Raw genomic sequence first — 230,686 nt, forward strand, 5'->3', positions numbered from 1 at the left:
TTGAAGGTCGGACGCAACTCTTTCCAAATCGGCAGAAGACGGTAATGAATGGCCAGTGTGGTTTCCTGATACTTTGTGGGCTTTTCTTCACGATTGTAAGATCGCAAAGGCACCGAGCCACCCGAAGTTTGATATTCGATCCCAATTCGCCAGAGAAAATCGAAGTACCACATCAGATGGGTGTTCATGAAATCAAACTCAAAGATCTTGTACTGATTGGCCTGATTCGGAGAACCACTTTCAAACTTTCCTTTGTAAGGGCCAAAATCAAGCTGGGCATAACCGGGTTCATAGGAATCGGGTTCATCCGGAATCAGATCTCCCGGAGGTGGCACGGGAGGCTCTTCATATTTTTTTTCCTGCAAGCGAGCCAGACTGACCACCCTGTCACGGGCCTTGGGAAACTTCGTGATTGTTTTTGAATCTAAAAGAATCAGCAGCAAGCCGTTTTGAACATTTTCAACCGATCCGCGTGCGATGACCTCGATGTCATCCTGAACAATACGCGCGATCACCACCAGATCCCCCACGCGAATCAAAGGTGATTGTTTGACCATGACAACATCGTCGTTGACGCTGACAACAGGAACAGAGTTTCGACGGATGATATCCGTATTGATGATGCTGGCATAAGCCGCATTCAGGAATAAGAAAATACTCAGAAAAAAGAAGAAAGGCCTCACCCTTAAAGTCTATGAGGCCTGTCTGAAAGTTACAATTCCAAAGCTATCGAGCGCGGTAAATCCGGCCCTTGCTTCGACTGATCAGCAGGATCTGACCAGAGTCGAAACTGCCGATGCTGTCGATCGGATCCTGCACTGAATTCGTATAAACATGATAGCTATCCAGATCAATCGTGAAGACCTGATTGGCGTCTTTCATCGTACCAATCACCATTCGGTCCTCTGGACGAATCACCAGACGCTTCCCCTGCCCCGGAACATCAAATGGGGAACTGCTGATTTCATTGACTCCCACAAACTGAACGTCCGAAATTGTCGGCGTCTTCGCCGGGCCATCGGTCAGGACGGCCACTCCGCCTGTACCGGATAGCAACGCAATGACACGATGATTGACGGTGTCGATAACCAGATCCGAAGGCTTACAGTCTTCATGTCCCACGACTCCATCCCACAAAGTAATCTGCGCGACAAGGGTTGCAGCCCCTCCCGAACGGATCGGAGCAACATTGAAGACCCAAAGTTTGTGTGAAACAGACGGACTGGTCTGCTGGGTTGTGACGTAAATTCGATTCAGGTTCTTGTTCAATGCCATTCCTGAAATCTTTGCTGAACCGAAATTATAGATCTGGATCGGCGACGCCGGACCCAAATAGTCGTACATCAGCTTGTCCTTGTTGTCAGAGGAATAGAAGACATAAGTCGAATCCATTGACTCCGTAAAACGAGCATCCGAATACATTGAGGTCAAGAACAGATCTTGGGGACAGTCACCGATACACTTGTTCCCCGAGCCCAAGGACAGCCCTGTTAAATCACCTGCCGGGATACGCAGGGCTTCAGTGGTCAAACCGAAGGGACCCGCACGCCCTGACTGCGAAGTCAGGACAATATCAAAGCTGCCATTAGTTCTGACCAGCCCCAAACGTTTGGATTCTGTTCCGGACAACCAAGGAAGATCCTCATAGAAATTCCAAGGAGGATTAATCAATGTTCCATTGGGCTTCGTCACCACACCGTTGACCAAGCTAAAGTCCCACAAGAAATGCTTTTTAAACACCCCCATCATGTAGGTCCCTGCGAAGATCACATGGTCCACCATGGTTGCACCCAAGCTGACGGAAATATAACTTTCAAGATTCCAGTTCAGACTTAATGGCATCTGAGATGGCAGACTTTCTGGACGAGCCTTGGTCAGGTCAAACAATGACTCTCCAAGCAGATAGTTGTTACGAATCTTAACTTTCCATTCTTTGGCAGCAATGTAGTTACCGTCAGTCACTTCGGCCCTGACAACAAACTCCCCGGCCTTCAACGGGCCAGAACCATCCGGATCCAGAGATCCATCAGTGTCTTTGGGTTTAAAGGAAAAACTGGCCCCCTCATCGCTAATCAACTCATCATTCACATACCAACGATAGAAAAGTGTGTCATTGGTGTTCGGATCCGAGGCCGTCACCGAGAAGGCCACCGGATTTTTCTCAGAGGCCAGAACATCAGTCCCTGCCGGCATAAAGCTGTCCAGGGTTGGAGAGACCTCAAACGGCGCCAGTGGATTTTGCACCTTCAGATAGAAGCCCACCACATCGGTTTCCTGTGTTTTTAAATCTTTGACCTTCACTCGCACCAGGTGCCCTGCCGCCCCTTCCGCAGTCACATCCCCCGGATAAGCAGGATTCCAGGAGATGATCCCTGTGGCAGCGTCAATACACATCCCGTTGGCTTCAGAGCAGGCTCTTGGCGATGTCACCAAAGAATACTCCAAGGGATTTCCTTGAGAATTGTTAACTATAACAGGGTACTTAAATGGCGCAGACGGCATACTTGCACTGGTGTGAGGCATGAAGTGAATAGGATCCCCTGCAAGATTCTGCCTTGGACTGACGAAGAATGCAGGCGCCACCACTTTAATTCTTAGCGGTGTCGCGCTCACTGTCCTGCCAGACATTGTGCCATCTCGATCCTGGTCCCCGTTATCGTTCACAAATAGCTCTGAAGAATAAACTCCAATGTGCGAACGCTGTGGACACCATTCCATTTTATAGCGCTGGCGATGAACTCCGTTAATAACCTCTGGAGAGCCAACCGGAGTCAGCTTCGGCACGGCCAAATCCGCATTCAAATTGGTGCCATCACCACAGTTCGTAACACTGACATTACGCTTGTAGGCCGCATCGTAAGTGGTCAGTTCTGTCGCCCATGTGGCCACCGTAGCATGACAAATAAATGGGTTTGCGGCGCCTGGATCCAGAGTGGGATGTTGCAATGCCACCCCATTCGAGTCACGACACAAGGTCAGCTGTGTCGTGAAGCTGCCGCCTTCCGGAGTGTAAGCATCCTTGTCATACAGATAGATATCTTTATAGAAATACGTGTCTGCAAAAATGGTAAACTCATTGCCCGCAGAAATTTCCGCGATGGATGGAATCTGGTTCTTGTTAATCAGACGCACTTTAAAGTATGCATCGATGGACTCGCGCACATCTGGCATCGTTTTGGCGTCATAAATCTTAACTTTGACGATCAATCCGTCTGTACCGCCAAATTTCTTTGCCTCTTCGTCGGTTGGATTCCACAACAATTTTGCTGTGGTCTTCGTACCTGGCCCCGGCGTCAAGGCCTCTCGCTTATCAACCTGCACAACCAGACCGCTCGGTGCTGGTCGCCAAACGCTGTTTTTAAGATCATAAACTTGAGTGTCCAGCTCAAAGTTCACTGTCTGCAGCTCAGCCCCTTTATTTCTATCTATCGCATAGATGTTATAGAAAGACTCTGTTCCCTCTGTATAGTCACCCAACACCTGAGGGTTCCCCAAGGCCGAACCCACTCCCCCTGCCAGAGGAGCGAAGTTGCTGTCGGTGAGAACCGGTTTTTTGTTAATCTCTTTTACATTCAAAGTAATCGTCTGAATGTTGCCAGTATTACCCCACGGAGCTCTTTCTGTAATCGTCACCTTGAAGTTGAACGTACCGGATAGATCATTGGCGTGAGGAACATAGCGCAAATAACATCTGTTAGATCTGAAGAAAGCCCGGTCCGCCACGACAGGGTCGACATCACAACGGCTGGCCGCACAACTTACTCCATTTGCGGTGGGATTGCCCGGCACCCGACAATAGTCCCACTGCCCCGCCGGACCTGTGCCGATCTTCTCAATTCTAAAGTTGAAGAAGTCAGGGGCATCCAACGGGTACCAGTACTCGTGATTTTTATAATAGGGAACAGGCAATTCCTGGGTGCTGTCAGCCATCTGGATCAGGCCGTCCTGCAAGGTCACGCCCTCATAGGCTGTAATTACGGATGGTCCTACCATGACTGACGGTATGTTCACATCACGGAACTGAATCGTGGCAAATCGATTGTTAACCCCGGCCGTCGTCGTCATTCCGATATTATTGATACGACGAACCCATGCTGAAACAGAAGTTACATTGATACCCATGGACACTGGGTTGATGATCTCATAAAGAGTTCTGTTGGCTGTCTTTAAACGAGTCCCGGCCGGCAAAGTAATTGCCGCAGCAGCCCCCGCACCGGAAGGACGCGTGAAGTTCACTTTTCCTTCATGTTGAAAGATTGTCGCCGTATTCTTCACAGTGACGTTACTAGCCCCGGCGGGCGGAGCATCCAGGAACGTCAGAACCGCATTGCCTGGAAGACGATAGCCATCTATCACCCGCACACGGAAACGTCTTTGCAGCAAGACGTTGTTGGAAGTTCCCTGATGCACCAGATTTTCGTTCCAATCATACAGACCCGGCGGATTCGGCAGACTGCCCGCCGTCACAACACCCGAAACTGCGTGGATTTTAAAGGCTGGCGAACCCGGCAATGTGTTGGAAGGTGTCAGCTCGGTATTGTTCGCTATCATTTGGGGTACACGCCAAATCGGGACCTCCACGGTAGCGACCCCAACAGCCATTACAATATCATCCGCCGTTCGGGCCTGAATCAAGCGGCCTGAAGCCGTTTTGACAATCGTAAACTTGGGGATCGGAACAGAAGTCGCAGTCGACGCTCTGGTAAAACGAATCACCCCACGGTCGTAAAACGCAGAGGGATTTGTCGCCGTAACTCCGGCCACCGCCGGTGACATCACAGTCAGAGTATTGGCGGCGGCCGTCGCCGCTGTGACTTCGGTAAAGACCGGGAACCAGACTTCGAGGTCTCCCGGATTAATGGTAACAGTCACACGCGGTTTGAACACGATATTTGTCGCAGGATCGGTGAACGTATTTGCCGTCGAGAAAGTCCGAACTGCCGTATCGTCCGCTGCACGCACAAAACGCACATATCCCGCCACACCACCATTGACGTTTTCAGAAGTATGGTGAGCTCTTATACAGAAGCTGGAAGCATTCCGACGATAAGTCGGCTCCGTCATTCCCACTGAACGCCGCAAGATAAGAGGCTGATTAGTTCCACAATCCTGCAGATTACTTAAGGCATCCGCAGCCCCCTTCAAAAGAGGAGTTCCCGCCATAGAGAAATCGTAAGCCTCCAGCCACAGGGGATCGTTGTCTCGGTCACTCACAGAGAAGGTAGATTGATGCTGCAGCTTGTTGGACTGCACCTGCAATGTCATATCCCCACCGCCCATACAAGGCTTGGTGTTTCGATCTGCCGCAGTCAGATTCAAAGTGATGGGCGGAGTGGTTCCATTGTGATTGTCCTTCAAAGTCACAATGAACGTTCCTTTTAACAATGAATGCAAAGGCTTCCATACAAAGGTGTATCGCACACGATCGGCCAGAACCTGAGCGCTGCCCAGCTGAGTGATATAGCTTTTTAAAGTCCCGGCCGTCGTCAATGTGATTTCGTCCAGAGGATTTGCCGGGATGGCCGCCACATTGTCAGGATCCTGGAAATCCAGATAGAATTGATAAGGCTCCACGCCGTCGGGATTTTCCGAGGCACAGTAGTCCCACTCAATGGGGTTGTCATAAACCGGATTCACCCCGCCCAGCATCACAGGGGCCGAGTTGGTATCGATCACCTTGACCTGCAAATTTGCCAAAGTCAGGCCGCCCAAAGAGTCTACAAGTTGCAGAGCAATCGTATTAACACCCTTGCGCGCGTCTTCATTATTAGGCGTCCAACGCACTTCAACTTCGTTTGCGTTTGCAACTTCGGTCGGCGTAGCCTGTCCGTTTAAATAGACCGCTGTCGAGCCCTCAATTCCGTCACTGCTCACCTTGACGGGGTCACCGTCTTCGTCCTGAAAGCGAACCCGGCACGTCCACAGCTGATTTTCATTCACCTGCATGGTACAGCTGTGACTAAAGGTCGGACGTCGATTGACGTTTTCAACCTGCACCGGCCAATCCACCCTGGCAATTTTGCCCCCGTCAGAAAGCAGCACACTCATGGTGTAGGGATCCGGACGTCCTTTATCATAATCAGGTTCATAGCGGACGACACCGTCTTCAGCAGTGACCAAAGAGCCTTCAAACATCCATGCGAAGAACACCTGATCACCATCAGGATCCACCGCCACAGCGCGAATTTCCAGCTTTTTGCCTTCCTCCACACGCTGTGTACTGACCTTGGTGGTGGCTTTTAAGTCAAGAACAGGTGCCCGATTTAAAATGCCAAATGGATAGGGTTCCTGAGTGACATCGCCGTCAGAGTTGAAGACAAATTCAACTCCGTAACCTTTTAGTAAAGATAAAAAGTCATAGCTGTTTGAAAGACCGTTCCGAAGGAAACGGTACAGATGATCCGGATTGAAGTTCGGTGCGATACCAAACATCGCCAGTCTGTCCTCTTTAAAACGAATCACAGCATCGGTGATAGCTTTGATTTCTTGGGGAGTGTAGGTACTCAGGGCTCGTCCCGGATAGTTGGACAAAAGATTATACACCAACGTGGTTTCAAGACTTGGAGAAATGGTTTCTCCGGGATACACGAGCGCGAACCAAGGTGTGGTCCGATACTCCATGACAATCTTAAGAACCAAAGCCCCCGTGGGCGTCAACCCCTTAGGCATGATCGAACGGAGATAATCCGGCTTTGCTTCTGTCGTCATATCAAGAAGATTTTTGGTCTTTTTACTTTCCTGATCGAACTCCGTCAAATACATGGAGTACTTCTTGGTACTAACCACGTTGGCCTGAGCCAAGTCAAATTGCAATAGGCTGCCGGGAGGAATTACGATTTCACTCGAACTCCCCTGCTCCTCAAGACAGCCCGTCAACCAGACCGTCGCCAGAATTAGCACCAAAGCTTTCAGCATCCCCGCCCCCAACTAACTACGTCCCTCAATAAAGCAAGAAGAATGTCCCGATATCAATTCCGTTCATCGGCGCATATCCATCATGTGTTTCACTTGGAACCAAGATATCCATAGTTCCATCACCGTTAATGTCACCTGAAGAGGTATTAGAGAAGAAATAACTCGGAGAATTCTCTGTTTCTTCCCGGCTGATGATAAATGGTTTGTATTTGCCTTCGGCATCAGCGACGACGACAGTATCCGGATAGTCTTCGGAATGAAGCCCCTTGCTGGAACCAAAGAAGGTAATTCCACGCCCCAGGTTTGTAATGCCATTAACCTGATCATCGTAGCCGTAGCTTCCAAGAATAATATCATCGAACCCATCACCGTTGAAATCACCGGACTTCATACGACCTGACATCACCTCAGAGCCAAGGAAGTCAGAGGCTCTTGAATCCCAGGCGTAGAACATCTGTGGCGCAGGTTTTGGCGTCCCCACCGAGCGCATACACTGGATCCCCGCAGCTCCGCCAGGCAGACTTGGATCTGTGTACTCCATCTGCTTGTTCAAGTGACTGCCGAGATAGTCCCACATCACATCTCTGTTGTCTGAGCCGCACAGAGGACCATAATAGACATAGACGACCCCCGCATTTGCCAATCCAGCTTTGGGGGTTTCCCGTGGCGCAGTGACAACCAAGTCTTCGTATCCGTCGTTGTTCAAATCCCCCGCGGAGGCAACACGATAGCCGAAGTAACGTCCGTCCCTGTTATTTACACCCAGTGCACCATTTAGAATTGGTGGCATAAGTGCCGTCACTTTTCCGCTTGCACCTGAAGAATCCAACGTCGGATCCACACTCTGGAACAAAGTATCATCCGTGCAGGAGCCTCCGGAATAATCCGCGTTGTAGTAGTCCTCTCTAGGTCCTGCCTGCAGACCATTCGCACTGCCCTTGTACAGGAACACACGACCATAGTTGCTTCGCGGGCTGGCATCATAATAACAAGCCAGATCTTCCCAGCCTGGAGCAGAAACAACCAGATCGTCTTTGCCGTCTTTATCAATGTCCAAGACCGCAAGGCTCATTCCGAACATGTGTCTCATGCGTTGGTATCCATAGTCGACGTTGCGAACCATGGGACTGTACAAGAACTGCATTTTACAGGCACCGTTGTTACATGGCTTCCCGGCCAGGGCCGCGGATTCAGTGCCGTACGTGTCCACCATGTAAGTTGCATTGCTGGATGCCAGAGCCGTTGTAACCGTAGGTTCATCCCCCGGGCCAAAGCCTTTTAACTTAGGAGTTTGCACCCCTACGGATGAGCCGTAGTAGATCCACACGCGACCCATTTCAATGGCCGGATCCCCATTGGTACATCCAGAGTCGGGCTCCGGCTCGCACTGCCAACCACTATTTGCGGCAACAGCCCCACCACTTGGAGGAGTCGTATCAATCACAGTTCCGGTTTTGTTCATGCGGAAGAATGAAGAACCCAGGGGATTGCTCAACACGATGTCAGAATATCCATCACCATTGAAGTCCCCGTGATGAATCATTTGTCTGCTCCACGGACGAGCTTCATCCAAAATGTTGTTAAAAGAGTCGGTCCCCGTTGGCATGACATTCCATAATTTGGAGATGATCTGAGGATCACCCGCGGCTGGAATCCATTTTGGATTGGTCACAGCCTGCAAACCACCACGGGATCCATAATACATCAGGATCTGACCACCGCTATTGTAATCAATAAAGGCCACATCAGCAAAACCATCACCATTTACATCCCCGGCAGCAAAGGATCGAATCGCCCATCCGGCGCTAAAGCCTGTCGGTCGTGTGATCAACTGAGGAAGAGCGATATCATCCAATGTCACCCCTTGAGCGGGGTTTACCGAAGGATAACAATAAGTCTCATTCTGATTTTGAGCTTTGAAGATACGACTCAGATTCTCACGGCAGAATGAAGTCGTAACCAGACCCACCTTAGAGCCGAAGAACACAACCGCATCAGTTGTCGACACAGTAGAATCAGGAGAAGGTCGGGAGATCTGCCCAACGGCATCATCATATCCATCCCGATTGATATCCCCAACCAAGCGGATTGTTTCAAAATTCAAACTTTGCGGACTGGCGGCAGAGTCCACCAGTCGCTCTTCTGGAACGGAGTTGACGGAAGCCAAAGGCTGACCCTTGGAGTAGTATCCATAGGCGGCACCACCACCATTTTTCTGGGACTTGTCCAAATAGGCACCAACAAAGACGTCATTCAGCGGCAGCAGGCCATTGAAGTCACCGTCAAAGTTTCCGGCTGTGACAGCGCGACCAAAATAGTCATTGGCCTTCCCCTGATAGTTGTAGATATGCAGGAAGTTCGATGTCAGACCTGCATTCTGCAGACTTGTAAACACATAGGTTGCACCAGAATTTGTGGCTTTCGTGCTGTCGCCGGTGGCACCGACGACCACATCCTTCAAGCCATCCCCGGTCACATCGGCCACGGCCATGGCCTCAGGATAATAACCCAAGCGGAAGCCCGATCCAATGGAGTTGGAGCGAATCAGCGTCGGCGCACACATTTCACGGCTGGCAAGGTTGTCCACCGCAAATGAGGTACACTGAGGAGGACCATCCACCCAATGACGGCTGTAGGCTGTCGTTGAGGCTGCTGTATCAATCACACGGAAGGCTTCAATTTCATAGAGCTTGCCTGGATTTCCATAGAAGACCCACAGAGCACCGGAGGAAATTTTACTGCCATTATCGAACAAACTGCTGGCGACGACTGCTTCTGCCCAACCATCCCCATTCGAATCCGAAGGGTTTGTGATGGCGGTGTTGGTGCTGTCATAACGAGAAGAATCGCCCACCAAAGCCACAGACGTTCCAAAACCTTTGCTTGGCATTTTGGTCGTGTTTCCGGGTTGATCTTCCTTATAGAAACTTCGTGGGAACAGGACTCTAAAACCGGTGTTCTTCGTCAGACACGAGAAGTGCGCTTTAGCATCCATTTTTCGATTACCACACTGCCAGAAAGTACCCCGGAAAGTTGAGTCCGTTGGTGCCGACGCCGAAGGTGCAGAGCGACCAAAGTACAAATAGGCGGCCCCTGGGGCTGAACCGATTCCATAAAGCGCCTGAGTCACAGGCAAGCCATAGATGGTTGTATTCGACGGATAGTTAAATGAACCCACCGTGATCCCAGCCCCACCCTCCGCAGGTGTCACTGCGGCACAGGTGTCCGGAGTCGTACAGTTTACAGTAGTTGCCTTGACTTTATTAGAACCCGGTTGAGGATAACGATCGCCAGGAGCGCCGACAATCATATCGGCTCCACCGACCAACTTCCCATCCACGTTGCGAATACGGAAGCCCCCATCCACGTCGGCTCCCCCGTGCACTGAATGACCGAAGCGAGCACCAGCATGAGGTACTGGAGCATAAATCTTCAAGAAACGGAATTTCAGATCCGTTCCTGTCGGAGCGGAGGTCGCTAGCGGAGTTTCATATCCAATACCGGACTTGGAGCCGAAATACAGCGCCACATAGCCTGTATCACGTTCGTACTTGGAATCTCCCGGCAGATTCGGAGCTGGAATACCATCCCAGTCGCCCGATGGCGCACCCACGGCAATATCATCGTAACCATCTCCGTTGAAGTCCCCAATAAACGAAACAGAATAGCCAAACTCGACGCTACCTGATTCATAAGTCTTCAGATTCTGGTCCCACTTATCTGTAGGCCACAATGCCGTATTGGGCCACAGCATCACCGCAGAACATGTCGCCCCGTCGACAAGACCGTTACAGGTTTCGAAGTTCTGCTGCATGTCCTTGACTTTCGTAGGAGCTTTTAAACCCTGCCGACTGCCAAAAAATACAAACGCGGCCCCATTGTATTCACCAGTCTCAGGGGTATCCATCCCCGGAGCACCCACCAGCAAATCCTGACATGCTAGACCGGTATGACTGTCGCCGTTCAAATTTCCGCTTCCAGACAGGGACTTTCCAAACTTAGCCTGATGACTGAGATCCTCGAAAGTAATGAGCTGAGGATCGACCCCAGGAACCAGCGGATTTCTTTCCGGCGCAGGGGACGTTTTCAATCTGTATGTCGAAGAACCTACCGGTTTGTAAGTGTAATAAACATACACGGCACCAGCGCCCGAATTTTTAACACCCAATGAAGCAATGGCCATATTTGGCAAGCCCACCGCCAAGTCCGGATATCCGTCGCAGTTGAAGTCGCCGGAAGTCACAGCTTCGCCCATAAAGGAGATTCCGGCATCTGCGGCCAGCATCGGAGGCATCTCTTTCACATTTGGAATACCCTTGATATAGGTGCTTAAGTTATCAAAGATCAGGGTCTCATTTTTACTGCCATCATTGTAACTCACACGAATCGAAAGATCATCGACCTTGCCGATATTCCAACTGGCTGAAGGAGAGAATACGATCGTCCCCGCCCCCACCAGAGGATCTGAAACCGCTTCAGAACCACGATAAACACGGCTGACATAGTTCTCATTTCTGTATTCGGAATTCACAACCGGGTTCACCTTCGCAAAAGGCAAAGAACCGATTGAAATCGGACTCAACTCGTAAGCCGGTGTCGGGAACGATGAGTTTGTAGAGGCCGTCACAACCTTCGTAGGACGACCAAAGGTGTTATCAAGATACTTTACCTGCACAACGAAGTGATAACGAGTTGAGCCCGGCAAACCACGGAAAATATACCGTGGTTCGATGGACGTCTTATTAACATTTGTCCAGTTTGTCGTGTTTTCTGCCGTGGGGTCTTCGTATTCTTTATAGAAAATCTGATACTCGGAAACCTTGTTGGGGTATTCCCAAGTCAGAATAAGGTTTCCATCGGCATCCTTGGTGACGGCCCCCGCCCCTTCAAAAGGCTTAAAGGTCGTCACAGTTATTTCCTTGTTTCCTCCCACACTGTTGGTGCCGTCTGTCGCCACAACTTTAAAGGTGTAGGTGGAATTCGGATTCAGATTACGGATGGTCACTTCATTGAATGACGTGGTCTCCAACGGGTCCTGACTCAGATTGTAGTAAACCTTATACTCGCGATAGCGCTCATGCAGATCCCAATAAACTCTGACGGCCGTGGGCGAAAGCACTTCAACGCCGGACGCCCCGGTAAAATCACGCAGCAGGCTTCCTGTCTCTAACTTCTCGGTACAAGAAGCCAGCATCATCATACTGGCCGCTAAAATACCATACAAAATCCTTTTAATAGAGAACATAGACGACTCCTGTCGAGAACGCTTTACCTGAAGGGTGATTTCTTCCCGGAGTTCCCAAGACTACGTCTGGAATTCCATCGCCGTTGATATCACCACTTGGAGTGCTGGATATATAAGAATACTCATAAGCAGATCGCTCTGGCAGATAGAGCAATAAAGGCTCACATGCCGGGACAGCCCCCCCGTTATAACAACGTGGAGTCGTCGTCGGCACTGCCGGGATTGTCGGATCCGTGGGTTGTTCTTTCGCCGCGATCAGCTTCAGGCCCAGGTTGCTGCCGAAGTAGACGACATAAGCACCAGAATCCTCTTGAGTGTCTTCAAGATCGAAGTCTTTACCTGGCATATTCACCAGCAGATCTGCAAATCCGTCGTTATTGATGTCGCCAATGCCACCAAGCCCCACACCAAAATTATCACCGAGGACGAAAATACCACCATTGATCACGTCAATACGCTGGGGCTTCGGCAAAGACTCACTGGCGTGAAGCATATTCACAGCAATCGGGTTCTGGCCTGCCACAAAGAAATCTGTCACCGCCAAACTGCTTGGGCCAAAGAACGCATAGGACGTTCCACCAACCACACCACCATAGAACACATAGACTTTACCCACCGCTGGTGCCGAAACCGCCATGTCGACGATTCCATCTCCGTTGATGTCACCCGTTGCCGCCAGATCATAACCGAATCTTTCAGCGCCCGCCGCTGGATCAATTTTCTGGAAGCTTGTGTACCCTAGACCTCGGGCGCCACCCTTGTACAAATACACCCGCCCCTTGAAGGCACTATAAGAAGGATCGGCCACTACAAGTTCTGAAGTCTCTTCACCGGCTATGACATCCAGGGATTTCAAACCCACCAAACGCCAGCCATAATTTACGCCCGTGTCCGGAGACGCCAGCGCCTGAACTTTACAAGACTTGGGCAATGTTTCCGTACACGGATTTTCGACGGCCACGTCAGCAGCAGAGCCATCTGCCTGCTGCAACAACACCTTTCCTGTCGAACGATTGGTCTGCGGCCCTGCGGATGAACCATAGAACACATAGACCCGGCCTTTGTTTGTTGGGCTCATGTTCAAAGCCCCCGGAACCACGTCAATAGAAGGGGTTTCGGCAGAATTCGTTCCAAGAGCAAAATCACTGTAACCATCGCCATTGAAGTCACCGTAGGCCACGGCTCTGTTCATAGGGTCAAATGTGCTATAAGCCAGCGTGTTTGGCACAGTCCCATGCATCTTCGTGCTGCCATGGAATGTCACAACCGGAAGTCCATCGCTGTCACCAATCGCAAATCTCAGAGGGTTTTGACCAACCGGAGCCACGGAGGGCGCACTTGCGAAGACCACACCACTGGAAGAACCGTAGAATATATAAGTCCCATTATTGCCGATAACCAAAATATCGTCATAGGCATCGCCGTTGACACTGCCCACTCGATGGAACTCGGTACCAAACCCAGGATCCGTATCAACAACAAGCTTTAACGGCGCCAAAGGCGACGCTGGGTTGCGAGACGGCTCTGGTGTCGTCACAAGTCCTGTGGAGCTTCCATAAAACACCACAAGCTCAACCGTGCTTGCGACAGAAATGTGAGTGATAACGTCGGAGTATCCGTCACCGTTCAGATCCCCAACGACCTTGGCCCGCTCATAGTGATAATTCAGTTCTTTGCTGAAATTAACTTTAATCGACTGATCCGGCTTAGTCACAGCGGCCGCGAAGGTTCCGGTCGAATTGAAGATGTAAGAGGCACCATTCTGATAAGCCGGCAACGCAAGATTCGGCGCACCGATAATCAGATCTCCCGTTTTATCTCCGTTGAAGTCAGCCCCGGCCAAGCCTCCACCACCCAGAGTCGTCCCGGGTGTCATGTCGGTCGCGTAGATAATCGAGGCACCAAACGGATTCACACCACCACTATACCAGGTACAACCCACGGTGCAGCCTGGAGAGTCGTCAGGTGAGTACTTCGGCACGTCCACACGAATTCCGTTGTCATAGCCAAAGGTGGAAACGTCTGGTTTATACAAATAAACGACACCATGACTACCAATATTTTTCTTTCCGTCACTACTTGTAACCGTACGATAAGGGGCGCCGATGGCCAACGATGGCATCGCCCGCGTCAGGTTTTCAATATCCTCTACGCTACCCAGAGAACGTCCAAATTGAACTCCGGCTTCTGCGGGACTGGTGTGGATCGCTTGATTTTCACAATGCTCAAGACTTCCAGTCACTACATTTCGGTTTCGTTTGTCGCAGGCAATTGAATTCGCCGCCATCACCGTCTGCTGAGGCTCTAAAATTCCAACAATGCCGCCGGTGGCAAAATCAGAGGATCTTGGAGTCATGTAATAACCGAAGACCACCCCGGCTTCCGCAGCACCTGAAACCGTCGACATGGGAGCTCCTACAAACAGAGCACCGCTAATATTAGGAGTTAAACCTCCAGAAACTTCGAACAGCGGATACCCACCCTGATTGGGGACACCCAACAATGAGAATCCGTAGCCCTTGATATCAATATGTGAAATTGGATACGTCGGACTTCCCAAAGTGTTATCCGGATAGGATTCTTTACATTCCCACGACGTGATTTGCTGACGGTCGGTACCGACAGTGGGCTGCACGCCTTTACAAGCGATGATAGAGCCGCGTCCTGAGGCCCGCCCAGGAACACCAATCACAAGGTCATCACATTTATCAAAATCAAAACCCAGCGCTTTCGGCGCAGGTGCTGATCGATAAATGTAGCCACCACCATTTTCGCAGCGGCGTGAATTATAGGCAGACGCGACGGCATCCCCAAAACTTTCGGCCGAGCTCTTGCCCACAAAACTTCCATCCGTCAGTTCCGAGACAAGCATTGTTTCTGCGTCGATCAACGCATGAGATTTCGTGGAAGACATCGGCAGAAGACCAGATCGGTCCCCGCGCAAAACCTGCACCTGACGCTTACCATTGGTCAGTTCAAGTCCCACCGCCAAGTCGTCGAATCCATCGTTGTTATAGTCACCAAACGTAATCGCACGAACATACTGCGTAGCCGCACTTTTATATTTGGTTGGACGACACTTGAAGGATGCCGGGTCACAAGTAGCCTCGTTCAAACCGTAAGCACTGCCGCCCGAACCACTGACCAGTCCGCGGACCGGGTCACCATAGACTACAAAAACAGATCCATCATTTGTCTGGATGGCCAAGTCATCACAGGTATAGATCTTTTTGCTCTTCTCAGGATTCAGTGGTGGCGTGATCGGCGTGTAAAGATCATCACACAGACCCACCCGATTTATCTTGGGATCCGTATCGGTCGTGCCCTCTGGTGGAGTATAACGACTGAAGCAGTCACCATTCACGTTACCCGCCGCAACCCGCATACCCAAGCGGGCATTGGAAGTCATATCAGTGTAATAAATCAACTGAGGGTCCGGGGCCGAAGCATCCGCCGCAGGCGCCAAGTCTGTCTTTAAACGAGGCTTGGGACGAACGATCTGACCGTTTCCATCAATCTCATCGGGTGGCTGATAACCGTAGAACACAGAGACGGCTCCCGTCGCATCATAGTGACGGGCACTCAAAAATGGTGTCGCTTGTGGCGCTGTGATTGCAACATCCTTATAACCATCGCAGTTGAAGTCCCCAACGACGATCCCATTCCCAAGCTGCTGCATGCCCAGACCATCTCCGACCAAACGAGGCACCAGAGGAACCTTTGCGCCGGCACCTTCCAGAGCACGCACTTTTGGTTTCTTCGTAAGAACCTGATCATTAGGTCCCTTGGTCAAAACATCAACGATAGTGACTTTCCCGTCGACTGAACTCACCTTCGCATAGATATCCTTCACACCTGGTGAAATTGGAATGATGGAACGGAAGTATCCAATCCCGTTGACCGTGGCTAGACGAATGTCGGTAAAACGTTCAAAGATCTCTGTCTTATAAGTTGTGTCCCCGCCCTCAGTCCAGAACCACGGGAAGCTGCCGATGAAGGCTGAGTTTATGTACACCTTAGGAAGATTTGCCAACTGAGACTGAACCAAGGCACACGGAGCCTTGGAGTTCAAATATGTCTCACTCATATTTGAGGGCTCGAAGGTTCCATCTTCATAGAACGCCATGACCCAAAAACAATACTTGGAACCACTTGGAAGAGTGCTAATGAGCATCGTGCTTTTGTTGATCGCAGTAGCCACTGGCTGAGTCAGATCCCAGGAGTCACTTTCACGCTTGGCAAAAATCTTATACGTAACCCCTTCACCGTTCTTAACCCAGCTGACTTCCACAGAACCGTTGGCCTGACTGGTAACGCCAGAGGACGGAATGCCGTTGAAGTTCGACATTGTCTTCACCGTCATGTACTGATCAAAACCAAATTCTTCGTCTGACATCGCGTCCACACCCGCGACGGAATACTCGTAGTAAGTGTCTGCAGACAAGCTATCAATCTTTGTTGTGGCAAACGTTTCGCGTTTGATCGGAGAGTTAAACCCTTTGCGATAAATCTTGTATTCTTTAAATCGCGCCTGAAGAGGCCACGAAAGCTTCACAGCCGTTGGCGAAATAGCCACGGCCGAGTCCAATCCATTGAACTTCGAAGGCAAGTTAGTGCCCTGCAATCCTGCTTGGCTACAGGAAATCAAAACACCACAAGCAACGTACAAGAGTAGTGACAAAAAACATTTCATATATATAAAGGCTATCTTCAGTTTCTGAGAATTGAAATGGTGTTTAAAACGTCACAGATCATTGTACAGTCTAGGAAAAGTCGACAGTTTCCCAGCCTTTATACCTGACGGGTTCAATCTGAGACTCTTATATGAAGCAAGAGTAAGATTCACACCTAACAAAGTCCAGATCAGAGCGATCCTCTCATACTCAAGAGGGAACAGTTTGTAAAACTGTGGGAAAATCCGAAGAGCAGGATATCCTATTTTGATTCAGAATAAATACTGCGCTCCCACATATCACCAAGAAGGTACATCCGATGAGCACCAAAATAAATGGAAGTTTGATTGAAATCTCTCTCGAAGGACCTATCAGCGAAAAAGCATCACTGTTCGAAATAAATTTACAACCATTCAAGGAAATTAAGATCAATCTTTCGAAAGTGACATTCATCAACTCCATTGGCGTGAAGAACTGGATTCTTTGGACATGTCGCCTTCCACAAAATGCCAAACTTTATCTTGATGAATGCCCATTCGTTATCGTGAATCAAATAAATATCGTGCAGGGATTCATTCCGAAAAATGCCATTGTCACATCATTCCTGGCACCATTCCTGTGCGAAAAATGCTCTCACGAAGAAACAATCAAACTCTCTCAAGATGTTCACTACTTCTATGCAAGTGATCAGGCAGCAGCATCTGTACAGATACCTGAAAATCTAACATGCGCGAAATGTCGTGGAACACTGGAGCCTGACTTTTTGCTTGAGAAAACGTTCGGCTTCATTAAGCGAACTTCATAAATGTGACTAAGAGCCAAAGAGTCTGTACATCCACACACATATCGTTAATAGTAGATGGATGCAGAAAAAATGGTTTACAGCTTTGATTGTGGCCGTGATCATCGCCGGAGGACTGACATATTACTTCGGCGTGCCCGGCTTGAACACCGTAGATGAAACTTCATTTGGCAAACCTCTTGCCGTCGTCAGAAATCTGAATCGAGAAGTACGACACAAATATCCTGGCGACTTCTTTTGGCGGACAAGCAGCGAAGGACAAAAGCTCTTCAATGGTTCAGAAGTTTTCGTAGGAAACCAATCTTCCACCGTTCTTTTCTTCTCTGGCAGTCGCCGCGCACGTCTTTCTGAAAATACGCTTCTGCGAATTTCCGAAGACAGCATCGACAAGAACAATCTGATCCTGACCCTGAATGATGGCGCCTTCAATTTGCGCAGCTTCCCTACTGACCAGAGCAGCGTGGTTCTAAGGGTCGATGAAGGCGGATTGAAGATTCGCCCTGGCTACAAGTACGATCTCTACGTAAAGAAGAAGGAAAAAGCTCTTGGTCTGTCCATGGCTTCAGGACATTTGCAGATGGATGGCGTGGCAGAAAAAGCTGATCTCAAGCAGGGTGAAAGTGTCATCGTGCGCAACCGTAACATCGGCGAACAGGGCGCCTCCTCTGGTTCCAATAAAGTCGAACTTTATATCGATCAGTCTATTGATCCCTCCATTCGCCTGATTGCACCTCTGGAAAAGCAAATCGTTTACAAAAGTGACAAGACTCAAACCTTCCGTTGGGAAAGTCAGTCCCCTTCAGATCGCCAGCTTCTGGAGTATTCAACACACCCCGATTTCTTCGAAAATCTGGTTGAAATCAATGTAACAAATCAGAAGATATTTCCCATCCCTCTGGAGAAAATGCAGGGAGATATTTTCTGGAGAATCGTCACCTATAAAGAAGGTGTCGCTCAGTTCTCAAGCCCCTCCTACTTTAAAGTTGCCAATCTGCAGCCGACTCACCTGAAAGAGCTCAAAGTCAATTTCATGGAACGCGGCAAATGGCAACTTGAAGCGAGTGTTGACAGCACCGATTCGCAAGGACGCTATGAGTTCCAGGTCAGCAAGAATGACACGTTCACAGAACCTTATGATGCGTTTGTCGGACCGGCACCGTTCCGCTCCCTGATTGATCAAAACGGCCAATTCTTCGTTCGGGTTCGCCGTCTTTATAACAATGATCTGGTCTCTGAGTGGTCTGAACTCAAAAGCATTCAGATACGTCCTCCCCTCACTGCCCCAACATTAAAGCTCACTTCAAGTGAAGAGCCCACTCTGGGTGTAATCTCTGCAGAAATCAGCTGGCTTACCGATGCCGATTCCGAAAATTTCCTGCTGCGCACATCTCCGAATGAAGACTTCAAGTCTTCAAAAATCATTCGTCTGCCCAAAAATAAGGTGAACTATCGCATCAGCGAAAATCTGACTCAAAATTTGTATGTTGCGATTCAGGCAGAATCCCAAGAAGGCGAAGTTTCCCCTCTGTCCAACACCATCACATTGAAGCCTTCTGCTGCGACACTAAAAGCCCTGGCCGCAGCAACAGCTGCCGCTAAAGCAGAAAAAACAATGGCCAACCTCAATGCCTTACCCGCCAGGGATCTTACGCTGGTCAGCCCGAACAACAACGCCGTGGCTTATGTCGGAAAACCCGTCCGTTTTGAATGGGCGGGTTCGGCCCCCACACTGGAAATATCCCCAGTGTCGCAATTTTCCCAGAATGTTGAAAAATTCAAAACCGCGGGCATGACAAGTTTTGAACTTACCCGAAAAGTCGCTGGCCCTCTGTACTGGCGCCTAGTTGCCGCAAACGGGCAAAAAACTGAAGTCCGCCACCTATCGATTGTGCCACTTTCCGATATCAATCTCGAAGAGGCCCAGTTGCGTTTCATCGAGCGCGGCCGCTGGGAGATCCAAGCCAAGATCCGCGGCGCCAAAGCCGCTGAAAACTTCAACTTGGAACTCAGTCGTACTCAGGATTTTAAATCTCTCGTCGGATTCCACAAAGGCACCCTGTCCTCAGGGATTCCCGTGTCCGAGCCTGGCCGATATTATCTTCGCGCTCAGAAGCTCCTCTCTGACAAACCCGCCTCTGGCTGGTCTAACATAGCTTCAACTGAAGTTCGCCCCCCACTGACCGCGCCAGAGCTCATAAAAGAAAAAGAAGATCTGCTCAACCCCATCCTGGTACGTGTAACCGTTCAGTGGAAGCCCGTGGCCAACGCCAAAGACTACATGATCGAAGTTGCAGACACAGCCAAGTTTAGTTCTGTAAAGCTGAAGATCTCTGTGAATGAAGCCCAGTATGCTATCGATCACGCCACGAAAGAACCCAGCTTTGTTCGCGTACTTGCAAGATCTCCTGAGGGAGAAATCTCTCCGGCATCGCAAGTGTTCAAGATCAAAGGGGTCCTGCCAGGTCCATCGGTGGATCGTTACGAACTCACCTTTGCCAATATAGATGACAAGAGGGATTCAGATAAGCTGCATATTCTTTGGAATCACCGAAAAAATGCAAAAAAGTATTCTCTGGAAGTGGGGCGACGTGAAGATCTCAAAGATGCCAAACGACTGGAAACCAAGAACATTGAATTCTTCATGCCAGTGACGGAAGAAGGCTGGTACTATTTCCGCCTGATTCCAATATCTGAAAGCCCGGACTTCTTTGATACCCCTTCACAGATTTACGCTGTGGAATATCGCAAACAAGGTGACCTGCAACCCGCGGCCTTGGAGGCCCCAGCCAAAGGTAATAAGTTTAAGCGCGGAGACTCTATCCGCTTTGCTTGGGGTCAGATCCTTGGGGCCGCCTGGTATGAACTGGAACTGGCGAAGAATCCGGAGTTTTCCGGCAGTACTGCGTATAAAGTGGAAGCGCGCGATTACTATCTAAGACAAGGCCTTGAATCTGGACGCTGGTATTTCCGTATTCGTGGCCGCAGCGCCTCTCAGGCCTCGCCTTGGTCTGAGTCCAGCTTCCTGGAAGTACAATAAAAAAGAGCTCCTCTCGGAGCTCTTTTTTCTGTCTTATCTTAAGATCAAACAACCAGTTCAATAATGGCCCGGAAACCGTAGCTTCCTGCCATCGCGCCCAAAATATTACGCAAGGACATGATGTTCTTACCCTGCGCCCCGATCAACTTCCCACGGTGTTCCTGAGGGACAGTGATGCGATAGATAGTGGTGCGGTCCCCACTTGTAAAACTCACTTCAACTCCAGAAGCCCCAGCAGTCATTTCCTGCACAACCTCTTGCAACACTTTTGCAATACGAGTCCGAACTTCTTCCATTTGATTTTCTGCCACTGCCACTAACACATTTCCTCCGTCACAGATCTTCATGCTTAATGAAAACTGAAGGAAGAGCAATGGCCTCAACTCAGGGCACGACTTCAAAGTGTTTCACACCAACGAGACCGAAACACTTTGAAAATTTGTGCTTACTCAGGACCAGACAAACTTCGGGAAAGAAGCGCATCAAAAAAAATTCACCGGCTTTATAAAATTCTTCGCCTTTTCCGCCGCCCCAAAAAAAAGGCCCTCCGAAGAGGGCCCCTTGAACTAATATGATTTTGCGAACAGAACCCATTTTGTGGCGGGTTTGCCAGAGAAGATACAGTTACCTTCAACCGGCTCCTGATCCAGCGGCATACAGCGTGGAGTCACCTTCAGCTGAGCCAATAGTTCGTGGCCCATGCCGGCCTCACACCAAGGAACCTTGGCAAAACCAGGGGCAGAAGCTTCTCCACCTGCGAAGTACTTTTCGAACTCCTGAAGATTCGTAATTTTCTTGATGCTTTCATCACGCATCTTCTTCGCACGTTCGAACATACCATCCTGAATCTCTTGCAGAAGAGCTCCGATGTTTTCAACGAAGGCGTCTCTTGTTTGAGAGGCTTTTTCTTTCGGACCACGATCACGACGTCCAACAAAGACTTCGCCCTTGGCCATATCACGAGGACCGACTTCCACACGCACAGGAACACCTTGCTTGATGTACTGCCATGCTTTTTCACCACCACGCAGATCGCGATCATCAATTTTCACACGTACTGAAGAGCCAACATAGTTCTGTGCCTTCAGGTCTTTTTCCAAAGACTTCACATAATCCAAAACCTGGGCACGCTCTTCATCGTTGCGATAGATCGGGATGATCACTACATGCAACGGCGCCAATCTTGGAGGAGCCACAAAGCCATTGTCATCACTGTGGGTCATAATCAAACCACCGATCAAACGAGTGGAAACACCCCAGGATGTCGTCCAAGCAAACTCTTCTTTGCCTTCAGCACTTAGATACTTGATCTCAGAAGCCTTGGCGAAGTTCTGACCCAGGAAGTGGGAAGTTCCAGCCTGCAGGGCTTTCTTATCCTGCATCAACGCTTCAATTGTGTAGGTATCCACTGCACCCGGGAATCTTTCGTCCGGAGTTTTCATACCTTTGATGACTGGCATCGCCATGTATTGTTCAGCAAAGTCCGCGTAAACATCCAGCATTTGCAGCGTCTCTTCCTGAGCTTCCTTGGCCGTAGCATGAACTGTATGGCCTTCCTGCCACAAGAACTCGGCAGTTCTTAGGAACATGCGCGTGCGCATTTCCCATCTCATCACGTTACACCATTGATTCACCAGAATCGGCAGATCGCGGTAGGATTTCACCCATTTTGCGAATTGGTGACCGATGATTGTTTCGCTCGTAGGACGAATGATCAATGGCTCCTCCAACTCTCCGTCTGGAACAAGTTTGCCATTGCCATCACCTTTCAAACGGTGATGAGTCACCACCGCACACTCTTTGGCAAAACCTTCGACGTGTTCGGCTTCCTTTTCCAAGAAACTCAGGGGTATCAATAGTGGGAAATAAGCATTTACGTGGCCGGTATCCTTGAATTTGCGATCCAAAACCGCCTGCATGTTCTCCCAAACAGCGTAGCCCCAGGGCTTGATCACCATACAGCCGCGCACCGGAGAATTTTCGGCCATGTCCGCGGCGATGATCACCTGTTGATACCACTCTGGATAGTTTTGGGAACGTGTTGGGGTAATTGCTGTATCTGCCATCTGTCGTCTCTTTCTTAGTTTTCTTTAGAATCAATTCCGTATGCTTTGATCTTTCTGTGAAGATAACTTCTTTCCAGACCGATCACTTCCGCGGTGCGGGAGATATTGCCATTGTTTTCGCCGATCTTACGCAGCAGGTAGTCTTTTTCAAACTGCGCGCGCGCTTCCCTGAAAGTGGAAAGATCCTGCATCTCAACAGCTTTTTCATCATCCTTGTCAATCAGACCGGCAAAACGCAGGTCATGCACATCGACGAAATCACCCGGAGTCAAAATGTAAACACGTTCAATGAAGTTCTTCAACTCACGAACGTTACCCGGCCACTGATAAGCCAGCATCTTTTCAATCCCTTTTTCGGAAAACACCTTTTTCGGGTAACCGCTTTCACGCGATACATTGTCAGAGAAATAAGAGACCAGCACTGGGACATCCTCGGTGTGTTCTCTTAAAGCGGGAACGCGGAAAGGAATCACGTTCAAACGATAGTACAGATCTTCCCTGAAACGACCTTCTTTAACCTCTGTTTCAAGGTCTTTGGAGGACGCCGCGATCACACGCACATCATTTTCAATCAGCTCCGTACCGCCAACGCGGCTGTATTTACGGCTGTCCAGATATTGCAGAAGTTTACCTTGGGCTGCCTGATTCAGCTCGCCAATTTCAGCGATATAAAGCGTTCCGCCCAAGGCCAGATCCAATTTGCCTTTTTTAGGACGGTCCACGCCAGGCATCGCACCTTTTTCGATTCCGAAGATTTCAGACTCCTGAAGGTCTTCCGGGATGCCACCGCAGTTGATCTCAACAAACGGACGGCTGGCACGAGCACTCATGTAGTGAATGTTCTGCGCTACCAGTTCTTTGCCAGTACCCGCTTCCCCTTGAATCAAAACCCAGGAGTTCGTCGGTGCCACACGCGCAATGATCTGCTTCGTCGCCACGATAGACGGGGCTTCACCGATCAAAGCAATCGACTTGCGAAGCTTATTCAGCAATAACGCTTTTTCTTCTTTTTGTTGTTGATAGCTTAGGATATTTGAAATCACGATCAGGATCTTATCCATGGAAAGCGGTTTTTCAATAAAGTCCCAGGCGCCAAGCTTGGTCGCTTTCACGGCTGTTTCAATCGTTCCGTGACCAGAGATCATCACGAACTCCACATGCGGGAATTCCTTGCGGGCCAAATTCAAAACTTCAATTCCGTCATACTTGCCCGGCATCCAGATATCCAAAAACACAACATCCGGCTGCACATCGCGAATAGCCTGGATTCCAGACTCACCATCGTGAGCCAAAGAAACCTGATAGCCCTCATCACGCAACGACGCCGAAAGCACATCACGAATCGGTGCTTCATCATCAATAATCAGAATTTTTGTACTTAGTTCCGCCATCACGGACCTCTTTTCTCTTCTTCCAGTTTAGGACTCGGAAGGTTTCCATGCGCCGATTTCGTTCACGGGCATTTCAATGACCATTTTGATTCCCTTAGGCTCATTGGCTGTCGCACGAATGAAACCATTGTGATCTTCAATGATCCTTTTCACAATGGCCAATCCTAGCCCAGTTCCGCCTTCTTTTGTAGAGTAGTATGGCTCAAAAATACGACTTCGATCCGCCGCAGGGATGCCTTCGCCATTGTCGGCCACCGTCATACGGACCGTTTTAATGTCTTTGTCATAACGGGTGGTGATTTTCACGCTAGGCTGTGGCTCTTTTGCAACAGCGGAAACCGAGTTATCAACCAAATTGACCAAAACCCGCTTAATCTGATCCGGATCGAACTTAAAGTCGGGCAGATCCCCATCTTTGGTGAATTCAAACTCAATTTGCGGGTGCGCCTGACGGTATAGCCCCAGGGATTCTTCCACCACACTGTTCAAATTCGCCACCACCGGACGGGCCTGTGGCAAACGGGCAAAGTTACTGAACTCATTCACCAGATTTTTCAGCCCATCCACCTGCTTCACAATCATGGTCGTGCATTCACTGAAAGCCGGGTCCGTGATCGTGCCGCCAAACTTACGCTGCAAACGCTCTGCAGAAAGCTTGATCGGGGTCAGAGGATTCTTAATCTCATGGGCGATACGACGGGCCACTTCCGTCCACGCCGCAGCCCTTTGTGCATTCACAATCGGAGTCATGTCGTCAAAGACCAGAATCTTACCGATGTCTTCGCCTTTTTCATCCTTCAACATGGACAACGTCACTTGCAATGGAACGGCTTCACCCTGAACATTCAGGCGCATCTCTTTCTGCAAGCTTTCGATTTTGTGATCGTGCATGGTCTTTTGCAGTTCTGCGAAAGTTCTGAAGTATTCCAAAGTCAGAAGATCCCGCACCGAATGTCCGATGTACTTTTCCGGATCCACACGTAAAAGCTGAGCTGCATGACGGTTGATCGTGGTGACAACCCCAGCCTTATCCACCGAGATCACCCCAGCACTGACGTTTTTCAGAACAGTGTCGGTGTAGCGAGCGTGCTGATCCAGCTCTTCCAGCGTGCTTTCCAAAGTGCCCGTCATCGAGTTGAAACTTTGAATCAGGTCGTTGATCTCCTCAGACCCTGACTTTACTTCCAGCGGAGTGTAATCCCCACCAGCGACCCGTCGGGTCGCCCGACCCAACTGAACAATCGGCACCGACAACTGCTTGGCCAGATAGAATCCAAACCAGGTCGCTGCCAACAGAATCACGAAAGTCATCAAAACCAGGATGTACAGATAGATCGACTTCAGCGGGTATTCCAGCGGATTGATATCCCGGAACTCATCATAGGCGGTCGAAATATCGTTCATCTTGGAAATCAAAGACAACGGCAGGAAACTGGAAACAACCACAGCCCCTTTTTCCGCACCCTCTTGCACCGGCACAATCACACGCACCAGATTTCCATCCCCGAACTGGTGAATGATACTGGCTTCCGCCTGAAGTTTGATCCCCTTTTGCAGGAACTCCAACGACACCGCCGGGACGGCTGGAACGTTGTCATCTTCTGCTGATACCACCACGCGTTTTCCGAACAGGGATGGATAGTATTCCACCGCATCCAGACTGAAATCCTTGCGCAGCTGTTCGACTTTCTTTTGGATTTCCTTTTGGCTTTTCAGCGGACGAATGGAGTCAGAAATCTGATGGGCGAAGTGATAGTTCTTTTTCTTGGCATTGAAGTAATAGGCATTGGTGACTTCGATGGAACTTTTTAAAACCCCTGCCATCTTCGCACTGAACCATTTATCGAAACTGGAGTTGATATAAAACACCGAGATGATGAACATCAGCACGGTCGGAATAAAGCTGAACGCCACAAACGCGGCAATCAACTTGGCCTTCAGACTGCTTCCAAAAACCTTCCCCTGCCTTTCCACGAAGACCTTCACGACATTTCGGAAGATCATGAAAAGCAGAAGCAACAGCAAGATGATATTGAAGTTCACCAGACCGAAGAAAAAGATACTGTGAACAAAGGGCAGCTGCTGACTGGTGGCGAACAGACGGATCTCAAACCACGTCAGAAGACCAAATAAAAACGACACCACAAGAACCAAAATGATCTCACGGCGTCGCTTTTTAAACTCCTGCGGACCAGGAGGAAGAAACTCATCCTTAAGGGGCGTATTTTCCATAGCCCCCATGCTAGATTACTTTCTTACTTTTTTCTTCTTTTTTTGTGTTTTTGCCGCAGCTTTTGCAGGCTTCTTGGCAGCCTTGGCCGGAGCCTTCTTGGCCAACATCACCGCTGTTTTCATGGCCGCAGGGATTTCCTGCGTCAGACCGATCATTTCCATCACAACCTGAGCCGCTTCTTCCCCTTTATTACCATGATCACCACCGGCACGGGCAAAAGCCTGCTCTTCGTTTTCAGTCGTCAAAACACCGAAACCGATCGGTTTTTTGTAATCAAGCATAAGACGAGTCACGCCCTCAGTGACAGAGTTGCAGACATAGTCATAATGGGAAGTGTCGCCACGGATCACCACACCCAAAGCCACAACACCGTCACAGCCTGCATCCAGGAAAGCCTGACAAGCCAACGGGATTTCAACCGCGCCCGGAACCAGGGCCGCGAAGATCTCTACGTCTTCACAGGACTCCAGGTAGCTGATCGCACCTTCTTCAAGTCTGGAAGTGATTTCCTGATTCCAACGAGCTGTAACTACACCAACTTTGATTTTTCCCATTATTTTGGTCCCTTCAGATTTTCCATTGCGACAATTTCAATGATTTCGATATCAAATGCCTTCAAGCCGACTTTTTTCTCGGGCTTGTTCGTAAGCAGGCGGATTTTATTGGCACCAATTTCACGCAAAATCTGCGCGCCAATACCATAATCACGCTCATCCATCAGTGGAGTGGAAGGACGCACGTCCTCCATTCCAATCAACACGTTCAGCTCTTGCACCAAACCAGCGGTGCGATTGTTTCCACGAAGCAGAACAAAGGCGCCGGATTCTTCTGACTGCAAAGCCCTGACGCTTTCCAGAACAGACGAAGCTCCTCTTTGCACCACAGCCATAAAGTCACGTGTGAAGTTATCAACATGCACACGCACCAACGTCGGGTGATCTTTTTTGATTTCACCTTTTTGAATCACCAAGTGCTCCAGCCCGTCCACCGTGCTGCGGAAAACACGCGCTTGCATATTTTCACCGAAAGACGCTGGCAACGGAATACTGGCAAGCTCTTCCACCAAAGTTTCGTTGGCCAGACGATAGGCAATCAGATCCACGATCGTGCCAATTTTAATACCGTGCTTTTTCGCGAAGTCACGCAGGTCCCCCACGCGTGCCATTGTGCCGTCATCATTCATCACTTCGCAGATCACGGCTGCCGGGTTCAAACCCGCCAAACGGGCCAAGTCCACACTGGCTTCGGTATGCCCAGCGCGCTTCAACACACCACCTTGTTGCGCACGGATCGGGAAGATGTGCCCTGGCATGTGAATGTCAGCAGGTTTTGCGTGAGGATTTGCAGCCACTCGGCAAGTCAAAGCACGGTCCGCGGCGGAAATCCCCGTAGAGATCCCCTCGGAGGCTTCGATGCTGACCATGAATGCCGTTTTGTTCGGAGCAAAGTTCAAGTCATCGCGAACCATCAAAGGCAGCTGCAGGCGATCAACTTGTTGGGCTGTCAGACAAAGACAAACCAAACCACGAGCTTCCTTCACCATGAAATTGATATTTTGAGGCGTTGCGAATTCAGCCGCTAGGATCAGATCGCCTTCGTTCTCACGATCTTCATCATCCACCAGGATGACCATTTTTCCGTTACGGACGTCTTCGATAATTTCAGGGATGGTATTGAATTCCATGTTAGCCCTTTCTCACTTCCACAGAGCGCTGAATAGCTCGCGCCATATAGTCAGGTTCCACATTAATACGACTGCCCGGCTTCAGCACACCAAGATTCGTGCGCTTCAAAGTTTCAGGGATCAGGCAGACAGAGACCACATTCCCCTCAAGCTCATTCACCGTCAGACTGACCCCGTTCAAGGTCACGCTGCCCTTTTTCCAAACATAGGGAAGAATCGTGTCGGCCACTTTCACATCCAGAAAGAAGGACTCCCCCTGAAGGTCGGCACGAGTCACCGTCCCCAAGCTGTCCACGTGACCGGTCACCAGATGACCGTGGATGCGATCGCCAAAACGCAAAGATCTCTCAAGATTGACCTGTTTGCCAATCCAGCTTTGTGGGTTCCATTCCAGAACCTTGATCGTTTCGGCCGCCAGCGCAAAAGTCATATGGGAATCATCGAAGGCTTCAACCGTCAGGCAGGCGCCATCACAGGCGATGCTGTCGCCAAGCTTTATATCATTGAATTCACTGGGTTTTTTAATTTTAATACGATAGGCATTAGACAGCTCTTCGGAGCTCTCAATCGGCATGACGGATTCGACGATTCCAGAAAACATAAGGGCCTCTGCTTGTGGCCGAGACCCTACACGTTTCACCCTGCTCTGGCAAGGAAAGTGGCACTTTTACACTCTGAGAAAGCCCCCCGGGAGGCCTTGAATCACATCCGACTTTCGATATTCAAGTCACCCGAATCCTGACTCAGTTGCATCAAATCCGAGATGGATCTTGCTCCGCTTCCCAACGGCCCCTGAAAAAGAAGCCCTTGAAAAGTACGCTAATTAGGAGTACTCTAGTGCCAGAGAAAGTCCTCTTCGACAAAGTCTTCAAACAACTGCGCAAGCTCCCCGGCCATGTCGTAGATAAACTCATGGCCTGGGCGATGTCTGTCGAAATGAAAGGTCTTCTCGAAGTCAGAAAGATTCCGGGCTATCACGACGAACCGCTCAAAGGAAGACGTCAAGGTGAACGCTCAATTCGACTGAGCAAGGCCTATAGAGCCATTTACACGGAAGAAAACAATGGCACGGTGAAACTGATAATTGTGGAGGAGGTCCATAAACATGACTACTAAAGAACCGCGAATCGGCATTGCCGATCTGGAAAAACAATTTGGACCTTTAACTTTTGGAAGACTTCTAAAATCCCATAGATTGGGCGAAGAGCTCAGTCAGGTGGAGATGGCCAAACTTCTCAAAATCTCCAAACAGAGCCTAAACGATCTTGAGCATGATCGCAAAATTCCATCAATCCGCAGAGCTGTAGAGATTGCCAGAAGAATCAATATCCTGGAAGAACTTGCAGTACAACTTGTACTGCAAGATCACGTAAGACGAGAAAAGTTGAGCTTTACAATCACTGTCAGCAAAAACCTTAAGGCTTCCTAGGCTGACTAAGTGCGGCCCGGTTTACTGGGTTTTTGCGGGGTGCCGCCATTCCCAGTTGAGCCCTGGTTTCCTGTATTGGAATCCACAGGCTGAACACCCGGATCCTGAGGCTTATAATCCGCAGCGTGGAACTTGAAGAGCTTCACTTTCGCGCCGATCACAGCGTTATGGTCGTTCTGTTCGATCACGCGACCGCGGGAAATTTCATCCCCCACCCAGTCGATCTCGACTTTTGCCACGGCCGAACCTGCCGCTGCGCCACCACCCAGGTACTTCGAGTCACAGGGTTCACCTTCCCAGTAATAGTCTTCATTATAGATCAACAACTGATCTCCGGCTTCCAAACCAACATCGGTTCCACCGACCACGACCAGATGTGTGTCATGATTTGCCATCACACGCGTGTACCATTCTTCTGACTTCAAGCCCGTGTTCAATTCGCCCACGGCTTTCACCAGGGCGTTCTTGGTGACTTGCGCCAGCGGAGTTTGATAGTAAGCACTCGGCCCAATCGTGAAAGCTCCGAAGTTCAAACCAAAGTTCACTTTGGTTTTGGTCTGTTTTGTTGTCACATTCGTGGCGGTCATCACTTTGGAAGTCAGCGGACGAAGTGCCATCATGGACAAATCCAGCTGAGCCCATTCCACGTTGAACCCTGCAGAGGTCAATCCATTCGTTGGATATGCTCCCGCCGGATTGAAGCCCACCGTCAGACCGCCGCCACCAATCAACTCAAACGAGTTCACGGAGCCGGAAATCTTGGCCTGCGGGATGTTCACCATACACCACGCCGTCTTGGCGTACTGAACGTTATAATCATCCTTGCCCGCAGCCTGTGCGAAGGCTTTCATCATCTGTCCGTCCGCTTTGGTCAGATTGAAGAAATTCTGATCCCCACTGCGTGCCTGCTCGGGGGGAATCGCGATGGGAGGCGCATATCTTAGCGCAAACTCTTTGCTCTCCATGAGCACTCCGTACACCTGCTGATTCGCTACAAATTGAAAATCAAAAGATCCGTTAGGCAACATCAAGGGACTGGATCGAATGGAGCCCATCTCGACAATTTTTTTCAGCGTGCGTGCCGGAACAACAGCCTGTTGCTGCTCACACTTCTGATTGCCCATGGTCATCGCAGCACCGGCAATCATAATACCGGCTTTCATCATCTTCTTTGACCAGTTCACTGTGCCCGATTGTGATTTCATGTTTGTCCCTTTCCAATCTTTCACTAAAGGCGGTTCATGCACAGTATACGGAATGAAAGAGCTAGACCTTAAACCGGGTGTAAGTTTGCGGACTCATTTGCAAAAACGAAACCGGTTTCACTCTGAGACACGCTAAGTGATGGAAATAACTGGCGACAATCAAAATACGCATTTTTCAAAAAAAATTGCATTGTCGAAAGAATAGACTGTTTAAGAAAAGTTGAACGACACATTCACTAGTGCGAATACTCTGAACGTCAAAAGCTTGATCACTAAAAATTAAAATTACCGTAAAGGGAAGAAGACGGAGCAATGCCGTCTTCAGTGAGTTCTGCGATTCAAGTCTCTTTCAAGAAGACTCATGGTGGTAACAATTTCTTCTGAGATAAGAACAAACATTTCACTGGAGATCAGCTTCTGAGCCTGACTCTGCTGACCTTCAGCAACCAGAGTCAACACAGCGGAAATATAGTTCACAAAAGCCTCGTGCTCACGTTGCAAAGTCCGGAAGGACGGCAGATGACTTAAATCCCTCGCCTGCTCTTGAAGCCAGAATAGCAAATCCCCCTCGGGAATCTGCAGTTCCGAGCCTTTTTCAACAAAGTTACGCAAGCTGAGTTTATATTTGGCGTGGGCCAGAATGATATCTTCGATCTTCATGATTTCCTCCGACGTTCTTGTCGGAGGAATGAATTCTCACTGCATGACGGAAATCATGTCTGCGCAAAAAGTTTTAACTTTTTAGAAGCTTCCGCCACCCGACAACGTGATAAAGTATTGGGTCTCATCTTTGCTTAAGGTGTTATCATTTTTATCCGTGCGATCTTCGAAATAAAGGAAGTGCTGTACACCGCCCCCGATACGCAATCCCCCCAGCCCAAATGTGATGCCTGCTTTACCAAAGGCCGCGTTGGAATTTTCAGAGGCAAACCGCAAACCCGGCCCCGCGAAGAACTCAATCCCCAGTGTGCGACTGCGGTTATAGAGTTCATAGTTGAACAGCGCGGCCGTATCCAAACCATACACGGTATTAATATCCGTTCCAAACTGAGTGAAAACAGAGTTACGCCAATTCAGCCAGTCCATCACAAAATAATTCAATCCCAAATGAATCTCGGTGAAAGACACGCTATCACGAGTTCCCGAAGCTCCGCTCAGGTCATAACTGACACGCGACTGAGCTTGTGCTGAAAAGGAAAATAGAATCACGGCTACGGCAATCCACTTTTTCATAGAAGACCTCATTTCTATTTTTTTAAGAATTCAAAATCCCTGTCCATCACAGTCTTGCGACCATCAGCCCGGGCATTTTCAATCGCCCGGTCACAAATAATACGCACATGGTCCGACAGCACATCCATCACGGATGCCGACGTATTGTATTCAGAGCGGGCGTGAATATATTCTTTCAAACGTGATGCAACGATCAGCACTTCCTGAGGAGCCGCACTTTGGGCGACAGAGGAAACTGTGGAGGTTGAGGTCGGCTTTACGATAATGCGTGCCGGAGTCCGGTGGGTCTCTTCTGCTGCCGTCTTTGGAGCGATCTTTTCAATCGCTCCGGCATCACGATGACGAGCCCCCGGCAAATGGGTTTCAAAACAGGGAACACTGCAAAAAACATAGCCCGTGCGTTCATTATTGCAGGTCGAAACGCTGCATACGAAATATTTTGCGCCAAAAGAAATTGGCTTTTTACAAGAACTGCACTTACGCCAAAACTGAGATGTGATTTCTTCCATAAGACTCTCCCGAGCCTTTATTGAAGCACAAAAATCTTAGCTGGGGAAAGCGTTATCAGAGATGGCAACCTGGGAATTTTTGGTCTGGTTCAAAGCGGTTTTGCGTACCAAAGTGCTTTGCGGACTCTTTAAGTGCTTCTTTACTGCCCCGGCTACTGATCGGATAGACGGTATAGCCATCACGATAGGTCGGCGTATAATAGGCCGTCGCCAGCTGTGTACGTCCTGCGACATCTTTCTTCAGGCGCAGATAAACCACCGCACCCGTTTTCTTCTCAGTTCCCGACTGAAAGGCCAAGAAATTACCCAAGGAATAAACAATCATCGTCTGGCGACCATCTGCGGTTCGATAAGTTTCCCAAGGTTGCAGAACATGGGGGTGCGATCCCACCACAGCGGCAGCCCCGGCTTCCAGAAAGCGGCGGGCGTAGCTGATTTGAGACTTCTCAGGCTTAGAACTATACTCTACGCCCCAATGCGGAAGTACAATCACGGCATCAATATCCGTGCGTCCACTTAGTTGCTTGATCAAACCTTCCACTTGCTGGGATTTGCTATAGCAGGACAACACTTGGCTTTTAGTATCTGCAATTCCATTGGTGGACTCGGTGCAAGCGACAAAGGCCAGGCGATAGCCACGCACATCAGCCAAATGATAGAACTGTTCATTCGGAGCATAGGAAGGACGAGTCCCCGTCGTCCCAATACCGGCTTCTTTGGCAGCTTCCAAAGTACGGTCGACCCCGCGCCACTGACGATCTAAAGAATGATTATTCGCCGTGCTGATCAGATCAACGCCAGAAGACTTCAAATCACGTAGAATCTGTGGATGGAAATTAAAAGAAAACTTTGTACCGGAATAGACATTCAAATCATAGGTGAACCCCTGGTCCCCTACATCCCGTCCGGACTTTTCAATTCCCAGCGCTGCAGGCCCCTCTAGATTCGCGACCATATAGTCGGCCTTATTAAAAAGCGGAATGGCTTTTTCCCATAAAGCGGTGAAGCGCTGCTTGGGAAGAATGGATTTGTAAAGCGCATCGTGAACCAGAATATCTCCGGCAAAACCCACCACCACGGAATCATCCTGGCAATACGCTCCCTTCAGCGGAGCCGCTGACACCGACAAAGAGCCCAGACAAAGACCTGATATCAGAAGAGATTTAAAGTTGCGCATGGACCTGAAGATGACGCCTGGAACAGCTTTTCGCAACCCACAGAATGGCAACGGAAAAATATGCCAGCTTGTCTAAAATCCCGACAGCTGGCTTGGCGAAAACTAGCCTGGAAGGCCTTTAATAAGCAGCTCAGCCGTGGCAGGATTTGTCGCTAACGGCACGTTATGAACATCACAGATTCTCATCAACATGGAGATATCCGGATCGTGCGGATGCATGCCCAGCGGATCACGGAAAAAGATCACCCCTTGGCACTTTCCGGTCGCCACCTCCGCCGCGATCTGAGCGTCACCCCCCAGCGGACCCGAAAGCTTGCGAGTCACCTTCAACCCAGCCGCCTGAATCAGACGGCCGGTGTTACCCGTTCCAATCAAAGTGAAATGTTTGAAATCCTCCAGATGATCCCGAACAAAAGAAACCAAGACGGCCTTCTTTCCATCGTGAGCAATCAGGGCGATATTCTTTTTCTTCTTAGAGCTCTTCTTAGCATTCTTCTTCATAACATCCCTAGAAAGCCAACGAGTTGCCGTTGGCTTTGACATGGACCGTATCGCCCGCTTTGACCTTGCCTGAAATGATCTCTTTGGAAAGTGGATTCAGCAGTTCTGTCTGAATCACACGCTTCAAAGGTCGAGCACCATAAACCGGGTCGTAGCCTTTCTTCGCCAGGAAGTCGATGGCTTCCTGATTGAAGTCGATAGCGATCTTTTTTGCTCTCAAACGTTGCGACACCAGATCCAACTGCACCTTCACGATGCCAGAAATCTGCGATTCGCCCAAGGACTTGAACATCACGATCTCATCGATACGGTTCAGGAACTCGGGACGGAATCTTTCACGCAAAGCCTCATTCACCGCTTCACGCTTGGATTCTTCTGACATGCTCGGGTCCAGAATCGACTGCGAACCCACATTCGAGGTCATGATCAGCACCGTATTTTTAAAGTCCACGGTGCGCCCTTGACCATCGGTCAAACGACCATCATCCAAAACCTGCAACAAAATGTTAAACACATCCGGATGAGCTTTTTCAACTTCATCCAGCAGCACCACACTGTAAGGACGACGACGAACCGCTTCGGTCAACTGACCGCCCTCTTCGTAACCCACATAGCCCGGAGGCGCCCCGATCAGACGAGCCACGGAGTGCTTTTCCATGTACTCACTCATATCAATTCGCACAACGGCCTGCTCGTCATCAAACAGGAACTCTGCCAGTGCCTTCACGGTTTCAGTTTTACCGACACCTGTCGGGCCCAGGAACATAAACGTTCCAATCGGACGATTCGGGTCCGAGATTTCAGCACGCGCCCGACGAATCGCATCGGCCACGATGGTCAAGGCATGATCCTGACCTACCACACGTTTTTTCAACTCGTCTTCCATGTGCAGAAGTTTCTGGGATTCACTTTCCAGCATTTTACTGACTGGAATTCTTGTCCACTTCGCGACCACTTCGGCCACATCTTCAGGGCCAACTTCCTCTTTCAACATGCGGTTTTCGGTCGCAGACTTCGCACCTTCTTTACTGCGCTCTTCCAGGGCCTTGAGCTTCTTCTCGGTCTCTGGCAAACGGCCGTATTTCAATTCGGCAGCCTTACCCAAATCCCCTTCGCGCTCGGCTTTCGCCACAGCCACTTTCAGATCCTCGATGTCGGCTTTCAGCTTTTTAATTTGCTCAATGCCGCCTTTTTCAAATTCCCACTGTTCACGCAAAAGCTGGTTTTTCGCATTCAGCTCGGTGATTTCCCTATCGATGACGGCCAGACGTTCTTTGGCACTTTCATCTTTTTCCTTTTTCAAAGCTTCTTTTTCAATACGAAGCTGCATCAACTCGCGTTCGATCTTATCGACCTCTTCCGGCACCGAGCGGGTTTCAATCCCCAGCTTGCTGGCCGCTTCGTCGATCAAGTCGATGGCTTTGTCCGGAAGGAAGCGATTGGTAATATAGCGATGAGACAACTTTACCGCCGCCACCAGGGCCGCATCAGTAATGCGAATACCATGATGGACTTCGTACTTTTCTTTCAGACCACGCAAAATGGTGATCGCATCTTCCACGCTGGGCTCTTCCACCATCACTGTTTGGAAACGGCGCTCAAGTGCTGCATCCTTTTCAATATACTTGCGGTACTCATCCAAAGTGGTCGCACCAATACAGCGCAACTCACCCCGTGCCAGTGCTGGCTTCAACAACTGCCCGGCATCCATCGCGCCGTCTGTTTTACCCGCCCCCACTAAAGTGTGAAGTTCGTCGATGAACAAAATAATTTGCCCATCACTGGTTGTGACCTCTTTAATGACCGCCTTCAGGCGGTCCTCGAACTCACCACGGTATTTGGCACCAGCAATTAAGGCCCCCATATCCAGGGACATCAATTTCTTGCCAATCAAATTGTCCGGCACATCTTGCTTAATAATACGTAATGCCAGGCCTTCCGCGATAGCCGTCTTGCCCACGCCCGGTTCACCAATAAGCACCGGATTGTTTTTCGTTCTGCGCGACAACACCTGCACCACACGACGGATTTCCTCATCACGCCCCACCACCGGGTCCAACTTGCCTTCAGCAGCCAATGCGGTCAGATCACGTGCGTACTTGTTCAAGACCTCGTACTTATTTTCCGGGTCATCATCCGTGACCTTTTGTTTGCCACGAATTTCAGTCAAAGCCGTGCGTGCGGCTTCCGCAGAAACCTTGTTCTTTTTAAAGACCGCAGACAGCTCACTGTCTCCTCCCTTAAGCATGGCCATAAAAAAGTGTTCTGTGGAGATATAAGAATCCCCCCATTCTTGAACTTCCGTTTCCGCCTGTTTAAAGATTTTCTCCAAACGGGGGCTGGCAAAAAGTTTCTGCCCTCCGCCGGTCACCTGAGGAAACTTATCAATACGTGTTCTTAGATCCGCCAGGAACTGCGCCTGAGAAACATTTAATTTATCAAGAATTCGGGGAACGATACCTTCGGATTGCTGAACCAGCTCCATCAGAAGGTGTTCGGGCTCCACAGAGGGGCTGCTTTTACGCTCAGCCAACTTCGCGGCGGCCTGCATGGCCTCCTGGCTTTTTCGCGTCATTTTTTCAATATCGTTGCTCATAATCCCTCCATCTGGAATAAAGGATGAGTCTTATTTTTGCTTTGTCAATATGATCCCCGAAAGGATCTTTCAGAATGGCTGGAATCGTAAATCCCAAAGGAAAAGGTAAATCTCAACCCCGCCTGCATCCATCTATCAAGAAGGACAACGTCAATCCTGCCGACTATCTGAAGTACGACACACGCTTCTCCTGCGAGGACTGTTCTCACTATGACGGCGACAAGATTGTCTGCACGATTGGCTACAATCCACGTCACCACCTAAAAGCAGAGCAAACGCATCAGTATTTGCTGGCTGGCAACATGGCCTTCTGCCGCTTCCTGGAAATTGATTAGCCAGACCCTTAAGACGTACGTCGCCTCTCTGAAATTTGACCGATCTTAGGTCGGGCAAATTCCTAATTTTCTCTCTGAAAGTACTGTGTACAAATGATTCAGGACAACCTTACGTCCTGAATCCACGATCTGCCTTTCGGCCAGTATTGTGAAAAACAAACAAAACCCGCCTGACGTCCTGTCAAGAGCTCAGCCCAAATCCCGATCTAATGCACATCAATGATTCACTCAGAAGGAGTCAGAGAGAGATGGTCACTCTCTTGCTGAACCGAAAGGAGGGCCTTCAAGGATGAAACTGAAATAGAACAATAGATTGTTCGCGCGCTTGGCAACAAGCGAGGGTTAAAGCCCAAAAAATAAAGGCCATACAAATGCACCGACTCGGATGTCAGTGCCGGCAAAGCGAAAGTAGGTTTCGCTGAAGCCAAAAAAACAAATCAAGGAAGGTATTGAATATGAAAAATAAATATTAACGGAGGAATTTAAAATGGGAATGAGAGTATCAACAAACGTAAGCGCTTTGAATGCACAACGTAACCTAGTAGGTTCACAAAGAGCGATTAACGATTCTATGGCGAAACTTGCTTCCGGCAGCCGCATCAATAAAGCTGCTGACGATGCTGCAGGTTTGGCGATCTCTGAAGGCTTGAAAGCTCAGATTCGTTCTGCTGCTCAAGCTCAAAGAAATGCGAACGATGGTATCTCAATGGTTCAAACTGCTGAGGGTGGCTTGAACGAAATCGGTAACATCGTGGTTCGTCTTCGTGAGTTGGGTATCCAAGCTGCTTCTGACACTGTTGGTGAGACAGAGCGTGGCATGTTGAATAAAGAGGTTCAACAATTGAAATCTGAGATTCAACGTATCGCTTCTGTAACTACTTGGGGTACTACTAAACTTCTAGATGGTTCATCTCCAAGCTTCGACTTCCAGGTAGGTTTGTTCAACAACGCTGAAGAAGATCGTATCTCCTTCAACGCTGGTGAAAACGTAGCTACTTTGGATGCTCTGGGTCTTTCTGGTGTGGACTTCTCCACTAAAGAAGGTGCTCAAGAAGCTTTGGCTCAGCTTGACTCTGCTCAGACTTCAATCTCTGGAACTCGCGCCAACCTGGGTGCCCTTCAGAACAGATTGACTTCGACAGTGGACAACTTGGGTGTGGCTCAAGAGAACTTGTCTGCAGCTAACAGCCGTATCCGTGACACAGACGTTGCTCAAGCATCTTCCGAGATGACTCGTAACAACATCTTGTTGCAAGCTGGTACTTCAACTTTGGCTCAAGCTAACCAATCCAATCAATTGGCTCTTAAGCTGATCGGTTAATTGGAATAAGATAACCAAAATCTAAAACCCGGTGGGATCTTCCCTCCGGGTTTTTTGTTTTTTCTGCCCAAAGTTTTTCCACTGCCTCTGCTTATCTTTTCATCACGCACAAAACTGTCGAACTTATTTACCAATAATTTCAAATATTTAGCTTAAGTCCAGGTGAAAACCTTCCGAAAAATAAGGAAGAAGCATGGAGGTTTGATATGACTAAAGCGAAAACAGCAAGATTGATGGGCGCACTTCTCGCAACCGCAGTTCTTGCCGCTTGCAGCAACCAGGGAGGCTTTGAGCCATTGGGTAGCACAGGCAATACCAGCCAAGGGTCTAACAGTGGGGGCGACAACTCTGGCCAGGGAACCGAAACCCCTCCTCCAGTTCCAAAACCACCAAGCGCCTACGATAAACTGGAGCTATCAGCCCACGTCGGAGGCGGCGCCTATGAAAACGAACAGGTCATGTCTCTGGACAAAGCCAACAATGCGTTGCTCCTGTACCTTCCCCTGCCTGGTGCTTTCAGCCAACTCTATATAGATGTACCCCAGGTAAAAGGTGTTCAGATCAAAACGGTTCTGGATTCTCAGCAAAAAGCCCGCGTCGCGGTCAGCATTCCGTTAAAGCTAATTGTTAAAGACAAAGTTACAACTTTGCCAGCATCCCGTCTTCCCAACGGTAACGCCCTGCCAATGATGCCTAGCGGAGAGCTACCGTCCTTAGGACTGGGTCTGAATCAGAACTCCAGCAATAAGCTGTACCTTTACTTTGGAGTCAGTGCGGTCGGAATGTTCGTGGAAAGTTCCTTCTTCCCAGAGTATTTCGGGATGACCTCCCCACTGAAAAATGCTGCAGGGACACGGACCCTGGGGTATTTGACGATCGTGCCTAAATCCGGGGGTTACAATGGAGGCCTGTTCTTATCCTTCATTCTGCCTAACGATCTGGCCAAGATTATCGACGACCATTTGAGTGGTATTATCAACTAAGCAAGACCGTCCCCACCTGAAATCTATTTTGATTTGCCTGCCCCCTTAAATCTCGTTAGTCTAAGGGGGCATTTCCATTTTGAACCAGGACATTTTAGGGAGCGAATCATGGCAAAGAAAAAAGCAAAACCGGCAAAGAAAGTAGCAAAAAAAGCAGCTAAACCTGCTAAAAAAGCGGCTCCAAAAAAAGCTGCTGCTAAAAAAGTAACTAAGAAAGCTGCTAAGCCTGCTAAAAAAGCAACGGCAAAAAAAGCAGCTCCTAAGAAAGCAGCTAAACCTGCTAAGAAAGCTGCTCCTAAAAAAGCCGCTGCAAAAAAAGTAACTAAAAAAGCTGCTAAGCCTGCGACTAAAAAAGCCGCTGCTAAGAAGCCTGCTGCGAAAAAACCAGCAGCTAAAAAGCCAGCCGCTCCTAAAAAAGAAAAAGTAGCTAAAGCTGCTGTCGGTGGTATTGCTGCAACAGAAATCATCAAACCAGCTATCGAGGAAATCTCTGCTGACTTCGACGACGAAACTGAAATCGACAGCATGATCGAGATCGAAGAAGAAGCTGTTGAGTCTGACGACTGGGATGACGAAGGCGAAGAATCTGAGGAAGCTGAAGGTTCCTTCGAAGAAGACGAAGAAACTGAAGATGAGACCACTTCCAAAGATGATGATGGCGATGACGACGACGATGATGAAGATGACGACTTCGGTGATGACGAAGGTTACTTCTAGTCGCTGCGCACACAGTTAAATAAAAAAGGGAGTCTTTGACTCCCTTTTTTATTATCATCAGGCCATGTACAAACATCTCTATCAAAGATTTCTGGCCGCCCATCCTTCCGAACTGCACTTTGCCTGCCACAGCCATCATTACTGGCCCGACTGCACCCGTGAAGCCCACCAGCAATACTGGGATGATTCCTGCAAATATGTGGACGACAAATGGGGCTATATCTTTTCCACGAAAATCCCCCAGGCACAAAAGCTGATTGCCGAGAATCTAAATCTGTCCCATCCCGAGCAGATTGTCTTTGCACCGAATACCCATGAGTTCGTTTTCCGACTAGTCAGCTCGCTGAACTGGAAAAAGACGGTGCGTATTCTCACCACCGACTCTGAATTCTACAGCTTCGACCGTCAGATCAACCGCCTGTCAGAGCTTGCAGAATTCGAAGTGGTTAAGGTTCCCACTCTGCCCTTTGAAACTTTCCACGAACGCTTTGAAAAAGCTCTTAGCTCTGAAAACTGGGATATGGTTTTCTTCAGTCAGGTGTTCTTTAATTCAGGCTTGGTGGCAGATATTCCCCGACTGGTGACGAAGGCCCCGGCTTCGGCGATGGTGGTGATCGATGGCTATCATGCCTTTATGGCCGTGCCGACGGATCTCAGCTCTGTACAAGAACGCATCTTCTATTTGGCGGGATCTTACAAATACGCCCAAGGCGGCGAAGGGGCTTGTTTTCTTTATGTTCCCACCAGCACCCGTCACCGTCCTCTTTACACTGGCTGGTTTGCCGAACTCTCGCACCTGTCCGCCGTGGGAAATGAAGTGGGTTATCCAACGGATGCCCTTCAATACGCTGGCAGCACGATGGACTTTTCAGGTGTCTATCGACTGATAGCCACGCTGGAAACTTTTAAAAAAGAAAACCTGTCTGTCGAGGTCATTCACCAACTGGTGCAAAGAAATCAGAAGCAGTTTTTGCAGGAGCTTTCCGGCAAATCCCATCCCCTGCTGCAAAGATCGAAAGTTTTGATGAACAATCCGGATCAGCACGGTCACTTCCTGACGTTTGAACTGCCATCCACTGAAGACACGCAGAAACTGGTGAAAGAGCTGGCTAGCAAAGGAATTAAGACTGATTCCCGCGGCAATCGCCTGCGGTTTGGGTTTGGATTGTATCATGATGAACAGGACATTCAGGAGCTCATCCGTCGTCTTTAGCTCGCAAGCAAACCATTCGCATTCGCCATGGATAATCTTGAATCAATCCACTGAATAATCTAGACTGCTTCTTTTGCTTTTCAGCTCTTATGGAAAGGACGTTATGAATATTCAACTTGATTCCGAATTGGCCTGGTCCTTATTGAAGGCAGCCTTTCTACTGGTGCTTTTTACAGTCCTTTGGAAAGTCATCACCCTGGCTAAAAAAAAGGGGGAAGAGGCGCTTCAAAAATATATCGACAGTCACATGACCAAGCTCAAAGAGAAAAAACTCTTGGTATTTGATGCGAAGGTCATCAATAAAACATTTATGGGAATCTTGAGTCTGGTCACGTTCTTTATACGTGTGAGTCTGATTTACCTTTTAGGCACAGCCATTCTGCTCGCTATTCCCTACACTCAATCTTGGTCGGCTCAGATTATTGATTTTATTCTGACTCCTTTGCGCTGGCTGGGGGCCGGAGTTGTCGCTGTTCTTCCAAACCTGATTTTTATTCTGGTCATTGGAGCGGTCGCGCACTACCTGCTCAAAGCTTTGAAGTTCATTTTTGATTCTCTCAAGGACGAAAGCATTCATATCAATGGCTTCCATGCGGACTGGGCTGAACCGACCTATCAGCTTGCCCGTATTTTGGTCTTCGTGATCTTTATGGTGGTTTGCTTCCCATACATTCCGGGATCGGACTCTGCGGCCTTTAAGGGATTATCAGTGTTTCTGGGGGTTTTGATTTCTTTGGGATCATCCTCTGCCATCAGCAATGTGATGTCTGGTCTGGTCATCACCTATATGCGCCCGTTCCGACTGGGGGATCGAGTGAAAATTGCGGATATTGTCGGCGATGTACTTGAAAAGAATCTGCTTGTGACAAGAATTCGTACAGCCCAGAATCTGGATGTCACAGTTCCAAATGCCATGATTCTTTCAAATCATATTACCAACTTCAGTTTTCAGGCAGATAGCAAGGGTGTTTCTACAAGTGTCAACGTAACTATCGGGTACGACGTTCCTTGGGATCAGGTTCACAACACTCTTCTTGCTGCAGCGAAAAGAACTCCCTCGGTACTGGAGCAACCAGCTCCGTTTGTTCTTCAGACAAGTCTGAATGACTTTAACGTCGCCTACGAACTCAATATCTGGACCTCAGAGCCAAAGGCACTTAGACAGATCTCTTCCGATTTAAACCGTTATATTCAGGAAGAATGCGCCAAGGCCGGTATCGAAATCATGTCTCCACACTATATTTCAAACCGAGACGGCAGCAAGAGCACCATCCCCAGCCTTCAATAAAAAAAGGCCGTCTTTCGACGGCCTTTTTCATTTTAACCTCTTGGGGCTAAAGCAGACTTATTCTGAATCATTTTCGCCAGCAGATCATTCATAGAGCCTTTTTCCTGCTCCGAAACCACATTCCAGAAATTTGCCACTCGCGGATACCACTGCGGGAAGATTTCCTGAATCAATTGCTCGCCTTTGCCAGCCAGTTTGATAACAAAAGAACGACCATCAGACTGATGCCCTTCGCGAACCACCAATTCAGCCTTTTCAAGGCTGTTGATCAAACCTGAAATCGTGGCTTGGGTAACACCGACCTGATTCGCAAGTTCAGAAGGACGCAGTCCCGCCGGAGAATTACGAAGCATGAACAACAACATGAAACGTCCAGAGGACAAATTGTACTTGGCAAGCAGGCCATCCAGGCTGTTTTCGATCTCGCTGGCCACCTTCATAAACAGAAGATTTGAATACAACGCTGCTGAATCCGCCGCGGAGTTAAGACTTTGGACAGAAGCTTGAACTTCTTCCTGGGAAGGGATGTCTTGGATAAAAAGTTTCGCCATAAGGCCTCCAACAAATTCTAAAAACGGGCGGAATCCTTGAGGGTCCCGCCCGACACTAAACTATTTCACTGGAACCATTCCATCGTCAGACTTGCTGACTTTTTCTTCAAGAACCGCTTCGCGGGGCTCTACTTCCATTTTCTTCTGGGAAGTGAAGCGCGTACCGAAGTTGTTCGCCCAAACACGGAATCTATCCACATAAGTAAACACCGCAGGAACCACAATCAGAGTCAGAAGCGTCGAGGAAATCATACCCCCAATAATCGCAACCCCCATCGCCGTACGAGTCTTGGAAGCCGCATTCATACCGATGGCTACCGGCACAACCCCGGCAATCAACGCAAAGGACGTCATCAAGATCGGACGAAGACGTGTTTTACCTGCCATGATCAATGCCTCACGACGGTTTTTACCTTCTTCCATCATCTGCTTGGCGAAGTCGACAAGCAGGATACCATTCTTACCAGCCACCCCGATCAACATGAAGAACCCGAAGATCGCAAAGATCGTCAGAATCTCGCCTGTCAGGAACAAGGCCAGGAACGCACCACACAGAGCCAGCGGCAATGCCACCATGATCGTGATCGGCGTGATGAAGGACTCATACAAGCTCGACAGAATCAGGTAGATGAACAAAATCGCAAAGCCCAATGCCATCACTGTGGATGTCATCAGTTCCTGCATGTTTTCCGCATCACCACCAAAGCCGAAGCGAACACTTGGAGGCAAGGCATTTTCACCCGTCGTCATTGCTGACACCGCAGAGTTAACGACCTCACTCAAGCCCGTTCCCGGAGCCAAGCCCGCCGTGATCTGAATATAACGACCACGATCCTGACGTTCGATGGAAGCCGGGCCGGATTCCAAATCACCTTTGGCAATGTCGCTCAGACGAACCAGTTTTCTGTTCACGTTCGGGATATAGGCATCGTTAAACGTTTTCAACAAGTCCCGCTGATCTTCTTTCAAACGAACGCGGACTTCGTATTCACGACCTTTTTCACGGAATTTCGCTGGCGTAAAGCCTTCGACTTGCGCACGCAGCTCAGAACCCATAGTCGATGTATTGATACCATATGCTTTAGCTGCTCCAGGCTTCAGATGAACCTGCATTTCCGGTTTACCAGGGCGATAGTTGGAATCCACGTCCTTTAGACGTGCATCCTTCTTCAAAAGTTCAAGCATTTTTGTGCCTGCCTTTTCAAGCTCAGCAGGATCTGCGGAAATAATGTTCAAGATAAATGGCTGCTGCCCCATACCACCAGTGGCGTCATATCTTTTAACAACTGGATTGGCTTGAGGTAAATGCGCCAATTGACCACGAATCTTATCGCGGAATTGCTCTGTTGTCAGAGGACCACGTTCTTTACCTTCTTTCATGCGCACATAGAAACTGGCTTTATTGGATTCACCGTACAAGCTTCCCACAATCATTGTGGTGAAACTGACTTCCGGATTGTCATGCAGAATCTTATCCACCTGACGAGCCAGCTCTTCAGTACCATCCAAACTTGTACCCGGCTGCATTTCAAGGGTCACCGTAAACTCACCACTGTCGTCATCCGAAATAAACGCACCGGGAACTTTAGTCACCGTGTAGATACTAAGGAAGAACACCAGAACCGTCAGACCGATCGTCACTTTTGGCCAATCCAAAGAGACATTCAGAATCTTTTCGTAAACATTTTCCAGCCAAGTCTGCACACGGTCGAAACCTTTTACCAGACGGCCCAGAGTCTTGTCATACAAGCCTGCTGGCTTGTGTTTGTCATGACCACCACCGTGACCAGACCCACCAAAGTAAGCTGTCAGCATCGGAATCAAAGTCATCGCCACAAACCAGCTGATCGCCATGGAGAATACCACGGTCATACCGAACTGCTTCAGGAACTGACCAATCGTTCCGGACATCGTACCCACTGGCACGAAGACCGCAATAACCACCAAAGTGATCGCCATAACGGCCATCTGGATTTCAGTGGTTCCTTTTTCCGCCGCAGTCAGTGATTCCTCACCCAGCTCCATACGACGATAGATGTTTTCAATAACCACGATGGCATCATCGATCAAAAGACCCACAGCCAAAGTCAATGCCAACATCGACACGATATTGATGGAGAATCCCGCCAACTTCATGATCGTGAACGCCCCAATCAAAGAGATCGGAACAGACAAAGCCGTGATAAAGGTGGAACGCGGGCTTCCCAAGAAGAAAAAGACCGTAATAACCGTCAGAAGGATACCAATGATGATCGTTTCGTAAACGTCATACAAGTTGTTCGAGATCTTGACGGAAGCATCCGTCATCACCGCAACAACCGGGGCACCATCCATCTTTTCAAGCTCAGGCTTGATTCGGTTCATCTGTTTGATCACATCCTGAGCCACTTTTACAGTGTTGGAACCGGACTGACGATAAACCTGAAGGAACAGGGATTTTTCACCATCAACATAAGCGCGGGACTTTTCATCCGCCAAGGTATCAACAACGACACCAAGATCCGCCACACGAGTTGGGACTTCATTTCCGTACAGATTTACCAGCGTGTCGGAAATCTCTGGCACGGACGAGAATTCGCCCAGACCGCGGAACACGAGTTCCTTTTCGCCCTGATTCACCTTACCGGAAGGAATATTCTGACCGGAAGCACCGACTTGCGCTGCCACCTGAGAAACTGAAATCTCGCGGGCTTTCAATTTTTTACGATCCAAAAGAACGTGGATTTCACGCTCACGACCACCGATGATCTCAATCGCACCGACGTTCTGAACCTGCTCCAAGCGAGGTTTTACGAACTGGTCTGCGATATCGAACAACTGCGCATCCCCCAGATCTTTCGCGGTCAAAGAGACCGTCAAGATCGGAGTATCGGCCGGGTCAAAACGCTTGATCAGCGGATCTTCCACTTCATCAGGAAGTTTTGATTTGGCGATGTTTACTTTATCGCGCACTTCCTGTTCCGCATGCTTTACGTCCACTTCACTATTGAACTCAACGATAACCTGAGAAACCCCTTCCAGGGATTTGGAGGTCAAACGTTTGATACCAGAAATTGTACTGACTTCCTCTTCGATCGGACGGCTGACCAGAGTCTCAATCTCGGCAGGCCCCGCTCCCGCATAAACAGATTGCACTGTTACAACTGGAATGGAAACATCCGGATACAAGTCCACGGACATGGATTTGAAGGAGGCCCAGCCCACCACCACCATGGCGATGGTCACACACGTGATGAAGATCGGGCGACTGATGGATAACTTAGGTAAACTCATGGCTATTTCCCTCCTTCAGGAGAGGCTTGGTAAAGCTTGATCTGAGCCTGCAGACCAAGGATATTTGCTGCTAATTTTACTTTGCTCAAAGCAGACTGAGAATAGTCCTGCTCAAACAACAATACTTGATAAGTCGTTGTACGCCCTTGACGCAAACGAGTGCGTTCAGCTTCCAATTTGGCTTTCTGAGCATCTTCAATGCGCGCCAACAAACGAAGATTGTCACGAGCATCCTGAAGATTACGAGTCAGACCGACCCAGTCCTGATCTTGCGCATAGTAAGCATATTGACGATTCAATTCCGCTGCACGTTCGGTCTTCTTCGCACCCGCTTTCGCGTCACCGGCTGCAGAGAAATTCAATGGCATACTGAAACGAAGACCCACAAAGCCCGTGTCCTGCTCGGTTTTTCCGGCATTTTTCAAAGCTTCGTTGAACTCTTCATCACGACCATTCAAAGAGTAGTTGGCATACACATCCAAAGTCGGACGATTGCGTTCCAATGTCAGAGCTGCCGATGCCTTGGCTGCTGCCAACTGTGCATTGGTTGCTTCCACGTCGGCGCGCGTGCCCGGACGAGCTTCCGGAACTGCCAGATTTTCCAGAGACTTGTAATTCACTTTTTCCAACGCTTCGACAGAAGCATAAGCTTCGCGATTCAGGAATTTATTGAAAGCTCTTTGCGCTTCCACCTTTTCGTTGTTGGCCACTTGAAGCTCTAAAGTACGAGCTTCCACCAGCGCACGAGCCTGAATGACGTCAGCATCCTCGCCCAGATTCATTTTTCTTTTCTTAGACACATAATCCAGAATGTTCTGAGCGGCTTGCTTGGCTTGCTCCTGAATAACGACAACATCCTGCCAGGCCGCAAGCTTCCAATAAGCTGCCTCTGCGCCGACAAGAACGTTCAAGGACTGCCCCTGACTGGCATATTTATCTGCCATATTCTGAGCACGCAGAGCTTCTTCATTGGCTTGAGCCGAACGACCAAACCCATTCCCCCACAACGGCATTGCCAACTCCAACTTTGGAGTCGCATCCCAATATTTTTGTGGATTGATTGGCGATCCCGAAGCCAGACCTTCGAACTCTGTGCGGGTCATATCATAATAAAGTTTGGTTTGAAGACCGAAACTGAATTGTTGTGATACACCGAGGGAGTAGTACTGACTTTTTACTTCGTCGTACATTTTAGGATTTCCCGGCTTACCGTCACTGCCAATACGCGCTTCCGCAAACAGCTTCGGGGTGAAAATCAAATCAGCTTCACGAGCTTTAAGCTCAGCACCTTCTGACTGCTCGGCACTTCCTTTATATGCAGAACTTCCGCTCTTTACTTGTTCCAGGTACTCGTTGAGCGTGAGGGCCGACGAAGCCGTTCCATGCAAAAGAGTCCCACAGATGAGAAGCTTTGCTCCCCATTGTATGATCTTCTTATTTTCCATAACTGAGTCTCCAAAGTCCTATTACTGACTGGTTGAATATGTAATCGCTTACATACAAATAAGTACCCCAACACTTATAAGTATGCAATCAATTACTTAATTGAATACCAATTAACCTTATGATACAGTAGTCTATATATAGTGATTTTAGGTATTTAGGGGGCTATTCCATGTCTGAAACATCTCAACTTAAGACCACACCAGACGAAGGTGCTGAGAGTCAAAAGGGTAAAAAGCGCGATCGGTCTGCTTCAGAAGAGCGCTTGATTGCAGCCGGCACCGAGATCTTCTCCAAGCACGGCTACAGTGCTGCAACCACCAAAATGATTGCCAAGAAAGCAGACGTCAATGAATCCCTGATCGGTCGCTACTTCGATGGGAAAGAGGGTTTGCTTCTTTCCATCATCGAAAGATTTATCGAGGATCTTCGCACCGAAGAACCTCCCTATCCGGCACAAGCGACCTTGTACGATGAATTGGAAAACTATCTTCTGTTCAAGCTGAATATGAAGGACGACCGCGACTGTCTTGGCAGAATCATCATCGTGCAGTGTCTGACAGACAATAAGTTCCGCAAGAAGGCCCTTGAGCGGATTCCTATTTTTACTGATCCCAATCTTCTCAAGCGTCTCGAGACCCTCAGAGACAACGGAAAGATTCCGGCCACAGAAGACCTTGAAGGCATTTGCCAAGACCTCGAAGCCTACATTCATGGCGTGTTTCTATTTGATCTGATTCTTTCTGAAACTCCAGAAAAGGAAGTCTTCGCTCGTGCCCGTAAGTTCCTTGCACGCTATACTCGAGGTATCGACTAACACAAAAGCTTTATACAAAAAAACAGCCATAAAAAAAGCCCACTTTTCAGAGTGGGCTTTTTTGTTTTCATTGTTTAGTTATTCTGGAATCGGAAGATCCGTAATCACACCACCGTCATCAGCGACCGGAGGAGGAGGCGTGGTCGGCTGCTTGCCTGAACCAGTGCCTGTGCCGGAACCAGACTTGGATTTATCTTCCTTGTCTTTCTTTTCCTGCTCTTTTTTACGTTCCTCTTCTTCCTTGCGTTTACGCTCTTCGTCCTGGCGCTTCTTCTCTTCTTGTTGTTGTTTCGTCTGCTGCTCGTTCTGCTTGCGTTGCTCGTCTTGTTTACGCTGCTCATCCTGACGGCGCTGTTCATCCTGCTTGCGCTGTTGTTCCTGCTGTTTGCGAGCTTCTTCCTGCTTACGAGCTTCATCCTGGGAAGAAGAACCTAACTTCGGCAATTCCGGCTGCGCAACTACATCTTCACGACGGCGGCGCTCTTCTTCTTGGCGTCTTTTCTCTTCTTGCTTACGAGCCTCTTCTTGACGGCGTTTTTCATCTTGCTTGCGTTGTTCTTCCTGTTGACGGCGCATTTCTTCCTGACGACGTCTTTCTTCAGCGGCTTTTCTTTCCGCTTCAATACGGCGCTTTTCAGCTTCGATGCGGGCGCGTTCTTCAGCATCGTGACGGGCTCGACAAATTCTACTGGCATTTTGAGAAGACTGACCTCTAGAGTATTCCTCTTTTATACAATTGTTCAAAGCCACGTTACGACCATTACGGCAAAGTGACATTGCCCCAGAAACGTCCTGACCGCCCTTAATAACCAGTTCGGCAACACACTCTGGATAATCGCGAGTTCTAGCTTCATGACAAACCTTAGAAGCCTCTAAGACTGGGTTATCATAGTTCTGGTAGTACTTCTGCATTTCAACCAAGCAGTCTTGTACTACAGGTCTTGCCTCAGCTCCCATCGAGCAAGCAGCACCTGCAACATTAATCATGGAGTCTTGCCATCTCCTAGCAGTCAATAGATTGAGGGCACATCTTTGAAACGACAGATCAGTTCTACCAAAAGAACAAGCTTGATCAGTAACAGACTCATAGGTGCTTAACTGGGAATAGAGTGAAGCTGAACAGTCCGCTTCAGATACACGGGTAATCGCACCAGGCGGTGGCAATGGTGGTGGCGCGTCTTTCTTCTTACCAAAGCCTAAAAAGCCGGCGTGAGAAACACTTGAAAAAGCCATGATAACGGACATTGCTAGTACATATCGTTTCATAGAAACCTCAACATTCACGATGGGAAATGCAACCCTTGCGCCAGAGCCCTCTCAAATTAAGACGATTTGATAGAAATTCCATGGATAGACCTTAGACACAGATGCCATTCTACGCCGCCTCGATTCTCGGGGCTGAGCCTCCTCTCTCAGAAGCCCTCTTCTGCCTGAAATTTGTCTCAATTTGAGATTTTCTATCCCTTGCTAGAAGACCTGCAACTCGGGTAGCCTTTTTGGCATGAACTCATTCTATACGCGCACCCAGTGGATCGAAGAAAATTTTCAGGAAATTATTCCCTCTTCCGAGGTGGTTTTAGATCTGAAGTATTCAACGGCAGACAACTTTATGAACGAGGACGTCTATGCTGGCTTTGGCCGATGCTTTATGGCGCCACTGGCGGCCGAGATGATTTTGAAAGCATGTAAGGTTCTGCGCAAGGAACAACCTCATCTTCAGTTTCGTATCTGGGATGCCCTGCGTCCGCGCAGTATTCAAGCGCAGTTCTTTGACTTCTTGGCGGGCACACCGTTTCAAAGCTATGTCGCCAACCCTTTCCCTGGGTCTTTACACAATTTCGGAATGGCCATCGACCTCACCTTACAAACCAAGGAAGGCGAGCTTCTGGACATGGGAACTTACTTTGATGATTTTAGGGATATCGCGCAACCAAAGTTAGAAAATCATTTCCTGAAAACCGGAGAATTGACACAAGCTCAGTTGGACAACCGCCTGCTGCTAAGAAGACTGTTGGAAGATCAAGGATTCAAAGTGCTGGAGCACGAATGGTGGCACTTCAACGCCCTTCCCAAGGAGCAGGTCTACGGAAACCACCCTATTTTGGAATAATTTGCTACTCCGAGTCCGCGAGCCCCAATTCCTGAATCGTGCTCTGCAAGCCTATGAGATCCTGCTTCTCAGCAGTCCTCACACGATTGCGAGCAATCTCATCTATGCTATCAAATAAACTTTTCGACGAATCACGTGTCATACCAACCTCCGGCACCACAACAATTCCGGTTCCAGGAATCTTGCGTTCTATCCCACGAGGAGGAGGAGGCTTAGGCCCTAGATCCAAGGCATAGACATATGGCTCAAAAGAAATCTTCTCTACCATCCCCTCATACCTTTTCTTTAAGAAGCCATAGCTCTGGAGTACCACCCGAATATCTGCTTGGCGGAAGTAATTCAAGACAGACCTATACTCCCCCTGACAAGCCTTCTGAAGGCATTTGGAATCTAAGCGATCAAACACCTCAGAGTCAGAATACATGAGGCCCGCCGTCATGACTCCGCTAATCAAAATCGAATAGTGATCATCACTATTAATATAGCTGGAGATGGTTTTCATCACCTCGTCCTTCTGACTACGGAGATCACTTCTTAAAAAGTAAGTAAATAAATTAGTACTACTTCCACACACATCATATACAGGAGAGATTGCATTTTCTTTTAAAAATCCAACTAGCTCTTTAATATCATTTTTTAAACATAAGATAAAAGACTCGCTCATCAGACGACGAGCAGACTCCTCAAACAGTGGAATGTACTTCGAGTTCAGAAAGATAAATACGCTAGATTCTTGAGTTCTCGAGAGTGTAAATGGTGAAGCGCCAGCAGCAAAAAGCTCCCTAGACAATTCAAACCGATCCAGCCCAACACTTAATGCCAAAAGGGACTTACCTTCAGAAGAAACCTGATTCATTTCGCCAATGGTTATCTTTTCTAAATTCTCCTTCAAGAGAGATAAATCATTGTTCTTAATGGCAATCACAAGGCAGTCATAAGCAGACAGAGAACTATCAATTACCGTATGAGGTTGCGTTTTCACACCTTGATTCTTGCCACCTGCGTCCTTAGAAAAAGAACACCCCGACAGGGCAAGGGCTGAAACAATTAGCAGCGCAACAAGGTTCATAACTACTCTCCAGGCAAAAAAAGCCCGGAGTGGAAAGAGAGAGAACCACTCCGGGCAGCTAGTTAGGAACTATTTCATCGGCTTCGTGTGAACCGCGAATTTTTCGAATTCGCCGTACTCGTGAAGTTTGTTATAAAGAGTCTTGATCGTGATACCCAAGTTGTTGGCAGCCTGAGTTTTGTTGCCACCGAAGTGAGCCAACGCTTTCAGGATGTAACGCTTCTCAAGCTCATGCAAAGTCATTGCAGGATCATAAGCGATAACGTCTTTTTCAGTCTCGCCGTTACGGATATTCTCTGGAATATCATTCAACATGATCATGTGACCGTCAGACAGAATCTGCAATCTTTCACACACGTTCTGAAGTTCACGGATATTACCCGGCCACTCATAACGAATCAAAGCTTTCATCGCTTCTTCATTCACAGAACGACCACGGTTCAGGTAGGCGTGCTGGGAGTTATTCAGGAAGTGATTCACCAAAGCAGGGATATCTTCCTTACGACGACGCAGAGGCGGAGCACTTACCACGATCGTGTTGATACGATAGAACAAGTCCTCACGGAAGTTGCCACGAGTCACTTCCTGATCCAACTCACGGTTGGTCGCACAGATCAGACGGATATCCACTTTGATTGGGTCTTTACCACCCACACGGTAAACTTCACCTTCTTGAATGAAACGAAGAAGTTTAGCCTGGATTGCCGGATCCAATTCACCGATTTCATCCAGGAACAAAGTTCCACCGTTAGCGGCTTCAGCCAAACCGATTTTGCGGTTGTAAGCGCCAGTGAAGGAGCCTTTTTCGTGACCAAACAACTCTGACTCAAGAAGAGTCTCACGAAGAGCACCGCAGTTGATCGCAACGAAAGGTTTGTTTTTGCGACCTGAACGCTCATGGATAGAACGAGCAATCAACTCTTTACCTGTCCCAGACTCACCCAACACAAGGATGTTAGCTTGGGATGGAGCTACACGGTCGATCATCTTCATCAAACTGCCCATCACTTCGGACTGATAGACGATGGTCTTGTTTTCAACCACTTTGGAAGTTTGATTTGTGTTCCACATAACTTGGTTTGCATTCTGAGAAGAGGGCAAAACAGTCGTTGAGTTGTTTTCGTTCATAGCTCCACCTTTCGGTTTACGTACTTTTTAAACTTGGGTGGGCGTCTCAATTTGAATATCTCGCTTTGATACGCCGCGACAACGCATTGAGTTATAACTTTGGTCGTGTAGTAATTGCAATAAAAATAATGCACGACGTTAACTTTTTTTTAGGGTCCCAACCCTAATATAGGAACTTTCAGGGCTATGGCGATGGCATTTCGGCTTGCCGAAAATATAGATAAATACCTGAAATACATGACTTTTATTAAGTCCGCCTCACCCTTGACGATCAAGCACTACAGCCTGGATTTAAAGCAGGCTTTTAATTATGAAGATCCCTCAATTAAGTCTAAATCAATTTCGGAGTCCGAATTACTTTCAACCGCTCGAGGGGCCTTTAACCAGTGGGCGCAACTATCCCTGGCTTCTCGCAATCGCAAAGCCGCCACCCTGAAGAGCTTCTTTTCCTGGGCCTTCGAGGAAAGTCTGACTGAAAAGGACCTCTCCCTGCAGATCACCTGCCCGAAGGTCCCGAAGAAGTTGCCCCACTTTGTGAGCGTGGATGAAGCTCTGGCCGTTTTGAAAAGCTTCGATACCGAAGACAAAGTCCCACTCCGGGAAAAAGTGCTGTTTCTGCTTTTATATGGTGGCGGCCTGCGCGTCAGTGAGGCCTGCAATCTGAAGTGGAATGAAGTGCATCTTTCTCAGAAAATTCTGCGAGTCACAGGAAAAGGTTCCAAAGAGCGCGTGGTGGCCCTGCCCTCTCTGACCGTGGAAGTTTTAACGAAGTGGAAGAAAGAAAGTTCCTTCAATGAGTATGTCCTGGGTGAAAAAGCACTGAACTCCAGAACCGCCTACGAGATGGTTCGTCAAAGCGGCGTGCGTGCAGGACTTCTCAAGCCCTTGCATCCGCATGCTCTTCGCCACAGCTTTGCCACGCATCTGCTGAGCAGCGGAGCAAACTTAAGAACCCTGCAGGAACTTCTGGGCCACGAAAGCCTGCAAGCCACCGAGAAATACACTCACTTGGGAATTGATCAACTGGCCCGCACGATGGAAAATCTGCATCCCTTGGGCAAAGGCAAATAAGCTTAAAGCATTGCGTGTTCGATGTAGTGACGAACCATTTGTTCTACATTATGGAGCTCGTCATCCACAATCTGGCGGTAAGACACGAGTTGATTGGAGTCTGCAAGATTGGTTTTCAGGAAAGGCGCCATCCACGGTTCCGCATCCACCACACCTTGCTGCAAAAGGAATTTCAAATAGAAATGCATCTTCACGATCAAAGGGTCCTGAGCCGTTTCAATAGCGCGCAAGGTGTGCCCCAGAAGATTGAACAGGAACTCAGAGTTCTTATCCCCTTCCTGACTTACTTTGCTGACACACTCAAGGATATGTAAAGCCAGCTCCAGGTGATCATAGTCCTTGCGCAGCCCTGCGAACTCATTGATCAGCGTGGCTTCCTGAAGGACATGCATTTTACCTTCTTCAGACGACTGCTTGTAAGTGAAGCTGACAAAATGGGTGGGCTCCAGAACACCGCCACCGAAGCGTTTTTTACTTTTCAAAGCTCCACGGGCAATGAACGACAGCTTTTCACCCTGCATGGAAATCGCATGCAGAATCAAATCGGACTCTCCGTATTTCATTTTTTTGAGGATGATAAAACGATTTTGCGCCTGGGTCACACATTCCAACTTTGCTGAGCTTTGATATCTTCATACGAAGATATCACGATCTTGGCAAAGTCTTTTGTGTTCAAAAGCTCGGGGCCGACAACCAGCATTCCTCGCAGTGTTTCCAGGCTGGGCGCGGGTTCCCACCAATGCCGGAACATTTTCACCACTGACCAGTGGCACATATTGGTGGTGGCAAGTTTCTGCCAGCCTTGTTCCGGGCTTAACCCCAATGTCTGAAAGATCTTATGCGCCAAAGCTTCCGCACTGACATCCGGGAACACACACACAGCACGATCGTACAAACGCGTCTGTCCACTTGCAAAGTAAGGTGCCGCCACTTGCGCCAGATCCTTTTCGACCTGCTCGACCAGCAAAGGATTCTGGGCACGCCCCTCTTTGGATTTTTCCAGAATCGAAACAAAGTCGATGCCATCCCAACTCATATTGTGCGCCATCATCGAAGGCGAACGGAAGCGTTCGCCGACAACGGCTACAGCCGCATGAGGCTCAAATGAACACAGGCGGACCGAATAAGGTCTGATCTCGGGATTCGTATAAAAGTGCTGAGCATGAGAAATGCGGAAAGAAAAAATTCTTTTCTCATTCAACAGCTGATCCAGCTCATCGGCAAAGGGATAGAGTTCCCCTGTCACCGGATGATCTTCGCTGAAAAGGACGAAACAAGTGTCTTTCTTCAGACTTTCTACCCACTCTTTCACATCCGTGATTTGGGTATGAGGCCGCGTGTGAACTTCGTAGGTTTCTTTGTAGTAGTATCCCAGCAGACCTTCAAAAGCAGAGGTTTGCCCCAGAATCACACCAATAGCTTTTTTGTGAGACATAAACTGCGCAGTGCTTTGAGAAATCTCATAAACTGCCTGCGAGAGGCCATTATAAACACGAGCACGAACCCGCGGCGCCAGTCCCAAATAGGACTTCACTTGATCATTCAATTCTTCCCAGGTCTCAGGGCGCACAACATCGATGAGCATACTGCAAATTAAGATATCAGATTCCCTCATAAAAGAGAGTGCGACGAAGGTCTTATTTTAAGACCGGCTTTTGAGAAACGTCCGCGGGGACATTACAATGAAGTGATTTGTCAGGAGTTCGTTTATGCGTTTACAGGTTTTATCTTTGTTGTCCGTTTTGACTTTCTTTTCCCCTGTGGCCCAGGCCCGGGATCTGTTTGAGGCCCGTGTTTCTTATGGCATGCTCAACGCCAATCCCAATTTGGATTCTCTCTGCTCCGGTTGCGCAACATCTGCTCCCAGTGTAACGCCCGCTTATGGTTTGGGTGCCGATGCGATCCTGACTCTTCCCTTGCCCTTCATTCCCGGCATTGGTTTGCGCTACGAGAATATGGAACTGACGACGAGCAAATCAGGACAAGAATACAAAGGTAATTTCAGCCGAACAGCGCTGTTACTTAATTGGAGGCCCATTGATAATCTTATCTTTGTTGGGCCGATTTTGACCTATGGCCTTTCCCACTCCACAGATTTCAATGTCACGGAATTTGGCGTTAAAAAAGCCAGCTTCTCTGCGGACTCCGTCAAATCGTACTCCGTCGGTATAGAGGCGGGTGTCAAACTCATTGGGTTTTCAGTTGGAGCTGAAGTCGGCTATCAGGATTTCCGTTGGAATGACGCGACAGACTCGACTGGTAACGCACCCAAACAAGACATCAATATGAGTGGGACTTACGGTAAATTAGTCCTTGGCTTTTCTATTTAATTATTGAAATCTTGGCACCTCTGCTACACTTAGCAATAAGAGGTGCCCTATGACTAAAAAACAAATTGAATGGCCAGTGGCTCTGTTCTTGATTCTGAATCCACTGATCACTCTGATCCTGGCCCCCGTCTATTTCTACTTCTACGGTTTCCAATGGGACATCCTGCTTTTCGCTTTGGTTTTTGCTGCGGCAACAAACCTGGCAATCACGGCTGGGTATCACCGCCTGTTTTCCCATAAAAGCTATGATGCTCATCCGTTTGTAAAAGCCATGTTCCTGCTGGTCGGCGCTTCGGCCTTCCAAGGTTCTGCTTTGAAATGGTCCTCTGATCACCGTCGCCACCACACGCACATCGACAGCGAAAAAGATCCTTACAGCATCGAAAAAGGTTTCTGGTACGCACACATGGGTTGGATGTTCTACAAAGAATCCGTGGACCAGAAAGTTCACGCTCCAGATCTTGAAAAAGACTGGATGGTTAAATTCCAAAATGACTACTACGTTCCAGTGGCTATTATCACGGGCTTTGCGATTCCAACCTTGATTGGCTGGATGATGGGCTCTTGGTTAGGTGGCTTGGTAATCGGTGGTGGTCTGCGTATCGCTCTGACTCAACAAAGCACCTTCTTCATCAATTCTTTGTGCCATACTTTGGGAAAACAAACTTATTCCAAAGATATCTCGGCTCGTGATTCCTGGTTTGTCGCTTTGCTGACTCATGGTGAAGGTTACCATAATTTCCACCACAAGTTCCAAATCGACTATCGTAACGGGATCAAATGGTATCACTGGGATCCAACAAAATGGGTGATCCGCAGCTTGAGCATGATGGGATTGGCATCCAAACTTCGCCAGATCTCTACTGTCGAGATTCTTAAAGCCCGCTTGCAAGCAGAAGCAGCCGAGCTGACCAAACATGGCTTTGCAGAAGAAAAGCTGGCTCAAATGAAAGAAAAGATCCTGGAAGCGCAGAACAAAATGAAAAAGCTGCGTGAGGATTACGAGCAGTTCAAACTCGATGCTGCCCGCAAACGTGAAGAGCTGAAAGAAGCTTACGATCACAAACTGGCAGAGCTTCGCAGGGACATGGAAATCGCCAAATTGGAATTCCAGATGGGAATGAAGCAATGGCGAGTCTATGTGAGATCCGTCTAAGACTTGACTCAAATACAAACCCACAACTTTAATGGTTGTGGGTTTTTTGTTTTTGGAGGTCCTATGAAACACATCCTGACACTACTTTTCAGCCTTGCCCTGCTGGTGCCTGCCATCACTCAGGCTGGTGAGTTCGCCACTCAGTTCAAAGCCAAATACCTTCCCAAAAAGCTTGCGGCAGTCGAACCGGGCAAAACCTCCAGAAAAGATATCCTGAAGTCTTTCGGCAAGCCGCTTAAGACCGAGAATAGCGGAAGCCTGCTGTTTTTCAAAACAGGCAGTATCCCTTACGACACCACTATTGAAATCAAAAATGATCGTGTGCAATCGTTTTACTTCCGTTTTCCCGAAGGCAAAGTTTCCTTGAAAGATATCGAAGCGCAATTGCCTGAATCCATCACCAAAGACGAATCTGAAGACGGGCATGGAGAGGGCACTGAAACACAAGTCGAACACGACGGTATTCGCCTTGCCGTTAAGAATACCAAAGCTGCTCCCATCACGTCTTTCTATCAAAGCGCGCCTTAAACCCACCCCAAGAATGCAAAAAGCCGCAAGCACCTGGGTGTCTGCGGCTTCGAACTAACTAAAAAATAAGTCCTAACTATTCACACTTTTTGGATTTGTTATAGAAGAACCAGTGGAACTTAGAGCTGTCCGCACTAGGAGCTCCATCCACAGTACGGTTTTGATCCAGATACTCGCGATGCAATTTACAATCCTGGACACGATAAGCTTCGTTCATCGCCAGCATATCCTGGAAGGAAGGCAGATAGCCTTTCTTCTTATAGAATTCAGCTTCCTGTTTATAGATATTTTCTTCTAAAACCTTGGCAACAGCTTCAAACTGCACATTCGTTTTAATGCTATCCACTGGCATGTACTTAGGTAAAGTATCCTTCGCGACACCAAACTGGCGAACCATCTTGGCGAAGTACGCTTTCACACTGTGCTGAGGAGCCCAATGGAAAGTGTAATCCTTCTGAATCATCCAGCCATACAAGCTTTGCAAAACAGAGTCCTGCATACGAACTTGACGAAGCAACGGCATGAAACGGTATTCTGCCACGAAGTCAAAACGCGGATCCACTTCGATATCATAAGGCGCAAACAAAGACGTCTTCGTCACACCCAAACTGCGCGGATAATCTGTGTTTTTGAATTTGGAAACCGTGCTGCGATACTTCGGAACCATGAATTGCCCCGCAGAGGCCTTGTCATAAGCCATACGCACGACTTCTGAACAGAAGATCGATGAATAATCATCATCATTCATGGCAAAGTCATAGTGAATGCCCTTTTTCTTGTCCAAAGCAGCTTTGGCATGATCGTACATAAAGCGAGCCGCTTTTTTCGCCAGCGCCTGATCTGGAGAGCGGAACAAAGCCACACGCGAGTCCTCTGCCTGACGCCATTTTTCCAACGGAGTGACAATCACTCCATACTGAATCAAGGACTCCACCACGTATTTCTTCCCGGCCTTGTCTTCACCGACAAGCGCCAAGTGAGAGAAGTTTCCTTCTTCATCCGCGATACGAGCAATCATGGCAGAAACATAGGATTTACCACGGATCAGCATCACGTCGCCGGATTTAAGTTCAAAGCCTGCAAACTTTGGATTTGTCCATGTGCTGGGCTTTTCATTGATCATGATCGGTGTCTTTTTAAAGGTGTAAACTTTATTCGTGTACAACCAGTCCAAAAGATACTCTTCAGAGAATCGTGCATACTGGAAACCCTCGCGGATCTCTGTAATACAGTCTTTGCTCAGTTCATTGCGCGAATCAAACTCCTGCATTTTTTCATGCAAAGTCACGCGGATCTGAAAAATCGTATCCAACACTTCTGGACCGAATTTCTTCAAATTCTCCTGTTCGACAGAAGTTTTGGGAATGAAATGATCCGCCGGCAAATAATACAGATAATCCGTCACCTTGTTCACAAAAGTGGCGCAAGTTTGAGGATTAAAGATCTGTGGATTGCTGATGTCAGACAGAACCTTTTGACTGCCTGTGATCAACTCATCCGTGCTGGCCGGATTGCGATAGGACTTAAATTCCGCAGACTTATTAGGTGTGCTGGAACAAGCTGTGAACAAACCGGTTGCCGTCGCGGCAGCCAACAAAACGAGCTTCTTCATAATGTATTCTCCTAAAATATGACCTTTCATTTTTCGGCATTCTATGGGCCTCACATAACTGGACCTTTGAACAGGAAGTGTGTCTCCCGACCTTTGACCCCCTGTTCTTTATCCCCCGTCTTTACGATAAGTAGCTGTCAAAAATTACGACAAGATTTACCAACTTTGAGGAGACAGCATGAGTGCCCAAGGCGCAATGAAACAAGAATTCTTCCAGATCGATGAAAACAGCCGCAAGAAAGTCATTCGTCAGGACAGAAATGACGTCGAGCCAGGAAGCTGCTTCCTGTCCGTTCCGGGCCGTCAGCTGGAAGTTCTTAATATCAGCTCTTTCGGCTGTGCCGTTCTGGTTCCCGGTGCGGACTATCAGGACTTCAAACAATGGTATGACAAAAATCCCCACATGGAAGCTGATGTCTTCTTTAAGAACATTCAAACTCAGCATGTAGCCTTGCGCTGGGCACGCTCTGAAAACCACAGCAAGTCCGTAACCGGCGAAATGATTGTGGGCTTCGAGGTTCTGGGTGAACCGTTGAAAGTAGAACGCATCAAAGCATTGGAAGCTTCTGCTGAAGTGATTGCCTCTCAGACCGAGTATGCCACCAACCTGTCTCAGCTTCCGGCGGAATTCAAAACCTTCGTTTACGAAATGAAAGACTGGCTGGAGAAACTAAAAAGCCGTATCGACAAACTGGAAGCCGAATCCCCGGTGGATAATTGGAAAGAGGCGCAGGACTATCGCATGACGATTGCCGATGCCGTTTCCGATTACCTGGGCCACGTTCTGCCAATGAAGTATTCCCAGATCCCGGCCTTCATTAAGAACTTCACACCAGACCAATTGAAGTGGGCCACACAGTTTGCCCGCGAACAAGTCGGCCATCTGGTGTACGGCGCCCCATTTGCCAACCGTGCCTATTACAAGCCGCGTGGTTATGCGGGTGACTATGAAATGATGAATCACCTTTATCGTGATGAACTGGTTGGAAAAACCTTGTTTGACCAGTGCATGCATAAATACTTCATTGACGAACCTGCGGGTGCTGCCGTGAAAAATCGTGGTCAGTACCTGTTTGAAAAGATCACTCAGTTATTCGACAAGACCTCCCCGGCGACTCCGCTGAAGGTTCTGTCCGTGGCCAGTGGTCCGGCGATGGAACAGCAGATCTTCCTGCAAAACTCACCATCTTACTACGGTCGCCCGGTAGAGTTCACTTGCCTGGATCAGGACGAAGAATCTTTGAAACACGCGCAAAGACAGCTTCACTCTGTCGAGCGTTTTGTAAAATCCGGCTTCAAGTTCAAATTCAACAACATGGCTATCCGTAACGTGATTGCTGCAGGCTTGCCGGAAACAGACTACGACATGATCTATTCCGCCGGTCTTTTTGACTATTTCACAGAGCCGGTAGCTCAGATGGCTGCACAAAAAATGCTGGCTTCTGTAAAACCGGGCGGTCATGTGATCATCGGTAATTTCAGCAAAGACAACCCTTGTGTTCCATTTATGGAACTGGTTTTGGATTGGCATTTGATCTATCGCTCTGAAGAAGACCTGCTGCGCATGTTCAAAGGCATGGGCTCCAAAGTATGGGTTGAAAAAGAACCATTGGGCGTGAACCTCTTTGTAGTTATTCAAAAGTAGGAATCAAAGGCCACCTTTATGCTGGGGAATGAAATCACCACCTCGCAACTTCGAGAGTTCGAGGTGACTGAAGAAATCAGATCGGTTCTTAGTGTCGTCGCCAATTGGATGGCGGTGCCTCTATTCATGGCCTTCTGGGTCGCGGACCTGATCTATGTTCCCCAGTTCAAATGGCATTTCCTGGCACTGCGACTGACGATCATTCCTTTGTGCTTTCTGGCGAACAGAGAACTAAAAAAAGAACGTAACGCCGTCCGGACACAGGCTTTTGCCGCTTTGTATTCAACTCTGGTGGCTTTACCCATCAACATCATGATCTATATGATTCCTGATGTGGGCACTGGGTATTATGCTGGCTTGAATCTGGTGGCTATCGGTGGTCTGTCGTTTATTCCGTTTTCCTCTGTGTTCTTCATGGCAACGGCCTTAGGGATCTATCTTCCCTACTTTGCTGTCGCAGCCCTGAAGATTCAGACTCTGGCTGACTTGTGGCCCGTGGTTTTAAACTCCTTCTTTATTGTTGGCTCTATTGTTATCTGCTTCCTGATTCGCTTCTTCCATGAAAAGCTTCGGGTTCGCGAGATCAACAGCCGTCTGGCATTGAAGGCTGAAATCGCCAATCGCGACCATCTGATTAAAAGCAAAACTGAAGAAGCCGTGCGCCTGAACACCCTGAGCACTCAGTTCAGTCCCCAGGTGGTTCAAGCCATTCGCGATGGCCGTGTCGATATTGAAAAAGGAGTCCGTCGATCACAGATCTGCGCGATCTTTGTCGATATCGTCGGCTCGACAGAGCGAGTGGTCCGCCTAGATCAAGCCAAAGTGGATATGGTGCTGGCCCGCTTTATGGACACCGTTGTCAGCATCTTCCTGAAATACGATATCACCATCGACAAGTTCCAAGGCGACGGCATTTTGGCCTTTGCCAATGATCCCATTCGCTATGGGGACTTTATGCAAAGGACCTGTCTGGCTGCCTTAGAGGTCCGCCAGGCCCTACGCCAGGACCGCGAATTCTATTTGATGAACTGGAAAAAAGAAATGCAGATCCGTGTGGGAATTTCCACCGGATATGCCAATGTCGGCTTCTACGGAAACAAAAAATTCTTCCGCTCTTACACGGCCATTGGGGCTCCCCTGCCGTTTGCCTCCCGTCTGACAAATCTGGCAGAACCCGAACAGATCCTGATTGATTCTGATATTGCTCAATCTCTGATGGCGGAAGGCTTCCAAGTCCGCAACATCGGAGCGCGAACTATCAAAGGCTTTGAAGACGACACTCACTATGTGTTTGAACTCATACAGGCTCCGGAAGCCCGTAAAGAACATGCAAACTCAGGCTGCCCTCATTGTCCGGACTCGGTGCTGTACCTGGATACAAACGCCCACGGACATTTCGTGATGAAATGCCGCACCTGCAACTATGAGGCAGCCGAAAGCTCTGCTGTACTCGTCGCCAACTAAAAAATCCACCACCCCAGCGCTGTTGAGGCTTTAGACAGGGCTATGACTCTTTAGGCTTCTGACATCCAAAGTCTCAGTCTGAGACAACACCTTGTTTCGTAAGTATCTGATAATTGTGGAAACTTCTCTGGCAGGTCTCTTGCTCTATGAAATGCCTGAGGAGGTGCTTCTATGAAAGTGACCACATCCCATTTGTACAAGATGCTATTCCTAAGCCTATGCTTCAGCATCGGCTGGAACAATCCTATGGATTTCTCCATAGAGTTAGCTTCCAAAGACAAACAAGGTCTGTCTGCACCCTTCACGGTTACAGTGCCTCCCATTTCCAAGCTCGTGTCTAATAAAGACAAGGAAAAGGAAGAAGCCGAACCAACAGAACCAACCCCTATTATTGAGCATGCTCTGGACAAGATCGAAAGTGCCAAGGGCTTCCAGGGCCTTTTCGGCTGGGGTGACAACACCGCCAACCGCAATTGCCCATCTTGTGTCGAAGAAATTCGTAATATTCGCTACATGCAGTGCAATGGTCAGAACAACTACTTGGAATCAGAAATGGCCACAGCAGTTCTAAGCAAAGGACTTTTGGGCGATCTGATCCGCGCACCAATTAAAACCAATTCCATCATTAAGCCTGTTTGTATTCAGATGGGCATGAACATGAAGTTTGGCGCCAGCAGCAAAACGTTCCGTGAGTGCGCTGCCAATGGAACTGCTCGGCAGGCTTTCCGCCCATGTATTTCCGAAAACTATTTCAAGATGATCAACAACAGCTTTGAAGCGGTCAGCTCCTGTATGAAGGACTTCCTGGCGCCGGGTGCCAGCGAAGAAACTCAGAATCTGGATGTTCGCGCGGTTTACGCTTTGATCAACGTTGAGTCCGGATTCCACGTGAATGCTCGCAGTGGCACGGGTGCCGGTGGTATCGGCCAGTTCACGGCCTCCGCAATTCAGGATGTGAATGCCAATGAATTGAACGCTGTCAGAGTTTCTTTGGAAGGCAACAAGAACCCCCTGTGCTCTCGTCTATCGATGGAGTTATTGGATACAATGACTCCGATGCGAACTTCCAGCAATTATTCCTGTGATCGTACATCATTGAAAAACGGCAATCCGATGAAGAATATGATCTATACCTATGCTTACCTAAAGGGTATTAAAGCGGATATGGACATGATGATCTTCAATAACAAGAACTATAAAGCCAAGTTCAAGATGTCCGAATATGACCTGAATAAAATCAAACGCGCTTTGATGGTTTGGTCCCACAACACAGGCCCGGCGGGGACCTGGACTCCGGCAAAAGCTTTGTTAAACACCTTCTATCGCGGGAAAACTGTGACCGATGCGGATCAGTTCATCCAGCAAATGCAACAGTACATGCAGAAGTTCCCGGCCAGCGCGAACAAGTCTTCCGCACGCCGTAAAGAAACTTCTCACTACTTCCCGTCCATCACTAAAACTTTGAATTCAATCGAGCAATCTGCTGGAGGTGGCTCATGCGTAAACTAATTATGATCGTAACAATGATTCTAATGAGCAGTTCAGCGTGGGCCTTCCAGGATTTCCAAACCTATCAGGCCACCGACAAGCTGATCGAAAAAATGCAGATTGAAACAAACATGCAAAGACGTCTTCGCATCATTGAAGCCTATAAAAACTTCCTGTATCAGCGTCTGAATACCATTGAGATTCCCGATCTGACGATTACTCCGGACAATGATCCCCGCCTGGAGGAATACCGCAGTCTGACCGAATTCGACAACTACGTCAGCCTGATCCGCATGCGCCAGGTGGACTCGAAAAGCTGCACTTCCACCAAGCTGCACATCGAACGCTCCACCAGCCGTGATGGCGGCGTGGTTCCTGAGGCGGTCGAAGCCCTTAAGATTCTTTCAGCTCTTTGCAATACATAAAACAAAAGGCGGGTCTCCCCGCCTTTTTCTTTATAGAGAAAACTCTTTCATCAACTTGGCTGCAATCGGGTTGTCGATCTTTCGATCGGCTGCCATCAACCAGATCTCCTCGTAAATTCCCTTGAGCGTCCCCAAAACCACCAATTTCTTTTCTTTGATCAGGTCTGAAGCCGCCACTTCCACGATAGGGATCAGTCCCACGCCCTCTTGCCCCAGCAGCTTCTGCAAACTGGTATCCTGAGTTTCAGCAATGCGATCCACCCGTATTCCATTGATCGTAAAATAGTGTTCCAGATCCCGTCGCAGACGACTGTGAATGGTCGGGAAGATAAAGGGCTGTCCTTCCAATGAATGCGGGAATCCCCGGCGCAAATGTTTGAACTTAGGCGATGCACACACCACCACATCCAGCTGGGCAATGGACTTTGCATTAACAGTTTGAAAATCCACATTCGGCGGATAGTTCGAAAGAAGAAGATCAATCTGGTGAGCGCTCAGCTCGCGCAGTAAATCCCCGCCAGCCCCCTCCAGAACTGACACTGCACAGTTCCCTTTTTTGTAGGCCTGTAGCACCACTTCCAAAATGATCTGCTTGGGCACGCTGTCCAAAGCCCCGATCTGCACATGCACACGATTGTTCTGCAAACGATCCTGCAGAACCTCCACCATCTCAGATCCCAAGCGGAACACCTGATCGGCATACTCAAAAGCAATACGTCCGGCTTCTGTCAAAAACAGCCTTTGCTTGCGTCTTTCAAAAAGATTCTTCCCTAACGACTCTTCCAGTTGTTTTAATTGAGTACTGAGAGTCGGCTGCCCCATGTTCAGTTTTTCTGCCGCTTTGGCGATCGTGCCCTCTTTGGCGATCACATAGAAATAGTGCAGGTGATGATAATTAAGCCATTGCATCTGATCATTGATTTTAACGGGCATGTCAAACCTCATTGTTTTTAGCGAATAACTTATTAAAGATTATCTAATTTTTAAAACAACAGGAAGCCTTTATACTGCGCCCTGGAGGTTCAACTGTGAACGAAGTTTTATTATTCCCTTTTGCTGACTATTGGTGGTTCTACGCAGGCTTTGTGGCTTTCGTGTTCGCCATGCTCGCCCTGGATCTGGGCGTATTTCATAAACACTCACATACGGTGAGTTTCAAAGAGGCCACGATTTGGTCCATCGTGTGGGTGACCATCGCGATGATCTTTAACGCAGGTCTTTACTACTACACCCTGACGCGGTTCCCGGAAAATCCCGACATCGCCAAACAGGTGGGGCTGGAGTTCCTGACCGGGTATGTGATCGAAAAATCCCTGTCCATCGATAACATCTTTGTCTTCGTTGTCGTATTCGGCTTCTTCTCGGTTCCCAACAAATATCAGCACCGTGTTTTGTTCTACGGTATCCTGGGAGCTCTTCTTTTCCGAGCGATCTTTATCGCCTTGGGCTCCGTTCTGATGCAATACCAGGCTGTGGTTCTGATCTTTGGTATCTTCCTGTTAATCACAGGCGTGAAGATGATGTTCCAACCGGACAAAGAAGTAGATCCTTCACAAAACTGGTTGATCAAATGGCTTAAAAGGCACATCCGAGTTGCTGACCGCATGCATGAAGACCGTTTCTTCATCAAAGAAAATGGCGTGAAGCTGGCGACTCCGCTATTTATCGCGCTGGTGTTCCTGGAGTTCACAGATATCATCTTTGCGGTGGACTCTGTGCCAGCGATCTTCGCGATCACGAAGGAACCGCTTCTGGTGTTCACGTCGAACATCTTCGCGATTCTGGGTCTGCGCTCTCTGTACTTCCTGCTGGCGGGCGTAGTGGACAAGTTCCACTTGCTGAAATACGGTCTGGCTTTGGTACTGATCTTTGTCGGTCTTAAGATGGTATGGCTGAACAAGTTGTTCGGCGGACACTTCCCGATTGGCATCTCTTTGGCAGTGATCTTCACGTTTATCGGTGGCTCCATCGCCGCCTCATTGCTGTTCCCTAAAAAAGAAGCCTAACTTCGGGTCGCAACGAAGCTAGAAATTAATATTACAGCGGACTAGACAAGCCCCCTAAGATTGGTGATCATAATCTTAGGGGGTTTTTTATGACTAAAAGACTGTTCCTGGCTCTGAATGCGACCGATCCTTTGGCCGACACCTTTCTGCCGACCCTGAAAAAGCTGAAAATCAATGCTGACCGCCGAGACATGACCATGAAATGGGTTCCTGTCGACAACTATCATGTGACTGTCACATTCTTGGGGGATACTCCGGAAGAGGACATCAGCAAGGTGGCTGAAACGCTGGCCGAGGTCTGCACGCGCTTCGCCCCTTTTGAACTGAAAATTGAAGATGTTGGAGCTTTCTCTAATGAGCACGATGCCCGGGTTTTATGGCTGGGTGTTCAAAACAAAAGATATCTGGGTGAATTCAAAGAAGCTCTGGATCAGGAATTGGTGACGAAGAACCTGCTGACTCGCGAAGAGCGAAGTTATTCCCCGCATCTGACGATCGGGCGTTTACGCAATCCCCGCAGTGTGAAAGATATGATTTCGCCATTTAAAAGAAAAAGCTTCGGCAAGATTCAGGTGAATGAGATCGTGTTGTATGAATCAACACTGCAAGGGGCCTTCCCTGTGTACAAGCCCCTTGCCCGCTGCAAACTGACCGGAGAGGCCAACCTAGCGGATGGCGTTTCCGTAAAGACGGATATAGATATTGCTATCACGTAGGTAAATCGTCACATCACCCCAGTGACTGCCTTCAACTGATGGTTGGAAGAACACACGAATCGTGCATCTTTGACCCGGCATCAGAATTTGCGGGCAGTTCGTATCCACGCGATAAGCAAATGATCCATGAATACCCAAGCCACGAATGAATGTGGAATCAGGTCCGTTCGCAGTCAGGACAAAATCCTGATATCTGCCGGAATGAACAAATGAAGTTCCGAAGTTATAGTTCAGATACTGATCACGCTCCATCGCCTGAACAGTCAGCGGCTGCACGGACATCTCTGCCATTGCAAAGCCAGGAAGCACAACCAAAGCTAGAGCCATCAAAAACTTTTTCATAGAATCCCCCTTCTATGACTTAAGTCTGGCAGGGCGAGGACCTTGCAAGCAAACAAAAAGGGAGTCTTTCGACTCCCTTTTAATGCAATGCTTCTGCAAAACTGGGTTGGGCCCTCCTGCGGAGGGTGACCCAGCAGGTACCTTTTAGCGGCTGAACCTTTTTCATCAGCGGCGCTTAGATGCCGGCTTTGTGGCGTTCTTGGTCGTCTACGTGAGTCAGGATACCGCCTTTTAGATTTGGACGATAAGCCAGGTGATTGATGTCGTAGATGAAATTCGAACCGTTCACGCCTGGAGTTTGCCACTCAGGTCCCAAACGGATCGCGTCCACCGGACACGCTTCCTCACAGAAGCCGCAGAATACGCAACGAAGAATGTCGATCTCATAGCTGATTGGGAACTTTTCAACCGATGGGTCGTTATGTTCCGCGGCCGTGATCTTGATACATTCCGCAGGGCAGTTGGTCGCGCACAACATACAAGCCGTACAACGCAAAGAACCGTCCTTTTTCACTGTCAGAACGTGATTCCCCTTGAAACGAGGAGAGTACTCATACTTCTCCTCTGGATAGTTCAGGGTCATCATCTTCTTCTGATTGAACAAGTTCTTCAGCAAGTGCTTCATGGTAACGCCAAGACCAGCAAAGATCCCTGGCAAGAACCACTTCGACTTCTCAGAGTTGTTTTGCATTACGCTCATAGGCTACCTCTCTTGAACACGAACTCGTTCTTTTTACGAGCTTCCAACGTCACCTGATCTTCACGCTGATTTGTCGGCACGAATGTGTTGGCTGTCGTTGGGATAGCCAGATTTTTACCGACCATCAACAAGGCTGCTTCAGTCAAAGTCAAAGCCTCGGAAACAACTGTCGTTGCTTTCTTGAATTTCTGCTCAAGACCCGCGTGGTTGATGAAAGTACCATCTTTTTCCACGAATGTTTTCGTTGGGATCAACCAAACATTGCCCGTCAAAGCCATCAAAGCATCATGTTTGCCCGCTTGCAACCAGATCAGGTTCTGAGCTTTGGAAAGCTCTTTCACGCGATCTGCGAAGTCTGGGAACACGCCCATGTTTTCAGGACCTGCCACAACCACAGTTTTGATCACGCCGCTGGCAATACCAGAGGAAAGATCAGACCAAGTTGCAGTGATTCCGTGTTTCTCAAGAACTTTCAACAGACCTTTCGTGTTCGGGTTCTTGTCTCCGCGAAGAAGCAAGCCATCGAAGCTGTCGAAGGATTCTTTGTTGTTGATCCAGAAGAAGACCTTTTTGGTTTTGAATTCATTCACGAATGTGGAAACAATCGCGTCGAATTCTTCAACTGTGTATTGAGCTGTCAGAACCAACGCCAAAGAATCACCTTGGGTGCTCTTCAGAACTTCATTGGCATTTTTCGCCGCCGCCCCTGCTGTCATCTCTGACCAGCCGGAAGCATTGCGAACCTGCGCTTTCAACAAACGGTGTTCACGGTTCACAAACTTGTAAATGTCACGACCTTCATCGCACATCCAGTAACCGTTCACTTGCTCGTTGTAAACTGGCTTAACGCGGAAGAAACCTTCCTTGTTGTAGTAAACTTTAACGTTACAGCCTGTAGAGCAGCCGTTACATACAGTTTCAGCATCTTTTAGATACCAAACGCGCTGACGGAAACGGAAGTCTTTGGAAGTCAAAGCTCCGACCGGGCAGATGTCTACTGTATTCAAAGAGTATTTATTATTCAGTTCCTGACCATCATGTGTCCCGATCTCAGTGCGATCACCACGATTGAAAAGACCCAATTCATTTGTCTTGGATACTTCTTCAGTGAAACGAACGCAGCGAGAGCACAGGATACATCTTTCAGAATCCAGAACCACAGTCGGGCCCAAGTCCACAACCTTGTGTTTCTTTTGTTTGTGCTCAGCCATTTCAGGATCGTACTTGCCGTACTCCATGTACTGATCTTGCAGACCGCACTCACCAGCTTGGTCACAGATAGGGCAATCCAAAGGATGGTTGATCAAGTGGAAGTCCAAACCCCACTTCACAGCATCGCGAACTTTTTCGGATGTGTTGTTGATCTTCATACCTTCAGTGATCATGGTGTTACATGCGATTTGTACACGTGGATTTCCTTCGATCTCCACCATGCAAAGACGACAAACACCGGCAACGCTCAAACCATCATGCCAGCAATAGTGAGCAATACGCTCGCCAGAATCGACCATCGCTTTGATGATCGACGTGCCTTCTTTTACTTCGACTTCTTTGCCATTAATGGTGCATTTCGGCATATGTCGTTCCTTTTACCTTAGAGCGTCCTTCACGAACGTAGAATTCAAACTCATCACGGAATTTAGTTACAAAGCTGAGAACCGGCAAAGCCGCTGCATCGGAAAGCGCGCAGATGGTTTTACCTTTCATGTTGTCAGCCACTTTGATCAACAAGTCGATATCCTGCAAACGGCCACGGCCTTCCAGGATCGAATGAAGAATCTTATCCAGCCAGCCCGTACCTTCACGGCATGGTGTACACTGACCACAGGATTCGTGAGCATAGAAGTGAGTCAAAACGCCCAGCATATCAACCATGCACTGGGAATCATCAATCACGATCACCGCACCAGAACCAAGCATTGTGCCCAACCCGGCCAGGGATTCGTAATCCAAGTTCGCTTTCGCAACTTCTTCAGCAGTCAGAACCGGAGCGGAAGAACCACCCGGGATAACAGCCTTCAGCTTACGACCTGGCTTCATCCCGCCGCCCTCTTTCATGATCAAATCCATCAAAGAGTATCCCAGTGGAACTTCATAGTTCCCTGGAGTCATCACGTTCCCGGACAAAGAGAACAATTTAGTCCCCGCAGATTTCTCAGTGCCGTGTTTGCGGTAAGTCTGAGCGCCGTCTTTAATGATATAAGTAACTGCTGCCAAAGTTTCCACGTTGTTCACGATCGTTGGCTTACGCAAGTAACCCTGAACCGCCGGGAATGGTGGCTTCAATTTTGGCTGGCCTTTCAGACCTTCCAAAGAAGAGATCATACCTGTTTCTTCACCACAGATATAAGCGCCCGCACCACGGTAAACATCCAGATCGAAGTCAAAACCGGAACCCAGGATGTTTTTACCCAGAAGACCGGCAGCGTAGGCTTCTTTGATCGCCTTGTTCAGGCATTCAATTGGGAAGACATACTCACCACGAACGTAGATGTAACCTTTGTGAGAACCGATCGCGAAAGCAGAAATAATCATACCTTCGATCAATTGATGTGGAGCACGCTCCATCATCATACGGTCTTTAAATGTTCCAGGCTCGCCTTCATCGGCGTTACACAGAAGATAACGAGGCTCACCGTTTTTCGGCAAGAAGCCCCATTTCATACCCGTCGGGAAGCCCGCACCACCACGACCACGCAAGCCCGAAGCTTTCACTTCGTCGATGATCTGCTGAGGTTGCATTTTAAAAGCTTTATGAAGAGTTTCGTAACCACCTTTGGCTTTGTAACCAGCCAAAGTTTGATATTCCGGCAGATGGTAAAACTCTGTAAGTAATTTTACTTCAGACATTATTTCATACCTCTCAACAGATTCATCGCTGTCTCTGGAGTCAGCTTTTCGTGATAAGTGTCATTCACCTGCATCATCGGCGCAGTTCCGCAGGAACCAAGGCACTCAACCTTGGAAACCGTGAAACGTCCGTCAGCAGTGACTTCATTGTATTTCACGCCCAGCTCATGACAGATATGGCTTGCCATCTCACGACCGCCCTCAAGAGCGCAGGAGATGTTCGTGCAAACCTGAACGTGGTACTTGCCCACAGGTTTCTGATTGAACATGGTGTAAAACTTGAAGACTTCATTGATACGCGCCTCAGGAATATCCATCACCTGAGAAAGGTGACGAATAATATCCGGCGTGATGAAGCCGTTGTTTTCTTTTTGAGCAACATAAAGGCTTGGAATAATAGCGGACTCTTTCGCTTCGTAGCGAGCCAGTTCACTTTTTACAGCAGCCAAGCCAGAATCAGACAATTTAAACATATTTAATATCCTTATCTATCCAGCTCGCCGGCGATCAAGTTCATAGAAGCAACCGTTGCAATCGCATCGGCCAACATCGCGCCTTTAACCACAGTCGGGAAAGACTGATAGATCGCAAAGCATGGTGGACGGACTTTCAAACGGTAAGGGTTCGCGGAACCATCGCTGACAAGATAGAAGCCCAACTCACCGTTGGCGGCTTCTGTCGCATCGTAAACTTCGCCCACTGGAGGACGAAGACCTTTGATGATCAACATGAAGTGATTCATCAAACCTTCGATGTTTCCGTAAACGTCTTTTTTCTCTGGAAGAACGATGCCTTTGTCGCGGATTGTGTAATCGCCACCAGGAACGTTTTTGCAGACTTGCTCAATGATACGAACGGACTGGCGCATTTCCTCGAAACGAACCAGGTAACGATCATAGATGTCACCGCTGGTTCCAACTGGAACATCAAAGTTCAAAGCATCGTAACCGTAGTATGGTTGCGCTTTACGAAGATCCAAATTCACGCCGCAGGCACGAAGCAACGGACCTGTATAGCCCCACTGGATCGCATCCTGTGCTGAAACTGGCAACACATCACGAGTACGCTGAATGAAGATCTTGTTATCCAGAACCATTCCGGCCATTTCGTCAGTGCCACGGCGGATCTCTTTACAAAGAGCCACCACTTCGTCGAACCAGCCTTCCGGCGCATCCTGAGCCATACCACCGATACGAGTCATGGAAACCGTCAAACGGGCACCACAAAGTTTCTCGAACAGGCCGTAAACTTTTTCACGCATACCGAACATATAGAAGAAGCCAGTCAAAGCTCCCAAGTCCATCGCGCCAGTGCCCAGGGCAATGGTGTGGTCGATGATACGGGAAAGTTCTGCCAGAATCACACGCATCGCTTGAGCTTTTGGCGGGATTTCCACGCCCAAAAGTCTTTCAACCGCTTTACAGTAACCGATGTTGTTCATCGGCGCGGAACAGTAGTTCAACCGGTCTGTGTAAGGGATCACCTGATTGTATGGGTGAGTCTCTGCCATTTTTTCGAAGCAACGGTGCAAGTAACCGATCTCGTTATTGCAACGAACGATCGTCTCGCCGTCCATCTCTGCCATCACACGAAGAGTTCCGTGCATCGCTGTATGGGCAGGACCGATGTTCAATGGAACATATTTATCATTCAGCACGTCACCAGGAGATCCCGGCTCGTTATTGAAATGAATTGGCAAAGAAGTCGTACATGCCTGTTGTTCATTGGCATCGTAGTCTTTACGCAAAGGGTGACCAACAAACTGATGGTGAGTCAGGATTTTACGCAGGTTCGGATGACCTTCGAAGATAATACCAAACATGTCGTAAGCTTCACGCTCAAACCAGTCAGCCCCGCGGTAAGCAGGGATGGCTGTCCCGATTTTTTCACCCTCACCGACTTGCGCTTTGATACGCAGACGGGAGGAATCTTTGGAGTTGAACAGGTTGTAAACCACATCGAAGCGCTTTTCACGATTCGGGAAGTCCACACCACACACGTCCATCAGGAAGTCGAATTGACCGCCTTCACGCAAGAACAGCAAAAGCGCCGGAACGTCTTCCTTAGGAACTTCAATCACGTCATCGCCAACAGCGTGAGTGAACTTGAAGTTCTCAATTTTAAATTTGCCAGCCAGAAGCTGTTTCAGATTTTCAAGCTTATTCATATGGGCTCTTCCAGTTGTCTTTCCAAGGACGAGGTTGTTGAGTCGCAATCATACGTTGCAAAGCCATGATACCATCCATCACCGCTTCTGGTGTTGGAGGGCAACCAGGAATGTAAACGTCAACAGGGATCACCTTATCAACGCCTTGAAGAACGTGATAAGCGCGATAGAAACCACCAGAGCTTGCACAAGCACCCATGGAGAGTACGTATTTAGGCTCCAGCATCTGCTGATAGATGCGCACGATAACAGGCGCCATCTTTTCAGTGATTGTTCCGGCAACGACTAGCAAGTCTGCCTGACGAGGAGAGAAGCGCGCCACTTCCGCACCGAAACGAGCCAAGTCATACTTGGGCCCCATCACGGACATGAACTCGATACCGCAACAAGCAGTACCGTAAGGCATTGGCCACAAAGAATTTTTTCGTCCCCACGCAACAATAGCATCAAGCTTTGACGTGAAAGCAAAACCTCGTGACATATCATCTACAGCTTGGGTCCCGGTCATCCCATCATGAGATACCAAGCCCTGCACTTGATCGTTGTGCATAAATACACCTCTGCAATTTCATTTAGCTATCATTAAGTAGTTACTGAAAAACCGTAATCCTGACAACTAGATATGTATTATAGGATGCTCCACAGATTTCTTCAACGCACCCCTCCAAAGGAGGCCAAATGAAATTGATTCTCCTGTCGTTTAACCACAGACTTTAGACTCAACAAATTTAGGAGAAAACTCACATGAAGAAGATGGCACTGTACGTTGCTTCGGCCCTTCTTGCGGTGGCAGGTTTGTCTGGCGAAACAGCTTTGGCGAACCCAAAAACCCAAGATTTGCTTATTAAATTAGCACCGGGCTTCGTGGAATTGGAAATTCAGGGCGCAAAAGTTGAAAAACTGAGCGAATCATGGGTTCGCGTCCAAGCTCCCCGCCGTATGAGCCTGATGTCTTTAGAGAAAAATCCTGCCATTGAGTTTATCCAGCCAAACTATAAGATCTCTTTGTTGGAAGACTACCGTATCGAAGACCCCCTGCGCCGTGCTGCTTTGGCGAAAATGCTTTCTAGAAACCCTCAGCTTCGTGCGATGGCTCGTCAGGACAACCCCGCAATCCCTGACGCTCCGCAAACAACCACAGGTGCTGACCCTTTGTTCTCTAAACAATGGGGCATGCTGGACATCGGTGTAGTTGACGCTTGGAAGGTAACCAAAGGAAATTCTGATATGGTCGTGGCCGTGATCGACACGGGTGTGGACTATACACATGAAGATCTTTTGCCCAATCTATGGAGAAACGAAGGGGAAATCCCGAACAACGGTCTTGATGATGACAACAACGGCTACGTTGATGACGTGATCGGCTGGGACTTCGTCGGCAACGACAATAAACCTTATGACCTTGCCGTGGACACACTCGACGGTCTGTTCAAAGGTGGCAACCCAGGCCATGGAACTCACTGTGCTGGCAACGTGGCAGCTCGTGGTGACAACGGCATGGGCATCGCAGGTGTGGCTCCGAATGTGAAGATCATGTCCTTGCGTTTCATCGGCATGACTGGCGGCGGAACAACTGCGGATGCGATCAAAGCGATTCGCTATGCCGTTGATAATGGCGCAAAAATCATGAACAACTCCTGGGGATCTGAAGGCGAAGAGCCCGGCTCCCCTGAAAATCAGGCTTTGCGTGATGCTGTTCAATATGCCCAAGACAAAGGTGTTCTATTTGTTGCGGCAGCAGGTAATGGCCACAAAGGCGTTGGTTACGACAACGATAGCGACAAGCTTCCGGCTTATCCGGCTTCTTATGATCACGACATCATCATCTCTGTAGCGGCATTGGATTCTTCCGACCGCTTGGGTTCTTTCTCAAACTGGGGCCGCCGCACTGTTGATATCGGTGCACCAGGTGTGAAAGTGTTCTCGACTGTTGTAGCACAAGGTTACAGCGACACGGTGATTGATAAATTTGGCTTCAAAGCAACTTGGGATGGAACGTCCATGGCAGCTCCTCACGTTGCCGGTGCTGCGGCTCTTTACTGGTCCGCTCACCCGAACAAAACTTGGCAGGAAGTCAAAGCTGCCATCGTCGGATCCGCAAGAAAGATCCCGGCACTTGAAAACAAATCAGTCTCTGGCGGCAAGCTGGATGTAAAATCCCTGATGAATTACTAAAACAAAGAGCCCGGTGAGCCCGGGCTTTTTTTATCCTCAACATTCTGTCAAACAACATCATCACTTTCACCGGCATCTTTTAAGTTTGCAGCATCTTAATTTGTAAAACTTCGCATCTTCCCAAAAAGTAGAACGAGTAATCAACGGAAAGGATCTGTATGCGCTCTCTACTTTTCTCTGTTATCGCGACTTCATTTGTGGCTAGCTCTGCCTTTGCCGCAAAATATGAAATCGACAAAGCCCACACGCATGTTTCATTCACAGCACCCCATCTGGTGGTGTCTAAAGTAAAAGGGCGCTTCCATCAGGTTGCCGGAGCTTTCGATTTTGAAGAAGGCACGATGAAGCTTCAGGATGTCAACGTCACCATCAAAACCGCATCCCTAAACACCGAAGAAGCCGATCGCGACAAACATCTGAAAAGCCCTGACTTCTTTGATGTGACAAAGTTCCCCGACATGACTTTCAAAAGCACCAAAGTGGAATACGAAAAAGGCAAACCAGAAAAAGTCGAAGGTGACCTGACCATTCGTGGGATCACCAAAAAAGTAATTCTGGAAGTGGACTACAAAGGAGCCGTCACGGACCCTTGGGGCAACCGCGTGGTGGCCTTTGATGCGGAAACCAAAGTCAACCGCAAGGACTTCGGCATGACCTGGAATAAGGCGATGGACAAAGGCGGTTTTGTCGTCGGCGATGATATCAAAATTGAAATTGAAGGTGAAGCAAAGTTGGCCTCTTCCGCAGTTCCTAAAAAGAAATAGGAGCCTGCCATGAACAACTCATCTTTTTCCCATAAAGTGGGGATGGGCTTACGCCCACCTCATTTTTCTTTCCTGGAGCAGCGGCCCACCACGGAGGTCGCGTGGTTTGAAGCGCAGACTGAGACATACATCCACACCCAGGGTCGTTCGCTGGAGATGCTGCAAGCCATACGTCAGGACTATCCCCTGGCTTTGCATGGGATTTCGATGAACATCGGCTCACCTGAAGGAATTCGCGTGGATTATCTGCAAGGCCTGCGTGATCTGATTGAGCGGGTGGAGCCCTTCATTGTGTCGGATCACATGTCCTGGAATTCCGTTTCAGGACAAAATCTGCATAACGTTCTGCCGCTCCCCTTCACCGAAGACAGTCTGGAAACGCTGGTCAACAATATTGATTTTGTTCAGAACTTCCTGCGCCGCCCTCTGGTGCTTGAAAATATCTCTACCTACATCAACTACACCCACAACAACATGAATGAGTGGGACTTTGTCACTGAAGTCAGTCGGCGTTCGGGGTGTGCGTTGCTACTGGATTTGAACAATGTCTATGTGAATTCTCACAACCAGGGTTTTGATCCAAAATATTTTATCAACCATATCCCCTTAGACCGAGTCGCGCAGATTCACCTGTCTGGCCCCAGCAACTATTCCGGATTGCTGTACGACACTCATTCTCAGGAAATTCCGGATCAAGTGTGGGATCTATTCAAACTGCTGGCACCGCAGATTCGCCATCTGCCCACTTTAATAGAAAGAAATGAAGACATCCCGAACTTCCGCGAGTTGGAAGTCGAAGTGATGAAAGCCGTTCGCATACTGGAGAACTCTTATGAAGCTGAGCGAAATACAGAGTCTGTTTAAAAGAAATCTGATGGTCCCGGAAGCCGACCCCCGAGAGCTGCACAATCTGACTCCGGTGGGAAAGCTGACACTGGAACAGGCCTTTCAGATTTATCACCGTGGTTATATCAACCGCCTGACACAAACATTGAAAGGCACCTTCGAAGCTGTCGCCTGGGTGCTGGGTGACGCCCTGTTCGCAGAACTGTGCCGACATTATATCGAAGCGCAACCCTCGGTATCGTACAATCTGACTGTGTACGGGGAAACATTCCCGGACTTCATCAAAGATTCCGCCACGACCAAAGGGATTCCTTTCCTGCATGATTTGGCGCGCTTTGAATGGGCTTACAAAGAAGTTCTGGAAGCCCCTACTCCAGAGCCTTTGCCAATAGAACAAGTCCGCGACCTGCTCAATCAGGATGACGTTCACATTGGAATGATTGAGGCCATGAGCATTTTCGGCAGTGAATATTCTGCGCAAGAAATCTGGAAACGACGCAAAGATCCCGCCTATATGTTCGAGGATATCAACTGGGCTGATCCGGAGTATCTTTTGATCTACAAGAAACAACAGCGCGTTCAGACTCATCGCCTTTCCAAAGCCGAGGCCATCATTCTTCAGGAGCTGCAGGAAGGAGCGTCTTTGGCAGAAGCCTTCAGTCACCACGCCAATGAACTCAGCCCGGAGAAAATCACCGGGCTCATTGAATTGATGATGCGAACTGGAATAATCGCCGACGTGATGCCGACAGAGTCCTACTGACGACTCCGAAAATCTAGGCTGATTTACCAATCACTTCGGTGGCCATGCTGGTCACCATCTGCTGCAACGTACTGGCCTGAGCGGACATTTCTTCGGACGTTGCTGCTGTTTCTTCTGCCGCGGCCGAGAAAGCCTGCGTTTGACGCTCCAACGAGCCCATGGCTTCATGAATAGAGCGTATGCCTTCGGATTGATGTGATGTCGTTTCGGAGATCTCCTGATTCAGGATATTCACCTTCTGCACGGAGCTGACAATACCATCCAGAACCTGATCACTTTTTTCTGCCAACTGCAAAGATACTTCCATCTGAGTCACATTATTAGTGATAACAGTCTTTACTTCCTTGGCTGCCTCTGCGGATTTCAACGCCAAAGAACGCACAGCTTCGGCAACGACTGCGAAACCTTTACCTTGTTCTCCGGCACGGGCAGCTTCTACTGCAGCATTCAGCGCCAGCAGATTCGTCTGAAAAGCGATGTCGTCAATAATGTTCATGGCCGAATTGATTTCTTCAGAGATCTTCGCCATCACATTGATGGATTCAATCAGACGTTTGACTTCCTGCGCTCCTTGCGAAGCACCTTGCTCAGAATTCTTTGCCAGCTCTGCGGCTTCGCGAGCCCGCCCCTGGTTGGCCTGAACAATGTCATTCAGACTTTTGATGGAATTCAAAGTTTCTTCAATACGAGCCGCCGACTCCACCGCCCCTTGTGCCACGTTTTGCCCGGCACTGGAAAGCATATTGGAAGCCTCCAGCACCTGTTGGCTGGCACCATGAGTTTCGTTAACTGTGCGAGCCAGGAAGCTCATCAATCTTCCGGCAAAAACAAAGAACAAACCAAACGCCAGCACGAAGGCTGCGGAAAAACCGATCAGCACTTTGTTGCGGAAGGAAGCAATGGCTGCTTCGACGTCATCCACGTAAATGCCGCTGCCCACAACCCATTGCCAAGGGGCGAAGTTGCGTACGAAGCTGATCTTCGGTTCTGGATTTGGCGAACCTGGTTTTGGCCATAGATAAGGCACAAACCCCTCCCCCTCGGAAGACTTGGCTTTTTCCGCAAAGGCCACAAAAAGATGAAAGCCATTGGGATCTTTGAATCCGCTGAGATCCTTACCATTAAGTTCTGGCTTGAACGGATGCATAAGCATCGTGGGATGAAGGTCATTGATCCAGAAATACTCATTGCCGCTGTAACGCAGTTTTGAAACCGCCAGCAAAGCCTGCTTTTGGGCCTCTTCCACGGAAAGAACTTTCTGTTCAGACAACTCGTGATAGTGAGCCAGGACCTTGGAGGCAATGTCCACCGTACTGCGAATAGCCACACGACGATTTTCATACATACTTTCGCGAACCAGAGGCAGAACATAGAACAGGACTATCGCCCAGAGTGGAATCAACGCCCCAATCAACAGGGCCAGGGTTTTGTAACGATAGCTGCGTGTTTTCCAGATACTATTCAACATAGGCTAATACTCCCGGTGTAGACCCACCAGGAGACTCTTCGGAAAACTTAGTAGTTACTGAATATATCTCTGCAGTTTGTGAGGAAGATTTTGGAAATGAGATGATCCGGATCAGTCCGTGCCGCCACCTTCGCCGGGATTTCGTCTAGTATTTACTCCCGGAGGGACGATCTCTTCCCCCATGAGGGCCTGCTCAGAAGGATAGCGTCGCGAGTAAGCAATCAGGTCCTTGTGATAGGAAAGCAGGATACTGCCATTCTGAAGAATATTGATCAGATACTGCACGTGTTCCAATCCCACAGCGAAACAACCTTCGCTCCACCCGAGTCGTCCATTGCGCTGAATAAAGTCATCACTGACATAAGAGGCCCCGTGCAGAACGATATTGCGAATGCGCGAGTTGTTGTTCGAACGATCTATACCGTCGAGATACAGGGACAGTCCGTTCTTGTTGCTAAGATAAGTTCCTTTGGCAAAATAAAATCCCAGGGAACTTTTCCAGGAGTCCGGAAGATTGGAAAAGCTGCGCGTTTGCAGAATTCCCGAACGAATGCCATGGGCCACATAGAAACGCTCCACCCGTCCGGCGCGCAAATTCAGCAGATAAAGACGCTTTTCCACGGAAGGCCGCGAGTAATCCACAAGCACCGCATAATCGGTGTTGGGAATACGGCCTTCATTGTAGTCAAACATTCGGAAGATCAGATCCAAGGGCTCACGAGGCACGTACTGTTCAAGCAGAACATCAAACAGCAGTCGGCCCCCGGCGACACGACGATTGAACATGGAATCGGCATAGCTGGACGAAGCAGACAGCAACGTAAATAACGCAAGAACAACCAGAACACCGGAGATAAGTTTTGAATGATTTTTTTCCGCGTAATTCATCCTTCCACTGTCGAGGCAGAAGCGAACATCGGCAAATTAAGAATCAGAAAGGGTCTGACTAGGGCCAAGGAATATAAGGAACATCCCGACAGACAATCGGCAAAGCTTCGGCCTGCAAAGGAGCCGCCGCCGCATCAATTTCAGCAGAGTCTTCCAGAAGAAGTATGTGTGATCTCAAAACTATGCGCGAAAGATACTCACTCGACACCTTGTTCAAAGCTTTTGATTTTGCCGCATGTACTGGTGTCAAAGCGGCCATACGACGAATTGATTCCAGAATGTGTTTCACCATGCAGTTGTAACGGGGGTTTTGATCCAGCTCTTTGATCTGTGTATCTGCAAAATGAGCCAACTGCATATAGGCTTTGGCTTTATAAAGCTCCAGCAGACGATCCTTGATACCTTCCACATCCGGACGACGATAGTTGTGCAAAGAATCTTTCCCATCCGGATTGCGCGCCAGGAACTTCGGAGTTTCAGACATGGAAACAAAGTCCTGACACAAAATCGGAATACCAGCCGCTTGATAGGGCGCCGCCCAGGCATCTGCAAAAGGCACCGCCACAATCAACTTGCGCTCCATCCAGATCAACTTGTCAGAAACAATTTTACTTTTGCCATTGGAAAGCTTGGCATAAAGAGGCTTGCGCACTTGATTCAGATCCATAGCCTCGCGAATATGCTCGGAAAGGCAAGGCCGCATATCACGCAAACCCGCCCACCCCAGCAGAGGCATCAAAGAAAGGCTAAGAAATGAAAGCAAAGCCAAAAGAATCCGCATAAGGGATTTATACCACACCCACGTTCCCCCAGCCCCCAAGGAACGCCCCCATGAAAAAAAGCCCCAACTGTCAAAACCCTAGACAGCCCTAGCCTATAGACCAAGAACACCTTCAGACGGCAGCCTTTCATATTAACCTAATTTAGGATAATTAGGACCTAATATAGGTTTTTCAAAGATATCCTAATTTAGGTTAATAAATACCTACTTTAGGATATAATAATTCCATGCTTACAGAACTATTTGGCAGCAAAACAACAGAAAAGTGCCTTCTTTATCTCACCGCCCAGGGAGAGGGTTACTCACTGGAGATTGCAAAAACATTCAAAATCAGCAACACCCAAGTTTTGCGCACCCTCAATAAACTGGAACAAGCCGATATTCTCACAGGAAAAGATCAAGGCCGAACACGTATCTACTCTATGAATAAAAGCTGGCACCTAAACAAGGAGCTGCAATCACTGCTCAATAAAGCACTCGCAAATATTCCTCTGGATCAGCAAGAAAAGTACTTCATGAAACGACAACGCCCACGCAAGAAAGGCAAGTCCCTGTAGCTATGATCTCCAAGAGCACATCGCGCAAACAATTTGCCGCTGCTGTAGTAAAGCAACTCGAGCAGCATGGAATTTCGTGTGTACTTGTCGGAGGGGCATGCGTTTCAATCTATACAGAAGAAAAACATCAATCCCGCGATCTGGACTTTATTTCCCCCTACTCACACGAAGCTATCGGAAAAGCTCTTGAAGAGATTGGATTTAAAAAAGAAGGGCGCTATTTTCTTCACCCTAGTTCTGAACTTTACGTCGAGTTCCCCAGCGGTCCGGTAGCTATCGGCAATCAAAGCCCAGTAAAAGCAGAAGGACAGCTGAAAGTTAAAAACACAGTCATCACAATGCTTTCACCCACACAATGTGTAATGGACAGACTGGCTGCTTGGTTTCACTGGAACGATCGCAGAAGCCTCATCCACGCCCTGTGGGTTTGCGAAAAACATCCCATCAACATTTCAAAACTAAAGCGATGGGCCGCCAATGAAAACGAACTCGATAAGTTCCAACAATTCCTAAGTGAATACAAAAAAATAAAAAAACCAACCTAAAGATGCGAGTCGTGCCAAAGGCACCGACAAGCCAGAAAGCGAGCTGCCAAAAGCGAGCTGCCAAAGGCAGCAAGCCCAAGCCCCTCCACAGGGAACCAAGGTCGGTCAAAACGGTCCATATCCAAGGCGGAGGGGGCCCGCTGAAGCGGAGGCGTGCTCCAAGCACGTCGGAGCGAAAGCGGGACCCCGACAACGCCGGAGATGGGTCGTTTTCACCGACCGACTTAATCTTTTTTCTTGATGGCTCCCATGTAGGAATATTGCCAAGGCCGGAACGCCAATAAAACCCCCGCATCCATCACAGACACACTGTGCTCGATTTCGTAACGGGACTCTTCCTGCATGTCCATCATCAGGCGCTCCAACTTCGCTTTGTATTTCGCAAGCGTAGGAGTACTGATTTTGATCAGAGTAAAACGAATATAGTCTTCCGGACGGAAATCATAATTCAGATAGTTGGATTTGGTTTGATCAAATAGAGCTTTCCCGACCGGCCCATCACGACGGAAACGCAAGAACCCCTGACGTTTCAGCTTAACCTTGTCTCGCGGATGCAGCTCGATCAGATTCAGACGATCCAACTGGAACAGATACTTTTTCGATTCCGAGCTGGGAATCTGATATTCCTTTTCAATCTTCTGCGGCGTTTTTCCTTCCTGCAACATCATGTAGTAGTGCAGCAGGCGCGCATTTTCAGCGAGGGCCTTTTCCTGCTCATCGCTAAGAATCATCGGCTGATTGGCCTCTTCCAAATTTGCGGACTTTACAATTTCAGAAAAACTCAGATCAGCAATACGACAGATTTCTTCCAGTCTTTCAAGGCTGAGACTCTTGCTGGAAAGGATTCTTTTAACGCTAGATTCACTCAGGTCCAGAGCCTTCGCCAGGTCTCTATACAGAATGTTCTTCGCTTTTAAGGATCGTTTTAAGGCATTCAAAAACTGGTCAACTTGCGACATCTCAACCTCCAAAACCAGGGTATCGTATATCAGTACCTCAAGCAAGGGTATTGAATATCGGCACCATTTTGCCGATCCTAGGAATAACAAAAGGAGGTCCGCGATGAACATTCTTAGGACTATTTTCGCCCGTTTGACAGAACAAAGACCGTTCTTTTACGGCTGGGAACAACGGGCTTATGAACGACGCCAGGAGCAAACCTTCGGCACCGCCCAAACTTCTTGCAGAGTCTGGAAGGATTAAATACAGTCCTTCCTTAAATGCAAACTGCAGCCGAAAACAATCTCCTCTATAAACGTCCTCTTTGGTATTACATCAAAAACAATCCTCGAGCTTTCAGCCTGGGGATGTTCTTTCTGCTGCTGACTAATGCTCTGGACGGGGTTTATCCCCTGATCATGAAGGCCGCCATTGATCAGATCGAAAGCCAGGCTCCGTTAAGCGCGATTGGCAAGACCTGCTTCATTTTTCTGGCGGTCATGAGCGGACTGGCGATCACTCGTTATGGATGGCGCACTAATTTCGGCCGTTTCCATACCTTTGCCGCCGAACACATCCGCCAAAAAATCTTCCGTCATATCACCTCACTGGGACCAAACTTCTTCCATAAAAATCCCGTTGGCGAGCTGATGAGCTTGATGACCAATGACGTTCAGTCCTTCCGGCAGGCGATCGGACCAGGCCTGCTGATTCTTGCTGATGGTATTATCATCATTTGCGTGAACTTGCCGATCATGATGACCCTGAATTGGGACTGGACTTGGAAAACTCTGATCTTCCTGCCGATCGTCCCGTTTCTAATCTGGAAAGTCATGCGCTTGATCCATGCCAACTATAAGATTCAACAGGATCGTTTCTCGGAGCTGACTGGCGTAGCCCAGGAAACTGTGGGTGGTATCCGCGTGATCAAAAGTTTCGCGCAAGAGAAAAACCGCACCGAGCTTTTCAACGGCGTTAGCGCCGCCTTTGAAAAAGCCTGCAACAAAGTGGCCCGGGTGGATTCCTACTTTATTCCCGTGATGGAGTTTGGCGTGACTTCGGGAAGTGTGATTTTGCTTTTCGTTGCCAAAGATGATCTGTATTCGGGTGCTGTGACCCTGGGGACCTTCTTCGCCTTCCATCGCTATATCCAGAAAATGGTGTGGCCGATGACGGCACTGGGCATGGGTTTTTCCAACTTCCAAAAAGGCTATGCCTCCTTTGACCGTATCAAAGGTGTTCTGCAAACTGAAACGGACATTCCTGATCAAGGCACTCTGGAAATCAGCAAGTTCGAATCCTTGGAGTTCAGAAATGTTTCCTTCAAACACCTGGACAGCTCGGTCTATGCTCTGAAAAATGTCTCCTTCTCTCTTCAAGCGGGTGAAAGTCTGGGAATCATGGGGCCTGTCGGCGCAGGTAAGACAACGCTGCTGCATTTGCTGACACGAATGTATCCGCTGAACGAAGGACAGATTCTGGTCAACGGCCATCCGATTGAATCCATTTCCCAGGAATCCCTGCGCCACACCTTCCTTCTGGTGCCGCAAGAGGCCTTCCTGTTCAGCGAAAGCGTGTCCGAGAACTTGAGCTTCGGTCTTGCGGAAAAAGCTCCAGATCTGGAAATTCAGCGCATGACGGAAATCGTGGACCTGACCAAAGAAATCGAATCCCTGCCTCACCAGTTTGACTCTCAACTGGGTGAGCGCGGCGTGAATCTTTCCGGTGGCCAGAAACAACGTCTGACCATTGCCCGTGGAATTATCATGAAAACACCAGTGCTGGTTCTGGATGATTCCCTGAGTGCCGTTGACACACGCACGGAACGAGCTATTGAGCAGGAACTGCGTAAAAACCACAGTGGCATGAGCTGTATTATCGTGGCTCACCGCCTGTCCTCTCTTAAGGGTGTTGATCGCCTGCTGATCCTGAAAGACGGTCAGGTTGAAGCCTGGGGAACTTTTGACCAGGTTCTGGCAGCAAGTCCGACATTCCAAAAAACCATTCAGATTCAAGGACAGGGGGACCATCATGAATGATAACTTCATGAACGAAGACCTGGTAAAAACCAAGGTCACATATCCGGTCCTTTTCAAAAGACTTTGGCCCTATGCCCGTCGCGAAAAAATGCTGTTGTTCACGGCGATCTTTGCCGTGGCTGGTGGCGCCACCGTGGCGCGCTTGATCCCGGCGTTGATCGGCTATGTCATCGACCACGGGGTGAAGGGCAAGAACTACGAAGTTTTTACCACTGTGGCTTATACCTATCTGGCCTTGGAAGTGATGCGCTCTCTGTTCTCGTTCGGGAATGCTTATCTGTTCCAGTTGTTCGGCAATCGCATGCTTTTCCATCTGCGTGAAGATCTGATGAATCACGTCCAACGCCTGCCTTTGCAGTTCTTCAACAAAACGCCCACCGGGCGCATTGTCACCCGCCTTACCAATGACGTTATGTCTTTGGGGGAACTGTTCACAGAAGGTGTGATCTCTGTCTTCACCAATGCCGTGATGATTGCTTCTGTCGTTATTGCGCTGTCTTTTATTTCCTGGAAATTGACCCTGGTATCCTTGTTCCTGGCACCGCTCTTTATCTGGGCGTCCTTTTATCTGTCCAATAAAATTCGCGATATCCTTCGTGAACAGAAAAAGAAACTGTCCTTGATCAATGCGTTTCTGGCTGAAAACCTGAACGGCATCAAAGTCGTACAACTCTACAACCGTATCACAAAAAATCGCACCAAGTTCGCCGACCTGTCCACAGACTATCGGGATACCAACATGCGTTCGATCAAAGCTTACGCCCTGATGCAGCCGATTATGAACTTATTCAATGCCGTGACGATCACGTCGGCCTTGTACTTCGGTGGCTTCCTCAGTGCGCAAAATTCAATTGCTATCGGCTCTTTGGTGGCTTTCCTGATGAACATTCAGGACTTCATCCCACCTCTGCGCGAAATCCTGGAGAAATACCAGCAGTTCCAAAATTCCCTGACCAGTGCCGAGCGCATCTTTACTTTGATGGATGAACCCAAAGAGTTCGAGATTGAACAACTGACCAGCCCGGGAGCCCTGCGTGGAGAGCTGGAAATTCGTGATCTGAACTTCCAGTACGAAAGCCATCTGCCCCTGGTGCTGAAAAATATCAATCTGACCATCAAAGCCGGAGAATCCATTGCCTTGGTCGGACGCACCGGCAGTGGTAAATCGACGTTTATTTCTTTGCTGCAAAGATTTTACGATGCCCCGGAAAAGACCATCTTTGTCGACGGCATTGCCCTGGAAAGAATCCAGCGCGAGGAAATCCGTCATCACGTCGGCGTGGTTCAGCAGGATAATTTTATTTTCCGGGGAACCGTTCGCGACAATATCGGACTGGGTGATCCTCGTATCAGCGAAGAACAAATCCAAATGGCCTGCGAAAAGACCGGCTATATGCAACTGCTTCTGCGCACAGGACGCGATCTTTCCAGTCCCGTGGCAGAACGCGGGTCCAACTTGTCCGTGGGCGAGCGTCAGCTGATCGCCTTTGGGCGCATTCTGGCCTTCAATCCGGATATTTTAATTCTGGATGAGGCCACAGCCAATATCGACTCTGAAAGCGAACATATCATTCAGGATGCCACCAAAGAAATCACTCGCGGTCGCACCAGTATTATCATTGCTCACCGTCTTTCAACGATTGAGCAATGCGATCGTATTGTGGTTTTGAATCAGGGCGAAATTGCCGAGGTGGGCTCGCACGAAGAACTCATGAAAGCCCAGGGCATGTATTATCAGTTCGCTTCTCTAGGTTTAAAGTCCACCTTAATCGCGGCATCTGCGGCAGGGACCGCAGATCCATAGAAGCGGATGGAGTTGGATGCCTCCAGATATTGCCAGCCATTTTCCGAGCTGCGTGGAACTGCCTGACCATTGATCGTGACAACAATGGACTCAACGACAGGCAGCTTGGAAAGTTTAAAGTCCGTCAGGATCTGGAAGATTCTTGCGCGAATATTGGATACCGACGACGCCAGATTCGTACTGCAAATGGACTCTTTCACACCACCTGAAACATCCGCCAAACCGATATAACTTAAGCCTGCTGAAGCAAAATCATTGAAGGTCTTGCACTGCGAAGTCAGACTGAGCACACCAATAAAGCTGAACATCCAGGATCTGCTGCCATCCACCCATGGGGTTTTTAGGCCATCCAGAAAATTCGTATAATAAGAAATGCCGGCAGAGGAATTGGATTTACTGAAGTCATCTTCGTCCGACAAAGCCACAACCACCAAAAGTGCATCATTACGGAAGAAGCCTTTACCTTCATTGGCCAGATAGCCAGAAGAAAGAGCTCTTTCCATAGACTCCAGACCGCGCTCCAGATTACTGCCGGCCTCGCCCACGATCATGCGGGCTTTGAGGTTATTGATTAAATCCGGCGTCTTGGACGTCACATATTTCGGTGAGCCGATAAACCGACCGCCGTCAGGGTTATCCCCCCCCATGCTGGTGGTCACCACGGCCATGTGATAATCCATTTTCAGGGAGTTCAGCTTCGTCACCAGTTCTGGAATCTGATCACTGAGTCGCTGCTGATGCTTCAACATGGAGGTGGAATTATCCACAATCCAAAGAATGTCCACTTTGTTGTTATAGGTCACGCTTTGGCCAAAGTTATCCTGAGAAGGTGGCAGATCGAAGGCCACATTTTGCTGACAAGCCATAAGCAAAGCTGAAGTCATGGCCAATAAGGAAAATCGAAAATCCATTTTCATGGTAAGTCCCCTCAGAGGCCGCTTTTATGCAGCCTTTGTCGTAAAGTTCTTAATAGATTCGCGCGCAGACTGACTCAACGTCGTGAATTTCACGCCGTACTTCACCGGATCTATAGAGCTGCTGCCGTCTTTCACATACTGCTTGCTGACGATCTGGCAAACAGCATTGAACGGAGGAACCCCATCCCCTGGCTGGAAATGCAAGAATAACGACTGTCCAGGTTGCAGGTTCGGTGTATCGATCAAAACACCGGCGCCCCCGGCACTGATCTCCAAAGCCTGACCACGGAAGACCGTTTTATTATTGTGAACAATCAACGAAGCCCCATAGGAAGCTCGCACGTGACGACGACGGAAGAAGATTTCCGCAACATCAGCCTCTTTGGAGTCTTTCATCACACGAATTTTATCCGGAGCAAAATCCTCGACCTCCGCCACTCGCTTCCACGCCGGAAGTTTTGAGTGCCAGATGTAGTCATATTCAAACAGCGCCTTTTCCTGCAGCATCTGGATCAGCTCCAGCTGACAGAATGGACCGTAGTTATTGCCTTCCTTCAGAATGAACCACTCTTTATCTTTCAAAAGATGTTTGTTCATTGAAAGTGCTGGGGTCGCGTAGGGGCGAGTTGCCGGCTTTTGCGCCAGCTTTGCTGAAAACTCAGGATGTTCGAGCAGCATAACCCACTCACCCATGGATTCATCATAGATGTAATCAGTCCATTGATTCTCTTGGGACTCAATCTTTTTCAGGACCGTCTCAAGATTGAACGGACCAATATGAGTGCCATTGTTAGAAAGATAATACTGTTTTCCCATGCTCTCGTTACTCCTTGAGAGGTCTATCGGCACAAACAGGACCTGACTTAACTGTAGGAAATTAGACAATTTGTTGGAAATTTGTTTGAAGTATTTTGTCGAAATTGTCGACAAATAATTAGGTTAAAGGGTTCCTCATGCTTTCCCGACAAGATTACTACTCAGTTAAGAATGTGACCCTTTAAACCGACAAGAGTTTATGGTTTTTATACAGAAGAAAGAAATGAAACAACGTAAAAACATCCTGATCGTGGATAACAACTGTGAACTCGAGCAACTGGTGAAAGAACCATTGCTGAAGCAACTTGAGAATTCAGGTGTTGCTCCGGTCGTCATTCGCGCCAAAGACGGTGCCGAGGCGGCCATCAAATCTGAAAACCAGAAATTCGATATGGTTTTGATTGATACCGAAGTTCCCCGCCTGATGGATGGTGGCTTCGTTTATGGCATTCATACTTATAAAAATACGCAGGATGCAGATCTGATCGTGATTTCGCAAAAAGACGCCTCTGATCTTCCTGAAAGCTTGCGGTCCTCACGCTTTTTCAAAAAACCTGTTTCACCAGCAGAGCTGATCAGTGCCATGATCACCGTGCTTAATGCCGAACACCATGGCACCGCCGCTCGCGAACCTGCGACGGCCGCAGCTGCTCATAAATATGCCGTGGACGTTCGAGTGATCAATGCCGTGATCAAAGCCACCACCCATGTATTGGGTCAGTTCGGTTGCCCGAATGTCAAAATGGAAAAAGCGGGCCCGAAATCACCCAATGATCCTTTCCTGGGCGAAGTGTCCTCTGTCGTCGAGATTCGCAGTCAGGCCTTTCAAGGACACTTGTGTATTTCCTTTGATAAAGGCAGCTTCCTGGAAGTGGTTTCCACCATGCTTATGGAAGAACAAACTGAGCTGACCCAGGACAATCAGGATGCCGTCGGCGAAATCAATAATATTATTTTCGGAAATGCCAAGGCGGAAATCAGTTCCTATGGTGTTCAAATGACCGTACCTAAAGTGATTCTAGGTGCCGGTCAGTCCATTCCCTGCTCTCAAGGGGCCGCTGGGATGATGATTCCCTTCGCCACCAGCAAAGGGAAATTCTATATTACCGTTGTTGCGCTTCCGATGGCGAAAGTCGCCTAATCCAACCCGACAGCCTTCTTCCATTCAGAAGTAGGCTCGATCAGTTTTCTTTCCTTCATATCAAACAGACCAAAAGTGAAGACAGCTTCACTGGCCACTGTGCCATCTTCTTTGATCATCTGCTGTTTCATCTGGCCGATCTTGCCTTTATAGCCCAAAACTTCCAGAGTGATGGTGATGGATTCACGCAGAAGAACCTCTCGCAGGAACTTCAGATTCACCTCAAGGATCACCGGCCCCTGCTTAGAACGCTGGATGTCCTTGAAGCCAAAGCCGCGGGCCGTGATAGCTTCCCAGCGGGCTTCTTCGTACAATGCCAGATACGTGGCATTGTTCATGTGACCCAACGAATCCACATGATGTTCCTTGATCACGATTTTATATGAACTCAACGCTGACATAGACAACTCCTGTTATTTCAAGGCTTCACGGATATAGGCCGAGGCCTGATCCAAAGCCCACACCACCACGGCGATAACCACAATGATGCAGCCCACTTCGCGCCACATCGCCTGGCCCTGGTACTGAACAAGCATGGTTCCGATACCACCACCGCCCACAAGACCGATGATCGTCGCCATTCTGACATTGATGTCCCAGCGATAGACCGTAAATGAAATATAAGGCAAAAGCACCTGAGGAACAATCGCATACCAAATCGTCTGCAGTTTATTGGCACCCGTGGATTCGATGGCCTCAATAGGGCCTTCTTCGACTGATTCCACCATCTCAGAATATTGTTTCGCCAAGGATGCCACCGAGTGAATCATCAACGCCAGCATTCCCGCAAAAGGACCAATCCCCACCCACACGGAAAAAATAATCGCCCAAATCAAAGCCTCAATCGAACGAGTCACGTTCAGAAAAGTTCGCAGGACGAAGTACACAGTTCTGGCGGCAGGGCCTTGCATGATATTCTTCGCACACACAAAACTAAGCACAAAGGCCACTGGAATAGCCAGACTGGTTGCCAAAAATGCCATAAAGATGGTTTCAACAATATTCAAAACCGCACGAGGCAAAACTTCCCAATTTGGATTCAACAGCCCCTTGAACAGACGAACGGCACCTGCAAATCCATGTTGATCAAAAAGTTCGATGAAAGAAAACTCTGTCTTCACCACTGCGACAACAAAAGCGGCCAATAGCGAAACCACCAACTGCCATTTCCAGAAAAGACGATACCACGGGCGATCTTCAGCTTCGGGATGGGTCGCTTGCCGGAATAACACCGCCCCCAAAGTGTTCGTCTGCAGTTTGGCCAGAGCAATACTGAAAGCACAGCCCAGCATAAAGAAAGCCAGAACCCAAATGCTGACGATCCCCAGTTGCAGCAATTGTTCTTCACTGGGCGCCAAGACCGCCACTGCCAGAACAGACAACAAAAAGCCAAAGACAACTCCGTCAAAGATCGTTCGGCGCAACATCCTGAGCCCCTTCTCCGTAAATCCGGCGGAACCATTCTTCGGTGATTTCATCAGGCCGACCGCGGAACACGATCTCTCCGTCCTTTAGGGCGACAACCCGGGTGGCATACTTGCGCACCAAGGAAAGAAAGTGCAGATTGGCAATGACTGTAATTCCCAACTCCTGATTGATCTTACGTAAATAGTCCATCACCACATGACAAGTAGCCGGGTCCAATGACGACACAGGCTCGTCCGCCAATAAAAGCGTCGGCTTCTGTGTCAGCGCACGCGCAATGGCGACTCGCTGTTTTTGTCCACCGGACAGCTGATCTGCGCGGATAGCAGCCTTCTCGGCAATTCCCACCAAACGCAAATTATCCATTGCCTGTTTCTTTTCTTCCGAGGAAAAAATTCCCCAGAAACTTTGCCATAAATTTTTCTCTGCCAGGCGGCCCATCATGACATTTTTTAAAACACTTTGTCGCGGGATCAGATTGAAATGCTGAAAGATCATGGCCATTTGTCGGCGGACTGCACGAACCTCCCGCACGTCCTGCATCTGGCTGACATCCCGACCTTGAAAGAAAATCTTCCCTGAAGTCGGTTCTTGCAGTCGATTCAGACATCGAAGCAAGGTGGACTTTCCAGACCCGCTCAGTCCGATGATCACCAGGAACTCCCCTTGCTGCACTTCAAGATCCACGTCTTTCAACGCCTGCACGCCGTTAGGATAAGTTTTGGAAAGTTTTTCGACCTGCAACAGAACTTCAGACACAAATCACTTCCCCTCTGGGGCTAATTGACGAAGCATTTCACGAACGCTGTCATAATCACTGTCAGTGGCCTTTTTCAAGTTGGTCGCCCCCAGCATCAGATCCAGTGCTTTCTGTCCTTCCGGAGTCGCCGCAAACTGCAACAGCGTATCGACGATCTTTTCTTTCATTTCCTCGGGCATGTCTTTACGAAAGGCAATGGGATCATTCGGAATAGGTTCTGACAGTTCGATGATCTTCACTTTTTGCTCCACATCCGGATACTGGGTTTTCACCAATCGACGTGCGTCCTCAATCTGTCCATTCTGAGGAGGACTGTAATAAGTCGCTCCTGCATCAACCTGCCCCTGATAGATCATCGTCACGACCGAATCATGTTTCATCGCGAAGACCGTGTCTTTGGGTTCCACCTTTAAATCCTTCAGCGTTTTTAAAGGCAACAAGTATCCTGATGTCGAAGCCGGATCAACAAATGCCACTTTCTTCCCATTCAGATCTTTCAAGGACTTGATCTTGCTGTCAGCCCGAGCCAAAAATTGCGACTGGTAAGTGGCAGACCCATAACGAATCACCGTCAAGCGCGCTTCGGCTCCATATTGTTTGTGAGCCAGGTAATATCCATAGGTATTAATGGCGGCCACATCGGCCCGATTGGTGCCAAAGGACTCGACCACAGCCACAAAATTCTGAGGAATCGTGATTTGAAATTTGTAAGGCGTGTTTTTTTCCAGATACTCCTTCAAGACTTTGGAATTGTCTGTCAGCACCTTGGCATCCACAGCCGGCACCAGATGAAACTTGATGGGGTTTTCCGCTGTACCCAGGACGTCTTTTTTAAGATGACATCCGCTCAAAATCGGCCCCAACAGGACTATAATTAAAAAGAAAATCCTCATGCCTTTTTGTCTCCCTCCACCATTATAGAAAAGCCTCTGTGACGGGCAAGAAAGTCTTTGATTTCACTGGACTTGTCCGAGCCGCGCACTGTACATTGGCCCCATATGCTAGAGCAGATTCTTGTCAATATTCAGGACCTCTCCCATCAGGGAAAAAACAGTCTTGTTGTCTTCGACCTCGACTCCACACTTTTTGATGTCAGCCCCCGTCTGGAAAAAATTCTTCTGGATTTCGCAGCTTCTCCGCTGAATCAAAAACGTTTCCCGGAACAAGTGGCACTTTTGAAGAATATTAAGACCTTGCGTTCAGACTGGGGCATCGTCGGCGCCCTGACTCGCGCGGGTCTGGATGGTCACCATCAGGACTTCCAGGATGCAGTTCGTGCCTACTGGCAGAAAAGTTTCTTTTCAAACCACTACCTGCAGTTCGATGAACCCTATGAAGGGGCTGTTGAATTTGTCAATGCCGTCAGCCAAGCGGGTGCGCAAGTGGCTTACCTGACTGGACGTGATGTGGAAAGAATGGGCGGAAGTTCCGGCGAAGTTTTGGAGCAATGGGGCTTCCCACTGAATGAACATGCCGAGCTTGTCCTCAAACCTCATCGCAGTATGGACGATGCCCAGTTCAAAACGGACTGGTTCATTGCGGCCGAGAAGAAAAATTATGAAACAATCTATTTCTTTGAAAATGAACCCGTGAATCTGGTTCATTTGGCGCAATACTGCCCCAAAGTGCAGATGATCTTCTTTGAAAGCACTCATGCTGGCAAAGCAGAGCCGCCCGAAGATCTGCCGCGAATCATGAACTTCCTACTGAACCAAAAGGACTCCTAATGCTGTATGTGGTTGCTACTCCGATTGGAGATGTCAGTGAAATTTCCCTGCGCGCCTTGGAAATTCTGAAAAACTGCGATGTTGTTATTTGCGAAAGCACCAAAGAGGCTTCCAAACTTTTGCGGGCCCACGGCATCTCGGGAAAAACTTACGAAGTACTGGACGAGCACTCAACCCCCGAAGACAAAGCGGCGCTGGTCCCCTTGTGTGCAGAAAAAAACGTGGCTTTGGTTTCGGACTGCGGAACTCCGGGCTTCTGTGATCCGGGAGCCGACCTGGTCCGCCTGTGCCGCCAAAAGAATGTTCCTGTAAAATCTGTCTTAGGTGCTTCTGCCCTGATGGGTTTACTTTCCTTAAGTGGCCAGCGTATCGACGAATTTGTTTTTCGTGGCTTTTTGCCTGCTGAAAACGAAGCTCGTGCGCGAGCTTTGAAAGATCTGACCAAAGAAAAGCGCGCGATCATTATCATGGACACGCCTTACCGCTTGAAAAAAACTCTGAACGACATGAAGGATCACTTTTCTCAACGTCGTTTTCTGCTGACGATGAATCTTTCTCAGGAAGAAGAAATTATTCTGGAAGGATCTATCGACAAACTGATTTCGGGTCTTCGCGCCGATAAAGCCGAGTTCATGCTTTTGATTTACCCGGTTTAAAAACATGCAGCAGGATCTTTCCCTTCCCATAGATATTTTTGTTCCTGAAATTCAGGACCTGATGAATCAGGGACAGAATCTTGTGATCACTGCCTCCCCCGGGGCCGGCAAAACGACCCGCCTGCCGCCGGCTTTACTTAAAGTAACCACCAAAAAGATTATTGTGCTTGAACCACGTCGTATGGCGGCGATCGCCGCTGCTCACCGTATCGCTGAGGAAAACGGCTGGCAAGTCGGCGAAGAGGTGGGCTATCAGGTCCGCTTTGCCAATAAAACTTCCGCAAAAACAAGACTGGTCTTTATGACCGAAGCCTTGTTGGCCCGTCAGATGATTGATGACCCCGAGCTTGCGGATGTCGAACTGGTGATTCTAGATGAGTTCCACGAACGATCCATGCATGTGGATCTGGCACTGGGGCTTTTGCGCGAACTTCAGGAACTGGGACGAGATATCAAAATCCTGGTGATGTCCGCCACGCTGGAGGCAGAAAAGATCTCCTCTTACCTGGGGGACTGCCCCATCGTCAGTGTTCCTGGAAAATTATTTGAACTGGATGTTCGCTACCAAAAAGGCTCACAGGTTCTGCAGACCTTTCCGCAATTTTTTGATTCTGTTGTTCAAACCGTCAAAGAAGCCCAGCTGAACACAAAACACGACATTCTGGTATTCCTTCCCGGCGTCGGTGAAATTGATCGTGCCAAAGAAGCCTTACAAACCTGGGCTGACAGCAAGAATATTGAACTGATTCCTTTGCATGGGTCTTTAAGCCTGGAAGATCAGCGCAAAGCTTTGAAGAAAGCCTCGTCCCAGCGAGTGATTCTTTCCACCAATATCGCCGAATCCTCAGTGACTTTGGATGGGGTGAACACGGTGATTGATTCCGGCCTTGCCAAAAATATGAAGCAGGATCATCGCACCGGTTTTTCCCGTCTGGAATTGGGCCGCATCAGTCTTTCCAGCGCCATTCAGCGCGCCGGGCGAGCCGCCCGTCAGTTCCCGGGTATTTGCTATCGCATGTGGAACAAGATGGATGAGCTGTCTTTCGGCAAATCGGAAGTGGCTGAAATCCAGCGCGTGGATCTGACAGAAAGTTTGTTGTTCCTGAGCGCTCAGGGTGTCACAGACTTTGACTCTTTCAGTTGGTATGAAAGGCCTCAGAAGGTCGCCATTGAAAATGCGCTTCGCTATTTGCGAATCTCCGGCGCCTTGGATGAAAGCAATAAGATCACAGCTCTGGGTCGAAAGATTTTGCACTTCCCTCTGCCAGTTCGCCTGGCCAAGCTGATGCTGGTGGGCATGGACCTCGGCGCCAGCGAACTGGCCTCGGAAATGGCCGCTCTTCTGCAAGAACGGGATATTTTGCGTAAGGAAGCTGTGAACTCTTACCTGGGGGACAATCTGGAATGTGATCTCAGTGCGCGACTGGAAGCTCTGCACCAGTTCCGCCAGAATAAGAAAGCTCCCAACGGGGCTCATTTTTATTCTTTGCAAACTGTGGATCAGTCCGCCCGGCAGATCAAGGAACTAGCGCGTCGTCTGCAAACGACTCAGGAGATAGTTCCCTCATTGAAAAAAGACCAGCAATTGGCTTTAACCAAGAAAATCATCTTCACCGCCTACGCGGATCGCCTGTGTCGCCGCCGGGGAAAAACTGAGCGCGCCCTGATGGTCGGCGGGCGTGGGGTCAAACTGCAGAACGAAACGCTGGTGAAGAATTCCGAATTCTTCGTCGCACTTAATGGCGTCGAAGGAAGTTCTGACGCAGAAACCATGGTCAGTCTGGCCTGCGGAGCAGAGAAAGACTTTGTTCTGGATCTTTTCAAAAACAGCCTTCAGAAAACCAAGGATGTTTCTTTCATCGAGGAAAAAGGTCAGTTCTTCTCTCGGGAATACCGTTCTTTGTATGGCTTACCACTGGAAGAACCCAGTCTGACTCCGGCCTCCAATACTGAGATCACAGAAAAGCTGCCGCAGATTCTGGCAGACAAGTTTGATCTGGTTCTAAAGACCAATGAATCTCTGGCTCACTGGTGGGAGCGACTTGAATTCCTGCACCGCCATGAACCGCTGGCTGTCGATTTTGACAAACTCAAAGTCGAAGCCCTGGCTCAAGCCTGTATGGGTGAAAGCAAAATGCAGATCGTAATGGAAAAGGATCTGTGTTTCTTCTTTGACAGTGTTTTACCTTCAGAGATCGCACAAACCCTGCGTAAGGAAGTCCCTGACCGCATTGAAGTTCCCAGTGGAAGTAAAATCCGCGTGATCTATCCCCCTGACAAACCTCCTTATCTGGAGGTTCGTATTCAGGAGGTCTTTGGCCTGATGGAAACGCCAAAGGTGATGCACAAAAGCATTCCTGTGACTCTGCATCTGCTGGGGCCGAATTTCCGTCCTGTGCAAGTGACCTCCAGCCTGGAAAGCTTCTGGAAGAATGGTTATCCGGAAGTGCGCAAAGAATTACGAATCAAATACCCAAAACATCAATGGCCGGAAGATCCTGCGGACGGAGTTCCTGAAGCTAAAGGTCGACGACGCCAGTAAATCTCATTCCGAGACTTCAAATCGAAACTTGAAAAACTCTTGAGTCAAGTTCCCTCCCCTAAATCCGAAGAATTCTCCGGCGCCATCGCGCTGGAGGAACTATGAAAATGAAGTACGTATTGTTGACGCTGTCTCTGTCGTTGTTGGCCGCTTGTAGCCAGGAATCCAAAGTCCGTTCTGCGGCGAAAGAGGAAATCGAAAAAAGCTACTACGACCAGATGGCCAAAACCTACAAAGGCAGCGAGAAAAGCAAAGTTTGGACTGAATATATCAATTTGGTAAATTCCAAATTCAAAGTTGAAATTGTCGATGTGAAGGTCGACGGCAACAAGGCCGAAGGTATCGCCAAAGTGACAACGGCCGAAGATAAAACAGCGGGCGGCCTGGCTGTGCTGCTGATGTTTGCCTCTGAGGGCATGGATAAAAAAGGTCAAACTTTAGCACAAGGCTGGGAAGAACTGCGTGCTCAAGACAAGCGAACTCCGGCCATGTCTGACTTCCCAACAGAAACCAAGGAAGTTCCCTTTACCGCAGTGAAGGACGAGACCTGGAAAGTGACACCAAAAAAACCTTTGGCTAAAAATGCCAAGAACCCAAAAAGCAAATAGTGAAGAACAAATCAAAATACAAGCGAGCATCATGCTCGCTTGGTTAAGTCATTCACTTCATCATGAATGACTTGCGCACGCGTTTTTCCAACAAGCCAGTAATAAAGAACCGGAACCGCAAAGCGACTTAATACCGTCGCGGCCACCTCCCCAAAGATCAAGCTCACCGCCAGTCCCTGGAAAATAGGATCAGCCAGCATCACAGAACTTCCCACCACCACTGCGGCAGCGGTTAAAAGCATCGGTCTAAATCTCAAAACCCCAGCGCTCACCACGGCCTCTTTAAGGTTCATGCCCTGCCTTAGTTGATGCTCAATAAAGTCCACTAGGATAATTGAATTTCGCACGATAATTCCAGCTCCCGCGATGAATCCAATCATCGACGTCGCCGTAAAATAAGACCCCATCATCGCATGACCAGGTAAAATACCAATCAAACTCAAAGGAATCGGCGTCATAATCACCAACGGAACGGCGAAGCTTCTAAACCAACCTAACACCAGGATATAAATCAGCACCATCACGACAGCAAAAGCACCACCAAGATCCCGGAACACCTCATAGGTAATGAACCATTCTCCGTCCCACTTCACAACCGGGGCATTGGTGTTCCAAGGAACATCGGCCGTCTGCAAAGGGTATTTGATCTGTGGAGCCAACTTCATGATCCCATAGACCGGCGCCTCTTCACCTCCGGACAACTCACTCATGACATAAGAAACAGGTTTTAAATTCTTTCTATGCAAAACCTGATTGGGAAGCTCCTGAATATTTTTTAGAACCCTTTCCGCCTCCACTGAACCTGATTCAAAAGATGGAACCGTCAAGCCTTCAAATGGATGCTCCCCCGACCTCGCCTTTTGCTCAAAAGACAGATCCACATTCACATCTTCAGGAGAATTCACGTCCTGCAGGCTTGTCACTGGAGTCTCTGAGAAAACCAAGCGCCCCAAAGCCATCAGTTCTGATGACTTTGTCCCTAAAATTCCCCCTTGAACTTGATCGTACTCATAGACTTTTCTAGGACGTCCCGGGCGAAGGGTCGTATCCAGGTCCACCACACTGGGTTCGTCTGCAAATACCTGCTCAATTTCCTTAGTCACCTGCTCCCGAGACTTTTCATCCGGTCCGTAAACTTCAGCCATCATCGTGGCCAGAACTGGAGGACCCGGTGGAATCTCCAAAACTTTTGTGATCGCCTTCTTTTCTTTTGCGAAGTCCCGAATCACGGGTCGAAGACTTTCAATGATCTCGTGACTGGAGACTTTGCGCTGACCTTTTTCAGTCAAGACGATCTGCAAATCATTTTGATAGTCAGCACTACGTAAGAAGGTGTGCTTCACCATGCCTGAAAAAGAGTAGGGAGCGGATTCCCCGGCAAAAACCTGAACCGCCTCAACCTCCTTATGTTGAAGAATTCGTTGTGCCAACTCCGTCGACCACGCCTTCCCTTGCAAAAGAGACGTGGTCACTGGGTAATCAATCAAAACCTGAAACTCCTGTTTGTTATCAAACGGAAGCATCTTCACTTTTACGGACTTAAAGTAAACTAAGCTAGAAGCTGCGACCAAAAGAACCACCGTGAAGGCTCCAAAAGCCAAGGCGGTCTTTTTCGTGTTCAGCAACGCCTCCATCACTTTTTGATAAAGAAGATCCAACTTACTGACCTTGGTGGCCTCGGATTGTTCCCCCTCATGGTGATGATTCTTGAGCAACTTTACTGCGGCCCAGGGAGTTACAATAAATGCCACGAAAAGAGAAAGAATCATGGCAAAACTCGCCCCCACAGGGATCGGCTTCATGTAAGGCCCCATCAAACCACGCACAAAGGCCATCGGTAAAATTGCTGCAATCACCGTAAAGGTTGCAAGGATCGTTGGATTACCGACCTCAGAAACTGCCTTGATCGTGGCTTTTACTAAACCGTCTTTGTGATTCTCTTTCAGGTGCCTTTCAATGTTTTCGACAACCACAATGGCGTCATCCACCAAAATACCGATAGAGAAAATCAAGGCAAACAGAGTCACGCGGTTTAGCGTATAGCCCATCAGATAATAAATAGCCAAGGTCAAAGCCAAAGTCACAGGGATGGCAATCGCCACTACCAATGAAGCCCTGATTCCCATAAATAGGGCGATCAAAGCCGACACAGACAGTGTCGCCAACAACAAGTGCTCAATCAACTCATTGGACTTGTCTTCTGCAGTCGAGCCGTAATCACGGACCACGCTCATCTTAATATCAGTCCCCATTTCTTCGGGATGTTCTTTTAAAAATGTCTCCGCTCTTTGCAGAAGCTCTTTAGACAAGGTCACCACGTTGGTGCCTTTGCGTTTAGCAAATACGATGGAAACAGCTTTTTCAGGATCTTTGTTTTTTTCTATAAGAACAGAACTTCGCACTAACTCTTCAGGTCCGTCCACCACCTTAGCCACATCTTTAACTAAAACAACCCGCCCCGCTCTTTGCCCGATAGCAAGGTTTGATATCTCCGTCGCAGTACGAAGACGTCCCCCTACTTCGACATCAAAAACTTCTTTTTCTCCCCAATTTTTACCTGCAGGAGCCAAAGCATCATTGGCTTTCAGGGATTGCACCAAAGCAAACAACGAAACCCCTTGGGCTTGAAGCTTACGAGGGTCGGCAATCACCCGCACCGCCCTCTTTTGTCCTCCTAAAAGTTCCACGCGAGCCAGATCCGGAGTGCTGGATAGTTCTCGGGCCAGCGGAGCCACAGCAGTTCTGAGTTGATACTCACTCAACTTACTGGAGGTGAATGTCAAAACCATGAATGGAACATCGTCTATAGAAAATGACTTCACCTGAGAGCTTAAGGCATTCTCAGGAAGTGAGGACTTGATGGTCATCAGTTTGTGATGAATTTTCACCAAACTCGGCTCCATCGGTTCGCCCACTTTAAAACGGACTGTCACCAAGCTGCCGTGGGCCTGACTGCTCGAGTAAACATACTCGACGCCGTCCAGGCCCCATACCGCCCGCTCAATAGGTTCCGTCACCTTGCGTTCCACTTCCTTTGCCGTATATCCCGGAACGGGAGTCATAATATCAATCATTGGAACTGAGATTTGGGGCTCTTCTTCTTTCGGCGTCAAATAGACGGCCATCAAGCCCAGCAAGATACTCGCAATCGCAATGACGGGAGTTAGCTTTGAATGAACGAAGGTCTGTCCCAGTTTTCCTGCAAAACCAAGTTTATCTTTCTTCATAACTACTTTCCTTGTAACAATTCTTGCGGAAGTTCAAAGCGTGACTTCAATAATTTTTGGGAAGATGCCTGAAGCAGACTCAAGCCCGCATCAGATTGAGAAGTCACCAAATCCACACGACGATTCAAAACCTCGACGAACTGCAGAGCATTGATCGAACCATTCTTAAATAAAGATTCGGCAACTTGCGACTGCTCTACCAGGATCTTCTGACTGTCTTCAAAAAGACGAATATTCGACTTGAGAGCCCCGATGACTTGATCCAAAGATAACTTTTCGGCTCTCTCTTTTTGCTCCATGGCCTCTGTATATTTTTGCGCAGCCAAAGATTTGATTTGGGCTTCTTTATGGGTTCCGTAGTCAGAAGGGTTGAAGAGACTCCATTGCAGATAAATTCCCGCGGTATAACCATTGGCTGTGTCACGGCTGCCATTAAAAATGTAACTTTCAGCAAAGGCCCCTACGCGAGGCCGAAAGCGAGCTTTCTCCATCTTGTAGGCCTCTTGCGCCACCAAAGATTTTTCTTTCAACGACTCAACCTGAAAGGAAGACTCTGTTCGTTGGTTTGGGAGGTACTTGTCAACAAAGACAGTCGTTTCTTCCGCCTGAGGCGACCAGCCGTCTGTTGCAAAACCCATTTCTTTAAGAGCCATATAATAGGCCTGACTTTGCGCTTCGTACTGCACCAAAAGCCCCTGAACTCGGTTGGCCAGGGACTTTAAACCCAGTAACCCCGAATAACCAACAGGATTGGATTTCACTCCAATTTGATAGCCTTTAAGCAACCTCTCGATAATCTGTTTTAAACTTAGAAGCTTTTTCTTTTGTTGCTCCAAAAGACCCAAGGATCCATAGGCCCTCGCCACTTCTGAATACTGCTCGACCTTCACGCCCGCCGCTTCATGAGCTTGGGATTGAGACAAGTGACTTTGTAAATCGAACTGCGCGGATTTCATTCCTCCCTCATACAGGGCCAAATCCGCACCCAGAGATCCTCTGGTGAAAACTTCAGAATCAGGACTATTAATCGAATCCGGATTGAAATCACTTTGTCGCAAGGATCTTTGCTCAAGAAGCCCGATGAAGGACTGCCCGGGAGCGTTGGTCTGATAAGATCTTGCGTCTAAATAAAGTCGTGGCAACCAATGGCGCCCGGCACGGTCTTTGGCTTCCATCGCTGCTTGAGACTGCAACTCTGCCGCTTTGAGACCTGGCGAGGCCTGAGAAATGGAGTTCCAAACTTCCGGAAAGGGCACCGGTTCTGCCTGTGCCCCCAAACCAAAGATCATTAGCAGTAAAAAGACCAAAGAAGGCCATTGAGCAATTTTGCCCATAAAATCCGCCCTTAGAATATTGTTGAACTTAAACCAACCCCATCCCTACGAAGATGCAGTTTTCAGTCGATTATTTTTTGTCTTTCAAGCGGCAAGTGCTGATTCCACACATTGCATACGGAGGACACCTTCCCAACAAACCTGTCATCAAAGGAACCAGCCCCAATAAGAACCACAGATTCGCTGGCCCAATAAAGGCCATACTTACCAGCACCACGCCGGCGGCAATTCTGACAACTCGCTCTACTGCATGGATATTTTTTTTCATCAGCTAGCTCCTTTTAAGGTTTATCTGCAGAAAATATTCTGAATAACAGCAATCAATTGAACTAAACGCACATCCGCCACTGCATAATACTGATACTTACCTTGGCGCTCGCTTTTAACCAGCCCCTCCGCCTTCATTCTTCCCAAGAACTGGGAAAGCTGGGATTGGGAAGCACCACACAGTTCCGTCAACTCGGTGACGGTCTTCGCACCTTGAGTCAGATGTCCCATAATCATCAAGCGTTGCGGATGAGAAAGGGCTCTTAATAAATCACTGACTTCTTGGCAGGACTTTTCCATTTTTGAGACGGATATCTTGTTTGCCTGTATTTTGGGGGATATTTTTTCGTTTGACATATTATTACTTTATAATATGATAATATGTAAATCAAGGAGATTTTTTATGGAAATTCTCAACAAAGAGACCTTTAAAGAGAAAATCTTTAACTTTGAGCAGGACAAGGAGTGGACCTTCAAGGGGAGACGCCCTGCCATCGTGGATTTTTACGCCGATTGGTGTGGCCCCTGCCGAGCCCTCACTCCCATCCTTGAGGAGCTCGCTAAAGAGTACGCAGGCACTGTAGATATATATAAGGTCAACACCGAGCTGAATCCTGAGCTGGCGTCAATGTTTGGAATTCGCGGAATCCCGTCGCTTCTCTTCATTCCTATGAACGGAGCTCCCGCGATGGCCTCTGGGCTTGCTCCAAAAGAAAGTCTACAAAAAGCGATTCATGAAATTTTTAATATCGCTCCCAGCCAACAGAAAGGCACATGATGAAAACCAACCTTAACTGGAACGAAAAAATGAGATTCACCGCGGACTGCGATGGCAATACGGTCATGATGGATGCCAAAGCCCCTTTGGGTGAAAATAAAGCCATGACGCCTAAAGAACTGGTAGCGACAGGGCTGGGTGGATGCACAGCGATGGATGTCATCGCCCTTCTTAAAAAGCACAAGCAGGACTATAAGTCCCTTCAGGTCGAAGTCGGCATCACTTCGTCCTCCGGAGGCCATCCGGTCATATTTACTGAAGCCAATCTTTTATTTCGAGTTACAGGAAGCGTCGACAAGACGATTCTTCTCGAGTCTGTGAAACTCTCACAGACCAAGTTTTGCGGAGTGAGTGCGATGCTCTCAAAGGCCCTTCCCATCCGCTATCAGGTTTTACTGAACGACGAAGAAATTGGGAGCGGCCAAGCGGACTTTAACAGTTGAGAGCCTAGTTAGTGAACTTTCATCTCTGCCGGGACTGCGTCACAGACGCAACCGGCATGCTCTTCTTCCCGGCTTTCAAGATAAGCCAGGAAGGACGCCGAACGAAAAGCCAGATCGTACAAAGTATCCATGTCGATCACGAACTTTTCGTCGCCGAACCTAACAGCCACCCAACTCTCGGTAATTTCTTCGAAGGCAATTTGCTCTGCTTCGATGAACTTGGATGTTTTCATTAGCCCCTCATTGAGTAGTAGCCGATGACCAAGCCCGGTTCGAAAGCAAACGGAACTGCTTCCAAGTTCGGTTCGTCTGTCAAACGACCTTGCTCTTTACCGGCAACCTCTTCTTTCACCATGAAAGAAGGCAGCGGCAAACGTGGAGTTTGTTTTGCCTGAAGATAAACTTGGTTTTCGTAAGCCTCGGGTGCCAAAGCGATCTTGTCGCCCACCTTGATCGTTTGCGAACCAATATTCACCCTCTTCCCATTCACCAATACTTTTCCGTGAGATACAAGCTGTCTTGCCGCTGGGATGCTTCCGGCGAAGCCCATACGGAATACAACGTTGTCCAAACGTTTTTCCAAAAGGTTTACCAGAGCCTCAACCCAGTTGGTGGCTTTGGATTTTTTAGCTTTGTTGATCAAACGACGGAATTGCTCTTCGCGCAGTCCATAGTGGAATCTTAGCTTTTGTTTTTCCTCAAGTTGCAAAGCGAATTCAGAGTACTTTCGGCGTTGTAAGCCGTGCTGACCTGGAGGATAAGGGCGTCTTTCCAAAGCGCCCGCCTTCCCCATACCGGGAAGTTCGGTCAAAAGTCTTCTCTGTCTTTTAAAACGTGGTGTTTTACCTTGTCTTTTCATAAATGGATTTGTCCTTCACTGTCGTGCTCATTGATCTAAAAGCACTCCACCCAAAAGAACAGCAATTCCTAAAAATCAGACAGGACTGAAAACGCGAAGAAAACCGATTGAAAAGAAACTGAGACTGCAAACAAACTGAAAGCCAAAAATCTTCTAAATGAGTTTTTGCCCGTCTCAAGGCCTCAGCTGCAAGGCGCGAGGCGAAAGGCGTACTACCAGTACGCCGACAACGAAGCAACGAAGCAGATGAGGTCTTGAGGCGGGCAAAAAAAAGCCGGTCAAAAAGGTTCGCCCCTGTGGGTGAGCCTTTTTCACCGGCTAAGGTTGGTCACTTACCAACCGGCCAAACGGCGACGGCGACTTCTTTTTCGAACTGGAGCGTTTGTTCCACCGCTCTCCCCTTGATGGGTGTTCGAAGTTGGCACCGTTTGAATCGCTTCTGTCTGCTTCATAGCCGAACTCCTTTCGCCTAGATTAAGAACTCTTACAGTATCGCAGAGAAGCAGGGCAGCATGCGAAGCTTTTAGTATGAGGATTGGGTCATGAAAATAGGATGAGAATATTCAGGACCTAAAAAGAGGTTTTACGACCCACAGCGGCCCGATGAGCAAAAACTGTAAGTCTTGGAAAAATGACGGCTTTTTCCCTTCGATTTTGTGGCCAGCAAATTGTCCAATCCACGCCAGAACAAAAATCAGGACCAAGGGCCAGAATGGCGAAACAATCTGACCGAGCGCATAAATAAGAACATAACTCAGGAATATCTGTCCAAGCATCACCAAGAAAGCCCGGCTTCCCAGGGTCATATACCACCCCAAAGCCAGAGCAATCATCAGCTCTCCAAGCTTCACAGGTCCAAGTTGAACGGGAATTTGCAGAAGAAGACCGACGATGGAAAAGAAGATCAAAGGAACACAGATCTTATGAATGATCTGATTCGTGGGATGGCGATGACTTTCTCCGTACTCGCTAAACCATTGTTCCAAACTCTTCATGCTCACCTCAGTGTTGCCAGTGGTCCTACGATCGTTGCTCCAGCGGGAACATCACGGATCACCACGGCATTGGCGCCGATCATCGCTCCATCGCCAATCTGAATCGGCCCCAGAATTTTGGCACCGGTTCCAATCAGAACCTTATTCCCAACAGTTGGATGTCGCTTTACTGGATCAAACTTCAATCCACCCAAGGTCACACCGTGAAAGATGATGCAGTCATCGCCGATCACTGCAGTTTCCCCGATCACCACCCCAAAACCGTGGTCAATCACCAGACGTTTTCCAAGTGTGGCGCCCGGATGAATCTCAATTCCCGTCAACCAACGGGAAATCTCGGCCACCAGACGAGCCAGGAAATAAAGCTTCAGAATATAGAAATGATGAGCCAAGCGGTGCAAGGCAATCGCTTTGGGTCCCGGATAAAGTAAACCGATCTCCCACAGCGACTTCGCGGCTGGATCATAGTTCTTATAAGTTTTCAAAAGCTCCAACACACGGGTCATCATTGTTAGTATTTCTCATTCATATCATCGAGCAGGAAGTAGCGGTCGAACAATTCACTGTATCGTGACCACTTTTCCCCCGAGCCACGCTCGTTGTCCATGATGGTTTTTATCGTGGCCACCTTGCTGTCGAAATCATCGACCATCGCCACAACCATCGCTTCCAGGAATTTAGGACGCTTCGGAGATCCATATTCCAATTTGCCATGATGACTTAAGATAATATGCTTGCAGATGTCACGCAGTTCCTCAGAGAAGCCAAGAATACGAGAGGATTTTTTATCTATCAGCTCACAGGCGATCTGCATGTGTCCGATCAAACGGCCCCGGTCTGTGTATGCAATACCGTTGTCATACGACAGCTCCCAAACCTTGCCGATGTCGTGGAAAATCGCACCGAACAAAAGTAAATCCCGATTAAGGAAACTGTAATGAGTGCCCATGAAATCCATGATTTTGCAGATAGAAAGAATATGCTCTAACAATCCGCCCAGCCATGCATGGTGAATGGACTTGGCTGCCGGAGCCCGCAGAACCATGGGACGGATCTCTGGATCTTCTAAAGTATCCAAAATCAATTGGCGCAGATAATCGTTCTTCATCGTACGCACCAATTGCAAAAGTTCGACCATCATATCTTCAGAGTTACGGGCCGTGGCCGGAATAAAGTCCGCCATATCCACCGTGGAACTTTCCACCCTCTCCAGACGATGCACAATCAGCTGCTTTCGATTTTGAAAGATCTGCACCAGACCTTTTACTTTTAAAATATCACCGACTTCAAAATCACGTGACAGCTCATCCACGCGGTCCCAGAGGCGAGCATCAATGCTGCCCGTGGCATCCCCCAACTGAAGACCCATAAAAGGGCGCCCGTTTTTGCCAACAGAAACATTCTTTTCCTTCACCAGAAAAAGAGAGTCCACATTAGCTTTATCCTGAAGACTCTGAACTGTTTGCTTTTCCATTAGCGCTCCTCGCAGAAATACTGGGGCAATTGAGTGTTCGTGAATTTCACCTGGGCCAGATAGACATCCGTGCCCTTTTCAGCGGCAAACAGGAAGCTCCCCCCCAAGACACTGAGATGACGTTCTTGGGTGTTATTCACCTTCAGCCCCTCGGCCTGCATCTTTTTAAAGAACTCCTCAGTGATATCAAAGAACTGATTGCAACCAGCTCCGAACACCTCACTGCCGATACGGCGCTTGCGGGCCTTGCTTACAAAAAGAACTTTCTTACCGGTGGCTTCCGCAAATGCCGGAAACTCAAACCCAACATAGAAAGTACCACGCTGGCCAGTGATAAAACGGGACAGATCAATGGTGCCGCCCCCTTTGGGCAGTGCAATCTTCAGAGCTTCACCCTCAACCACACCAGGGTTTTTCTCGACCAGAAAAACATTTACTTCCGAGAAGATCAAATTCTTGGAAACGGCAGCAGCCCCTTCCGCGGTGGACTTGAACTCCATCAGGTCCCAGGCCTGTCTCGGAACCTTCACCTCTTCGGGAAGATCATCAGATTTGATTTCGTGATATTCAGATACTTGATAGCCGGGCTCCTTCGTGCAGGCACCCAACAAAAGAAACATCCAGATACTTAAAGCCTGGACGGACTGTCTCATTACTCTGACTCCAGTTGATCCCTCAACTCCAGCAAAGGCAGATAGTTAGGCTCTGCCTGCAAACCAGCACGAACATAATCATAAGCCATAGGGCGATTATTATTCTTCATCATAACCCAAGCAAGACCATAAAGCGTCGGTGCACTTCGCTTATCCGTAGTATAGATATGCGTATAAGACGCTTGAGCACATGCAATGTCCTGTGTGGTAATACAGATGTCACCCATCAAAAGATTCTTCACGGAAATCTGTGACAGTTCCGGCATTTTCAGGATAGCCAGAGCTTCCGGCAAACGTCCCACCTTGGATAGATAACTGGCTTGAGTGATCAACACGTAGGGATCTTTCGGGGCTTCCGCCAACGCTTCCTGCAATATTTTAGAGGCGTCAGAGTCACGATTCACTTCCATCAAACAAATAGAACGCAAAGCTTTCAGCTCGGCATGAGGCGGTTGTTTTTTAAAGGCCTCTGCACAATATTTTTCAAGATAGTCCCACTGGGTAAAGCGCCATTCCACCTGCAACGGATGGATATAGTTGCGCGCCTGTCCGGGCATCTCTGCCAGGAACTGCACAACCGCACGGTTTACACCGTCCACATCCCCCATCAGACTTTGCGTATACACCAGGAACAACAAAAGCTCCTGACGAAGATAGCCGGTTTTTTGGATGTTGGCTTTGATGTCGCCTACCAATGTGCTTAGGAAGTTTGGATCGTTGGATGTTTTGGCATATTCCACCGAAGCCATGGCTTTTCCGAATAGCGCCAGAACAGATCCCGGGTTTTTGCGATAGATGGAATCAAAGTCCCGCATCGCTTCGCCGTAATTTCCCTTTTTAAGCTGAATGATAGCCAGATTTAAAAGAGCGGAAATATTGAACGGTTCGTGACCGATGGCTTTTTGCAAAGTATCTTCGGCCTGCTTTAGATCACCATCCATCATGTAAGAAACCGCGATACCCAGATAAGCGTCCACGATTTCCGAACGGCTGCGATTTTCCTGAACCAGGGCTCGTTCCAGAATACGGCGGCCCATCAAACTTTGACGGTCTTCGGAAATTAGCACCGTCGCCATTTGAACCTGAGATTCCATATCCGGTTCTTTCAACTTGGAGGCGCGCTGAAACGATTCCAGGGATTTTTCATACAAGCCCAGGGACTTGTAACGCAAAGCCTGATTCATCAGCTCATCGTAACCCAATGTCTTATTCTTATCTTTTTGAGTCAGAACAACAAAGACCACCCCAACAACCACAACAGCTGCGCCCATCAAAGCCCAGCGCATGATATTGGATTTACCCCGAATTTTATCCTGCAAACGAGCATCCCCGGAAGCTCCATAACTTTTGGTCACGGCGGCTGTGGCAGCCGTGCGGCTGGCCGGACTTTGCGGAACCGGAGTCACATCTTTGATATCGCGAATCGGTGGCGGAGTCAGATCTAAATTCGGTACTGATACTGGCGGTGGCGTCAGTGTCATCTCGTCTGAGATCGGCAGAATATCCGTGCGGGTCATCGTATGATGAGCAATGGACTGAGTCATGGTCTGTTCAGAGCTGTTATCCTGCTCTTCACGGATATTTTTAACGATATCCATGTAAAGCTTGTTTTCGCGGATATAACTCCAACGACCGTCAGTCTGACGAACTTCGTCGATAATTGAGATTTGTTTAGTACGCAATTGTTCGGTGACTTCAGCTAGAGTGAAGGGTCCAAGAATCCTCGTGGAAGATTTTACTAACCAGTTCTTCTCTGAGCTGCTCACGTTGTCACCGTTCATATGTTAAAAAGGCGCCTTGGTTAGAAGTAATTTAAGATCGTCGTTCGTCAGGAACAAACCTGCCCCAAGATAACCCGATCTCGCCCCCTGTTGATCAAAGGCATCGTTGATCCCCCCGGTAATATAAATACCGCGGTACAATGTATAAGACAGAGAGCTTCGTACATTCGTATGACTAAACTGGAAGGCTTCCGCTGTGAATTTCAGCTTACGACGGAAGAAGAAGTAGTCGATACCGAATCCACCATTGTTCTCGATCACGCCCCCTTTGAGGGTCAGATCCCAGAAGTTCTTAGCAAAAAGAGCCGTGATCTTAATTCTATTTTCGTAAGTTTTCTTCTCAGTGTAATCACCAGGACCCACCGTACCTGCCCCCGGACCTGTGATCTGAGTGCGGGTTGTTTCAACCACACCGGCTGGATCATCAACCACACCAATATAATAGTAACGATCCAGACCTGGCTGAATCTGCACACCGATATGAGTCTTGGTCGCACCCACTTCACCCAGATACTCACCACGGAAATCAAACGCGGTCTGGATGCGATTGGCAGAATCCATCATGCCACCCAGGCCGTCGATCGCCGACGTCAAGCTTTCAGAGGTTTGTTCGTCGCTGATAAGTTTACCCAACGCGCCTTCACCCTTGTTGATACGCGTGGTGATGTCGTCCAGGTTTTTCACAGAGTTCGACAAACGCTTCCAGGTTTCTTTCAGACCGGAATCACTTTTGTCATTCATGACATCCTGAAGATTCGCCGTGATATCATGGATATCATCCACGATATCGCCGATCTTTTCTTTGTTATCTGTCGTCATCTGCGCCAGATCACCCGTCAATGTCTCAATATTCTTCACAATACGGCCCAAAATATGGGCGCGGGTGCCATCCTCAGATGTAGCTTCCTGAAGATTGCGCGTAACCTCTTTCAATGAGGAAGTCACTTCCGACACCTGACTCATCAGGTTTTCAAGGTTGCCGCCCTCGCGAATGCTCAGGATCTGGGCGTTGTCTTCCAAGGGAGGATCTGTCGGGGACCCCGGATAAACCTCAACGTGCTTGTCCCCTAAAATCCCCTGCGCCTTGATTTCAATGGCTGCGGAAGTTGTCAAAGGGATCTCGGATTTCAAAGTGATATCAACACGGGCCATTCCATCCTGCAAACGGATGTCCTTAATAACCCCAACAGGAATACCGGCAGAACGCACGGCCGAGTTTTTCACCAACCCGCCAGCATTCGGAAGAAGGAACCAGGCTTTTTTGGATCGACCAAGATAAGATGGATCGTCGCTGACCTGCATAGACATGACTGCGATGAGAGATCCCACCACAATCACCATTAATCCGACTTTAAACTCAGCTGCACGAAGCCAATTCATTGATGTTTCATCCCTTTATTCACGAACCTCTTCACCAGTTCAATATCGGTGTTGAAGAAGTCCTCTGGAGTACCAAATAACAGAACCCGGCCACTATCTAACATCGCGATATGGTCGGCAATCCTGAATGCGGCGGACAAATCATGGGACACCATGATGGAAGTCACACCTGGTTTTAACTTATGAGTACTCAGAATCAAATTATCCACCATTTCAGTCAGAATGGGATCTAAACCCGTGGTCGGCTCGTCATAGATCAGAATTTCTGGATCTAGGGCGAGAGCTCGGGCCAGACCTGTTCTCTTCTGCATCCCACCACTGATTTGACTTGGAAGTTTATGAAAATGTTTGGACTCCAAACCGACCTGATGAAGCTTTTCTTCGGCTATACGAAGGACTTGGACCGGCTTCAGGTCTCGACGGTGTTCCTGCAAGGGAAAACAAACATTCTCCAGAACCGTCATATCATCAAACAAAGCCGCCGACTGAAACAGCACCCCGAACTTGCAACGGAACTTGGTTAACTCATCCGGTGACAATGTTGAAAGATCGGTCCCCAAAACATCGATCGTGCCCGAGGTGGGTTTAAACAACCCCAGCAAATGCTTCAACATCACGCTTTTTCCGGTTCCGGAAAAACCAATGATCGCCGTCAAACTTCCTTTAGGGATTTCCAGATTGATCCCCTTCAGAACGAACTCATGTCCGCCATCAAAGGACTTCTTTAGATCACGCAATGAAATTGCCGATTCAGTCGCCATTATGTAATCCCCACCAGACTGTAGAACAAACGGATCAGGTTGGTCGCAAAGTAATCCAGAATGATAATTCCAACCATGCTTTGCACGACCCCTTGATTCGTAGCCTCACCCACCCCTTTGGCCCCGCCTGAGGTGTTGAAACCGCGATAAGTACACATCAAGGCGAAATAAACACCGAAGATCATGCCTTTCAAAAGTCCTTCGTTGATGTGACGGATCTCGATAAAATCAGCAATTTTCTGCCAGAAAACCGCTTCATCCAACGCGACCATTTTCACACACAAGAACCAGCTTCCCAGCATGGCCACAAAGTCAAAAACCGCCACCAGCAAAGGCATGCAGATAAACGCCGCCACCAAGCGGGGTGATACCAGATACTGCTTGGTGTTTACACCCATCACATCCAGGGCATCAATTTGCTCGTTCACACGCATGGTTCCCAAGCGAGCCGCCATCGCACCACCCGCACGGGCTGCCACGATCAGTCCGGTCAGGACGGGACCCAATTCACGAGTGATCCCCAAAGCCACAGTCGGTCCAACCATATTCACGGCATTAAAAAGCTTAAAACCCAGATATAATTGTAAAGACAGCGCCAGCCCGGTGAAACCACCGGTCAGACAGATAATACCGATGGACTGATTTCCGATAAATTCCATATGACGGATGATTTCTGCAAAGCGCGACGGCTTGGCAAAAATCAAACGCACACTTTCATTAAAGAAAAGAATGATCTGACCCGTGGAGGCAATAAAGTCTGACACCGTACCGATAAAGTACCGTCCCAACCCAAATACGGCTCTGTACAGTTTTTGCGACAGAGTCATTATTTAACCCCCAACTTCTTCAGAGATAAAACCAGCGGCGGCTCCGGTATAAACACGTGGCACGCGCTCTCCCACACTGGTCAGCATTTCCCAGGTGATGGTGCGTGCCTGCGCAGCCAGTTCTTCCGGGGACAGGAACGTACCATCAGATCCATAACCAAACAAGGTCACTTCCTGATCTTTAAACTGTTTCAAATCCTGCCCCTGAACCACGTCCGTCACATCCAGCATCAAATAGTCCATACAAATATTGCCGACCAAAGGAACTCTTTGACCTGCAAAAAGCACCGAAGACTGATTGGACAAAATACGATGATAACCATCCGCATAACCAATCGGCACGACAGCAATAACAGATTCACGTTTTGCTTTCCAAGTGCCACCGTAAGACACTGTTTCACCAACGCGCAGCTGTCTGTAAGTCGCCACGTGAGATTTCAAGCTCATGACCGGCTTTAGGTCCCCGAAGTTTTTTTGCACTAATGGATTATAACCGTAAATCAAAAGCCCCGGACGCAATCCCCAGTTCTGCAAAAACAGCGGATGATCCGCCGGAATGCCCTGATCCTTCAGAAGCATAGCACTTAAAATCCCAGCACTGTTCAGAGCGTGGCAGAAAATATCAAATGGCTTGAATAATTCACTGACCTTATGAAGGGCCCGAAGCTGTTCCGCGCTCAGCCCCTGTGGGTCCACAGCATCTTCCCCGTTAAACAGGTGCGTGACCAAGGCCTTCAAACGGATCTTTTTATTTTGCCACAAACGATCGAAAAGTTTTTGCGCTTCTTCGGGACGGAAGCCCAGACGATTCATGCCCGTATCAAACTTCAAATGAATTCCCACGGGGCTTGTTGCCGCCGCTTCCAGATAATCAATCTGTTCCCACGAAGTCACAACCGGAGTCATATTGTATTGAAGGATTTTTTCTGCCCCTTCGCGGTCAAATCCCCGGAAGACCAGAATCTCGGCCTTGACGCCGAAGTTTCTGAGTAACAGCCCTTCTTCAATCAGACACACACCCACATGGCGGATGCCCAGCGTTTCCAGAAAGCGCGCCAACTGCACATCCCCATGGCCATAGGCATTTGCCTTGACCATCGGACACAAAAAAGGCACCTGCGGAAAAGACCGCTGCAGCACTTGAATATTGTGCTGAAGATGATCCAAATTAATTTCCGCAAATGTGCGTCGGTACATTTCCATTCTAAACTCTATTCTGCGCTCACTTCAAACTCAGGTCGGTGAGTTTCTGGTGCTTTATACAAACAAATCTTATTTCCGCCCTTGTCCGTGATATGCAACAAGGCCTTGGTTGCTGACTCATCCAGCGTCTTGGCGGAATCACACAACGACGGGTACTCACTGACACCCAGGCTGACTGAAACCTTCATCCCGTTATCCAGGAAAGACGTGCTTTCAATAATCCGGCGCACTCGTTCCGCTCTCAGGGCTGCACCCTTTTTCGGACAGTGTGGAAGAATCATCGCCAGCTCATTCACCCCGGTACGACAGGTGACATCATTGGTACGGCTGGTTTTAGAAATGATCGTTGCGACGCCTTTTAGCAACTCATCTCTCACCGCCTCACCCAAAGATGACTCGATCTCATAAAAATCATCCATCGAGATCTTTACAACAGACAATGGCTGCTTCAAACGACGCGCCCGGGACACTTCATCGCTCAGCACTTTTTGATAGTAGTTGCGGTTATAAACTTCTGTAACGAAGTCCGTAACCTCCAAAGTGTCCACTTTCTTTTCCAAAGAGAAGTTGGAATAACACAAAGACAGTAAAGAAAACTCTTCTCCCATCTTTGTAACTTCTTCGGCTGGTAAATTGCCGGAATAAACAAACACACCTTCCAACGAACTGTGTGCATAGAGCGGTAGCGCCTTCGGAGGATTGAAACGGAAAGCCTCCACCAGCATTTCTGAAAAACGCGGGGGCAACAGCCCGACAGCCATTTGCGTACTCAGTTCCTTCATGTCGCCGGACTCAAGCTGTACGCCCACGCCTTGGATATCCGATGCCGGAACTCCACTTGCATGAGTGGCCACAAAAGAACGAACTGACGGTAGGAACTTAAAGAAGATGCACAAGTTGCCCGGGATCTGGTTCAGATATTTTTGAATCAGATCCTCTTTGCTTTGCGCGGAACGATAGTCCCCAATTCTGGTGGACAACGCCGCAGCCGGAGCCTTTTCGATTTCCGCCTGCTTCATACTTTTCACAGCCACCTCATGAACTTCGTCCATGCGGGCCTTGGTCGTATTCAAATCATCAAAGAGCTGTTCATTCTGATATGTCAGATAGAGCTTTTCACAGGCGCGATCCACCGCCCAAACCAGACGGGATTCCAAAGCCGCCGGATCATCAGAAATCACATCGACAAAACCGTGATTATTATATTGCGCCAGAATATCAAACTGTCCAATGGCACTGATCGCGATAAAACGGATCTCCTCGTTGATCTGCTGAACCAACGTTACAAAGTCACTCAAGCTACCCGCCAGGGCCGCCGTGGAGAAAACCAGGAGATGAGGTGCGCTCTCTTTAAGTCTTTGCTCCAACGTTTCAGGGTCTTGGAAGAAATAGGCATCATAGCCCGCCTGCGAAAGATACACTTTCGTCGAAGCTCCAATATCCACATCCGTGGTGAAGACAAAAACCGTAAACTGAGAGCTATAGTCGCGAATGTTCAATTAAATCCTCTTTCCAGGGCGACGAATTTCAACGTGGTAACTATCCAGCTTGGAGGTTTTCACCGGAGCCGCTGCCTTGGGAGGAACAACAAAATTCACCGGAGTCAGTTCATCATCAAGGGAATCCATTTCAGCAAGGCTGGCACCCGCCGCAGGTTCCGCCTGCACAGGAGCAGCTTTGATTTCTTCAGCAGCCACCGGGACTTCTTCCTCAACCTCGACTTCCACTTCAACCTCTTCTTCCTGAACAGCCTGATCACCCATGAAGCCATCAATGAACGTTAGCTCATCTTCAGCAGTCGGGGCCTGTTTTTTCACTTTCATTTTTTTCACAACTTTTTTTGTTGTGGTCACCATCACTTCTTCCGCAGGCTTGACTTCTGCAACCTCGGGCAGTTCTTCCAGAAGATTGTCGATATTCACGTCCAATGGCGATACCGGATTCATACCGACAGCCGACTGCTGCGACTCTTCAAAACTCGTCACGGCCTCAGCACGATGCTCGGATTCCATCTTCAGACTTGGCAGATCCTGCATAACGATCACTTCTTCGTGCACTTCCGGCTGTGGTGCCACTGGTGCCTGCATCGCAGGAACACCCATGGTTTTTCTGAACAGGATCATCACTTTCGTACCCTGACCACGCTTGGATTCCACATGCACTTCAGCATTGTGTTCTTTCAGGATTCCGAAGGCCACAGAAAGTCCCAGCCCCATGTGGTTCTGGAAGGAGCGGGTCGTGAAGAACGGATCAAAGATTTTTTCAATGTTGGTGGCGTCGATCCCTTCACCGCAGTCTTCGATGGTCAAATGGGTTCCGCGCTCGTCTTCGAAGATATCCAGCTTGATTTCTTTTTTCGCCATACGTTCCATGGCTTCCACGGAATTCGTCATGATGTTCACCAATGCTTTGGTGACAGCATCCACATCCATGTCCTTGGCATAAGCGTCCTGGAAGGTCTTGGTCACTTTCACGCCTTTTTGCGAAAGCACGGAATCCATTTCCTTCAAGGCACGCACAACAGGCCCCTCGACACGAACGGCGTTTTTCTCTTTCACTTCCTCGCCAGCATAACCCAGAAGTTTATCCAAAACACTGCGAGCCGCACGAGTTTCACGCAAGATGGATTCTGTGCTTTGCACAACTTCATTTTCGGGATGCTTGGCCAGAATCATTTGCGAATAGCCCAGAATGGATGCCAGCGGTCCACGCATTTCGTGCGCCAGTGCAGAGGCCACACGCGTGGCTGCATTCAGACGTTCTTTGTGCGCAATCTCAGGATCTTGAGCGATCACTTTTTCAACAACCGGCGCCGGAGCGGGCTTGGCTTTTGCTTCAGCCAAAGCGTGCTCCAGATTTTCAATTTCTTTTTCTGCCGGAGAAATCACCCACAGGGCCGCTGCAGTTCCCACCAACACAAGACCTGCTCCCAACAAAAGGAACTGCCACCACAGACCACCGCGCCCCTTCATCGCATCTTTCAGTGGAGCCGAGCTCAACACCAGAAGATTGCTCTGAGGAATGGCTTCAAACATGCCATAAAGTTCCTGACCGGACTTCAACTTGAAAACAGAGCTGCCATGAGACGAACCGCTTTTTTGTGCTTCCAGGAAAACAGGATCATCACGCATCACCGTGCCCAGATACTCAGGAACCGAGTGCCCCACAGTCAGCCCGGAAGAGGTCACAATCGAAAAGGCGCTCAAACTGCCCTTTTGCGCGTCGATCATGGACTGAAAGATTTCGCCAGATCCAAAAAGCGCATAAGCACGGGAACCCTCGATGAACACTAGCGCCACATAGCGACCACGCTGGGCATCCTGAAATGGCTTTACATAAAAGCGCTCATCGTTGCTGCGGGCTGCAAGGTTTCCAATAGCTGCTTTGATAAATTCTTTATTCCAGTTAGCCGCTTTGGAGTTTTCACGCACCGACAACGCCTGCGGCTCCAGTTCATTGCCACGAACAGAAAACGCACCTACCGCATAATAGGGAGCCAATGAGTTCCAGTTCATTTTCCCTTTTTGAAAGTTGTCAGCATTGAGATTGGAAACTACACGCTGCAAAGATTTAAGTTCCACTGCCAAAGAATGATTGATGGCCCCCAACTGGGTGCGCGTCTGCGCTTCGACCCAACTCATGCGATCACCATAGACGAAGCTATCGGTCCGCCACAAAACAGCACTGATAAACAGCGCTGCCACAGCAATCAGAACGACGATGAGTTTAACTTTCATTGAGGCAGTTCCTTCCCTGGAAAAATGAACGAGATACCTTTGATTTCATTGTAGTTTTAGAAACTGGTAAGAATCAAGCAAGAGTCCTTTGCAAATGCCACTAAAAGGAGTAGAAGATCCTCACTATGAGTACTCATCGCTGTGATGTTTTAATTATCGGCTCTGGCACTGCAGGCTTGGCTTTGGCGCTGAAGCTGTCTGAAAAAGGAAAAGTCACCGTTCTCGCCAAAGAAAGCGCGGGCGGCACCAATTCGGCAATGGCCCAAGGAGGCATCTCCGCAGTCATGTCCGAAGAAGACAGCTTTGAGTCTCATGTTCAGGACACTTTGGAAGCCGGAGCCGGCCTTTGCAAAGAAACTGTCGTTCGCGATTATGTAGAGCAAGCCCCTGAACGGATTAAGGATTTAATAAACTGGGGAGTTCATTTTGACGTCCGCAGAAAGGGCTCTGAAGAAGCCGTCGAAATCGACTTGACGCGCGAAGGCGGACACAGCAAACGCCGCATTCTTCACTTCGAAGACCAAACTGGTTTAGAGATTCACCGCACTCTTTTAGCCCGCACTTTGGAAAATCCAAACATCACCTTGATGGAAAAGTTCTATGCGATCGACCTTATCGTAAATAAGGAAGTTGATCCGACAGACATGGCTCCAGTGACTTGCATCGGCAGCTATGCCCTGAATAAACAAACCGGCGAAGTGCACACTTTTATAGCAAAAAACACAATTCTTGCAACTGGCGGCGCTGGCAAGGTCTACCTGTATACTTCCAACTGGAGTGGGGCTACGGGTGATGGCATTGCCATGGCCTATCGTGTGGGTGCGCGCATCGCCAACTTGGAATTCATGCAGTTCCACCCAACCTGCTTGTACCACCGCGAATCCCGCAACTTCCTGATTTCCGAAGCTCTGCGCGGTGAAGGCGGAGAACTGGTGGACAGCCAGGGCAATGCATTCATGCGCAAATATCACAAACTGGGATCGCTGGCTCCGCGTGATGTTGTGGCTCGCTCTATCGACAAGGAAATGAAAAAGACTGGTGCCGAATGCGTGTATTTGGACATGACCAAACTGGATCGCGAGTTCCTTAAGCAGCGCTTTCCAACCATCTTCAACAAGTGTGAAGAATTCGGTATCGACATGAGCAAACAACCTATTCCAGTTGTCCCTGCCGCCCACTATCTTTGTGGCGGGGTCCTGACAGATGTCACCGGACGCACGGATATTACCGGTCTGTGGGCTGTTGGCGAAACTGCGTGCACAGGTCTGCATGGAGCCAACCGTCTGGCCTCCAATTCTTTGCTGGAATGCCTGACCACGGCTCACAACTGCGCTGAAGAAATCAAGACTCACTGGGGCTCTTACTCTTTGTCCGAGAAAGAACCCAAACCCTGGACTCACCCTCAGGAATCCAATGATGACGAGATGATTGTGATCAATCACATGTGGGACGAAATCCGTCGCCTGATGTGGAACTATATGGGGATTGTTCGATCCAACAAACGTCTGGAACGGGCCCAGCACCGTCTTAAAAATATTCTTTCAGAGACCAAAGAATATTATTCCAACATGAAGATCCATTCAGACATTCTGGAGCTGCGTAACATCGCCATCGTTGCCGATCTGTCGGTGGAATGTGCTCTGCGCAGACATGAGTCCAGAGGCATCCATTACAATCTCGACTATCCCGAAAAGAGCAAGACCGCTCAGGATACAATCGTGGTTCGAGGCCTGAATTGACTTGCCCGGCAAGGGCCAGTCACGGCAAGCTAAGACTGTATGTACAAAAGATCTGAAGGTTTCTTTAAAGGCTATCAAGACATCAATTTGTTCTTCCAAATTTGGGACAACCCCGAAGCACGTGGTACGGTGATCATCACTCACGGCCACGGCGAACACTCCGAGTCCTATCATCGCCTGATCAAGGCGTTTGAAAATGACAAATGGAGCTTCTATGGCTGGGACCTGCGTGGTCACGGGCGTTCTGAAGGACGCCGTGGATACGTTGCTGAATTTGATGATTACTGCAAGGACTACAAAATCTTTTTGAACATGGTTCTGCAACAGGAAAAAGTTCGCAAAGGACCGGTGATCTTATATTGCCACTCCATGGGCGGATTGATTCAACTGAAAACTCTTCTGCAGAATTCAGACATCGACTTTACTGCGATGGTGATCAGCGCTCCTCTGCTGGGGCTGACCGTTCCCGTCCCTGCGTTTAAGTCTGTGGGTGCTGGGTTGTTGAATAAAATTCTTCCACAAATCACCATGGGTAATGAGCTTACAAACAACATGCTGACCCGCGATCCAGATGTGATTCGCGAGTACGAGCAGGATGCTCTTCGCCACACACGCGTGTCACCAGGTGCCTTCCTGGGTTTCCTGGAGTCTTTCGACTTCGTCACCCCCCGCGCCAATCAATTAACAAAACCTGCTTTGGTGATCGTGTCGGATTCCGACCCAGTCATCAGCACGGCTGCCACCAAGGCTTTGTACGAGCATCTGGGCAGTTCCCAAAAAGAACTGTTTGTCTATCCCAATGCAAAGCACGAGCTGATCAACGATACCATCCGCCAGACAGTGTTTGCGGATATTAAGAAGTTCCTCGACGGTTTTTTGGAGTCTAAGTAATGAGACAGCTTTTCGGTTTAGTCCTTATCACCCTTCTATCAGCATGCGCCTCCACCTATGAAGTCACACCTTCCGGGCGCACCCTGCGCACCTCCGATCAATACATGGAGGTGCTGGAGCAGCACTCTGATAAAATCCGCAGCTATTCCGGTTTTTATAATGTGCTGGATGTGGAAGGCGTTGCTTTGAATTCCAAAGTGGCAGCGGCCCAGCTGGATCAAAATATCCGTCTGTATCAGTGGAGCGAAAGCAAATATCAGGAAGAAAAAACGAAGTTTGAACAGCGCCTCAGCAAACAGGCGGAATTCTTCGTCAGCTTCTTCACCCCAGAAAGAAAGAACGACGATCTATTCAAAGACACAACTGTATGGAGAATCTTCCTGGACGTGGACGGTCGCCGTTTCGAAGGCAAAGCCACCCGTGTGAAGCTGCCGCTGGCAGAAATTCAGGGAATCTATCCATTCCACAACCGCTTTGCGACGCCTTATATTTTCACATTCCCGGTGTCCATGTTGTCTGTTGAAAGTAAAGAAATGAAAGTCACCATGACGGGCCCGGTGGGTTCTGGAACCCTGACGATCAAACCCTAATTTTATTCTGAAAGTCGATGTTGCGCCTCTTGCAGGCTGACATATTTTGAAAAGATGCGGAGGAAACTCCCATCTTTTTTCATTTCATCCAAAGCCTTTTCCAACAACAAGCGCTCTTCCGTACTGACCCGACGCTTGGAGATAAACGCGCCGATTTCAACCCTCATCGACCTGTCCTCCACTCTTTCAATCAGCTTTTCCAAATGAAGCTTGGAGATATAGTGCGTATTCACAATGCCTGAAAATAAAATAGCCTGCACACGACCGGCCTTCAATAATCGAAATGCCCCCTCTGGCCCTGGAGTTCCCAAAAGGCGGCCCTCCTTAAGCAGTTCTTCCTCCTGCTTTCTATCAATCATATTCCAGCCACCGATCAGGTGCGCGAACTTAATGTTCTTATCCTGAAGATAATCTTCGATCTTCCATTCGGAACGATAGCTCCCTTGAGCCACCAGCATCTCACGATAATTGGTATAGAGGCGGACGAAATGTCCTCCCTTGGAGTAACCAGAGCGTTCAGACCCCAGCAATGCAATATCCGAGCGGCCACTGGACATATTCTCAATGCCCACCGGCAAGGAACGTTCTGTTTCAATGAATGTGCACCCCAGGCGGGACTGTAGCTCCATGGTAATGTCGTGAGCAAATCCCTCAAGACGGCCATTCTTGCGAATAGCCAAGGGCTCAAAATCGCTAATGTCCACCAGATAACGACGCGCACAGGTCGCTGACTTTTTCACAGCTTCCTTATCCTGAGCCGGGACCTCCCGCACAAGAAACACAAATAACAATAAAGAAAAAAACAGCCTCGGCAATATCATTTCCCAATTCCTGTCTACTTCTCGGCACCCTTGAAAAAGGTTTCAAGAGCCTTACAGGAACTTAAGATTTACAGAGGTCGTGGACACATCAGGAGCGCTTAAAGCGGCGTAGAACTTCCATCTCAAAAAGAGGCTTTGCCATTTTCGCAATCTTCAGCCCCACCCCGGTTAGACCCGAAGGCTCAACCACTTCCAGATCGTGCAAGATCGCCTCGCGAATCACCTGCGCATACTTCATAGGCGACATGGTGTCCGTCGGAATTTCAAAATTCTTGGAGTATAGATTTTCGACTTCATCAAACATACGAGTTCTTACTGCCGGCGTGATCAACAACAAGGTGGAAACGCCCGTGTCTTTCAGCTCCAAACGAATGCAGTTTGTGAAGGCCACGACTGCCGCCTTGGAAGCTGCATACGTCGAAGCACAGGGGAAATGCATATACGCAGACACGCTGGAGTTATTGATAATTTTCCCACGTTTTCTCTTCAACATTCCCGGCAGAATCCCATGAGTCAGGTGCACGAGAGCATTCACATTCACCTGCATCATTTTATAGATATCATCAATGGGCTGTTTTTCAATCAGTCCACCCGTCAGCAAACCGGCATTATTGAACAGAATATCCAATGGAACTTCTTTCAACTGCTCCAACAAAGCATCCACACCTTCCCGAGTAGCAAGGTCGGTTTCATGAACCGTCACGGACTTGGCACCCAAGTCCATCAGCTCTTGTACGATCTCTTCATCGTTCTTACGCAACACCAGATGCAGATGTGCTTTGTCTTCGGCACACATCTTCGCAAAGGCACGGCCAATCCCACGACTGGCCCCAGTGATCAGGATTTGTCTGTTGCTGATTTCCATAGTGCTTATCCTTCCTTGATTTCCGTCCCAGACCCCAAGCCCCAGGACTTCAAGATTTCCAGCTCTTCAGCGGCGGACATGGCTTTTTTAAACTTGGCTCCGGACTGGCCACTGACCCGTTTCTGACAGGATGGCCAGTTGCGATGGCGATAGACCAGCCCCCCCAGATTGCTCAAATAGCTAAAGGCTTCTTTCTTTTTTTCGCCAGCGCCCTTCATCTCGGGCAATGCGGTATTGATCGGAACATTCAAAAGATCAATCCCATAGTGTTCCAGATCACCACGATATAATTGTATATATTCCTTTTTGGAAAAGGCCACCGCGATTCGATCACAGCGCTCATTCCCCGGCGTACCCACGTGACCACGGGAATAAAGCCATTCGATTTTCCCCTGTGCACCTCGCGCAGCCACGACTTGCGAAATATCCTCCCACAGATCGCGATTGGACACTTCACCGCCTTCTGCGGTTTGCCAGTTCTTACGGCGCCATCCAAAAATCCACTGTGTGATTCCTCGGATCAGGTACGTCGAATCGGTATAGAAATGAATTGGCATTTTCAGGTGAGCCACGGCTCGCAGAGCCTCTAAGGAAGCTGTCATCTCCATACGATTGTTCGTTGTTGAAGACTCTCCAGCGCCAAGTTCAAGCACCTGATTGTCAGGATAAAGAAGAACACTGCCCCAGCCTCCGGGACCAGGGTTCCCAGAGCACGCACCATCGGAATAAATCAGAATATAATCTCTCGTTTTTTGCACCTGACCATCCTCATCGCGTTGGCTGGGACTGTCAAGACGACCCGTAGCTCGTCTGACTTATTTGCTCACTATGCAATTGGCCGGTGCCACAGCCCCTTTTGGGACTGGTGGCTAAACGTTGGACAGTCCAATGTGCTTAAAATGACTCAGACTGAATTTATTACTGGCACTGTCTTCGCAATAAGTTCTTTAGGAGCTTTTTAAGCTCTTGAGGAGAAGCTATGGTTAATGCAATTCGCCCCCTTATTGGACTTGTGCTCACAGCGCTGATGGCGGCACCGGTTTTTGCCAATAACAATGCTTCTGTCACCTCCCCCACTTCCGTCATGCAGGCGCCTAAAAAAGATGGACGCCGCTGGAGCGGATTCATCAGTGCCAGCCGCTCAACAAATCTGATCAATCATGAAGATGGAACTCAGTCTGATGCGATGGACTATCTGGCTCGCTTAAACCTGAAGCTGACCAACAACTTCTCCCTGCGCGTGCAAGGGGGCTATTCTCAGGACATGAAAGACGCCCAGAATGATGACTTCAGCAACACATCTGTATCCCTGCGTCGCTCACCTTTTGATCTGAACAACGCCTTCAAAGGCACTTATCGTCTGGGTATGATTGCTCCGACGTCCAAGGATGCTCATAAAAGACAAAATCTTCTGACGGGCGTCACTGTCGGTGGTGACTTGATGATCAATCCGGACCGTCTCATTACAGGACTGGATATCATGGGCGGCGCCAGTGTCACTCGCAATATCCACCAGTATGAAACCGCACTGGATGGGGCTGTGAATACTCAATACAGCTCTTCCCAGATGGTTTCCGTTTCCTATTCATTTGAATCAGGAATTGCCTTGTCTGCCACGTTCACTCACATGAACACCTGGTCCTATCAGGACGTCATGAGAGACTCTTTCGATTTCAGCCAGGAAATTGGCTATGATATCAACTCGTCCCTCAATATTGCCGCCGGCCACACCAACTCAGGCTCCACTCTGAGACCCAACGGCACGGATTCCAACGTCAAATTACTGGATGAAGAAAGTTCTCTGATCTACGCCTCTGCCACCTTTATTTTCTAGGAACCGCATGAGACTTTGGCTGGCAGTCCTATTATTGATATGCTTCCAGCCTTTCACCGCCAGGGCGAATGCTCCAATTGATCTTGTCTTCGATATCGACTGGACGACCTTTTATTCCATTGAAAAAGCGAACGATACCGATCCTCAACAGCGCACCGTCGAAGGTAAAACCTATCGCTACACCGACCATCTGCCCGAGATGATAGAAACCCTTTTACAAAGACATCCCGAAGTTCGCATCAGCTTCTTCAGCGGTGGCGAAAGATCACGCAATGAAACTTTGCTTTCACAGGTTCACCTTTCCGATGGAAGGTCTTTGCGAGATGTCGCTTACCGCGTGTTTTCCAAAGAGCATCTGAAAGAGCTGTCTCAAGATGAGACCATCCGTTTTTCAAAGCGCTATAAGAAGGATCTTGCACTGGTTCTGCCAGAATCCAACCCCGCTCGCACTATCCTGATCGACGATCAGGTTGAATTCGCAGTGAAACCCTATAAAGCCGTTTCCTCTCTGGGATTCTTTAATTTCAGCAACGACTTCAAAGCACCTCTGGCCAGTGAAGCCTATACACCTAAAACCCGGGCCGAATGGCTGCAAGAGCGCAAGAAAGCTCTGGTTTGGTTGCATCTTCTGGATGAGGCGCTTTTGGAAAGCAAACTAAAAGGGACCCACTTCGCCGATGAGGTTTCCCGTATCTGGGAACTCAAGTCCGCAAGCCCCTTAGCTCGTATGTATGGCCAACGCCTGCTCAATACGCCGCGCGCAGTTTCCTGTCAGAAGGTTTTTGCTCTGTAGCAGCTTCCTTCTTCATCAAATCCCTCATCGTAATCATGTGCAGTCCCATCTCTTCGTTATATTCCAAGGTATAGCGAGCTGGATAGTACCCGGTTTCAGCCACAGCTTCCGCCATGGGGATCGGACTTTCAAAGGCCGTGGTGGCCTGAATAAACTCTCTCGTGATCATGGGCTCCAGGAAGTTCATCTTTCCACCATAAAATCCATAAATGAAAGTACTGGTGAAAGGCTGCCCGTTGTATTCCGGAGAACGCGGATCCACCCAATGCCAACCCATCCCCGGCACCCCCTCTGGAGTCGGCACGTAGTAAGGCGGGATTTGAGCGGCTGGCGCCATCTGCATGCAGACCGCATGATCATCCCCTTGACAGGTGATGGCTTCCCGCTCGGCCGGAGAAATCAGATAGAAATGAAAATCAAAATGCGGCTTGCCATAGATATTGTCAGGCTCATGTCCATGCGGCATCCAGTTTAGGACAATGTGATTGTAGGGCGGCAGCGAAACCACCGTCGGCAAAGCGACCACGTATAAACCCGGCTCATGCTCGGGAAGACCCTGCAAAGCTTCTCGGGGAAATGCCACGCCAATGGACAGCGGCTCCCCTGTATCTGAAGCTTCAACAAAAGATCTTACAGAAGCTTCCCCGATTGAAACCGGTGGTCCCCAGATCGTAACGGCCTGTGCGATCGAAGAAAGTACAAATGAAGTAAGAAGCGCAAAGGAAAACCTTTTCATGAATGACCTCCCATGTGTGCCCCTAGCTAAAACCCCGTCTCAATCTGAGACAAGGCTCATCCCACTGAACTGTCGGGAATCAGAGCTGATTTGTGCTCAAAATTAGAAAGGCCCGAATTGTCCCCTGACTAAAATCTCGACAGCTTCCAACGCTGTAATGCAAATAATTCCAACTGGGACCAAAGCACCGTGGCACCTTCGATGCATTTATTCCCTTCAGGAGAGAGTCATTCTTTGCAAAGCCCCTATATTCGATATGGGCCTTAAAGGGTGACATTTTAGGAATGGAGAGAGTTATGTCTAACAAGACTCAATACGCAAAGGCCCTGACCGCTCTGGTTGCTTTCGCACTGTTTGCTTCGGGTTGTACGAAGAAAAGAGATGCGGCTCTGCCGGAAGAAGCACAGGAATCCATCTTTGCGATCAGTGAAACAGATGCCATGCAGTCCGATTCTGCTGACATGCAGGTCACTACAGACGAGCGTCTGACAAACTTGAGCTTGGGTGATGCCTCTAAAGCCACTGCCGAAAAAGGTGTGGTTGCAGTTACAGACGCCAATGTTCCAAAGCGTCTGAAATACATGTTTAAAGGTCTTGAGATGACAGGACAAGCGGGCCGCTCCTACCCGATCACTGTGTCTGTGGACAAGCAGTTCGTAACTGCCTATAAAGTCGTCTCCGACGCTTCTGAACTTTCCATTCTTGAAAAACAGCTGGCTCAGGTTAAAGAAGAGGTTACTCTTCAGAAACAACTTCAAAAAACCAAAGACAATGCAAAAGTAAAATCTCTTCTGGCAAACTTGAAACAGATGCGCGCTCAAAAAGCGGCGGCTTTGGCTAAAAAAGATGCCAAGATCCTGGTTCCATTGTTCAAGTTCAAAATCACTGGTTACGGTGTCTTGCAAAGAGCAAAAAATCAGTTGAACGAGGAAACTTCCACACTTCGCTTGAAAACAACAGACTGGGCTGATGCGACTCACTTCCAGATGTCCATCAATCCATCCGACCGTATGATGGTGGGTATCGATGCCGCTTCCCGTGGTGAGCTGGATCGTACCTTTGTTATGGACCGTATCAACAATAAAGTAATGATTGCTAAAACTCTGAAAGAAGAGTTCCAGGTACCGGTGGCAATGCAGGAAGATGCCCGCGTTCTGACACTGTTGGACGTGGATGCTTTGCATGTATTCGAAATCGGTCAAATCGGCAAAACAGAGTTGAGCGATTCTCAAATGCAACAGTTGAAACTGGGTTCCAACAAATCCAATGTTCGTCAGTGCTCTGACGAACTGGTTAAAGCCCTTCCTGCTGACGCTCAAAAAGGTTGTATCCTGATCCTGCGTTACGATGTTCCAGTTTCTTATGTGCGTGCTGAGTTGCCAGTTGTGGACTACGACGGCAATCAGGATGCGACTATTTCCTTCAAGCCGATTCGTGCGGTTGAAAACACAGGTCTTGTTCAGATCGAACAAAACGTTCAACCTAAGAAAATCGAAGCTAACAATGAAATGGACCCACGCACGACTCTTCGTGTGGCTGATATCAAAGGCAAAGAGTTCTTCTTCAAACGTACTTTGGAAGACGCTCCAGAAACAACGATCTTCCCTCCAGGTATGGCCGGTTCATTGACTATCGTTAAATTTGATCTTGATGAAAACCGCCTGGTTGTTCGTAAAGCCGACAAATTGTTGAACCATAAAAATGGTTCCAACGCGATGGAGTACGAAGAACTGATGTCCATCCCGGTTAAGTACTTCAAACACGACAAAAAAGACGCTTCCGGTGCGAACTACTCCATGATCCGCATGTCTCCGGCGACTCGCGTGGATGCTGAATTCATCGAGATCGACTGGACTAAGAACACGCTGGCGTCTGACTACTCTCCATACGAGTCTTTGCAGGAATCCTGCATCCGCTCCATCGCGGACACTCAGGTGTCTGATGTGGATATGAAGCTGGACAAAGGTTCTTTGAGCTTCACGTTCAATTACTCTGCAGGTCTTTCTGTAGCGTGTATCTCTGACTACCGTGTTGCCAATGACTACAACGGTACTCCGAACTACTCCACAACAGCTCGTATGAAAGAGCGTGTTTCCTTCAAATTGAATGATGGCAAGTCTGACAAAGCTTACGCGCCAGAAGTTCCGTTCCGCGCACAAAACGCGATGGGCTACGGTGTTTGGACTATTGGTCAAATCAACCCGACTGAAACAGGTCTGTATGGCCGTGAAGGTCAAGAGCGCAACATGACAGTTGTTCACGACTTCCGTGACGGCAAAGTATTGTTGTACACAGTGACTGGTCTTGAGCCATCTGCGAACCTGAAACCTGAAGTACGCCAGTTGTTCATCGATACAACTAAAGAAGTTGTGAACGCTTGGGATCTTGCTTACAGACAAGCTTTCAAAGGCACTCCGTTCGAGCGCTCTGGTCGCTACGTAGAAGTTCAGTTCTCCGGCGAAGGCGGCGTTGACGCTAAAGTTGGTGATTTGGACAGAAACATCATCCACTTCGAGAATAAATTCAACGACAACCACGGTGTTCTGGGTGTGTCTCAGGTTGGTTACAACCCACGCTCTGGTATCGTAGTAGCTGATTCTCTGATCGTTTACGCGGGTAACTTGCAACAGTATATCGCAAGCACTCAGCGCAACCTTCAGATCTCCACAGCTTGGAACGATCAGAAAGAAGCTTTCCGCCAAGCAGCTTTGAAACAACTGACTCAACAACAGGAAGCCGAACAAGCTGCGGCGAAAAATGCCGAAGCCGGTGCAAAGGCTGGCGGCACAGCTGAAGAAAAAGTTCAGACAGCAACTCAGTTTGCAAAGAAAATCGCTCAGATCGCTCTTTCTCACAAGAAAGAAGCGGGCGCTCAGATGAAAACAAAAAATGTGTCCTCTGCAGCGACTAACGCTAAATCTGCAGCTCAATTGCGCAAGTCTTTGGGTGGCGCTGGTTCCTTCAAATACGCTTCTCCAAACATGGAAAGCGGCTGGTTGGATCGTGTTCTTCGTCAACTGAATGACAACAAATCCATGGACGTTGCGGAACTTGAAGGCTTGGTAGCCAAAGAAATGCTTGCTTCCAAGGGTGGCAAGCTGAACCAAAACGACAGAAGCCAGCTACAGGCGATGACTCGCCGTGGGGATGCTCGCGCAAAATTGGCTGCTCACTTCAAGAACTCTCCAGGCTGTATGTTGACTGCCCGCGAATCCTTGGGCCGTAAATACGCTGAAGGTTCATACATGGACGCTCTTCGTGAGATGTTGTACTTCGACTTGGGCCATGAAATGGGTCACTCTCAGGGTTTGACTCACAACTTCATCGGTTCCTTCGATAAAGCAAACTTCAACAATATGGATGGTTCTGAGTCCAAACGTAACTACTCCTCTATCATGGACTACTACTCTCCAGGCACATTCAACTGGGATGGTATCGGTACATATGACATCCATGCTTTGCGCGCTTCCCACACTGGTTTGTTGGAAAGCACTCAAGCTGGTAAGTTCGTACACGTGGACCAGATCAAAAACGCGATGAAGTCCTGGAACAATGTGACTGAAAACTCTGTTTCCAAGCACTTGAAGCCGTACAAATACTGCACGGACATCCACGTTCAACTTGAACCAACATGCCAACGCTTTGACTCTGGTACAACTGCGACTGAAATCGTGGAAAACCTGATCAAAGACTACGACGATGGATACGTAACGAACTACCACTCTTGGGGTCGTAACAACTTCTACCTGGGTTCCTCTGCAGGAGCGACAGGCAGATCCATGCACACAATGTTCTTGATGCGTCAGTTTATGGATGAGTTGTTCTACAAATTGGTTCTGGGTGTAGGTTCCCAGGAAGAGCGTCAGGACTACATGCAGGCGTCCCTGAAAGCTTACATCTTCTTCAACCAGTTGTTGAAGACTCCGGATGCCAACTCCTTGTTCTTGAGTCAGGACCGCTTCGAAGCGATTCCTTACCAGTACAAAGAGACAAATGAAAAAGGTGAAGAAACAGGCAAAGTGATCACTGATATTGAAATCGTGGAAAAACGCGCCTTGCAGGATATCGGAATTGCTTCAGACCGCCTGGATACAGTGGGTATCGAGTACGATAAGATCATGGCGATGAACTTCCTGACGATGAAAGGTTACCCAGAGTACAAGTACTATGCGAACAACATTGAGTTCTCGTTCCTGGACTTCGAAAAGTATATCCTGGGCATGACTCCGGAAAGCAGCATCTACGTGAACACAATGACAGGTATGCTTCTGGATCAGTTGCAACCGTCCTTCACAAATGCTCATGCTATCTTGAGCCCGGCTGAAGGTTTGAAGGCGACTGTTACAGCAGCTATGAGAGCTTACGCAGGTATCTTCTCAGTTCTGAATCTTGAGGCTTCCACGCTGAGAGACAAAGACAACTTTGCGAACCTGTTCAAAGTAGGTACTTCCGTTGGTGCCGCTCCGGCAGACCGTATCACCCTGAGCCAGTTGGGTGTGTCTGCGGACAGCAAAACACGTCTGACTTACTGGGCTGTGGACAACGCTCTTGCTTCCGGCACTTTGTTGCAGGTTGCAGCGGAAAAGAACAACGTCCTACAGGCTTCTGATGTTGTAGTTCCAATGATCGAAAAGATGATTGCTCTTCAAACTCAGGATCTTCTGACTCAAGGTAAGATGGCTGAACAGGTTAAAGCTGCGAAAGACGCTTTGACTGCGAAACTGAATGAACTGAACAAAGACGGTAAGCTGGTTTCTGCTGAACTTGTAAAAGCAAATCCACAGCTTTCTATCGAAGGTCAGGTTGGCATGATGGAAGAGTTGAACAAACAGATCATCTCTGTCTCCATCGCTCTTCTGACTGAACAAAAAGGCGCTCAGGAGGCGGCTCAACAGCTTGCTGAACAAGCGAACCAGATCGAAGAAGTTCTGCCATTGTTCTCCTTAAACTTCACTGCCGTGAAATCCGGCCTTGAAAAAACAGGTGCAGCTTTGAGCAAAAACAAAGGTCTGGAAGTTCTGGAACAATTGGGCGGCGTAGCTGGTCAGTTGGTAAATGGTTCCACTCTTGAAGTTTCCTACGGAATTATCATGAAGAACCTTGAGTTCCTCAACAAGCTGAGCTTGATGACGAACCCAGAGTTGAACAGACAGTAATAATAGGACTCTCCGGCCCGGGCTCTTCTCTCTCAGAGCCCGGGCTTTTTTGCTAAAAAAATATAAGTGCTTAACGAACAAATAAATCTGGAGTTTAAAATGAAAAAAGTAATCTTTGGTATGCTTCTCTTGTCCGCGTCCTCAGCCCTGGCTTCCGTGGAACAGTTTGCTGGCACCTATCGCCTGGCCAGCTCCCAGGTTGAAGGCGACACCTTCTGCTTTGAATCCTTCACAATCGAAGTTGACGGCAATGAGGCTTCATTCAACCGCGAAGGTTATACGATCTATTCGGGTGAAGTGAATGGCCCTAAACGCAAAGTCTCTTATTCCCATGGTGAAGCTTTGAGTTCCACAAAGGGCCATGAGCAAGTCACGCTGGAAAAAGGCGTTCTTTCCTTCCAGTTCAAGGGAACCAGCTCTTTCGTGGGTGTTCCGGCTACGCGCGAGGAAAGCACTATTTCCATGAAACTTTCTCAAGACGGCAGCAAGCTGACTTTGTTGAGAAAAGAGTTTGAAGGCGTGGCCTTCGGTATCGGCAAAAAAGCTGCTGCAAGCTGCCAGTACACTCGTTAATTCTGTCCTGAAAAAACAAAAAGGGAGGCTTCTAGCCTCCCTTTTTTTATGTTCTCATCTTGGGGAACAACCCTTCTCCGCGAGTCACAAGCTTCTTCAACCACATCCCAAAACCATCCTCAGGCCCCGGCAGTCTTTCGGTAACAATCAGACCTTCATTGTGAAGTCGTAAGATCAACTCTTTAACCTGACGGTCACTTTCTTCCCCGTGATCAAAGCGAACTCCGTACTGGGGAATTTCGCCGTGCTGAAGCTTGTAGACAACTTTCCCCTTAACTTCAACATGCTGCCCCTGAAAATCCCACGCTACGACGACATCGTCATTTTCATTCATTGCCGGAGCCGATGACAGTAACAAGCCACCTTGAGAGATACTTTTCACAAAGGCCTTTTCTCCATTCACAGCTCCCATGTGATTGAAGTGATAGCGTGGAGCTGCTTCCCACCAGCGTGTGCGTGGATCAAAGTAAACCTTCTGCACCGATGGCACCACAAAGTACGCCACCACCAGAAGGTCCACCACCACAACCACAATCAGTAACAGCAACGTGTTCAGATTCATGTTGGTCATGTAGCTATAAATATTGGAAGCCAGAACAACGACCAGGCATCCCAGATAAGCCCAGTAGCTCCAGCGCTTGCACACATAAATGAAGATTCCCGCCAGAACTGGAATTACCAAATAAATCAGCAGCAAAGGTTTGGGTAGAATCTCGAACCAGTATGTCCACTGCTGTCCCAGAGTTCTTCCAGAGCGCAGGGCATTCAGAACAAGATTTCCAACAGGTGCAAGAATGTGAAGAAGGGCAAGAATGATCAGGGACCATGGTTTTGTTTTCATAACAAAATGATATGGAACCCTGAATTTCTATACAAGGAAATAGTTATCGATGCTTTTCTCTAGCTGTTTGTTCAGATCCGTGGGATCAGTCACCGTTTCGATCTTCACGACCTCATCCATCGGGTACACAACAGCAAGCTTAATCTGCGAGACCCCTTGCAGGTAGTTCATACGATACAGAGCCCAGGCATAAGCCTCCAACTGGCGGAAGGCCATATCGGAATACCGCTGGGAACCCGTCTTGTAATCCACCATCCACAAAGTCCCGTCCACAATTCCCCAAAGATCTATCTGCCCCTGCATCAGGGCCTCTTTGTATTTCAGGGCAAAACCCCATTCCACAAAGCCGTTCTCGATAATCTTCAGTAATGGAAGCTCCGAGGTCTGGGCCAAGAACTCCAGCGGCTTACGCAGGTCTTCGTCCGAGATCTTTAAAAGTTCCTCAAAAGGAGTGAACTTTAAAGCTTCGAACAGACGATGGGCATTGGTTCCCTGCTGAGCCCGAGCCAGACCTTTTCCAAGTTGCGTGGCTTTTGCAGTGTACCCGTCCCCTTGCACACCTTCCGGCGTCACCAATTCTGTAACAGAAATATATTTGCGCTTTTCGGAAGCTTCCGATCCGGCCCACGGCGCGCGAACGTCTTTTTCCACCAAGTCCTGCTCAAGCATCCGAACCGGCTGCAGATTTTTAACGCGGACAACATAAGAGAAATCTTTTTCCTCATGCAGGCCTTCTTCCAGGTTAAGTGGACACTGGGCAGCCCAGGACTTTTTGCCGATCTTTTTATCCCATAACAAAGTCACACCGGACTTAGCCCGAGTTAAGGCCACATAAAGCACCCGGTTGAATTCTTCGGTTTCCCGGCGGCGCAGTTCTTCCACAATCTGATCAGCCAGAACACTTCCAGCCATGGCCTGTGTTTCTTCATTGCGAATCTTCAAGGACCATAAGCCCGTCTTTTCGTGAATACTTAAAATCGGTGCATGACTGGCACGCGGATCATTGCCCATTCCCGGCAAGATCACCTGATCAAACTGCAAGCCTTTGGAAGCATGGACCGTCATAAAGTTCACACGCTTGGGCTCAATAACCGGCGTGGCATCAGCATCCTCGCCCCCCTCATCGGTGGACAAGGTTTCCAAGCTTGCATCCAGGAAGTCGAGATAGTTAAAACCCGGACGACGTTCTTCCTGAGACAGTAACGCCACTACCTTCCACAGGTTGGCTTCACGCCGCCCCGAGGAATCAATGCGGGCCGAATAATCAAACAGCCCCAGATCAATCAACGCTTTTTTAAGAGTGAACGACAACCCCTTTGTTTCTGCCTGCCCCAGCAATGTCTTCAATATTCGCAGAGGATGATGTTCGTCACGACTGTCGACGTTTTTTTGTGCTTCTTTCCAGAAGGAATGACGGAAGGAGTGGCAGTAAGTCACAATTTCCGAATCAGACAAGGCCAACCACGGGGATCTTAAAAGAGTCACGAAGTTGGCATTGTCATGTGGATTCACCAAAAACTTCAAAATCGCCAAAGCATCCAGGACTTCACGGCGTTCGTAGAAGCCACTGCCGCTATGAAGCTGCAATGGGACTCCGTACTCCTGTGCAACCTTGGCAATATCTTCCAGTGTTTTGTGAGTACGCCCCAGAACACAAATCTGCTCAGGACTAGTTCCCTGTTGCAAGAGCTCCTGAATACGAGACACGGTCGCCAAAACTTCGGCCGAAGTCTCTTGATCGTCGCCGGTTTCAGTCAAAAGAACCTGCACCACGGGATTGGCCGGGCCTTTTTTCTCTTTTCTTTCATCCGGAGTCATCGCCGCAAACTGCGGCCCGAGTCTTGTGAAATAATGATTGAAGAACTCCAGCACTTCCGGCGATGAACGGTAATTCACCAGCTTGACCTGCACATCCCCATTCTGAGCAGAGATCTCGTCCACTTTTTCCTTAAAGACTTCCGAACGCGCGCCCCGGAAAAGGTAAATACTTTGCTGAGGATCCCCGACGATAAAGACCGGTCTTTCCCCAACCAGATGGCGCAACAGCTCCACCTGCACCGGACTGGTGTCCTGATATTCATCGACCATCCAGAAATCCCACTCCAGAGAAAACTTCACGGCGGCTTCTGGCTGATCCATGATGATTTTGTAGGCCAACGTTTCAAGATCACTCATCGACAACAGACCATTTTCAATTTTCGTCTGCATGAAGTCGTGACTGAATTTTTTCGCCAACTCTTCAAAAAGCCCACAGTTACGCTGATGGCGATCCCAATACTCGGGACGATAACGAGGCTCCCCAAGAAGCACATCAATACGGTCGCGCACTTCCTCCAGCTCTTCATTCAGACTTAAACTAAACGGAGCCGAGGCCTTGCGGAAGACCGGCTTGGTGGTGTGTTCCCAGAAACTATCCAAACGCTCAAAGAACTGGGTCCATTCCGAGTTGTTCACATTCCAGGAAAATCCGGTCATTGACCCGGCATACTCGATCCATTTGTCGTTCGAGGTTTCCTGAGAAATTTCAAGACACACCCGACGCAACTGACCGGCAATCTGTTGAACAATCTTGGCGGTTTCGGCTTCCAGCTCATCGCGGGAAATAAAAGTCATGCCCGGGAAGATCACGTGCTCAGAAAAATACTTCAGCAGTGCACCTTCCAGTGTCTGGAAGTCATACTCTTCCAAAAGCTCCTGCAACTGCGGATTTTCCAGAAGATATTTGCGCATGATCTTGCGTGCGCCCTTGCGGATCTCGGAATCACTCATGATCTTATAATCCGGGGTCAGACCGATGGCCGATCCATAACGGGAAAGGAATAGACTTAAAACCCCGTGAATGGTGGAAATCTGAACCTGGGACTTGGAGCTGACGAACTGAAACAGATCATCGCGCTTTTCTTCCAGGGCTTTTCCCAAAAGACGTTCTTTCAATTCCTGAGTGGCCTTACGGGTGAAGGTCGTCACCACAATACGCGGGAACTTCCCGTGCTGAACCTGAAAGTCACTGGCGAACTTCAGGAAGGTCTGAGTCAACGTGGTGGTCTTCCCCGCACCGGCACCGGCACGCAGGATGATATTTTTTAATTCAGATGTGGTGCCCGACATTGGCGCCTCCACTCACAGGTTGTACAGGTTTTATAATCTGCCGGACGAGCATCACATTCGCCATTTTTGATTCGGTCCAGAGTCGTCATCAGAATCTGGCTGAATTCGGTCAGATAGCGTTCTTTGGCTTCATAAGTGGCATTTTTATCCTTGCGCTTGGAAGCCGGATAAAGGGCTCCCGCCAGATCCTCGACCTTAAAGCCTTTGCGTTCAAAGTTTCGGAACACATAATAGAACAGACCGATCACTTCGCCCTGCACATCCTCCATCAATCCTTTTTCCAGAACCCACATATAGAAGAGCAATTGCAGCTCATGGTTCTTCAACCACGAGGCGTGAGCAGAAATTCCGCCCGAAGAACTCTTATAATCCACAACAACCAAATGACCATCTCCGTCCGTATCCACACGATCGATCTGACCGGAAATACGGAAGCAGTTATCCTTGGCCTCGCGGTGGATTTCTTCTGTTTTTGGATCAAGATAAAATTCAAAGCGCTTTTCACGCCCAATAGTGCGAGTTTTCCTGAACTCCTGACGCCAGCGTTTTTCAAAATCCAAGAAGCGCAGACCCAACTGAACATGGCGTTTTTTTAGCGGCGTCCACAGACGCTCATCTGCAAAGAGCAGCTTCTTTTCGACGCGGACCTTTTCCAGAAGTTCTTCCAATTCAGGAACCGTCCAGTCAAAGCGCATGGGCTCAATTGTTAACTGTTCGAAGATCGCATGGGCTAATTGCCCCCGGGTGCGATGATCCACATCCAAATCAATATCAGGCAGATCCTTCAGTTTGAAATATCTCTGAGCCGCAAATATAAAAGGACACTCCAGAAAGCTTTCTACAGCAGAGGCAGAAATTCGCGGAAGCTCCGCCCCCAGAATAGGCGAATAAGGCACCTTTCCTAGATCCTGTTCAATGCGGTCTTCGACCTGCTGTTTACGCCCGGCCAGCAAAGGACGCTCACCCCGCTGCTGTGAGTGCTGTAATTCATCCCAACGGGTTTCCAAAGGAACCGTCAGCTTTTCATGTTCACCTTGCAAGCTCATCCAGAACGTTGCAGGGGAACACAGCGAACCGCTCAGATCCGTGGCACCAAAACAGTAAAGATCTTCATCGCTTTCGGCCTGAGCTAACAAACGCAGCTCAAACTCCAGATCACTTTGATCCGGATTATCCAGGTAAAAGCCAATGTCCTTGGCCAACTCAAAATAGTCCTGACCTGAAAGTTGGGTCTTATTTCGGCCTTTCAAAGATTCATCCGTCAGCCCCACAAAGATACGGCGTCGGGCCTTTTCACTGTGCGCTGACATCAGCTTAGTCACCATCACGCCGCGAGGCTCACCCTTTTCAAGAGTGTACTCTTTCGCGGCGACGATGCTTTCCAGGTAGCTCAACCATTCTTTCCAGGTTAGCGAAGTGGTGCTGATAGCATTTTGCAAAAGCTCACGCAGAATGACCTGAACGATGTCCGTTTCATCCGCGTTCCAGGATATCAAAGCCTTCGCAACAAACTCATCGCGTTTTAAAAAGCCCGTCAAATCCATCTGTTCAAAGAAAACCTTATGAACAATGTCGTTACGAGCCAGATCCTCATTCACGTACAGACTTTTAAACAAAGCCCGGAACTCTTCATAGCGCAGTTGCTGGGCTTCTTCTTTTTCAAAGAAAGAAATCTCCAGATCCGAACTTGAAAGCCTTCCGCTTTTTGAGCGCAAGAGCGCCAACCAACGAGTCACAGAGGGAAGACTTTGGGCTTTATGAGTAATATCCTTCTGAACCGGAATTCCCTCTTCCGCCAGATAGGCCTGAAGGACTGGCCAGTAGGTCTCAATATCCGGAGCAATAATAGCGATATTATCTGCGGCGATTCCCTGTTCCAGCCAGCGGCGCACTGTGCCCACGCTGTTTTTGATTTCAGCCAGCATCCCGGAAAAACGCAGAACTTCGATTTTTTTTGCCACTTCGGCGGGCTTGGGCAGTTTTTCCGTTTTTGCGCTCTGTGCGCGCAAGTCATCATAAGGTTTTAGCAGGAAATGAAAATCTTTACGCCACTCGGGATTCGGCTCCAGAATCACCACATCAACTGATCGGGAAAGCACATGCAAAAGCTCGGCCTCCACGCGGGTGATTTCTCCACTCAGATCCACGATCAAGGGAATATTCCAGACTCGTTCAAGCTCATTGAAGTTTTGCAGATAAGAAGTAATCCAATCCGCCGTGATGACACGGTGATCCTGCAAAAGCTTTAAAGCACAGAAGCGTGCACGCAGATACCATTCTTTCCAGCGGTTCATTGCCTCGGGATGACTTTCAAACCATTCCGTCAGACGCTGAGTTCCCTCGGGATGGAAAATCACCGCTGCCATCTGGTCGATATAGCTGAATACTGTGTCTTCTGCGGAAGAGTTCACACCCAGAACTTCGGCGTGTTCATCCATGATGGTACGCAGAAGAGATCTGGCAAAAGGATCACTGACCAAACGCAGGCCCGGGTCCAGACGTTTCAACAACATCTTCCACAAGTCACTGGCACGCAGAACAGACTCATCCACATATTGGCCATCACGGCCCAGAATTTTTTGCTGAAGTTCAAATTTAGTGCGCAAGTCCGAAACCAGCCAGGACTGTTCTTTCGGATTATAGTTGGCGAAGATCTCGGAAATCTGAGATCTGCTTTCAATGGAAATAACTTTCAGCATTTTTGGATTACCGGCGTTGTTTCAGTTTTCTCTTCTTGCCGCTATTATCCGTGAATTTGAAGTTAGCATCAAAGCTTAAATCAATGCTGAGGCCCACCATGACACGATTGTCGGCGCTCTGACCGGGATAGACGCCCAGCTCTTCGGTGTAACTTGCAGCATCAATGCGGAAAATGAAAAAGTCCATGCCTACACCATAGGACACGTATCCCTGATTTACACCTGCGCGCAGATCCAAGAAAGGCAAAGAGATCTCAGTACCCAAATGCAATTTTTTACCGATTTGAATATCCGGGTCCAAAAGATGTTGCCCTTCCAAGGCAATCACCCAATCAAGACCAGGCAAGTCGACCCCCAAAGCAACACCAGCACCTAAATTTTGCGGAATATGCGAAGGCGCATCGCTACCCGCTGTTTTCGTAAACGCCGTGCTCCCAATATCCTTCCACACCACAGTCAGTGTTGGATTAAGCGGCGTGTCCGCTTCGGTCATCAGCGCAAAATCAGCACCGTAACCTGTTCCCTTATTCTGGAACTCATCCATGACTCCTTGGATATCGCCAGCATTGGCAACAGTTCCCAAACCAAGCTCTTGAACGTCACCACCCCAACGATTGATCCTTTTTAATGCCAAGCCCAAAGAGGTTTTTGGGCCCAGAGGATAAGATCCACCTATGACATAAGCCTCATCGTTACGGAAATAAGTGGTAAATGAAGGAAACCCTGGATTATGCAGTTCCAACGAAACTGTATAATCTGTGTAGTAACCAAAACCCAGGTATGGCAGGGCGACCGCCGCACTTCCCATGGCATTGGCATAAATTCGACGACCGAAAAGGTCGTTGTATGTTGATGGATCATTCTGATCAAGATTTTTGATCGCATCCAAATCTTCTGTCGACAGCATACGTCCACCTAGATTCACCCCCAGCAGATGGATGTCTAATCCTTCGATGCGTCCCATGGCCGCCGGATTGACAAACAAGGCCTCAGACCCACGAATAGTCGTCAGGGCGGCGCCTCCCATCCCTAAGGTTCGGATCGAGCGATACATTTGATTGATCTCTTGCGCCGAGGCCCAGGATGATATCAGTAAAATAGATAGTGCAATCAACGTCTTCATTATGGCACCGGCGGTTTCAGTCTGATGCAACAGTAGGATGGATCATTAAGGTCATAAGGGGCTGGTGGAGCAGGGGCGGCCCCAGGAGTGCAAGTTCCAAAACCCATGGCCGAGGAATCCATCAAAACACGAATTGTATAAAGCAACTCAGGCGTGACCGCAGCCACATTCGTCGCAGTACAGTTCCCTGCACCCGCCACAGCTTCACACTGAGTCAGCGCATCCTGCAGGGCCGTCAATGTCGAGTTTCCTCCGCTTAGAACTGCAGCCAGAGCCGACATGTTTTCAAAAATAATCCCAATTCCAGAGGCCACTTTTTTCGCCTCGGTGTCTGTGATGGAACGGTTTGGCGCAGCCGCTGGCGCCGGAATCGAAAGAGGATTTGCCGGGTCGATTGGAGCTGGCGGAACCGGATTCGCTGGCGGCCAACCATCCGTTGCCGTATTAGTTCCCGGCGCACCCGAGTAGTTATGACAAACATTGAAATCCGTCTTATATACTCCATCCGCCACTCCATCCAGCGTAGGATCTAACTTCGCACCCAATGTTGTCCCGATACGCGCGATGCCCAGGATGGTCAGAAACAAATTCTGATCATTGGTTCGCTGAAGCACTGATCCGAATGAAGTAATAATACTGATCGAACGATCGCAAGCACTCGTATCCAATGTGTTGCCAGCGAATATACTCATAAAGAACGGGAAAATACTGGTCGACGAACTGTTTTTCAATCCATTGATGATATCCACAAAAGTAAATCCGCATTTCCCGGCATAGGCTCCCGCCAATGCTTCCTGCACATCCACTTGTGCGGCATAACCGTCGCTCATCTGATTTTCGATGATGTCGATCGCAGCACTCCATTCCAACTTATCAATCTTCTTTTTAGCTTCAAAGAAAAGAGCTTCATCGGAGTCCGTCTCTGACACATCCGTCAGCAGGTTGGGCTGCCCACACGAAGTGGTCAGCGTCAAAGATAGAAGTAATATCAAAGTCCTTTTAAAACCTGTCATGCTTCATCCTTAAAAGCGGTATGCGAACTTGAAGGTGTAACGTCTGTCTTCACGAGGAGAATCCGAGGTGCCGATTTCTTCGCCGTAAGTGGCGAACTGCCACTGAAACTTTTCTGAGGCGAGTTCCATACCCGCTGTCCAATACCTTTGATTATATCCGCCTCTCAAGAAAAGCACATCTCCGAAGTTCAATTCGAGACCGCCGTGAATCAACTTGGCTTTATCCTCTTCATCCGCTGATGTTAATAAGCCACGGTATTCCACCGTCCATGCAGATCGCACGTATCTGGAATGAATCGGAAAGATTGCAGCAGCGACATCAATGTCCTGTTTGACCAAATTGGGACGATCCGTTGTGCTCATTCGGACACCATGTGCCTGATTGAAACTAGTGCCGCCCACATCGCGTACCACAGCTGAAATTGTCGGAATAAACGTCCACGGAGCCGCCAGAATCAAACCAACATCCGTGGAAAGTCCGACGCCTTCTGTGCCAATGGATTCATAGTCCAAGGGACCTGCCGCCAACAGAGTGGGATTATCCACTTCCACACGACTGATCAGCTTGGTGTTAAAGCCCAACTTCACACGCCCATCAAAAAGACGAAAATTGAATCCCAAAACAAATGCCAGATCATTTCTGTAATAAGTGTCGATGGTGGATCCATCCGAGGACATTTCCGCATCCAGGATATAATTGCCATAAAGACCAATTCCAAAATTTCTTCCTACCAAGGAAGGAAAGACCTGGGCTTTGGCGTGATAGTACGCTCCTCTTTTCGCATCCAAGGCAGCGTGGATATCTTCAAGAGCATATGGGTTGGAAAAAGCTTTTTCGCCATAGAACCCTTGAGTCTGATAGCCGAACTCCAGCTCCGGATCAAAGATGGTTCCATAAAAATCACGAAGTTTTCCCAAGGCTGCGGGATTGACCAGCAATGCTGTTTCATCATTCGTCACAGCCAGACAGGCGCCGCCCATCCCCTGACAACGAACTCCACTGTAAAAACTACGACGCTCACGCGCGCTCACATCCAGTGTCAACGCCATCAACAAGAGAGTTTGAATCAGCGTTATCCATAAAATCCTTTTCATAGATACCTCGCTTAAATATATCAATAGATATATCGGCAGACTGGGGCCTCACATTGAGACGTTTCACAAAAATACAATCCTAAGTCCTGCCATTTCGTGATGATTACGTTTTTAGGAGTTCTTAAATTGTGAGTTAAGGACCTTAGGATAGTGCCGATAAGTTCACTGTACTAAGGACCGTTATAAGGAGTTTCAGGATGTTTTCGAAGAAAATGGCAACCATGATTCTAGGATTGAGCGCAGCGCTTCTCACGGGATGTGAGGCTGAACAAACTGAGAAAGATATGATCGCAGAGGCCCAGTTCTGTATGGATGAAGCCCGCGATGCCGCCTCTGCCAATGCCTGTGTCAGCAAAATTTCAGGCCTGACATCACAGCAAGCCTACACACTTCGCTGCGCTGCCGGATTTATTTCCGCACAAGTAACCAGTGCCGAGAATCTTTCCAAAGCCCTGGATGCCCTGAGTGATCAAGGTGCTGGCGCCACGTCCATGCTGACGGTATTGAATTTCAACGACCCTGCACTTGCAAACAAGACTGCCTTGGACTGCAACCGTTCCGGTCAAAAAGGTTTGGCACTGATTGGGGCTTTGGCGAAAAGCTCTACGGCACTTGCAGATGCTGCAGGCAAATTGGGACTTGGTTCCTGTGCTGGCGGAGCGGATCTTAGTGCCTGCCAAAACTCAATCGAACAGGCTATTGGAGAAATCTTACAAAACCCAACTGTAGGAGCCGCGCCTGAAGCCATCGTCGCAATCGGCGAGTCCATTCAGACAGTTTATTCTGCGACTTGTGGAGGCGCTAGTGTTGCGAACAGCTCCATCTGTTCCGACATCAACGAAGCTGCAGCAACGGCTGGCATCGACATCGCAACTGCCGATATCGACGCCATCGGCAAAGCTCTTCTGGCACAGTGGCAGCCACCCGCTCCGTAAAGCGCACTGCTTATGTTAGAGCAAGAGGTACCTGCTCACTTTTGCAGAAGCAACGAGTTATTTGTCCGAAAGACGATTATGAGAAAGCAAAACGGCCCAACAGTGGGCCGTTTTCCGTTTTGCCGCAAGGCTTCTGCAAAAGTGAGCAGGTACCTTTTAGAAGTCGAGGTTAAGTCTGGTAGCGTACACTCGGCTTTCGATAGGAGTGTTTTTGGTTCCGACGTCGTTAGCATAGCTGACCAGATCCAAATTAAAGATTCCAAGTTCCGCTGACAAGCCCGCTGTCCAAAAGGACTCTTTCAGACCCACACGATAATGACCTTTCCACCAGGATGTCACTGTCCAGTCGAACTCAAACCCGACATGGACCCCTTTTCTCCAGTTAAAGTCCGGATGCCCCAGATCACGAATATCCAGAACACCGCGTCCGCCGAAGATCCACATTGAAGGATATTCCCAACGACTTCCGATATCGACCACTCGATACAGCTTTTCAGGTGTACCATTCATTTTTTCTTTGTTCAGAAGTTTCAAAGAAGAACCAAATCCGGTTTCCGCAATATTTCGCACCACCAAACCAAATGTCGGATGCGCCAGTCGCAGTGCAGACCACAGACCCGAATCCGGAAGCTCTGGAGTCCACAACAACCCCAAATCAGCATCAATGGTATATCCTTCAAGCATGTCTTCCTTTTTCAGGATTTCGCTGCCATCGGCAAAATCAGTGGCGCTGATAGGCTTGCTATAGAAGCCACGATTTACAAACTTTCCAGTCACACCCCAGGACAGACGGCCATTTTCGATGCCTTTAAGATCATCGGCGTAAGCCAGACCCAAAGTCGTATCCGCATAGACAGTTGTGTTCACCGCCGGCCCTACCAACTGGTGCATGGCCATTTCAATGGAAATATCCGCCGGAATCAGCGCAATACCCCAATTCGGACGAACCCAGAATCCTTCCATCGGAGCCAGACGCAACGAATAGACCTCGCCATAGTTTTTCTCAATCAGCTCCAGGTAGGCCTGCGTTTTTTGCTGCTCTTGAGTCGAGTCATATCTTTTTTCGATATCTGAAAACTCATTATAGAAGTCCATCGCCTTGGGAGTTCCCGCCGCGCTTATGGAAAGATTGATTTGACCGTCTTCACGACGAGCCAGGCCTGCTGGATTATAGAAAATGGCAGAATAGTCGTTGGCAACTGCCACAAACGCATCCCCCATTCCCAAGGCACGAGGAGCTTGATAGTGATGGTGAATGGTCGTGCTGATACTTTCTGCGTATGCATTTGTACCGGAAATCATCGCAGTCAGGCCCGCGAGGAACAGGAATCCCCTATTAGACATATTTTTGCCTCCAAAATTCTTACCATTGATTGTAGACATAATTTATACTTTGTCTTATGCGAGTTCTTACCTTTCTTCTTTTTTTGACCTTGGTCGTGAGTTCAACCCAGCTCTATGCTGCGCCCACAACAACGACTACTTTAGAAACTTCCCCTTTGACTGGCGAAGATGACGATTATCTGGGCACTCTCAAGACCTCGGATTTCCCAGCCAGAAAAGATTATCTGCTGAATCTTTCATTGGGCTATCAAAGTGGAAACTATCTGGAACGAGACGAATGGGTTCAAGGGCCTTATCTCTTGTTACGCTTAAGCTCCATTAAGAAAGACCCATTGCCAGTGTGGGACTATGAGGTTTCCGTCAATAACGAACAATTCCTTGGCGCGGGCGTGGGACGCCGATGGTACTTTGCCCCTGATGATCGCTTTGTTCCATATGCCCGACTGGGAGGCCATGCCTACCTGGATACTGCTGATGGGATTAGCGGCCTGATTGAAATCCGTCGTTGGCGTGTTCACGCCGGCGCGGGGGCCGGAGAAACCATCACTGGAGAAATCGGGACCGGATTCTCAGTGACAGGCCCCGATCTGTACGCACATATCGGCTATAACTTTCAGTTTTAATTCTTAAAACCGTCGAGCCATTTAAACAGGCGCTCCACTTCCCGTATCAAGTGCTGTTCATCACGATTGTTGAGAAGAACAAAATCAGCTTCCTGTTCTTTGGATTGAAGCGAGATCTGCGAAGCAATACGCATGTCGATTTCATCTTCGCTCCACCCCTGACGACGCAGTCGCTCTTTTTGTTGTTCTTTCGTACAAGACACAACAATCACGGCATCGAACTGATCTTTGGCTTTGGTTTCAAAAAGCAAGGGGATGTCATATATAGCCAGCGGTGCCCCCATATCTTCGTGCAAGCGACGACGACGACGGGTCTCTTCCCGAATCAAGGGATGCAGAATAGCCTCCAGTTTGTGCAGCAACTCGGGATTGCCAAAAACTCGTTGCCCCAGCTTGCGGCGATCCAAAGTTCCTTCCGCCGTTTGAAACTCCATTCCAAATTCCTGCAGGACCGACTTAAGTCCAGAAGATCCAGGTTTCACGACCTCTTTGGCAATTTCATCCGCATCCACGACCGGAATATCGCGACTGCGGAGCATTCGGCTCACTGTACTTTTGCCACAAGCTATACCTCCGGTCAGTCCGATCCATTTCATCTTTGAAACTCCTTAAGGATTACTTTTATTTTACCGATAGTCTTCTCAAAGGGGAACATGATTTCATGTCTCAAGCTGTGGAACAGTTCGGTAAATACATACTTCTAGAAAGACTTGCCGCAGGCGGTATGGCCGAGGTGTACCTGTCCAAATCCACAGGCGCTGTGGGCGTCAATAAGTTTGTCGCTATCAAACGCATTCTTCCTCAGTACTCTGATCATCAGGACTTTATTGAGATGTTTAAAGAAGAGGCAAAGATCGCCGTGAACTTAAATCACGGGAACGTTGTCTCAATTTATGATTTCGGGGTTGAAAGAGCCCAGTTCTTCCTGGTCATGGAATATGTCGAAGGCCGTAACCTTCGTCAGATCCTGAATGAACTCAAAAAAACCAACACTCAGTTCACCATCGAGCAGATCGTTTACATGATCAAAGAAGTGGCTGCGGGTCTTGACCACGCTCACCGCTGCCTGGATGGTACAACGGGCAAACCTTTAAATATCGTTCACCGCGACATGAGTCCGCAAAACATCATGGTGAGCTTCGAAGGTGAAGTAAAAATCATCGACTTCGGTATCGCCAAAGCCGAAACACAAATGGAAGCAACCAAAGCCGGGACCCTCAAAGGGAAATACGGCTACATGAGTCCGGAACAAGCCGACGGTCAGTCTATTGACCCACGCACGGACATCTTCTCTATGGGGATCGTGCTTTGGGAACTTCTGGCGAATGACCGTCTGTTCACTTCCAACAGTGAAGCAGCCATCTTGCGTAAAATTCGCGAGTGCCAGGTTCCTTCTATTCGTAAAATCAATCCTTCCATTCCTCCGGAACTGGAAAGAATCGTCAACAAAGCTCTGGCGAAAGACAGAAGTCTTCGCTATCAGACCGCAGCTGCTTTGCACCGTGATCTGAATCGTTTCCTGAATACACAGTATCCGGAATTCTCTCCACATGACTTCAGTGTATTCATGAAAAATGCTTTCTCTGCAGCCTTCCTGGAACAGCGTCGCAAGCTTGTTGAGTTTGCAAAACTGCAGGCTCAGCCCACATCGGAAGATAAAACGATTGTCACACAAACTGACATGCGCGCTCCTTCCCGTCCCGCTCAAGTTCCGAGCGAAGCACCGGAGGGTGAAGAAAAGCTGGATTTGGATACATCCACGGATATCCGTGTGAATCTGGACAACCTGAAAACTCCACCAAAACCTTCTATGCCGAAGGTTCCCGGAGCAACAGCGGCCACAGATACCAATATCACTCACACCCGCACTCACGCGACTGGCACATTCACATCCGGACCCAATGCGATGACACGAACTCCCTCCAGCCTTTCGCAGATGGGGACACGAACCTCTATTTCCAAGCAACAGTCAGGTTCCTCAATGGAGGACATCACTGGCCTGGCAATGAAGGCCGTCGGTGCTTTGTTGGTGGTTGTCGGTTTGTGGTGGGGCTACACTAACTTCTTTGCCAAAAAATCTGCACCAAAAACAGCAGCTACAGCGGGCTTGGCACCAAGCCTGGCTGGAAAAAATCCAGCCTCAGCTCAAGGTCTGCAGCAGACTGAGCTGGCCGCAACGTCTCCGGAATACACGGTCACCATTTATTCCAATCCGGGCGGGGCTCGTGTCGTGATTGATGGCGTGGATACAGGGGAATTCACCCCTGTCCGTAAGACTGTCAAAGCCAATACACCGTACAGCTTGCGTATGGTCAAAGAAGGTTATACAGACCTGGTAACAACAATTACTCCGACCTATGAGGCTTACTCCTTCACGGGAACACTGCAAAGACTTCCGCGTGTGGCCTCTTTGATCATTAACATCGTTAACGGTGGAGCCAACCCAGAACTGCGCATTGCCGGAGTTCCGGTGGCGATCAAACCATCCGGTGACGCTTACCTGATCCAAGCGGAAGTCGGTGTTAAAATACAAGCTAGAAATAAGACGACAGGACTCTCTGCAGAAACCACAATTACTGTTCCTGCGGACCAGAGAAAAATTGTAGATTTGTATCTGAAATAAATCACTTCGTCGTTCGTTTGCAGCAACTGAGGAGTTTTCATCATGACGAAGCCCACCACCTTGGGACAATCTATTTTAAGCATGCGCAGTCGCAACCCTCATAACGTGGCTGTGCAGTTCAAAGCCAACGATTCATGGAAAACAAAAAACTGGGCTGAATACTATTCTGACATTGAAACTGTCGGCTGCGCCCTGTTGTCTTTGGGAATCAAACCCGGTGATCGCGTCGCGATCATGGCCAACACCCGTATTGAATGGTCCACTTCAGATCTGGGAATCTTTGGAATCAAAGCCGTCACCGTTCCAATTTATCAGAACAACACCCCTGAGGACGTTGAATACATACTGAACAACAGTGAAGCTCGTATTCTTTTGACGGAAACACGCGGTCCACTGAAGATCTTTGAAACAGTTAAAGATAAATGTCCATTGATTGAAAAGATCATTGTCTTTGATGAAACCTGCCCGAATCCCGAAGTCATCACCTGGCCCCGTCTGCTTGAAATAGGTAAAGCCTATCTGGCCAGTCACCCGTCCCATTTTCAAGAACTCTGCGGATCATTGAAGACCGAGGATATGGCAACAATACTTTACACCTCAGGAACCACGGGCCGACCGAAAGGTGTGGTCATGACTCACCTGCAAGCCATTAGCGAAGTGAGTGAGGCCTTCCCTCTGTGTGGCGCCACTGAAAAAGACACATCCCTCTCTTTCCTGCCTTATGCACATATTCTCGGGCGTATCGAGCACTGGGGCCACGCCTACATCGGCTTTACCCTGGCTTTCGCCGAAAGTCTGGAAAAGATCCGCGGCAATCTTCCCGAAATCCGTCCGACATTCCTGATGTCAGTTCCCCGCATCTTTGAAAAAATCTATGCTGCCGTGTTCGCTCAGATTCAAACTCAGCCTCTGAAACTGAAAGTTTTCAATTGGGCCCTGGATGTTGGGAAACAGGTCGGCGAGTACAAAATGAGTGGGCAGGTGCTGCCCTTGGATCTACTGCTGAAGTACGAACTGGCGCGCAAACTGGTTTTAGGGAAGATCACTGAAGCTTTCGGGGGCCGTCTGCGCTTTGCGATCAGCGGTGGCGCACCTATCTCCAAAGAAATTGCCTTGTTCTTCCACGCTGCGGGTATTCTGATTCTTGAAGGTTATGGACTGACGGAGACTACGGCCGCCATCACTGTGAACACACCTTTCAACTATCGCTTCGGCAGTGTGGGTCGCCCCATCGGTGAAGTGAAACTGAAAATTGCTGAAGACGGAGAAATTCTGGTCAAAAGCGACAAGGTCATGAAGGAATACTATAAAAATCCGGAGGCCACCAAAGAGGTCTTCACAGATGGCTGGTTCCATACCGGGGACATCGGGGAACTCCTGCCTGGTGGTGACTTGAAAATCACGGATCGCAAAAAGGATCTGATCAAAACCGCTGGTGGAAAATACGTGGCGCCTCAGCGCCTGGAAGGTCTGCTGACCCTGTCGCCATATATTGCCAATGTTCTGGTGCATGGAGATCAAAAGAAATACATCGTGGCCCTGATCACACTGGATCGTCCGACTGTTGAAAATCTGGCAAAAGAAAAAGGCGTTGATGCCTCCGACTGGAACAGTTTCGTTCAGTCCCCGTTTGTGCAGGAGCTGATCCGCAAAGCTGTGGCAGAAACCAATTCTCAGTTGGCGAGCTTCGAAAGCATTAAGAAGTATGTGGTTCTTCCCAACGAATTCACCGTTGAGGGAGGCGAACTGACCCCCTCCTTAAAAGTAAAAAGAAAAGTTCTGGATCAACGCTTCAAGGATAAAATTGAAGAGCTGTATCTATGAAAACACTGCTGGTCACCTCTGCCGTGACCTTTGTTCCCAACAATTATGACAATCTGATTTTGCCTTTGGCGAAAGACCCGCATATTGAAGCTCTGGTCGTCATCGACAACCGCAGCTTCGATATTGTTGTAAAAGCCCTGCTGCTGATAGTAAGCCTGGCCGCCCCCAAGATGGGATGGCATCTGCTAAAGAATTTCTTTGATGATTCTTTAGAACGTAAAAAGACAGCCTATACAGCCGCAGGAAAAAAGGTCTTTGTCGTAGATGATATCAATTCCGAAGACAGTCTGAAGATGCTGACCGGCCTGCAGCCCGATCTGATTTTGAATGCCCGTACACGATCCTTCTTTAAAAAGAAACTGCTCGCCCTTCCCAAAATGGGATGTATCAATATCCATCACGGCCTGCTGCCCGATCAGCGCGGGCTGATGTGTGACTTCTGGGCTCATTTATTTGACACTCCGGCAGGCTTTTCGATTCACGAGATGACCTCGAAGCTGGACGACGGGTCCTTGCTAAAGGTCGTGGAAGTTCCCTCCGATAAAAAGGATTATTTGGCCTCTCTGGATCTTGGTGCCTCTTTGGAAGCTCAAGCAGCCTCGAACGTTCTGCGGGATATTGATGCCTGCGGCAAGATCACAGGTCAGGCAAATCTGAAAACAGATGCAACAGTTTATAGAAGTAATCCGCGCTTACGGGACTTCTACAGGTTACGCAGCAAAGGAGTCAGCATATGAAAACCATCATTGCTCTTCACGGAAATCCCGGGCACCCCGAAGACTGGGACTTGCTTAAGCATTCTCTAGGTCAGGACTACAATCTATTGGCCGTAGATGCCCAAAGCGAAGAATGGATTCGCCTGTTGACGGAAAGCCCCTCCAAAAAAATTCTGATCGGTCATTCCTGGGGCTGCTACCGTATTCTGAAATCCTTGCCTAAATATGAGCAATATATCGAGCAAGTTATCCTGGTTACTCCTTACATCAAGCCTGAGCGCGAACTACCGGGCTTGGCAAAAGGGCTTCTAAAGCTGCCTGTTCTGGGCGACAAGCTGATTCAATCCAGTCATGCCAAAACCAAGGATACATTCTTTGCTGACCTGATTCACCCGCTGAAAGAGGACTCTTTGCCTTACTTGAATAAGGTGCGGGAAAGACTGCAGGACTGGAAGCTTTGGCAGAAGACGGCGTTTAACAAAATTAAAATGCAGGACAATCCTTGGACTTCCAAAGATATCTGCAAAGTTCCCGTGACGGTGATCTTCGGCAAAGAAGACAAGATCAGTCAGGAATCCGTGCAACTGGATATTATCAAACAGTACCCCTCCCACAAAGTGGTCCATCTGGAAAAAGCAGGTCACGGCCTGTTGTGGTCGCATGTCGCTGACTTGATCAGCGCTGTGCAGTCTGCTCCGAAAGCTGAAGCCTCTGGCAATAAGATTGGCTATCATCCGGGCCATGATGAACGCAACAACGTCATCACCTACATGGAAAAACACTTGCGCGAGTTCCCGGAAAGAATTGCCCTTCGCTGGGCCAATCCACAGGCCCTGGCGCAATGGAATGGGGACCCCAAAACTCCGATCAAACATGACGAAATCACCTATCGCCATTTTGCTGCCCGTATTAATTCCTTTGCCCGTGGCTTGATGGATATCGGCATCACAAAAGGTGACCGCGTAATCATCTTTCTGCCAATGAGTTTAGACATGTACACGGCCATGTTTGCCGTTCAGCGTATTGGTGCCATTGCTGTCTTTCTGGATTCCTGGGCGCGCAGCCATCACTTGGGGGCATCGGCAGAGTGTGTGGGTCCGAAGGCCATGATCAGCTTTAAAATGGCTTTTGATCTGGTGGAACAAGTTCCTGAATTTAAATCCATGCCCATCCGTGTGCTGTATGGGCCGGGTGACAAGTTCAGTCACAAGTTTGAAGATCTTCTGAAACAGGAGCCGTCCCCGATTGAACCGGTGGAAAGTGAATTCACGGCGCTAATTACATTTACAACCGGATCGACAGGAAAACCAAAAGGGGCCAACCGCACTCACCGCTTCCTGTCAGCACAACACCATGCCCTTTCTCACGTGATTCCCTACACCGAGAAAGACAAAGACATGCCGGCGTTTCCGATTTTCAGTTTGAACAACCTGGCTTCGGGTGTGACGACGATTCTGCCAGCTTTGAATCTGGCGGCCCCGGCGGCTCACGACTCGGCCCTTTTAACCTGTCAGATCCTAAGTGAAAATATTAACTGTACGACGCTTTCCCCAAGCATGCTCGTGGGGGTTGCAAAGTACTGTAAGGAAAACAATATCCAACTGACCGGACTGCGCCGTGTGGTTACCGGTGGAGCACCGATTTCAAAAGACGACGTCAAAGCTTTCTATGAGATCGCGCCACAGACAGATCTTTGGATTCTATATGGCTCGACAGAAGCAGAGCCAATGGCCCATATCGAAGGCCGGGACATGCTTAAAGAAAGCAATATCACCGATCCAGAGATTATTGAGGAAGGCGTTAACGTCGGTCACATCAGCGAAGATATCGACTATCGCTTTATCCGCATCAAAGACGGTCCGATCGAACTGAAAGATTCCCCATGGTCGAAAATCGAAGTCCCCAATGGCGAGGTCGGCGAATTCATCTGTACCGGGGACCACGTCTGCCGGGACTACTACAATAACCCGGATGCCTTTAAAACCACCAAGATTTTGGATGAACAAAATCGCGTCTGGCACCGTACTGGGGATCTGGCTTATATCGACTCTGATAAAAATCTCTGGATCGTGGGCCGCGTGAACAACGCCATCGAACGTGCAGGCAAGTACTACTTCCCAGTGCGTGCCGAGGTTCTTTTAAAACGTATGGACTTCACTTACCGTTGTGCCTTCCTGGGTGTGGATGACGCAAAACTGGGCCAGGCCACTTATGCGGTTGTGGAACTCAAAGAAGGTATCGACAAGGCTTCCTTTGACTTTGCCTCAGCGAAGAAAGAAATCCTGCGGGTCTTTGAGAAAAACAAAATCCCGGTGGATGAAATCAAATTCGTCAACAAGGTCCCTATGGATCCTCGTCACCACTCTAAAGTGGAATACAAGGTTCTGCGTGATCAACTGAAAGAACCTGGAGTTGTCATTGGCTAAGTGGTGGATACTGATTAAAGAAAGATTCAGTCCCGCTTCTTATGTGCCCATGATTCTTCTTTTCACATGGGCCAACGGGCTGTTCCTTTCCCAGTCTTTCAAGATGGACTGGGACTGGGGCCGCTTTGCCGTTGTGTTCGCACTCTTGCTGTCCTTTTTCTTCCGCATGCGCCTTTTTGATGAAATCAAAGATTATGAAGTGGACCTGAAGGTGAATCCCACCCGTCCCTTGGCGCGTGGGGTGCTTTCAGTCGCTCAGGTCAAAAAGGCCTTGTTGCTTTTGATTGTCTTTGAGCTGGTGATTGCCGGATCGTTAGGGCTTTCGTCCTTCCTGGTTCATGCCATTGCTATTGGCTACAGTCTGATGATGTATGAAGAGTTCTTTATCGGGGACCTGCTGCGCCCGCATCTGACGACTTACGCCATCACGCACACCTTCGTCAGCACCCTGTTGGGGCTTTCCGCCGGCGTCGCCATGACCAACGCGGATCTATCGCAAATGACCTGGCATCATGCTTTGTTCTTCCTGATGAACTGGGCATTTTTCAATTTGTTTGAGTTTGCCAGAAAGACCTTCGCGCCCGAAGAAGAACGCGATCATGTTCCCAGCTATTCCAATATTTTTGGCAGCTACGGGGCATGGGCGCTGTCTATCAGTCAGGCCGTGATTGGTGTCGGTATGATCTTCTTCTTGAAGCCACACTTGCTGCCGCCGCTGGCGCTGACCCTTTATGTAGCCGTCAGTCTGGCCTATTTGCTACGCAAGTCCAAAAAGACGGCGTCCCTGTTTAGAAATCTGTCTGGTGCCTATCTATTGCTTCACTACATTATCCTCGTTTACATCGTGGGAGTTTAATCATGCTTGTCACCCCGAAATCGACCCTGTTTTTTGCGAAGAATGAGGCCGGAGGAAAAGGCTTCAATCTTTATCTGATGTCACAAGCAGGTCTTCCCGTGCCCGAATGGGTGGTCTTTGGGAAAAGATACTTCCACGACTTCTTACAATCCTCGGATGTGAAACTGAATCTGGAAAATATTCTGGATCGCCTGCTTCGTCAGGAGATCACCGCCGGCCAGGCCGAAAAAGATATCACTGCCCTCTTTGAAAGAACGGCATTGCCACCAACAGTGGCGGCCTCTTTGGAGGAAGCATTGAAAGACCTGGGCACAGATCGCGTGTTCTCGGTGCGCTCGTCTGCCGCTGATGAAGACAGCTTGTCGCATTCCTTCGCAGGACAGCTTTCAAGCTTTCTGTATGTGTCCGGCAAAGAAGATATTCTCAAGTACATCCGCCAGTGCTGGGCTTCGGCTTTCTCCGAGCGCGGCTTGGTGTACCGTCTGGAAAATAAAATTGATCTAAAAAAGATCTCTGTGTCCGTGGTGCTGCAACGAATGATTGACCCGGATAAGTCCGGTGTTCTGTTCACATGTGATCCGGTTGCCAAGAAAACGGACTCCTACGTCGTTTCTGCCGTCTATGGGGTGGGTGAAGGCTTGGTGTCCGGTGCTTTGGATGCGGACTCATTCTGGCTCGACGCTAAAAGTGGCAAAATGCTGCGTGAAGAACTGGTAGAAAAGAAAGAGATGATGAAGAAGTCCGCGTCAGGTCATTGCGAAATGAAACCTGTCGCCAGCGACAAAGTGAACACGGCATCGCTGAGCTCCGAAGAGCTTCAGGGCCTTTATCGCCTTGGTCACAAGATTCAGGAACAGTATCACCGTCCTCAGGACATCGAATGGGCCATGGAAAATGGAAAGATCTATATCCTGCAAACCCGCCCGGTGACCAGTCTGGATCAGGATCTGATCGGGTACCCGAATCTTTGGGATAATTCCAATATCATTGAATCCTACGGCGGTCTGACCTCACCTTTGAGTTTCAGTTTTGCTCTTCGTAACTACAAAGCCGTCTATGTGCAGTTCTGTGAAGTCCTGGGGGTTCCCAATGACATCATCAAGGATATGGACTCGTACCTCAGCTACATGCTGGGCTCGCTGAACGGCCGCGTGTATTACAATCTTTTTAACTGGTACAAGTTGGTCGGTGTCCTGCCGGGCTTTAAACAGAACCGCGAATTCATGGAAACCATGATGGGTGTTTCTGAAGCTCTCAGTGACGAAATCGCAGATCGCATCAAGCCGCATCCATCGTGGGACACGCCAATGGGACGCGTGCGCAAGATGGTGACGGGGTACAATTTTATCAAGTACCACTTCACTATTCAGACGGTGGTTGATGATTTCCTGACGACCTTCCACAAGGACTACGACCGCTTCCGGGCCATGCCTTTAAAACGCATGCGTGGTGATCAGTTGATCCGCGTTTATATGGACGTGGAAAGAAACATGCTGGGCCGCTGGAAAGCCCCGATCATCAATGACTTCCTGTGTATGGTGCATTTCGGACTTCTAAGAAAGCTCACCACCACGTGGCTGAAGGAACTGGATTCAACAATTCAAAACGACCTGCTGGCAGGAGAAGGCGGACTGGAAAGTGCCGAACCAACAAAGGCCTTGTTGCGACTGGCTCACAAAGCCAATCAGAACGAAGGCCTGCGCCGACTGATTGAGACCACGGACCCGAAAGAGGGTCTGGAGGCCTTGAATCAATCCCCGTACACTGAGTTCTATAAGCTGGTCTTGGACTATCTGGATCGCTTCGGCTTCCGCTGCATGAGTGAAATGAAGCTGGAGGAAATTGATCTTCTGACGGACCCAAGCTATTTGTTTGTTTGTCTGAAGAACTATTTAAAATCCGGCCAGGTCGAAGTCCACGACGACAGCCACGAAAAGAATCTGCGCCAAAAGGCCGAAGAAAAAGTCGCGGGCCATCTGACCGGCTTTAAAAAGAAGATCTACTTCTGGGTGCTAAAACACGCCCGCAAAGCCGTGAAGAATCGCGAAAACACCCGCTTTGCGCGAACGCGCATCTATGGAATCGCTCGCACCATCTTCCAGTCTATCGGTGAAGATCTGGCGGCGCTCGGAGCCCTGGAACATCCACGGGATATTTTCTGGCTGACCATTGAAGAGGTCTTCGGGATCTATAATGGAACCTTGCCGTCCTTCGACCTAAAGGCCTTCATCGAATTACGCAAGAAAGACTATGCCCGCTTTGGCGAAGAAACTGACCCACGCGTTCTGACTCGCGGAGCTGTGTATTGGAACAATCAGTTCATTAAAGAGGAAGAGCTGCCCGCCTCGTCCGAAACCGGCGACTGGGACTTAAAGGGTCTGCCTTGCTGTCCAGGAGTGCTGGAAGGTGTGGTGAAAGTGATCATCAATCCAAGCGATAATCTGGAACTAAACGGCGAGATTCTGGTCACGGCCCGTACGGACCCAGGATGGGTACCACTTTATCCATCCATTTCAGGTCTGCTGGTAGAGCGCGGAAGTCTGCTTTCACATTCGGCCATTGTGGCCCGCGAAATGGGAATTCCGGCGATTGTCAGTATCCCGGGACTGACCAAAAAACTAAAAACCGGCATGAGGATCCGCATTGACGCCAAAGCCGGAACAATCAAAATCATCGAGTAGAAAAAAGGTACCTGCTCACTTTTGCCGAAGCTCTGCGGTAAAATAGAAAACGGCCCATTTTAGGGCCGTTTCACTTTTTTTAAATTCCGAACTTCGGACAAATAACTCGCTGCTTCTGCAAAAGTGAGCAGGTACTTTTATTTTCTTAAAGATTCAATGTTCCAAGTTCAAACTGCTCAAGACCTTTGAAGATCGCCTTCATCTGGTCCGAGAAAACTGTGGACACCTTGTCATCCAGATCCACCGTTGTGCACGGCACAGCTCCAATCAATTTCTTGAGAACTTTACACTTCGTCACTGTCGAACAACGAGTGTTGTTACAAGCCACCGCTTTACCATTGAAGAAGCTCAGGGTCGGATTGCTCACGAAGGCCTGAGCATCGATAGCCTCAGAACAAGCGCGACGTCTGGTGCCACTTTTATCTGAAGGACACATCCAGTCTTTCACCGCTTCGATCATATCCGCACGTGAAGATTGCAAAGTCAGAGGCTTCACTGTCGGAGTCAGCAAGGTGAAATGAATTGTCGCCTGAGGAATCAAAGCATCCACCGGAGAGAAGACTTTATAGAAACCAAGGCCGCGCGTGAAGGTCCCGAAAGAATCCACATAAGGAGAGTTCACTGGTTTCAAACGCAAACATTTCTTCGTCGTACACTCCTGAGTTTTCTGAGTAATACGAGATGTCGTTCCGATACGGCTCAGATTTTCCGGATAGTAGCCCACATCATGATAGTACCAGTTGCCATCGCTCATCATTTCCTGAAAGTCAGAAGATGCGAAGGATCCAAATACCGGGCGACGCCATAGTTGAGCGGCCGCTGGAGCCAGAAGCCAGCCAGAGTTGCAAGAATGGAAAACCACAAAGGCATTCGGCGCCAGAACCTTGCCGATTTCAGCAAATTCCGGATCTTCGTGATCCAAACGGTCGCGTTTATCCTGAAGACGGAAGCCGTTATAGGTATTCGCATGTCCATAGAACTGCAAAGAGCTGACAGGAACATTCAAATATTGCAGAGCCAGCACCAGGCGTTCTTTGCCCAGATCATCGTTGTCCTCTTTACGGAAACCAAAGCCTTCTTTGGCCAGCATGGCTCTTTCCATTGCGAAGGATTCGTTCACTGCACTGATGATCACACGTTGTCTTTGCGGGAAACGATCACGGGAGACTGCCGCACCCAGGATCGCAGATTTCAGGAACTGAGTTCCCTGATCGTTACCAAAGCCCGCGACAAAGACGTCCGTAGGAACGCCAGGACGAAGTTTAGCCGGTTCAGAGGCAATAAAGTACGCCTCACCCTTTTGCGCCCAGGTGCCCATCACTAACGCCAAAGCGCCCACAAGAAGTTTCATCTTCATAACAACCCCATCTCTAGAGATATCTATTAAAGCGAGAAAGGTTCTACCACACCCCGGCCCGTTTCCAAAAGTCCCCTCAGATACGGGCTTTTTCGCATGAAAAGACTTCAGCGGCAGGCCCAAGAGTGTCAACTTTCTAGACATCTTTGCTTCTCAACAACAACTCAGAAAAGTCACTTGTCTCGTTTTTAGACAGGCCCTAAGACCTCTTCTGAGCCTCAACGTCTCTTCGAGTGGGCATGGAAATGGCAATTCCCCAGGTGTGTTTAACTAAAAATATCGGAGTATTTAAATGAAATTTCTGTCATCTCTACTTTTGCTTGCGATTGGTTTTTCAGCAACGACAGCGTCAGCCCATGGCTTGGAGTGTACGACGCAAACTCACAAAATTGACTTCATGACGTTGGATCGCGATGGCGGCGAAGAAACTGTGACTGTGCACTATCTGAGTGAGAAAAAAGAACGCTTCCTGGTTCTGCAGAACCACAATGGATCTGTGGTCGCAGTCAGAGACAATGATTTGGACGGCGGAAATTCATCCCGTGGCGTGATTCTGAATTACAATCTGAAAACAGGTCAAGGTGTGCTGGCTCTTGATGGTGACGTCATCGACGTGACGTGCACCAACAAGTAGTTTTAAGTCTTAGTCCTTTTTAAATATATGGAACTGGTAAACACCAGTTCCATCTTTTCTTTGGGCCCACTGATTCGTATCAATCAGCTCGGTCCATCCCTTCAGATCAATCGCCGTCGGCGCCCGCATAAAGGAACGAATCACCATCTGAGTCCCGACTTTGGATTCCGGATTCAAACGTTGCAGAATCTGGTTGGCATCCCGCTGTTCCAGATAAGAAATCGTATCGGACAAAGAAATAAAGTCATAGGCATGCTTTGGAAGCTCTTCCAGAAGATTCCCGTGCAGATAGCGCACTTCCGTTTTGGACTTTTTCACCGCAGCCACAATATGCTCGTGTGCTTCCAAGGGAAGACCTTCTTCATAAGCAATACGTCCCAGGAAAAGGATCTGCATGAAATAGTTCTTGCGCACCAACTGCGAGCGGAAAATACGGTCGAATTCTTCCATGATAAACTGCCAGGGGGCACGTTCTTCAGTTTTATGCTCGGAGCGACCACTGAAATGGCCCTTGTACAGATATTTGTTAAAAACAAATTCGCTGGCTGCAACCCGAATGAAACTGTTCCAGCGGATTTTAGGCCAGTGCTTTTCATAAAGTTCGATCTGTTCATTCAAACTTTGCGCGGCAAAGACCTTGCTAAAGTCACATTGCAAAACATCGCGGAAAAGATAGCCCAGCTTCTGGAAGTGGGACTCCCAACGCCCCAGCAGGATAAAGCCTTTGCCTTTCCAGCCGTCCACACGGTCATTCCAATACTGCGTGGCTTCCGGTGAAAGCTTTAAGCGTTGATACAGCTCAACACGATTGTCACCTTCATCGTAGCCGCTTTGCAAAGCCCCGCGATAACCCAAAAGGAACAGATATTCTTCATAGGTCAAAGTCTTCATCGCCTGCAAGCGCAGCTCACAAAGATAGAGCTGAGACACCGACATATCGATCACATCCAGATTTTTAGGATTGCGCGCAATCAAGGGCAGGCAACGGGCTCCGGAACCAGCGATACTGAAAACACGCGTGGCATTTTCGGGTAAAAGGTCAAACTCGATACGGGTGTCTTCGTTCGACAGCGTGTAATTTAAATCTGAAAAGTATTCCTTTGCCATTCCCGACTCCTGTTAAAAAGGCAAACTGCCTGTCATTTCCAAACGAAGGCCGATAACAGTGCCTCCGGTGATTTGTTCATACATATCATAAAGTCCACCGTCACTGCCCTGATAGTTCTGGGCAAAGACTGACGTGGTTAAATAATCCGTCCAGTTGTAACCATAACTGGCATTCACAAAAAGATCCTTGGTCGAAACATTCTGATAGACCTGCATAAACACATCGTGCCTGTTGGGATTCCACTGGGCACTGACGTAATACGACATCTGATATTCAGATTTCATCAGGCTGTTCACCTGGAAGTAAGTCACCTGCGGCAATACGATCCAGTTCCCCAGAAACAGATCCATCCCCAAAGTCCCGAAGCTGCGATCACTTTTCACTGAATCCGGCAACGTCGTATCATCCACATAGCCATATTCAAACTTCGGCACGGCATATTCAAAGGCGTAGTTGGCCGTCACACCATAGTGATTGACGTTCAGAATCTGCGCGGTCATTGCCGACAGACTGAAGCCCCACACATCGGCCTTTAAACGACCGCCAAAACTTGTGTTTTTATCTTCTTTAAAATCAGGCACCGGGACAGGGTACGTGGTCTCTGCAGTTTCTCCAATTCCCACCAGATCCAGGGACCAGCTTTCACGGGCATAGGAAAAAGAAGCCCCCGTCGGATGAGTCAACTGATCCTGAAACGGATCAAAGAACAAACGCGACCAGCGTCTGCCGGACCACACGTCTAAAGAAGGCTGAGACCACATTTCGCTCCAGCGAATGGCCTGACGGCCCACCCGTACATAAAAGGAATCCAGCTTAAATTCAAAGTAAGCTTCCTGCAGATAGCCCCGCGATGGGGACTTCCTGATAAAGGCCTGATCTTCGTTGGCTTCAAACTCGCCGAAACCTTCCACGAAAATGCCGAAAGGCCCCACATTGCTGTTGAGCTTGCCTTTAACGATCAAACGATTCGCCAGTTCATCTTCTTTGCCACGAATGTACTCGTAGCGAGGCGCGAACACCAGGTCCGCTCTCGCAATCGGAGTCAGCAATAAAAGAAATAACGGAATCAGGCGCAGCACTTTACTTCATGCTCTCCATGTTACGAACCGTGAAGAACGAATCACTGAAGTCCTTCTTGTCCATGGAAAGAATGCGGATGTGGCTGACCTGCTTGTTGGTGTCTTCAATTTTCAAAGTCGTCGGGCGAACCGCGCCGGAGATGTTCTTATAGTCTTCAAAGCTGGCGCGCTTCAGAACAGTTTTGCCATTGAGCCCCAGATACTCGGCTCGCTGCGGAGCAAAGGTTCCCTTTTTCAACCAAAGACGAACCCACGCATAAGTCAGGTTGTCTTTGTTGCCCTTCAGCAGCAACTGCACTTCCTCTGGAGTCTCGGCTTCTTTCGTCACGTCGTAGTCCCCATACCAGCGTGTGCGCGAGATATCCCCGTTCGCCACCTGACCGCTAAGCTTTTGCGCCAAAGACAAGCGCATGGAACGCTTCAGATTCGGCACATAAGCATGGAAGTCACGATCCAGCATCAACATGTTGCGGCCCTTGTCGCGCGCGGGCTCTTTGGTCACGATCAGGGTCTTGTCTTGACCTTTCAAATACACCTGAAACACCGACGTGTTTTCCGATGTTTCCACTTTGATCTTCATTTCGTAGGATTCTGCAGGGTTGCGGATATTATCAGCCTTCTTCACCCACTCCGCCGGGTTTTCTGCAAATGCATGCAAAGAGATAAACAAGCTGCTGATCGCCAAAAGTGTCTTCATGACATCTCCTTATTTCTTTCTTCTAGATAATGCCAGTTCCCGGGTCAGGGCAATTTCCTTGTCGGTAATAATGCCGGTGTGCCCCTGGATCGCGGCCAACTGAACCCCATGACGTCTGGCCATGCGATAGATCTGTTTGACCTTGTTCCATTCAATATCACGCCCCATGGTGAAAGGCTCGTACTGACCTTCCAAGGTTAACAAGGCTGTTTCTGCAAGACAGGCATATACGGCTTTGCCGGGCAGACCCATTTCAAAGTTCATTTCCACAGGTCCCGGCAAAACAACTTCACCTGACTCTATGATCAAAACATCCGGACGTTTCTTGGCGTCTTCGATATCAAAATCCAGTGGACGCGAACAATCGCAGACCACAGCACCCGCCTTCAAGCGCATTACGTCCACTATCTTCTGATCAAATGCAGAGGTCGCCGTCACCAAGACATCGGCGTCCGGAGCCAGTTCGTTGGCGTCCGTAGTCACAATGACTTCACACTTCGGCGACATCGCCTGGATTTCCTGCTTCAGTTCTTCCAGACGGTTCAAACGTGGCGCCACCAGGCACAGTTTTTTAAAGATCATGGAAAGCAGCTTGGCGGAAACTTTTCCGATGGAGCCCGTGGCCCCGATAACCATGGCCATGCCATCGACATAACCTGTTTCTGGATTCTGCTTTAACAGATGCATTCGTTGCACGACGTCCGCCAAGGCCCATAAGGTGGCCGAAGCACTCAGGCTGTTTCCAGTTGTCACCGGAATCGGACTGTTCTGATTGATCGTCACACCCTGATCACCCACAATTTTAGTGTAAGCACCCAGGCCGATCATTTTCGCGCCCCTGTTGGCAGCGTCGTAGCAGATATTTTCAATCTTGCGGTAGATCACTTCCGGATCAGAAGCTTTCAGCACCTTCGGTGTCGCAGGTAAAGCATAAATGATTCCGTTGATCTCTTTGCCACTTTCCGCACTGATGATGTGCTTGATGTGGCCATAGACAAATGGCGGAGCTTTCGCAGCCATACGGTCGAAGGAATCATTCCACTCTTTCGGCATGTGCTTCAGAACACCCAATCCTGGGACATGCATAAAGTCATTGTGTGACAGCGCATGAATCACAAAGGCAAAGTCAGGTTCGGGCTGCTTAAATACTTTATTGCGAACAGAATTGATTCCTTGGGAAATCTTTGTCTGAGTGGACGAGTTTCGAGTCATCACATATTTACGCGCCACCTGACGGATTTCCACATCTTCAGTGATAAGCTGTTCCCATTCTTCGATGGATAAAGCAGCCGTGCGTTTATGGGACAGGCGCAACATCGCATCCAAAACAGAATAGTTCATGTACGGATGCACTCGATAGTTTTCCGGAAACAAATTGATGATGCTGCGTGGGGAATACTTTTTGGCCTCTTCTTCCATCGCAGGATGCGATGACCAGATCACCAGATCCTTGCCTCGCACAAAATCCGTCGCTGCATCAAAGAGTAACAAAAGAGGCAGATCGCAGAAGACGTACTGTACGTCTTCGACCTGGGCTGCCAAAGAAGAACGACTGATTCTCTGCAACTTACTTTGTGCCAACGGAGTGTTGTTTTTAAGATCCTTGATGTTGGCGACGTTCAAAGCCAGCTTTGAAATCGTCATCAACCCCGGAAAGGGCTGAATCATCCACGGAAGTCCCAGCAACGAATAGGCATCCCCGATATACACGGACTTGCGATAACGGTGGCGAATGTATTCTTCCAGTTCCGTTGAAAGCACGGCTGTTGGGAAGAAGGTTCCCCGCTCGGGCTGAATACTGCCGGATTCGATATGTTTTACCAGCGAGTTGATATTGGCAATTTCACGCAATCCCGTTCCGTCGCATAACGGCACCGGCGAAGGTGTTGCCATAATTTCAAGATACTGCCTGTGCACATAACTTTTCTGATCCAACTTGATCACCGGTGGCAAGCTGGTTAAAGCAAAGGCATCGACCTGATTACGCAGGGTTGCGATCAGTCTTTTCACCGTTTCCACAGAGAAGTTGGCGCTAAAACGTTGAACCTCGTAATGGTCCCCCGCGAAGTCAAATTCATAAGCGGCATCCCAGTGCGGGCGACCAAAACTGATCTCAGCGATTCGATACGTACGCTTCATAGCCGCTCCAAAACTTTTGTTCGTATTGGAAGAATTCAGGGCACCACGTTTCGCCTAATATTTCACGAGTTGCCGTGGTGTCGTAAACCGGGAAGTTCATCAGATAGTGCAATTCTTCTTCCGGGAATCGCGCGATGAAACTGGAAATTTTCAAAATTAAAGCTTCAGAAATCTTATCCACCAGGACAACACCCTTGTGTGGGATCGCCTGGGATTTCAAGGCGGACGTGTAAAGATCACGGATCGCCAACCCCTGATTCGGAGTCACATGGAAGCTCTGATACCCCTGCGGTTTAGTTTGCTCGGCCCACTCGCAAAACTTCACAATCGCTTCCGCACATTTGTCCACTGGCACCAAGGGCAAGCGGGTCTTTTCATTTCCTGGAAGTGGCAGCGACGTCGGAATGGATTCCACCACTGCGCGAATTTTATTGAAAGCTTCTGCCGCATGATAAGGCCCGTCGATTCTTTCAATCGCCCCTGTTTTGGTGTCACCGACCAGAACTCCCAAACGCAGATTGATGCGCCCGGTGGTGTACTCCACCGGCCAATTGTGCAGAACCTGCTCGCCATGCGCTTTGGATTCAGAGTAGGCATCAGGGAAAGGTTTGGCAAAATTCAAATCGTGAGGACGAACTACTCCCAAGTTGGAGTTGATTCCGGCCGCAACGGTACTGGTATTAACGAAGAAGGGAATGTGCAGAGCTTCGGCAACCTTCAGGGCTGTCCCCATTGCCGAAATATTATGCTGATAACAATCGACCTTCGCCGCCGTCAGATCATACAGACCTGCCATATGCAAAAAGACGGAGTAGTTCTTGGCCCGCAACGCATCCAGGTCCAGACCGGCATTCCACTGGCACAAATCCCCCTGGACTTCTGTCTTGCCAGAACGGGACAACACATCGACTTCGAATTTTTCACGAAGCAAAGGAAGAACTCGTTTGCCGAGGAAGCCTGTGCCCCCGGTAACGAGAATGCGTGGTTTGGTCACTGTGACCTCCAGATAGAACTATTGCCGGACCATCACGGGAAGTCCGCGATGAATGCAGCGGACTGTGATTTCCTGAACGTCTCTGAGAAGGATCTCGCCATCCCCAAAGAAAGTCAAAGAGCGCTGGGGATTCTGGCTCTTTAGTCTGAACTCTTTGAGTTCAAAAGACTTAAATGCCGGAGACTTCTCGACGGTGCCTCGACGTATATGATAAGCCGCCAAAGCCTGCGAAGGGATATTGTTGGTTTCAGATAGAAGTAAATTTACAGTTCCATCGGTGTTGGATGTGAATGGAGCCGGTACAAAGCTGGAACCGATTTTCTGCTGATTGTTGACCAGGACAATAGGAGAGGTCGTTTCAACGTTCACCTTACCGGGAATTTCAATTTCCAAACCCCAGCCCTCGGGGTTCCAGGTGCGGATCGCCTCGGCGGTCATCATGGAATAAACGCTCGGACCCATTTTCTTCACGGCATGATAGCTTTTTTCCGCCAGGAAACGATACGCCTTTGCCGACTTCGGGTTGTTCGCCAATGCCTGCAAATTGGAGCGGAATTTATTCGCCAGCTCTGCCGCTTTCGCCGGAAGCCCCAGGCCTCCGTTTGTCAGCATGAATGCACGCTGATCCTGAGCTGTGATTTCAATCACATCAATATTCTTAACGACACCTTCAAAGATATTGCGGACAGCGGTATCGATTCGATGAGAAACACCAATCTCATGCGCCAGATCGTTCGCAGTTCCAGAGCGAACAATGGCTATTGGTGGAATATGTGCACCATCCTGATATTTCATCAGGCACTGCAAAGTTACATTGATGGTCCCATCCCCACCACAAATAATAAAGTGGTCGGTTTTCTGGGCCATCTCTTCCTGAACAAAATCAAACATCTCCATCATCGTCGAAGGACGACAGAAACGCAGATCGCAGCGGAAAAGAGCTTCACGCACCTTCGCCTCGATCAACTCTGCATTCACAGAGCCTGCTTTTGAATTCACCAGGACAGAGACTCGCATATTATTTCACTCCGTAAGAAGGACCAAGCAAGTCCCGTACCGCATTCTGAAGGCCATGGGAACCATTGAATTAGATTTCAGACTCTAGAAGTGGGGCTAAAACGTCATTTTGGCACTGCTGACTAAAAAGTGATCACTTTGAGACAACGTCTGCTGGTATCCGACTCAGAAACAATCCTTGAGCTTTCTTACCGGCCCGTAACGCTTCTGAGGGGATTTCCCGGAGCAGTAAAAAGCTCTTAGGATGCTAACTTTGCTCGGAATAACTCGAGGACCCTTGGTTTAACTCCGAAAAGTCTTATGAAGCTGGACGTTATTCTATCACAAAGGCAGCAATATGCTCGATGGATCGATTAAAATAATCCTCATCCTGACTATTCTAATTTTTAACTCGGCCTGCACTTTGAGTCTGGATACTTTTGGCAAAATATCGCCAGCATCATTAACCGACGAGCAACTACCAAAAGAGATCAAAGGCAACTTTCCCTTGGGGAAAGCGCCCTTTGCTGCTGAGGAAATAGCAAAGATCCGCCCGTCCACAGGTAATAGATTTGTCGCCCTTGATACACTTAAAAAGAAAATTCTGATCTATACGTCTGAAGGCACGACCATCAAAGAAGTCCAACTTCTTAATCATTCCAGCTTTTATCCGACCACTCTTGGCGTGGACTCTCAGGGGATCATCTATGTTGTAGCCCGCGATGAGGGAGCCTCGCCCGCTCCTTCCACGGAGTCTGTTTTGAAATTTGACAGCAATGGCAACTCCCTGGGGACCTTCATGGAATTCTCCCGAGAGCTGTCCGGCGGAAGTCTTGAAAATCCCGACGTCCACCAAATCCGTTTTGATTCCGCCGACAATATCTATTTCGGCATGTACTACTTCGACCAGGTCCGGCTCTACAATAAAACATCTGGCAATCTGATGAAGGCCTATGGAATGGGCAGCGGGCTGGGCAACGGCGAGTTCTTTGGCCACTTGGAATCTTTCACTGTCGATTCCGGCGGGTATATCTGGGCGACCGATGGGGCATCTCAGCGCCTGCAAAAGTTTAAACCCGATGGGAGCTATGACTCCCAAATTCTTCTTCCTCAGAGCTCTCAAACGGGGGACCTTGCAGTTCTGGACGATGGAAAAATTCTGATTGCCGAAATTGGTGGCGGCAGCACTCGGCTTCTTGCACTGAATAGCAGCGGCGCGACTGTGTACTCTCAAGATGGCGCTTTGGGTGGCGGTACGGCTTATTTACCTGTCGGCAATCCATTGACTTTTTCTGTGGTTGGAAACGAGATTTTTGCAGGGCACTGGAGTGACGTTCGGGTCTTCGACCGGGATACCGGGATGCCCCTGCGCAGCTTTGGGCCCACGTTAAAACAGCCACTGGCAGTGGCGCGAGACAATGCCGGCAACACCTATGTCAGCGAGTTTGCAGGAGGCATCAAGCGCTTTGATAAGAATGGCGCTAAGGATCTGACTTTTGCGACGGGTACAGTCTTTTATGATCTTCACTGTGACAGTAAGGGAACTATCTACGCCCCTGATGCTGCAAATAAGAAAATCAAAAAATTTTCAACAGCCGGAGATCCTCTGGGCACTTTGGCGCAGGGTAAAGTTGCTGCTCCTGTTGGAATTTCTGTCACCAAAGACGGCGGTGTCGTTATCGTCGACTCTGCCAGCGCGGTCATTCTGGGGCCCTATCGCGCGTTGGTCAAAGTCAATGCCGACAACACAGTCGCATGGGAGCTTCCTGCCGGTCAGGAAGGCATTGATATGGCCTTCGGTGTCGCCATCAATGCCCAGGATGAAATTTTCGTCACCGATCTCGCAAACAATAATATCACCAGACTCAATCCCGCAGGCCAAAGCATCACCACCATCAGTCAGCCCGGAATAAGCTTTGGCCAACTGACACAGCCCACAGGAATCACTCTGGACGATTTTGGAAATATCTACGTCGCCGAGTTCGGCAACAGCCGCGTGCAAAAATTCAACAGTGCGGGTATTGCGAAAACAGAATAAAAAAGCGGCCTTCGTGACCGCTTTTTCTTTGAAATATTTTATGTTGAGCGTAAAAGTTCCGGAATTGATTTCTTTAAAAGCTTCCGCACTGGCCACAAGCTCGCTAGGACAGTGGCAATCATCGGCAACAACAAGGCCTGGATATAGTGTCCCGCCTGAATATCCAGAAAGACAAAGAACTGACGAGTGATCCCCGGAGCTGGTGGCATCGGAATCCCCTGTCGCAGCAATGTAGCATCCACCAAAATCGCGATGCAAATCCCTAGGAATCCACCCAAAATACCCAGCAAACTGTTTTCGATCATCAGAATCTTAAACAGACGGCTACGCTTTTCACCATTGGCGCGCAAAGCCCCCATCTCGCCCGCTCTTTCCAGCAAGCCTGTGGAAATCACATTGAAGATCCCCATCGCGACAATCACAAGAATGATGGATCTGATGAAAGAAAATTGCGCATTCAGGAAGTCCACCGAGTTCTGATAATAGTTCTTATCCAGAATCTCAAACGGAACGGATTCCAGTTGTGGATTCACTTTGCGCAGGTCACTGTCCACCTGAGGCCAAGCTTCCACACCCTTGGTTGCCAGCGAGAACATTTCCACACGATTGGTGTCCAACAACTGCTGGGCTTGTTTTAAATCCACGCGATAGAAAGAATCATCAATGATCTTTTTACCCGTGAAGAAGATCCCGGCCACAGTCAGATCCGCACCGTTTAACTGTCCGTTCACTGTTTGGGTCAGCAGCGTCACCACATCACCCGCTTTGGCATCAATACTTTCCGCCAGACCTTTTCCAAGAATGATCTGATCCTGTCCTTGCAGATCATGACCTTCGATAAAGTTCATTTCCGTAAAGAAAGTGTTTTCTCTTTCCGGAATAACACCCTCCCCTTTACCGCCCAGGGTGATACCTCCCTTAACAATGAACGAGTAGAAGGACACGCGCGGGAACACCTGAGTCACTGCCGAAGAGCTGCGAATCTGCTGTTCGATCTCTTCGGGGTTTTCAAACCACAGTTTCCACGGCGTTTCATGAACCTTGCCGTAATAGTTTTGCGGAAACACCTGACCGTATCCGTAGTAACCGTGAATGACGTTTTCGCGGTACTGATTCATCACTCCGGTGTTGAATCCTTGATAGATCAAAAGACCTGCCGCCCCCAAAGCCACCGTACAAAGACTGGCCCAGGTTCTGCGCGGATTACGAAACAGATTTCTCCAGGAGATTTTCAGAAGTTCCAACATTACACAGCTCCTTTATCAATCTGCCCGTCTTTCATGCGATACACAGACTTGGCAAAGCTGACCAGATGCGAATCATGAGTTGAGAAAATGAAGCTGGTATTTTCAGACTTCTGCAATTCTTTAAATGCGTTGATGGTCTTTTCCGCCGTTACCGAATCCAGATTGGCCGTGGGTTCGTCGGCCAGAACCACTGCCGGCTTTTTCGCGATCGCACGTGCAATCGCGACGCGCTGGCGTTGGCCGCCGGAAAGTTCCAGAGGTTTCTTTTTCGCATGGTCCGCCAGCCCCAGCAGGTCCAGCGTTTCCATCGCCACTTTGTGCGCATTGACCTGGTTATAACCCAAAGAAGGCAAGAAATAAGACGTGTTTTCCAGAACCGTTAACGTCGGAATCAGATAGAAAGATTGAAAAACAAAGCCGACCTTATGCAGACGGACATTTTCTTTTTCGGATTCCTTCAAGTGTGTGACGTCTTCACCGGCAAACTCCAGATGTCCGTTGCTGGGGGTGTCGATCAGTCCCAACAGATTCAACAACGTGGTTTTTCCAGTTCCACTGGGTCCGACGATGCAGGTGAAGCATCCTTTTTCCAGCTCCAGATCAATGCCTTTAAGAACCGGCACTTGTTCACCGTTCCACAGATACGAATATTCGAGTCCCTTAAGACGATAAAGAGCACTCATGCTGCTGACTCCTTTAGAGATAAAAACGGAAACCCAGAGTGATATAGCCGCCGGAAAGATTCAAGTCCCGACTGCCACCGGAAATGTCAGTGACCTTGTCACCGCTACTGACCGGACCTTTAAATGTTGTGACCGACTTGGTGTATTCCAGATTGTCGATGTTCAGTTGACGATAGCCAAACTCCACTACAATCGTGGTCGTGTCAGTCAGCAGTCCCTCATACCCCAAAGAGGCATTGATCATCGTCGCAGAGCCTTTGGCCTCAATTCCGTGATCTGCAACCCCGGGATAAGCCGCTTGGCCTGCCGCCGTCAGCGTGTAGTCATTTTTCAAAGTGATGCTGGCGGTTCCCACACCCACAGACACAAAGGACCGAGAGGTGTTATTGCCATGCAGATTCAGCTCCAGCGCAATCTTCGGGGCATAGCCCAGAATTTCACTGTTGGCGCTGTAAAGTTCTGTCCCCGCATTTTCAGCACTGGAGCCTTCCAGATTTGTAGGCTTCAAAACCTCAAATCCAAAACGCAGACTGGCTGCGGGACGTGAATAAATAAATCCGAACTCGCCCGTATAGTTATAGTTCACAGTGCCACTGTACGTGACGCTACTAGAGGCCTCATTGTCCAAGGCACCCGTTCCAACCTGGGAACCACCCGCCCCCACACCGAAGTAGGCGGCAAAAGTTTCTTTATTGATATTGAAGACGCGAGCCTGAGCCGAAGTTGCCGTCAAGAGCAGGACCGCTGAAATTAGGACGCGAGCACTCACTTCCTACTCCGTGATCAAATCGACGACGACTTTGCTGGTGCTTTTTTTACCCGCGACCTGATAAACACGCACCTTCGTGTTCTTCTTCAGATCCATGGTCAGGTTCAAAGAACTGTCCACCGGATCCAAGCTCATCTGCGTGCGGGACACCGCCATAGAGGACTTCATGATCGCCGCCAGTTTGCTCTGGTCCACATTTGAACGAGGCATTTGCGCAAAATCGATCACCAAACGCTGAGGATTCTTTTTTAGCTCTGCATAATAATATCCCGGCCACCCCCGCAATGGAGCTCCGTTCATATCACCGACATCAAACACCAGTCGTTCGACTTTCTTTTTGGCATCTGCAGTTCTGCGCACATCCACCAACGTGAAGGAACTGCCAGCCAAACCGCCGAAGCTTGCGCCTTCACCACTCAGAATTTTTGTCGCAACAGGTTTTGTATTTTTAGAAGAAATCGCCGCCTGGCCAGGTACAGCCATAAGCAAAGCCATCACACATCCAATGTACTTCATCATGATCGACTCCTTTCGAACATTACCCCCATAGGGTAAAGGGGATCCAGCCATCTGCCAACCCGAAAGTAGGTTCGTACCTTTTAGGGCGCTCAGTGACGATTTAGGGCTTTTTTTTGTAAATTCTGGGAGTGAGGACGAATATATGGCACCTGAGTATCTGCATCGAGGGCACGAAACTTGGAGTAGGTAACTTTGTTGAAAGATTTTTTAACTATGGGAGTGCTTTATGAAAAGGCTCATTTATTTGGTTTTCACTGTCTTCGCTTTGGCAGCCTGCCAACCGGACAAAGATGGCGGCGGCACAAATCAAACGACAGCCACAACTCCGTTGCAACTGAACTGTATCAACGGAACTACAAACTGTAATACAAATGCCTATGGCTATTATCAGGGCTTCCAGCCTTATAGCTTCCCGTACATCAACGGCTACGGCTATGGCTACAATTACGGCTACAACTACAATAACGTCTTTATGGATCAGGGTTTCTGCGGATGCCCTCGCAACTATCTTCCGACCTACAACGGCACGATGGGCCTAGGCTGTATTCAGCAGAACTTGATCTATGATAATCCTCCAGGTCAGTTGTTCTACTGGTCTTACAGCAATGGTTACACTTACGGTTACATCTGGAGCTACGTTCCGGCGGCACCTCAAGTGGCGACCAACTTCCCTCAGTATTCCAATATTCCATCGGCACCCAACAGCTTCGGTTCTTGCTCCCAGAACCTGACCCGCAGCTGCATTTTGAGCCAAGCCAATTCTTGCGACACAGGGGCGACCTGCCGCCAAGTGATTGCTGGCTCCAACTTGGGCGTCTGTGTAAAAAACTAGAGAGCCGCGGCGGACTCTCGACCGTCTTAACGGAATAATACGCCGCAACATCATGGGCCCTCAGAAGGTAAAACCACTGAGGGCCCTTTCTTTTTGAAAGCTCCCCAACAGTACCTAGGGATAGCCGTGAAAGCCTTTAAAGTACTGCTTTTTAGGCTGGTCGGTGGTGCCCTGTTGAGTCATTTTTTAATCCGTGGTTTTCCCTTTATTTCGCTCTGTTTTCATGGAAAAAAAGAGGGGTGTTTTATCACTCTTTGGAGGTTCCTATGAATACGACTAATCCTCTTTTAAAACCCTTCACAAACAAAGACCAGGCGGCTCCTTTTGATCTGATCAAAGTAGAGCACTACGTACCTGCTGTGGAAGAAGCGATCAAAATTGCCAAAGACAATGTGGCAAAGATCAAAGCCAATCCTGCGGCTCCTGATTTTGAAAATACCATCGTGGCGTTGGAAGCGGCGTCTTTGCTGGCAGATCAGATTTCCACGATCTACAGCAATCTGGAAGTCGCTCATGCCGATGAAGCTTTGCAGGCCTTGGCGCAGGATATCTATCCGAAGCTGACGGCTTTGGCTTCTGATGTTTCCTTGGATGCCGAGATCTTCAATCGCGTAAAAATGGTTTACGACAAACGCGCTTCCTTGAACCTGAATGGCGAACAAAACCGTCTTTTGGAAAAAACCTATCTGTCCTTCACTCGCAACGGGGCTTTGTTGAACGAGACTGACAAAGAAGCCCTTCGTCAGATCGATCAGGAGCTTTCTGTTCTTGGTCCGAAATTCTCTGAGAATGTTTTGAAAGCGACCAATTCTTTTGAAATGGTGCTGGATAAAAAAGAAGACGTCGATGGTCTGCCAGAAGGCATTCTGGAAGGCGCTGCAGCTCAAGCGGCGGCCAAAGGCCATGCGGGCAAATGGTTCTTCAATCTACAGATCCCTTCTTACCTGCCGTTCATGACTTATGCGAAAAACCGTGCACTTCGTGAAAAAATGTGGCGTGCGTTTTCTTCCAAAGCCTACAAGGGCGAATTCGACAATCAGTCCAACGTTTTGAAAATTGTGGAGCTTCGTAACAAGCGTGCGAAAATCCTGAGCTTCAGCACGCACGCGGATTTCGTTTTGGCAGAACGCATGGCGAAGAATCCAACAACTGTGATGGAATTCCTGAACAAGCTTTTGGCCGCTTCCAAAAATGCAGGTTTGAAAGATGTGCAGGAGCTGACAGAGTTTGCCAACAAACTGGACGGTTTGACTGAAATCAAACCTTGGGACGTGGCTTACTATTCTGAAAAATTGAAAGAGGAAAAATACGCTTTCAACGAAGAAGATCTGCGCCCTTACTTCAAGCTTGAAAACGTGGTTGAAGGTGTGTTTGCTCACGCCAAAAAACTGTACGGTTTGACGTTCAAAGAAAACAAAGACATTCCGGTGTATCACCCGGAAGTGAAAGCTTACGAAATCTTCGAAGAAGCTTCCGGCAAATACATGGGTCTGTTCTACACAGACTTCTTCCCGCGCGAGACGAAAAAAGGCGGTGCATGGATGACTCAGTTCCGCAATCAGGGTCTGATCGAAGGCAAAATGAAACGTCCGCACGTCAGCATCGTGTGCAACTTCACTCAACCGACTCCGACCAAGCCTTCCCTGCTGACTTACGACGAAGTTCGCACTTTGTTCCATGAGTTCGGTCATGCTTTGCATGGCATGCTGTCTGAATGCACCTACCCTTCCCTGAGCGGCCCGAATGTTTACTGGGACTTCGTGGAACTTCCATCCCAAATTATGGAAAACTGGGTGGGCGAAAAAGAGGGCTTGGATATCTTTGCCCGTCACTATGAAACCGACCAGCCAATGCCTGCGGAACTGATTGAAAAACTAAAACGTTCACAGAAGTTCCAAGCGGGTTACATGTCCTGCCGTCAACTGCAATTCGGCTTGATGGATATGGCATGGCATTCCACAGACCCTGCGACAATCAAAGACGTCGATGCATTTGAAGAACTGGCCACGGCCGAGACTCGTCTGTTCCCTAAGGTGGAAGGCGCGAATTCTTCTTGCAGCTTCGGACACATCTTTGCAGGTGGCTACTCTGCAGGATACTACTCTTACAAATGGGCTGAGGTTCTGGATGCGGATGCCTTTGAGTACTTCAAGGAAAAAGGCCTGTTCAATCAGGAAGTCGCCAAGAAGTTCAAAGACAACATCCTGAGCCGTGGCGGCACCGAACACCCGATGGATTTGTATAAGAAATTCCGCGGTCGTGAGCCGGATCCAAACGCTCTTTTGCGTCGTGATGGATTGATTTAATGAAGAAAAGTTCGATGAACAAAGACTACAAACAGAGCAAGCTGATTCTGAAGGATAACGGAAGCATCGGCTTGGTCTATCGCCTGGAGACTGCGCAAGCGGTCTCTTTGGCTAAGAAGGTTGCGGAGTTTTTGAAAGAACGTGGCTTTGACGTCTTTACTTGTCCAGATCAGAAAGTGGTCGCGGGCACGAAAGCGGCAAAAACCAAAAAGCACATGGATGACCTGAAGCTTGTGATCGTTCTTGGCGGGGATGGGACTTATTTGCGTGCCGTTCGTCTGTTGGAAGGTCGCAGTGTTCCTATTCTGGGCTTCAACATGGGCTCCTTAGGTTTCCTGACCGCTCACAACGCAGATTCCTGCTTTGAGATCATCGAAAAAACTCTGGACGGGAAAATGGTGCAACGTCCGCGCTCTATGATCTTTGCGAAAATTCTGCGCAAAGGAAAAGTGCGTGAAGAGCACCACGCCCTGAACGACATGGTGATCGAAAGAGGCTCGATGTCTCAATTGATCAACACGGCTATTTATTCTGAAAAATTCCTGGTCAGCCAGGTGAAGGCCGATGGTTTTATCGTGGCCAGCCCTTCCGGCTCCACAGCTTACAACCTTGCAGCGGGTGGGCCTATTTGCCATCCTGAATCGCCGGTGTTTATTGTGACTCCGGTGGCGCCTCACAGTCTGACCTCGCGCCCTTTGATCTTCCCTGATGAAAAGGAATTGTCCTTTAAATTGGAAGGCAAAACCCAAAAGGCGCACTTTATCGTGGACGGACAAAAAATGACTGAAATCACCGCAGAAGACGAAGTGGTGATCAGTCGTTCTTGTTACGACCACTGGATGGTTCGTGAACCCAATCACAACTACTTCCACTTGCTGCGTGAAAAACTAAAGTTCGGCGATCGAAACTGATCTTATAGGAAATAAAGATTATGTTACTTGAGTTGAAGGTATCCAATTTTGCAATTATCGACAGTCTGCACATCTCTTTCAAAGATGGGCTGAACATCATGAGCGGTGAAACCGGTGCCGGTAAATCCGTTTTGTTAAAAAGTCTGTCCCTGCTAATGGGGGGAAAGGGTTCCAGCGACACCATTCGCACCGGCTCCACCCAAGCCACCATCGAAGGGTCTTTTGATATCTCGGCTCGCCCGGACATTCAAAAGATGTTGCACGATATGGGTATTGACGCCGACGAAAGCACTTTGATCGTTCGTCGCATCTTAAGTGCCGGTGACAAATCCAAAGTTTATCTGAACGGCAGTCTAAGCACTTTAAACAGCCTTAAAGACATCGTCGCCCCGATGGTGGAACTGGCCGGTCATTCTGCTCCGCTGATTGAAATGACTGGACAGCATGAAAACCGCAACTTGATGTCCAAGCACTATCATCTGGATCTTTTGGATCAGTATGCAGGCACTTGGGACAAGCGTTTGCTTTTCACTGAAAAGTTCAACCGCTATCACGCAATCTTTGCTGAAATCAAAAAACTTGAAAGTGATGCGAAACAAAAAGCCCAGCGTCTGGATTTCCTGACCTATCAGCGTGACGAAATCGCCAATCTGGATCTGTCCCCGGGTGAAGATCAGGCGTTGGAAGTGGAAGTTAAAAAGCTTAAAAACTCCAACCGCATTGGTTCTTTCGTGGATCAGGCAGAAGCGGCGTTGTACAATGACGATGATTCTGCGATCAGCCGACTGAATGCCATCCTTAAAAAAGGTTTGGATCTTTCCAGCGTGGACCCGCAAATCGCAGCCAAGCTGGAAAATCTGGAGCAGGCAAAAACATTGATTGATGAAAGCATCTATGATCTGCGCCAGTACGCGAACAAGATTGATGCCGATCCACAACGCCTGGAAGAAGCCGAAGGTCGCCTGAGCGATCTGCGCAAGCTGCAGAAAAAATATGGCTCGACTGTGGATGATATTTTGAAAGCTTTGATGGAGATGGAAATTGAAATCTCCAACCTGCAGAATTCTGAATCCAAAGTAGAGTCTTTGAAAAAAGAAGCCGCCGTTCTTCTGAAAGAATTGGAAACTCTGGGCACCGAACTGCACAAGCGCCGTCAAAAAGGCGCAGAACTGCTGGCAGACAGTGTGAATGCAGAACTTCTGGATCTGAACATGAAAGGCGTCACCTTCCATGTCATGACCGAAAAACTGCAAGAGCTGGCCTCCACGGGATTGAGTGATGTTGAGTTCCTCAGCCAGACCTCCGCAAAAGATGCCAAACGCCCTTTGGCGAAGTTCGCCTCCGGAGGAGAGCTGAGTCGTATCCTTCTGTCTTTGAAGCGTGTGGTTGGATCTAGCAATCAACCACGCACTTATCTGTTTGATGAAGTGGATACGGGTGTTTCTGGTGAAACTGCTGAAAAAGTGGGTCGCAAGTTGCGCACGATTGCCAAAGGACAGCAAGTTGTCTGCGTGACTCACCTTCCGCAAGTGGCGGCCTTCGGGGATATCCACTTCTTTATTCAGAAGTCTCCGCAGAAGGATTCCGTCAGCATGCTTGTGTCAGAACTCAAACAAAAGGATCGTGTTCAGGAAATCGCCCGCCTTATCAGTGGCGAGAAGATTTCCAAGACATCTCTGGCTCACGCAGAACAACTGCTGACTGACGCCAAATCCAGCCGCTAGAAGTCCTTGCTTAATTGTAAGTTCAGAACCTCCTTGTCTCCCAGTTACCATGGGTTTCTAACAAGGAGGTTTTTTTATGATTCTCGTTATGGGAGCCACGGGCAACATCGGCTCTAAAATCACCGCACATCTGCTGGCCAATGATCAGAAAGTTCGCTGCGTGGCCCGCCATTTCCCCAATAAAGACGCTTTTCGCGGTGCTGAGCTGGCGCAAGGTGATGCCAACGAGGTCGGCTTCCTGATGGACTGCATGCGTGGGTGCTCGGCCATCTTTACGATGATTCCTCCGAACATGGCTGCTACTGAGTTGCGCTTTTATCAAAATAAATTCGGTGAAGTGATTGCCGAAGCCATTGAGGAAGCGGGAGTCAAAAAAGTCGTCAACCTTTCCAGTATCGGTGCAGATCTGGAAAGCGGCACGGGGCCGGTTCTGGGATTGCATGATCAGGAAGAAAGATTGAACGCCATCACTCATGCTGACATCGTTCATCTGCGCCCCACTTACTTTATGGAAAACTTGCTGGCCGGCATTCCCAGCATTCTGTCGATGAACCGGTACTTCGGAATCATTCCCGCCGAAGTTCCCATGCACATGGTTGCCACACGGGACATCGCCGCCCGAGCCGCTTTTTTACTGATGAACCCGGACTTCAAGTCCCACAATATTGAATACCTCTTGGGAGAACGCGAAATCAATCACCTGGAGATCATGAAGGCCCTGGGAAATGCAATCAACAAACCGGATCTGGAGTACGTCGAAGTTCCTTCCGCAGAAATGCGCAACTATCTGATTGGCGCAGGCATGACTGAGGATTGGGCTGAAGCCATTATTGAAATGGGTATTTCTTTTGGCAACGGGACCATCAGTGGCACCGTTCAACGCGACAAAAAGAACACCACGGCAACCTCCATTGAAGAGTTCGCCCGCACGACCTTCCTGGAAGCGTACAACCGCGCCGCCGGGAAAGAGGGCCTGCGAAAATCCAGACCTTCACCGTCAGGAGAGGCTAGACCTTAACAGTGGCAAATGCTTCACACTCCCGGAAGACAATGATAGCTTTTTTGAATGAAAAGAAGTGTCTATCTTATTGTTCTTCTGGGAGTGTCCTGCATGCATAAAAACTATCTCGATTATCCGAAACCTGAAAAAGTCACCACACAGCTTTCCAAACACGGCGATATCCGCATGGATGATTATTTCTGGTTGCGCGAGCGCGAAAACCCGAAGGTCGTCGACTATCTGAAAAAAGAAAATGCTTATACCGAATCCATGATGAAGTCTGCCAAAGAACTGGAGGAAAAAATCTTCCAGGAACTGAAAGGCCGCGTGAAAGAGGATGAGTCTTTCGTTCCGGCCAAAGATGGTGACTACTACTATTCAGCCCGTTATGAAGTTGGGCAGCAATATCCTTTGCACACCCGCCACAAAGGGGGCCCGCAGGGACCGGAAGAAATTCTGATCAATGTCCCCGAGCTGGCCAAGGGCCACAGCTTCTTCAGTTCGACCGGTCCTCGCATGAGTCCGAATCAGCAGATGATGGCCTATGCCGTGGATACAGTGGGTCGCCGCTTCTATACGATCTATTTCAAGGATCTCAAGACCGGCAAAACTCTTCCTGAAAAAATTGAAAACGTTACCGGCAATCTGTCCTGGGCCAACGACAATGAAACGATCTTCTATTCCGAACAGCACCCGGAAACCCTGCGCACGGAAAAGATCTATCGCTATAATATCAAAACCCACAAGAAGGATCTGATCTACCACGAGAAAGACGACACCTTCAGTGTATATGTGTATAAAGCCCTGTCCGAGAAATACATCTACATCACATCCTACAGCACTTTAACCACCGAAGTGCAGTTCCTTCCGGCAGACAAACCACTGGAAAAATTCAAGGTCTTCAACCCTCGTGAGCGTTCTCACGAATACTCTGTCACAGATGGCGGCGACAAGTTCTACGTCATTTCCAACAAAAATGCGCCGAACTACAAACTGATGGTGGCAGACCCGACCCACACGGATGAAAAGCACTGGAAAGAACTGCTTCCACATCGCACGGATGTTTATCTGGAAAGTGTGACTGTCTTTAAGAACTTCATCGCTTTGGATGAACGCAAAAACGGTCTGACTCAGGTGCGTATTGCCGACCGCAATGCGCAAAACCCCTATGAGCTGAACTTCGCCGACCCCAGCTATCTGGCCTCTGTGGGTGACAATCGCGAATACGATACCGAATGGCTGCGTTACAACTATGAATCCATGCGCCTGCCAGATTCTGTCTATGACTTGAATGTAAAAACCAAGGAGCAGGTTCTAAAAAAGACCAAGGAAGTTCCGAACTATAATCCGGAACTTTACAAGACCGAGCGTGTCTTCCTCACAGCACGTGATGGCACCAAAGTTCCAGTTTCTTTGATCATGAAAAAAGATTTCAAGAAAGACGGTTCGGCGTCCATGCTGGTCTATGGCTATGGCTCTTATGGTGCGAATATGGACCCTTGGTTCAGCAGTTCTGTATTCAGTCTGGTGGATCGCGGTTTTGTGTTCGCCAAAGCGCACATCCGCGGCGGATCTGAAATGGGCCGCCATTGGTATGATCAAGGGCGCGTTCACAATAAAATGAACACGTTCTTTGACTTTATCGACGTCACTGAAGCCTTAATCAAAGATGGGTATTCCAAGCCGGAACATACGTTTGCTATGGGTGGCAGCGCCGGAGGCCTTTTGATGGGCGCGGTGATGAATCTGCGTCCGGATCTTTACAAAGGTATCGTGGCGCAGGTGCCTTTCGTGGATGTGATCTCAACAATGCTTGATGACAGCATTCCTCTGACCACCAGCGAGTACGATCAATGGGGCAACCCGAACGTGAAAGAGGACTACGAATACATTCGTAAATACTCTCCTTACGACAACGTTAAAGATCAGACTTATCCCAATGTGCTGGTGACAACAGGTTTTCATGACTCTCAAGTGCAATACTGGGAGCCTGCGAAATGGGTGCCTAAATTAAGGGAGCATAATAAGGGGACTTCGATGATTCTTCTGAAGACCGATATGGAATCCGGTCATGGAGGAGCTTCGGGCCGCTTCGACAGTTTGAAAGAAACGGCCACCGAATATGCGTTTATCCTGATGGTGAACGGGACTAAAAATTAGTCCCGAATATCCTGAACGATGATCAAAGCACTGAACGTGTTGAATTTCACAACTTCGCCCGTTCTTTGATTTGTCCAGAATTGTCTGTTTGAATACTTCACGCTGCCATCTTCATTCAATACCGGAGTTCCATCCGGGTTGATTTCAGGGATGGTGGCGCCCTCAGTCGCCTCAACACGCTTGAACAGATCTTCCGCAGTCTGCGCATCCTGACGAGTACACCCACCAGAAGCACGGCCACCCAGATAGTCAGTATACTTTTTGTAGACCTCGTGCAAAGCCAAACCGTTGTCTATGTCATAGAAGATGGCCCATGGCATAGATGAATCCCAAGAGCTGGAAACGTGGTCTTTGGACAGGAATTTTGGTGTGAAATACCCTGTTGGCGTTTGAGACCAATAAGATTTCGCAGGAGCTCCCGTACAAACCTTGTTTTTACGTTTCAGCTCCAGACCTTCACGGCCCGTGGAAACTTTAGAATTGATAATCTGACGTCCATATTCATACACACGCATCGTCTGCGCGGTTCTGCCCTTGTCAGATTTATTGATCACGATCACATAGCGGAAATCGCGCATCCAAGGTTTGGAATAGAAATCGTTTTCTGAGAACTCCTGGCTGCCCAGGTGCTCAGTCAAACGAGGTGTGACCATTTTTTCGTAAGCATACGTCTGGCTGTATTCCTGATCGGAATACTTACAGTCGTTAAACTGATTTTTTACTTTTCCCCAGAACGAGGCCGAAGCAGTCTGGCTCACGATCATTACGGCTGCCACTGCACCGTACTTAAGAACGCTCTTCATATACACTCCGTTTCTTTTATCGAACGAAGTCTTCCCAGCAAATACTTTGCCACATTTTGAGACAGTGTAGGGCAACCTGTTGCTTCCTATAAAAAAAGGGAGGCTGTCCACCCCCCTGTATTGTCAGGTCGTCTATAAGTTCGACAGTCCTTCGCTCAGGCCGCTTTGGAGTCAGTCGTATCTTCAGCTCTGTTTTTACCGTGAACCACTTTATTTAAATCCACGGTCAGACGTTGTGAGACCACCGCCATATTGTCGATCTCGGCACTGGTTGCGGCAATTTCTTCTGCTGAAGCCGCATTGCTTTGTGAGGCTTGATCCAATTGATTCATCGCTTTGCTAATCTGTTGGATACCTGCTGTCTGTTCGCTGCTGGCTGTAGCAATTTCATTATTCAGATCCGAGACCTTCTTCACTGAGGTCACGATATTGTTCAAAACCACACCGCTCTCTGAAGCAATCTGACTGCCCTGTTCAACCTGATCAACAGACTCCTGGATCAGGTGACTGATATCTTTTGCCGCCACTGCACTTCTTTGCGCCAAAGCCCGCACCGCTTCGGCCACGACAGCAAATCCTTTCCCTTGCTCTCCGGCTCTTGCCGCCTCAACTGCGGCATTCAAGGCCAGCAAATTGGTTTGGAACGCGATATCGTCAATCACATTGATGATCTCTTCGATCTTAATTGATGATTTCGAAATTTGTTCCATAGATGAAATCAGACGCGTGATTTCGGCCTGTCCTTTTTCAGCCACCTCACGGGAAGAAGCCGACAGACTGGCTGCCTGTTTGGCGTTATCTGAATTCATCTGCACCATTGAGGACAGCTCCTCCAGCGAGGCCACTGTTTCTTCCAACGAAGCCGCGGCCTCTGTCGAAGACTGAGACAAACTATTTCCTGCTCCGGTCATCTGAGTCACCGCTGCGGCAACATGATGACTGGCCTCAGTCAGTTTGGAAGAAATGTTTGAAATAGTTTTTGAAATCCCGGCAGCGATCCACAACAGAGTCCCCGATATCACCAGGTTCCCTACAATTGTTGTGACGATATTCCACCATTTGACTGAAGATTCCGCCTCGGCAGCCAGAACCCCCTCTTCCTCCGCCTTTGCCTGATAGATCTTCAAGGCCGCCGTGGTGAAGGTTCCCACCAGATGACTCAACTTTGTGAAGTCACCAAGCAACAATTCCTCTGCCTTATGAATACTGTCAGTGTCCTTATTCTTCACCAGGGTCACGATCTTTTCCATCACCGCAATCAGCTCTGGAAACTTGTCTTTGACCGCTTCAAATTGTTTTGCCTCTTCCGGCTGGAAGGTCGCTTTAGAATAGTCCTGGAAGTCTTTCTTATAGTTCTCAAGACTTCTGCTGGCATCCTCAAGCTGAGTGTCGAAAGACCGGCCTTCAATGGCATTATTAATTGCGGCAAAAGAACTTTGCGCAAAAGCATTTCGATTCAATCTCAGCTCTCCAATCACAAGAATATTTGGAATGATGTCCTTGTGTGAACTGCGCAGCAGGGTATTAACTTCCGTCACCCCGCGCACGGATATGAATCCAACCATCACAAATGCAACAATAGGCAGTGCTGCTGCGAACAGAAGTTGACCTCTGATACCGTGAAACCATGCTGTGATATTTTTCATATGTCGGATCCTCCAGATCCGACATACTTCTCGGCTTTGACCGAAACTTAACATAGAGTCCAGCGCAGATTTTTCTATTATTTAAGAAATCAGGACAATCTCCTCCCTCATTCAGGTGATCCTGACAAGGAAAACCTAGACCAACTTACGAAGAACATAGTGAAGAATGCCCCCGTTTTTATAGTACTCCAACTCCACAGCGGTATCGATGCGTGAACGAACTTTGATTTCTTCCTGACTGCCGTCAGCACGACGAATCGTCACCGTCAAATCCTGCTGAGGTTTCATACCGATTTCGATACCACGGATGTCAAATGTCTCTGTTCCATCCAAGCGCAATGTCTTGCGATCCATACCTGCATGGAACTGCAATGGCAAAACGCCCATACCAATCAGGTTGGAGCGGTGAATACGTTCAAAGCTTTCCGCAATAACAGCCTTCACCCCAAGCAGACGTGTTCCCTTGGCCGCCCAGTCACGGGAAGATCCTGTGCCGTATTCTTTCCCCGCGATCACCACCAACGGTGTGCCATCGGCCTGATACTTTATTGCAGCATCATAGATCGCCAGGGTTTCGTCACTTGGCAGATACTTGGTCATGCCGCCTTCCACACCTGCCAGCATTTCGTTTTTAATACGAATATTGGCAAATGTACCACGCACCATCACTTCATCATTTCCACGGCGAGAACCGTAAGAATTAAAGTCATGGGGCTGCACCCCGTGAGAAGTCAGATAACGTCCCGCAGGTGAATCCTTCTTAATACTGCCCGCCGGGGAAATATGATCCGTGGTGATGGAATCCCCCAGAATCGCCAAAGCTCTGGCCCCTGCAACATCGTGAAGCTTTTCCGGACTGCCGGTCATACCATCGAAGTACGGAGGATTTTTGATGTAAGTGCTTTTTTCCCAGGAATAAGTCTGCGACGCCGTGGTGTGAATCTTCTGCCAGTCCTCAGTACCGGCAAAAACATTTCCATAACGCACGTCAAACATCTTGGTTTCCACAGTCTTATTGATGGTGTCTTGAATTTCCTGCGTGCTGGGCCAGATGTCTTTCAGATAAACCGGATTTCCGGCAGAATCCTTACCCAGGGAATCTTTGGCAATATCCATCATCATGTTGCCCGCCAAAGCGTGCGCAACCACCAGCATCGGGGAAGCCAGATAGTTGGCCTTCACGTGCGGATTGATACGACCCTCAAAGTTTCTATTGCCGGAAAGAACGGATGCTACAACCAGATTTCCTTTTTCCACCGCGTGGGCAATCGGCGCCTCCAAAGGACCGGAGTTCCCAATGCAAGTGGTGCAACCATAGCCAACAAGGTTGAAGCCCAGTTGATCCAAATATGTCTGTAATCCAGCGCGCTCCAGATAATCCGTCACAACCTGTGACCCCGGTGCCAAAGATGTCTTCACCCACGGCTTGACCTTCAGGCCTTTTTCCACCGCTTTCTTGGCGACAAGCCCGGCACCGATCATCACGGAGGGATTGGACGTGTTCGTGCAGCTTGTGATCGCCGCAATGACCACATCACCGTGCCCCAAGGAATAAGCCTGAGAATCCACAGTCACCGCAGATGCCGCCTTGGTGGCTTTATCTGCCGAAACCTGGAAACCGGAAATCAATTGTTTTGAGAAATCTTCCGCGGCCTGCGCCAAGACCACACGATCCTGAGGACGCTTTGGTCCTGCCAATGAGGGTTCCACCGTGGACATATCCAACTGCAAAGTATCATTGAAGTGGTAGTGCTTCTCGGCTTCTTCAGAACGCCACAACCCGGCTTCCTTGGCATACGCTTCAACCAAAGCAATTGTCGCCGCATCACGTCCGGAAAGCTTCAGATACTTGATTGTCTGTTCATCGACGGGGAAGAATCCACACGTGGCCCCGTACTCTGGCGCCATATTGGCAATCGTTGCACGATCGGCCAAAGACATAGAGGCCAAACCCGGACCATAGAACTCCACGAACTTACCCACCACACCTTTTTTGCGAAGCATTTGTGTGATTGTCAGAACAAGATCCGTTGCGGTTGTACCCTCTTTCATTTTGCCTTCAAGCTTGAAGCCCACCACTTCCGGAATCAGCATGCTCAAAGGCTGCCCCAGCATCACGGCTTCCGCTTCAATACCACCAACACCCCAGCCCAACACGGCCAGACCGTTGATCATTGTTGTATGGCTGTCAGTTCCCACCAGTGTATCCGGGAAGGCCGTGTGTCCGTCCAAACCATTTTCAGACCAGACGGTTTTACCCAGATACTCCAAATTCACCTGATGGCAGATGCCCGTACCTGGCGGAACCACTTTGAAGTTCTGGAAAGCCTGCTGGCCCCATTTCAAGAACACATAGCGCTCGTGATTTCTTTCAAACTCCATCTTCACGTTTTCATCAAAAGATCTCGGAGTCGCAAAAGAATCCACCATCACCGAGTGATCAATCACCAAATCCACTGGCACCAGCGGATTAATCTTCTTCGGGTCGCCGCCCAAAGATTTCATGGCATCGCGCATGGCCGCCAGATCCACCACAGCCGGAACACCCGTAAAGTCCTGCATAAGTACACGCGCCGGGAAGAATGAAATTTCGCGAGTTAAAGATTCCTTGCTAAGACTCAGCAGGGAATCAATATCCGCTTTGCTGACATGCAGCCCATCTTCGTGGCGAAGAAGGTTTTCCAGAAGCACCTTCAATGACACCGGGATTTTCTTCAGATTGGGATGCTGAATCTTGTGAGGATTGAAGATCGTGTAGCTCTGTGAGCCCACCTGAAGCTGAGATTTTGTTTTAAAACTGTCTTTGGATTGAATGAACATGAGAGGCTCCTTCCGCCTCTCAATTCCACTCCCCTCTCAGAAATTTATCAAGCCAAAAAGCCCCGATCTGGGTTTTCACATCGCTGACTTTTCCCTCGTAAACCAAGCGCATCAAGTCCGCAGGTTTTACTTCGACAACCTCAATAAATTCGCCCTGATCCAGGCGTTGTTCTAACTGAATAAGATCCTTTGCCAGATACAAATCAATATGTTCGTTGGAATAGCCAATTACCGGATGAATTGTGGTCAGGAACTTCCATTCTTTGGCTTCAAAACCAGTTTCTTCCAGCAGTTCTCTTTTTGCTGTCAGCAGAGTTTCTTCACCGTGGTCGCGCTTACCGGCGGGAAATTCCAGAAAAACCTGTTTCACTGCATGACGGTATTGATGAATCATCACCACATTTCCATTCGACAGCAGCGGAATCATCATGGCCGCCCCCGGGTGCAGAATGTATTCGCGCGTATAAGTTCTGCCATCGGGTGCTTGCACCTGATCCTGTTCGACCTTCAGATAACGTCCTTTAAAAATTTGCCGGCTAGAGAGAGTTTTTTCTTCCAAATGCTTCATAAAATCAGAATCTCATACAGGGACATTGTTGTCTCAATAATAGTGACTGGACTAAAGATGGTCCCGTCCTTTGTCCAAAAGGTGTATGATCAACATTGCTCATAGCTGTTGAATACACGAGTCTTGTATAGAATATATCTGTACCAGATTTGGTTTAGTAAGATGAATTTTATAGTAAGATCAGGAGGATCCCTATGAGAGCCTTGAATAAGGTGGGACTGTTTTTGTCCACCGTCGTCGCCGTTTCCGTTATCTCCGTTCAAGACGCCAACGCACAAAGACGCGGCCGCGGTCCGAGTCTTTCCGGGGACATGTCTTTGGGGCTGGGAATTTCCACAGTCTCTGCTGGTCAAAATGATATGAACTCATTGATTGATGCCGCCGGCTCCAGCGCCGCTGCCGCTGACACCAAAGATCTGGGCAGTGCGTGGGAGTTTTATGCCAACTGGTCTTATCGTTTTAGTGGCACGATGTATTCCTTCGTCTTCCGTCCTTCTTACTTCACTCAGTCCACAGAAGGCCGTGGCACCGACGGAAGTTATGACTACAAACTGACAGGCTTCACCGTCTTCCCGATCTTCCGCATCTATGCTTTGGAAAACTCTTTCATCAAGTTCTATATGCAAACGGGCCTGGGCTATGGAAGCCTGAACGGTGAGATCAACGCCGGAACCAAAAACCTGGACTTCAAAGGCAGCGCCTTTGGTGCAATGGGTGGTATCGGTGTGGACTTCTGCTTTACCGAATCTCACTGCCTGACGGTGGAAGGCAACCTTCGTTATATGCCGATCGAACGCAACCTGACCACCGGAGGCAATTGTGCTGCAGCCAACGACATCCCTGGCGTCAGTCAGTGCGGTGGCAGCTCCGAGGTTGAGCGCGACGGCAAAGACTTGGCAACCACCATGTCCGGAGTTCAGGGCCTGATCGGCTATACAATGAACTTCTAGCAAGCTATTCGTCCTATTTCAGTACTCGACACACCCAAGGGTCCCGGTAAGAGGGACCCTTTTCTTATTCCCGCTTTGAGACTTTAGAACCCCCTCCATTATTCCGATATTTTAATAACATGCGCATAAGGTACGTGAGTAAAATCGCCATTTTAGGTTTCCTTGGGCTTGCTCTTGCGGGATGCTCTGACAGCACCCCCGAAGTGCAGGTTCTGCGCGCATTGGATGATCTGACTTTCAATCCGCAATCCATTGTCACTTCCAGTCTAAATTCCGTGCCCCTGCAAGCGCGCTGTGCACACTATGTGAATTCCATTGAAATGAGTCTGGATGGTGGGGCCACTTGGCTGTCGCCTTCAGCCTATGACAATACCGCGAGCACGTCCTGCAAAGATGGAAAGTTCCAGGTGCAGATTTCCAACCTGAAAGCTCCATGGAATGGGATGAACATCACCGCAGGTCAAACGTTGAAAGTGAAATTCCGGGCTCAACCTCGTCCGGGTCACTACTTCTACAAGGAAGTCAGTATTCTCTATACGCCTTCCACCTCACGCAGTCAGGATATTCTGGTCGGCACAGGGATTGAACAGACCGGTTCTGGTCTGCGCATGAAAAGTCGTCTGCGCACGTCTTCTCAGCATGTCGCTGCCGGAGGAAACTTCCGCATCCAAGGGAGAATCACCGAATGAAATCCCTGGGTGTGATGTTAGCTCTTTTCTGCGCTTTGCTTCTGCCAATGATTACGCTAGCGGCCTCACCGTCACCGGGAGCTTTGTTTGTCTATGAGGGGCTATTGACCGATGCCAACGGGACTCCCATCAACTCTGCACAAACCGTGACCTTACAGATCACAACCAGTGACACCGCTTGTACGCTGTACGAGGAAACTCACAACATCACCCCGGGTGGCTTGGGTGAGTTCAGTCTGATTGTCGGAAGTGGAACTCGTTTGGATTCAACAGGCAATACTGCGGACCGCATTTTTGCCGTCAGTGGCTCAGCCATTTGTACCTCGGGAAGCAATATGGTCTTTTCCGGTGGCTACGCCCAACGTCTGCTGCGCGTGCGCGTGGGGGCTACGGTTTTGTCTCCGGACATCACGATCAATAACGTGCCCTTCGCCATCAATGCCGGTCGCCTGGAAGATAAGAAAGCCAGCGACTTTGTCCAGACCAGTGCCAACATTTCACAAACGCGCGCTGAAAACATTTTCAACCGCTACTCGACTTTGGATTCCCTGCTGACATTGTATTCAGTGCCCGCCGGAAACGGACAGATTCTGATCGGCAACGGAACAAGCTTCGCTCCGTCCACCTTAACGGCAGGAGCAGGTATCAATATCACCAACGGCCCAGGATCAATCACTATCAGTTCTTCTGGTGGTGCCGGCTCAGTCACAGGCGTCACAGCACAGGCCCCTTTAGCAGTGAGCAACGGAACAACGACACCGGAAATCTCAATGCCTGCAGCCAACGGAACCTCCGCCGGCTATCTGACTGGCAGTGACTGGGCAATGTTCAATAATAAAATGGATAAAACTCTTGCTGACGGAAAAATCCTCGTCGGAAATGGCGGTGTCGCCAGCGCCGTGAATATCAGCGGAGATGCCAGCCTAAGCAACACAGGGGCTCTGACCTTGAATGCTTTGAATTGGAATAAGATCACCACCGGCAAGCCGACAACCATCGCGGGCTATGGCATCACGGATGCCGTCAACAAAAACGGCGATACGATGACTGGTGCTCTGGACATGACCGGCAATGATCTAAATAATACGGGCCACATCGTCATGAACCCGCAAAAAGCCCTGCGCCTAGGAACTTACACGGATGCACAGGAAGCCACCTTAACTGCAGGTATGACTCCGGCCCATCTGGGATACAGCTGGTACAACTCCACATCCAATCAGATTAAATACTGGAACGGGTCCTCTACCGTGACCTTGGGCGCTGCGGGAGCCGGAATCACGGCTCTTACAGGTGATATTACTGCCGCAGGGGCTGGATCCGTCGCAGCCACTATCGCCGCCAATGCGGTGACAACGGGCAAAATTCTGGATGGAACTATTCTGCGTTCAGATCTGAACTTTACCGGAAGTAACTCTGTGACCTCCGGAATTGCTATGGTCGACGGTGCCGGAAAGTTCTTTAACTTCTTGTGCTCCACAGCGGGGCAAGTGCCAACATGGACTGCGGCTGGCTTTGCCTGTCAGATTCCTCCGACCTCAGCTGGCACCGTCACGTCTGTGAATGGCAGCGGCCCTGTGCAAGTTGTAAATTCAACGACAGCGCCCACGATCAGCATCAATGATGCCACAGCCAGCTCCAAGGGAATTGTACAACCCGGCTCCGGTCTTGCCGTTTCAACGGGAGTGATTTCTGTCACCCCGGCCACCTTTGCCACTACTGTGCCTGTCAACAAGGGCGGCACAGGCGTAACGACTCTGCCTGCAAATAAGCTTCTGATGGGCAATGGCTCCAGTGATGCTTTGGCAGAATTCAGTTGCACCCTGGGTCAGATCATCACTTTCAGTGCCGCCAATATCCCGGGCTGTACGTCCTACAGCGGTGCGGGCCTTCTTTTGAATGGTGGCAACATTTTCACAGCTCCCATCAGTATCGGCTCCAATGACAATCAGCCCTTAATCTTTAGAACCAATAACGCCGTTCGCATGACTATTGATGAGCTTGGACGCGTAGGTATTGGCAATACACCGACAGCATCAGCCCTGTCCGTCACCGGAACAGGAGAAGTCGCTCAGTTTGTAACTGCCAACACCGGCGGTATCGCGATTGACACCAATGGCGCCAACACCGTCAATCCGACCTTGTACTTTAAAAAGAACACCCTACGACGTTGGGCCATTTTCCCTGACGCAACTATGGAAACCGGATCCAATGCCGGTTCGAATCTTTCCGTCGTCCGCTACAGCGATGCGGGAGCACTCTTGGGTTCCGTCATGACAATAGATCGATCCAACGGCAATGTCGGCATCGCAACTGCCGTTCCACTCTACACACTGCATGTAACTGGCACTGCAGCGTTGAGCACCGGGACCGCATGGCAGGTTGTTTCGGATCAACGACTTAAAGATATCGATGGCAACTATGAATACGGTTTGAATGAAATTCTGAAGCTTCGCACTGTTCGCTATCACTATAAACCTGGCAATGCGATGAACATACCATCAGATAAAGCCATGACTGGCTTCATCGCCCAGGAAGTTCAGTCTGTTATTCCAGATGCCGTACGCACCGGCCCGAAGGGCTATCTGGAGCTGAATGTGGATCCGATTCACTGGGCCACTGTGAACGCGGTTCAGGAACTGCATGGCATGTGCAAAGCCAGCGAAGAACAAATCCAAAGCATCAGTCGCCGTGTAGCTTCTTTGGAAGCCGACTCGGCAGCAAAAGATCTGCGTATCCGCAAACTCGAGGAAGAGAATCAAAGTCTCAAAAAAGATCTTGAGCTGATCAAAGCCAAACTGGGTCTTTAAGAAAATCTCAAATCGGAACTGCAGATCTATCCCAAACTTGGACGCGTCTTAAGCTTTTCTCCACACTTCTTACGTTTTTGTTAAACTTATAAGTATCTGATTGTTGAGGTACGTAAGATGACAAAAATACTTTTAGTCGCACTCCTGCTGATCTCTCCTTTTGCTTCAGCCAAGAAAAACAAGGTTGAACAAGATTCCCTGCGATCACGAGGCTTGCTGAAGAAAATCTCCTGCAGCTATTATGGCAGTGGAAAGACCCCGACGGGGGAAAGTATTGGTTCTGTGGATTTTGCAGATCCGGAAAAAACAGTGTGTGACCCGCTCTCTGGCGAAAGCAGCTCCAGCCCTCAACAGGGACTCTTCGGAAAGCTGATTGTCAAAAGCCCCGAGATGACAACGCCGATCAGATCAGTGATGGACTTCTACAACAACGGTCTTCGTTTGGAGCAGGATCTGTATTTTGCTGACGTCAATGTCCCCACCCGCCCATTCACGTCGGGTTTTTCAACTCAAGCCGGAGATGTGCTGGTGGATGTCAGCGGCAATAAACTTATCGAAAACTTCGCCATCGAATATACATCGGTCTTAAAACTGTCCGACAACGATCCTGCAGGACACTATGAAATATCCCTGCTATCTGATGACGGTGCGCGCCTGTTTGTCAAAGAAGGCGATAACTGGAATGAACTGGTGAACAATGACGGTAACCACCCCACTCGCCTGGGGTGTCCTTATCGCACCATTGAGCTGAAGAAAGACTCTGCTATTCCCATTAAGATTCTTTACTATCAGGGGCCGCGCTATCACATCGCCAATGTGATGCTGTGGAAGCATCACAAAAAAGCACATACCTGGAAGAAACCAGCATCCCACTCTCTTTGCGGTGTTCAAAGCAATAGCTTCTTCTTCAACCCCAACAATGGGAAAAAGCAGCCTGCGATGAAACTGCTGGAATATATGGGCTGGAATGTTGTCGCGGCCGCCAATTTCCAGATGCCGGATTTAAAACCCAATCCGTGTGTAGAGCCGGAACTGGCAATCAGCAACTTTAAATTTGCTTCGGTTTCTGCTCCGACAGCGCAGATCACCTGGTCCACCAATCTGCCCGCCAGCAGTCAGCTTTATATCGTGAATATCTTTACGGGTGAAGAAATGTACACCACGCTGGATTCAGAACTGGTGACAAGCCATGTGGCTGTTCTTGACGGCCTGATCCATGGATTACAGTACCAGATCCAGGCCATCAGCATCGATGCCAAAGGCAAAGAGGTCCGCAGCCAACCGCTGATCCTTCTGCCCTAGTTAATATTCCATGAAAGAATAATAAGATTTGCAACTCGCGGTTCCCTTCCCCCCGGTTTCAAGCTAGAAACCGGGGCATGACAATACTGTGCCTGCTGCTTTTCACCTTTATCAGTCACCAGTCCTGGGCGTTAGAGTCCGGCTTCATCAGTTCGGTGCCGGGGCTGAGCATTCCCAACAGTCATACAATCTATGAAGACGCCCAGGGAACAGCGGTGCTGCGCGGAATGGAGCCTCGATCCAAAGCGCAGGTTCAAGAGCTTGCCTCTCTCGGCATCGAACATGTGCTGATTTTCAAAACAGACACCAAAGGCGAAGTCGCCAAAGAAATCACCCACCTAAAAACTGCAGGGTTTTCGAACAAAGCCATCACTCACATCCCCTTTCCGTGGAAAGACCTGCATGACTTCCGCCAGGCCTGTTCGATGACCATTCAGGCATTACAGGTGATTGAAAAGTCCCTGCAGCGCCAACACAGTATTTTCTTCCATTGCACTGTCGGCGAGGATCGCACCGGTTATCTGGCGGGATTGTGGGGACTCTGGAGTCAGACCTACGCTTCCGTAGATCAGGCCTTCCGCAATGAAATGTGCGAGCGAGGATATGAAGCAGGAAATCCCAAGAAACCCTATCGCCAGGTCGTCGCCAAGATTCGCGAAACCCTGACGCCAACTTATTTGAAAATGGCTCTGCTGCTGGATGAGGCCCGACGTCGTGGGCAATATCTGGACGAATCCCTGTGCGAACAAGAACCCGTCCTGAACATTTCTCTGAAGAAATATCAATGCCGTGGTTGACGCTTCCCGCATTACTCAGCTCCCCCGGTTGAGGGGCATCTCGGTTGACTTTTGCCCCAGGGACCTGATTATCTGTCCCTTATGGAAACAAAATATCTGTCAGGTTTTGGCAATCATTTCTCTTCGGAAGCTCGTCCGGGCGCTTTGCCCGCCGATCAAAATTCCCCACAAAAAGCACCTCATGGACTTTATCCGGAACAGCTCAGCGGTTCAGCCTTCACAGCCCCTCGTCACACCAATTTGTATTCCTGGCTGTATCGCATTCGTCCGTCAGTTATGCACAAGCCTTTTGCGCCTCTCAAAGATCTGACAGCGAAAACTTTCTTCAAGCCTCAGCATATCAATCCCAACCAAATGCGCTGGAATCCTCTAAAGGCTTCCGCTGGATCTGAGGACTTTATTGAAGGTATCCGCACGGTCTGTGGAGCCGGTGCTGCCCTTGAACAACGTGGTCTGGGCGTTCATCTTTATTCCTTCAACAAAGCAATGGGTTCCCGCTACTTCATGGATGCAGACGGAGATTTCCTGCTGGTTCCACAGAAAGGCTCTTTGCAGGTTAAAACTGAAATGGGCTTTATGGATATGGAGCCGGGTGAGATCGCCGTGATCCCTCGGGGGATCAAATTCCAGGTTAACCCTCTTAATGGCGATCTTTGCACTGGATACATCGGTGAAAACTTTGGGTCTCCGTTCCGCCTTCCTGATTTGGGGCCGATTGGCGCCAATGGCCTGGCTCACCGTCGTCACTTCCTGACTCCGGTAGCAGCATTTGAAGATCTTGAAGGAAAGTTTGAATTGATCGGAAAATTCGCTGGAGAACTTTGGTCCGCAGAGATGGGACATTCTCCTTTGGATGTAGTGGCTTGGCACGGGAACTATGTTCCTTACAAGTACGACTTACGCAAGTTCAACACGATCAATACTGTCAGCTATGACCATCCAGATCCTTCGATCTTTACGGTCCTGACCTCCCCAAGCGACACTCCGGGCATTGCGAATGTGGACTTTGCCATCTTCCCGCCACGCTGGATGGTCGGCGAACACACTTTCCGTCCTCCGTATTTCCATCGCAATTGCATGAGCGAATACATGGGCTTGATCTATGGCGAATACGACGCCAAGACAGCTGGCGGCTTTGTTCCGGGTGGTGGAAGTTTACATAACTTCTATTCTGCCCACGGTCCTGATGTGGATGCTTTTGAAAATGCCAGCAACGTGGACCTGAAGCCTCACAAGATCGAAGCGACTATGGCTTTCATGTTTGAATGCCGATCCCCTTATATGGTGACTGATTTCGCAATGGGAAAAGACTTCCTGCAAAGCGACTATCAAGACTGCTGGCAGGGTTTCAAAAAGTATTTCAAATAAACAAAAAGCCGGGGAAACCCGGCTTTTTTATTAAGAATTTTCAGAGGGCAGATAGACCCACTCGCCCACGCCGTTTTTCAGACAGAACACTTTCACACGCTCTTCAAACCAAGAGCCCAGATTGACGGAGCGGACAGAATGTCCGTTGATGGTTTCCCTATGATCGTCAAAAACATGCATGTGGCCTGAAACAATCAGATCAAACGGCTTTTCCGCATAGGCTTTTGCAATATGCCCACGGATCATGGAGATCAGCTCGCCTTCATTGGACATTCGGTAGTGCCCACTGCGCTCACGACTTTTTTTGCTGGCTTTGTTACCAAGGTGATCCCAGAACTTGCCCGGCAGAATGTTTCCCAGCGGTTTGACAAAAGGGTTGCGGATGATACTGCGATATTTCAGATACTTTTGGTCGTTAAGATTGATTAAATCCCCGTGCTCGCAACGAACACGAACACCATCGATCAGATAATACTGAGCCTCGACAAAAACTTCGACTCCCAGATGTTTTTGGAAGTAGCCTTCCACATGCACATCATGATTGCCTTCAATGAAAGTGATGCGTGCGCCCGCTTTGCGCAGATCGCCCAGGGCCTTCATCAAAGGATCAAACTTTTTGGCGAAATAAGTATGCCCACCCACCCACAAATCGAAGATATCCCCGAGCATGAAAAGGTGAACTTGCTGCGGATTTCCGGCCAGCAAAGAACGCAAAAAGCGCAACAGGATTTTCCCATTGCGCTCTTCAGCGGTTTTTAAGTGAATGTCGGATATGAACCAGGCTTCCACTATTCTTTATTCAGATCGAAACCTTGTTTCTTGCGGATGAAAGCAGGAACTTCAAGATTCTGGCTGGAGAATGGAGAGCTTAGAACTTCACGAGCCATGCGACGAGCTTCTTCCAGGGACTGCTGTTCATGATCCACGTTCATGGACAACTGCTCTGGATTGCTGTGCTTGGATTTCAAGTCCTGGCTTTCTTTGAAAGCGCGGGCTTTTGCCAACAGCATGTCACGTGGAGACAGTGAGGATTCCACTTGCGGCTGGATCGGAGTTGCCATTTCCTGGGAAGGAGCAACCGGAACCTGAGCAGCCAGATTCTGAGCTGCTTGCTGAGCCATTTGCGGAGTCACGGCAGCCACTGGAGGAACAACCACAGTCTCAGTGACCTGAGGAGCTGCCTCTGTCTGCTGTGGTTGATGTGTAAAAGTCATCACCTGGGACTGAACCGCAGAGATCGGCGGAAGTTCAACCGCTGGCATCTGAGGCATCACAGGCATTTGTGGCATGCTTGGCATTGCCGGCATCTGCGGGAACTGAGGCATTTGCGGCATAGTTGGCATCTGTGGCATTTGCGGCATCTGCATGTTCATCCCGCCAAATTGCATTGCATTTTGATTCAGGAAGTTTTGCATTTGGTTCACTTGCGCCATGTCGTTCACAAGCTTCACTTCGTGAGCATCGAAACCAGTTGCGATCACAGTTACGCGAACTTCGTCACCCATAGTTTCATCAATAACAGCACCAAAGATGATTTCGGCATCTTCGTGAGCTGCTTCAGTGATCAAAGTGGACGCTTCGTTCACTTCGTACAAGGAAAGATCAGAACCACCAGTCACGTTGATGATGATGCCAGTTGCGCCGTCGATTTTTACATTTTCAAGCAATGGAGAAGAGATCGCCGCCGTTGCCGCTTCCACCGCACGGTTGTCACCTTTAGCTGCGCCAGTACCCATGATTGCGATACCTTTAGAAGACATAACAGTGCGGATATCGGCGAAGTCCAAGTTGATCAAACCACGGATATTGATAAGATCAGAGATACCTTTAACCGCTTGAAGAAGAACTTCGTCAGCTTTCTTGAAGGTCTCAAGAAGTGGAGTTCTTTCCGCAGCGATAGAAAGAAGTTTTTGATTCGGGATCACGATCAGTGTGTCCACGTTTTCTTTCAAATCAGCCAGACCGCCTTCAGCGTGCTTGCCACGTTTTTTACCTTCGAACAGGAATGGCTTGGTTACCACACCAATTGTCAAAGCGCCAAGTTCACGCGCAATCTTCGCAACGATCGGAGCGCCACCAGTACCTGTTCCGCCACCCATACCCGCAGTGACGAACACCATGTCCGCGCCTTCCAATTTCTCAACAATTTCATTGTAAGATTCAATCGCAGCTCTGCGACCCACATCTGGATTCGCACCTGCGCCCAAACCTTTTGTCAGATCAAGACCCAGTTGGATTTTGTTCGGGGATTTGCTGGCATTCAAAGCCTGGATGTCTGTGTTGGCAACAATGAATTCCACACCCGTCATGCCAGATTCGATCATTGTGGCAACAGCGTTACTACCACCACCGCCTACGCCAACGACCTTGATATTTGCTCCGATATTGATATTTTCTTCCAATTCAAACATTCGATCCTCCCCACAGAATCATCCGCCAGCGCCAAGGCTTAAACGGACACAGAGTAAAATTAAAAAATCTGTCCAAAAAAGTCTTTGATCTTCTTAGTGATGCCATCCAAGGATTCACCAATATTCACTTCCTGCTGTTGTACCTGAAGCAGATCTTTTCTCTGCCCCAATGCCCACATCAGAAGGCCCACAGCTGCGGAGAATTCTCCAGACTTCACCACATCTGTCAGACCGCCGATTTCACGAGGAGCCCCTCTGCGAACCGGGATATCAAAAACAAACTCACCCATCTCAATCAGACCATCCAGATTGCTGGCGCCGCCTGTCAGCACAATACCAGAACCCAGCATCGGCATCAGACCACTCATGCGAATATCATTGGCGATCAGGTTCAGAGTTTCCTCTGCACGTGCCTCGATAACATCCGCAAGGTCTTTTCGAGGAATCACGCGGGACTTGCGTCCGCCGACACCTTCGACTTCGATAGTTTCATTTTCATTCACCATAGAAGCCATGGCACAACCATGCTTCTTTTTAAGCGTTTCCGCCGCAACCTGTGGAGTACGAAGCCCTACAGCCACGTCGTGAGTAAAGTGCTGGCCACCCACCGGAATCACAGAAGAGTGAGCCATGCTGCCATTGACGAAGTACACGGCATTACAAGCACCGCCACCCATATCTACAACACACACACCCAGGTTTCTTTCATCATTAGAGATAACAGACGTCGCCGAAGCGAGCTGAGAAAGAACCAGACCTGCGATTTTAAGACCCGCTTTTTCAACACATTTAACTGTATTATTGATAGCACTCTGACCGCCGGTCACGATGTGCACATTGGCTTCCAAACGAATGCCCGACATACCGATAGGATCTGTGATCCCATCTTGGCCATCGACTTTGAATTCTCTTGGAAGAACATGAAGAACAGAGCGATCCGCTGGAACCGCAACAGCTTTTGCTGCCTCGATCACACGGTCAATTTCAGAGGCCGTGACTTCGCGATTCTTGATCGCGACCATGCCTTTGGAGTCAAAAGAGGAAATATGAGAACCCGCAACACCCACCCAGACTTCTGAGACGGAGTAGCCGGACATCAATTCAGCTTCTTCTTTGGCTTTTCTAATGGAGTCAGTAGTGGCTTCGATGTTAACAACGACACCTTGACGAATCCCTGTATTGGGAGCGGTGCCGACGCCTGCTACTTCAATTTTTCCTTCGGGGTTGACTGTGCCGATGACGAAAGAGACCTTGGTAGAACCAATGTCCAAGCCAGCCAATACCGGAGCTTTGGGTTTCGATGTACTCATCCTTAAGTCCTCACGGATGCCTAAACTAATAAAGCTTCTGTAAGACCACCCGATAAAATCATTTCAAGGGGCTATAAAGTGGGGCATCTACCCGACTTTGATCGGTCTTCCAGACTTAAGCTTAGGGATCCTTACGCAACCTGACAAGGACTTTCTTTGACAGATTCGCGTCTATGACGCGCGCGTCAAACTGGCGGGATTCGAGGTAATCAACAACCTGACTGATTCGGGCAGACTTCAAAGACACTTGGTCTTCGCCCATTTTTACCTGGATTCCAGTTTTGATCATGGTCATCCAGAAGCCTTCTTTGCTGTCGTAACGAATTTCAGAAATTGTTTTTCGACTGAACGATCCTTCAGCAGGAATCTGCTCTACCACATCAACGGCCTTCTTGCGCAGCTCTGCTTTCTTCATAAAGCTGTCACCATCAAGAAGCACAACATCCGGAGCTTGTTTGCTTTCAACCGGATCAAGAAGTTCACCACCCTTGATGATCGGAACCAACTTGCCACCTTTCGCCATATAAAGCAGCTTCACTTCATGAGGGCGCACACGCACCGACAAAGTCGTCGGCCAACTGCGCTTGATATTCAAACCCTCAACCCAATTCAGCATCTTCACATCACGAGAGACAGTTTTGAGTTTGATATTCCAAAGCGACATGCCTTTATACTTATCCAAAGAAGCTTCCAGACGATCGACGTGAGGACGCAAAAATTGCTCTTGACCCGGGGGTGGATTTTCCAGAATCACTTCCACTTTACCAATATCGAAAAAGCCGTTTTTATTAAGATAAAAAAGCGTTCCCGCCAATGAAAGCGGAAGAATAATAAATCCAAAGATAAGTTTCAAAACGAACTTCTTCACTGAAGTGACTCCGCAAATCCTTTGCTGCCGTGATTTTTAGATTAGCAACAAGATCGCCAACAATGAAATGGTGTCCGCAAAACGCGACCTAGGTCCCCGCCCCGACCAAGATCCACAAACGTGTCTGTGCCGCAAGAAATACGAGTTTAGAACTATATTGTTTTTGTAATGTTCACCGATAAAAAACTGCTAAAGGAGCTCAGCATGAAGTTTGGCAGCAAAGTGATTCTCAACGTGGCAATATCCTGTGTTATCTGCACTATCGCTGCCGTCGGCATTTCTTATTCGAAAATTCACCAACAAGGACGCGATCAACTGGTCGACAAATCCCGCGCCATTCTTTCCCGACTGGAGTCCATACGCTCTTACGTCGCACTCAGTGACAAACTTCAAGCGGACTTTGCTCACACAGTTGAAAAATATCCCGATGGAAAGTTGCCAGAAGATTTACGCAAAAGTCTTCTGCGTAAAGTTCCTATTTTTGCCTCGATCGTTGTGGGCTTTGAAAATGCCGAACAAGACGGATATAAATTCCGTGTCTTTGCTGCTGCTCCACGCAGAGAAGGCAACAAAGCCACAACCTCTGAACTTGAAATCCTAAAACGCTTTGAATCCGACCCGGGACTGAAAGAGATCATTGATGGCGACAACCAGCAAGTCGTGGTCTACCGTCCCGTTCGTCTGTCTGAATCCCAAGGCTGCTTGCTTTGCCACGGAAGCCCGGCCACCAGCCCTTGGGGTAACGGCAAGGATATTCTGGGTTATCCGATGGAAGACTGGAAAGACGGAAAGCTGCACGGAGTTTTCGCAGTAACATCTTCAATCGATCGCATCGCCACTGCTGCAACCAACACTACAACCTCAATTCTAATGTGGGCTTTGCTGATCACTTTGTCGATCCTGTTGGTATCATATATCTTACTGCGTTCGCCACTCAACGCCTTGCTTACTGCCATCGGCAAGCTGAATACCGCCGGCACCCAGGTTTCCACAACCGGGAACGAAATCTTCACGTCCAGTCAGAATCTCAGCGATTCCGCAGTGAAGGCCGCGGCCTCCATCGAGGAAACTTCCGCGTCCACAGAAGAAGTCTCAAGTATGGTCAAGATGAACAGCCAACACGCCAGCCAAGCCCGTGATCTGGCGCAAACCGCGCAGGAAAAGGCGCGCCTTGGAGAAAGCGAAGTTCATAAACTGACAGCCTCCATGGATGATATTTCTGCCAGCTCCAAAAAGATTGAAGAGATCATTACGGTTATTGATGATATTGCATTCCAGACCAACCTTCTGGCGCTCAACGCTTCCGTCGAGGCCGCACGTGCTGGAGAACATGGAAAAGGTTTTGCGGTTGTCGCCGAAGCGGTTCGTAACTTGGCTCAACGAAGCGCCACCTCCGCCAAAGAAATTTCTCACCTGATCAATGACAGCGTTGAGAAAATTGAAAGCGGCCATGAAGTGGTTCGCTCCAGCGCCGATTCCCTGAAGGAAATTGTTACAACGATTGAACAACTGTCCTCTTTAAATACCGAGATTTCAGCCGCCAGCGGCGAGCAGGAACAAGGGATCACACAGATCAATCGCGCCCTGAACGACATGGATAAAATCACTCAAGCCAACGCCGCCGCCGCAGAAGAGTGTGCTGCGGCTTCAGAAGAGCTTACGCGTCAGTCATCTGTGATGGAAGAAGCGGTCCAGCAACTCAATGTTATTATTGCAGGAAAGCAGCAACATTCGGCCTAAAGACATTTCTTTGTCTTAAACATGATCTGAATCATGGACCTGTGATCTTAAAGTGCTATCCTTCAATTACGACGAAGGAGGATAGCACATGAGTTCCCATTCACTTCTTATCGCCGATGAGCTTGAGGGCAAAGACGACGTTACTTTAAGACGATCCCAGGTTAATCGCAAATTTGCCTCGGACCTTTCTGTCCGCCTGCAATGCCCTGTCGACTTGATCTATGTCAAAACTCTGAAAGACATCCCTGGACGCCTGACCCTAAATGCCGGAGAAAAGGCCAAGCTGATTGCGCAAAAATCACAGCAACTGGCACCTGTCATGAAAAGCTTCACTCGCCCTGGAAAGCTGATCGTCAAGTTCGGCTCACCTCTTCGTGAAATTTCAAATGCTCTTAAGGACTCGCACAACATCGAGGCTTTGGTACTGGGTTCCCGCGCCATGAAGGGCATGGATCGTTTTTTCCTGGGCAGTGTCGCAGAAGAAGTTGTTCGCTCCGTCAAACGCCCTGTCTTTATTCTCGGCCCCGGAACTCAGAACGACCAGTACTCTCTTTCTGAAAAGAAAGAGCTGCGGATCGTGATCGCAACAGATCTGACGAAAAAATGTCGGGCCGCTGAAACCTACGGAGTCAGTCTGGCAAAACGCCTTGGCGCCCGTGTGTTGCTTTATCATTCTGCCGCCGAAACGCTGCGCACGGTTGAACAATATGTCTTTGCTTCAGGTGAGGCGACCCCTAGCATTGATTCCATTTTTGAAGACATCAAAAAAGATGCTGTGAAGTCCATGGAAAAGCGCGTGGCTCGCTTAAAAAGTAAAGGCCTTGACTGCGAAAGCTATATTGAAATGGAGAAGACTCCTTTCGTGGATACACTTCTTGCCAGCGCCAAAGATTCGATGGATCTGATTTGCATGGGAGACGACAGCGGTGGTGGCTTGTTCACCTCTTTGCTGGGCAGCAACTTGCGGGATATGATCGCCAAGTCCCCGGTGCCCGTCGTAGTGGTTCGCGGCTAACATCCCCCATCACAGAGGCGTCTCAGAATGAGACGCCTTTCTTACTTTCCTTCGCCCGATTCGTCACCTGCTCACCCCTTAGACGACCATAAGCCCCCAGATTCCCTATGAAAGTGGACAAAGTCTTGCACCCTTTTGGGGTATGAAACGAATCTATTTGCTTCTAATAAATCTGCTGATTGTTTGCGCCGCCCTGACCGGCCAAGCTGCGACCAAAAAAATCTGCACAATGACTTTAAATTCACCGGATGAAAAAGAAGCGCTTCGCGATCTTTATGCTTCTGAAAATGTGGAAGTCATCGAGCTGGCCCCGTCCACAAACAAGAATCCCTACTGGCTGCAGCAGGCCTGCAATGCCGGAATCGAGTGCGATGTTTTACTGGTTTCCGGACATTTTGGCGGCGTCTTTTTCGGTGAAGGTGTCAGCACCACATTGGATCTTAAGGAACTTGAACGCCTGAGCTGCTCCAACTCCTGCCCCGGCATCCTAAAAAAGCCCAAAGATGTTTTCCTTATGGGATGTAACACACTTTCCACCAAAAGCCCGGACAAACGCTCTATCGAGGAATACGTGGAAGTCCTGATTAAAAACGGCTTCCCGCGAGACCTTGCCGAACGCGTGGCCTTTGCGCGCTATTCTGAGTTTGGCATGAGCATCAGCCAAATCTTCTCTTCAGCCTTTCCTCACGCCCGCCGTCTGCATGGCTTTGCCAGCACCGGCCCCTTGGGGAAGGTGGCTGCACCACTGATGAAGCAAGCCCTGAAAGGCACCTCTGCCGAGGCGTTCTTCACAAACGGTCCGGATGTGCAAAAGTTCAAAAAAGTTTTCGGGGGCAGCAGCTACCGCGTGGTTGAGCCCGCAAAAGAAATGGATGCCAACTATAAAACCCTGACGTGCAATGCCTACTCAGAAAATATCTTTGAAAACCGCGATGCCATCGCCTTTTTGTCCAAAAAACTGCATTTGAAAAAGTACTATGAACCTCTATTGGAGGCGACTCAGAACAAACTCTTTATGTCTCTTTTGAAGGATGCCGTGCAGGGTTCTAGCGACGTTCGCAACAACTTTGTCAGCTTCTTCATTGAAATCAGCAACGCCAGTTCATTGCCGCTAAAAATGAAATTCCAGTTCCTGGAGCTGCAAGAGCAGCTGGGCCTGATGCCCCCTATCGTTAAAGAAGAGCTGCAGACCAAACTGATCAAAGCTCGGCTGGCAGAAGGTTTAAGCTTCATAGTCACAGACCAGTTCTGTGCTATGAAGGATTATCTAAAAAACACCGAACTGCGTGCTGAGTGGTTGCTGACATCTGCTGGCTCCTGGCAGTATGTGCCCCGCCTGAGCCAGTGCTTTGGGGGCTATGATCCGGGCATTCAGGCTATACTGAAAGAAATGATGTACAGTCAGGAATCAGCCATCCGTCGCGAGGCACTGCGGGCACTTCAGGGGCGCCTGATCTCTCACGACTTCAAGGACCTCTTACAGGTGTCTGCGACCTGGCCACGCCGGGATCGCCTGGATATGAGCTACAGCCTGGGACTTCGCAGTCCTTTGGAAAATCTGTCCATCAATGTGGATTCCTGCCTGAAGCAGGCTACTTCCAAAGATTCGCCCGAGTCACGGGACGGCTACCGCTGGTACTGCTATAAGGAATTTGAAGCGCAGATTGATTCTCCGGTGAAGTGTCAGCAACTGGCGCGCACTTTTGAAACTCAAAGTGTCACGGGGATCGACTGGAACTGCCTGACCCGGTTCACAGGCGACATTCATCTGGGCGCTTGCCTGGAAGCCGCTGACAGAAACCTGGATGTGGAAAGTTCTGATGACATGCGCTGGTATTGCTGGTCCAAACTTTCTGAACAAAAGCAACTGAGTCGCTCGGAATGCCTTGCCCTGGCCTCTTCGATGAAGATCCAAGGCAACCGCTTTAAAGCCAACTGGAATTGTATGAATCGTGTGAAATAACCCCTAGAGGTGGTTCAGGACATCCAGTCCCAATTTCCAGCCATCTCCGGCACCAAGGGTGACAAAGACGTCGCCCTCTTTCAGCATACCCAGAATCTTTTGCGTCGATTTTTCATCACGAACAAAATACTGAGCGTGCTCGTGCTTCATTTCCTGCGCCAGTTTTTCACTGGTCACACCTGGAATTGGAGCTTCACCTGCAGGATAGATATCTGTCAGCAACACTTCATCCGCTTCCATAAAGGCAGTGGTGAAGTCATGCCAGCAGTGCTGAGTTCGTGAATAACGATGTGGCTGGAAGAAAACCACCAAACGCTGTTGTGGATACTTTTCACGGAAAGCCTGAAGAACCGCACGAACTTCTGTCGGATGGTGACCATAGTCGTCGTAGATCTTGATGCCTTTTTTCTCGCCCTTGAAGTGGAAACGACGGTCCACACCTTCATAGCGCTGCAGACCTTTGGCACAAGTTGCAAACGGAATACCCGCTGCCACACCCGCACAGATAGCGGCCACCGCATTCAGGGCGTTGTGACGTCCGGGAACTTTCAAAGAGAACTCACCAACAAGATGTTTCGTGCCCAACAGACGGTCGTTGCGATGAACCGCATAGTGACCTTGTTCACCGGAAACAACCAGATCATTCTTTTCATCAAATCCATAGAACAGAATTCTTTTTGGGAAGTTTTCAAAGATCTGACGAACCAAAGGATCATCACCGCAAACAATCACCTTGCCATAGAAAGGCACTTTCAATGCAAAGTCGTGGAAGGACTTCTGCACATTTTCAAACGTTTTAAAATGCTCCAAATGGTCCGAATCGATATTAGTAATGATGGCAATTTCAGGGGACAGCTTATGGAAGCTTCCGTCTGATTCATCAGCCTCTGCCACCAGCCATTCGCCCGAGCCCAGCATTGCGGTGGACTTGATCAACTCAAAACGACCGCCGATCACAATTGTCGGACTGAGGTTGGCCTCCAGGAAGATGGCGGATGTCATTGAGGTCGTCGTTGTCTTGCCGTGCGTTCCCGCCACCGCAATACCACGTTTCAAACGCATGATCTCAGCCAAAGCTTCCGCGCGAGGAATCAGCGGAATCTGACGGGCCCGAGCTTCAGAGATCTCAGGATTTCCGTACTGAATCGCGCTGGAGTACACAACCACGTCGGCATCACCGACATTGGAAGCGGCATGCCCCTTAAAGACTTTAACTCCAAGTTCTTTTAAGCGCTCTGTGTTGGCATTGTCCGCCATATCACTGCCGGAAACTTTCGCGCCGATATTGTGCAGAAGTTCCGCAAGGCCGCACATACCGATACCGCCGATACCGACGAAGTGAAATTTAGCGTGCTGTAATTTCATTGCAGAATTTCCTTTGCGATCACCGTCGCAGATTGAGGGATATAGAAACTCTTTATATTCTGAACCATCTGATCACGCAAAGACTTATCAGCGCGCAAAGATTGGACTTCTGAAATCAACCTTTCCGGAGTTAAATCCTTTTGCAGAATCATGCGTCCGGCATTCTTCTCTACCAAACTTTCAGCATTCTTTTGCTGATGATTGTCCGCAGCTGGCAGTGGAATGATGATCGGAATAATGCCAAATGCCGCAGCTTCGGCGATGGAGCTGGCCCCACCACGACACACAATAATGTCCGCCCACTGATAGTATTTGGCCATGTCATAAATAAACTCAAACGGCTGCACGTCACACGGAGCCCCTTGGTACTTGTTGGTCACGGTCTGGAAATCGGCACTTCCCAACTGGTGAACGACAGAAAGGTCTTTCACCCATTCGCCTCCCCCCATGACCGCGTCACTCAGGCAGTTATTCAAAATACGGGACCCCTGACTGCCACCGAAAGCCAACAGATGAAACTTTTCATTCTGGGAGCTGTCGTGAACAGCGGCTTCAATTTCCGCACGCACCGGCATTCCGGTTTGAACAATACTGTCACCCTTCAAATGTTTTTTGGCTTCATTGAAAACAACAAAGCACTTGTCAACAAAGCGGGACAAAATACGATTGGCCATACCCGGCATCGCATTGGGTTCCCAGACCGCAGTGTTAAAGCCAATGATACTGGCAGCCAAAACAAACGGACCGGAGGCATAACCACCGACACCAATCACATACAGAGGCTTCAACTGACCCAACAACCGGATGGACTGCCACAATCCCACCGGAATTTTCAGAAGAGTTTTTATTTTTTGAATGGGACTTTTGACATTGAGCTGACCGGATTCGATCAAATGCAGAGGAAAACCTTCACGAGGAACGATCTTACTTTCCAAGCCTCGGCTGGTGCCGACGAAGTGTACTTCGACACTTGGATCCAGTTTTTGCAAAGCCCGGGCAATTGCAATTCCCGGGTAAATGTGTCCGCCAGTTCCTCCCCCGGCGATCACGATGGTTTTCTTAGAAGTCATTTACTATTCACCTTTGATGTCGTCCAACGAGAACCGAAGCGACGGGAAAACTTGTCCTCTTCAAATGAGTTCTCGATGTTCAGAATCAGACCAAACATAAAGCATAAGGACACCAAAGAACTACCGCCGTAACTTAAGAACGGCAAGGTCAAACCTTTGGTTGGAAGCAAGCCCATCACAACACCCGCATTGATAAAGACACTTAAACCAAATGTCACTGACAATCCCAGGGCCAAAGCTCTTTTGAATGGCTCCTCAGCTTTGACAGCGATCTGCATTCCGCGGAAGACCACAAATCCGTACAGAGCCAGAATCAGGACAAAACCAACAAAGCCCATTTCCTCACCCAAGACAGCCAGCGTGAAATCCGTATGAGCCTCTGGCAGGAAGAACAATTTCCCCTGACCTTGCCCCAGACCCGCTCCGGTCAAGCCGCCCGAATGGAAACTCAACATACTTTGAATAACCTGAAATCCTTTTTGCGCCGGGTCTGCCCACGGATCCAGGAACGCCAGAACACGCGCACGACGATACGGCACCGACATCACCAGGAAGTAGAAAGCCGGAATCAAAACCGCCACCGACGCTGCGATATATTTCCACTGCAAACCAAATGCAAACAGCAAAGTCACACCGACCATCAGGATGATCGCAAATGTTCCGAAGTCAGGCTGCTTCAACAACAGCCCTAGCGGAGCGATCATGGCCAGAACAATCCAATGCCATTTCACACGTCCCAGGAAGTTTTCCTGACGACATACCAAACTTGCAAACCAAACGCTGAAGGCAATTTTTAAAAGCTCGCCCGGTTCAAAACGAACACCGAAGGGAAGCTGAATCCAGCGGATCGCACCACCCACGCGCACACCCAACCCCGGAACGAAAGTCGCCAGGACTCCAAGGGTCGCCGCCAGCCACAGCGCCCAGCCGTATTTTTCAATATAACGGAAGGGAATATGGATTGTTCCGATCAGGACACCCATCGCCAAAACTGCAAAAATCAGTTGTCGCTTGAAGAAGAAAAGACCGTCGCCGTAGGATTCGATCGCAAAGATAAAACTGGATGAATAAACTTGGACGAGACCTATTCCCAAAAGAGTGATGATGGCAAGAAACAGGCTGCTGGACAGATATCTCAACATAAAAATGGACTCCCGACCTTTAGTTTAATCAGGAATCCAATTTATCGTCTATGACTGGGAGAAAAGCTGGACCCAATTACTCGGAGACAACTTCGGCGTCAGAATCCGCCGTTTCCGGCTTAGCAGGCGTTGTGGGCGCTGCTTTCTTAGGAGCTGCCGCTCTTCTTTCAGAGCGATTGGCTGTTGCACAGCAATAAATGACACCTGAATGGTCTGAAGAGTTTTTGTAGTTCGTCACCGTAAAGTTTTTAGTGGAGTCACAGCGCTTGGCCATGGACATACTGAGCTCGACATCCAAGTCCGGGAAAAGATCACCACTGACAAATTCGCAGTACATGCCGGAAGTGGCCGCCAGCTTTTCACGTTCTTGCTGACGAGCTTTGAATGTGCCGGAAGCACAACCGGAAAGAAGTAAAGCAGATGCGGGAATCAATAAAAGGAAACGACGAGACACGGGCCCTCCTGGCTGTGCGAATACTCAAAGGGCCTCATCCTCGAGGCCCTTTGCTGTTTCTTATCAATGAAACTTTCTCACGATTTCTTTGAAATAATCGCCGCGTTCTTCAAAACTGTCAAACATGTCAAAGCTTGAGCAGCCCGGAGAAAGAAGGACTACGTCCCCGATTCTCGACTTTTGGTAAGCGATCAAAACCGCCTCCTCAAACGTACCGATCAAGAAGGTTTCAGAGAAGTCACCAAGGTCGCGATTAATACGCTCTTTGGCTTCCCCGACCAAGATCAAGGTTTTCACCTTGCGTTTCACGGACGTGCGCAAAGGCTCATAATTCAAGTTGGTGTCTTTACCACCCGCGATCAGGATCACGTTTTCATCAAAAGTATCCAAAGCACGCAGAACGGCATGAACGTTAGTCGCCTTGGAGTCGTTGTAGAACATCACTCCGCCTACCTTACGCACATACTCGATGCGGTGTGGAAGACCTGTGAAAGTATTGATAACTTTCTGAACCGCTTCACGAGTCGCCCCATGTTCACGAGACGCCAAAATCGCCGCCATGATGTTTTCCACGGAATGTTTCCCGCGCATTTTCATGCCTTTGATGTTGAAGCTTTCGATCTCTGGACCGGTACGAACACGAATTTCGTCGCCGATATTCACCGCACCACCGATGTTCATGATTTGTGGTTCCAAAGCCGGTTTGCGAGAGAAGTAGAAAATACGTCCGCGCTGAACCGCTGGATCACGAGCCAACTCAACCACCGCATTGTCGTCTGCATTCAAGATGCTGGTTGTTGCCTGATTTGTGTTTTTGAAGATACGGCGTTTTGCATTCACGTATTCTTCCATGGAACGGTAACGATCCAGATGGTTTTCAGCCAGGTTCGTAAACACGATATTGCCCGGGTTGAAAGTGTCACAGTGTTCAAGCATGAAGCTGGAAACCTCAGCGATAACAACTTGCGCTCTGTCATCCAAACGCAGGTAGTCCACCAAAGGCTTTTCATTGGCGCCGCCCACCCAAGTCTTAACACCGGATTCCGTCAGGATCGCCTCAGTGATTTTTGCCACTGTGGTTTTACCATTGGTTCCGGTAAGACCGATGATAGGTTCTTTGATAAAGCCTGCAGAGAATTCAAACTCACCTGTGATTTTGATCCCTTGAGAACGAGCGTACTCAAAGATTTTCAAATTGCTTGGAACGCCCGGAGACAAAATCACCAGATCCTGCGCAATGAACGTCTTAGGGCTGTGTCCACCCAGCTCGAACTTGATTGGCAGCTCACCCAGTTGTTCCAACTGAGCCGACAATTCAGGTTTGGATTTATGATCCGTCACGGTCACTTGCGCGCCATACTTGGTCAGGAAGTGTGCCAAGGAAACACCTGTTTTCCCCAAGCCCACAACCAAAATGCGCTTATCTTTCAAATCACTATACTCTTTATACATCTTCTTACCTCAACTTCAGAGTGGCCAAACTTAAAACCGCTAACAAAATAGAAATGATCCAGAAACGAACGATGATCTTGGTTTCCGTCAAACCACCCAACTCAAAGTGGTGGTGAATCGGAGCCATTTTGAAAACCCTTTTTCCAGTCATCTTAAACGAAATCACCTGTGTGATCACAGACAATGCTTCCACCACAAAAACCCCGCCCAAGACAAGCATGAGCAATTCATTTTGAGTGAGAACCGCCATCGTGCCCAGGAATCCCCCCAAGGACAGGGAACCCACATCCCCCATGAACACTTGCGCCGGATAGGCATTGAACCACAAGAAACCCATACCTGCCGCCACGATTGTGGCCGCCACCGGAGTCAGCTCCCCTGCGCCCATCACGTGAGGAATCTGCAAATAATTCGCAATCGAAAAATGCCCAGTGACGTAGGCAAACAAACCCAACGTCGCGGCAGAAATCATCACCGGAACAATGGCCAAACCATCCAGGCCGTCTGTCAGATTCACAGCATTGGCTGTTCCAACGATCACCAATGCGGCAAACACCACATAGAAATAACCCAGATCAATGGAAACGGATTTCATGAATGGAATTGTCACAGCCGTGCTCATACCATGGAAGTGCACCAAAGCTGCCACCACCAAACCGCTGATCAGAAATTCGCCAGCCAGACGGATTTTACCGGAAAGGCCTTTGGAGTTCTTTTTGCTGACTTTGAGCCAATCATCCATGTAACCGATAAGTCCGAAGCCCCAAGTTACGATCAAAACGCCCCACACCAGCGGATTCATCATATCGACCCACAGCAGGCAGGGAATCAAAGTGGAAAGCAAAATCAAGCCACCACCCATTGTCGGAGTCCCCGCTTTTTTCTTGTGCGTCTGAGGACCGTCATCACGAATCGCCTGACCAAAGTGCTTCAACTGAAGACGTTTGATAAAGTGCGGTCCCCACATCCAGCACAACAAGAATGCTGTGAAGAAGGCGATGAAAGTTCTAACGGTGATATATCTGAAAACATTCAGCGGCGAGAATTCATCTGCCATTGAATAAAGCCATTGGTAGAGCATGCTGTGCTAATCCCCTGTTGCGACCTAAAAATTAAAATTTGCTAGGAACTTAGAGGATTTAGCATATTCGCAGGTCTAAAATCAAGAGAAACTTGTTAAGTTATTGTTTTCATTGATATTTATCAAATACTTGATAGATGACACAGATCATATTCTTACCCCCAAGAAGTGCTAGACTAAAAATATGCAAGGAGGTCGTTGTGAAAATTGCGTTGAAAGACCATATGACACGAAAACTGATCACTGTGAACAAGGATGCCCCGGCGGCAGAAGCTCTTCGTTTGATGAACAACTACTGGATTCGTCACCTGCCCGTACTGGATGCGGAAGAAGATTATATCATTGGCATGCTGTCAGAACGTGATCTTTTACGCTCCCCTAGCAGTGACACTCCCGTTTCCAAATTGATGACTTCTCCGATTAAGACTTTTTCAATTGAAGCCCCAATGAAAAGCGTCGTCGATGCGATGATAGAAGAAAAGGTTTCCGCCTTCCTGATCACCAAAGAAGATGAGGTTGTCGGTATTGTCACTTCGGAAGATATGCTGATTTTACTGGATCAAATGCTGAAGAAAGATGAGTCCTCGGAAGCACCTTGGGTCTTGGGAGATTTATTTGCAAATCCCCTGCTGCAAAGAACCGCCTATCTGGTCGGACAAGCGGGCGTTTAAGGCTTATTAACTACTGCTTTTCAGCGAAGTCCAAAGGCTCGCACGGGAAAACAAAGCGTTCCAGCTTGGTTCCGCGCGATGCCTTTACGACGGCGATATCATCCTTCTTCAGGAATTTTGCCAGATCCTGGCCAGAGCTTTCTTTGTAGTCTTTTTCAACCAACGATGGATTCTTGTATCCAGCATCCGTCAGTCCCTTTGAAAAAGCTTCGGCGTCATCGCCAATGAAATAGACCTTATCAAAACCAGCTTTTCCCACCCAAGCCCCGAGCTCTTCGTGCAAAGAAGCGGACGCCGATCCCAATTCACGCATCTGACCAAAGACACCCACTTTGCGCCCTGGCACAGATAACAATTTCATATTGTCGATCAAGGCCTTCATGCTGTCCGGATTGGCGTTATAAGCATCAAAGATCATCTGTGCGCCAGATTTTAAATGCACCAACTGGTTGCGACCCCAGTTGGTTTTACAAGCTGGCAGACCCGCCCAGACCTGTTCCGGCGTCAGTCCCACAGCCAAACCAATAGAGGCAGCAGCCATCAGATTCGTCAGATTTTGTGCGCCAAAGACCTGAATGCGTGCCGTGCTTTCAACACCACCGACAGTTCCTTTCACCGAGATTTCATTCATGTTCATGGATGAAATCATCAGATGAATATCTGCACGAGGATCTTCGGAGGAAAAAGTCAGGATGCGGGCTTTGGGGAACTTCTCGCGCGCTTTAACGTACATATTGTGAGTCTGCGCATTGTCCAAATTATAAATGCGAATGGTTTTATCACTGGCAGCTTCATAGATTTCTTCTTTGGCTTCGGCGACCTTTTCAATCGTGCCGAAAAATTCCATGTGCGCGCGCCCCACCATCGTGCACACCACAACATCCGGTTCTGCGATATGCACAAGTTCGGTCAGTTCACCCGCGTGATTCATGCCCATTTCAACGATGGCGACATCTTTCTTCGGATGCAGCTGCAACAAAGTAAACGGCACGCCCCAATGATTATTAAAGCTGCCCTTGTTATAGTGAACATCCATCACGGAGCCCACCAGCGCGGCCGTAAATTCCTTGGTCGTGGTTTTTCCGTTGGAACCAGTAATACCCACAATCCGAGCTGAGGACTCATGACGAGCCCAGTTGCCCAATTGCTGCAAAGCCTTCAGCGTATCGGGCACAAGAAGGACAGTCGCTTTACTTTTCAAGGAATCCACCAGAGGACTTTCGGCATGCACCAACAGTGCCGCCGCCCCCTGCTCTACCGCTTTATCCACAAAACTGTGAGCATCAAAGGCTTCACCTTTTAAAGCGATAAACAGCTGACCTTGCAAATTGGCGCGAGTATCAGTGCCAATACCGGAAAATTGTGTGTCCTTTTGACTTAGAACCTTGGCACCTGTGACTTTGACAATTGTTTGCAGATCCATCGCTCTCATCGTACTACCTTCCTTGCAAAGCCTCTTCGGCCACCTTCACATCGCTGAACGGGAACTTCTGAGTTCCGACAATCTGATAATCCTCATGGCCTTTGCCGGCGATCAGGATCACGTCACCGTTGCGAGCTTTTTTCAAAGTACTCTCAATCGCCTCTTTGCGATCCGCGATCGTTGTGGTTTTATTCTTCTCAGTCGCCGCCACACCGGTCAAAATATCCTGAATGATAGCATCCGGGCTTTCCGTGCGCGGGTTGTCTGAAGTGATGACAACCTCGTCAGAGTATTTCAAAGCCATCTGGGCCATCAAAGGACGTTTGCCTTTATCACGATCACCCCCGCAACCAAAGATGGTCCAGATACGGGCCTCAGACTGCAGGTTTTCACGGACTTTATTCAAAGATGTCAGAACATTTTCCAAGGCATCCGGCGAATGGGCATAGTCCACAAAGACGGAAAGGTCTTTGTCATTCGGTACAGACTGCAGGCGGCCCGGCACACCCGTGAAGGAATTCAAGGCCTCCACACAAACACTTAATGGCAGACCTGCTGACAATCCCGCCCCCAGCGCCGCCAGTGCATTCATCACGTTGTGAATGCCCGACATTGGAAGCTTCACTTCGCTTTCTCCCATCGGAGTCCAAACTTTAAAGTGAGTCAGCGCGAAATCCATTTTGATCATCTCATAGCGGATATCTGAATCCTTGCCGCCATAAGTCCATAACACCGCTGGGTCCGCCACGCGCAGGCGACGGCCGTACTTGTCGGCGGTGTTGATGATTGCAAAACAAGGACGCTTGTGAGTCTTCCACAGAAGATCCGTAAATAAGCGCTGCTTTGCCTCCAGATAGTTTTCCATGGTCTGGTGATAATCCAGATGATCGCGGGTCAGATTGGTGAAGATCACCGTATTAAAGGGAACACTGTCCACGCGCTTTTGATCCAAGGCATGAGATGAAACTTCCATCGCCACAGCCATGGCACCTTCGGCCCGGAACTCCCGCAAGCGACGCTGCAAGAACACGGGATCGGGCGTGGTCATTTCAGAAGGCCAGACTTTTTCACCCAGGTGATGGTTCACAGTTCCGATCACACCTGTGGGAATTTTGCCGTGATTCAAAATAGCTTCCGTCATGTAAGTCACAGAGGTTTTACCGTTGGTGCCGGTCACCCCCACGCAGAACAACTCCTGTCCCGGGTCCCAGTAAAAACGGCTGGCCAAAATATCCAGAACCTCGCGCGAGTTTGGAACCTGCAAGACAACTCCGTCAAAGTTTGCAGGAATCTGACTGCGGTCTTCCACCACCAAGGCGGCAGCGCCTTTGGCAACGGCATCAGCTAAAAAGCTATGACCATCAAGTTTGCTGCCGCGAATGGCGACAAAGACCGAGCCTGGCGTCACCAAGCGTGCATCGTTGAAAACTCCTGTTACTTCAATATGAGCAAATGCGTTTTCAGGAATTCCCGGAAGAATGGAAAAGAGATGTTGCAGTTTCACGCACTAAGAGTAACTTAGGACTCAGATATGAGACAACTCGGAAAAATACATTGCCAAGAAATAAATCACGACGACGATGCGCCCTGGGTCATCTTCTTCCACGGCTATGGCGCAGATGCCAATGATCTGTTTTCTCTAGGGGAAATCATTTCCACAAAGAAAACCTTCAACTGGCTTTTCCCTAACGGAAATCTGGAAGTCCCCATTGGCCCGGCTTGGACAGGCCGCGCCTGGTGGACAATTGACATGATGGAAATCCAGCGCGCACAAGAACGCGGTGAACATCGTGACTTCAGCAATGATACCCCCAAAGGCATGGCCAAAGCCTATGACCTGACCATGGAAATGATCAAACAACTGAAAGTTCCGTGGAATAAAATCGTTCTGGGCGGCTTCAGCCAAGGGGCGATGCTGGCGACCGAACTTTATCTGCGCGCTCCGGAAACCCCGGCAGGGCTTGTGATTATGTCCGGCACACTGGTGCACCAGGAAGAGTGGAAAAAATACGTTCCTAATCGCACCGGCCAAAAATTCTTCCAAAGTCACGGCGAACACGACGCGGTTCTGGGCTTCAAACAAGCGCAGAAACTCGAGACGCTTTTGAACCAAAACGGCATGAAGGGGTCCTTGATGGGCTTCCGCGGAGGCCACGAAATCCCCATGCCTGTTCTGATGAAAATTGGCGACTATCTGAATTCGGTGCCGCTGCCGTAACCTGTCTGTCGAAGACTTTGACACCCTGACGGGCCAGAATGAATAGGCCCTCAGGGATCGTGGCACCAGGCTTGCTATAATCAGTCCTATGCTCGGACGCGTTCTTACACTCCTTATTTTGACTTTCACTTTTGCCTCTATGGGAAAGGCTTCCAGCGCTTCTGAAAAAGCCTTGGCTCTGGTAAAAATGAATGCTTACCAGGATGGGCCGAACTGCTTTAACACTTCCCTGCTCAGCCTTGGATACACCCACACTCAAATTTATGCGTCTGCCACAGAAGTCGAATATTATCTGAAATATCACTGTCAGGAAGTTTCGCTGAATCTAAACAAACTAGAACCCTCCAGCCTGCTGACTTACAGCGAAGACGGCCTTCTAATCCACACCGCGGTGGCCATCAATACCAATGAGATTCTGGAAAAGAACAGCCTGTACGGCAGCAAACACAAGGAAGTCTTTGGCGATCCGGCGCCGGGAAAATACCTTCTGCATTCCGTGAAAAAATCCATCTTCTTCAGCCAACTTGGAAAGAAAGAAAATGCACGGGCCAAAGCTTACCGCTGCGAGCCCTCTGCTCAGGTGCTGGCTCGGCAAACTGAGTTTGAATCAGACGACAGCATTCGTCGCCTGAAAGAGTTCCTGACGTCTCTGGGAGAACTTCAAAAAATCCAAAACAAAACCGAGCTGACAAAGAAGATGAACGCCCAGCTTTTACAAAAATTTAAATCGCTGCGAATCTCTGAAGCCCTGGAGTCCTCGTCCCCATCAGCTCAAAAAGAACTCTATCGCCTGAGTCTGGCCGAGTCTTTGGCCTATCAATGGAATCTGCTGAATTGCTCCGACGCCTATGCCAAGTATGACGAGTGCTATGCACCGGAAATGCAATTATCCATTGATACTTTGGAAGCCTTCTATCCGCAGATCTTCCGCCTGCGCGAAAAGCTACAGCCTTAAAAAATAGCTCTGCAACAAAGGTACTAACCACTGTTCATGCAAAGAGGCTGCAAACCCCTCTCGCGCCGCCTTGTCCACATTCATATACCAGCTGGAAGGAATTCCAAACGGCGACCACTTGCTGGTGTTTTCTTGTGTTAAAAGCTTGGCGGACTTCCCGGTGATATTCTCAATCTTCTGAATCAAGTCCTTCAGCGCAAAGGCATCGGCGGCCGCAAAATTGTAGGGACCCGTCTTTCTGTTTTCCAGAAGCCACAACAAAGCCCTTGCCGCGTCTTCGGATGTGATAAAGGAAAACTCGGCCTCTACATTGGGATAGTAGATCTCGTCGCCATTTTTTATGGCGCGTACTTGCCCCAAAAGACGTTCGGTATAATCATCTTCTCCCACCACAACCGGGAAACGCGCAAAAGAAACAGGAAATGCCGCCTGGATCGCAAATACATGCTCGGCCGCTCGCTTGCCTTCAGCATAGGCTTCCGCCGGATTGGTGGCCTTGCGAGGCTGATAGGCCTTAGCCTCAAAGGCGGATTCCGGTAAGTTGGCTCCCCAATCATAAACGGACATGGTCGAGGTCATTAAATAGTAAGAGATCTTTCCCGAGAATAATTTTACTGACAATTCCGCATCCTTGGCTGTCATGCAGACCTGATCCACCACGACATCAAAAGAACGCCCCGCCAAAGCTGCGCCCATAGCAACTTCATCACCGCGATGAGCCTTCAGGCGTTCTACCCGTGGGCCGAAATCATCCTGCACATTTCCTCGCGAAAGGACAGTGACTTCGTGATTTGCCTCAAGCAGCTTATGAACCAAACGGCGGCCAAAGTAGCGGGTTCCACCCATGATCAGAATTTTCATCGCAGATACTCCTGTCTCATCTCAGCAGCGCACCTTTGCATACTGGAAATATCAACTGCCGCCTTCAAGATATCCTCGATCCGCTTTGAATCCTGCAAAGGCAGGTCCTTATACAGATAGCGCAAACCGAAATCGTGTTTCTGAGGACTGTGACGTAAGCGCAGTAGGTTGACAAAAAGCCCCACCAGACGCTGATAGAACAAGAACGCATCAATGTACTTTCCGCGCAAGGATTCCTTCAAAAAGGTGCGATACAAAATCTCAAACTGGGCATGTTGACTTGCACCGGGCAAGGTCGCCTTTTCAGCAGTGGTCAATTCAGATGCTCTTTGTAAAATACCAGATTTATCCCAAAGAATATCCGCCTTGCCATGGCGATCCTGATTAAAGAACTCGGCCAGATCCACAGCCTGATCAGTCACAAAAATGCCGAAGTCCACATAATAGAACTCCGGCGTGTTGCTCAGAACATAGAATTTCTGAACAAAGCCCTTCCACAAACCACCCTGCAACGGCCAGGTGTGCTCGATGCCGTACTTACTCTGCAAGACCTCTTCAACTCGGCTGAACACAGCCTCAGGATTCAGTGACACGACCACCATGTCCGTATCCGAAAACGAATCCTCGCTGCCCGTGGCGCGCGAGCCCCCCAGCCAGGCGGCTTCGGCACTGGCGACAGAGTTCACTGCTGATTTTAGATTTTCGACCAATTGATCGCGTTGAAAAGAAGTGCTCATATCCTATCATCGGCGAGCCCCCTGGAATTCACCAGCCCCGGTTGCTAAGTACTGCTAATTGCAACCACAGGCTCTATCTATGCTGACCCAGCTCTGCCAGAACATCCCAGCCGAACTTTTCAAGCTTGGCCTCGCCGATGCCATAGATGTTTCTCATCTCATCCAAACTGCGTGGATTCTTCTGTGCCAGATGTCTGAGGGTTTGATCACTGAAGACCACAAAGGCCGGAGCATCCAATTCCTTGGCTTTTTCTTTTCTCCAGCGTTTAAGCTGCGCCAGGCGCTGTTCCTGCATTTCGTCCAGAACAATATCCTGCCCCCCACCTTTGGATTTTTTTGGTTTTGCGACAGATTTGATTTTTTCCACGGCGATATCCAGTTTTTCCAGTGGCGTGATGACCTTTTGAACTTTACGAGTAGAACGGGCATCGCAACTGTCACAGTGCCCACATCGTTCAATTCGTTGAGAATCCTTGTAGTAAGTCAGGATCTCGGCGTGGCGACACTCCCCACCTTCCGAGTAGTTCACCAAGGCATCCAAGTTTCTCCAACGAGCATCCTTGATATGATCCGGAGCTTCGGAGCTGTGGATAAAGTAGGACTGAAGTCCTTTGTCCTTCTTCGCATACAAAGCCAGGCACGTGGATTCCTGACCGTCACGACCCGCACGGCCCATTTCCTGATAAAGGGCATCGATATTCGCTGGAATCTGGAAGTGAATGACCAAACGGACATCCGGCTGATCGATCCCCATCCCGAAAGCATTTGTCGCCACCAGAATGCGCAGCTTACCTTCAGCATAGGCGTCCTGAGTCTGATTGCGCAGCTCCGTCGTCAGACCCGCATGATAAAAACCAACCTGCGCCCCGAGCTTCTTTTGCAGGAAGGCCGCAATATTTTCCGTCACCTTGCGAGTACCGCAGTAAATAATAATACGCCCCTCAGGGGTTTGCTTAATTCCCTGAAGTAACAAAGCCATCTTGGCATCTTCGTCTTCACACAGCTCGACCTGATAGAACAAATTGGAGCGATAGAATCCGTGAACCATACGTTCTGGCTTTTTTAGCTGCAACTGCTTGGAAATATCATCCAACACCGTCGGCGTCGCTGAAGCCGTCAAGGCCAGCACCGGCACATCCGGACAGAGTTTTTTTAAGATACCCAGTTGCGCATACTCTTCACGGAAATCATGACCCCATTGGGAAACACAGTGGGCCTCATCAATCGCAAACAGCCCGACTTGGCGAGCCTGCACCCAACGATGAAAACCCTCCTTCTGAGCCCGCTCAGGAGAAAGATACAAAACAAAGGCACCGCCTTTATTGATCTCGGCAAAGACTTCGCGTTTGTCATCGTCCGACTGGCCTGAATGCAGGCAACCCGCCGGAATACCAAAGCGGCGCAAGGATGCCACTTGATCCTTCATCAGGGCAATTAACGGCGAAATAACAATGACCAGCTTTTGCATGACAACGGCGGGATACTGATAGCACAGGGACTTTCCGCCGCCCGTTGGCAGAACAGCCAGAACGTCACGACCTGAAAGTACGGCAGAAATAATTTCCTGCTGACCACGTCGGAATCCGGGAAGATTGAAATACTTTTTGAGCTGATTTTCCTGCGGATTGACGGCAAATTCCATAGACGACACTTTCATGCAAAGCTCCTTTGATAGCAACAAGATTGCATTGCTAATTTTGCTGCTGCGCAAGCCTTCCAGCAAAAATCGAGCGTCTCTATAAACCCTTGAAAATCCAGCAGAGTTTCCTTCACTTCCGGATTTCAGACAGAAATATGCGAGACCTTTAAAAATATTTATGAGACCCTAAAAGCCTCTGAAGGAGTTGACATGAAAAGAATTCTTCTTATTTCGCTATTCATTTTGACTGCAGGGTGCTCATCTCCGGCCCCTGTCGAGAAGTCCGCGCCGACCCCAGCGCCTGTAAAAGTCGATCCGTATCCCGGCAAAGCCGTGTGCTTTTTATTAATTGATGCGCAGACCGGACAAATCCAAAAATCCGTTAACGAGGAAAATTGCAATGTCCAGCTTCCGGCCTGTTCGACATTCAAGGTTCCCTTGGCAGTGATGGGCTTTGATTCCGGTATTCTGAAAAATGAAAGCACCAAGTTTAAATGGAATAAACAAAAGCATTCCATCGAAGCATGGAATCAGGATCAAACAGCGGCGTCTTGGATGAAGAACTCCACTGTCTGGTATTCTCAGGCCCTTACAGGTAAAATGGGTTTTCAAAAACTGCAGAACTACCTGCGCAAGTTCGACTATGGAAATCAGGATCTTTCAGGAGGAATTAAAACAGCCTGGCTGACCCCAGCTTCATTTATTAATGAAGAAAAGGGATTCTCTTTGAAGATTTCCGCATTTCAACAGACAGACTTTCTGAAAAAGCTTCTGTACGACAAACTTCCAGCAACTAAAAAATCTCAAGACCTCACCAAAAAAATCATCCTCCTGGAAACCACTCCTGCTGGAAACAAATTCAGTGGCAAAACGGGCTCAGGTTATACCGACACCACACTTAAAAGACGCATTGGTTGGTTCGTGGGAACTCTGACCACCAAAGATCATCAATATGTCTTTGCCACAAACTTCACCGACACAGTGGACGTGGAAAACGGCGAATACGGAAGCCGCTACGCCAAAGAACTGGCCATAGAACAACTCAAAGAAGAAGGCCTTTGGTAAAATGAAAAAGGACTCTTGCGAGTCCTTTTTTTTATTTCAAAATCACCGTGATTTCTTTACTTTCAGGGACCAGCGATCCCGGACTTGGCTGGACATCGCTGACCAGCCCCTGTCCGATGAACTTCACCTTAAGCTCCTGCCCGCTGACTCGGCGAAGAACTTCACGTGTACTCATGTTCAGAAGATTCGGAACGGTTTCCCCTGTGGCGACATCTGTCGCTTTATCCAATTCTGCCGCCGTCAAAACCGCAGGCGCCACTGCTACTTTTTTAACAGCCTTCAGGCTTTCTGCCGCGATCTTGCGTGTTTTTGGGTTCACCGTGGACTCTTCAGCCAACGGCAACGGCGCAATTCCCTCTTTACGAACTGCATAGGAAGCCACGCGAGAGAACACCGGAGCCGCAACAGTGGAACCATAATAAGACTTACGCGGAGAATCCACGGCAATGTAGATCACAAACTTCGGATCATTCGCCGGGATAAAGCCACCAAAGCTGGACACATAAGCGCCCTTCAGATAGCCGCGACCGTTGGGATTCACTTTCTGAGCGGTTCCGGTTTTACCGGCCACCATGAAACCATCAACGCGGGCATTGCCACCAGTTCCACCCTTCGTCGTCACACCCAACAACATCGCTCTCATTTGAGCGGCTTGTTCGACAGACAAGATACGGCGAATTGGTTTCGGCTGAGTTTCCACCAGCTCCCCAGTTTCAGCATCACGCATGGACTGAACGATATAGGGCGTATTCAGAACACCCCCGTTTGCGATTGCGGCAAAAGCGTTGGCAATCTGAAGAGGTGTCGTGGAAATACCGTGACCGAAGGAGATATTACTTAACAAGTGCTGTCTCCATGGAAGAGCTTGCACCATCCCACGCGCTTCACCCGGAAGATCCACACCCAGACGCTGACCAAAACCGAAATCCAAAAGCCCCTGGCGCAGTCTTTCCTGTCCCATCTTAAAGGCAATCTTGGTCGTACCCACGTTGGAAGACACCGCCAAAATTTCAGAAACTGTCAGGTCTTCAAATTTTTCTTTGGTTTCAGCTTCCCGGATAATTCGATCACCGACACGGAAGCTTCCTTTTTCACAATAGAACTTGGAATTGGGCTGAACCAGTCCATCCCGCAAAGCCGCTGCAATCACAAAGGCTTTCATCGTCGATCCGGGCTCAAAAGCATCCGTCACAATCTTATTACGACGATGCTCTGCCGGGGACTTCGCCGCCTTATTCACATCAAAGGTCGGAGCTGATGCCAGCGCTAAAACAGCCGAGGTCTTGGCGTCCAGGATCACACCCACTGCGTGATCCGCTTCAAAAGTGGACACCGCATTGGCAAGTTCACTTTCCAAGCGATATTGCAGATCAGAATCCACAGTCAGCTTCAGCTCACTGCCTTCCGGATTTTCAATGAACATCAGACCGTCGTTAATTAGTGGACGGCCACGGGCATCACGTTTGACCATGACTTTTTTCTTGTTTCCAGTCAGGGCCTGATTGTAACCCATCTCCAGACCTTCAAGTCCCTGCCCTTCGCTGCCCAGGAAACCCAACGTTTGCGCCAGCAAAGTTTCATTCGGATAAACACGGCGCCATTCTTCCACGAAAGACAAACCACGGATGTCCCAGGACTTGATTTCATCAGCCTTGTCCTGTTCTAACATGCGCTGAATCCACACAAAGCGACGACTGCCATCTTTGATTTTGCTGTAAATGGATTCTGGTGACTGATTCAAAACCTTGGCCAGCTTGCGTGCCACCTGCTTGCGATTTTCCAGAATTTTGGGATCGGCATACAAAGAATAAGCCGCCGCCGACATTGCAAGATCCCGCCCATTGCTGTCCACGATGGCTCCACGACGAGCTGGCAATGAAACCTTGGTTTGAAACTGACGGTTTTGCAAAGAGTTCAGACGATCATTCGGCAAAAACTGAAGGTAAGCCGCACGCATCGCCAGGGCGGACCACAGAACCAGAATCCCTACAAAGATGACAACAATACGTGATTTCAAACTACAGATCCTTTTTAGTGATACCTTTTTCAGACACGGAATTCATATCGCTGGCCAACTGACCGCTAAGATGAATGATCTGATTTGCCTGCACTTTTTTAAGAGTGAACTTTTGCTGGGCCATGGAATCGAGTAATTGCGGACGAGTGATTTTCGCCAGAGCAATTTCCTTGGTGCGTTTTTCTTCCCAGACTTTTTTGTGTTCGCGGGTCAGCTTCAGAACGCTGTAACCCATGCGACGTTCCTCCATTTGCAGGAAGACGATGGAAAACAGCGTAAAAATGACAAGTAAGATACTGAAGAAAGGCTTTAGTTGCTTAAAGTTTTCCGAGCTCATCCTGAGCACTCCTCTCGAAGATTCTCAGCTTCGCGGATCGCGAGCGAGAATTTCTGTCACACTCTTCCTGAGTGGGAACAATTACTTTTTTCGTCACCGTGCGCCCCATATCCTCAGAGGCACGGAAAATATTCTTAACGATTCGATCTTCCAGAGAGTGGAAAGAAATCACGGCCAAACGCCCGCCCGGACTCAATGCGCGGATCATTTTCGGCAACGATTCTGCAACCACTTCCAGTTCGGAATTCACCGCCAGTCGCAAAGCCATGAAATACTTGGTCGCCGGATGATGGCCTTTTACCTGCCATCCATCCACACGCTCAATCAAGCCTGCCAGGGCGCTGGTTGTCTGAAATGCTTTGGTTTTGCGATCGTTCACAATCGCACGTACGACTCTGGAAGGGCGATAGACCTCGCCGTACTCTTTGAAGATTCGAATGAGTTCATCCTCAGAAGCCGTATTAATAAGCACCTCAGCCGTCAATCCCTGCTGTTGGTTCATTCGCATATCCAGGGGGCCATCGTGATAAAAACTAAAGCCTCGTTCCGCCTGGTCCAATTGCGGAGAACTCACACCTAGATCTAAGAGCATCATATCAAAGTTTTTTAGATTGTGTTCCGAAAACTGCGAGAAATTACCGTGGATTACGTTTAACTGGCCCTTCTCGACTTCAGTCTGGAAGCGGCTTTGCGCATAGGCAACCGCCGTCAGATCTTGGTCCATGACCGTGGCTTTCATCTGGGGGTAGGCAAACTTCATCGCCATGTAGTGTCCGCCACGACCAAAAGTTCCATCGAAGTAACTCAATTCACTTTTGTGTCTGAGCGGATAGAATGCGCCCAGCACTTCCTGAAGCAAAACGGGATAATGTTCAGGAGAGAACTCAAAAGGAAGCTCGACCTTGGGCGGGATCTCTTCTTCGTGACGTTCAATTTTCTCACCAGATTTGGGCTTATACTTCTTCATGATCGCGCGCTTTCGCTTGTTTGAAATTCCTGTGGGATTTTCAAGGTATGAATTATTCTATTGAGCGTCAAGTCGCTTTGTCTTACCCTGATTGCATGCTTATCAACTGCCCCCGCTGTGGTTTTCAACAACCTGAAGATAAATACTGTGCGCAGTGTGGCGTTGACATAGAAAGCTTCAAACCTGCGACACCGCCGGCCTGGAAGCGCTTTATTGGCAATCCCCTGATTCAACTTTCGCTGGTTGTGGTTATCGCCGGAGGCGTCGGCATCACCCTGTACAAAAAAGGTCAGCAAAATCTGGAGCGCCGGGTAAGTTATTTGAAATCCACAGTCCAAATCAATTCCACGGGTGGACAGCCGCAGACAGAAGCTTTGCCTTTGGCGGAAGCCGACACTGAAACCAGCTCCCAATCCTCTGAAGCCGCAGATGGGATGGTGGATGCCTACAAAGTGGAGCCCCCGGCCACGACCGTCGCCGCCGCTGCGGCCGCTACACCGGGAACATCTCCCACTCCGTCCTCGGGCGAAGCCGACAAGAACTCCCGCAATCTGGCGCGCACCGGGGCTCATCTGGTGGTGTATTATGCCGAGGTTCCACGAGGACGTCTGGGCAGCATCTTTAGCGCCAGCCGTGCCACCGGGCAGTTCATGAATTTTAATGAATACACGGCGGGAATCCTGCCAGAGTTCGACAAAAATGTCCTGCACCGCTCAGATATTAAAATTCTGCACAAGGAAGATCGTCCGCTGACGACTTCCAAAACTTTGCAATGGTCTTACACTTTGAAAGATCGCAGCAATCCCTCTATCGAAATCGGTCTGACGACCTTCTTTGAACTGAATGACTTCGACGCGACCAACCTGCGCGGCAACCTTGAAATTCAGCGCAATTGGCGCGAACCGGTTCCAGCCGGTGGATTTGAAATTCAAAGAAAGTCCTTCCCTGCCATTTTTGAAATCGGTGGTGAAACCGGATTCTTTATGTCTGGCGTGATGCCTTTGGCCTCGAACATGGGACCCGAGGAAGACCAACTGATGAACTTTGATATCTACAAGATCCTTCGTTCACCTCAATTCCGCTCGGGAGAGAGTGAATTTGTGATCTTCGTTGACTTTGAAAAAGGCAACTAAAACATTAAAGGCGACATCATGACATTTCAGCAGGAACTGGTTCATCACTATGGGCCGCAAGTGCATCTTATCGACAGCCCTTTTCTGAGTGGACTTCTGGCCCGTCTTTGTTCTCCGGAAACATTTCAGCCTGAAATCAATCGTATCGTTGAAGTTCTTTATACCCACATGATTTCAATCACCATCAACAATGAATTCCAGATCGAAAAGTTTTCTCAGGACACACGCATGACGGCCGTCCATCCTGAACAAAAATTATCCGGACAAAGAGTTCAAACTCAGCAAAAGGCCGTCAGTGTGAATCTGGCCCGTGCCGGAACCTATCCAAGCCATATCTGTTACAGCTTTCTGCACTATGCCCTGCCCGCCCAGAATGTCCGTCAGGACCACATCTTTGCCGCCCGCGTGACAAACAGCAAAGACGCTGTGACGGGGGCTGAGTTTGGCGGTATGAAAATCGGCGGCGACGTTAAAGATGCCCATGTGATTTTCCCAGACCCTATGGGTGCCACCGGGAACACCATGGTGACCGCTATTGAGCACTACAAGACCCATATCGAGGGCCCGGCCCGCAAGTTTATCGCCTTGAATCTGATTGTGACCCCGGAATATTTGAAGAATGTACTGGCCGCTCATCCGGAGGTCGTAATCTATGCCTTAAGACTTGACCGAGGACTGTCCCCTCAGGCAGTTTTAGATGCAACTCCCGGACAGTTTTGGGATCAAGAACGAGGCCTGAACGAGAAGCAATACATCGTCCCAGGCGGCGGGGGCTTTGGCGAAATCATGAACAACTCCTTCGTATAAAGTTGGAGAAAGGACCACCATGACGAATCTTTCCTTAAAACCCTACATCACTGAAGAGCAAATCCAGCAAAAAGTAAAAGAGCTGGGCGCAACTCTTTCCAAAAAATTTAAAAATGAAAAAGTGGTGGCGGTTTGCGTACTGAAGGGTTCCTTCATGTTCTACTCAGACCTGGTTCGCGCTATCGACGCTGACATCACTTGCGAATTCTTCGGCGTTTCTTCTTACCACGGTGGAACTTCTTCTTCCGGCGAAGTGAAAGTGACTTTGGATCTGGCGGGCCCGGTTGAAAACTGCCACGTGGTTCTGGTGGAAGACATCGTGGATACCGGCCTGACAATGAACTACCTGAAAAACGCCATCTTGTCCCGCAAACCAAAAAGCCTGACCACAGTGACTTTGTTGGAAAAACCGGATGCTTTGAAAGTAAAATGCGATATCGACCACGTGGGCTTCAAAATCCAAAATGAATTCGTGGTGGGTTACGGTTTGGACTACCAAGGTTATTACAGAAACCTTCCTTACATCGCCCAAGTTCAAAACTTCCAGTAAGAATCCAACGGAAGAAAATAAAAAAGGAGCCCACAAGGCTCCTTTTTTTAATTTCTAATTCAAATCTCTTTTTAGAACGTGCAGTTGATTTCGGCCAGGGCTTTTTCAGAAAAAACACTTTTCACAGAATCCAGAGCATAGCCCAAAGAAACTGTTTTCAGATCCGGGCTGACCTTCACCATCATCACCTGATAGTCCTGCCCCGATGGTCCTTCGGAAGGCAGCTTTTCTTTTTTAGTCAGGACACCTTTTTTGTAAGTGATGCTTAAACCGGGACGAACCTGCAAGACACCTTCCTTCAGCGGAAGTTTATCCGCAGGAATACGGATAGAGTCTGTGATCGACGTTTCCTTATCCGACGCTAGCGATACCACCACTTCGTCACGGCCTTTTAAATCTTTGCGGTTTTCAACCGAGTATTTGCACGACGTCGCATCAGTGCCAAGGATGTTGGAAAAGCCCAGAACCTCTGTAGTGGTTTTACTGACAACCGGGACGGCCTGCGCCATCACGCCGGTCAAGAGAAGAGTCAAAAAGGTGATTGTTTGCTTTTTCATAAAACTCCCACAGCTCGTAAATCATAGAAACTGTGAGAGTATAGGGGCCAACCCCACCCCTTTCCAGACGCAATAAACGTCCCTGCAGAAAGGGGGAAAGGTCTTCTAGTTTCAGACACTTAGGCCTTTGCAAAACTTATCTGTCACCTTTTTATACAGCCTTTCTAGCGCATCAAGATTCCCACACCAAAAAGCACATACAAAGCTGACGAGCCATAATTGATCCACTTCATGGAAATCTTCTGAGTCAGCTTTTCACCAAAGACCACGGCCAAACCATCGGCGAACATCATGCCCATCGTGGTCCCCAAAGTGACCAGAGTCAGACTTTGATATTTCGCTGCCAAAGCCACCGTGGAAAGCTGGGTTTTGTCGCCGATCTCTGCGAAGAAGAAAAGAACCGTTGTTGTCCAGAATGCTCCCCACTTCATGTCGTTGGTGTCGGAATCATCTTTATCCGGAATTAAAATCCAAAGAGCAAATCCAAAGAAGGTCAGAGCCAGCCCCCAGCTTAACCACTGACCCGGGATCGTGGCTGCGATCCATTCTCCGGCCCAGGCCGCCAGGGCATGATTCAAAACAGTGGCAACGAAAATGCCACCCATCACATGCCAGGGTTTTTTATATTTCGACGCCAAAACCAGCGCCAATAGTTGAGTCTTGTCGCCCATTTCTGTGGCGGCGACCAGTAAGAATGAATTGATGATTGCTTCCATGTGCACCCTCGATACGGTTATGACCGTGGGGCTGCTTCAAAAAAGAAAACGAGACCACACGGTGCTTGTTAAAAACACTCGTGTCAGTCTCGTCAACAGGGGATCTTGAGGATCCTTTGCGTTTAAACCGGAGCTCATCACTCAGTATGTCGGTCTAAACAAAATCTGGGAAGATTTTCGACTACTCCCTAACTACCCGGCCAAGCTACGAAAGGCCGAAATGAAAGTCAAAAGATAATTTCCCCGCAGCATGATGTTGCGCCTGCCATGCTACAGCTTGGCGGAATGCCCCTTTCGGTTTTATATACAAACAATGAAGTCCCTTAAAAAACAAATGCTTATCGCCTTCTTTGCTGGAGTCCTGGCCTTAGCAGCCCTGGGTGCAGGCTTGTGGTTTTCCCAACAGGGCCCCCGCATGGGTGGAGATTTCAGTCTGATTCACGAAGGCGCCACATGGATCTTCTCTGAACACGCCAAACCTTTGAATCTGCTTTATGTCGGCTATGCAAAATGCCCCGACGTCTGCCCGATGGCATTAAGCTTCTCAGCTCAAGCGTTCAAGATGCTGACCTCCAAAGAGGCGGCTCGCGTGCAGCTAATCTTTATCAGCGTGGATACCAAGAATGATACAGCGGAATCCGTCTCCATCTATGCCAAACAATTCAATCCAGAGTTTATCGGTCTGACCGGAACTCAGGAAGCCATCGATCTGGCTATCAAGCCATTCGGTGCTACCTATATGGTGGAGGAAAATCCTAAATCCTATTTGGGCTATTCCATAGCACACACAGATCGTATTTTTATTTTGAATAAAAAAGGCATTGTCGTGGATTCCATTTCCAGCCCACGCTCTGCAGATGAAATTGCACAGAAAATTAAGGAGAATCTATGAAGTTAATGACTCTAGCCGCTTTGGCTTTGGTATTCAGTCCCGCTGCCTTTGCAGCCAAAGAGACGAAGAGCTCTTTGAATATCGGTGAAGCTCGCATCTTTGCGCCCTTGAAAGGCAGCAATGCAACGGCAGGTTATGGCACTTTTATCAACACAACTGATAAAGAAGTGTCTGTGACTATCGAAAAAGCCGATCCGTTCAAAGCCGTGGAAATGCACGAGACTGTCGAGAAGGACGGTCGCATGGCCATGCAAAAAGTGGAAAAGTTAACGATCCCTGCCAAGGGCTCTGTTGATTTGAAGCCGGGTGGCAACCACATCATGCTGTTTGATCCGAACCGCGAAGTGAAAGCGGAAGAAACTTTGAAAGTGACGCTCAAGGTGAATGGCAAAAGCGAGACTTATGACTTCAAAGTCATTCCACGCGTAAAGCCCGAAGGACATCATCATCACTAATGAAGTGGGATACAGCGAGCTCACACCTCTCTGTATCCCCGACGTTTGACCAACTATTCAAATTAACTTAACAATCTAAAGTATGTTTATTATTTCTCCGATTTAGCAAACCGGAGGAATAATGCCATCACGACACTTCATCACAACCTGTATCCTCATCTTCTCCTCAACGACTTACGCTCAGCTCACTGAAACAGCTACATCCAGCAGTGAGCTCTCGACGATTTCTGAAAACAGTGGAGAGACCCGATCTGCCCCTGAGACATCACAAGAGCAACCGCACTCACCACCAACAAACACATCTACTCCAGTAGTTGACACAACACCGCTCCCTATAAGCGATCCAAAAGTCGAGGCTATGCAAAAGCAGATCGAAGATATGCAGAAACAGCTTAAAAGCCTAACTACCCAAAAGGCAGAGCCACTGGCGCAACCAATGCAATCTGAACCGCCAAAGACCCCTGCCGAAAAGAAAGGCACAGAGCCCTCTATAACACCTCTTCCCGCCGATACTTATCACGACCTCAGAAAAAGAGAGTTTTCACTCGGCTGGCTATACAACAGCACCATTTCGGAAACAGATGCCTCTCAAGGAGGCTCCAGCGCTAGCCATGAATTGAAACAAGTTGAAATAGGGTTTGAGTTCGCAAGAAATTTTTCAAGGTATGAGTTTGGCGCATTTCTATCAAATCTCTATCGTGAGAGAGAAGACGAAAACGTCAATACAACTATAGTTGGCGCACTCGTCCGATTTAACTTTGTTGAAAACATAGCCCCCAATAATTTTATTCCTTATTTTACAGGCTATCTTATTCTTGCCGGGCAAGAGTACAACAGCACTACATCCGACGGGTATGAAATCTCTGGAAATGGGCTGGGGGCCGGCTTTGGCTTTAACTGGTTCCCCTTTGGCGAGATCTTCGCCGTCCATGCAGAGGTTCGTCGACTCACCGGAGACCTGGACAACAATGCTTCACCAAAGCTTAAAGTCGAAGAGCAACAAACTACTGTTCATGCGGGATGGCGAATTTACTTCTAAAGCAAAGACGAAAAAGGCGGAGCATTCACTCCGCCTTTTTTATAAAGCCTATCTTAAATCAAACAGCAGGAACTCGGTTTCTTTCAAGGCTTTCAGCTTCAGAACCTCTTCCTGTTCGACGGCCAGACCGTCGCCGGATTTCAGAACCTGACCATTAACCTCAAGCTCACCTTCAGCCAGTTGCAGCCAAGCGGCGCGGCCCGGACGAAGCTTGAATTCCTGCTCATGACCTTCAGTAAAGACGGAGGCATAAAGATTCACGTCCTGATTGATCATCTGACTGCCCTCGCGACCGTCTTTGGAAACAATCAGCTTGAACTGATCTAGTTTCTGCTCACGGGTGAAGGACTGCTGCGTGTAACCAGGTTTTGCCCCATTCACATCCGGCATGATCCAGATCTGGAACAACTGAAGTTCTTCCGTTGGCGAAGGATTGTATTCGCTGTGGCGCATGCCCGTTCCCGCATGCATGGTCTGGATTTCGCCCGCTTTGATCTGGCCGACATTACCCAGGCTGTCCTTGTGCTCTACAGTTCCTTTCAACACGTAGGTGATGATTTCCATATCGCGGTGAGGATGGGTTGGAAAGCCGGAAGCTTTGGCAATCCAGTCCTGATTGATCACACGTAAATCACGGAAGCCCATAAATTTAGGATCATAATAATCGGCAAACGAGAATGTGTGCATGGACTTCAGCCAGCCACCAAACTCCGCATAGCCTCTGTCGGCGGATTTACGTTGATACATCATAAAGAACTCCTCTCTTCGGGCGCTACGCCATTGTAGCTTTCTTTTTGCGCCCGTACTGTTGCTTCTTTGCATAGTTGTTGGCGTCTTGGATTATGGTACAAGATAAAATGATCTAAAAAAATTATAATTTTTCTATTAACATGATCTAATTTTCTGATATACTTTTTGGTATGACGCTGGATCAACTGCAAGTTCTTCAAACTATTGTCTCTTCCGGAAGCTTCCGAGCGGCTTCTCAGGAATTGCATCGCGCCCAGAGCGCGGTCAGTTACTCCATGCGCACCCTGGAAGACGAACTGGGTTTTAAATTATTTAGCCGCGACCAGTATCGTCCGACATTGACCCCTCAGGGCCGGGCTTTCCTGAAAAAAGCCACTGACCTGATCTTCCAGTTCGATGAACTGGGGGAAACTGCCGAGTTTTTAAAAAGAGGACATGAACCGATCATCCGTCTGGCCGTCAGTGCGCTGTGGCCCCTCCCGAATTTGGTCGGCGCGCTGAAGGAATTCTCTTCACGCTTCCCCCAGACGGAGATCAAAATTATTCACGATGTTCTCAGTACAGATGAACAACTGCTGGAGGACCATGCCGATATTTCCCTAGGCACGATCTTTAACGAAAAAGGGCTCCTCATCACCGAGGAGCTTTTCACCGTGAACATGGTGATGGTTTGTTCGGCCAAGCATCCCTTGGCGAAACTGAAAAAAACCACTGCCGAGGATCTGAAGAAATATCCTCAAATTGTTCTTTCCAGCACGGTGAAAAGCTCCGACCGCTCCGGAGGAATTGTAAATCAGGCCAACACGATCAGTGTTCAGGATTTGCAAACCAAAAAGGTGTTTCTGGAGGGCGGTTTGGGTTACGGCCGCATGCCTGATTTTGCAATTAAAGAGGAAATCAAGAAAAAATCCCTCGTGACGCTGGGACAAAAGCCGATCACCCTTCACGCCAGCATCGGTCGACACTCTGCAAAGGAGTTAGGCCCCTGCGGCAAATTCATCTGGGACTACTTTTCACGTGGACAAGGCAAGAAGCTAAAATAGAATGTTCGACGACAAAGGGACCGCCGCTTTTTCCCAAAGCTGGTAACCGCAAGGAGGCAGAATGAAGCAGTATCATGATCTCATCAAAACAGTTCTTGAGCATGGCGTAAAAAAGAGGACCGCACCGGCACCGGTACGATTTCCATGTTCGGATATCAGATGCGCTACAACCTGCAAGAGGGCTTCCCTCTGCTAACCACCAAGAAGCTGCACACGCGTTCTATTTTCCATGAACTGCTGTGGTTCCTGAAGGGCGAAACCAACATCAAGTACCTGCACGATAATAAAGTGACGATCTGGGATGAGTGGGCTGATGAAAACGGCAACCTGGGCCCGGTGTACGGTAAACAATGGCGCTCATGGGAAACGGCTGACGGTCGCACAATTGACCAGATCACAAACGTGGTTGAACAAATCAAAAAGAATCCGAACTCTCGCCGCATGTTGGTTGTGGCCTTCAACCCGGGCGACGTTGACAAGATGGCGCTGCCACCTTGCCACGCTTTCTTCCAGTTCTATGTGGCCAATGGTAAACTTTCCTGCCAGTTGTATCAGCGCAGCGCTGATATCTTCCTGGGAGTTCCGTTCAATATTGCCAGCTATGCTTTGCTAACTCATATGATTGCACAGGTGTGTAACCTTGAAGTGGGTGACTTTGTTCACACTCTGGGTGATGCGCACTTGTACTTGAATCATCTGGAACAGGCCAAACTGCAAATCAGCCGTGATTTCCGCCCGCTGCCGCAGTTGAAACTGAACCCGGCCAAGAAAGATCTTTTCGACTTCACTTACGAAGACATCGAAATCATCGGCTACGATCCACACCCTGCTATCAAGGCCGAGGTGGCGATATGATTTTGACTCATGTGGTGGCTTGTTCTGAAAACCGTGTAATCGGGGCCGAAGGGGGACTTCCCTGGAGTCTTCCTGAAGACATGAAGTTTTTCCGGGAAACCACCAAGGGTCATATCATGATCATGGGAAGAAAAACTTTTGATTCTTTCAACGGTCGCGCTCTTCCCAACCGCTACCACATTGTCATCACTCGTGATCCGTCCAAACAAAACTTCCCATCCACAGAGTCAAGCCCCGTCGTGTATGTGGCCTCCATCGAAGAGGCTGTTGCACATGCGAAGCCATTGACTGAAAAATGGGGCAATGAGGTTTTCATTATTGGCGGCGGCGAGATCTACAAACAAGCGATGCCAATCACGGACAAAATCTATCTAACGCTGATCCACAAAGAATTTCCAGGGGACACCTATTACCCTGAAATTGACGAAAAGGTTTTCACCCAGACTCAGCGTCGTGATGTCGAAACGCCCATTCCTTTTTCGTTTCTGACTTACTTGCGTAAGTAGGGTCCAGAATCAAGTCCCGATTTGAGAACGCATCATTTTGGACTCTACCAACACGATTTTTTCTCCGAGAATAAAGGAAAGCACTTTATCCCGGAGAGTGTGATGAGTTCAAAAACAGCCGCAAAACGCTTTAGAACGAAAGAGATGGCCCACATCGAGGTCTATGGCCACATCGGGATTTTAGTGGCTAAACTTCGCAATATCTCTCAAACCGGAGCCTTTCTGGAAGTGTCTCAAGGCGACTATGTCCCACAAAAAGGGGATTTGTTAAATCTCACAGTTAAACTGGATACCGTCGAACGGACTCACAATGTGGCCGCAGAAGTGATCTGGAGCAAAGGTTTGGGACTTGGCATTTGCTTTATCCATAAAGACCAAATCCTCGAAAGAATGATGGCCAAAACTAGCAGCTTCTAATATGATCTCTGCTTAATGCAGCTTCACACAAAT

Annotated in this window: 195 protein-coding genes and 1 pseudogene (2 of these 196 running past the window's edge); 86 read left to right on the top strand and 110 right to left on the bottom strand. The window is 48.9% G+C overall.

Features of this window, described 5'->3' with window-relative positions; all coding sequences use genetic code 11:
• The 4 genes in view from ACES2G_RS14030 to ACES2G_RS14045 are tightly spaced (at most 43 nt apart) and all read right to left on the bottom strand, a layout consistent with a single transcriptional unit that may run on beyond the window.
• Positions 1-683, bottom strand: partial view of a hypothetical protein gene (locus ACES2G_RS14030; protein ID WP_374000549.1) — the 5' portion only. 493 nt of this gene lie to the left of the window's left edge; 683 of the gene's 1,176 nt are visible here — the first part of the coding sequence; the start codon lies at positions 681-683; the stop codon falls past the left edge of the window.
• Positions 684-726: 43 nt separating this feature from the next.
• Positions 727-6,915, bottom strand: coding sequence for a hypothetical protein (locus ACES2G_RS14035; protein WP_374000550.1), 6,189 nt, complete (start codon positions 6,913-6,915; stop codon positions 727-729).
• A gap of 25 nt (positions 6,916-6,940) precedes the next feature.
• The gene (locus ACES2G_RS14040; RefSeq protein WP_374000551.1) at positions 6,941-12,160 is read right to left on the bottom strand and encodes a hypothetical protein; all 5,220 of its coding nucleotides are present in this window, start codon (positions 12,158-12,160) and stop codon (positions 6,941-6,943) included.
• Positions 12,147-16,841 (bottom strand): hypothetical protein, encoded by a 4,695-nt coding sequence (locus ACES2G_RS14045; protein ID WP_374000552.1) that lies wholly within the window; start codon positions 16,839-16,841, stop codon positions 12,147-12,149. Before ACES2G_RS14045 ends, ACES2G_RS14040 begins: the two co-directional genes overlap by 14 nt.
• Positions 16,842-17,152: 311 nt before the next feature.
• On the opposite strand from ACES2G_RS14045, the gene ACES2G_RS14050 reads away from it, so the two are divergent.
• On the top strand, positions 17,153-17,638 hold the full coding sequence (locus ACES2G_RS14050) for a hypothetical protein (RefSeq protein ID WP_374000553.1): 486 nt from the start codon (positions 17,153-17,155) through the stop codon (positions 17,636-17,638).
• Between the two features lie 58 nt (positions 17,639-17,696).
• Complete coding sequence (locus ACES2G_RS14055) at positions 17,697-20,672, top strand: hypothetical protein (RefSeq protein WP_374000554.1); 2,976 nt, start codon at positions 17,697-17,699, stop codon at positions 20,670-20,672.
• A gap of 44 nt (positions 20,673-20,716) precedes the next feature.
• Here the strand turns inward: ACES2G_RS14055 and ACES2G_RS14060 are convergent, their stop codons facing one another.
• The 7 genes from ACES2G_RS14060 to ACES2G_RS14090 all read right to left on the bottom strand — a co-directional run bounded on the left by ACES2G_RS14060 (position 20,717) and on the right by ACES2G_RS14090 (position 28,647).
• Positions 20,717-20,995 (bottom strand): KH domain-containing protein, encoded by a 279-nt coding sequence (locus ACES2G_RS14060; RefSeq protein WP_374000555.1) that lies wholly within the window; start codon positions 20,993-20,995, stop codon positions 20,717-20,719.
• Between the two features lie 243 nt (positions 20,996-21,238).
• Positions 21,239-22,738, bottom strand: coding sequence for a proline--tRNA ligase (gene proS / locus ACES2G_RS14065; protein ID WP_374000557.1), 1,500 nt, complete (start codon positions 22,736-22,738; stop codon positions 21,239-21,241).
• A 14-nt stretch (positions 22,739-22,752) separates the two neighbouring features.
• Entirely contained in the window at positions 22,753-24,129 is a 1,377-nt protein-coding gene (locus ACES2G_RS14070) for a sigma-54-dependent transcriptional regulator (protein WP_374000558.1), read from the bottom strand.
• A gap of 27 nt (positions 24,130-24,156) precedes the next feature.
• The gene (locus tag ACES2G_RS14075; RefSeq protein WP_374000559.1) at positions 24,157-26,361 is read right to left on the bottom strand and encodes an ATP-binding protein; all 2,205 of its coding nucleotides are present in this window, start codon (positions 26,359-26,361) and stop codon (positions 24,157-24,159) included.
• Positions 26,362-26,376: 15 nt separating this feature from the next.
• A complete protein-coding gene (gene ribH / locus ACES2G_RS14080) occupies positions 26,377-26,916 on the bottom strand; it encodes a 6,7-dimethyl-8-ribityllumazine synthase (protein ID WP_374000560.1) in 540 nt (179 codons plus the stop codon).
• Entirely contained in the window at positions 26,916-28,046 is a 1,131-nt protein-coding gene (gene ribB, locus ACES2G_RS14085; protein ID WP_374000561.1) for a 3,4-dihydroxy-2-butanone-4-phosphate synthase, read from the bottom strand. Before ribB ends, ribH begins: the two co-directional genes overlap by 1 nt.
• A gap of 1 nt (position 28,047) precedes the next feature.
• Positions 28,048-28,647 (bottom strand): riboflavin synthase, encoded by a 600-nt coding sequence (locus tag ACES2G_RS14090; protein ID WP_374000562.1) that lies wholly within the window; start codon positions 28,645-28,647, stop codon positions 28,048-28,050.
• Between the two features lie 236 nt (positions 28,648-28,883).
• Between ACES2G_RS14090 and ACES2G_RS14095 the strand changes: the two genes are divergently transcribed.
• Positions 28,884-29,162, top strand: coding sequence for a hypothetical protein (locus ACES2G_RS14095; protein WP_347357728.1), 279 nt, complete (start codon positions 28,884-28,886; stop codon positions 29,160-29,162).
• On the top strand, positions 29,152-29,475 hold the full coding sequence (locus tag ACES2G_RS14100; protein ID WP_347357729.1) for a helix-turn-helix transcriptional regulator: 324 nt from the start codon (positions 29,152-29,154) through the stop codon (positions 29,473-29,475). The genes ACES2G_RS14095 and ACES2G_RS14100 overlap by 11 nt, the downstream gene beginning before the upstream one ends.
• Before the next feature lie 5 nt (positions 29,476-29,480).
• Here ACES2G_RS14100 and ACES2G_RS14105 read toward each other — a convergent pair whose 3' ends face one another.
• The 7 genes from ACES2G_RS14105 to clpB form a co-directional block, all read right to left on the bottom strand.
• Entirely contained in the window at positions 29,481-30,680 is a 1,200-nt protein-coding gene (locus tag ACES2G_RS14105) for a hypothetical protein (protein ID WP_347357730.1), read from the bottom strand.
• Between the two features lie 321 nt (positions 30,681-31,001).
• The gene (locus tag ACES2G_RS14110) at positions 31,002-31,340 is read right to left on the bottom strand and encodes a hypothetical protein (protein WP_347357731.1); all 339 of its coding nucleotides are present in this window, start codon (positions 31,338-31,340) and stop codon (positions 31,002-31,004) included.
• Between the two features lie 81 nt (positions 31,341-31,421).
• Positions 31,422-31,913, bottom strand: a complete 492-nt coding sequence (locus tag ACES2G_RS14115; protein WP_374000563.1) for a hypothetical protein — start codon at positions 31,911-31,913, stop codon at positions 31,422-31,424.
• Between the two features lie 14 nt (positions 31,914-31,927).
• Positions 31,928-32,422 (bottom strand): hypothetical protein, encoded by a 495-nt coding sequence (locus ACES2G_RS14120; protein ID WP_347357733.1) that lies wholly within the window; start codon positions 32,420-32,422, stop codon positions 31,928-31,930.
• Positions 32,423-32,477: 55 nt separating this feature from the next.
• Positions 32,478-33,599, bottom strand: a complete 1,122-nt coding sequence (locus ACES2G_RS14125) for a CapA family protein (RefSeq protein WP_374000564.1) — start codon at positions 33,597-33,599, stop codon at positions 32,478-32,480.
• 102 nt (positions 33,600-33,701) lie between these two features.
• Positions 33,702-34,100, bottom strand: a complete 399-nt coding sequence (locus ACES2G_RS14130; protein WP_374000565.1) for a methylglyoxal synthase — start codon at positions 34,098-34,100, stop codon at positions 33,702-33,704.
• A 7-nt stretch (positions 34,101-34,107) separates the two neighbouring features.
• Positions 34,108-36,696: an ATP-dependent chaperone ClpB gene (clpB, locus tag ACES2G_RS14135; RefSeq protein ID WP_374000566.1), complete on the bottom strand. Its 2,589-nt coding sequence runs from the start codon at positions 36,694-36,696 to the stop codon at positions 34,108-34,110.
• Positions 36,697-36,770: 74 nt separating this feature from the next.
• On the opposite strand from clpB, the gene ACES2G_RS14140 reads away from it, so the two are divergent.
• The 6 genes from ACES2G_RS14140 to ACES2G_RS14165 all read left to right on the top strand — a co-directional run bounded on the left by ACES2G_RS14140 (position 36,771) and on the right by ACES2G_RS14165 (position 42,553).
• On the top strand, positions 36,771-37,031 hold the full coding sequence (locus ACES2G_RS14140; RefSeq protein WP_347357737.1) for a hypothetical protein: 261 nt from the start codon (positions 36,771-36,773) through the stop codon (positions 37,029-37,031).
• Positions 37,032-37,518: 487 nt separating this feature from the next.
• Entirely contained in the window at positions 37,519-38,352 is an 834-nt protein-coding gene (locus ACES2G_RS14145; RefSeq protein WP_374000567.1) for a flagellin, read from the top strand.
• Positions 38,353-38,558: 206 nt separating this feature from the next.
• Positions 38,559-39,335, top strand: a complete 777-nt coding sequence (locus ACES2G_RS14150) for a hypothetical protein (protein WP_347357739.1) — start codon at positions 38,559-38,561, stop codon at positions 39,333-39,335.
• A gap of 108 nt (positions 39,336-39,443) precedes the next feature.
• Complete coding sequence (locus ACES2G_RS14155) at positions 39,444-40,052, top strand: hypothetical protein (protein WP_347357740.1); 609 nt, start codon at positions 39,444-39,446, stop codon at positions 40,050-40,052.
• Between the two features lie 64 nt (positions 40,053-40,116).
• The gene (locus ACES2G_RS14160; protein ID WP_347357741.1) at positions 40,117-41,265 is read left to right on the top strand and encodes an aminotransferase class V-fold PLP-dependent enzyme; all 1,149 of its coding nucleotides are present in this window, start codon (positions 40,117-40,119) and stop codon (positions 41,263-41,265) included.
• Between the two features lie 103 nt (positions 41,266-41,368).
• On the top strand, positions 41,369-42,553 hold the full coding sequence (locus tag ACES2G_RS14165) for a mechanosensitive ion channel family protein (RefSeq protein WP_347357742.1): 1,185 nt from the start codon (positions 41,369-41,371) through the stop codon (positions 42,551-42,553).
• A gap of 32 nt (positions 42,554-42,585) precedes the next feature.
• Here ACES2G_RS14165 and ACES2G_RS14170 read toward each other — a convergent pair whose 3' ends face one another.
• Genes ACES2G_RS14170 through ACES2G_RS14180 form a run of 3 tightly spaced genes read right to left on the bottom strand, consistent with a single transcriptional unit; the run spans position 42,586 to position 47,822 of the window.
• Positions 42,586-43,104 carry a MarR family transcriptional regulator gene (locus ACES2G_RS14170; RefSeq protein WP_347357743.1) on the bottom strand — a complete coding sequence of 173 codons (519 nt, stop codon included), beginning with the start codon at positions 43,102-43,104 and terminating at the stop codon, positions 42,586-42,588.
• Positions 43,105-43,164: 60 nt separating this feature from the next.
• Positions 43,165-46,377, bottom strand: a complete 3,213-nt coding sequence (locus ACES2G_RS14175; protein WP_347357744.1) for an efflux RND transporter permease subunit — start codon at positions 46,375-46,377, stop codon at positions 43,165-43,167.
• A gap of 2 nt (positions 46,378-46,379) precedes the next feature.
• Positions 46,380-47,822: a TolC family protein gene (locus ACES2G_RS14180; protein ID WP_374000568.1), complete on the bottom strand. Its 1,443-nt coding sequence runs from the start codon at positions 47,820-47,822 to the stop codon at positions 46,380-46,382.
• Between the two features lie 170 nt (positions 47,823-47,992).
• On the opposite strand from ACES2G_RS14180, the gene ACES2G_RS14185 reads away from it, so the two are divergent.
• The gene (locus tag ACES2G_RS14185; RefSeq protein ID WP_374000569.1) at positions 47,993-48,637 is read left to right on the top strand and encodes a TetR/AcrR family transcriptional regulator; all 645 of its coding nucleotides are present in this window, start codon (positions 47,993-47,995) and stop codon (positions 48,635-48,637) included.
• Between the two features lie 78 nt (positions 48,638-48,715).
• Here the strand turns inward: ACES2G_RS14185 and ACES2G_RS14190 are convergent, their stop codons facing one another.
• Positions 48,716-49,903 carry a hypothetical protein gene (locus ACES2G_RS14190; RefSeq protein WP_347357747.1) on the bottom strand — a complete coding sequence of 396 codons (1,188 nt, stop codon included), beginning with the start codon at positions 49,901-49,903 and terminating at the stop codon, positions 48,716-48,718.
• Between the two features lie 235 nt (positions 49,904-50,138).
• Between ACES2G_RS14190 and ACES2G_RS14195 the strand changes: the two genes are divergently transcribed.
• Positions 50,139-50,747, top strand: a complete 609-nt coding sequence (locus ACES2G_RS14195) for a M15 family metallopeptidase (RefSeq protein ID WP_347357748.1) — start codon at positions 50,139-50,141, stop codon at positions 50,745-50,747.
• Positions 50,748-50,751: 4 nt separating this feature from the next.
• On the opposite strand, the gene ACES2G_RS14200 is transcribed toward ACES2G_RS14195, so the two are convergent.
• Positions 50,752-51,816, bottom strand: coding sequence for a hypothetical protein (locus ACES2G_RS14200; protein ID WP_374000570.1), 1,065 nt, complete (start codon positions 51,814-51,816; stop codon positions 50,752-50,754).
• 69 nt (positions 51,817-51,885) lie between these two features.
• A complete protein-coding gene (locus ACES2G_RS14205; RefSeq protein WP_347357750.1) occupies positions 51,886-52,944 on the bottom strand; it encodes a sigma-54 dependent transcriptional regulator in 1,059 nt (352 codons plus the stop codon).
• A gap of 192 nt (positions 52,945-53,136) precedes the next feature.
• On the opposite strand from ACES2G_RS14205, the gene ACES2G_RS14210 reads away from it, so the two are divergent.
• Positions 53,137-54,015 carry a tyrosine-type recombinase/integrase gene (locus ACES2G_RS14210; RefSeq protein ID WP_374000572.1) on the top strand — a complete coding sequence of 293 codons (879 nt, stop codon included), beginning with the start codon at positions 53,137-53,139 and terminating at the stop codon, positions 54,013-54,015.
• A gap of 2 nt (positions 54,016-54,017) precedes the next feature.
• On the opposite strand, the gene recO is transcribed toward ACES2G_RS14210, so the two are convergent.
• A complete protein-coding gene (gene recO / locus ACES2G_RS14215; protein WP_374000573.1) occupies positions 54,018-54,578 on the bottom strand; it encodes a DNA repair protein RecO in 561 nt (186 codons plus the stop codon).
• Between the two features lie 35 nt (positions 54,579-54,613).
• Entirely contained in the window at positions 54,614-55,600 is a 987-nt protein-coding gene (locus tag ACES2G_RS14220; protein WP_347357753.1) for a hypothetical protein, read from the bottom strand.
• 124 nt (positions 55,601-55,724) lie between these two features.
• On the opposite strand from ACES2G_RS14220, the gene ACES2G_RS14225 reads away from it, so the two are divergent.
• The 3 genes from ACES2G_RS14225 (at position 55,725) to ACES2G_RS14235 (ending at position 58,029) form a co-directional block, all read left to right on the top strand.
• The gene (locus ACES2G_RS14225; protein ID WP_347357754.1) at positions 55,725-56,345 is read left to right on the top strand and encodes a hypothetical protein; all 621 of its coding nucleotides are present in this window, start codon (positions 55,725-55,727) and stop codon (positions 56,343-56,345) included.
• Between the two features lie 49 nt (positions 56,346-56,394).
• Positions 56,395-57,501 (top strand): fatty acid desaturase, encoded by a 1,107-nt coding sequence (locus ACES2G_RS14230; RefSeq protein WP_347357755.1) that lies wholly within the window; start codon positions 56,395-56,397, stop codon positions 57,499-57,501.
• Between the two features lie 63 nt (positions 57,502-57,564).
• Complete coding sequence (locus tag ACES2G_RS14235; protein WP_347357756.1) at positions 57,565-58,029, top strand: hypothetical protein; 465 nt, start codon at positions 57,565-57,567, stop codon at positions 58,027-58,029.
• A gap of 76 nt (positions 58,030-58,105) precedes the next feature.
• On the opposite strand, the gene ACES2G_RS14240 is transcribed toward ACES2G_RS14235, so the two are convergent.
• Positions 58,106-59,623: a YiiX/YebB-like N1pC/P60 family cysteine hydrolase gene (locus tag ACES2G_RS14240; RefSeq protein ID WP_374001905.1), complete on the bottom strand. Its 1,518-nt coding sequence runs from the start codon at positions 59,621-59,623 to the stop codon at positions 58,106-58,108.
• Here ACES2G_RS14240 and ACES2G_RS14245 point away from each other — a divergent pair.
• The 5 genes from ACES2G_RS14245 (at position 59,592) to ACES2G_RS14265 (ending at position 64,663) form a co-directional block, all read left to right on the top strand.
• A complete protein-coding gene (locus tag ACES2G_RS14245; protein ID WP_374001907.1) occupies positions 59,592-59,663 on the top strand; it encodes an AgrD family cyclic lactone autoinducer peptide in 72 nt (23 codons plus the stop codon). The genes ACES2G_RS14240 and ACES2G_RS14245 overlap by 32 nt on opposite strands.
• Before the next feature lie 156 nt (positions 59,664-59,819).
• Positions 59,820-61,286 carry a class I SAM-dependent methyltransferase gene (locus ACES2G_RS14250; protein WP_347357758.1) on the top strand — a complete coding sequence of 489 codons (1,467 nt, stop codon included), beginning with the start codon at positions 59,820-59,822 and terminating at the stop codon, positions 61,284-61,286.
• An 18-nt stretch (positions 61,287-61,304) separates the two neighbouring features.
• On the top strand, positions 61,305-62,750 hold the full coding sequence (locus ACES2G_RS14255; RefSeq protein WP_347357759.1) for an adenylate/guanylate cyclase domain-containing protein: 1,446 nt from the start codon (positions 61,305-61,307) through the stop codon (positions 62,748-62,750).
• Between the two features lie 171 nt (positions 62,751-62,921).
• Positions 62,922-64,259, top strand: a complete 1,338-nt coding sequence (locus tag ACES2G_RS14260; RefSeq protein WP_347357760.1) for a transglycosylase SLT domain-containing protein — start codon at positions 62,922-62,924, stop codon at positions 64,257-64,259.
• Positions 64,247-64,663: a hypothetical protein gene (locus ACES2G_RS14265; RefSeq protein WP_374000574.1), complete on the top strand. Its 417-nt coding sequence runs from the start codon at positions 64,247-64,249 to the stop codon at positions 64,661-64,663. Before ACES2G_RS14260 ends, ACES2G_RS14265 begins: the two co-directional genes overlap by 13 nt.
• A 30-nt stretch (positions 64,664-64,693) precedes the next feature.
• Here ACES2G_RS14265 and ACES2G_RS14270 read toward each other — a convergent pair whose 3' ends face one another.
• Positions 64,694-65,596, bottom strand: coding sequence for a LysR family transcriptional regulator (locus ACES2G_RS14270; protein WP_347357762.1), 903 nt, complete (start codon positions 65,594-65,596; stop codon positions 64,694-64,696).
• Positions 65,597-65,691: 95 nt separating this feature from the next.
• On the opposite strand from ACES2G_RS14270, the gene ACES2G_RS14275 reads away from it, so the two are divergent.
• The gene (locus ACES2G_RS14275) at positions 65,692-66,669 is read left to right on the top strand and encodes a TerC family protein (RefSeq protein ID WP_347357763.1); all 978 of its coding nucleotides are present in this window, start codon (positions 65,692-65,694) and stop codon (positions 66,667-66,669) included.
• 89 nt (positions 66,670-66,758) lie between these two features.
• Positions 66,759-67,385 carry an RNA 2',3'-cyclic phosphodiesterase gene (gene thpR / locus ACES2G_RS14280; RefSeq protein ID WP_347357764.1) on the top strand — a complete coding sequence of 209 codons (627 nt, stop codon included), beginning with the start codon at positions 66,759-66,761 and terminating at the stop codon, positions 67,383-67,385.
• On the opposite strand, the gene ACES2G_RS14285 is transcribed toward thpR, so the two are convergent.
• The 7 genes from ACES2G_RS14285 to ACES2G_RS14315 form a co-directional block, all read right to left on the bottom strand.
• Positions 67,335-67,727 (bottom strand): hypothetical protein, encoded by a 393-nt coding sequence (locus ACES2G_RS14285; protein ID WP_347357765.1) that lies wholly within the window; start codon positions 67,725-67,727, stop codon positions 67,335-67,337. The genes thpR and ACES2G_RS14285 overlap by 51 nt on opposite strands.
• Positions 67,728-67,902: 175 nt before the next feature.
• A complete protein-coding gene (locus tag ACES2G_RS14290; RefSeq protein ID WP_374000576.1) occupies positions 67,903-68,427 on the bottom strand; it encodes a 4Fe-4S binding protein in 525 nt (174 codons plus the stop codon).
• Complete coding sequence (locus tag ACES2G_RS14295) at positions 68,424-70,004, bottom strand: 2Fe-2S iron-sulfur cluster-binding protein (RefSeq protein ID WP_374000577.1); 1,581 nt, start codon at positions 70,002-70,004, stop codon at positions 68,424-68,426. The genes ACES2G_RS14290 and ACES2G_RS14295 overlap by 4 nt, the downstream gene beginning before the upstream one ends.
• Positions 69,985-71,277 (bottom strand): NADH-quinone oxidoreductase subunit NuoF, encoded by a 1,293-nt coding sequence (gene nuoF, locus ACES2G_RS14300; protein ID WP_347357768.1) that lies wholly within the window; start codon positions 71,275-71,277, stop codon positions 69,985-69,987. The genes ACES2G_RS14295 and nuoF overlap by 20 nt, the downstream gene beginning before the upstream one ends.
• Positions 71,277-71,750, bottom strand: a complete 474-nt coding sequence (locus ACES2G_RS14305; RefSeq protein WP_015092108.1) for an NAD(P)H-dependent oxidoreductase subunit E — start codon at positions 71,748-71,750, stop codon at positions 71,277-71,279. Before ACES2G_RS14305 ends, nuoF begins: the two co-directional genes overlap by 1 nt.
• An 11-nt stretch (positions 71,751-71,761) precedes the next feature.
• Positions 71,762-73,444, bottom strand: coding sequence for an NADH dehydrogenase (quinone) subunit D (gene nuoD, locus ACES2G_RS14310; RefSeq protein WP_374000578.1), 1,683 nt, complete (start codon positions 73,442-73,444; stop codon positions 71,762-71,764).
• Positions 73,437-73,952 carry an NADH-quinone oxidoreductase subunit B gene (locus ACES2G_RS14315; protein ID WP_374001908.1) on the bottom strand — a complete coding sequence of 172 codons (516 nt, stop codon included), beginning with the start codon at positions 73,950-73,952 and terminating at the stop codon, positions 73,437-73,439. Before ACES2G_RS14315 ends, nuoD begins: the two co-directional genes overlap by 8 nt.
• A 236-nt stretch (positions 73,953-74,188) precedes the next feature.
• On the opposite strand from ACES2G_RS14315, the gene ACES2G_RS14320 reads away from it, so the two are divergent.
• From ACES2G_RS14320 to ACES2G_RS14335, 4 genes are all read left to right on the top strand, one after another.
• Positions 74,189-75,619 carry a S8 family peptidase gene (locus ACES2G_RS14320; RefSeq protein WP_347357770.1) on the top strand — a complete coding sequence of 477 codons (1,431 nt, stop codon included), beginning with the start codon at positions 74,189-74,191 and terminating at the stop codon, positions 75,617-75,619.
• 158 nt (positions 75,620-75,777) lie between these two features.
• On the top strand, positions 75,778-76,383 hold the full coding sequence (locus ACES2G_RS14325) for a YceI family protein (RefSeq protein WP_374000579.1): 606 nt from the start codon (positions 75,778-75,780) through the stop codon (positions 76,381-76,383).
• A gap of 9 nt (positions 76,384-76,392) precedes the next feature.
• Entirely contained in the window at positions 76,393-77,247 is an 855-nt protein-coding gene (locus ACES2G_RS14330; RefSeq protein ID WP_374000580.1) for a DUF692 domain-containing protein, read from the top strand.
• Complete coding sequence (locus ACES2G_RS14335) at positions 77,216-77,992, top strand: putative DNA-binding domain-containing protein (RefSeq protein ID WP_374000581.1); 777 nt, start codon at positions 77,216-77,218, stop codon at positions 77,990-77,992. The genes ACES2G_RS14330 and ACES2G_RS14335 overlap by 32 nt, the downstream gene beginning before the upstream one ends.
• A gap of 13 nt (positions 77,993-78,005) precedes the next feature.
• Here the strand turns inward: ACES2G_RS14335 and ACES2G_RS14340 are convergent, their stop codons facing one another.
• The 3 genes from ACES2G_RS14340 to ACES2G_RS14350 form a co-directional block, all read right to left on the bottom strand.
• Positions 78,006-79,460 (bottom strand): methyl-accepting chemotaxis protein, encoded by a 1,455-nt coding sequence (locus tag ACES2G_RS14340; RefSeq protein ID WP_374000582.1) that lies wholly within the window; start codon positions 79,458-79,460, stop codon positions 78,006-78,008.
• A gap of 111 nt (positions 79,461-79,571) precedes the next feature.
• Positions 79,572-80,348, bottom strand: coding sequence for a murein L,D-transpeptidase catalytic domain family protein (locus ACES2G_RS14345; protein WP_374000583.1), 777 nt, complete (start codon positions 80,346-80,348; stop codon positions 79,572-79,574).
• 58 nt (positions 80,349-80,406) lie between these two features.
• Positions 80,407-81,129, bottom strand: coding sequence for a hypothetical protein (locus tag ACES2G_RS14350; protein ID WP_374000584.1), 723 nt, complete (start codon positions 81,127-81,129; stop codon positions 80,407-80,409).
• 227 nt (positions 81,130-81,356) lie between these two features.
• Between ACES2G_RS14350 and ACES2G_RS14355 the strand changes: the two genes are divergently transcribed.
• A complete protein-coding gene (locus tag ACES2G_RS14355) occupies positions 81,357-81,686 on the top strand; it encodes a winged helix-turn-helix domain-containing protein (protein WP_374000585.1) in 330 nt (109 codons plus the stop codon).
• Positions 81,687-81,688: 2 nt separating this feature from the next.
• Positions 81,689-82,231, top strand: coding sequence for a hypothetical protein (locus ACES2G_RS14360; RefSeq protein WP_374000586.1), 543 nt, complete (start codon positions 81,689-81,691; stop codon positions 82,229-82,231).
• 224 nt (positions 82,232-82,455) lie between these two features.
• Here the strand turns inward: ACES2G_RS14360 and ACES2G_RS14365 are convergent, their stop codons facing one another.
• Positions 82,456-83,190 (bottom strand): helix-turn-helix transcriptional regulator, encoded by a 735-nt coding sequence (locus ACES2G_RS14365; protein ID WP_347357921.1) that lies wholly within the window; start codon positions 83,188-83,190, stop codon positions 82,456-82,458.
• A 103-nt stretch (positions 83,191-83,293) separates the two neighbouring features.
• Here ACES2G_RS14365 and ACES2G_RS14370 point away from each other — a divergent pair, with 103 nt between their 5' ends.
• Genes ACES2G_RS14370 through ACES2G_RS14380 form a run of 3 tightly spaced genes read left to right on the top strand, consistent with a single transcriptional unit; the run spans position 83,294 to position 87,013 of the window.
• On the top strand, positions 83,294-83,434 hold the full coding sequence (locus tag ACES2G_RS14370) for a hypothetical protein (protein ID WP_347357922.1): 141 nt from the start codon (positions 83,294-83,296) through the stop codon (positions 83,432-83,434).
• A gap of 17 nt (positions 83,435-83,451) precedes the next feature.
• Complete coding sequence (locus tag ACES2G_RS14375; RefSeq protein WP_347357923.1) at positions 83,452-85,209, top strand: ABC transporter ATP-binding protein; 1,758 nt, start codon at positions 83,452-83,454, stop codon at positions 85,207-85,209.
• The gene (locus ACES2G_RS14380; RefSeq protein ID WP_347357924.1) at positions 85,202-87,013 is read left to right on the top strand and encodes an ABC transporter ATP-binding protein; all 1,812 of its coding nucleotides are present in this window, start codon (positions 85,202-85,204) and stop codon (positions 87,011-87,013) included. The genes ACES2G_RS14375 and ACES2G_RS14380 overlap by 8 nt, the downstream gene beginning before the upstream one ends.
• Here ACES2G_RS14380 and ACES2G_RS14385 read toward each other — a convergent pair.
• Positions 86,944-87,930, bottom strand: coding sequence for a hypothetical protein (locus ACES2G_RS14385; RefSeq protein ID WP_347357925.1), 987 nt, complete (start codon positions 87,928-87,930; stop codon positions 86,944-86,946). The two genes, ACES2G_RS14380 and ACES2G_RS14385, sit on opposite strands and share 70 nt — an antisense overlap.
• Before the next feature lie 24 nt (positions 87,931-87,954).
• Entirely contained in the window at positions 87,955-88,746 is a 792-nt protein-coding gene (locus tag ACES2G_RS14390; protein ID WP_347357926.1) for a GYF domain-containing protein, read from the bottom strand.
• A 223-nt stretch (positions 88,747-88,969) separates the two neighbouring features.
• Between ACES2G_RS14390 and ACES2G_RS14395 the strand changes: the two genes are divergently transcribed.
• Entirely contained in the window at positions 88,970-89,887 is a 918-nt protein-coding gene (locus tag ACES2G_RS14395; RefSeq protein ID WP_374000587.1) for a chemotaxis protein CheX, read from the top strand.
• Here ACES2G_RS14395 and ACES2G_RS14400 read toward each other — a convergent pair.
• From ACES2G_RS14400 to ACES2G_RS14415, 4 genes are read right to left on the bottom strand one after another with little or no spacing between them, the layout of a single operon-like run.
• A complete protein-coding gene (locus tag ACES2G_RS14400; RefSeq protein ID WP_347357928.1) occupies positions 89,884-90,288 on the bottom strand; it encodes an acyl-CoA thioesterase in 405 nt (134 codons plus the stop codon). The two genes, ACES2G_RS14395 and ACES2G_RS14400, sit on opposite strands and share 4 nt — an antisense overlap.
• Positions 90,289-90,300: 12 nt before the next feature.
• Positions 90,301-91,314, bottom strand: a complete 1,014-nt coding sequence (phnE, locus tag ACES2G_RS14405) for a phosphonate ABC transporter, permease protein PhnE (RefSeq protein ID WP_374000588.1) — start codon at positions 91,312-91,314, stop codon at positions 90,301-90,303.
• Positions 91,292-92,071, bottom strand: coding sequence for a phosphonate ABC transporter ATP-binding protein (gene phnC / locus ACES2G_RS14410; protein WP_374000589.1), 780 nt, complete (start codon positions 92,069-92,071; stop codon positions 91,292-91,294). The genes phnE and phnC overlap by 23 nt, the downstream gene beginning before the upstream one ends.
• Before the next feature lie 3 nt (positions 92,072-92,074).
• Entirely contained in the window at positions 92,075-92,965 is an 891-nt protein-coding gene (locus ACES2G_RS14415; protein ID WP_347357931.1) for a phosphate/phosphite/phosphonate ABC transporter substrate-binding protein, read from the bottom strand.
• Between the two features lie 105 nt (positions 92,966-93,070).
• Here ACES2G_RS14415 and ACES2G_RS14420 point away from each other — a divergent pair, with 105 nt between their 5' ends.
• The 4 genes from ACES2G_RS14420 to ACES2G_RS14435 all read left to right on the top strand — a co-directional run bounded on the left by ACES2G_RS14420 (position 93,071) and on the right by ACES2G_RS14435 (position 97,605).
• The gene (locus ACES2G_RS14420) at positions 93,071-93,799 is read left to right on the top strand and encodes an HAD family hydrolase (protein WP_347357932.1); all 729 of its coding nucleotides are present in this window, start codon (positions 93,071-93,073) and stop codon (positions 93,797-93,799) included.
• Positions 93,799-94,455, top strand: coding sequence for a 16S rRNA (cytidine(1402)-2'-O)-methyltransferase (gene rsmI, locus ACES2G_RS14425; protein ID WP_347357933.1), 657 nt, complete (start codon positions 93,799-93,801; stop codon positions 94,453-94,455). Before ACES2G_RS14420 ends, rsmI begins: the two co-directional genes overlap by 1 nt.
• 4 nt (positions 94,456-94,459) lie before the next feature.
• The gene (gene hrpB, locus ACES2G_RS14430) at positions 94,460-96,997 is read left to right on the top strand and encodes an ATP-dependent helicase HrpB (RefSeq protein ID WP_347357934.1); all 2,538 of its coding nucleotides are present in this window, start codon (positions 94,460-94,462) and stop codon (positions 96,995-96,997) included.
• Between the two features lie 101 nt (positions 96,998-97,098).
• On the top strand, positions 97,099-97,605 hold the full coding sequence (locus ACES2G_RS14435; protein ID WP_347357935.1) for a hypothetical protein: 507 nt from the start codon (positions 97,099-97,101) through the stop codon (positions 97,603-97,605).
• A 29-nt stretch (positions 97,606-97,634) separates the two neighbouring features.
• Here the strand turns inward: ACES2G_RS14435 and ACES2G_RS14440 are convergent, their stop codons facing one another.
• The 4 genes from ACES2G_RS14440 to ACES2G_RS14455 form a co-directional block, all read right to left on the bottom strand.
• The gene (locus ACES2G_RS14440; RefSeq protein WP_374000590.1) at positions 97,635-100,832 is read right to left on the bottom strand and encodes an efflux RND transporter permease subunit; all 3,198 of its coding nucleotides are present in this window, start codon (positions 100,830-100,832) and stop codon (positions 97,635-97,637) included.
• Positions 100,833-100,834: 2 nt separating this feature from the next.
• Positions 100,835-102,166, bottom strand: a complete 1,332-nt coding sequence (locus tag ACES2G_RS14445; protein ID WP_374000592.1) for a TolC family protein — start codon at positions 102,164-102,166, stop codon at positions 100,835-100,837.
• A gap of 70 nt (positions 102,167-102,236) precedes the next feature.
• On the bottom strand, positions 102,237-102,434 hold the full coding sequence (locus ACES2G_RS14450; protein WP_347357938.1) for a DUF2892 domain-containing protein: 198 nt from the start codon (positions 102,432-102,434) through the stop codon (positions 102,237-102,239).
• Positions 102,435-102,454: 20 nt separating this feature from the next.
• Positions 102,455-102,733, bottom strand: a complete 279-nt coding sequence (locus ACES2G_RS14455; protein WP_347357939.1) for a metalloregulator ArsR/SmtB family transcription factor — start codon at positions 102,731-102,733, stop codon at positions 102,455-102,457.
• A 103-nt stretch (positions 102,734-102,836) separates the two neighbouring features.
• On the opposite strand from ACES2G_RS14455, the gene trxA reads away from it, so the two are divergent.
• Positions 102,837-103,211, top strand: a complete 375-nt coding sequence (gene trxA / locus ACES2G_RS14460) for a thioredoxin (protein WP_347357940.1) — start codon at positions 102,837-102,839, stop codon at positions 103,209-103,211.
• Positions 103,208-103,654: an OsmC family protein gene (locus ACES2G_RS14465; protein ID WP_347357941.1), complete on the top strand. Its 447-nt coding sequence runs from the start codon at positions 103,208-103,210 to the stop codon at positions 103,652-103,654. The genes trxA and ACES2G_RS14465 overlap by 4 nt, the downstream gene beginning before the upstream one ends.
• A gap of 8 nt (positions 103,655-103,662) precedes the next feature.
• Here ACES2G_RS14465 and ACES2G_RS14470 read toward each other — a convergent pair whose 3' ends face one another.
• The 13 genes from ACES2G_RS14470 to ACES2G_RS14530 all read right to left on the bottom strand — a co-directional run bounded on the left by ACES2G_RS14470 (position 103,663) and on the right by ACES2G_RS14530 (position 117,324).
• Positions 103,663-103,887, bottom strand: coding sequence for a hypothetical protein (locus tag ACES2G_RS14470; protein ID WP_347357942.1), 225 nt, complete (start codon positions 103,885-103,887; stop codon positions 103,663-103,665).
• Positions 103,887-104,513: a 30S ribosomal protein S4 gene (gene rpsD / locus ACES2G_RS14475; RefSeq protein ID WP_347357943.1), complete on the bottom strand. Its 627-nt coding sequence runs from the start codon at positions 104,511-104,513 to the stop codon at positions 103,887-103,889. Before rpsD ends, ACES2G_RS14470 begins: the two co-directional genes overlap by 1 nt.
• 563 nt (positions 104,514-105,076) lie before the next feature.
• A complete protein-coding gene (locus ACES2G_RS14480) occupies positions 105,077-105,508 on the bottom strand; it encodes an Mpo1-like protein (RefSeq protein WP_347357944.1) in 432 nt (143 codons plus the stop codon).
• 2 nt (positions 105,509-105,510) lie between these two features.
• The gene (gene cysE, locus ACES2G_RS14485) at positions 105,511-106,017 is read right to left on the bottom strand and encodes a serine O-acetyltransferase (RefSeq protein ID WP_347357945.1); all 507 of its coding nucleotides are present in this window, start codon (positions 106,015-106,017) and stop codon (positions 105,511-105,513) included.
• Between the two features lie 2 nt (positions 106,018-106,019).
• Positions 106,020-106,982: a 3'-5' exoribonuclease YhaM family protein gene (locus ACES2G_RS14490; RefSeq protein WP_374000593.1), complete on the bottom strand. Its 963-nt coding sequence runs from the start codon at positions 106,980-106,982 to the stop codon at positions 106,020-106,022.
• The gene (locus ACES2G_RS14495) at positions 106,982-107,635 is read right to left on the bottom strand and encodes a hypothetical protein (RefSeq protein ID WP_347357947.1); all 654 of its coding nucleotides are present in this window, start codon (positions 107,633-107,635) and stop codon (positions 106,982-106,984) included. The genes ACES2G_RS14490 and ACES2G_RS14495 overlap by 1 nt, the downstream gene beginning before the upstream one ends.
• Positions 107,635-109,416, bottom strand: a complete 1,782-nt coding sequence (locus tag ACES2G_RS14500) for a tetratricopeptide repeat protein (RefSeq protein WP_374000594.1) — start codon at positions 109,414-109,416, stop codon at positions 107,635-107,637. Before ACES2G_RS14500 ends, ACES2G_RS14495 begins: the two co-directional genes overlap by 1 nt.
• 3 nt (positions 109,417-109,419) lie before the next feature.
• Positions 109,420-110,796 carry an MlaD family protein gene (locus tag ACES2G_RS14505; RefSeq protein WP_347357949.1) on the bottom strand — a complete coding sequence of 459 codons (1,377 nt, stop codon included), beginning with the start codon at positions 110,794-110,796 and terminating at the stop codon, positions 109,420-109,422.
• Positions 110,793-111,557, bottom strand: a complete 765-nt coding sequence (locus tag ACES2G_RS14510; RefSeq protein ID WP_347357950.1) for an ABC transporter ATP-binding protein — start codon at positions 111,555-111,557, stop codon at positions 110,793-110,795. The genes ACES2G_RS14505 and ACES2G_RS14510 overlap by 4 nt, the downstream gene beginning before the upstream one ends.
• Positions 111,557-112,384, bottom strand: a complete 828-nt coding sequence (locus ACES2G_RS14515) for an ABC transporter permease (protein WP_347357951.1) — start codon at positions 112,382-112,384, stop codon at positions 111,557-111,559. Before ACES2G_RS14515 ends, ACES2G_RS14510 begins: the two co-directional genes overlap by 1 nt.
• Before the next feature lie 3 nt (positions 112,385-112,387).
• The gene (alr, locus tag ACES2G_RS14520) at positions 112,388-113,587 is read right to left on the bottom strand and encodes an alanine racemase (protein WP_374000595.1); all 1,200 of its coding nucleotides are present in this window, start codon (positions 113,585-113,587) and stop codon (positions 112,388-112,390) included.
• Positions 113,588-113,595: 8 nt separating this feature from the next.
• The gene (locus tag ACES2G_RS14525; protein ID WP_347357953.1) at positions 113,596-115,086 is read right to left on the bottom strand and encodes a GGDEF domain-containing protein; all 1,491 of its coding nucleotides are present in this window, start codon (positions 115,084-115,086) and stop codon (positions 113,596-113,598) included.
• The gene (locus tag ACES2G_RS14530) at positions 115,087-117,324 is read right to left on the bottom strand and encodes a sensor histidine kinase (RefSeq protein WP_374000596.1); all 2,238 of its coding nucleotides are present in this window, start codon (positions 117,322-117,324) and stop codon (positions 115,087-115,089) included.
• 125 nt (positions 117,325-117,449) lie between these two features.
• Between ACES2G_RS14530 and nadB the strand changes: the two genes are divergently transcribed.
• From nadB to ACES2G_RS14545, 3 genes are read left to right on the top strand one after another with little or no spacing between them, the layout of a single operon-like run.
• Positions 117,450-119,063, top strand: a complete 1,614-nt coding sequence (gene nadB / locus ACES2G_RS14535; protein WP_347357955.1) for an L-aspartate oxidase — start codon at positions 117,450-117,452, stop codon at positions 119,061-119,063.
• 39 nt (positions 119,064-119,102) lie between these two features.
• Positions 119,103-119,954: a lysophospholipase gene (locus ACES2G_RS14540; RefSeq protein WP_347357956.1), complete on the top strand. Its 852-nt coding sequence runs from the start codon at positions 119,103-119,105 to the stop codon at positions 119,952-119,954.
• Positions 119,954-120,544, top strand: coding sequence for a hypothetical protein (locus tag ACES2G_RS14545; RefSeq protein WP_374000597.1), 591 nt, complete (start codon positions 119,954-119,956; stop codon positions 120,542-120,544). The genes ACES2G_RS14540 and ACES2G_RS14545 overlap by 1 nt, the downstream gene beginning before the upstream one ends.
• Before the next feature lie 2 nt (positions 120,545-120,546).
• Here ACES2G_RS14545 and ACES2G_RS14550 read toward each other — a convergent pair whose 3' ends face one another.
• The 3 genes from ACES2G_RS14550 to ACES2G_RS14560 form a co-directional block, all read right to left on the bottom strand.
• Positions 120,547-121,284, bottom strand: coding sequence for a transporter substrate-binding domain-containing protein (locus ACES2G_RS14550; RefSeq protein ID WP_347357958.1), 738 nt, complete (start codon positions 121,282-121,284; stop codon positions 120,547-120,549).
• Positions 121,285-121,453: 169 nt separating this feature from the next.
• Positions 121,454-122,230, bottom strand: a complete 777-nt coding sequence (locus ACES2G_RS14555; RefSeq protein WP_347357959.1) for an SDR family NAD(P)-dependent oxidoreductase — start codon at positions 122,228-122,230, stop codon at positions 121,454-121,456.
• Between the two features lie 5 nt (positions 122,231-122,235).
• A complete protein-coding gene (locus ACES2G_RS14560; protein ID WP_374000598.1) occupies positions 122,236-122,988 on the bottom strand; it encodes an RNase H family protein in 753 nt (250 codons plus the stop codon).
• A 221-nt stretch (positions 122,989-123,209) separates the two neighbouring features.
• Between ACES2G_RS14560 and ACES2G_RS14565 the strand changes: the two genes are divergently transcribed.
• Both ACES2G_RS14565 and ACES2G_RS14570 read left to right on the top strand, forming a co-directional pair.
• Entirely contained in the window at positions 123,210-124,064 is an 855-nt protein-coding gene (locus tag ACES2G_RS14565) for a hypothetical protein (protein WP_347357961.1), read from the top strand.
• A gap of 7 nt (positions 124,065-124,071) precedes the next feature.
• A complete protein-coding gene (locus ACES2G_RS14570) occupies positions 124,072-124,857 on the top strand; it encodes a hypothetical protein (RefSeq protein WP_347357962.1) in 786 nt (261 codons plus the stop codon).
• Here the strand turns inward: ACES2G_RS14570 and ACES2G_RS14575 are convergent.
• On the bottom strand, positions 124,811-125,593 hold the full coding sequence (locus ACES2G_RS14575; protein ID WP_374000599.1) for a DUF5602 domain-containing protein: 783 nt from the start codon (positions 125,591-125,593) through the stop codon (positions 124,811-124,813). The genes ACES2G_RS14570 and ACES2G_RS14575 overlap by 47 nt on opposite strands.
• 296 nt (positions 125,594-125,889) lie before the next feature.
• Here ACES2G_RS14575 and ACES2G_RS14580 point away from each other — a divergent pair, with 296 nt between their 5' ends.
• Together ACES2G_RS14580 and ACES2G_RS14585 are read left to right on the top strand one after the other, a co-directional pair.
• On the top strand, positions 125,890-130,749 hold the full coding sequence (locus ACES2G_RS14580) for a hypothetical protein (protein ID WP_374000600.1): 4,860 nt from the start codon (positions 125,890-125,892) through the stop codon (positions 130,747-130,749).
• 99 nt (positions 130,750-130,848) lie between these two features.
• The gene (locus tag ACES2G_RS14585; RefSeq protein ID WP_347357965.1) at positions 130,849-131,322 is read left to right on the top strand and encodes a hypothetical protein; all 474 of its coding nucleotides are present in this window, start codon (positions 130,849-130,851) and stop codon (positions 131,320-131,322) included.
• Between the two features lie 46 nt (positions 131,323-131,368).
• Here the strand turns inward: ACES2G_RS14585 and ACES2G_RS14590 are convergent, their stop codons facing one another.
• The 6 genes from ACES2G_RS14590 to ACES2G_RS14615 are packed head-to-tail and all read right to left on the bottom strand — an operon-like array spanning position 131,369 to position 141,201.
• The gene (locus ACES2G_RS14590) at positions 131,369-132,163 is read right to left on the bottom strand and encodes a PilZ domain-containing protein (RefSeq protein WP_374000601.1); all 795 of its coding nucleotides are present in this window, start codon (positions 132,161-132,163) and stop codon (positions 131,369-131,371) included.
• 27 nt (positions 132,164-132,190) lie between these two features.
• Positions 132,191-135,271: a UvrD-helicase domain-containing protein gene (locus tag ACES2G_RS14595; protein ID WP_374000602.1), complete on the bottom strand. Its 3,081-nt coding sequence runs from the start codon at positions 135,269-135,271 to the stop codon at positions 132,191-132,193.
• Positions 135,247-137,970, bottom strand: coding sequence for a PD-(D/E)XK nuclease family protein (locus ACES2G_RS14600; protein ID WP_374000603.1), 2,724 nt, complete (start codon positions 137,968-137,970; stop codon positions 135,247-135,249). The genes ACES2G_RS14595 and ACES2G_RS14600 overlap by 25 nt, the downstream gene beginning before the upstream one ends.
• Before the next feature lie 7 nt (positions 137,971-137,977).
• Positions 137,978-139,093, bottom strand: a complete 1,116-nt coding sequence (locus tag ACES2G_RS14605) for a hypothetical protein (protein WP_374000604.1) — start codon at positions 139,091-139,093, stop codon at positions 137,978-137,980.
• Positions 139,093-140,106, bottom strand: a complete 1,014-nt coding sequence (locus ACES2G_RS14610) for a hypothetical protein (RefSeq protein ID WP_374000605.1) — start codon at positions 140,104-140,106, stop codon at positions 139,093-139,095. The genes ACES2G_RS14605 and ACES2G_RS14610 overlap by 1 nt, the downstream gene beginning before the upstream one ends.
• A gap of 9 nt (positions 140,107-140,115) precedes the next feature.
• A complete protein-coding gene (locus ACES2G_RS14615; protein ID WP_347359516.1) occupies positions 140,116-141,201 on the bottom strand; it encodes a hypothetical protein in 1,086 nt (361 codons plus the stop codon).
• Between the two features lie 197 nt (positions 141,202-141,398).
• Between ACES2G_RS14615 and ACES2G_RS14620 the strand changes: the two genes are divergently transcribed.
• Positions 141,399-142,136 (top strand): hypothetical protein, encoded by a 738-nt coding sequence (locus ACES2G_RS14620; protein WP_374000606.1) that lies wholly within the window; start codon positions 141,399-141,401, stop codon positions 142,134-142,136.
• 156 nt (positions 142,137-142,292) lie between these two features.
• Here the strand turns inward: ACES2G_RS14620 and traF are convergent, their stop codons facing one another.
• Complete coding sequence (traF, locus tag ACES2G_RS14625; protein WP_347359640.1) at positions 142,293-143,480, bottom strand: conjugal transfer protein TraF; 1,188 nt, start codon at positions 143,478-143,480, stop codon at positions 142,293-142,295.
• A 95-nt stretch (positions 143,481-143,575) separates the two neighbouring features.
• Here traF and ACES2G_RS14630 point away from each other — a divergent pair, with 95 nt between their 5' ends.
• Positions 143,576-144,103, top strand: a complete 528-nt coding sequence (locus ACES2G_RS14630; RefSeq protein WP_347359641.1) for a hypothetical protein — start codon at positions 143,576-143,578, stop codon at positions 144,101-144,103.
• Here the strand turns inward: ACES2G_RS14630 and coaE are convergent.
• Entirely contained in the window at positions 144,100-144,699 is a 600-nt protein-coding gene (gene coaE, locus ACES2G_RS14635; RefSeq protein ID WP_347359642.1) for a dephospho-CoA kinase, read from the bottom strand. The genes ACES2G_RS14630 and coaE overlap by 4 nt on opposite strands.
• 65 nt (positions 144,700-144,764) lie before the next feature.
• Here coaE and ACES2G_RS14640 point away from each other — a divergent pair, with 65 nt between their 5' ends.
• Genes ACES2G_RS14640 through ACES2G_RS14665 form a run of 6 tightly spaced genes read left to right on the top strand, consistent with a single transcriptional unit; the run spans position 144,765 to position 155,229 of the window.
• Positions 144,765-146,726, top strand: coding sequence for a protein kinase (locus tag ACES2G_RS14640; protein ID WP_347359643.1), 1,962 nt, complete (start codon positions 144,765-144,767; stop codon positions 146,724-146,726).
• Positions 146,727-146,768: 42 nt separating this feature from the next.
• Positions 146,769-148,550: a long-chain fatty acid--CoA ligase gene (locus tag ACES2G_RS14645; RefSeq protein WP_374000607.1), complete on the top strand. Its 1,782-nt coding sequence runs from the start codon at positions 146,769-146,771 to the stop codon at positions 148,548-148,550.
• Entirely contained in the window at positions 148,547-149,287 is a 741-nt protein-coding gene (locus ACES2G_RS14650) for a formyltransferase family protein (protein WP_374000608.1), read from the top strand. Before ACES2G_RS14645 ends, ACES2G_RS14650 begins: the two co-directional genes overlap by 4 nt.
• Complete coding sequence (locus ACES2G_RS14655; protein ID WP_374000609.1) at positions 149,284-151,692, top strand: alpha/beta fold hydrolase; 2,409 nt, start codon at positions 149,284-149,286, stop codon at positions 151,690-151,692. The genes ACES2G_RS14650 and ACES2G_RS14655 overlap by 4 nt, the downstream gene beginning before the upstream one ends.
• Positions 151,685-152,548, top strand: coding sequence for a UbiA family prenyltransferase (locus ACES2G_RS14660; RefSeq protein WP_347358544.1), 864 nt, complete (start codon positions 151,685-151,687; stop codon positions 152,546-152,548). The genes ACES2G_RS14655 and ACES2G_RS14660 overlap by 8 nt, the downstream gene beginning before the upstream one ends.
• A 2-nt stretch (positions 152,549-152,550) precedes the next feature.
• Complete coding sequence (locus tag ACES2G_RS14665) at positions 152,551-155,229, top strand: phosphoenolpyruvate synthase (RefSeq protein ID WP_374000610.1); 2,679 nt, start codon at positions 152,551-152,553, stop codon at positions 155,227-155,229.
• Positions 155,230-155,374: 145 nt separating this feature from the next.
• On the opposite strand, the gene ACES2G_RS14670 is transcribed toward ACES2G_RS14665, so the two are convergent.
• Positions 155,375-156,586: a hypothetical protein gene (locus ACES2G_RS14670; RefSeq protein WP_347358546.1), complete on the bottom strand. Its 1,212-nt coding sequence runs from the start codon at positions 156,584-156,586 to the stop codon at positions 155,375-155,377.
• Between the two features lie 292 nt (positions 156,587-156,878).
• Here ACES2G_RS14670 and ACES2G_RS14675 point away from each other — a divergent pair, with 292 nt between their 5' ends.
• Entirely contained in the window at positions 156,879-157,220 is a 342-nt protein-coding gene (locus tag ACES2G_RS14675) for a hypothetical protein (protein ID WP_347358547.1), read from the top strand.
• A 9-nt stretch (positions 157,221-157,229) separates the two neighbouring features.
• Here ACES2G_RS14675 and ACES2G_RS14680 read toward each other — a convergent pair whose 3' ends face one another.
• From ACES2G_RS14680 to ACES2G_RS14705, 6 genes are read right to left on the bottom strand one after another with little or no spacing between them, the layout of a single operon-like run.
• Positions 157,230-158,327 carry a BtaA family protein gene (locus tag ACES2G_RS14680; protein ID WP_347358548.1) on the bottom strand — a complete coding sequence of 366 codons (1,098 nt, stop codon included), beginning with the start codon at positions 158,325-158,327 and terminating at the stop codon, positions 157,230-157,232.
• 12 nt (positions 158,328-158,339) lie between these two features.
• Positions 158,340-159,407, bottom strand: coding sequence for a hypothetical protein (locus ACES2G_RS14685; protein WP_374000611.1), 1,068 nt, complete (start codon positions 159,405-159,407; stop codon positions 158,340-158,342).
• Position 159,408: 1 nt separating this feature from the next.
• Positions 159,409-160,104: an outer membrane lipoprotein-sorting protein gene (locus ACES2G_RS14690; protein WP_347358550.1), complete on the bottom strand. Its 696-nt coding sequence runs from the start codon at positions 160,102-160,104 to the stop codon at positions 159,409-159,411.
• 9 nt (positions 160,105-160,113) lie between these two features.
• The gene (locus ACES2G_RS14695) at positions 160,114-162,243 is read right to left on the bottom strand and encodes a dehydrogenase (RefSeq protein ID WP_347358551.1); all 2,130 of its coding nucleotides are present in this window, start codon (positions 162,241-162,243) and stop codon (positions 160,114-160,116) included.
• On the bottom strand, positions 162,218-163,237 hold the full coding sequence (locus ACES2G_RS14700) for an SDR family oxidoreductase (protein WP_374000612.1): 1,020 nt from the start codon (positions 163,235-163,237) through the stop codon (positions 162,218-162,220). The genes ACES2G_RS14695 and ACES2G_RS14700 overlap by 26 nt, the downstream gene beginning before the upstream one ends.
• Positions 163,238-163,255: 18 nt before the next feature.
• A complete protein-coding gene (locus tag ACES2G_RS14705; RefSeq protein WP_374000613.1) occupies positions 163,256-164,254 on the bottom strand; it encodes a diacylglycerol kinase family protein in 999 nt (332 codons plus the stop codon).
• 337 nt (positions 164,255-164,591) lie between these two features.
• On the opposite strand from ACES2G_RS14705, the gene ACES2G_RS14710 reads away from it, so the two are divergent.
• Positions 164,592-166,271, top strand: coding sequence for an NHL repeat-containing protein (locus tag ACES2G_RS14710; protein ID WP_374000614.1), 1,680 nt, complete (start codon positions 164,592-164,594; stop codon positions 166,269-166,271).
• A 38-nt stretch (positions 166,272-166,309) separates the two neighbouring features.
• On the opposite strand, the gene ACES2G_RS14715 is transcribed toward ACES2G_RS14710, so the two are convergent.
• Genes ACES2G_RS14715 through ACES2G_RS14730 form a run of 4 tightly spaced genes read right to left on the bottom strand, consistent with a single transcriptional unit; the run spans position 166,310 to position 169,489 of the window.
• On the bottom strand, positions 166,310-167,518 hold the full coding sequence (locus tag ACES2G_RS14715; protein ID WP_347358555.1) for an FtsX-like permease family protein: 1,209 nt from the start codon (positions 167,516-167,518) through the stop codon (positions 166,310-166,312).
• Complete coding sequence (locus tag ACES2G_RS14720; protein WP_347358556.1) at positions 167,518-168,201, bottom strand: ABC transporter ATP-binding protein; 684 nt, start codon at positions 168,199-168,201, stop codon at positions 167,518-167,520. Before ACES2G_RS14720 ends, ACES2G_RS14715 begins: the two co-directional genes overlap by 1 nt.
• A gap of 13 nt (positions 168,202-168,214) precedes the next feature.
• Positions 168,215-168,970: a hypothetical protein gene (locus tag ACES2G_RS14725; protein WP_347358557.1), complete on the bottom strand. Its 756-nt coding sequence runs from the start codon at positions 168,968-168,970 to the stop codon at positions 168,215-168,217.
• A 3-nt stretch (positions 168,971-168,973) separates the two neighbouring features.
• Positions 168,974-169,489, bottom strand: coding sequence for a hypothetical protein (locus ACES2G_RS14730; protein ID WP_347358558.1), 516 nt, complete (start codon positions 169,487-169,489; stop codon positions 168,974-168,976).
• Between the two features lie 226 nt (positions 169,490-169,715).
• Between ACES2G_RS14730 and ACES2G_RS14735 the strand changes: the two genes are divergently transcribed.
• The 6 genes from ACES2G_RS14735 (at position 169,716) to ACES2G_RS14760 (ending at position 178,422) form a co-directional block, all read left to right on the top strand.
• Positions 169,716-170,321, top strand: coding sequence for a hypothetical protein (locus tag ACES2G_RS14735; protein WP_374000615.1), 606 nt, complete (start codon positions 169,716-169,718; stop codon positions 170,319-170,321).
• Positions 170,322-170,587: 266 nt separating this feature from the next.
• On the top strand, positions 170,588-172,627 hold the full coding sequence (locus tag ACES2G_RS14740) for a M3 family metallopeptidase (protein WP_347358560.1): 2,040 nt from the start codon (positions 170,588-170,590) through the stop codon (positions 172,625-172,627).
• The gene (locus tag ACES2G_RS14745) at positions 172,627-173,538 is read left to right on the top strand and encodes an NAD(+)/NADH kinase (RefSeq protein WP_347358561.1); all 912 of its coding nucleotides are present in this window, start codon (positions 172,627-172,629) and stop codon (positions 173,536-173,538) included. The genes ACES2G_RS14740 and ACES2G_RS14745 overlap by 1 nt, the downstream gene beginning before the upstream one ends.
• Positions 173,539-173,558: 20 nt before the next feature.
• Positions 173,559-175,262: a DNA repair protein RecN gene (recN, locus tag ACES2G_RS14750; RefSeq protein ID WP_347358562.1), complete on the top strand. Its 1,704-nt coding sequence runs from the start codon at positions 173,559-173,561 to the stop codon at positions 175,260-175,262.
• 76 nt (positions 175,263-175,338) lie between these two features.
• Complete coding sequence (locus ACES2G_RS14755; RefSeq protein WP_347358563.1) at positions 175,339-176,280, top strand: NmrA family NAD(P)-binding protein; 942 nt, start codon at positions 175,339-175,341, stop codon at positions 176,278-176,280.
• Between the two features lie 93 nt (positions 176,281-176,373).
• Positions 176,374-178,422, top strand: a complete 2,049-nt coding sequence (locus tag ACES2G_RS14760) for a S9 family peptidase (protein ID WP_347358564.1) — start codon at positions 176,374-176,376, stop codon at positions 178,420-178,422.
• Here ACES2G_RS14760 and ACES2G_RS14765 read toward each other — a convergent pair.
• From ACES2G_RS14765 to ACES2G_RS14780, 4 genes are all read right to left on the bottom strand, one after another.
• Positions 178,419-179,225 carry a L,D-transpeptidase gene (locus tag ACES2G_RS14765; protein WP_347358565.1) on the bottom strand — a complete coding sequence of 269 codons (807 nt, stop codon included), beginning with the start codon at positions 179,223-179,225 and terminating at the stop codon, positions 178,419-178,421. The genes ACES2G_RS14760 and ACES2G_RS14765 overlap by 4 nt on opposite strands.
• A gap of 155 nt (positions 179,226-179,380) precedes the next feature.
• Complete coding sequence (locus tag ACES2G_RS14770; RefSeq protein ID WP_374000616.1) at positions 179,381-180,871, bottom strand: methyl-accepting chemotaxis protein; 1,491 nt, start codon at positions 180,869-180,871, stop codon at positions 179,381-179,383.
• 135 nt (positions 180,872-181,006) lie between these two features.
• Positions 181,007-183,691 (bottom strand): aconitate hydratase AcnA, encoded by a 2,685-nt coding sequence (acnA, locus tag ACES2G_RS14775; RefSeq protein WP_374000617.1) that lies wholly within the window; start codon positions 183,689-183,691, stop codon positions 181,007-181,009.
• Between the two features lie 19 nt (positions 183,692-183,710).
• Complete coding sequence (locus tag ACES2G_RS14780; RefSeq protein WP_374000618.1) at positions 183,711-184,259, bottom strand: NUDIX domain-containing protein; 549 nt, start codon at positions 184,257-184,259, stop codon at positions 183,711-183,713.
• 194 nt (positions 184,260-184,453) lie between these two features.
• On the opposite strand from ACES2G_RS14780, the gene ACES2G_RS14785 reads away from it, so the two are divergent.
• The 6 genes from ACES2G_RS14785 (at position 184,454) to hmgA (ending at position 192,172) form a co-directional block, all read left to right on the top strand.
• Positions 184,454-185,209, top strand: a complete 756-nt coding sequence (locus ACES2G_RS14785) for a hypothetical protein (protein ID WP_347358091.1) — start codon at positions 184,454-184,456, stop codon at positions 185,207-185,209.
• Positions 185,210-185,343: 134 nt separating this feature from the next.
• Positions 185,344-185,898: a hypothetical protein gene (locus tag ACES2G_RS14790; protein ID WP_374000619.1), complete on the top strand. Its 555-nt coding sequence runs from the start codon at positions 185,344-185,346 to the stop codon at positions 185,896-185,898.
• A complete protein-coding gene (locus tag ACES2G_RS14795) occupies positions 185,895-188,705 on the top strand; it encodes a tail fiber domain-containing protein (protein ID WP_374000620.1) in 2,811 nt (936 codons plus the stop codon). The genes ACES2G_RS14790 and ACES2G_RS14795 overlap by 4 nt, the downstream gene beginning before the upstream one ends.
• Positions 188,706-188,822: 117 nt before the next feature.
• Positions 188,823-190,007 carry a hypothetical protein gene (locus ACES2G_RS14800; RefSeq protein ID WP_374000621.1) on the top strand — a complete coding sequence of 395 codons (1,185 nt, stop codon included), beginning with the start codon at positions 188,823-188,825 and terminating at the stop codon, positions 190,005-190,007.
• A 77-nt stretch (positions 190,008-190,084) separates the two neighbouring features.
• Entirely contained in the window at positions 190,085-190,804 is a 720-nt protein-coding gene (locus tag ACES2G_RS14805; RefSeq protein ID WP_374000622.1) for a tyrosine-protein phosphatase, read from the top strand.
• Between the two features lie 81 nt (positions 190,805-190,885).
• Positions 190,886-192,172, top strand: a complete 1,287-nt coding sequence (gene hmgA, locus ACES2G_RS14810; RefSeq protein ID WP_374000623.1) for a homogentisate 1,2-dioxygenase — start codon at positions 190,886-190,888, stop codon at positions 192,170-192,172.
• A gap of 30 nt (positions 192,173-192,202) precedes the next feature.
• Here hmgA and ACES2G_RS14815 read toward each other — a convergent pair whose 3' ends face one another.
• From ACES2G_RS14815 to ACES2G_RS14830, 4 genes are all read right to left on the bottom strand, one after another.
• Positions 192,203-192,961 (bottom strand): UDP-2,3-diacylglucosamine diphosphatase, encoded by a 759-nt coding sequence (locus ACES2G_RS14815; RefSeq protein WP_347358085.1) that lies wholly within the window; start codon positions 192,959-192,961, stop codon positions 192,203-192,205.
• Positions 192,961-194,583: a cell division protein FtsZ gene (gene ftsZ, locus ACES2G_RS14820; protein WP_374000624.1), complete on the bottom strand. Its 1,623-nt coding sequence runs from the start codon at positions 194,581-194,583 to the stop codon at positions 192,961-192,963. The genes ACES2G_RS14815 and ftsZ overlap by 1 nt, the downstream gene beginning before the upstream one ends.
• A gap of 59 nt (positions 194,584-194,642) precedes the next feature.
• Positions 194,643-195,893, bottom strand: coding sequence for a cell division protein FtsA (gene ftsA, locus ACES2G_RS14825; RefSeq protein ID WP_374000626.1), 1,251 nt, complete (start codon positions 195,891-195,893; stop codon positions 194,643-194,645).
• Between the two features lie 121 nt (positions 195,894-196,014).
• Positions 196,015-196,761, bottom strand: coding sequence for a cell division protein FtsQ/DivIB (locus ACES2G_RS14830; RefSeq protein WP_347358083.1), 747 nt, complete (start codon positions 196,759-196,761; stop codon positions 196,015-196,017).
• A gap of 204 nt (positions 196,762-196,965) precedes the next feature.
• Here ACES2G_RS14830 and ACES2G_RS14835 point away from each other — a divergent pair, with 204 nt between their 5' ends.
• The 3 genes from ACES2G_RS14835 (at position 196,966) to ACES2G_RS14845 (ending at position 201,479) form a co-directional block, all read left to right on the top strand.
• Positions 196,966-198,501 (top strand): methyl-accepting chemotaxis protein, encoded by a 1,536-nt coding sequence (locus tag ACES2G_RS14835; RefSeq protein WP_374000627.1) that lies wholly within the window; start codon positions 196,966-196,968, stop codon positions 198,499-198,501.
• 88 nt (positions 198,502-198,589) lie between these two features.
• Entirely contained in the window at positions 198,590-199,516 is a 927-nt protein-coding gene (locus ACES2G_RS14840; RefSeq protein ID WP_347358081.1) for a universal stress protein, read from the top strand.
• Between the two features lie 142 nt (positions 199,517-199,658).
• Positions 199,659-201,479 (top strand): hypothetical protein, encoded by a 1,821-nt coding sequence (locus ACES2G_RS14845; RefSeq protein WP_374000628.1) that lies wholly within the window; start codon positions 199,659-199,661, stop codon positions 201,477-201,479.
• 3 nt (positions 201,480-201,482) lie between these two features.
• On the opposite strand, the gene murC is transcribed toward ACES2G_RS14845, so the two are convergent.
• The 6 genes from murC to mraY all read right to left on the bottom strand — a co-directional run bounded on the left by murC (position 201,483) and on the right by mraY (position 208,043).
• Entirely contained in the window at positions 201,483-202,844 is a 1,362-nt protein-coding gene (gene murC, locus ACES2G_RS14850) for a UDP-N-acetylmuramate--L-alanine ligase (protein ID WP_347358079.1), read from the bottom strand.
• Complete coding sequence (gene murG, locus ACES2G_RS14855; protein ID WP_347358078.1) at positions 202,841-203,914, bottom strand: undecaprenyldiphospho-muramoylpentapeptide beta-N-acetylglucosaminyltransferase; 1,074 nt, start codon at positions 203,912-203,914, stop codon at positions 202,841-202,843. The genes murC and murG overlap by 4 nt, the downstream gene beginning before the upstream one ends.
• The gene (gene ftsW / locus ACES2G_RS14860; protein ID WP_347358077.1) at positions 203,911-205,056 is read right to left on the bottom strand and encodes a putative lipid II flippase FtsW; all 1,146 of its coding nucleotides are present in this window, start codon (positions 205,054-205,056) and stop codon (positions 203,911-203,913) included. The genes murG and ftsW overlap by 4 nt, the downstream gene beginning before the upstream one ends.
• 76 nt (positions 205,057-205,132) lie before the next feature.
• Positions 205,133-205,510, bottom strand: coding sequence for a hypothetical protein (locus tag ACES2G_RS14865; protein WP_347358076.1), 378 nt, complete (start codon positions 205,508-205,510; stop codon positions 205,133-205,135).
• A gap of 63 nt (positions 205,511-205,573) precedes the next feature.
• Positions 205,574-206,962, bottom strand: a complete 1,389-nt coding sequence (gene murD / locus ACES2G_RS14870) for a UDP-N-acetylmuramoyl-L-alanine--D-glutamate ligase (protein ID WP_347358075.1) — start codon at positions 206,960-206,962, stop codon at positions 205,574-205,576.
• A gap of 4 nt (positions 206,963-206,966) precedes the next feature.
• Positions 206,967-208,043: a phospho-N-acetylmuramoyl-pentapeptide-transferase gene (mraY, locus tag ACES2G_RS14875; protein ID WP_347358074.1), complete on the bottom strand. Its 1,077-nt coding sequence runs from the start codon at positions 208,041-208,043 to the stop codon at positions 206,967-206,969.
• Between the two features lie 200 nt (positions 208,044-208,243).
• Here mraY and ACES2G_RS14880 point away from each other — a divergent pair, with 200 nt between their 5' ends.
• Positions 208,244-208,714: a CBS domain-containing protein gene (locus tag ACES2G_RS14880; RefSeq protein ID WP_347358073.1), complete on the top strand. Its 471-nt coding sequence runs from the start codon at positions 208,244-208,246 to the stop codon at positions 208,712-208,714.
• A 10-nt stretch (positions 208,715-208,724) separates the two neighbouring features.
• On the opposite strand, the gene murF is transcribed toward ACES2G_RS14880, so the two are convergent.
• Positions 208,725-210,146 (bottom strand): UDP-N-acetylmuramoyl-tripeptide--D-alanyl-D-alanine ligase, encoded by a 1,422-nt coding sequence (murF, locus tag ACES2G_RS14885; RefSeq protein ID WP_347358072.1) that lies wholly within the window; start codon positions 210,144-210,146, stop codon positions 208,725-208,727.
• Positions 210,147-210,150: 4 nt separating this feature from the next.
• On the bottom strand, positions 210,151-211,641 hold the full coding sequence (locus ACES2G_RS14890; RefSeq protein WP_374000629.1) for a UDP-N-acetylmuramoyl-L-alanyl-D-glutamate--2,6-diaminopimelate ligase: 1,491 nt from the start codon (positions 211,639-211,641) through the stop codon (positions 210,151-210,153).
• A gap of 27 nt (positions 211,642-211,668) precedes the next feature.
• Here ACES2G_RS14890 and ACES2G_RS14895 point away from each other — a divergent pair, with 27 nt between their 5' ends.
• Entirely contained in the window at positions 211,669-212,355 is a 687-nt protein-coding gene (locus ACES2G_RS14895) for an alpha/beta hydrolase (RefSeq protein WP_374000630.1), read from the top strand.
• 88 nt (positions 212,356-212,443) lie between these two features.
• Positions 212,444-213,310 (top strand): hypothetical protein, encoded by an 867-nt coding sequence (locus ACES2G_RS14900; protein WP_374000631.1) that lies wholly within the window; start codon positions 212,444-212,446, stop codon positions 213,308-213,310.
• On the opposite strand, the gene ACES2G_RS14905 is transcribed toward ACES2G_RS14900, so the two are convergent.
• The 3 genes from ACES2G_RS14905 to ACES2G_RS14915 form a co-directional block, all read right to left on the bottom strand.
• Positions 213,299-214,171 carry an NAD-dependent epimerase/dehydratase family protein gene (locus tag ACES2G_RS14905; protein WP_374000632.1) on the bottom strand — a complete coding sequence of 291 codons (873 nt, stop codon included), beginning with the start codon at positions 214,169-214,171 and terminating at the stop codon, positions 213,299-213,301. The two genes, ACES2G_RS14900 and ACES2G_RS14905, sit on opposite strands and share 12 nt — an antisense overlap.
• Positions 214,168-214,908 (bottom strand): hypothetical protein, encoded by a 741-nt coding sequence (locus ACES2G_RS14910; RefSeq protein ID WP_374000633.1) that lies wholly within the window; start codon positions 214,906-214,908, stop codon positions 214,168-214,170. The genes ACES2G_RS14905 and ACES2G_RS14910 overlap by 4 nt, the downstream gene beginning before the upstream one ends.
• A gap of 73 nt (positions 214,909-214,981) precedes the next feature.
• A complete protein-coding gene (locus ACES2G_RS14915) occupies positions 214,982-216,565 on the bottom strand; it encodes an ATP-dependent DNA helicase RecQ (RefSeq protein ID WP_347358066.1) in 1,584 nt (527 codons plus the stop codon).
• A 192-nt stretch (positions 216,566-216,757) separates the two neighbouring features.
• On the opposite strand from ACES2G_RS14915, the gene ACES2G_RS14920 reads away from it, so the two are divergent.
• Positions 216,758-217,612, top strand: a complete 855-nt coding sequence (locus ACES2G_RS14920) for a penicillin-binding transpeptidase domain-containing protein (RefSeq protein ID WP_347358065.1) — start codon at positions 216,758-216,760, stop codon at positions 217,610-217,612.
• Between the two features lie 31 nt (positions 217,613-217,643).
• Here the strand turns inward: ACES2G_RS14920 and ACES2G_RS14925 are convergent, their stop codons facing one another.
• From ACES2G_RS14925 to rsmH, 3 genes are read right to left on the bottom strand one after another with little or no spacing between them, the layout of a single operon-like run.
• Positions 217,644-219,629 carry a penicillin-binding transpeptidase domain-containing protein gene (locus ACES2G_RS14925; RefSeq protein WP_347358064.1) on the bottom strand — a complete coding sequence of 662 codons (1,986 nt, stop codon included), beginning with the start codon at positions 219,627-219,629 and terminating at the stop codon, positions 217,644-217,646.
• Position 219,630: 1 nt separating this feature from the next.
• Complete coding sequence (locus ACES2G_RS14930) at positions 219,631-219,966, bottom strand: histidine kinase (RefSeq protein ID WP_374000635.1); 336 nt, start codon at positions 219,964-219,966, stop codon at positions 219,631-219,633.
• Positions 219,947-220,933, bottom strand: a complete 987-nt coding sequence (rsmH, locus tag ACES2G_RS14935) for a 16S rRNA (cytosine(1402)-N(4))-methyltransferase RsmH (protein WP_374000637.1) — start codon at positions 220,931-220,933, stop codon at positions 219,947-219,949. The genes ACES2G_RS14930 and rsmH overlap by 20 nt, the downstream gene beginning before the upstream one ends.
• A gap of 47 nt (positions 220,934-220,980) precedes the next feature.
• Here rsmH and ACES2G_RS14940 point away from each other — a divergent pair, with 47 nt between their 5' ends.
• Genes ACES2G_RS14940 through hpt form a run of 3 tightly spaced genes read left to right on the top strand, consistent with a single transcriptional unit; the run spans position 220,981 to position 223,423 of the window.
• Positions 220,981-222,066: a hypothetical protein gene (locus ACES2G_RS14940; RefSeq protein WP_347358061.1), complete on the top strand. Its 1,086-nt coding sequence runs from the start codon at positions 220,981-220,983 to the stop codon at positions 222,064-222,066.
• An 18-nt stretch (positions 222,067-222,084) separates the two neighbouring features.
• Positions 222,085-222,873 carry a uracil phosphoribosyltransferase gene (locus ACES2G_RS14945; protein WP_374000638.1) on the top strand — a complete coding sequence of 263 codons (789 nt, stop codon included), beginning with the start codon at positions 222,085-222,087 and terminating at the stop codon, positions 222,871-222,873.
• 19 nt (positions 222,874-222,892) lie between these two features.
• Complete coding sequence (hpt, locus tag ACES2G_RS14950; RefSeq protein WP_374000639.1) at positions 222,893-223,423, top strand: hypoxanthine phosphoribosyltransferase; 531 nt, start codon at positions 222,893-222,895, stop codon at positions 223,421-223,423.
• Positions 223,424-223,494: 71 nt separating this feature from the next.
• Here the strand turns inward: hpt and ACES2G_RS14955 are convergent, their stop codons facing one another.
• Both ACES2G_RS14955 and ACES2G_RS14960 read right to left on the bottom strand, forming a co-directional pair.
• Entirely contained in the window at positions 223,495-223,980 is a 486-nt protein-coding gene (locus ACES2G_RS14955; RefSeq protein ID WP_374000640.1) for a hypothetical protein, read from the bottom strand.
• 164 nt (positions 223,981-224,144) lie between these two features.
• Complete coding sequence (locus tag ACES2G_RS14960; RefSeq protein ID WP_347358057.1) at positions 224,145-224,696, bottom strand: TMEM165/GDT1 family protein; 552 nt, start codon at positions 224,694-224,696, stop codon at positions 224,145-224,147.
• A 313-nt stretch (positions 224,697-225,009) separates the two neighbouring features.
• On the opposite strand from ACES2G_RS14960, the gene ACES2G_RS14965 reads away from it, so the two are divergent.
• The 3 genes from ACES2G_RS14965 to ACES2G_RS14975 all read left to right on the top strand — a co-directional run bounded on the left by ACES2G_RS14965 (position 225,010) and on the right by ACES2G_RS14975 (position 227,082).
• Complete coding sequence (locus ACES2G_RS14965; RefSeq protein ID WP_347358056.1) at positions 225,010-225,588, top strand: SCO family protein; 579 nt, start codon at positions 225,010-225,012, stop codon at positions 225,586-225,588.
• Positions 225,585-226,043 carry a copper chaperone PCu(A)C gene (locus ACES2G_RS14970; RefSeq protein WP_347358055.1) on the top strand — a complete coding sequence of 153 codons (459 nt, stop codon included), beginning with the start codon at positions 225,585-225,587 and terminating at the stop codon, positions 226,041-226,043. The genes ACES2G_RS14965 and ACES2G_RS14970 overlap by 4 nt, the downstream gene beginning before the upstream one ends.
• Positions 226,044-226,401: 358 nt before the next feature.
• Positions 226,402-227,082 (top strand): hypothetical protein, encoded by a 681-nt coding sequence (locus tag ACES2G_RS14975; RefSeq protein WP_347358054.1) that lies wholly within the window; start codon positions 226,402-226,404, stop codon positions 227,080-227,082.
• A 48-nt stretch (positions 227,083-227,130) separates the two neighbouring features.
• On the opposite strand, the gene ACES2G_RS14980 is transcribed toward ACES2G_RS14975, so the two are convergent.
• Positions 227,131-227,832, bottom strand: coding sequence for a pirin family protein (locus tag ACES2G_RS14980; protein WP_374000641.1), 702 nt, complete (start codon positions 227,830-227,832; stop codon positions 227,131-227,133).
• Positions 227,833-228,002: 170 nt separating this feature from the next.
• Here ACES2G_RS14980 and ACES2G_RS14985 point away from each other — a divergent pair, with 170 nt between their 5' ends.
• From ACES2G_RS14985 to murB, 5 genes and pseudogenes are all read left to right on the top strand, one after another.
• A complete protein-coding gene (locus tag ACES2G_RS14985; RefSeq protein WP_374000642.1) occupies positions 228,003-228,875 on the top strand; it encodes a LysR family transcriptional regulator in 873 nt (290 codons plus the stop codon).
• Positions 228,876-228,936: 61 nt separating this feature from the next.
• A pseudogene (locus ACES2G_RS14990) lies at positions 228,937-229,730 on the top strand (thymidylate synthase).
• A complete protein-coding gene (locus tag ACES2G_RS14995; protein WP_374000643.1) occupies positions 229,727-230,236 on the top strand; it encodes a dihydrofolate reductase in 510 nt (169 codons plus the stop codon). Before ACES2G_RS14990 ends, ACES2G_RS14995 begins: the two are co-directional and overlap by 4 nt.
• 102 nt (positions 230,237-230,338) lie before the next feature.
• Positions 230,339-230,653: a PilZ domain-containing protein gene (locus ACES2G_RS15000; protein WP_347358049.1), complete on the top strand. Its 315-nt coding sequence runs from the start codon at positions 230,339-230,341 to the stop codon at positions 230,651-230,653.
• 15 nt (positions 230,654-230,668) lie between these two features.
• Positions 230,669-230,686, top strand: the beginning of a protein-coding gene (murB, locus tag ACES2G_RS15005; protein ID WP_374000644.1) for a UDP-N-acetylmuramate dehydrogenase. Its footprint extends 996 nt past the window's final position; the window shows 18 of its 1,014 coding nt (coding positions 1-18); the start codon lies at positions 230,669-230,671; its stop codon lies beyond the right edge, outside the window.

The organism is Bdellovibrio bacteriovorus, assembly GCF_041888015.1.
In the GTDB taxonomy this organism is placed as follows: domain Bacteria; phylum Bdellovibrionota; class Bdellovibrionia; order Bdellovibrionales; family Bdellovibrionaceae; genus Bdellovibrio.

Coding starts and splice junctions, on each gene's coding strand:
- ACES2G_RS14340 (WP_374000582.1), bottom strand. CDS start 79,460: ATGTTGAATAGTATCTGGAAAACACGCAGCTATCGTTACAAAACCCTG.
- ACES2G_RS14610 (WP_374000605.1), bottom strand. CDS start 140,106: ATGACAGGTTTTAAAAGGACTTTGATATTACTTCTATCTTTGACGCTG.
- ACES2G_RS14710 (WP_374000614.1), top strand. CDS start 164,592: ATGCTCGATGGATCGATTAAAATAATCCTCATCCTGACTATTCTAATT.
- ACES2G_RS14325 (WP_374000579.1), top strand. CDS start 75,778: ATGCGCTCTCTACTTTTCTCTGTTATCGCGACTTCATTTGTGGCTAGC.
- murD (WP_347358075.1), bottom strand. CDS start 206,962: ATGTATAAAGAGTATAGTGATTTGAAAGATAAGCGCATTTTGGTTGTG.
- rpsD (WP_347357943.1), bottom strand. CDS start 104,513: ATGAAAAGACAAGGTAAAACACCACGTTTTAAAAGACAGAGAAGACTT.
- ACES2G_RS14270 (WP_347357762.1), bottom strand. CDS start 65,596: ATGCCCGTTAAAATCAATGATCAGATGCAATGGCTTAATTATCATCAC.
- ACES2G_RS14255 (WP_347357759.1), top strand. CDS start 61,305: ATGCTGGGGAATGAAATCACCACCTCGCAACTTCGAGAGTTCGAGGTG.
- hrpB (WP_347357934.1), top strand. CDS start 94,460: ATGCAGCAGGATCTTTCCCTTCCCATAGATATTTTTGTTCCTGAAATT.
- ACES2G_RS14035 (WP_374000550.1), bottom strand. CDS start 6,915: ATGCTGAAAGCTTTGGTGCTAATTCTGGCGACGGTCTGGTTGACGGGC.
- ACES2G_RS14840 (WP_347358081.1), top strand. CDS start 198,590: ATGAGTTCCCATTCACTTCTTATCGCCGATGAGCTTGAGGGCAAAGAC.
- ACES2G_RS14975 (WP_347358054.1), top strand. CDS start 226,402: ATGCAAAAGCAGATCGAAGATATGCAGAAACAGCTTAAAAGCCTAACT.
- ACES2G_RS14055 (WP_374000554.1), top strand. CDS start 17,697: ATGCAGAAAAAATGGTTTACAGCTTTGATTGTGGCCGTGATCATCGCC.
- ACES2G_RS14050 (WP_374000553.1), top strand. CDS start 17,153: ATGAGCACCAAAATAAATGGAAGTTTGATTGAAATCTCTCTCGAAGGA.
- ACES2G_RS14105 (WP_347357730.1), bottom strand. CDS start 30,680: ATGAAATCACAATCGGGCACAGTGAACTGGTCAAAGAAGATGATGAAA.
- ACES2G_RS14985 (WP_374000642.1), top strand. CDS start 228,003: ATGACGCTGGATCAACTGCAAGTTCTTCAAACTATTGTCTCTTCCGGA.
- ACES2G_RS14545 (WP_374000597.1), top strand. CDS start 119,954: ATGAGACAGCTTTTCGGTTTAGTCCTTATCACCCTTCTATCAGCATGC.
- ACES2G_RS14145 (WP_374000567.1), top strand. CDS start 37,519: ATGGGAATGAGAGTATCAACAAACGTAAGCGCTTTGAATGCACAACGT.
- ACES2G_RS14360 (WP_374000586.1), top strand. CDS start 81,689: ATGATCTCCAAGAGCACATCGCGCAAACAATTTGCCGCTGCTGTAGTA.
- ACES2G_RS14440 (WP_374000590.1), bottom strand. CDS start 100,832: ATGAAGAAAGATAAACTTGGTTTTGCAGGAAAACTGGGACAGACCTTC.
- ACES2G_RS14800 (WP_374000621.1), top strand. CDS start 188,823: ATGACAAAAATACTTTTAGTCGCACTCCTGCTGATCTCTCCTTTTGCT.
- ACES2G_RS14170 (WP_347357743.1), bottom strand. CDS start 43,104: ATGGCGAAACTTTTTATCCAAGACATCCCTTCCCAGGAAGAAGTTCAA.
- ACES2G_RS14370 (WP_347357922.1), top strand. CDS start 83,294: ATGAACATTCTTAGGACTATTTTCGCCCGTTTGACAGAACAAAGACCG.
- ACES2G_RS14315 (WP_374001908.1), bottom strand. CDS start 73,952: ATGACCGGGACCCAAGCTGTAGATGATATGTCACGAGGTTTTGCTTTC.
- ACES2G_RS14960 (WP_347358057.1), bottom strand. CDS start 224,696: ATGGAAGCAATCATCAATTCATTCTTACTGGTCGCCGCCACAGAAATG.
- nuoF (WP_347357768.1), bottom strand. CDS start 71,277: ATGTCTGAAGTAAAATTACTTACAGAGTTTTACCATCTGCCGGAATAT.
- cysE (WP_347357945.1), bottom strand. CDS start 106,017: ATGATGACCCGTGTGTTGGAGCTTTTGAAAACTTATAAGAACTATGAT.
- ACES2G_RS14570 (WP_347357962.1), top strand. CDS start 124,072: ATGAGACTTTGGCTGGCAGTCCTATTATTGATATGCTTCCAGCCTTTC.
- recO (WP_374000573.1), bottom strand. CDS start 54,578: ATGAAATACGGAGAGTCCGATTTGATTCTGCATGCGATTTCCATGCAG.
- ACES2G_RS14565 (WP_347357961.1), top strand. CDS start 123,210: ATGGTTAATGCAATTCGCCCCCTTATTGGACTTGTGCTCACAGCGCTG.
- ACES2G_RS14375 (WP_347357923.1), top strand. CDS start 83,452: ATGCAAACTGCAGCCGAAAACAATCTCCTCTATAAACGTCCTCTTTGG.
- rsmH (WP_374000637.1), bottom strand. CDS start 220,933: ATGAAGAAGTATAAGCCCAAATCTGGTGAGAAAATTGAACGTCACGAA.
- ACES2G_RS14390 (WP_347357926.1), bottom strand. CDS start 88,746: ATGGGAAAACAGTATTATCTTTCTAACAATGGCACTCATATTGGTCCG.
- ACES2G_RS14940 (WP_347358061.1), top strand. CDS start 220,981: ATGAATTATTCTATTGAGCGTCAAGTCGCTTTGTCTTACCCTGATTGC.
- recN (WP_347358562.1), top strand. CDS start 173,559: ATGTTACTTGAGTTGAAGGTATCCAATTTTGCAATTATCGACAGTCTG.
- alr (WP_374000595.1), bottom strand. CDS start 113,587: ATGGAAATGTACCGACGCACATTTGCGGAAATTAATTTGGATCATCTT.
- ACES2G_RS14155 (WP_347357740.1), top strand. CDS start 39,444: ATGGCAAAGAAAAAAGCAAAACCGGCAAAGAAAGTAGCAAAAAAAGCA.
- ACES2G_RS14835 (WP_374000627.1), top strand. CDS start 196,966: ATGAAGTTTGGCAGCAAAGTGATTCTCAACGTGGCAATATCCTGTGTT.
- ACES2G_RS14555 (WP_347357959.1), bottom strand. CDS start 122,230: ATGGAAATCAGCAACAGACAAATCCTGATCACTGGGGCCAGTCGTGGG.
- ACES2G_RS14385 (WP_347357925.1), bottom strand. CDS start 87,930: ATGAAAATGGATTTTCGATTTTCCTTATTGGCCATGACTTCAGCTTTG.
- ACES2G_RS14665 (WP_374000610.1), top strand. CDS start 152,551: ATGCTTGTCACCCCGAAATCGACCCTGTTTTTTGCGAAGAATGAGGCC.
- hpt (WP_374000639.1), top strand. CDS start 222,893: ATGACGAATCTTTCCTTAAAACCCTACATCACTGAAGAGCAAATCCAG.
- ACES2G_RS14600 (WP_374000603.1), bottom strand. CDS start 137,970: ATGCTGAAAGTTATTTCCATTGAAAGCAGATCTCAGATTTCCGAGATC.
- mraY (WP_347358074.1), bottom strand. CDS start 208,043: ATGCTCTACCAATGGCTTTATTCAATGGCAGATGAATTCTCGCCGCTG.
- ACES2G_RS14210 (WP_374000572.1), top strand. CDS start 53,137: ATGGCATTTCGGCTTGCCGAAAATATAGATAAATACCTGAAATACATG.
- ribH (WP_374000560.1), bottom strand. CDS start 26,916: ATGGGAAAAATCAAAGTTGGTGTAGTTACAGCTCGTTGGAATCAGGAA.
- ACES2G_RS14645 (WP_374000607.1), top strand. CDS start 146,769: ATGACGAAGCCCACCACCTTGGGACAATCTATTTTAAGCATGCGCAGT.
- ACES2G_RS14350 (WP_374000584.1), bottom strand. CDS start 81,129: ATGCGGATTCTTTTGGCTTTGCTTTCATTTCTTAGCCTTTCTTTGATG.
- ACES2G_RS14470 (WP_347357942.1), bottom strand. CDS start 103,887: ATGAAAACATCCAAGTTCATCGAAGCAGAGCAAATTGCCTTCGAAGAA.
- ACES2G_RS14125 (WP_374000564.1), bottom strand. CDS start 33,599: ATGCGCAACTTTAAATCTCTTCTGATATCAGGTCTTTGTCTGGGCTCT.
- ACES2G_RS14345 (WP_374000583.1), bottom strand. CDS start 80,348: ATGAATTACGCGGAAAAAAATCATTCAAAACTTATCTCCGGTGTTCTG.
- coaE (WP_347359642.1), bottom strand. CDS start 144,699: ATGAAATGGATCGGACTGACCGGAGGTATAGCTTGTGGCAAAAGTACA.
- ACES2G_RS14220 (WP_347357753.1), bottom strand. CDS start 55,600: ATGCTCATCGATGTTGTGCGCCCTGAGACCTGGGAAGAATTGAATGAT.
- ACES2G_RS14580 (WP_374000600.1), top strand. CDS start 125,890: ATGTCTAACAAGACTCAATACGCAAAGGCCCTGACCGCTCTGGTTGCT.
- ACES2G_RS15000 (WP_347358049.1), top strand. CDS start 230,339: ATGAGTTCAAAAACAGCCGCAAAACGCTTTAGAACGAAAGAGATGGCC.
- ACES2G_RS14765 (WP_347358565.1), bottom strand. CDS start 179,225: ATGAAGAGCGTTCTTAAGTACGGTGCAGTGGCAGCCGTAATGATCGTG.
- ACES2G_RS14260 (WP_347357760.1), top strand. CDS start 62,922: ATGAAAGTGACCACATCCCATTTGTACAAGATGCTATTCCTAAGCCTA.
- ACES2G_RS14955 (WP_374000640.1), bottom strand. CDS start 223,980: ATGAAAAAGCAAACAATCACCTTTTTGACTCTTCTCTTGACCGGCGTG.
- ACES2G_RS14335 (WP_374000581.1), top strand. CDS start 77,216: ATGAAGCTGAGCGAAATACAGAGTCTGTTTAAAAGAAATCTGATGGTC.
- ACES2G_RS14480 (WP_347357944.1), bottom strand. CDS start 105,508: ATGAAGAGTTTGGAACAATGGTTTAGCGAGTACGGAGAAAGTCATCGC.
- ACES2G_RS14740 (WP_347358560.1), top strand. CDS start 170,588: ATGAATACGACTAATCCTCTTTTAAAACCCTTCACAAACAAAGACCAG.
- ACES2G_RS14265 (WP_374000574.1), top strand. CDS start 64,247: ATGCGTAAACTAATTATGATCGTAACAATGATTCTAATGAGCAGTTCA.
- ACES2G_RS14505 (WP_347357949.1), bottom strand. CDS start 110,796: ATGAATTGGCTTCGTGCAGCTGAGTTTAAAGTCGGATTAATGGTGATT.
- ACES2G_RS14805 (WP_374000622.1), top strand. CDS start 190,085: ATGACAATACTGTGCCTGCTGCTTTTCACCTTTATCAGTCACCAGTCC.
- ACES2G_RS14455 (WP_347357939.1), bottom strand. CDS start 102,733: ATGGAAAAGTCCTGCCAAGAAGTCAGTGATTTATTAAGAGCCCTTTCT.
- trxA (WP_347357940.1), top strand. CDS start 102,837: ATGGAAATTCTCAACAAAGAGACCTTTAAAGAGAAAATCTTTAACTTT.
- ACES2G_RS14595 (WP_374000602.1), bottom strand. CDS start 135,271: ATGTCGGGCACCACATCTGAATTAAAAAATATCATCCTGCGTGCCGGT.
- ACES2G_RS14745 (WP_347358561.1), top strand. CDS start 172,627: ATGAAGAAAAGTTCGATGAACAAAGACTACAAACAGAGCAAGCTGATT.
- ACES2G_RS14150 (WP_347357739.1), top strand. CDS start 38,559: ATGACTAAAGCGAAAACAGCAAGATTGATGGGCGCACTTCTCGCAACC.
- ACES2G_RS14205 (WP_347357750.1), bottom strand. CDS start 52,944: ATGAACGAAAACAACTCAACGACTGTTTTGCCCTCTTCTCAGAATGCA.
- ACES2G_RS14175 (WP_347357744.1), bottom strand. CDS start 46,377: ATGAGTTTACCTAAGTTATCCATCAGTCGCCCGATCTTCATCACGTGT.
- ACES2G_RS14605 (WP_374000604.1), bottom strand. CDS start 139,093: ATGAAGACGTTGATTGCACTATCTATTTTACTGATATCATCCTGGGCC.
- ACES2G_RS14915 (WP_347358066.1), bottom strand. CDS start 216,565: ATGAAAGTGTCGTCTATGGAATTTGCCGTCAATCCGCAGGAAAATCAG.
- ACES2G_RS14930 (WP_374000635.1), bottom strand. CDS start 219,966: ATGAGCTCGGAAAACTTTAAGCAACTAAAGCCTTTCTTCAGTATCTTA.
- ACES2G_RS14120 (WP_347357733.1), bottom strand. CDS start 32,422: ATGGAAGAAATCACATCTCAGTTTTGGCGTAAGTGCAGTTCTTGTAAA.
- ACES2G_RS14445 (WP_374000592.1), bottom strand. CDS start 102,166: ATGGGCAAAATTGCTCAATGGCCTTCTTTGGTCTTTTTACTGCTAATG.
- ftsW (WP_347358077.1), bottom strand. CDS start 205,056: ATGTTGAGATATCTGTCCAGCAGCCTGTTTCTTGCCATCATCACTCTT.
- ACES2G_RS14730 (WP_347358558.1), bottom strand. CDS start 169,489: ATGATGAAGTACATTGGATGTGTGATGGCTTTGCTTATGGCTGTACCT.
- ACES2G_RS14380 (WP_347357924.1), top strand. CDS start 85,202: ATGAATGATAACTTCATGAACGAAGACCTGGTAAAAACCAAGGTCACA.
- ACES2G_RS14115 (WP_374000563.1), bottom strand. CDS start 31,913: ATGAAAAAGTGGATTGCCGTAGCCGTGATTCTATTTTCCTTTTCAGCA.
- ACES2G_RS14185 (WP_374000569.1), top strand. CDS start 47,993: ATGTCTGAAACATCTCAACTTAAGACCACACCAGACGAAGGTGCTGAG.
- ACES2G_RS14140 (WP_347357737.1), top strand. CDS start 36,771: ATGGCTGGAATCGTAAATCCCAAAGGAAAAGGTAAATCTCAACCCCGC.
- ACES2G_RS14500 (WP_374000594.1), bottom strand. CDS start 109,416: ATGAACGGTGACAACGTGAGCAGCTCAGAGAAGAACTGGTTAGTAAAA.
- ACES2G_RS14705 (WP_374000613.1), bottom strand. CDS start 164,254: ATGCGAGTCTCTGTCCTGGTGAATTCAAAAGCAGGCTCTGTGAATGCA.
- murG (WP_347358078.1), bottom strand. CDS start 203,914: ATGACTTCTAAGAAAACCATCGTGATCGCCGGGGGAGGAACTGGCGGA.
- ACES2G_RS14040 (WP_374000551.1), bottom strand. CDS start 12,160: ATGTTCTCTATTAAAAGGATTTTGTATGGTATTTTAGCGGCCAGTATG.
- ACES2G_RS14295 (WP_374000577.1), bottom strand. CDS start 70,004: ATGCCGAAATGCACCATTAATGGCAAAGAAGTCGAAGTAAAAGAAGGC.
- ACES2G_RS14320 (WP_347357770.1), top strand. CDS start 74,189: ATGAAGAAGATGGCACTGTACGTTGCTTCGGCCCTTCTTGCGGTGGCA.
- ACES2G_RS14910 (WP_374000633.1), bottom strand. CDS start 214,908: ATGAGCACTTCTTTTCAACGCGATCAATTGGTCGAAAATCTAAAATCA.
- ACES2G_RS14845 (WP_374000628.1), top strand. CDS start 199,659: ATGAAACGAATCTATTTGCTTCTAATAAATCTGCTGATTGTTTGCGCC.
- ACES2G_RS14980 (WP_374000641.1), bottom strand. CDS start 227,832: ATGATGTATCAACGTAAATCCGCCGACAGAGGCTATGCGGAGTTTGGT.
- ACES2G_RS14995 (WP_374000643.1), top strand. CDS start 229,727: ATGATTTTGACTCATGTGGTGGCTTGTTCTGAAAACCGTGTAATCGGG.
- ACES2G_RS14510 (WP_347357950.1), bottom strand. CDS start 111,557: ATGGCGACTGAATCGGCAATTTCATTGCGTGATCTAAAGAAGTCCTTT.
- ACES2G_RS14285 (WP_347357765.1), bottom strand. CDS start 67,727: ATGAAAAAGTTTTTGATGGCTCTAGCTTTGGTTGTGCTTCCTGGCTTT.
- ACES2G_RS14970 (WP_347358055.1), top strand. CDS start 225,585: ATGAAGTTAATGACTCTAGCCGCTTTGGCTTTGGTATTCAGTCCCGCT.
- hmgA (WP_374000623.1), top strand. CDS start 190,886: ATGGAAACAAAATATCTGTCAGGTTTTGGCAATCATTTCTCTTCGGAA.
- ACES2G_RS14495 (WP_347357947.1), bottom strand. CDS start 107,635: ATGAGACAGTCCGTCCAGGCTTTAAGTATCTGGATGTTTCTTTTGTTG.
- ACES2G_RS14715 (WP_347358555.1), bottom strand. CDS start 167,518: ATGTTGGAACTTCTGAAAATCTCCTGGAGAAATCTGTTTCGTAATCCG.
- nuoD (WP_374000578.1), bottom strand. CDS start 73,444: ATGAATAAGCTTGAAAATCTGAAACAGCTTCTGGCTGGCAAATTTAAA.
- ACES2G_RS14190 (WP_347357747.1), bottom strand. CDS start 49,903: ATGAAACGATATGTACTAGCAATGTCCGTTATCATGGCTTTTTCAAGT.
- ACES2G_RS14250 (WP_347357758.1), top strand. CDS start 59,820: ATGAGTGCCCAAGGCGCAATGAAACAAGAATTCTTCCAGATCGATGAA.
- ACES2G_RS14905 (WP_374000632.1), bottom strand. CDS start 214,171: ATGAAAATTCTGATCATGGGTGGAACCCGCTACTTTGGCCGCCGTTTG.
- ACES2G_RS14695 (WP_347358551.1), bottom strand. CDS start 162,243: ATGAAGCGTACGTATCGAATCGCTGAGATCAGTTTTGGTCGCCCGCAC.
- ACES2G_RS14785 (WP_347358091.1), top strand. CDS start 184,454: ATGAGAGCCTTGAATAAGGTGGGACTGTTTTTGTCCACCGTCGTCGCC.
- ACES2G_RS14290 (WP_374000576.1), bottom strand. CDS start 68,427: ATGAGCGTAATGCAAAACAACTCTGAGAAGTCGAAGTGGTTCTTGCCA.
- ACES2G_RS14900 (WP_374000631.1), top strand. CDS start 212,444: ATGCTCGGACGCGTTCTTACACTCCTTATTTTGACTTTCACTTTTGCC.
- ACES2G_RS14110 (WP_347357731.1), bottom strand. CDS start 31,340: ATGAAGATCGAAGATATCATTCTGGCCCACGCCAAATATAAACTCAGC.
- ACES2G_RS14575 (WP_374000599.1), bottom strand. CDS start 125,593: ATGAAAAGGTTTTCCTTTGCGCTTCTTACTTCATTTGTACTTTCTTCG.
- ACES2G_RS14515 (WP_347357951.1), bottom strand. CDS start 112,384: ATGACTCTGTCGCAAAAACTGTACAGAGCCGTATTTGGGTTGGGACGG.
- ACES2G_RS14650 (WP_374000608.1), top strand. CDS start 148,547: ATGAAAACACTGCTGGTCACCTCTGCCGTGACCTTTGTTCCCAACAAT.
- ACES2G_RS14615 (WP_347359516.1), bottom strand. CDS start 141,201: ATGAAAAGGATTTTATGGATAACGCTGATTCAAACTCTCTTGTTGATG.
- ACES2G_RS14160 (WP_347357741.1), top strand. CDS start 40,117: ATGTACAAACATCTCTATCAAAGATTTCTGGCCGCCCATCCTTCCGAA.
- rsmI (WP_347357933.1), top strand. CDS start 93,799: ATGCTGTATGTGGTTGCTACTCCGATTGGAGATGTCAGTGAAATTTCC.
- ACES2G_RS14395 (WP_374000587.1), top strand. CDS start 88,970: ATGAAACAACGTAAAAACATCCTGATCGTGGATAACAACTGTGAACTC.
- ACES2G_RS14795 (WP_374000620.1), top strand. CDS start 185,895: ATGAAATCCCTGGGTGTGATGTTAGCTCTTTTCTGCGCTTTGCTTCTG.
- ftsZ (WP_374000624.1), bottom strand. CDS start 194,583: ATGTTTGAATTGGAAGAAAATATCAATATCGGAGCAAATATCAAGGTC.
- ACES2G_RS14770 (WP_374000616.1), bottom strand. CDS start 180,871: ATGAAAAATATCACAGCATGGTTTCACGGTATCAGAGGTCAACTTCTG.
- ACES2G_RS14070 (WP_374000558.1), bottom strand. CDS start 24,129: ATGGCGGAACTAAGTACAAAAATTCTGATTATTGATGATGAAGCACCG.
- ACES2G_RS14195 (WP_347357748.1), top strand. CDS start 50,139: ATGAACTCATTCTATACGCGCACCCAGTGGATCGAAGAAAATTTTCAG.
- ACES2G_RS14690 (WP_347358550.1), bottom strand. CDS start 160,104: ATGAAGACACTTTTGGCGATCAGCAGCTTGTTTATCTCTTTGCATGCA.
- traF (WP_347359640.1), bottom strand. CDS start 143,480: ATGTCTAATAGGGGATTCCTGTTCCTCGCGGGCCTGACTGCGATGATT.
- ACES2G_RS14895 (WP_374000630.1), top strand. CDS start 211,669: ATGAGACAACTCGGAAAAATACATTGCCAAGAAATAAATCACGACGAC.
- ACES2G_RS14165 (WP_347357742.1), top strand. CDS start 41,369: ATGAATATTCAACTTGATTCCGAATTGGCCTGGTCCTTATTGAAGGCA.
- ACES2G_RS14945 (WP_374000638.1), top strand. CDS start 222,085: ATGACATTTCAGCAGGAACTGGTTCATCACTATGGGCCGCAAGTGCAT.
- ACES2G_RS14640 (WP_347359643.1), top strand. CDS start 144,765: ATGTCTCAAGCTGTGGAACAGTTCGGTAAATACATACTTCTAGAAAGA.
- murC (WP_347358079.1), bottom strand. CDS start 202,844: ATGAAATTACAGCACGCTAAATTTCACTTCGTCGGTATCGGCGGTATC.
- ACES2G_RS14490 (WP_374000593.1), bottom strand. CDS start 106,982: ATGGAAAAGCAAACAGTTCAGAGTCTTCAGGATAAAGCTAATGTGGAC.
- ACES2G_RS14235 (WP_347357756.1), top strand. CDS start 57,565: ATGAAACACATCCTGACACTACTTTTCAGCCTTGCCCTGCTGGTGCCT.
- ACES2G_RS14075 (WP_374000559.1), bottom strand. CDS start 26,361: ATGGAAAATACGCCCCTTAAGGATGAGTTTCTTCCTCCTGGTCCGCAG.
- acnA (WP_374000617.1), bottom strand. CDS start 183,691: ATGTTCATTCAATCCAAAGACAGTTTTAAAACAAAATCTCAGCTTCAG.
- ACES2G_RS14530 (WP_374000596.1), bottom strand. CDS start 117,324: ATGAAAGTTAAACTCATCGTCGTTCTGATTGCTGTGGCAGCGCTGTTT.
- ACES2G_RS14590 (WP_374000601.1), bottom strand. CDS start 132,163: ATGAAAACAAAACCATGGTCCCTGATCATTCTTGCCCTTCTTCACATT.
- ACES2G_RS14415 (WP_347357931.1), bottom strand. CDS start 92,965: ATGAGGATTTTCTTTTTAATTATAGTCCTGTTGGGGCCGATTTTGAGC.
- ACES2G_RS14760 (WP_347358564.1), top strand. CDS start 176,374: ATGCATAAAAACTATCTCGATTATCCGAAACCTGAAAAAGTCACCACA.
- ACES2G_RS14450 (WP_347357938.1), bottom strand. CDS start 102,434: ATGAAAAAAAATATCCATGCAGTAGAGCGAGTTGTCAGAATTGCCGCC.
- ACES2G_RS14465 (WP_347357941.1), top strand. CDS start 103,208: ATGATGAAAACCAACCTTAACTGGAACGAAAAAATGAGATTCACCGCG.
- ACES2G_RS14680 (WP_347358548.1), bottom strand. CDS start 158,327: ATGGCAAAGGAATACTTTTCAGATTTAAATTACACGCTGTCGAACGAA.
- ACES2G_RS14330 (WP_374000580.1), top strand. CDS start 76,393: ATGAACAACTCATCTTTTTCCCATAAAGTGGGGATGGGCTTACGCCCA.
- ACES2G_RS14400 (WP_347357928.1), bottom strand. CDS start 90,288: ATGTCAGCGTTGAGTTCATATAAAATCGTGATCAAGGAACATCATGTG.
- ACES2G_RS14435 (WP_347357935.1), top strand. CDS start 97,099: ATGAAAATGAAGTACGTATTGTTGACGCTGTCTCTGTCGTTGTTGGCC.
- ACES2G_RS14655 (WP_374000609.1), top strand. CDS start 149,284: ATGAAAACCATCATTGCTCTTCACGGAAATCCCGGGCACCCCGAAGAC.
- proS (WP_374000557.1), bottom strand. CDS start 22,738: ATGGCAGATACAGCAATTACCCCAACACGTTCCCAAAACTATCCAGAG.
- thpR (WP_347357764.1), top strand. CDS start 66,759: ATGACTAAAAGACTGTTCCTGGCTCTGAATGCGACCGATCCTTTGGCC.
- ACES2G_RS14965 (WP_347358056.1), top strand. CDS start 225,010: ATGAAGTCCCTTAAAAAACAAATGCTTATCGCCTTCTTTGCTGGAGTC.
- ACES2G_RS14540 (WP_347357956.1), top strand. CDS start 119,103: ATGTACAAAAGATCTGAAGGTTTCTTTAAAGGCTATCAAGACATCAAT.
- ACES2G_RS14305 (WP_015092108.1), bottom strand. CDS start 71,750: ATGTTTAAATTGTCTGATTCTGGCTTGGCTGCTGTAAAAAGTGAACTG.
- ACES2G_RS14225 (WP_347357754.1), top strand. CDS start 55,725: ATGCGTTTACAGGTTTTATCTTTGTTGTCCGTTTTGACTTTCTTTTCC.
- clpB (WP_374000566.1), bottom strand. CDS start 36,696: ATGAGCAACGATATTGAAAAAATGACGCGAAAAAGCCAGGAGGCCATG.
- ACES2G_RS14365 (WP_347357921.1), bottom strand. CDS start 83,190: ATGTCGCAAGTTGACCAGTTTTTGAATGCCTTAAAACGATCCTTAAAA.
- murF (WP_347358072.1), bottom strand. CDS start 210,146: ATGAGAGCGATGGATCTGCAAACAATTGTCAAAGTCACAGGTGCCAAG.
- ACES2G_RS14720 (WP_347358556.1), bottom strand. CDS start 168,201: ATGAGTGCTCTTTATCGTCTTAAGGGACTCGAATATTCGTATCTGTGG.
- ACES2G_RS14780 (WP_374000618.1), bottom strand. CDS start 184,259: ATGAAGCATTTGGAAGAAAAAACTCTCTCTAGCCGGCAAATTTTTAAA.
- ACES2G_RS14735 (WP_374000615.1), top strand. CDS start 169,716: ATGAAAAGGCTCATTTATTTGGTTTTCACTGTCTTCGCTTTGGCAGCC.
- ACES2G_RS14090 (WP_374000562.1), bottom strand. CDS start 28,647: ATGTTTTCTGGAATCGTCGAATCCGTCATGCCGATTGAGAGCTCCGAA.
- ACES2G_RS14670 (WP_347358546.1), bottom strand. CDS start 156,586: ATGAAGATGAAACTTCTTGTGGGCGCTTTGGCGTTAGTGATGGGCACC.
- nadB (WP_347357955.1), top strand. CDS start 117,450: ATGAGTACTCATCGCTGTGATGTTTTAATTATCGGCTCTGGCACTGCA.
- ACES2G_RS14420 (WP_347357932.1), top strand. CDS start 93,071: ATGCTAGAGCAGATTCTTGTCAATATTCAGGACCTCTCCCATCAGGGA.
- ACES2G_RS14230 (WP_347357755.1), top strand. CDS start 56,395: ATGACTAAAAAACAAATTGAATGGCCAGTGGCTCTGTTCTTGATTCTG.
- ftsA (WP_374000626.1), bottom strand. CDS start 195,893: ATGAGTACATCGAAACCCAAAGCTCCGGTATTGGCTGGCTTGGACATT.
- ACES2G_RS14620 (WP_374000606.1), top strand. CDS start 141,399: ATGTTTTCGAAGAAAATGGCAACCATGATTCTAGGATTGAGCGCAGCG.
- ACES2G_RS14200 (WP_374000570.1), bottom strand. CDS start 51,816: ATGAACCTTGTTGCGCTGCTAATTGTTTCAGCCCTTGCCCTGTCGGGG.
- ACES2G_RS14180 (WP_374000568.1), bottom strand. CDS start 47,822: ATGGAAAATAAGAAGATCATACAATGGGGAGCAAAGCTTCTCATCTGT.
- ACES2G_RS14585 (WP_347357965.1), top strand. CDS start 130,849: ATGAAAAAAGTAATCTTTGGTATGCTTCTCTTGTCCGCGTCCTCAGCC.
- ACES2G_RS14920 (WP_347358065.1), top strand. CDS start 216,758: ATGAAAAGAATTCTTCTTATTTCGCTATTCATTTTGACTGCAGGGTGC.
- ACES2G_RS14755 (WP_347358563.1), top strand. CDS start 175,339: ATGATTCTCGTTATGGGAGCCACGGGCAACATCGGCTCTAAAATCACC.
- ACES2G_RS14130 (WP_374000565.1), bottom strand. CDS start 34,100: ATGAAGAAGAATGCTAAGAAGAGCTCTAAGAAGAAAAAGAATATCGCC.
- ACES2G_RS14355 (WP_374000585.1), top strand. CDS start 81,357: ATGCTTACAGAACTATTTGGCAGCAAAACAACAGAAAAGTGCCTTCTT.
- ACES2G_RS14675 (WP_347358547.1), top strand. CDS start 156,879: ATGAAATTTCTGTCATCTCTACTTTTGCTTGCGATTGGTTTTTCAGCA.
- ribB (WP_374000561.1), bottom strand. CDS start 28,046: ATGGAATTCAATACCATCCCTGAAATTATCGAAGACGTCCGTAACGGA.
- phnE (WP_374000588.1), bottom strand. CDS start 91,314: ATGTTGCGCCGAACGATCTTTGACGGAGTTGTCTTTGGCTTTTTGTTG.
- ACES2G_RS14100 (WP_347357729.1), top strand. CDS start 29,152: ATGACTACTAAAGAACCGCGAATCGGCATTGCCGATCTGGAAAAACAA.